This window comes from Shewanella sp. S1-58-MNA-CIBAN-0166, assembly GCF_040310085.1.
Taxonomy (GTDB): domain Bacteria; phylum Pseudomonadota; class Gammaproteobacteria; order Enterobacterales; family Shewanellaceae; genus Shewanella.
On the sequence record NZ_JBEOPN010000002.1, the window covers coordinates 56,283 to 284,464 of the forward strand.

Consider the following 228,182-nt stretch of genomic DNA (forward strand, 5'->3'; position numbering starts at 1 on the left):
AGAGATGAGAAAAATTCAACTGGATACAGAGCTTAAGCAAGTTTTCTCAAGCATAAGTAAGTGCGCACAGGATGTAATGAACGAAATGTCTCAATCAGCTCAAAATATAGATGTACAAGAACTGAATGACTATTTGACAGTAATGCGTCGTAAAGTTGGCAAACAACTTAAAATCCTTCAAAAAAAGTATGGCTGCTCTATTACGGGGCAAATAACCACAATCGTGTAGTTTTTGTATAACAAAGCATTTAAGAGTGATTCCCAACGCTTCGCATTTTCAGTTCAAGGTTGGGTTTCGTAGATATGTGGGGTCAGTGTAAACTTTAATTGATAACCATTATTTACTAATCCCACTACCCATTTTTAGACCTTTTGAACGAAACATGGCCACCCACGATTATTTTACATTTGACGTTGACACTTTTAACGCGCAATTTACGTTTTTATTTGAGTGTAAGAGTCATTAAATTGCCTTATTTCAAATGCATAGAAAATGTAGGATGATATTAATCAATAGCTTAATAAGTCGGTTTTATCGGGCTTACGCTTCAGTAAGATGTTAGCTTTTCAGGAGAGTTCAGAGTGAGTTTAGATATAATGGATTTAGTAGTGGCCTTAAGTGTAGTCGCTACTGCTATGGCTGGCTTAATCTCAGGTTATAGCTCTTCCTATAAAATTGTGGAAAATAAACCTGATAATGTAAGGTATCTTGAGAACAGGATAAATGAATTAAAAAGATATTTGAAGGAGCAACAAAATATAGCTAAGAGGAATCAAATTTCAGGTAACCTTTTGACTATTGGGCAATATATTGTAGGTGGGTTACTAGCTACTTCGTTTATACAAGAACAGATGTCAAGTGTTATGGTGGGTATTTTAGGGTTAATTGTATTATTTTCATCTACCGTACACCAAAAGTTTAGGCCAGACTTAAAAGCCGCAGCAGCTCAAAGTAGGGCTACGAAACTAAAACAATTACTAAGGCGTGCTCAAGATTTATCGAATGATATAAGCTTAGTGTATAAAGGGAAAATAGACTCACAATTAAAAAGTGAAAGTACTTTAGCTGCGTCTATAGGTATGCAAATGGATCAAATTGAAAATGAAGAAATTCAAAGCGCATTAACTACAGATGCCATTCAGTATAAGCAAGATGCAGAGAAAGAGCCTTAACAATACACATTACTCGCACCCGTTGGTCGCAGGGGCGCCAACCCGTTGTGAGGTTCTTCGCCCGTGTGCTTTGCGTTAATCTCAAATCACGGTAGTTCGCATAATATGATTCAGTGCATTACAGCTTATTGCACCTATTCATATTTGCAGCAACTCACTTAACCGATAACTTTTAAATCAAACCTAGAAGTTATCGGTTTTACATATCACACAAATTCAATTCGACCAACGCCATATGTGGCGTAAAACACGCCATATATGGCGTATTTTTACCCCTGAAAACCGCTACAGTTTATATAAGCTTGATACCACTGCGTAACTGGCTTTGCTTCCTCTCTAGTTCCTTTTTGCTCCTCTTTGCATACTCTCGTTAGATCATCGCCGTTGGGCTCCTGCATTGGAGCCCTTTTTTTTGCTCATATTTACCAGGTGCAGCATGAATATTAAAACAAGGCTTTTGGCGCTGGGGTTATCTGGCGTTTTGCTTACTGGCGGCGTGTTAGTTGCCACGGGTGAAGGTGAAGTGTTACGCACTTATGTTGACCCTGCCGGTATTGAAACAGCCTGCTTTGGCCAAACAGGCCATAACATAAAGCTTGGCATGGTGTTTACTCACCAGCAGTGCTTAGACATGCTGGCTAGCAGCCTTAAAAGCTTTGACCGTGAATTGGTTAAACTCACCCCGCCATTAAGCGAGGGTGAACACATTGCTTACTTAAGTTTTATTTACAACATTGGTGCCGAGGCTTTTGGGGCTTCTACGCTGCGTAAAAAGTTGTGGGCAGGTGACCGGGTTGGCGCATGTAACGAGTTGCCAAGGTGGGTTTACGCCAAAGGCAAAAAGTTACCAGGCTTAGTTAAACGCCGCTCAAATGAGCGGCGTTATTGTTTGAGGGACTTGTAATGTTTAATGATTTTAAAACCACAGTGCTGTTATGTGCAGTGCTGATTATGGCGACGGTGATTACCGTTGGGGCGTTAAGCATTACCTCACTTAAAGCTAAAAACGGCACATTAAGCGATGACTTGCTGCAATCGCAAGTTAGCGTGGATGCGTTACTGAGCAGCAACGCTAACAAAGATGAACGGATTAACACGCTTGAACGTGATTATCGCATTATCACCGAGCTAAACACCTCGCACCGCAAGCAAGTAGACGATCTCCAATCGACGTTAGATCACAAACTAGAACGTGCTAATCAGCTAAGGACATCAAACCATGAGCCAACTAAAACATGGGCTAATACTGATTTGCCTAGTGATGCTGTGCAGCTGCTCAAGCAAACCGATTGTCAAAGTGGTGACACAGACCAACACGGTTTATGTGTTACCGCCCCCTGATTGGCTTGAGCTTTGTGATAACCCACGTTTTATCGGGTTCTCAAATCTGGATTTACTGAATCATTCCCTTACTCAAACCAATGCGCTAGCAAGTTGTAATGTAAACATGCTGCGCCTACAACAATGGCGGCAACAATATGAGCATAACGACTGACCTAAGTGCAAAACTCACATCGTTATTGTCTTACATTGCCTCGTTTTTTACCGCTGCTGGCAGTTATGTGAACGATATGGATATTGGTGTTGTAGTCGGCGTGTTGTGTGCTGTGTTTACCGCGTTTATTAACTGGTTTTATAAAGACCGCCAGCGCCAGCGTGCGACATTAAAAAGTGAGCGTGAAGCCAGAATACAAGCGCTGCAAGAGCAGGTGTTGCTTAAACAATTGCAGCATATTGAACAAGAGCGATGTAGCCATGTGTTAGACGATATTCACAAGGACTAGCTAATGGCACGTATTCAAACACCCGACGCCGAGCCAGTGCTACTGAACAAAACCGACCTGTGCAAAAGTTTGGGTATTAGTACCCAAGCGTTCGATAAGTGGGATGTGCCGATACACAGCAAAAAAGGCCGTGAGTGCTTGTACACCATGAGCGACGTGGTGGGTAACCGAGTGGCTAATGAGCGTAAGAAACATGTAAGCAATCCAGCGCCCGAAGATAACGACAAGCCCAATATCGAGTTTGAGCGTTGGCGCTTAATCAAAGCGCAAGCCTACGGCCAAGAGCTTAAAAACGAAAAAGACGGCAAAGAAGTGGTCGAGGTGACGTTTTGCTCGTTTGTGCTTAGCCGAATAGCCGCGCAAATATCGCCGGTGCTGGACCAAATACACATTCGTGTAAAACGTAAATTCCCCGACATGCCAGAACGCACCATAGATGCTATTCGCGCTGAAGTGATTAAAAGCCAAAACACCGCCGCTGAACTGGCCAACGGCATTGAGGATTTATTAGATGAATATATCAGAAGCACAGATTAAAAATTTGAAAGCTGCTGTCGCTGCTGGCCTTAAATCGTTTTATCGTCCACCTATGTTGACCTGTAGTGAATACGCCGACACCCATTTTTATATGTCGTCGGAGTCGTCTTACACCGAAGGTAAATGGGAAAGCTTACCGTTTCAAATCGGCATATTGAATGCCATGGGTAACGACCAAATCACCACGCTGAACATTATGAAGTCAGCGCGTGTGGGTTACACCAAAATGCTGATGGCCAATGCGGGTTACAAGATAGAACACAAAAAACGTAACGTGTTGATATACCAGCCGCGTGACGGAGCCGCCAAAACGTTTATGAAAAAACACGTTGAAACCGCCATACGTGATATGCCGATTTGGAAAGCCCTAGCGCCATGGATTGGCCGTAAACATAAAGACAGTACCTTAGAAGATAAAATTTTTACCAACGGTAAAACCTTAATGGTGCGTGGTGGTACTGCCGCGGCTAACTACCGTGAAATATCAACTGATGATGTTATTTATGATGAGTTAGCCGGTTTTGATGAGTCAATCGAACACGAAGGTAATGCCACATCGTTAGGTGACACCCGTGTTGAACTGTCGTTGTTTCCTAAATCGATACGGGGTTCAACGCCTAAAGTATTGGGTACCTGCCAAATTGAAAAGGCCTGTAGCGAAAGCCAGTACCAATTTAGATTCAACTTGCCTTGCCCACATTGCGATGAGCTGCAGCATTTAAAGTGGGGCGGTAAAACTGAACCCTTTGGTATTAAGTGGCAAGGTAGCGACCCAAAAACCGCTTATTACGTTTGCGAGCACTGCGGTTGCTGCATTGAAAACAATCAACTGCACGACATGGAAGAACACCCAAGTGCTTTATGGATATGCGACAAAACGGGCGTTTACACCTCAGACTTTATTTCGTTTTTCGACAAAGACGGCGACGACTTTTTAACGCCCGAAAATATCTCGATTTACATTTGGTCGGCTTATAACACACTTAACAGTTGGGCCAAGTTAGTTACCGAGTTTTATAAAGCTAAAGGCGACAAAGAAAAGTTACAAACTTTTGTTAACACCAAGTTGGGCCAGCCATGGGACAACGACAACGGCGAACGCATTGAGTGGGAAGACTTAGGCCGCAGGCGTGAAATGTACCCCAACGGTAAAATGCCCGATTGGGTTGTGTATGTTACGGCGGGTGTCGATACCCAAGACGACCGCTACGAAGGCCGTGTTTGGGGATGGGGCGCAGGTAAAGAGTGCGCCTTAATCGATAGGTTTATTTTGTATGGTGACCCAGCCTGCCAAGTGTTACTGGATAAAGTCGCGCTGCGCTTAAACCAAAGTTACCCGCGTAACGATGGCATTGTGTTGAGCATTGGCACAACGTGTTGGGATTCGGGCGGCCATTACTCCGATACCGTTTACTCAATGAGTAAAAGGCTGGGTTTGTTCCGCGTGGTACCCATTAAAGGCGCCAATATGTACGGCAAGCCGATTGCCAATTTCCCGCGTAAGCGAAGTAACAAAGGTGTGTATTTAACCGAGGTGGGCACCGACAACGCCAAAGAGTTGATCATGGCCATGATGCGCACTCAACCCAGTGTTGATACACGTACACCTGGTGCAATCCATTTACCACTTAACGACAGCATTTGTGATGACACCGAACTGCAACAGTTAACGTCTGAACGAAAATTGCCGACACGCCGCGACGGTCGCATTGTTTACCGCTGGGAAGCTGGCGGCAGACGTAACGAAGCGCTGGACTGCTTTGTGTATGCCTTGGCTGCGCTGTATATCGCCATTGATCGCTTTGGCATTAATCTCGACTCGCTCAGTAAAGTGATAACAACCGACACTCAAAACGAAGCATCAACCGATGAATCCCCCAAACCTAAAAAACCGAAAAAGAGCCAAGCCAATAACTGGCTAAATGGTGGTTCGGTTAAATCAGGAGGCTGGCTGTAATGTCAAAGCAAGAAGCGGCAGACATGGTCGCGCTGTATATCGAAGCCGAAAAAGATGTACTGGCGGGTAAGTCAGTCAGCATCAACGGCAAAATGATGAGTACAGAAGACCTGGAACAAATACGTAAAGGCCGCATGGAATGGCAGCGCACCTTAAGCATGTACACCCGCCCACGGGGTACCACACTGGCCCGATTTAACTAGGAATCAATATGAGCATTATTAACGATGCACTTTCGTATTTATCCCCTGGCTGGGCGCTAAAACGACAGGCAGCCGCAATGAGTTATCGCAACCTTAAAGGTTACGAAGCTGCTAGCCCAAGCCGAACCCACAAAGCCAATAAAGAGGGACGCGGTGCGAACCAGGCGGTATTTGCTGCAGGTAAAAGCTTGCGGGAACAGGCGCGATGGTTAGACGAAAACCACGATCTCAGTATTGGCATTTTAGACCGAATGGAAGAACGGGTTATTGGTGCCCAAGGAATTGTGGTTGAGCCACAGCCCCGTAGTATTAGTGGTGAAATACTGGATGATTTGGCCAATGATATTCAACGCCGTTTTGCTGCATGGTCATTAAAGCCTGATGTAACAGGGCGCTACACACGGCCAGAGCTTGAACGCTTAGTGTTACGTACCGCATTGCGCGATGGTGAAGTATTCGGCCATCAAGTGCGTGGCAAGGTGGCTAAGTTTGGTCACCCCAACCCGCAAGGCACGCAATACAGTATTGAGGCGTTAGAGCCTGATTACATTCCGTTTGAACTTAACGATGTATCAACCCGCGTTCGCCAAGGGTTAGAGGTTAATGGTTGGGGGCAGGTGGTTAATTACCATGTGTTGTTTGATCACCCGTCTGACCAAATTGGCTTTCGCTACAAAACTAAAATGGTACCTGCAAGTAACATGTTGCACCTTGGCATGTTTAAGCGCCTGCACCAGCTGCGCGGTATCAGTATTTTTCACGGCATTTTAACCCGCCTTGGCGACATTAAAGACTATGAAGAGTCTGAACGGGTAGCCGCTCGTATTGCTGCAGCCTTAGCGTTTTACATCAAACGCGGTGACGCCAGTATGTTTGGCCTAGATGGTGATGCTAAGGCTGACCGTGAAATTAACATTGCACCAGGCATGACCTTTGATGATCTCGCTGTTGGTGAAGACGTCGGCATGATTGAGTCAAATCGCCCTAACGTGCATTTAGTCGATTTTCGTAATGGTCAGTTAAAAGCCTGTGCCGCGGGTACCCGTGGCAGTTACTCAAGCATTGCCCGTGATTACCAAGGCAGCTACTCAAGCCAACGCCAAGAGCTGGTTGAGCAAGATGAGTCGAACCGCATTATGCAGCAATGGTTTTGTGCCGGTTGGGCGCGGCCTGCGTTTCGTAACTGGTTGGAAATGGAGTTAATGAACAAGCAAGACCCTATAACCCTGCCGCCAGACCTAGACACCCGCACCTTGTTTGATGCTGTGTATTACGGACCCACCATGCCATGGATTGACCCCCGCAAAGAATCCCAAGGTTGGGAAATGATGATAGCCGGTAATGCCGCAACCGAGGCTGACTGGGCGCGAGCCCGTGGCCGTAACCCAAGCGAAGTTAAACGCCAGCGTCAACGTGAGGTGAAGTTTAACCGCGAAAACGACATGGTCACGGGTAACGACCCAGAGCCACAAAACGGAGAAACCCCAAGTGAAAAAGACAAAACTAAGTCTAGCCGTGGCCGCCATGATGCTAATGCCAAGCGCATCAGCGAGCTTGACCGAGAGTAAAGAAAAACGCGGTATCTACAGCATGAAAGGTGCTGCCAATGGTGTGGTCGAATTGATTTTATATGGCGATGTTGGCTGGGATTTTACCGCCAAACAAATCGCCACTGACCTACGTGCAATGGGCAAAGTGTCGCAGATTAACGCTTACATTCAATCGGGTGGCGGCGATGTGATGGATGGCATGGCCATTTATAACATTCTCGCTCGCTGGCCTTGCCAAAAGTCGATTTGTATTGAGTCAGTAGCAGCTTCTATGGCCAGTGTTATTTGCATGGCATTCGACACCGTGATTATGCCGTCCAATGCCTTTTTGATGATCCATAGCAATTGGGGCGGTGCAGTTGGTACCGCTGATGATTTACGTGAATATGCTGACTTGCTCGATAAGTGGCGCTCAAGTATGGGTAAGGCTTATCAAGACAAAGCCAGTGGCAAGTTAAGTGATGAGCAGCTCGCCCAATTTTTCAAAGAAGATACTTGGTTGTCGGCACAAGAAGCGGTTGATCTTGGGCTAGCAGATGAAGTGATAGAACCGATGCAAATGGCTGCATCAATTAATTTTAAACGACTGAAGGACTTTAATAATATGCCTAAAGCATTACAAACCCTGCTAGCACAACAGGGCAATATCGGTGCTACCAACACGCCTGCGCCAGCAGCCACTAACACCCCAGCCGCATCGGTACCAGCACCAGCTGCACCGTCGCAAGCTGATATTCAAGCGGCTGCTATTACATTTAATGCAGAACGTATTACCGGCATTAATGCCGCGTTCGCCACGTTCCCGCAATTAGCTGAGCTTAAAAACAGCTGTATTGCCGATGCCAACATTAATGCCGAAAAGTCGAAAGACCTTATCTTGGCTAAGCTTGGTGAAGGTATCACGCCGTGCGCCGTGCAGCCTAAAAGTGTCATTATTCATGCCAGCAACGGTAACATTGTTGGTGACTCAATTCGTGCGCAATTAATGGCTCGGGCTGGACATGAAGCTGCACAAAAAGACAATGGCTATGGTAGCTATAACTTACGTGAACTTGCTCGTGCATCGTTAGCCGATCGCGGTATTGGTTGTGCCGGTATGAACGTGATGCAAATGGTGGGGTTAGCGTTTACTCATACCTCATCTGATTTCGGTAACATCATGTTAGATGTGGCCAATAAGTCAGTATTAAAAGGTTGGGCTGAAGCGGCTGAAACCTTTGAACGTATCGCTAAAAAAGGTCAGTTAAGTGACTTTAAAGTCGCGCACCGTGTTGGCATGGGTGAGTTTAAAAGCTTACCAGAAGTGAAGGACGGAGCAGAGTACAAGTACATCACTGTTGGCGACCATGCTGAAAAAATTGCCCTAGCAACCTACGGCGGTATTTTCACGTTAACACGCCAAACGGTTATCAACGATGACATGGACATGTTAATGGGCGTACCGATGAAAATGGGTAAAGCGGCCAAGCGCACTATTGGTGATTTGTTTTGGGCTGTGTTAACCAAAAACGCCAAAATGAACGACGGTAAAGACTTGTTCCATGCCGATCACGGTAACTTAGCATCGGGTGCGCCAAGCGTTGAAGCATTCAGTATTGCTGCTGAGTTAATGGAATCGCAAATGATTGGCGAATCACCATTAAATATCATGCCAGCATTTGCATTGGTACCACCTAACCTTAAGCGTGCAGTGCTGCAAATAATTCAGTCAACGTCGGTTAAAGGCACTGATGCAAACTCAGGTATTGCTAACCCAATCCGCGACTTTGTTGAAGTGTTGTCAGAGCCTCGCTTAAAAGCGAAAAGCGATAAAGAGTGGTACTTATCAGCCGCTCAAGGTGAAGACACGATTGAAGTGGCTTATCTTGATGGTATCGACACGCCATACATTGAGCAGCAACAAGGTTTCACTGTTGATGGTGTAGCAACCAAAGTGCGTATTGATGCTGGTGTATCACCACTTGATCACCGTGGATTGGTTAAATCAACGGGTGTGTAACTCGCATGCATTTCGAAACAAAAGCGGCCGCTAACTCGATTGAGGAAGCGGCCTTTTTAATGGCAAATTTTTAACGTAATTGGGAAAAAACCTTATGAAAAATTGTGTAGCAGATGGCACTACCATCGACTTTATCGCCACGGCAGCAGTTGCCAGTGGTGACCCAGTATTAGTAGGTAAAGTGGTTGCCGTATCGCTTGGCAATGTTGCTATTGGTGACGCGGGCGTCGGTGCAACTGAAGGCGTATATGAATTGCCAAAAGTGACCGCTGATGACATTACCCAAGGTGGGCAGGTGTATATCAAGGCTGATGGCATGATCACTAGTGTTGCATCAGGCAATACCTTAGCAGGGAAAGCTTGGGCCGATGCGTCTAACCCAAGCGATACAGTATGGGTAAAAGTTAATGCCTAGCTTGGCATCGGTATTTGCTGACCGAGTAAATGCCAAAATAGCACGGGTGTTTCAGCGCTTGGCTGACCCGTGCGAGTTTGCCCCAATGGATGGGGCAACACCTTATAACCGTTTGGTTTCGTTAGATGATAACGGCAGTGAAATTGCCGCATCGTCTAATGAGTATGTGCCCGAGTTAATCATGCGTGCTGAGTTTTTACTCACCGAGGGTGATGTTAATTCCGGTGATGTATTCACCATTAGCGGTACTGAGTGCCGGTTAACGCAACGGGTTAGCACCGACTCGGTATGTGTGACTTATATTTATATTCAACTTTAAGGCGACATCATGGCGTTAACAATGACAGGTTTTGACGCAGTAAATCGCGAGCTTAAACGCATGCGTGATGCGCAGTCGCCAGCCATTGAAAAGGCCATAGACGATGCAGCCAAGTTTGGTAACCAGCTAGCGGTAGATGAAATATTCACAAAGTACGGCTTTAAGTCGAGGTCGTATGTGGATCAGCATTTCAGTGTCAGCATTAACCCCAAAACCCTTAGATCTTACATTAGCGCAAGGATGCGCCCCAGCACCTTAACCCGTTTTGCCAGCCCACGTTATAAAGTGGGTAAGCGGGCGGCAAGGGTCGCCGGTGGCTTTAGCATAAACGTTATTCGCAATAAGCCTGTGTGGTTTAGTGGTGCGTTTACTGTCATTGGCCGCAACGGTAATCAACTTATGTTTAGTCGCAAAAAGGGTGATAACTCTTGGCGTGAACTTAACGGACAAAAAGCGTTATACGGCCCTTCAGTGGCAGGCAGCTTTGGCTTTATGCGTGATGATTTAGAACCACCCATTATTGCCCATCTGCGTAAAAAATATGGCCAATACGCTAAGTAGTCTTTTACCAAGCATCGAGGTACCCATGATCCAAACTATTTTAGACCGACTCAAATTGGTTGACGGTGCAACTGTGCGCGAAGGGTTTTACACCCAAGGGCTGGCAAAAGAACAACAGTTTATCTTTTTGCAGCCTTATACCGATTTGTTTGGTGCTAAAAATGGGCTAGATAAATACCGTGATGAAATTGCCTTACAAGTGGTAGCCGGTATCAATTTAAGCAAATCAACTGAACCCACCGCCGAGCTAATCAACTTAGTTCGAGACATTCGCACTGCCTTTTTTAAAGACGAGCGTAACACTGAAAAACCCTCGTGGTTGCCTAGTGCTATCAGCTTTAAAGAAGCTGAACCCTGTAAATACATTATGCCCGAAGCCCATGAAAAACATGGTCTGGCGGTCATTACCTTAACCCTTGTTCATTTAGTTACATTTGGAGATAAATTATGAGCGAAATCGTAACCGAAAGTTACATCGGCTCAGGCATTGTGTATGTCAATGGCCGCGATGTTGGTAACGCCAGTGGCGTAAAAATCGACATCGAGCAAGAAACCAAAGAGCAGCCTAACTATCGTGGCGGTGGCGGTAATGCCGCTGAAATCACTAAAGTGAAATCGGTAAAGCTATCGATGACATTAAACGATTTTAGTAACGCCAACTTAGCATTGGGCTTGCGCGGTAAAGTTGAAGTATTAACCGCCGGTGCTGTCACCGACGAAGTGATTATTGCCATATTAGATGGTTTAGCCGACACCGCTAAAATGATTGATACCACTATCCCGCCAGTTGTCACTAATGCGGCAGGTTCAACTACTTACGACGTTGATGTTGATTATGTTGTTAGTGCCGGTGGTATTCGTGCATTAAGCACCGGTGCTATTACTGCAGCAGAATCGTTAAAAGTCAGTTACACCAGTAAAGCCGGTAATGCGTTGCAAGCACTGGTTGAGTCAGGCGCTGAGGTCAAAGTGATTGTTGATGGCGTCAACGATGCCACGGGGAAACCTTACACGCTTAAGTTCTACCGCTGGAAGCCTAGCCCAACATCAGGTCTAGATTTAATCGGTGACGACTTTGGTTCGTTTGACATTGAAGGTGGCGTACTTGCCGACAGCAGTATTGTCGCTACTGGTAAGTCTAAATTCTTTGTACGTAGCGCTGCGTAAGCGTCTTTCCAGATAATAAGCACCAGGTCCAACCAAACAACCCACAACAGCAATGTTGTGGGTTTTTTATTTTGTTTTTTAACGCTAATTTGGTGATGTATGAGTTTTAAAGACCAAGTCATTAACCTGATCATTCAGGGCAAAGATTTATTTTCCAGTGAAGCTAAAAAGTCTGAAAAAGCGGTTGCTGAATTAGCATCACAAAGCGAAATCCTTAATGCCCGTTTAAAAGAGTTAGAAGATTTACAAGCGGCCGCCAATTCAATTGATGGTTTAACTGCATCAATCAGTAAAGGCGAACGTGCCTATAAAGATAACTCGGTTGCTCTCGACAAACTGGTCACCGAACAAAAGGCAGCCGTTAAAGAGTTAAAGCAACTTGAAGCCGCGCAAAAAGCGGCAGAAGGTTCAACCAATCAACTTGAGCAAGAATACAATCAAGCTCAAGCAGCATTAGTTAAATATGAAACCGAGCTACAACAAGCCCGAGTTGAAGTTGCAAAGCTCAGTACCGAGCAACAACAAGGTGCCACGGCCAGTAAAGAGCAAGCGACCGCATTAACCAAAGCCAGTACCGATTTACAAAAATTAACCAATGAACAAACCAGCGCTAAAAATGCGGCCACCGAACTTGCCACAGCATTAGACAACCAGCGCCGAGATCTACTTGAGGCTAGCACCGCCACCGAAGCAGCTAGTCGAAATAAAGCTGATTACACATTAAAGGTTAAAACTGCTCGCACCGAGGTAAACCAGCTAGCGAGCAGCATTAACAAAAACAAAACTGAATTAGACAAAAATACCGCCAGTTTAAAAACTGCTGGCGTCAGCATGGACAACCTTGCAGATGCCACCAAGGACTTAAAGCAGCAACAAGCCGCTGCCGAAACCGCATTAGGCGGCGTAAACACCAAGCTTGAACGCCATAATAAGTTATTGGTTGAGTCTAAAAAAGACGCCGGTGATTTTGGTGGCAGCATTAAAAGTGCAACTGTCTCATTGGTTGCCATGGCCGGCGCCTACATTGGTGTCGATAAGTTATGGGAAAGCCTTAAGTCGATACTGACTGCAGGTGATGATGCTGCATCATTTAGCGCCCAAATGACCGCTATGATGGGCAGTATTGCCAGTGGTGAACAAGCCACCCAATGGATTAAAGACTTTGCCAATAATACAGGTACCCGTTTAGATACTGCCAAAAAATCCTTTGCATCGTTAAAGACATTTGGCATTGATCCAATGAATGGATCATTGCAGTCGATGGTTGATTACAATGCACGCTTAGGTGGCAGCCAAGAAAAATTAGAAGGTATTATTTTAGCGGTTGGCCAAGCATGGGCTAAGCAGAAACTGCAAGGTGAGGAAATATTACAGCTGGTTGAGCGCGGCGTGCCCGTGTGGGACTTGCTTGAAAAAGTCACCGGTAAAAATGTGACGCAGTTGCAAAAAATGAGCGCGGCAGGCGAGTTGGGCCGCGACGTCATGAAGCAACTGTTTGACGAAATGGGCAAGCAAGCCAATGGGCAAGCATCAAAAAGCCTCGAGCGCTTAAGTGGTCAAGTAAACTTAATGTCCAACAAGTGGACAGAGTTTAAAACCATTATTGCTGATTCTGGTGCGTACCAGGTAGCGGTTGATTTTATCCAATCGTTAAATGATAAGTTTGATGAACTGAATAAAAACGGCCAAATCAAACAGGCCGCGCAAGACATTAGCGACTTTTTTACCACCATGATCCGCGATGGTGGCGCCAGCATTACCGCCACACTTGAGAACATCGCCGCATTTGCTCGGGCATTAAATGTGATTAGCGGATCGTTACGCTTAGTGTGGAACGGTATTACGGCTGGGCTATCTGCTATTGCGCTTGTCGCTACCGCATCATTTGCCAAAATTATTGATGCTTATGCTTATATGATTGAGGCGCTTGGTGGTGATGAACTTGGCGCTTCTATCCGTCAAGTGTCGGAGGCTGTAAAAGCTATTTCTAATGGCTACAAGCAACAAATTGAGCAAGACAGCAAAGACATTAATGCTGCTTGGAAACAGATAACGGGGGAGGTTGAGAGTGCGGCAAACAGTGCCTATAAAGCAGCCGGTGATGCAGCAACTAAAAGCGCCAAGGTGCAGACTGATGCTGCTAATAAAGTGGCTGATGCTCAAGATAAGCTAGCCGAGTCAACTGACGATCAAACTAAAGCCATTGATGCTTATGAAGCAGCAATGAAAAAAGCAAATGTAACTACATTAAAGTCTTTACAGGATATAGCTGCTAAGGCAAAAACAGCTTACGACCAAGTTAATGAAGCTGTTAAAAATGGTGTTGGCTCCACTTATGACGCAGAACAAGCATTTTTAAAATACGCTGAAGCATCGATTAAAGCCGCTGCTGCTGGTGATACTCAGGTCGATGCGAGCATTCGCCAACAAGCCGCTAACCTTGGGCTAGCTGATAATATTGATGGGTTAGTTGCTCAATATCAAAAGCTAAAGCAAGCGCAAACGTCGATTGGTGAAAGTGGCCAGCAAGCTGAACAACAGGTAGAAAGCTCAAGTACTAACATTGGTATTAGTATTCAAAATACCGTGGGTGTAATTGTTAAAAGCGCTCAAGATGCGGGGTCTACATTATCCAGCATCGCCGAGTTCTTCACCTCATATTTACGTGGCATAACAGCTGAAGTCGCTGAACTCAGCACGGGTGCTGTGGCTTACTTTAAGTCGATACTGTATGGCCAAACGCTATTAACTGACTCAAGTAGTGAGCTAGAGAAAACCATTCAGGTTTATAAAAATCTAAGTGGTGAGATTGGTGATCTGCTTGATGTGCAAGCCAAGTCAATCGATTTTACTGGCATTAGTAATTTCGCTCGTAAAGCTGAGATAGCAGGCAAGCAAGCCCAAGCAGCATATTACAGTCAGCGTATTGAGCTGCTTAAAATGGTCGATGCCCTCAATGCTGCCGAAAGTGGCAACATTGGCTTAGTCGATAGCGCCGAACGTGCGGCTAACTCAATGAACTTGATGAACGATCAAGACTTGGGTGTGCTTAAGTCAGCTATTGATTCGGCAAAATCAAGCATGGACTCGTTGCGTGATAGTGCTCAATCAACCCTCGATACGTTGCAAGACGAACTAGACGGCTACCTTGGCCGCCAGGATGAAATTGAAAAGCGCCGTTATCAGCAAGAACTAGCCGATATTAAAACCCAGTTAGCTCAGGCTGAATCAACGGGTGACAAGACATTAATCACCCAACTGAAAGAAGCCGAAAAAACGCTAAACAAGGTTTACGCTTATCGCACCGCCGAAATAAAAGCCCAGCAAGACGCCAGCGAAAAGCAAGCCATTAGCGACGCTGCTACCACCAAACAGCAATCTACCGCCAGTGCTGTGCAAACCAATGTGACTACCCAAACCCAGCCAACCACTACAACAGCCGCCGCGAATAGTAGCGACACCGTAGTGCTGCAGCTGCAAGTGGGTAACCGCACGTTTGATGCACAAACCAAGCGCAGTATTGTGAATGAACTTGTGGCCGAGATTAAGCGTTTGCAGTCGGTGGGTGGTTAGCCGCTCGTTTGCAGTAACCCAAAATAAAGAGGCGCTATGTTTAACACCACTATCGACACCATTGTGTTGACCGAACCATTGCACTGGCTAAACCGCAATAACACCCAACGGGTTGCCGCCAATATGAAGCGGGCACTTAACGGTGCCCCGCATATTCAGCAAACCATTATCCCTGCAGGTATTGCGTTAGAGCTTGGCAGTAAAAACGGTTGGATGCCCCGCAGTGAGTTCGAACAACTGCAAGCCCACGCGGCCACCACATTAACCGAGTTTACGATTAACCACGACGGCAGTGACATTAACGTGATGTGGGATAGCACTCAAAACAGCGTGATCACTGGTGACGATGTTGACGACCAGTTGGGTGGGTATCCGTTGCTGACCAACGTGGTATTACGATTTTTAACGCTGTAACTCTTTCTCGCTTATTGATAAACACAGGTGGCCCATGAGCATTACCCGTAATGATTTAAAGATATTTAAACCCGAACAGTTGGGTACCAGCGACGATGCTGGCGGCCAACGAACTCGTAATGCGGTTCAGTCTGGTAAGTTAAATGAATTGTTTACTGCGATTTCTGACATTGACCACGCGCAATCGTCACTCGACATTGTTAAGTGTTATCCCGCATTAGACACCATAGACACTGGCACCTTACTCGATGCGCATGTGTTTATTAGCCAGCCACCGAGTGATCCGCTCGTGTCGATGTTGCTAGTTGAAGCCGATGCATTAGACGATGAAGACCGTATGGTCGAAATGAAAGAGATTTTAGAATCGTCGGTTACCGCTGGGTCATTAATCCGTTCGGGCGCCCCAGGCTTCTTACCCAATCAAAACAGTTTTAGCCGCGAGTATTTACAGTCTACGTATATGTTTGACGGCAAAGAGTATCGCAAAACCACCAGTTTGCGGGTTGGCCAAGTGATTGCCATTACCGTTGAGTATGCAGGTATTGAAGATGCCGACTGGCCGCGTAAAACCCATTACGCCATGGTGACCGATACTAATGCACCAGGTAACAGTGAAGGCAATATTGTATTTGATCCACCCATCGATTTTGCTACCCCTGACTATAACGTCACCGTGAACGCCACAAGTAATTGCACCAAGCTGCGACTCACCAACGAAGCCAGCCCGTTAACGTTTCATGGTGTGAGTAAGTTAACTGCTGCCAGTAGCAACAAGAGTCTAGCCGTGCAAGCAGTACAGCAAAACCTATTGCCAGTGGTATTAAGCGAACAAGTTAAAACAGGCCAAGCCATTAGCGACGGTGACATAGTCCGTAAAACGGTATCGCAAAATGCGACAACTGCACAAAGCTATCAGTTTGCCTTGGTTGATGTATTACAGGGCGCCAATATCGCCGTTGATTACACCCCAATCACCAGTTACACATCGGGCGGCATTCAATACGGCAGTGACGACGCCATTGTGGTGGTCAGCAGTGACACGGTGAGTGTGACGTTATCGCGTAAACCTGACCTCAATACCCCAGTGTCGTTGCAGTACATCTCGGGTGTGTCGTATCAAAACTATGACAATACTGATGCATTCCCTGCAGATCGCGAATTAGTGCCCAACACGTTAACGGGTAAAGTGACTCGCCAAAGTACGCCATATCAATTTACCGAGCGTGATGGCGCGTTATACATCACCGTTTACTCTGGGTTTGGAGTGACTATTCAAGAAGAAATACGTGCAGCCATTGTAGACTATCAAACAGGCATCATCACACTTGAGAATGGTATCTCTAATCTTGTGTATGTTGGCTTAGTCATTGCTCCAGAATCAGCTAATGTGGCGACGTTTGTACTCAATGCCAGTGATGCATTGTTAGATACCTTTTATGTGCAGGTGTTTACCGTGGGTGATGTGTTAATCAGCGCCAGCTGTGACAGTAACGGCACGGTAACGGGTACAGGCATTAGCGGCAGTATTGTGAATAACCTGGTGCAGTTGTCGTTTACTCAAGACGTTAAGTTAAGCACCTTGCGGTATGACATTACCGAGCAGGTACGCAACTTACCGCCTGCTGATATTTATGGCCTAAACCCGCTGCGGATCCCCAATGCGGGTATTGTCGATATTTATCGCGCTTGGGGCACCATTGCCGTGTCGCATACTGACTACCAAAACATCGTTAGCCCAAGTAATGGCACGGTTATTACGATTCGCACTGGCAGTAACTTTATTGATATTAGCGACGCAACAGGTGCCAGTTTGTGGACCGCAACCAGTGATCACTTTAGCGTTGATAGCGCAGCCGGCACCGTTACCTTAAACAGTGACTTTAGCGGCTTTACTGCACCGTTTATCTTAAGTGACACCATTAGCGAGTTAGCATTAGTGACTGCAGTGAACACCAACACAGTCACGATTTCGGCTGCGTTGTCGCGTGAGTACCCCATTGGTTCAAGTGTGGCCAGTGTGCAAATACTCGGTGACTTACAAGCGCGAGTGGGCAAAGTGCGCGACATGACCAGCTGGGCTAACAACTGGGACTTAGACGGTGCCGCTGCACAAGGTACTTTGAATACGGTTGATTACCCGATTGAAGTGACCAACGCTGCAGCAGTGAATGAAGATTGGGTGTTGGTGTTTACCTCGACGACAGCGTTCCGTTGTGTCGGTAAACGTATTGGCCAAATTGCCACGGGCGACACGGTAAACGACTTTGCCCCGATTAACTCGCTAACCAATCAACCTTACTTTGTGATTCGCTCGGGCGCGTTCGGTGCCGGTTGGAATCCTGGTGAAGCCATTCGCTTTGCCACTGTTGCCAGCGCTAAACCCGTTATGCCAATTCGCACCGTGCAAGCGGGCCACAGCCAAATCAACACCGACCGCGCCGTATTGGCGTTTCGCGGTAACGAAGCTTAATTACTTTTAATTAAAACTATTTTCGAATGAGTGCCGGCAACAATGTCGGTACCGCTTTCGCGTGAGGAAAAATCATGGGATTACCAGTAACAGTTTATCGAAGCACAGATGTTGGGGCGCCACAGCTTGATGGAACAGTTGGCGCGTGGTTGAATGTTATTCAAAAATGTTTGGTTGATGGTTATGGTACTAAAACTGCACTTGGTTGGAGTCGTGCTTTTTATGATGTAACAACAGGTCGTGTTATTTATCGTAACAATACATCAGATGGTGGTTCCGGTGGAGTGGTTAGTTTTAGTGCTGAATTAGATAATGTTACATCAACATCTAAATCATTAGTTATCCAGTGTGCTAAAGATGCTGGCGGTATAGATTCACTATCTTTTTCATTGCCATCACTGTATCGACTTTGTAACACATCAGGTTTGGCATGGGAGTTGATTGGAACCTCTAGGGGGTTTTATATAATACAACATAATACATCTAACTCTAATCTGAATACTTCTTTCGTAACCAGTCAATGGACGATATTTATAGGTGATATCATCAGTTATTTTAATAATGATGATGGCATCTTCACTATGGTAAGTGGGTCTGCTATAAATTCTAACACTACTAGTACAGAACACACATACTCAATAGGTGGCACTTTCTCAACTAATGCTACTTTGTATAATGTAGATGGAACATCATCAAAATTATTGTATTCAATTCCAGCATGGACATGGATGTATACAGGTTATATCTCTTCGACTAATACTTTTGACCCAGTTGGTCTAAATGCTACGGTTGTACTTACCCCAGCATTACTAACATTGAGCATTAATACTAAAGATGTTAATGGCATTAACAGTTATGAAAGTCAGGTATCACCTAGTATTAGAGGTGTTGTTTCAGGTTTATATAGTTCACCAATGGGTTGTTATGACAATGATACATCATACCCAAGGGAAGTTAGTTTTGATGGTTCTCTATATTCAAGAGTGCGAGGCGATGCCGCCGCTAATCTTTGGATAAACATTGAGAGTTGGAATTATGCCTAATATAGAATTTGTCTCTGGTAAGCCACAATATGACTTTCAAGGTTGCGTTACTGTTGACTGTGATGTACTAGCTGAGAGATGTGTTGTATTTAACCATAAAACAATGACTCCTATTAGATCTAAAGCAATAAATGGTACTGTTATTAGATTTAGGTTGCCTCTTAAATACACTACTAGGTTTGATTTATGCGTCATTATAGTTGATGCAAATACTGAGTATAATGCTGCTATTTTAGATGGTGTTCAGGCTGAAATAATTGACGCGAATTTAGTGAAAATATGATTCAATTACGCTTTAGCCAACCTTGGCCAAACGCCAGTTCGCCAATTACCATTCGGTTTGAAGGCGATGTGGTACCAGAACCGCCAATCCGTGCACCGTCTTTGGGTATTCATTTGGGCGTGACATGGCAACCGCCATTATTCGCTGCTAATGATTTACAGTTAGCCAACACCAGTGAACGCCTAGGCAATCAAGTTCAGTTACATGTGTTATCAAATCCCGCAACAGAAAGCTATGTAACATCTAAGTGGCAAAACAAACCACTCACTCAGCTGCAAACAGCAATACATTATGCTGGAAAGGTGTTAACTGGGTTAACTATAAACTGGCAATGGTTTGTTGCGCCTAGTGTTGAACAATACAACACACTGGTGTGGTTGGTACCTAATCAACACTGCATGGTTATGTCTGTCGATTGGCAAGTTGCACCAAGGCTTAATACGTTGCATGCAAACATCAATTGGTGTGATGGTGCAGCATTAGTTAACGATATCACCACGGCTTACCGCTATGGCAATATCAGACTAATACAACCAAGCGTTGCTTGGGGGCCACATACTGCCAGTTGGATTTGTTCAACTCGTTATCGACCACCTAAAGGTAAAGTGACGATTCGATTTAGCGAACCTTGGGCCAATTCAACCAACCCATTGCAGCTGCGTTTTACCGCTTCAGCAAACTATTGCTACTTTGACGACGGTGGCGGCTTAGTTGACGCTAACCCGAGTTTACCCAGCCTTGATTTTGAAACCCCCATCGAACCCCAACTGCGCAGGTATTATTTAATGCAGCCAACCATTACGTGTGTGCGTGTGTCTGACAACGTACCGATTGTGATCAGTAATATTAGTATCAGCCGCAGTCGTGGTCAGTGGGCCAGTTCGGTGAGTATCGATTTTTCAAGTCGCATCGATGCCAGCCGTGCTGAAAACCAACTGCTTAAAGTCGGCATTAACGGCTATGAGTTCTTTACCTTGGTTGAACAAACCAGTGTAAGCAAAGTGTTTGGCAATGAAACGTATCGCGGAACGGGCCGTAGCCGCAGCGCCGAACTTGCTACGCCATACGTATTGCCGATCAGTTATACCAACGCAACATCACGCAGCTTTGCTGGTTTGCTTAATGACATGCTTCAATTCACTGGTTGGACAATTGCCCTTAATGGCATCGTTGATTTTAACGTACCTGCAGGTGCGTTCAGTGTTGGCAGTAAGTCACCCATCGATGCAGTGCAAGAAGCCGTTGCCCAATTGGGCTGCATGTTGTTATCTAACGACGAAACTAAAGCATTAACCGTGGTCCCTCGTTGGCCAACAGTGCCGTGGTTAATGGATGGTGTAACACCAGACTTAACTGTGCACGATGCGGTGATCACCAGTTACAGTGAATCAAAAGAAATCGGTACCGAGTGCAATGTGGTTTGGCTTCGGGGTGAGCAGCAGGGCATTAGCGCAAAAGTAAAACGTGCTGGCACTGCAGGCAATATCGCCGCCGATGACATCAGCGCTCAACTGATTGTTGATAACCAAGCCGCCAGAACAGCCGGCACCAACGCACTGGCCGACACGGGCAACAAGCTTAATATCAATATGAGTTTACCCATCATGGCTGACTTACCACCTGCAACACCTGGTATGTTGATTGGTATTCGCGAAGGTGTCGATGTGTTCAAAGGTACCTGCGATTCGGTGACGATCAGTGCATCGGTTAGCGACACTGGCGACATCGATGTAGAGCAAACCATCACCGTCGTTCGCCACGTTGCATAAACGGTTGCATCTAAATCAGCATAAGGAATCGTAATGTTAAAGCAGTTACAACAAAGCTTAAGCGCCCGGCGTACCATCATGACGATTAACGCGGTCAACACAGACGGCACCGTCACCGCCAGCACTGCCAGCAACCACACTCAACGGGTAATAGGTTCTGGCAATGTTGGCGATCACATCTACGTTCAAGACGGCAGGGTGCTAGGGACTGCACCCGATTTGGCGTTTTTTGAGATAGAGGTTTAGGGGTAATTATTTTTATTGTAGTTATTTGCTATGTAACTCGTACTAGCTGACTGTTACCCATTTCAAACGGAGTTCTTCCACAACACATTTTGCCTTGATGATATAGGTATTGTCCTAAATTGATTGTCTTGCAACATAACCCCGCACTCAGGATAAACACATACCTGTAATATCAATTTACCATCTATGGATTTAGTCAAAAAATGCTATTCAAATTGATGTGTGTACACCTCTGCGTACAGAATATGGATTAGCTTTATATTTAAGCTTTTTAAATTAATGGCTTAGGTTGTTTAGTCATATAATCGTGCCAGAATAAGGTGGGTTGAATTGCGTTAGCCATAGTAAGTATAAGATCCTTTTCGCGATTAAAACCATGTTAACATTTATCAGCATAAAAAAATGATAATGAGGTAACCTTCAATATGATTTTTCTAATATAACCTTGTTTACTGGTGACTAATGTGGATTTGCTGGTTACAATTTAGTGAAGTAGTAAAGGAATATTGTATGCATCATCATGTATTTACTCAACCATGCGTCAGTGAAATAACTCAACCGACTGCGTTGACACTTCGTTTACCGGATAGTGTGAGTGATTTATTAGTACTTTCAACGATGAGTAATCCTTTAGTTGAGTTTGTGGTTAGCCAAGTTGAGCATAAACAAACGACACTCATTTTACGTATTCAACCTTTTTTGACTTTTGCTTTTGAACATACACAAACAATGATTGAAACGCCTACTCAGCCAAGGCTCGTAGGGCAGGGGATTAAGTTATATCCTTCAATGGGGGTAGCTCCACGTGTGTGTATTGAACAACTCAGAAATGGGGTGGCGATTAATATTCACGCTGATGAAGATGTGCACTTTAGTGTAGCGGGTGAAGCTCGTTTTGAACTAGTGACGTTAGAGAATGACTTACGGATTTTGAGTGAACCTCAAGCTCTCGTTATGGCTAAAGCGATATTAGGACGTAAGTTTGATTATGATGAGCCTTCTACCATGCTTGCGGTTCATATAAGTGAATTAGAGCAAGTTCGACGAGAATTACGTGATTACCTCCGAGGCGAGTCGGGCAAAATCCACCCAGGCGTCTCAACTGAGCTACTAAAACTCGATCATTTATTGCAAAATAAGCATCAATGGTTGTTACGGACCTATCATCAGTCATTAGAGCGTTCCAACTTCGGCCGCTCGTCTAATGAACAATTTTATAATAATGAACAATTACAGCGTAAATTGGATTGTTTTGAACTTTTAGCCCCTAAAGACGTGTCGGAAATGGTCAATAAGCTGTGTGATGACGATCTTTAACTTTTCAGTAACTCTAGAGCCCACCCATGTCTTATATTTGCCCTATTTGTAGCGCGCCATTAGTACAACAACAACATTCTTGGCAATGTGAACTGCGCCATCAATTTGATTGTGCTAAAGAAGGTTACGTTAATTTATTGCCTGTACAAAAAAAGAAAACAAAAGATCCTGGTGATAACAAAGAAATGATGATTGCCAGACGAGAGTTTCTTAATCAAGGCTTTTATCAACAGTTAAGCGACAAAGTAAATCAGTTAGCGCTAGAGTTTGCTGGAGATGCCACTAAGGTGCTCGATATAGGGTGTGGCGAAGGGTATTACAGTCATCGGTTATTTGAAACGTTGCAGTCTGTGGTTAAACCCCATTGTGAGTTTTATGGTTTAGATATCTCTAAGTCTGCAATTCGTTATGCTGCCAAACGCTATAGTGGATTACATTTTTGTGTGGCAAGTGCATTTGAAATGCCTTTTGCTGATGACAGTTTTGATTTAGCGATACGTATTTATGCGCCGTCTAAAGTTGAAGAGTTACAGCGGGTGATAAAACCGACCGGAATACTCATTACCGTTTCTCCTGGGCCGATGCATCACTATGCGTTAAAAAAGAAAATTTATAGTGAACCCAAACAACATCCACAAGAACCTATGGTGTTAGATGGCTTTACTTACTTAGCACACCAAGCGTTAGCTTATTCATTAACATTAACTCGTGCGGAAGACATTGATCACTTTCTTAACATGACTCCTTACGCATGGAAGTTGAGTGATTCACAGAAGTCTCAGATAATAGAGCAAGGGCTCGAGTGTGAGATAGATTTTAAAATCGAAATTCATCAACGAGAACAATAAACAATCAGATAATTGATATAAATAACTATTTGATGCTCAAAGATAAACCTTTTTGAAATGAGACTAATTAAATACCATTGTTTGGTTGATGTTTGTTGACTTATCCTGAAAATGGTTTATAGTTTACTCAGCTTGAAGGTTGGGCTTATATTTATCAATACGAACAGTTTCGTCCTGTAAACATAAGTAATACCGGCATTTTCCAGCTTTACTGCCGTTAAGGCTTTAACTATTTTTTTTTACAGGATTTATATTATGTCTCAAGTTACTGGTGTTGTTAAGTGGTTTAACTCTGATAAAGGTTTCGGATTTATTGAGCAAGAGTCTGGTCCAGACGTATTCGTTCATTTCCGTGCTATCAACTCAGACGGTTTCAAAACTCTTGACGAAGGTCAGAAAGTTTCTTTCACTGTGACTCAAGGTCAGAAAGGTCCTCAAGCTGAGAACGTTTCAATCGTTTAGTATTTAGCTTCGGCTAAGTGTTAAAAGATTTAAAACTGTAGCAATTTATTGCTGCAGTTTTTTTTGTTTTTTTATTGTGTATTGTCATCATGCTAATCGTCTAATCGTCTAATCGTCTAATCGTCTAATCGTCTAATCGTCTAATCGTCTAATCGTCTAATCGTCTAATCATATGTTGTATATCATTAATCTATTTATCTCTCATATTATTAATACACATAGAGATATTGTTATGCGCATAAAATCATTATCAGTTCAAAATGACTCCAGAAACTCATTCAAAGATAATAAAAACCGTTCTTCTGTCGACGCTATACAGTCGACCCGCGTATCCCTATATGCTGTACCGTCACTTAAGATTTAGCTTTTCTAAAGAATAAGGTGGCTCACTCATAAACGGTCATCACATAAAGCCAACTTAATAAGATGACTAGAATTGAGGTTTATTAGTTCGTCTTTGTTATGTAAATACATTAACAGCCAAAAGTGGTGAGTATTATAAGCACAATAACAGCAATGGCTTGTTTGCCATTTAGTGGCAATACAGAACAGACTCAGAACTAATACACAACGAATTCATCGTTATAAACGCTCATTCAGCCGTTGCTTATTCAATATCTGGATTGTATTAGTCGTAACGGCAGGTTATTAGCGCATTAAAACACACGTCAGCAATGGGCGTGTTTAAGTCTAAGCTTATAAAATCATTATTATTATGAATTTTGCCTATTTATGTTGTCTATTTTAGAATCTTTTAACAGATTTTAGCGTTGAGCTCACTAACTGAAGGACGCTGAGTTAATTGCATTGAGGTTGCTGGGAAGGCTTCTTTACTTAAGGGTCTAGTCATTTAGACTGATTTCTTAGCATTTAGTCGTTATTTTGAATGTAGAGTATTTGCTGTTTTAGAGTCGCTGTAGAGGAGGGATGAGCGATTGAAGACACTTTAACATACCTCATTTGATGTGGTTTTTTAAGCAATTAAATTTTCATTATATCGACCTGATACGTAAACAATATATTAAAAAATGCCATGGTTTATTAATATGGTGAGTTATCACTAATTAATAAACGATGGCATTAGAGACTGATGCTTATGACGTTTGTTGTTAAGCCTTTTTACGCAAACCGATTTTAGTCAGCATTAAAGGTTCATTTAACCATTAGCGGTGAGTTAAGAAAACAAGGTTTCTTCTAAGGTTCGGCCTTTAAGTAATGCTTTATATTGCCACTGGTGAGCAGTAAACAGCTCAAACAACTGCATTTCAATGGCAAAGCCGGATTGCTTTTGGTACTCGATAACATATTGCTCATCACCGATACGCCTTACTTCAATGATATCGTTAAGGCCTAATAACTGCTGATGGAGGCTGTCCATGTCACATTGCTTCATTGTCAGCGTGATAAAGTCTGTCGCTTGGCTGGCTTTAATTGATACCGATTGCTGCAATTTGCCATGTTCGAGATAGACAACTTGGTCGCATAACTTTTCAAGTTCATCAAGGTTATGTGAGCTGATCACAAAAGTCGTATGGTCGGATAAATCTTTCACAATTTGACGAATTTTTTTCGCATTGGCAGGATCAAGTCCCGCTGTCGGTTCGTCGAGTAACACAATCTTAGGAGAACCCATGAGGGCTTGGGCAATAGAGACTCGTTTACTCATACCATGACTTAAACTTTTAGGTTTCGCCTCTGCTGAGTCACTTAAGTCGACAAGGGCGAGGACTCTTAATGCTTCTTTTTTTGCTGCCGCTGCTGTCATGCCTTGTAATTGGGCAAAAAACTGGAGTTGCGACACAATACTAAAATTAGGATCCAATGCTGCATCTTGTGGCAATGCCGACAATAGTCCTTGTAACGCTTTGCTACCGGGTTTATGGCCTAAAATGCTAATACTGCCATTGGTGGGTTGAATAAAACCGCAGAGTAAACTAAATAGCGTTGTTTTACCGGCACCATTTGGACCCACTAATGCAATGGGAGCGCCTTGTGTAAGCGTTAACGATACAGTGTCGAGCGCAAGTTTATTACCGTATTGTTTAGAAAGGTTGTCACATTGAATGATACTCATAGCGCACTCCTACTCATTAAGACTTTACCAGCAAATAAAATAACCGCAGTTTGCAGTAAAGGAATGGGAGCGTATACGAATGAACCTAATCCTTGAGTATTGATCAAATTACCTATTTGCGAACCAGGCAGTATCCAGTTTAACCAGCTTAATTGTGGGAAATTCATATTAATTAATGCAATAAATATTGATACTACAGCCCACAAGATAACCGCAAATATACTGGCTTGTCTTGCTGAGTTTGCATGTAATGACAGCACCGCCATAGCAGCAGTGTAGGGTAATAATACGATCACTAGATTAACCATTACGATTAAGCTAGTTGTTATTGATGGCAATAACAAAGATATATCACGTGATAATGCTAATGCGATGGTTGCCAATAACGTTAAGATGATCAACATCAATTGGATAAACATTTGCCCTAAGAAACGACCAAAAAACAAACTGGAACGACTGACTCTTAAGGTTAGAAATCGCAAACTACCACGTTGTTTATCTGAACTAAATTGGTCTGCGGCAATAAAAATACTGAACATGGGGAAAAGGTACAGTGCAGCTAACCAAAACACAGCAAACTCTTCGACGGGCCATTCAAACAGATGGCGTAAACTCCCTGGCCCAAAGAGGGCTTCAGTAAAGTCTTTGAAGTTAGGCTGCATAATAAATTCAGATGCACTCTTGATAGGGTACAGCAATAAAATTGCCCAAATTAGCATAAAGGCGATTAATGAAATCATACCGCTTTTGTTAGTAAAACGTTTGGCTAACTCATATTTGGCTAATAACCAAATATGAGTTAACGTCGATGGAGAGGCGGTACGGTCCATATACTTTTCCTTGCTTAACCTGTTTTGGAAAGCGTTAATTAGTTTAAAAGCGACTCTAATTGGGCTAGCTTTTGTTCTAGCAACTCAACTCTTTGTTCTAGTTCTACAATCCGAGAATCTTGCTGTACAGTTTGTTGAGTGTGAGTCGACACGACAATGGCATCACTGCTGTTCACATCATAATCATCAACGTTGCCACTAAAGCACTCAAGGAAGCGACAATCACGTTTATTCGCTTCTCGAGCAAGTTGAACTACTAAAGGCTTTTCACGTTGGCTTAATGCCAGTAATGCAGTTTCAACCTGTGAGACATCAGTGAATTCGTGGAGTCGATTGGTACGAGTTTTGAGTTCGCCTGGTGTTTGCGGTCCCCGCAATAACAACACGCAAATTATAGCGACTTCCGCACTGCTTAACTGCAATTCACTGAATTCAGTATTACAAAAGCGATGCTTATATTTTACGACTCGACTACCGAAACCAGATTGCTCGCTGAGTAAGCGTTTTTTGGTAAGATCGTCTAATACTGTTTTTACTTGAGATTCGCTCAGTGACAGCACAGGTTCGCGGCTGCTTTTTTGATTACATGCCAAGGCGAGTGAATTTAATGACAGAGGATATTGATCTGGAGTCGTGAGTTCTTTTTCGAGTAAACATCCGATAACTCTAGCTTCTAGTGAGGTTAATTCCATACACAGTATCCTTTTAATAAAAAGCATGATTCTATTACTTTTATAACAGAGGCATGCTTTTTCTCAAAGGATTGGACTAGTTTACCGAGGCTAATCGATTATTGTTCACACAGTTAGGCGAATACCTTCACTTTCGATTGTGATTTCACCTGCTTTAAATAAACCACCAATTGATTTCTTAAAGGCTTTTTTACTCATGCCGAGTTTGTCATAAATGACATCAGCATCAGTTTTGTCATGTAGTGGTAAAAAACCATTAGCGCTACGCAATTTATTAATGATCAAACGGGCATTTTTATCTAGCTCGTCTTTATCACCTTTTTGCAGTACAAGATCAATTTTGCCATCACTGCGAATCGTTTTGATATAACCAGTCACTTTTTGACCAAATCGCAATTTTTGGAAAATTTCATTAGTGTAAATTACGCCCCAATGCAGGTTGTTAATAATGGCTTTGTAACCTAGCTCTGTAGTGCCACCAATGATTAAATTAACCTGTTCACCTTCGGTATAATGCGCTTCTGTTTTATCGACAAACTTATCCAGTTTTGACGATGCCATAATACGTTCGTCGGCATGGTTAGCATGGACATAAACTAAATATGAGTGGCCTTCTTCTGCCGGTTTATGTTGCTCGCCAAAAGGGAGTAGTAAATCTTTGTCTAAGCCCCAATCTAAAAATGCGCCGAATGGGCCCGTGGCGATTACTTTTAAATAAGCATATTCACCCACTTGAGCTAACGACTTTTGGGTAGTAGCAATCACAATGTCTTCAGAGTCTAGGTAAAGAAACACATCTACCATATCACCGACATTACAACCGGTAGGGACAAATTTATTAGGAAGCAAGACTTGTCCAAGCTCTTGAGCATTTAGATAAACCCCAAAATTAACTTGTTTAACAACTTCTAATGAATAACGTTTACCGATTTGTATCATGAATGACTCTACTTTAATTTAAAATGAAAAAGATGATCTTAAGAAAAACACGTAATTATACACGTAAATTAAGCTCACGTTGTGCCAATTAAGCGCTATCGAAAATCATTTAGGCTTATCGCCTTGTTTGTTGAGGTTTATGACAACAATTGTAGATGATTTTTTATAGTAATTAATCGGTAATTAACTTGCATTACACCGCATAGCAGGTTTTAATTGCGCCGTTTTTATAAAGGCTAAAAATGTGGTTGGTTAGCAATTAAAAAGTGAACTAACTGCAGGCGTAATCAGTAAAATACTTGTTACAGCAGCGAACTGATGTTCAGCAGCCAAAATTTGCATGCTTTGTGGATTTCTGCGTAAGATGTCCTATATAAGCAGATGCGAAACATGATAACAATGACGATATGATCTCGAGCCAATTTATAGGGCCTTCATTTTGTCTGTCACAGGTTTTACAGCCATAATCATAGTGCTGAATAAACCATTTTATTTCTTGGATAGCATTGTTGTGTTATCTGGATTTTTAACAAGCAGAAGCCACTTTTGGTCAACTGCTAACTTTGATACAAATACGGAAAATAATTATGTCTGATTGGTCTATCGAAGATGCTCGCTCGGGTTATAACGTGACTCACTGGAGCCAAGGTTTTTATGGTATTCGTGAAGATGGCGAAGTGACAGTGTCACCTAACCCACAAAATCCTGATCATAAAGTCGGCTTAAATGAACTAGCCAAAAGTATGGTCGAAGCAGGCGTCTCGTTACCGGTATTAGTCCGTTTCCCGCAAATCTTACACCATAGAGTGGAAAGTTTATGCGAAGCATTTAACGATGCAATTAAGAAGTACGATTATCAAAATGATTACTTGTTAGTTTACCCAATTAAAGTAAACCAACAGAAAACGGTAGTTGAAGAAATTTTAGCTAGCCAAAAATCTAAAGAAGTCCCTCAGTTAGGACTTGAAGCAGGTAGTAAGCCAGAGTTAATGGCTGTACTTGCGATGGCACAAAAAGCCAGTTCAGTCATTGTATGTAATGGTTACAAAGATAAAGAATACATTCGTTTAGCACTTATCGGCGAAAAGCTTGGCCATAAGGTGTATATCGTTCTGGAAAAAATGTCAGAACTTAAAATGGTATTAATTGAAGCTGAAAAGCTTGGTATTACACCTCGTTTAGGTTTACGTGTGCGTTTGGCTTTCCAGGGCAAAGGCAAATGGCAAGCCAGCGGTGGTGAAAAGTCCAAATTTGGTTTGTCTGCAGCACAAGTGTTGAAAGTTATAGCTGAATTGAAAAGTGCTAATATGCTTGATTCTCTGCAGCTATTACACTTCCATTTAGGTTCGCAAATTGCCAATATTCGCGACATTCGCCAAGGCGTAAGTGAAGCAGGCCGTTTTTACTGTGAATTGCGCCAACTTGGTGCCAGCATTGATTGTTTCGATGTGGGCGGCGGGTTAGCGGTTGACTACGATGGTACTCGTAGCCAGAGCAATAACTCAATGAACTATGGTTTAAATGAGTATGCTAACAATATCGTCAACGTATTAACTGATTTATGTAATGAGTACGAGCAACCAATGCCGCGTATTATTTCTGAATCTGGTCGCCATTTAACGGCGCATCATGCGGTGTTAATTACTGATGTTATTGGTACTGAAGCGTATCAACCAGAAAATATTCAGGAACCAAGTGAAGAGGCGCCGCAATTGCTCCACAATATGTGGCAATCTTGGTTAGAAATCAGCGGTCGATATGATCAACGTGCAATTATTGAAATTTACCATGATAGTCAAAGTGATATTTCTGAAGCACACTCATTGTTTGCTGTGGGTCAATTAAGTTTGGCTGACCGAGCTTGGGCAGAACAAGCTAATTTACGTGTTTGCCATGAAGTGAAGGGACTATTAAGCAACAATAACCGCTATCACCGTCCAGTGATTGACGAATTAAATGAAAAGTTAGCTGATAAGTTTTTCGTTAACTTCTCTTTATTCCAGTCATTACCTGATGCATGGGGTATTGATCAAGTGTTCCCAGTGTTGCCGTTATCGGGTTTAGATAAAGCACCTGAGCGCCGTGCGGTTATGTTAGATATTACCTGTGACTCAGACGGTATTGTTGACCAATACGTAGACGGTCAGGGAATTGAAACCACATTGCCCGTCCCAGCATGGAGCGCCGACAGCCCATATTTGATTGGTTTCTTTATGGTGGGTGCATACCAAGAAATTTTGGGTGATATGCATAACTTGTTTGGTGATACTAACTCTGCTGTTGTACGCATTGATGAGCGTGGATTAAGCCAGATTGAATCTGTTTTAGAAGGCGATACGGTAGCTGACGTTTTACGTTATGTAAACTTAGATGCGGTTGACTTTATGCGCACTTATGAAGAGCTTGTAAATCAGCATATTGTTGAAGAAGAGCGTGCCAGTATTCTAGAAGAGTTACAGTTAGGGCTTAAGGGTTACACTTACTTAGAAGATTTTTAATCTTATCGACTAAGTGATGTTAGCTTATTATTAAAAAGCCTAGCGATCTCAGGTCGCTAGGCTTTTAAGTTGCTAACATATTTGTAATTATTCAGGCAGTTTTATTTAAGCCTATTTTATCGTTGGGAAATGCTCATTTAAACCGCTAAACTACGCTTTTTTCGCTTTTTACTGCGCATATATGGCTTAACCATGAGACATTACATTTTTATACAAACGTCTCTAATTAGAATAAGTGCTGAGTAGTTACACATGTTTTTTGAAGGTTCAGAGAAAAAGTTAGAGATTATTGTTAATGAATCAGCGCCTAAATTACGATCCTTAGATCGAACATTTTGGCTGGGGCTCGTTGCTGCCTCAAATGCAGACATTTTATCTTCCATAAGTAATGAATATTGCGATGCTTATTTGCTGAGTGAATCGAGTTTATTTGTTTGGGATGATCGTATCGTTATGCTCACTTGCGGGGCTAGCACGTTGGTAGAATCTGCATGCTACTGCATTGAACATTTAAGTGAACAGGCGATTGCGTACATTTGTTATCAACGCAAAAATGAATATTATGCCCATTTACAAGCAACTTCCTTTACCGATGATGTGTTTAGATTAAGACAGTTTATTGCTGGACAGGCCTATCGAATGGGTCATTTAGATAGCCATCATCATTATATATTTTCGACCGACAAAGACTATCAAGCTAGCCAGCTCGATACCACCAATGAGCTGCTGATGTACCATATTTCTGGTGCAGTAGCTGATTATTTACGTGGTGAGCAGCAATCAACTATTCAAATTAGTCAGATGCTGCAACTGGAACAATTATTTAATGGTTTTAATATTGATCAGTATTTATTCAGTCCGTTAGGTTATTCAATAAACGGTATTCGCGGTGCTGAATATTTTACAATACACATTACACCTCAAGAAAATAGCTCTTATGTGAGTGTTGAAACTAACATTGATCTTAGCTCAACGCAGGTTGATGTTTTTGCTGAACTGGTAAGATTATTGCAGCCTAGTAGCTGTGACATTATTGGCTTTAATAGTCATATTGCCAATAAACCCTTTTTAAATTATTTGTGTTTAAGCCATTGCGCGATGCCAATCGAGCAAGGTTTCACTATACACTTTAACCACTATCAGCAAGATTGCTCAGAACTGCTGAGCCCTACACTATTATAATTATCAACAGTTGCCATCTTTTGGTCGTTTATAACTACTTTCGTAGAAAAATTTGATTATTCGTATTATTCAAACCCATGTGGCTATTTACGCCAACCGCTTGATTTCAAACCAGCAGAGTCTTACGCAGACGTTGTTATTGGTTTACCTTTTGATGCCCATACAGATACCGCCAAGGCCGTAAGTACGGTACGACCACGGGACAATGTTTTACGATGCACTGCGTGAGGGGTTTATTGATGTTGAGCATTCAATGCAAATTGCTATTCGTACTGAATAGCACAAAAAAGGTCATGGCTTTGAGATGATTGATGCCGCTATCGCCAATAATTTAACCGCTCAACAAATGGTTGAACAGTTAATTATGCGTGTTGGCGATATGCCGTTATACGTCGCATTCGACATTCGACATTCGACATTCGACATTGACTGTTTATGTTTAGACCCAGCTTTTGCAACCGCTACGCCCGTTTGTGGTAAGTTCACTAGCGAGATCATTCGTGGCTTGCGTGGTTTAAATATTGTCGGCATGGATGTTGTAGAACTAGCACTCTTTTATGATTATACAGATGTTACCCCGCTAGCTGCAGCAACACTGGGCCTTGAAATGCTACAGGTGTGGGCTTAAGGTAAAGGCTTAATTAAAAAGTAATTTCAACTTTGTAATTAAACACATTAGCCAACGAGTTGACGTTGGCTTTTTTGTGTCTGCTCAGCGTAGAATAGGTCCAGCAAGGTTTAATGAGGAACCAATATGAGTGATTTAAGTGATATTCGCCGTGAATATACCCAAGGCGGATTAAGACGAGCGAATTTGCCTGTTAACCCAATGGATCTATTCGAACAATGGATGCAACAGGCAAAAGATGCCCAACTTACTGACCCAACGGCCATGTGTGTCGCGACGGTAGACGAAGATGGCCAGCCATTTCAACGTATTGTGTTATTAAAAAAGTTTGATGATAACGGTTTTGTGTTTTTTACTAATTTAGAAAGCCGCAAAGCAAAACAAATTGCGATTAACAGTAAAGTCAGTTTACTGTTTCCTTGGCATCCACTTGAACGTCAAGTGGCTGTATTAGGGCAAGCGGAGCCATTATCTATGTTGGACGTGGCGAAATATTTTATGTCTAGACCAAAAGACAGCCAAATTGCTGCCTGGGTATCTAAACAATCAAGCAAGATTAGTGCACGACAGGCGTTAGAAGGTAAATTTGCTGAAATGAAAGCTAAATTTGCCCAAGGTGAGGTTCCACTACCTAAGTTTTGGGGTGGATATTTGGTGCGACCAGCTAGCATTGAGTTTTGGCAGGGTGGTGAACATCGGTTACACGACCGATTTATTTACACTAAAACCGATGCGGATTGGAATATTGATCGGTTGGCACCTTAATGAGTGTTAATGAAGTGGAGCATTTTGCGGTGATAACCAATAAAATCTGGGTTGATGCTGATGCTTGCCCCAACCCAGTTAAAGAAATGTTATTTAGGGCATCTGAGCGTAAATCGGTTCGATTAGTGTTAGTGGCCAATCAAATGATTAAAGTGCCTATTTCGCCCTTAGTTAGCATGATACGGGTGAGTTCGGGTTTTGATGAAGCAGATAACTACATTGTGGAACAAGTCGTCAAAGGGGACTTAGTCGTCACTGCTGATATTCCTCTGGCATCTGATGCGGTTGATAAAGGCGCACTAGTATTAAACCCTCGTGGTACGGTGTATACAGCTGAAAATATTAAACAGATTCTGACGATGCGCGATTTTATGGAAGAAATGCGCAGCAGTGGCATCCATACTGGTGGTCCGAACAGTTTTTCGCAAACGGATAAACATGCTTTTGCACAAGCGTTAGACAAATGGCTGGCTAGATTGATCCCCAGCAAGATATAACCAAAGATTACTCTATACTTATTTATTGTTAATCTTACTTTCTATACAAAGGACTTTACGATGAAAAAATGGTTACCATTATTAGCCGCGAGCTTGCTGAGTACATCAGTGATGGCAGGCGATTGGCAAGTCAATCAAGATCATTCTCGGGTGAGCTTCATTTCGATTAAGAAAGCCGATGTTGCTGAAGTGCATCATTTTAAACAAGTTGCAGGTTCATTAACGGATGCTGGTGCATTTTCTTTATCGATTGATTTAACCAGTGTTGATACCGGAATAGAAATTCGTGATCAACGAATGCAAGCAGTGTTATTTGAAGTGGCACAGTTTCCTAAGTTAACCTTGGATGCAGTGGTTAACCCTAAATTGCTAGCCGGATTAAAAGTCGGTGACACGCTAACGACGCAAGTTGAAGCAACCATTAAGCTACATGGTCAGAAACAACAGAAGAGCTTTGATGTGTTAGTCGCTAAATTGTCGGATAAGAAAATGGTGATTTCAAGCTTAGCGCCAGTGATTGTTCAAGCAAGTGAATTTGGTTTAGTGTCCGGTGTCGAAAAACTTAAAGAAATGGCGGGATTGCCGAGTATCAGCTTAGCGGTGCCAGTGTCATTTGTGCTAACCTTAGCGCAATAGTTATATGTGGTTATTAATGGTTTTCAATCATCAGGTTGAGAGCCATTTCCTGTTAAGTCGTTTTTAAGAAAGGTGGTATGAAATGGTTACTGACAAAGACGGATACATGCATTTAATTCAGTATTTAACTGAACATTTAGGGCTATTTGAGTCGTCTGAGAGTAATGCCGCTGCAACGGAAACTGTCATGGAATTGTTTGAAGAGCAGTTATCTGCTCAGATCATTATGGTATGTGGGCAAAACCCGCAATTATCATTTGCACAACGTAATATGGTAATTCGCGAAATTGACGCAATTGTATATGACTTAGAAGAGATTTTAGCCTCTGTAGCCAATCAACAAGCCACCCCCGAACAAAGCATTTTTATTACTGAGTTTTCAGGACTGATTAAAAATTTATTCGATCAAGAAGTTGATCATTTATTGCAATAAACGTACATAAAACTGGCCGCTACTAAAGCGATTTGTGGATTTTTTGGGATTGATCATGTTTAAAAGAATTGTGATTTCGACTCTGCTGTGTTTGCTTTCTATATCTGTTTTTGCGAGTGATAAAACCGTTTTAAGTCAAGTTGAAACCATGACCGTCGCTAAGTCAGGACTACAATATAATGCTCGCATTGATACAGGTGCCGTGAACACTTCACTGCACGCTGTCAATTTAGAAATCCTTGGCGGTGCATCCAAAAAAATGAAAAGCAATGTTGGTAAAATTGTTGAATTCACTACTGAAAATGAACGTGGTGAGAAAAAACGCATTCAAGCCGAAATTGTCAGTACTTCAAGGGTGAAAAACTCTCAAGGTATTGAAACTCGTTACATGGTGAAGCTTGATATAGGTTTTCCTGATCAATTGCATAATATTCATGTTAACTTACGCGATCGTAGCCACATGAATTACAAATTACTTATTGGGCGTAACTTTTTAAAACATAACTACATTGTGGATGTTTCTGACAAAAAGACCATTGGTCCTTTAGCAGAGCTGAGCATTAAGCAAACTGGCTTAATGTACAATACGCGTATCGATACCGGCGCCGTTGAAAACTCATTACATGCAGTTAATATTCGAGTCGAGAATGAAGACAAAGTGAACATTGAAAATAACATCGGTAAGATGATTACGTTCACCACAGCGAATGAAAAAGGCGAAAAAGCTGATGTTCGCACCAAAATTCGGGGCACATCGTTAATTCGTAATGCACAAGGTACAGAAAGGCGTTACATGGTGAGGTTAAGTGTTGGTGAGCCTCGTCATGAATTTATAGTCGATGTGAATCTTAAAGACCGTACCAAAATGGGTTATAAATTATTAATTGGCCGAAATTGGTTACAAGGTCACTATATGGTTGATGTGTCTAAAAAGCATTAATTGCTTATTATTGGTCAATAACATCAGTCAATAACATCAGTCAATAACATCGGTCAATAACATCGGTCAATAACGCTGGTCAATAACATCGGTCAATAACGCTGGTCAATAACATCGTTCAATAACATCAGCTAACAATACCGCTCAATATGAGCGGTATTTTTTTGGCTGTTTTTACGCCTAGGTAACCAAAAAAGATCGTAGAAAGAGGTGTGTGAATAAGCGGTAGTTAGGCGCGGTTGTTGACTGAAATTGCTTTTGTATTCACTGCAACATCTTTGCAACCTTATTGTCATCCGTAATCGTTATAGTAAGCGCTGATTGAGCTATGTAGCCTCAACGCGGGATCATAAATGCTTATCAAACATGCGCTTATTTCGCTATCGCTGTTGTATCAACTTACAACTCGCACACTATTGATTCGTCAATACGGTTTGTTAGCAAAACAATGGCAAGCTTGATATTGATGATTTGAACATAAACGGATCTTTATCTGTTTATTACAACGGTTATTCCGAGCTGAGGTTATACCAAGCAATAAAATATCAATTGAATAATTAAATTAACTCATTGGATTTATGGATAATGAATAGGGGTTCACTATGTTAGTTCAAAAGTCGTTGCTCGCGATATCGATATCATCTTTAATGGTATTCAATGTTGCTGCTCAAGATGTGCTTATTTCAGAGTACATAGAAGGCAGCAGTAATAACAAAGCTATAGAATTGTACAATCCAAGTTCGACAGCGATAGATTTGAGTGATTATGTGTTGTCATTTTATTTTAATGGCAATACCGCAGCGGCAACCAATATTACATTGGATGGTAATATTGCAGCCAACTCAACGTTTGTTATTGCCGATAATGATGCATCAGCAGAAATCCTTGCGCTTGCCCAACAGATTAGTACTGCGAGCTTTTTTAATGGTGATGATGCCATTGTACTCAGTCACAATAGTGTAGTTATCGACTCCCTAGGACAAGTGGGTACAGACCCCGGTTCACAATGGGGAACAGGTGATTTATCGACCCAAAACAATACTCTTCGTCGTGACGCCACTCAATTAATTGCCGATACCATCATTGACGACGAAGTCACATTTACTGGCTGGCAAGGTTTTGCTCAAGATGACATCAGCGATTTAGGTGTTTTCGCGGGTAATGATTCAGGTCCAACAGATCCGGTAGACCCAGTAGATCCAACTGAGCCAATAGAATTTGTCTGTTCACAAAGCGCAGTCGCAATCCATGACATTCAAGGGATGGATGACACAAGCCCTCTAGTGGGTTCAGACGTGGTGGTTGAAGCGATTGTGACGAGTAATCAACAAGCTGGGCTAAAGGGTATATTTATCCAAATGGCCGACAGCGAAGTCGATGCTGACATTAACACCTCAGAAGGTATTTTTGTTTACAGCGGTAATCAATCACTTGACGTGAATGCCGGTGATAGAATTCGTTTACAAGCTTCTGTTGCCGAATATCAAGGCACAACTCAGTTGTCTAATGTGACTCAATTTGCATTATGTGGTACTAACCTACCATTGCCTGTGGTTGCTACTGTCACATTGCCGTTAGCCGACAATCAACAACTTGAGCGTGTTGAAGGCATGCGAGTAATATTCGATCAATCTCTGGTGGTCAATGAAGTGTATAACTTAGGCCGTTATGGTGAAGTATCATTAGGCAGTAGTCGCCATTTTATCGGTACTCAAGTTGCTTTACCTGGTGCAGCAGCGCTGGCAGTGACTGAAGCGAATGCCAGAGATAGTATCTTGTTGGATGATGGCTTAACCAGCCAAAATCCTGAACAGATACCTTATCCAGCTCCTGGGTTATCAGCCTCAAATACCTTACGGGTAGGCGATTCTGTTACCGGGCTCGAGGGTATTATGCATTATGGCTTTAGCCAATATCGTGTGATGCCAACTCAAGTGGTCAATGTAGTGCAAAGTAACCCGCGACAATCTACTCCAGAGTTAGCGCTTGGCGCAGATCTTCGTGTCGCCAGTTTCAATGTGCTTAATTATTTCAACGGTGATGGCAACGGCAATGGATTTCCGACTGATCGCGGCGCCGACACATTATCTGAATTTGAGCGTCAACGCGTGAAAATTATCAGTGCAATGCATGCCATTAACGCTGATGTATTTGGTTTAATGGAAATTGAAAATGACGGCTATGGTAGTGATTCAGCCATTAACGACTTAGTCAGCGGATTAAACCAAGCTATGGGAGCGGAGGTATACGCTTATGTTGTGCCTTCAGTGGCACAAATAGGTACCGATGCGATTGCTGTGGGAATGATCTACCGTGCTGATAAAATCACTCCAACAGGTGATGCTCAAATATTATCTTCAGCTAATTCGCCTGTTGATGGAAATGGCGCGGCATTGTTTGATGACGGTAAAAACCGTCCGATGTTAACGCAATCATTTATGCTCAATGGCCGTGAGGACAGCATTGTTGTCGCCGTAAACCATTTAAAATCAAAAGGAAGTAGTTGCGACAGTAACAATGATCCTGATTTATTGGATGGCCAAGGTAACTGTAATTTAACCCGTACCCGGGCAACAGATGCTATTGGGCAATGGTTAATGGAGCAGTATCCAGAGCAAAAAATCTTGGTAATAGGTGATTTAAATGCTTATGCCAAAGAAAATCCACTCACTCAACTTGCCAGCCATGGCTATAGCGAATTAAATGAGCATCTTGGCAGTGTTAATTCATACTCCTATGTGTTCTCGGGTGAGTCAGGCCAATTAGACCATGCATTAGCAAACCAAGCGTTATTGGATAATGTATTAGCCATAACGGAATGGCACATCAATGCTGATGAGCCAAGGATCCTTGATTATAACCAAGAGTTCAAATCTGCTGCTCAGATACAAGATTTGTATCAAGCTGATGGCTTCCGCTCTTCAGACCATGATCCTGTGATTGTTTCAATGCAATTTGAGGTGAAAAATGAGCTCCCAATCGCCAGTTTTGATCATCAAATCAATGGTAGCCAACTACAGGTTCAGTCTACCTCTGTTGATAATGATGGTGATATTACGTCATTAGAATGGGATTTTGGTGATGGTACTATCGTTAATGGTACTGTTGCTAATGGAGAAACGGCTTCACATCAATATCTGCAATCAGGTAATTATCAAGTTCAGCTTACTGTTACTGACAATAAAGGTGAGGTTGTGACAACCGTGAAAACCATAAATGTGCTTGTTGAACCGGCTAATATTGCGCCAACTGCACAAATACACTTGGTTAACTTATGGTTTATGAAATTATTTATTTCAACGAGCTATGACCAAGACGGTTTTATTAAACGTCAAAACTGGCTATTTAATAATGGTCGTAAAGTACATGGGCCAATCGCGTTTAGTTTCAGTCGTCGCGATAAAGCTGTGTCACTGACGGTAGTCGATAATGACGATGAAAAAGACACTGTAACACTCAATTTTAGATAGGGAAATATTTTCGATATGTGAATAAATATTCACGAAAAATAATAAAGAAGGCGCAACATGCGCCTTTTTTATTGTGTTTTCTCCGCGTAAACCGACCTTTATGATGACTGTTCAACGGCACTAAATTGTTGCATGCAAGCTCAATAGACATTCATCTATTCTCACCATCAGCAGACCGACGATTTTGCTTAGCAAGACTGTTAGCTTATTACTTGTCGTCACCGATACACACTAAGAGGGGTAATTGTAGTTAAATACAACTATTTGCCATTAAATATACCAATAATGACTAGTAAATTTAGACTCGCTAACGTAAAATTTCACTCTTTTATTTTAACCCCAGTTTTGATGGTTTATTTGTCATAATAAGCGTCAAACTACCGCGTCGTCACTCACTACCGAGTTATCACTTTTGTGTACTCGCATAGCCGACAAGACGCCCAATCGCATTTAAATGCAAAAATGCAGTGGATGATAACATGCAGCAGTTAACCGAGATCGTAGAACAAGCCTTAGAAGTCATTGATAAGGCCAGTGATCTAAAGACATTGGATGATATCCGTGTCGATTACCTTGGTAAAAAAGGTAAAATCACTGACATGATGAAAATGATGGGATCATTAAGTGCAGAAGAAAAACCTGCCTTTGGTGCCGCAGTCAATCAAGCTAAACAAGCCGTTCAACAGCAGTTGACTGAGCGTATTGACGGATTAAAAGCATCTGAGTTAGAAGCCAAATTAATTGCTGAAAATATTGATGTGACTTTACCCGGTCGTACCTTAGATATCGGTGGTTTACATCCGGTTACGCGTACTATCGAACGTATTGAAACCTTCTTTGGTGAGTTAGGCTTTGTTGTTAAGCAAGGTCCTGAAATCGAAGATGATTTCCATAATTTCGATGCGTTAAACATTTCTGAGCATCATCCTGCTCGTGCTGATCATGACACTTTTTACTTTAATCCTAAAGTGATGTTACGCACCCAAACATCGGGCGTACAAATTCGCACGATGGAACATGAAAAGCCGCCACTTCGGATCATTTCTCCAGGCCGTGTTTATCGTAATGATTACGACCAAACTCACACGCCAATGTTCCACCAAGTTGAAGGGTTAATGGTTGCTGAAAACGTTAACTTTGCCGAGCTTAAGGGCATTTTGCATGATTTTTTACGTAACTTCTTTGAAGAAGACTTAGAAGTACGTTTCCGCCCATCTTACTTTCCATTTACAGAACCTTCAGCCGAAGTAGACGTGATGGGAAAAAACGGTAAGTGGTTAGAAGTATTAGGCTGTGGCATGGTACATCCAAATGTATTGCGCAGTGTGGGTATTGACCCTGAAAAATACTCTGGTTTTGCTTTTGGTATGGGTGTTGAGCGTTTAACCATGTTGCGCTACGGCGTAAATGATTTACGTGCCTTCTTCGAAAACGATTTACGTTTTCTTAAGCAATTCAAATAACGGAGCAAAAATTAGATGAAATTCAGTGAATCTTGGCTTCGTGAGTGGGTTAACCCATCAGTAAGTCGTGACGCATTATCACACCAAATCACCATGGCCGGTCTTGAAGTTGACGGTATTGATGCCGTAGCTGCCGATTTTAGCGGTGTTATTATTGGCGAAGTGGTTGAATGTGGCCAACACCCAGATGCAGACAAATTACGCGTCACCAAAATCAATGTTGGCGGCGATGAGCTTATTGACATTGTTTGTGGAGCACCAAACTGCCGTTTAGGCTTAAAAGTGGCTGTAGCGATGGTTGGCGCTGTGTTACCTGGCGATTTTAAAATTAAAAAAGCCAAGTTACGTGGTCAACCGTCAATGGGCATGTTGTGCTCGTATGGCGAGTTAGGTATGGACATCGAAAGTGATGGCATTATCGAATTACCACAAGATGCGCCTTTAGGCGTCAATGTGCGTGAATACTTGCAATTAGATGACGCCATTATTGATGTTGATTTAACGGCTAACCGCGCTGATTGTTTAGGCATGGCAGGGCTTGCACGCGAAGTGGGTGTATTAAATCGCCAAGCAGTGACAGAGCCTTCCTGGGAAGCGGTAACGGCCACTATCGACGCGCCGTTTAGCATTAATGTTGTTGCACCAGATTTGTGCCCACGTTACTTAGGCCGTGTGGTTAAAAACATCAATGTTAAGGCTGCTACGCCATTATGGATGCAAGAAAAATTGCGTCGTAGTGGTATTCGCTCAATTGATCCCATCGTTGATATCACCAACTATGTGTTGATCGAATTTGGTCAGCCAATGCATGCGTTTGATTTAAATGCCTTAAACGGCGGTATTACCGTGCGTTTAGCTGATGGTGTTGAAAAGCTAACCTTACTGGATAGCAACGAAATTACCGTTCCAAGCGATACCTTAGTGATTGCAGACGATAAACAAGCGGTTGCGCTTGCGGGTGTGTTTGGCGGCGAAAGTACCGGTGTGAATGAAAACACCCAAGACATTCTTTTAGAGTGCGCTTTCTTTGCACCATTAGCCATCATGGGTAAATCTCGTCGCTTAGGCTTACACACAGACGCGTCACACCGTTTTGAACGTGGTGTAGACCCTGAGTTGCAACATAAGGTTATGGACCGCGCTACACGCCTTGTATTAGATATTTGTGGTGGTGAAGCCGGGCAGGTGATTGAAGCCGTGTCTGCTGAGCATTTGCCCGCAGCCGCTAATATCACTTTGCGTCGTAGCAAGTTAGATAAAAGCTTAGGTCACTTTATTCCAGATTCTGACGTGGTTGAAATTCTAGAACGTTTAGGTTTTAGCGTGCAGACCAGCGGTGATGTATGGCATGTGACAACGGCTACCTATCGCTTTGATATGGAGATTGAAGAAGATTTAATCGAAGAAGTCGCCCGCATTTACGGCTACAACAACATTCCTAATATCGCCCCTCAAGCGGCGTTAAGCATGCCAGATCACAAAGAAGCGGATATTTCGTTAAAACGTGTGCGCAGTATATTTGTGGCTCGTGGTTTCCAAGAAGCGGTGACCTACAGCTTTGTCGACCCTAAGATGCAGAACATTGTTCATCCTGGCGAAGAAGCCATGGTATTGCCTAACCCGATTTCTGTCGAAATGTCAGCAATGCGCTTATCAATGTTTACTGGATTATTGACCGCAGTAGGCTATAACCAGAGCCGTCAGCAAAATAGAGTACGTTTATTTGAGACCGGTTTACGCTTTGTTCCTGATGCACAAGCAGATTCTGGAGTTCGTCAACAAGCTATGCTGGGCGCGGTTATTTCCGGTGTTCAAAACGAAGAACATTGGTCAATGGAATCGAAAACTGTCGACTTCTTTGATTTAAAAGGTGATTTAGAAGCAATAATCGGCTTGACAGTTGCCTCTACAGAATTTAGCTTTAGAGGGGCAACACATCCTGCGCTGCATCCAGGTCAATGTGCTGAAATATTACGAAATAATCGAGTCATTGGTTACATCGGTGCTATCCATCCTAGTTTGGAAAAGCCGTTTGGACTCAATGGAAAAACAATTGTTTTTGAGTTAGAACTGGATGCATTATTGCACGCCCGTTTGCCGCTAGCCCAAGCTGTATCTAAGTTTCCTGCCAATCGTCGCGACATCGCGGTAGTAGTAGATGAAACAGTTTCTGCAACTGATGTTATGAATTTGATAAGAAAAGTTGGCGAAAATCAGTTGGTTGGCTTAAACTTGTTCGATGTATACCAAGGTAAAGGTGTTGAGCCAGGCAAAAAGAGCCTAGCCATCGCACTTACGTTACAAGACACTACTCGTACACTTGAAGATAAAGATATTACTGAGACTATGGAATCAGTGGTATCGGCTCTAAAGACCGAGTTCAACGCATCGTTGAGGGATTAAAGTATGGCACTTACCAAAGCCGAAATGGCAGAACATCTTTTTGAAACATTGGGCATTAACAAACGTGTGGCTAAAGAGATGGTTGAGTCTTTTTTTGAAGAAATTCGTGAAGCACTCGAAAGTGGTGAGCAGGTCAAGTTATCTGGCTTTGGCAACTTTGACCTTAGGGACAAGAATCAAAGACCGGGAAGGAACCCGAAAACTGGTGAAGATATTCCGATTTCTGCACGCCGTGTTGTTACCTTCCGTCCTGGACAGAAGTTAAAATCACGTGTCGAAGCGGCAAACTCGGGTAAAAAATAGTTCACTAGTTAATACGCCAATCCGAACGGATCTGTATTACGAAGAGCCACTCTTAATTGAGTGGCTCTTTTGTTTTTGAATTTGGTGAATGTAACCCACCGTTTGCTGCATCAGCTTGATATTGGCATGGTAACCAGTGTATTCGATACATCTTGCCCAGGCTGTTCTAAAGTAGGTGTGAGTAAGCTGTGCAACAAAGACGTTTGCTATTGTCTGGTATAATTTCTGTTTCACACTCATTAATCACTAGTATAATGCCTTCGTTATAATATGATTTTTTACCGTGGGTCACGGTCAGTTTATTTGGAGTTTCTTTTGGCACGACAAGCAAAATATTTTGATACTCGCTTTAATAAATCACTATTGCATCCTCGTTACTGGGGAACATGGCTAGCTATCGCTGTGTTGTTTCTATTTGGCGTACTTCCCGCAAGCGTAAGAGATCCCATTGCGAGACTATTGGCTCGAGTCGTGATGAAAGTGGCCAAAAAACCATTGCGAATAGCAAAGGTGAACATTACCCATTGTTTTCCAGAAAAATCAGCTGAACAAGTCGATGAATTAATCAAAAAAAATGTTGAGACATTTGTCATTACTTTATTATCGCAAGCAGAGCTGCTTATTCGTTCTACCGCGCACCTTAAACGACGTATTCAACTTAACGGTTTTGAGCATGTTAAAGCAGCTCGCGATGCTAAGCAGCCGATTATTTTCATCATGCCGCATGTATGGCCGATGGAGTACGCAGGTCTTCGTATTAACATGGAAATACCTTTAGTGACTATGGCTAAGGCTCATCGCAATGGGTTATTTAATTGGTTTAGTAACCGGATGCGCAGCAGTCAAAATGGTCGCGTGTATATGCGTGAAGCAGGCATCAGAGCATTGTTAGCAGAGTTAAAAAATGATAACAGTTTTTTCTATTTACCAGATGAAGACTTAGGCCCTGAACAAAGTGTGTTTGCACCTTTTATGGGTACTGTTAAAGCGACGTTACCCGTGGTAGGGCGCTTAGCTCAAGCCGGCAATGCACAAGTTATGCCTGTTAAAATAGGATACGATCAACAAGCTAAACAATTTATTATGACAGTGATGCCAGCGGTGAATCCTGATGAAATGATTGGCAAAGAAAACGAAGCTATCGCATTAAACAAAGTGGTTGAACAAGTCATTAATGCTTATCCAGAGCAATATATGTGGTTTTTGAAATTACTTAAAACTCGTCCTCCGGGCGAGCAAGAATTTTACTAAAATATAACGACTACTATGATATGAACACAATAATAATAAGAGGTTTATATGGATTTTAATGAGTTATTAGCGGCTTTATCGTTTGTGGTATTCACTTATGATAATCATCACATCACCTTATTGCAGCTGTTGCAAGTGCCTCTCTACATATTTTTAGCGTGGTTTATTATCACTCGTGTTGGGCGATTGATTGTTAAAGCACTAAAACGTCGTAAAGTGGGCGCAGATGCAATTCACCTGTTCACTCGCATGTATTTTATTATCAGTATTGCGGTGCTGGTGTTTACCAGTATGGAAATTTTAAATATTCCATTAACGGCATTTGCGTTTGTGTCTGGTGCGATAGCCATTGGGGTCGGTTTTGGTGCACAAAACATTATCAATAACTTTATCAGTGGTTGGATTTTAATGTGGGAACGGCCAATCCGTATCGGTGACTTTTTAGAAGTCGGTGAAGCCCGTGGAGTAGTGGAGTGTATTAATACTCGCTCAACCTTGATACGCCGAAATGACGGGGTGCACATGCTAGTGCCTAACAGTCAGTTACTGGAAAATACCGTAACTAATTGGACCTTGATCGATAAAAATGCACGTACATTTGTTCGTGTTGGTGTCGCTTACGGTTCGGATGTGATTAAAGTGCGTGAGCTGATTTATCAAGTTATTGCTGAACGGGATGATATTCTGCCGCAACCTAAACCTTCTGTCTTATTTGAGGACTTTGGCGACAACGCATTGATTTTCGACTTAATATTCTGGGTTAGTGCAGTGTCAGAAACGGATATCCGCCGCCGTCGTAGCGAAATTCGCTTTAGAATGTATGAACTATTTAACGAGAATAATGTGGTGATAGCATACCCACAACGTGATTTGCATGTTAATGGTAATTTGACGATAACTCAAAGTCATAAAATGTAAATAAAACCATTTTTATATCAATGTATATCAACAAAAAAGACGCCGTAGCGTCTTTTTCTATTTAATGCAGAAGAACTCGAAAACTACTTGGCTTTATTGTGGCGATCTAATAAGTTTTTATTAATATCAGCCATCGATAAGCCTTGGTCTTCAAGTAACACGATTAAGTGATACATCAAATCAGAGGCTTCATTCACAAGCTCCTCTTTATCATGAGTCGCAGCAGCAAGCGCAGTTTCTAAACCTTCCTCACCGACTTTTTGGGCGATACGCTTAGTACCACGTTCAAATAGCGAGGCAGTATAGCTTGACTCAGCACTTTGGCCTTTACGTGAAATAATCAACTTGGTTAGATTATCGATAAAAGGATGCGCGTTACCATCTTTCCAGCAGCTTTCTGTCCCAGTGTGACAAGTTGGGCCGTTAGGAATAACTTGAACTAGAAAACTGTCGTTGTCGCAATCTTTGTCGATAGCAATGAGATCAAGCGTGTTGCCTGAGGTTTCGCCTTTGGTCCATAAACGTTGTTTAGAACGACTAAAAAAAGTGACTTGTTTGGTGGCTAAGGTTTTCTCTAATGCAGCTTGGTCCATGTAACCTAGCATGAGGACTTTGCCCGTTAGGTGGTGCTGTACAACCGCTGGGATCAAGCCTTGTTGCTTGTCCCAATCTACGCCTGTGCTATCAAATTTGATGTCTGTCATCTGTAATCTCTTTTTGGGTAAGGCTATTTTCTAGTTTCGTAAAAGTCTAAGCCTATAAACGAATCGCGATGTTATTGGCGTGCAAGTATTGTTTTAACTCACCAATATCAATGATGCCTTTATGAAACACGCTTGCTGCTAATGCGGCATCAACCTTGGCAAGTTCAAACACTTCTTTAAAGTGCTCCATGGTGCCCGCACCGCCAGAAGCAATTAACGGTACATCGCAAATGGCGCGTACAATGCTGAGTTGTTTGATGTCATAACCACCGCGCACGCCGTCTTGGTTCATGACGTTCAATACAATCTCGCCACAACCGCGTTTTTGCACTTCTTCAACCCAATCCTGAGTATACCATTGAGTGTCTTTGGTGGCGGCTTCATCCCCGGTAAACTGTTTTACTTTGTAACTATCGCTGACAGCATCATAAAATGAGTCAATACCGATAACGATACACTGGCGGCCAAACTCATCTTGTAGGCGTGATATTAAACTCGGGTCGCTTAATGCAGGCGAGTTAATCGATATTTTATCAGCACCAAAGGCAAGTTTTTCGCGTGCTTGCTCGATGGTTTTAATGCCCCCGGCGACACAAAACGGAATATCAATTTGTTCAGCTACGCGGCTAACCCAAGATTTATCGATAACGCGGTCGTGCGCGCTGGCGGTAATGTCATAAAACACTAACTCATCAGCGCCTTCTTCTGCATAACGGGCGGCGAGGGGAACGATGTCTCCAACAATCTCGTGATTGCGAAACTGCACCCCTTTAACCACTTTACCTTCGCGTACATCAAGACACGGAACTATGCGTTTGGCCAGCATTGTATTGCCTCCTTCACGGTAAATTGGTTAATCAGTAAAGCTTTACCGATAATAATGCCCGATGCTTTGCTGTCGCGTACAGCGGCAACATTGTCAAGTGTTGCAATGCCACCAGAGGCTTGCCAAAGGATATGGGGATACGTTGCGGCAAGTTCTGTGTAGAGCTCGGTATTGGCGCCTGTTAAGGTGCCATCACGGCTGATATCAGTCACTAAAGCATGCTTAAGACCGACGGTTTCAAATTCAGCCACTAACGACTCTAATGACTTACCGCCACCCGATTGCCAGCCCGATACGGCGACAATTTTGTCGCCGTTATCGTTAATATTGACATCAAGAGCCAAACAAATGGCATCGCTGCCGTATTTTACAAACCAACTTTTGACCAGTTCAGGCTCTTTGACTGCAAGAGAGCCTATCACCACACGTTTAACCCCAATGGCTAATAATTCCGCGACTTGCTCTTCGCTGCGAATACCGCCGCCGACTTGAATATCAACATCAAGTCCCGCAGCAAGTTCAGCAATTAATTGAGTTTGGCGTTTATTCGGATCTTTAGCACCCGTTAAGTCAACGATATGCAGCAATTTTGCCCCTTGGGCTTGATAAGACTGCAATTGTACCAGTGGACTTAAGTCAAAGGTGGTCTGTTTGTCATAGTCACCTTGGTACAAGCGCACCACTTGGCCGTCAATTAAATCAATGGCAGGAATAATCACTGTGGTGTCCCCATGTTTAAGAAGTTCTGTAAAATTTGTGCGCCTACTTTGGCACTTTTTTCTGGGTGGAATTGCACCCCAAAAAAGTTACCTTTACCAATGGCGGCACTGAATGACTCGCCATAAGTGCTGCTGGCTAGGGTGTACTCACTGATTGGTGCACGGTAACTGTGAACAAAATACACGTAGCTGCCATTTTCAATGCCAACAAATAATGGGTGATCGCTCACCTCTATTTGATTCCAGCCCATGTGTGGCAGCGGTAAGCCTTTACTGTCTAGGTCGCCAATGTCTGTCGGCACTAATCCTAGACAGGTGATATTTTGCTCGCTGCGGCCGCCATGTTCATTAGACAATGATGCCAGCATTTGCATGCCTAAACACACGCCCATAACAGGTTGCGTTAAGCTTTTAATTAGCTCGATAAGGTTCTTTTGTTTTAGGGCATCCATGGCCGCACCAGCGGTGCCAACACCCGGTAGTACCACTCTTGCGGCGCTGCGGATGACATCAAAGTCAGCACTGACTAAGACATTGGCATTCAGGCGCTCAAAAGCAAACCGTACAGAGCTTAAATTGGCACAGCCGGTATCAATAATCACGGTAAGATCATTGCTAGCGTTTGAAGTATTCGATACTTGTGTCACATGAACTCCTTACAGCACACCTTTGCTTGATGGCAGTATGTCACCTTCGACTTTCACCGCTTGGCGAAGCGTACGGCCTAACACTTTAAACAGAGCTTCTACTTTGTGGTGATCGTTATCGCCTTTCGATCCAATGTGTAAAGTGCAACGTAGGCCATCAGCGAATGAGCGAAAGAAGTGGGGCACCATTTCGATAGCCATTTCACCGACCATTTCGCGATCAAAGTCAGCATTGAATTTTATGAATGGACGACCAGAAATGTCCATTAAACATTCGCCACTGGCTTCATCCATAGGTAAGCTAAAACCAAAACGAGCGATACCGCGCTTGTCGCCTAAGGCCTGGCGAATGGCATCGCCAATAGCGAGGGCCGTGTCTTCTACGCTGTGGTGGTCGTCAATTTCTAGGTCGCCGTCAACATGCACGTCCATTTTAAAATTACCGTGGGTTTGAATTTGATCCAGCATATGGTCAAAAAAGCCAATCCCGGTTTCAATCTTACCTTTGCTTTGGTTGTCTAAGTCGATGGTGACTTTGATGTCGGTTTCTTTGGTGGTACGCACTACCGTTGCCACGCGACCTTTACTTAATAAAGCGCTGGTTATAGCGTCCCAGTCGAGTGTTTGACGATTATATTTAAAGCTTTTAATGCCCATGGCATTAGCGAGCTCAACGTCAGTTTCACGATCGCCAATTACCGCGGATTCAGTAAAATCTACTTTACCCTGGGTTAAGTAGTCTTTTACTAAGCCAAGTTTAGGCTTACGACAGCTACAGTTTTCATCATTAAAGTGTGGACAGATAACCACATCGTCAAAAACGACACCTTGGCTTGAAAAAATTTGCATCATCATGTCGTGCGGGGCATCAAAGTCTGCTTTTGGAAACGAAGGTGTGCCCAAACCGTCTTGATTGCTGACCATGACTAAACGGAAACCGGCTTTCTGCAATTTAAGTAACGCTGGGATTACTTGTGGTTCAAACACTAATTTAGCCAAACTATCGAGTTGTTTATCGATGGCTGGCTCTTCAACTAATGTACCGTCGCGGTCGATAAAAAGGATTTTCTGTTTCATGCTAACTACCTTAATGGTGATATCTAATTCTTATTTATGATGTATAGGGTATTGACCGATATGCAACGTGCACTAACGCATTAACGCACTAACGCACTAACGCACTAACCAAATAACTGAACAATCACATCGGTTTGTTTGGCTGATGTAAAGCTAAAACGAATCGCATCAGCAAGGCGTGGGTCTTTGTATGCTCGAGCAACCACGCCGGAATCGCTTAATCGTTTAGCGGCTGCTTGTACATCGTCAAATTGGGCTAAAACATAGTTACCGTTGGCAGGTAACACCTTAGCGCCATAGGTTGTTAATGCAACGCTTAAGCGTTTGCCTTGTTCAATTAAACTGGCGACTTGAGTTCGCATAGTGTCAATACCAGCTGGACTTAACGCTTTTACCGCAAGGTCTGACACCGGTAATGGCACCGGGTAAGGGGCGATGACTCGCATGACTAAGTCAATAATGTCATCACTGGCGAGCATAAAGCCACAACGTGCACCTGCTAAAGCAAATGCTTTTGATAATGTGCGCAACACCACAAGGTTAGGGTAGGTGCCAAGTAAATCTGCCACGCTGTAGTCTGGGCAAAACTCAATGTAGGCTTCGTCTACCACCACAATAGCTTTAGGTGCTGCGTTAATAGCTTGTTCAATTTTGTCTTTTGCAATCACGGTGCCGGTTGGGTTATTTGGGTTACAAATAAATACAATTTTGGCATTGCCGATTTGTGTTGGCCACGCATCCGGTAACTGATATTCATCGGTTAAACTTAACGCTGTGACAGCTACATTAAAGGTTGCAGCACTAATTGAATACATTCCATAAGTTGGACCAAAACAAGCAATACTGTCGACAGCAGGGATACAAAATGTACGAATAAGTAATTCGATCGCTTCGTCGGCACCGCGACTGGCAATAATATTACTTGCCTTAACGCCTGAGTAACGGCTGTAAGCATTGATGAGTTCAGCAGGTTGGCATTCTGGGTAACGATTCACTTTATCAAGCGGGCTATTATTGAATGGCGATTCATTGGCGTTAATCCAAATATCACCGCGACCACCAATTCGTCTGGCACTCTGGTACGGGGTCAATGTCAATAATTCGGGTCTGGCCAACGTTTTTGGATCAAAAGGCGCAGCTAAGGTTTGGCTCATGGCGGTGTTCTCTACTTTCTACTCTAATAGGGTGCTAACTAGCGCTTAGCGATAGTGCTGACAATATGAATGACTCACTACTCAAAACTGGCTAAACGAATGGCGATAGCATTTTTATGTGCATCTAATAATTCATTTTCTGCCAACACCATCACAGTGTTACCTAAAGTTTTAAGCCCTTGTTGGCTGAGCTCTTGCACTGTAAAACGTCGACTAAAATCGGCTAATGACAAACTTGAAACTGAACGGCTATAACCATAAGTCGGTAAAACATGGTTAGTACCACTAGCATAATCGCCCACAGACTCTGGGGTATAAGCGCCTAAAAAGACGGAGCCGGCACCGCGAACTTGTCTAAGCACGTCACGTGGGGCAGTAGTTTGAATAATTAAATGTTCTGGGCCATACAAATTAGACACTTTTGCAGCTTGCACCATATCGCTAACAATAATACTGCGGCTGCATTCTAGCGCTTGTGCGGCGATGTCTTTACGGCTCAACTGTGCTAATTGTTCAGTTAACGCTTGGTTGACTTGCTCTGCCAGTGTTAATGAGTCAGTCACTAACATTACTTGCGAGTCAACACCATGTTCTGCTTGGGATAATAAATCGGCCGCAACAAAACCAGGATTTGCATCTTTGTCGGCAATCACTAACACTTCAGACGGACCTGCAGGCATGTCTATTGACACACTAATACGGCTGTCCTGTGACACTAATCGTTTTGCTTCAGTCACATAACGATTACCCGGACCAAATATTTTATCTACGTTCGGCACCGACTCTGTCCCAAATGCTAATGCCGCAATGGCTTGGGCACCACCCACCTGGAAAATATCAGTAATACCACAGACATTGGCGGCATAAATAATCGCATCATTAATCGGTGGTGGACTGACTAACACACGCTTTTCGCAACCGGCAATTCTTGCTGGTAACGCCAACATCATTACTGTGGATATTAATGGAGCCGTACCACCGGGAATATATAAGCCGACTCGCTCGATGGGTTCACTGCGCAATTCACAACGAATTCCCGCTTGAGTTTCTATATCAACACCCTGAAACACCTGCGCCTTGTGAAAGGTTTCAATGTTGTTCACCGCTTGCGCAACAGCTTGTTTGACGTCGTCACCTACACGTGCACATGCTGCCGCAATGGCGTCAGTTGATAATGCGAGCTCAGTCAGTTCAACACCGTCAAATTGCTTGTTATAAGCCAGTAATGCGCTATCACCTTGAGCGTTGACTTGCTCAATAATGTCACGAACACGTTGCTCTACACTTGCATCACCAATTAATGGCGAACGCGCTAACGTTTGTCGTTGTTGTTCAGTAGATAAAGAAGCCCAATCGAGAATTTGCATTTGTGTTACCCCATCATTTTTTCAATAGGCATGACCAGAATTGAGCTTGCACCTAGTGCGGTTAATTCTTCCATAGTGTCCCAGAATAAATCCTCTGTGCTTACTACGTGAATAGCCACACGATTAGTGTCGTCATTAAGTGGTAATACGGTTGGGTTTTCAGCGCCTGGGAGTAGGGCAACGATTTGATCTAACGTTTCAATTGGAGCGTGCAATAAGATGTACTTACTTTCACGGGCACGGATAACGCCATTAATACGCGATAAGATTTTGTTGATTAGAGCTTGTTTTTCAGTAGATTGAGTTTTGTTTGATTGAATAATGCAAGCCATTGAGCGGTAAATGACTTCGGTTTCATACAAGCCGTTCGCTTCAAGGGTTGCACCGGTCGATACTAAATCACAAATGCCATCTGACAATCCTGCCCGTGGCGCGACTTCAACGGAACCTTTAAGCATACAGTCGCTGTAGTTAATGCCTTTTTCTAGCATAAAACGGCGCAGTAAGTTCGGGTAAGATGTCGCGATGCGCAGACCTTCTAGTGAGTTGGCATCTTTATATTCAAACTCATTAGGTACCGCAAGTGATAAACGACATGAACCAAAATCTAATTCACGTAATTTAGTGCATTCAGCCGGTTTACTTGCTAGTTGGCGCTCTATTTGTTCTTCTTCTAGAACGTTTTCACCGATAATACCTAGGTCGACAACTCCATCCATTACTAGGCCTGGAATATCATCATCACGAACGCGTAATAAGTCTATTGGCATGTTGTCTGCGTGTGCAATCAAGCGTTGCTCATTAACGTTAAATTTAACGCCACAGCTTTTCAGCAATTGTTGAGATTCTTTAGATAAACGGCCTGATTTCTGGATGGCTATACGTAAACGCTTTGACTCACTCATGTGATAATTCCTTATGTATTAAATATAAAATGTGTAAATTTAACTGCTTAAATAAAAATAAAAATTTAGAAAACAAAAAACCCCTGAAATTCCTTCCAGGGGTTTATGTGAATAATTGTTCACCACCAGAAGGATATCGTCCTTCGGCAGTTAGCATCCGAAGGCTACCGCATATGGTGATGATGGTGGATTGTAGTCACTTGGATGTTCATTTCAGTACTCTTTATTTGATATTAGTAAATCAGTTCAAATGAGGATTATGCACTCATCTGATGTCGTGTATATCGACTTGCAGTTAACTTAACCGCATTTATGCTTGTTTGCAAGAGCGGATAAAGCATTAATGTTATTTAATTACCATATTTTTTGCATAAGATATGCTTTCTTGTCTGTTTGTGATCATTAGAGCCGATTAAGAAAGCGTTAACAACACAACTGCTTAATATTTTAGCTATCAATGCCCTTGGGGATTAACCTCTACTTGTTGTTTGTCGATAAATGACTTTGAGAACTCAATAAATACAAAGGGTAGACCGTTAGCGTAATGACGTCTCCCATTTGGCACTCTACATCACTTAGGTTAATGATACCGTTTAATGGCTTGATTCTTATGCAACAAGAGTCGTGTGCTAGTCGATTATTCAAGGGATAAACGATGTTTTAGTGTGATGAAACTTGTTCCTTTAGTCTTTATGAATCGCAATGTTTAAATCATATCGTTATAAGCCATTGAGTTTATTGGACGCTACTTATAAGCTGGCGTGTATTACGCTTTATTAATTTAGCTAACTTCTCGAGGTACGCACAGTATGAAGACCATTGATGTAGTGGCGCTTAGAGATGTTATGGACTTAATGCTCGATGCAGTATGTGTGGTTGATAAAGCAGGAAATTTTGTGTTTGTTAGTGCTGCATTTGAAGATATTTTTGGATACTCTCCTGACGAAGTGATAGGCAAACCTATGCTTGACCATGTTTATCCTGAAGACGGTATAAAGACACTTAAAGTCGTTGAATCATTGCTGAGTGGCAAAAAACTACCTCGTTTTGAAAACCGTTGGGTTCGTAAAGATGGCAAAATAATTGATATTCTTTGGTCGGCACGATGGTCTGAAGATCACCAGTTTAGAATTGCAGTTGCTCACGATATTACTGAACGAAAATTAATGGAGCAGCAACTTCACTACATTGCAGGACATGATCCATTAACAGAATTACCTAATAGAGCATTGTTGTTTGGGCGTTTACAAACATCGCTTGGACTGGCGCGTCGCGAAGGCTCTCATCTTTCTTTGTTATTTATCGACATTGATGGGTTTAAACATGTTAATGACAGCTATGGGCATCTTGTTGGTGACAAGCTACTTAAGAATATCGCTCAGCGTTTACGTGATTGCGTTCGTAAATCAGATACGGTTGGACGTTTTGGTGGCGATGAATTTGTCGTTGTACTAAACGGTATTGATTCAGTTGATAGTGTGCTGTTTATTGCTGAGAATATTCGAGTTGAACTGGAGAAAACTTATCAATTTGATAGCCTTAATTTGCAACTGTCACCGAGTATTGGTGTCGCTCGTTATCCCGATAATGGTGCTGATGAGCAGCAATTAATTCAATATGCAGATCAAGCTATGTATAGAGCAAAAAATGCTGGAGGGAACCGGATCGATACTGGTGTAGACCATCTTAAGTAGGGTTACGGTTTAGGGCCTGTTGATCTTTCAAGGCTGTTTTTGCAAAGATAAACAGGTCCTCGTCATTAGCTCAAACTTTAACAAGAGTTATGTAACGAAATAGCCGTTCATCATTAATGGTCACCAGAACTATGGTTAACGATATGTCTGCGCATAAAAACATAATGTACTCGATAGCTTTTAATATGATGATGTATTCATCTAGTTGTACAGATTAGGAAGAACATTTTAGTATGCGAAAAACCGATAAAAAAATCGATAATAAATTAAGAGAGGGGTTAACCGTCGTATGCGAACATGCACTGGATAGCTATCCTGGTTTTGCATGGATTACGCACGTCGTTGATTACACGACATTCCCCAAGAGCTTACGAATTATTTGTATATTTGATACTGAAACACAACTAACGCAATTTAATCAAAGTGGTCATAAAGCGCTACTGTTAACGCTAATTCAACGCACCCTTGCTCAATACCAGATTGATCTCAAAGATATTAATCAACATGTTAGCTTTGATACTGAAACTGCTTGTGATCAGCAACATCATGGTAATTGGGCGTTGCGATTACATAATGCCAGTAGTATCGATAAAAACGGGCTATCTAAGCTGCACTAACGTTGTATTGGGATTTTGTTTAAGCTCTTGATATTTAATGTTAATTTTTTAACCGTTAACTCATTAGATTAAAGTTCTGTTGGTGATTATAAAAATGCAGTACATGGGCAAGCTCGTAATCTGCTTTGTTTAATTCACCATAAGCAAAATGTGGTGCCAAATCAGTTTGATATTGTTGAAAATCTTTTAAAGATTGTATTAGCCTAGCGAGTGCTTGATTAACATCAACACTGCGGTCTAACTCTGGCGCAGCAGGGATTGGTTCGGCTAAGTTATGAGACATTGCACCTTTAGTGACAAATGCGGTGAATGCCAGGGCTCCGACAGTTTGTTTAAAGAGTGCTGATTTATGCTCTGGAAACCCGCTCATTGAAAATTCAACACTTTGCGCGCAATGTGTAAACACTTCAGCACTGTTCCACTTGCCAGTGCTTAAACCTGCAAGTTGTTCGGTTGATAACATCGTTAACTTATTCAACTTGGCTAATAGTGCAGCAATGTTCAGTTGTGTTGGATCATTGCCTTGGCTTAACCATAATGCACTGGCACCAGTTAATCCTACCGCAGCGCCTAACATTCCCACTTTTAAAAACTGTCTGCGTTGCATTATGTGGCCTTTTTGGTAGGCATTAACTTACTATTTAATGTCATCATCATCATCATCAACTTAACGACTGTGTGGATTGCTTATTTCTATAACAAGATGTTAATTGCCGTGTCAATCAATAGAACAAGCTCGTTAGCCAAATAATCAAATGGCTACTCAAGGGTAAATAATATTCGATGATGTCAGCTGCAATTGTATTTGACTGCTTATTTCGGCTTTTTGACTGGCTGTTAAGAGGGTTGAGTTATCAATTGCTGTCATCGCTGCTCGTTTGTCAAACCCACTCCAGACATTGACGGTACTGGCAATAGATTCTAATCGAGTCGTGGTATCATTAATGCGTTCGGCTACATTAAACGCTTGTTGTGGATCTGTTTGGCTCAACTGGGCTGATCGTTGACGAAAAGCAATATCTTTGTTGTCATCGGACAGCGAGTTTATTACCTGCAAAAAATCGACTTCCGAATTTTCTGCGAGGGCGTAGCTAGCGTTAATGATAATATCCCGCTGAACATTCGCTTCATAATTATCTATTCGCGCTAGCATCATATTGGGTTCCACACTGGCTATTTCAGCTAAGGCACTGTTGAAATAATCTTGATTTAAATCGTAAGCTTGTTTTTGATTGTTTAAAAATACTAAAGCAGCCTCAGGATCTGTTTCTGCCATTTTTCGAGAGACAATATATATCCCGCTGGCACGTTGCTCTACGGCAATAGTATCTAACCAATCGACAGCATCTTGAGTATTCTTTTCAACCAACTGATATACCATCGATGTAATAAGATAATTAGTCGATTCATTTAATGGCAGTGATGAAATGAGATTGGCGGCTTCGTTAGGTGACTGTTCAATGTAATAATACATGGTATTTAAGTACATTTTTAACGTTGATTGAGTTTCTGTTTGCAATTTTAACCATTCAAATGCGGCTATTGCATCGGTGTTGGCCCATGAGTCGACAATCGACATTATGATCGACGACTTCATTGGTTCTACTGCTAATAACTCTACATCGCTTAATGCTTGTTGTGGATTTACAGACGCTAAACCACGTAAATAACCGTCGAGTAATGATTCATATTGTTCAGTCGACTTTTGCTGTTCTAGCCATGAAATGACATTTGAAAATTGCATTTTCCCCGCTATTTCTAAAATTAATCCATATAAGTCTTCATGTTGCGTTTCTTCGGCAACGAGTAATGCTTCTAGAGGGTCTTGTTCGGCCAGTTGCATGATGCGAAAAATCGACATGTAAGGCGTTTCATCATTGCCTAACGATGCCTTAAATGCTTCTCGGTCGTGAGTGTTCTGGGTTACATCATTTACCGAAGTAAGATTAGCTTGACCTGCAGAGACAAATTTTGAAGTGTTGCCTTGTGGTGTTTTGGACAATAAATCGGCATGTTCGGTAGTGTCTGGGGTGTCACTAGGCCATATCAGCGGATAACTGATAAACCCGATACACCAACTTATAACCACTACAATTAACCATTTCATTATTGCTTTTCCTTAAGCTTATTGACTGTGTTCAAAGATCTCTAGGGCTACGTTATTATGATGCCGTTAACATTGCAACGAATTATTCAGTAATAGATTTAATAAAAACGAGTTTAACTGACTAATTTTTATATTAATTTATCATCGACATTTAAATTTTGAGTTTGAATAAGTCATCATAGGTAAAACTGACAAAAACGAGACATTCCACTTAGAAAAAAATTAACCCGATATTATTTCGGATAATCTATGTTTATTTTTATCATCAACAAAATCGAGACCTGGATCTTATATTGCGACTAAAAATAAGGCTATCTTTACAGTAGTGTTTTTATAGAGCAATAACTTATGTTTCAGATTTTTTCTGATTTTGCATCTTGGCTTATATACAGTTTATTGGGGTTGTCGCCAGAGACCAAACTCGGAGATGCGCTGCATTTTTTTGTTGAAGACGTCACTAAAATTTTTGCTTTACTGCTGGTGATGATTTATTTCATTGCCCTCATCCGGGCTTCGTTAAATGTTGAGCGTGTCAGAGATTATTTAGCAGGTAAACACCGAGGATTAGGTTATTTAATGGGATCAGGTTTTGGTGTCATAACGCCATTCTGTTCTTGTTCGAGCATTCCTGTTTTTTTAGGTTTTACCTCTGCCGGGATCCCATTAGGGATCACCATGAGCTTTTTGATTACCTCGCCTTTAATCAACGAAGTCGCAATATTACTGCTTATGAGCTTATTGGGGCTCAAATTTACCTTATTGTATATTGCCGTTGGAATGAGTGTGGGAATGTTAGGCGGCCTGTTTCTTGACAGTATTAAGGCTGAACGTTGGCTACAGTCGTTTGCGGCCGAAGCCTTAAAACGTGGTCAGCAGAAGGGGGTTGGCAATATTGCTGATGATAGTGGCAAAGTGCAAACTATGTCATTGCCACAAAGGCATCAATTTGCCAAAACTGAGATGCTAGATATATTCGGCCGAGTGTGGAAATGGGTCATCATTGGGGTGGGTTTGGGCGCGGCGCTGCATGGCTTTGTACCAGACGGTTGGATTGAAGCGCATTTGGGCGACGGACAATGGTGGTCTGTTCCTGCTGCGGTGTTGCTCGGCATTCCACTTTATTCCAATGCGACAGGTGTTATTCCGATTATGGAAAGCCTTATTATCAATGGTTTACCAATAGGTACCACATTAGCATTTTGTATGAGCACTGTAGCGGCCAGTTTTCCTGAATTTATTTTGTTAAAGCAAGTCATGCAATGGCGTTTACTGGCAATATTATTTAGCCTTCTATTAGTTTCATTCACTTTAGTGGGGTGGATATTTAATGCATTTGCTCCGTTGCTATCATCTACGAATTAGTCACAAGGAACAATAAATGAAAATCATTAAAGTATTAGGTTCAGGTTGTAAAAAGTGTCTTGAAACTGCTGAGCTTGCCCAAGCTGTTGCCGACGAAAAAGGTGTTGCTATAAAAATAGAAAAAGTAACCGATATGACGCAAATTATGGCTTATGACGTAATGAGTACGCCAGCGGTAGTGGTTGATGAAAAAGTGGTCCATAAAGGCAGTAAACCCACCAAAGAACAGATGGCAATGTGGATATAGAAGATATGTTTTACGGATGATTTTGTGATGCCTGATATATTGTCATTTGACTTATTTGGTCAAAATCGGCCGAAAAAGTCACGAGCATAAGTGTTAAACGCAAGGTTACCAATGAAAAAGTGGTATTTGAATTCACCCCTGAACACCACATTCAAAACCTGTTCTCTGAATTACTAAAAAATAAACGTTTGATTATATTTTATACGAGTCAAGAAATGCTGAGTCACGCTGGTGGCCAGCATTTTTTGTTTCTGGTCTAAATTTAGTCAAATCATCGATATTGTTTATACAACTGCCTTTACAACTTTTGGTGATAAACAGTTGGAACATGATGCCGTTATAAGCATAATAGCCCAAATCACACTACATCAGCATTAGCGCGATAATTTGAGGATGCTTTGAGCTCTACACTTACCCAATCTGTAATCCATGAATTTAGCGATCGCGGTGCGTTAGCCAAACATGTGCATCATTACCACCATCGACAAAGTCAGACAGATATGGCCGTTGCGGTCAGTGACGCTATTGCTAAAAAGCATAATCTGATTTTAGAAGCGGGTACTGGTGTGGGTAAAACCTATGCGTATTTAATTCCGGCCTTACTCAGCGGCAAGCAAGTGGTTGTGAGTACCGGCAGTAAAAATCTGCAAGAGCAGCTATTCCTCAAAGATCTCCCCGCATTACTTGCCATGTTAGATGTACATGTACCGATTGCGTTATTAAAAGGGCGTAACAATTATTTATGTCAGTTACGTCTTGAAAAGCAGATGCAAAATGCCAGTCAATTTAGCGAATATTATATTGATGATTTACTCAAGATTAACCAATGGGCACATTTAAGCAAAGATGGCGATATCGGCAATTTAACCTCGGTGGCAGAGCATTCAGAGGTTATTCCTAGCATTGTGAGCACCAAAGAAACCTGTACGGGTAAAAAATGCGATCATTATGATGTGTGTTTTACCCGTAAAGCACGTATTAGGGCCATGGAGGCAAAAGTGGTGGTGGTTAATCACCATTTATTTTTTGCCGACCGCTTACTCAAAGACACCGGGTTTGCCGAGTTATTGCCAGATCCTGATGTGGTTATTTTTGATGAAGCCCATTTGGTGCCAGATATTTGCATTAACTACTTTGGCAGCCATATCTCCAGTCGCGAAATTGATCAGTTGCTTAATGGCATCATTAAAATACACAAACAACTCATTCGCGACAGTATTCAAATAGAGCAACTGTCGCAACGTGGGCTGTTGGCTTTGAGTGACTGGCACAACGCTATGTACGACAACCAAGTAACTGATTGGCGTAAAGTACTCGCCAATAAACACTTAGCGACAGTATCGTGGGCACTACAACAGGCACTTACCGACCTTACCAATGTAATGCGTCATCATCTTGGGCGTGAAGACCAACTCGACTTAGCGTTTGAACAATTGCATGAGCTTGCTGAAAAGCTACAAGACTATTTTGAATGCAAAGACATGCAAGCGGCTTATAATGTCGAGTTAGGTCCGCGCTTTATCCTGTTAAGACTGAGTCCTATCAATGTGGCAAAACAATGCCAGCAGCTGTTTGATGCCAAAACTCGCTGGATTTTCACCTCGGCTACCTTACAAGTAAACCGAAGTTTGGGCCATTTTGCGACTGAGCTTGGCTTGTCATCAGCGCAACAAATCATTTTAGACAGTCCATTTGATTACCCTAATCAAGCGGTATTTTGTGTACCGCGCCATTTAGGTAAAGTAGGGCAGTCGCAACATACGGTAAAACAATTAGTCGATGTGTGTATTCAAGCTATCAACGCGGCTCAAGGCCGTACGTTCATATTGTTTACTAGCCATCAAATGCTCGAACAAGTTGCATCCGCTTTACAAGGTAAAGTCGCTTATCCTTTACTGGTACAAGGCCAAGCCAGTAAACAAAGTTTGTTAAATAAATTTAGGCAGTTAGGTAATGCAGTATTACTCGGTACCAGCAGTTTTTGGGAAGGCGTCGATGTTCGCGGTAAGTTACTCAGCTGCGTGATTATCGATAAGTTGCCGTTTGTATCGCCAGATGATGCTTTATACAAAGCCCGTTCAGCCAATGCCGAACGTCAAGGGCTTGACCCCTTTAACCATATTTCTCTGCCACAAGCGGTCATAAGTTTAAAGCAAGGCGTCGGGCGGCTAATCCGTGATGAGAAAGACCGTGGTGTGCTTATTTTGTGCGATAACCGCATCGTTAACCGCGCTTATGGCCAGGCGTTTATTAATTCTTTGCCACCCATGCAACGCACACGTGACTTAGACCGTGCATTACAATTTTTAAAACAAATCCCTTAAGCTTTTTAAAACCGTACGCATCAGTTATCATATTGAGTCTATTTGATGTTTTTTTACTGGGTAACCCATCATAATGCCAAAGCCGTTAACCATCCTCGCTCTTGATACTTGCACTGAAACTTGCTCCGCTGCGTTAACCATTAATGGTGAGGTGTTTGCACTTATTGCTGATGCACCACGTGAGCATAGTCAACGATTATTACCTATGGTCGATGAAGTGCTAGCCCAAGCCCAAGTGACACTGGCCGATGTGGACATGATTGCCTATGGCCGCGGTCCTGGCAGTTTTACCGGTATCCGCATTTGTACCAGCATGACCCAAGGATTAGCCTTGGGACTCGACTTGCCGGTTATTGGCATTTCGACCTTAGCCGCTATGGCCCAATTAGCCATAACAGAGCAAGGTGCTACGCAAGTATTGTGCTGTATTGACGCCCGTATGAAGGAAGTCTATTGGGGCCAATACATTGCCAAAGACGGCATTGCTACCTTAGTAGGTCAAGAACACGTTAGCGCGCCAGAAGCGATTGAGTTAACCCTCGATACACAACAAAACATTAGTGTTTGTGGCACAGGCTTTGAAGCCTATCCACAATTATTAACGATAGCGCCACACATGACACCATGCACTCAAGCGACTTATCCAGATGCGAAAGCCATGTTAATTCTTGCACAACAAGGTTTTCAACAAGGTTTGCATACTACTGTTGATGAACTTTCGCCGGTGTACCTTCGTGATACTGTTACGTGGAAAAAACTTCCGGGCCGAGAATAGCCATTCACGACAATTTGACATAAAGTATAAGATTCAAATATAGGTAAACGGTGTCGTTAATGACGATAAATTCAGCATTATCAATGGCAAATAATCAATCAGGCCCAATTAGCCTGAGCCAAGCTGTTGCCGGTAATCGGCCGATCATAGCGGCCCACGAACCTATTATTGTTAATCCTGCTACTGTAGAAACTGAGGTTCAAGGGATTGAAGCTCGCAACATGGCCATTGTTGATGATTCAACTTTATCGGCCAAACAGCAAGCGCGTGTTGAATACGACCGTGAGACTTACAGTCAGCGTGGCGCTATAGCTCAGTATTTATCGACACAGCATTCTGCTAAAAGAGACGAAATTCAACAAATGGTTGGTATTGATTTATATGCCTAATGTGCCGTTGTCTGCAATACCCAGTCGTAGCCGTTTTGTGATTGAATTACTGTTGGCTTTTTTACTGACGCGATTCCCTTATATCTCTATACCTTTTAAATGGTTTGAAAGTTATTTTCACGAATTATCTCATGGCATCGCGACATTATTGACCGGTGGCTCGGTCAGTCATATTCAGCTATTTCCAAACGGCGCTGGCTTTTGTTTTAGCCAAGGCGGCAGCAGTATATTAATCGCTTATGCGGGCTATTTTGGCGCCGCACTCTGGGGTTATTCGATATTTCTGATGGCAACGCAAAAACAGACTATTAGATTTACCCTGACTTTACTCGCGTTTACCGTGGCAGCATCGTTACTTTTTTGGGCTCGCGATGTGTTAACCATTGTTATACTCAGCGTATTGATAATACTTTTTTTGTTACCACTTAAATTAAAAAACAGTAGTCTGTTAAACACCTTACTGCGTATATTAGGGTTAATGATTATTTTAAATGCCATGGCAAGTCCGATGGTATTATTGGGGTTAAGCGGTCAAGGCGATGCGGTTATGTTAGCTAAAATGACTTGGCTACCTGCATGGTTATGGGTAATAACATGGCTCGCCTTTAGCGGGTTTATGTTGTTGCTCTGTTGGCGTAAAGTTGATCGAAAAAAGGGAGTGTCAAAATGAAACGTAACATGATGTTAGGAGCCTTAATTGGCTTATCAAGTTTAGGTATGTCGACCGCAATATACGCAGCCGATAGTATGCCCGATAAAAAAGTGACGGCACCGCAGGTTAGTTCTGCCCTTGCTAAAGCAGTGGCCAGCGAGTTTCGTACTGCAGATAATAAACTACGTGACCAATATCGTCATCCTGCTGAAACATTAGCGTTTTTTGATATTAAGCCTGAACAAACTGTGATTGAACTATGGCCAGGTGGTGGTTGGTATGCTGAAATTTTAGCGCCATACCTAGCTGAAAAAGGCCAATATGTAGCTGCTAATTTTGAAACTAATCCTGCAACAGACACGAATCAAAGTGCTTATTACAAATCAGCGGGTTTGAAGTTTGAAAAATGGGTTAGCGATAACAAAGCCAGCGTAGGCAATGTACAGTTTGTAACGCTTGATCCACCGGCTAAGTTTTCATTGGGTAAAGATAATTCTGCAGACCACGTATTAACATTCCGTAACTTGCACAATTGGGCAATGAAAGGAGAGTTGGAAGGTGTGTTTAAAGCCGCTCATGACGTGTTAAAAGTTGGAGGCTCATTAGGCATTGTTGAACATCGTGCCAATATCGGTATGGCTGCAGAAAGTGGCTATATGGATCAAAATCAAATGGTTGAGTTGGCCAATAAATACGGTTTTGAATTAACCGGCAGCTCTGAAGTGAATGCCAATCCTAAAGACACTAAAGATTATCAAAAAGGTGTGTGGACATTACCACCGCGTTTAGCTATGGGTGATCAAGATAAACAGAAGTATCTTGATATTGGTGAAAGTGATCGTATGACAATCAAATTTACCAAAATAGCCGCTAAATAATTTTTGCAAAGTGAGCCAACAATGTTGAACATTGATGTAGAAGAAATTCAATTGCCGTTGGCTCATATTACTCTTGCAGCTAAACGTTATGGTCAAGCCGACAAGCCAGTGATTTTGGCTTTGCATGGTTGGCTTGATAATGTCGACAGTTTTATCCCCTTAGCGCAGGCCTTTGCCCAGCAAGGGTTATTCGATAAATTTCAACTGATGTGCATCGATTGGCCAGGGCATGGATTATCAGATCATCGCCCAGGGCGTTATCCGTTGCATTGGGTTGATTATATTTACGATCTGCAAGCCGTGATCCATACCCTGTCACAAGAAACGGGTCCCATTATCTTATTGGGCCATTCGCTCGGCGGCATTGTGGCGTCAGCTTACAATGCATGTCTTGCTGTCAACATCCATAAACTCATATTAATAGAAGCCCTAGCACCGTTATCTGAATCTGCCACACAGGCTAAAGATCGCTTACGAAAAGGCTTACAGCAACAACAACGCTTTAATCGTCAACTCGCCAGAGTCACTCCAACGTATTCTTCAATGGATACTGCGATTCAGGCTCGCCATCAACTCACTGGATTAGCATTACCATGGTGCGAAATGATCACCAAACGTAATATGGCTACCACTGATGGCCATTATTCTTGGCGTAGTGATCCTCGGTTAAAATTAGATTCACTTAACCGTTTTACCTTTGAACAGGTTGACGCTTTGATGACAATAAGTGACACGCCTTCGTTACTCATTGTTGGCCATGATGGCTATAAACAATTAACAGTATCAACAGAGCAAGCCAATAAATGGTTTTCCAATATTGATATCGTTCATTTAGCCGGAGACCATCATCTTCACATGGGGAATGCTGACCTGGTTGCTAAATCGATTGGAGCATTTATTCTAAATAGCCGCTAGCCATAGGTGAAAACGCTGTTATTTTTAGTTTATTTATGTGATTATGATCGAAAATTAAAACACTTGTATGATTTAGTTCATGACAAGCAACATAATAAAGCCTGCGAAAACAATATTAATGATACGCAGACAATAAAATATTTTACCACTGACGGGGAATGCACGTCTTAGCACAGTGGGCATTATTAGGAGACACCTGTGGACCAGCCTTGGATTAATAATTTACCTGAACATGTTCCGGCCGAAATCGACCCATCTCAATTCAGTTCTTTAGTACACATGTTCGAAGATGCAGTAGCAAAATATGCTGACCAACCTGCATTTATTAACATGGGTGCGACGATGACGTACCGTAAACTCGAAGAGCGAAGTCGAGCATTTGCTGCATATTTACAAAACGAACTGCACTTAAATAAAGGCGACCGTGTTGCCATTATGATGCCCAATTTGCTGCAATATCCTATTGCTCTGTTTGGTATTTTACGTGCGGGTATGGTGGTGGTTAATGTTAACCCACTGTATACGCCACGGGAATTAAAACATCAATTAGTCGATTCGGGTGCAAGAGCCATCATTGTGGTGTCTAACTTTGCTAACACTCTAGAAGAAATTGTTGATCAAACACCAATAGAGTCGGTCATTATCACTAACCTTGGTGATCAGCTCAGCGCACCCAAACGCACCTTAGTGAATTTTGTTGTTAAATACATTAAAAGATTAGTACCAAAATATCATTTACCGCATGCATTATCATTTCGCGATGCGCTCTCTAAAGGCCGACGCCTGCAGTACATTAAAGCCGATATTAGCGGCGAGGATTTGGCCTTTTTACAGTATACCGGTGGAACTACAGGGGTATCTAAAGGTGCCATGTTAAGCCATAAAAACGTAGTAAGTAACGTTTTACAAGCTAGTGGCGCTTATTCTCCAACGCTTGATGATGGTGCTGAGTTTGTGGTGACAGCATTGCCTCTTTACCATATTTTCGCACTGACAGTTAACTGTTTATTGTTTTTACACAAAGGCAGTAAAAATCTTCTGATCACTAACCCTCGAGATATCCCAGCATTTGTGGGTGAACTTAGAAAGTACCCGTTTACGGTATTAACGGGTGTTAATACCTTATTCAATGCTTTGGTTAATAATGAAGAATTTACTCAACTTGATTTTTCTGGTTTAAAATTGTCTATTGGCGGCGGGATGGCGGTGCAGCGCGCCGTTGCTGATAAATGGCAAAACCTTACTAAGACACGCTTACTCGAAGGCTATGGTTTAACTGAAGCCTCACCATTGGTCACATGCTGCCCCTATAATCTCAGTGGGTACAATGGCTCTATTGGTTTTCCTGCGCCTTCAACCTTCATTCAGATACGTGATGATGATGGTAAGGTATTAGCCCAGGGTGAAACCGGTGAGTTGTATGCTCAAGGCCCGCAAGTGATGCAAGGCTATTGGCAGCGTCCGGAAGAAACGGCCAGTGTGATTGATAAAAACGGTTGGTTAGCCACTGGTGATATTGGTTATATGGATGAAAAAGGTTTCTTTTTCATTGTCGATCGTAAAAAAGACATGATTTTAGTGTCAGGTTTTAACGTATTTCCGAATGAAGTGGAAGAGGTTGTTGCCCTACACCCTAAAGTTATCGAAGTCGCTGCTGTTGGCGTTCCCAATGATGCCAGTGGCGAGTTAGTGAAGATTTTTGTGGTAGCAAAAGACAAATCATTAACCGAAGAAGAACTGATTAAGCACTGCCGTCATCATTTAACGGGATATAAAGTTCCTAAGCTGGTAGAATTTAGAGACGAATTACCGAAAACCAATGTGGGTAAAATTTTACGCCGACAACTTCGAGATGAAGTTAACAAAGCGTAAAATCAAAGCCGGCAACTAAGCCGGCTTTTTTATGTTTGGTTGTTATCAGCTTATCGTATTGCTCACACCTTTTTTTAGCGGAGCCTATTTTGTTAACGTTTGAATATATCAGTGATGATGCCAGCCTGTTGTCATTAGTTGAACAATACCAACAAAGCACCTTGCTGGTGCTAGATACTGAGTTTGTCCGCACTCGAACCTATTATGCTAAATTAGGCCTTATTCAAGCCTATGATGGCAAAACTTTAGCCTTAATTGATCCGGTTGCGATTACCGATTTAAGCCCATTTTGGCAGTTATTAACTGACCAAAATATTGTCAAATTAGTGCATTCATGCAGTGAAGATCTCGAGGTGTTTGCTCATTATGGTGAATGCCAACCAAGCCCCTTATTTGATAGCCAAATAGCGGCAAGCTTTGCTGGTTTAGGCCACGGATTAGGTTATGCCAAGCTCGTTGACGCATGCTTGCAAGTCGAAATAGATAAAGGTGAGTCACGTACGGATTGGATGAATCGTCCACTGTCTGATGCGCAGTTACAGTACGCGGCTAATGATGTGTTTTATTTGTATCAATTATACCCTCAGCTGCAACAGAAGCTTGCTGCGGACAATCGTCTTGAATGGTTGTTTGAAGAAGGTCAGCGTATGACTGAAGGGCGCATGTCATTGCCAGAAGGCGACAGCGTTTACCTTAAAGTCAAAAATGCATTTCAATTATCGAGTCAGCAGCTAGCCTATTTAAAAGTATTGGCGAAATGGCGTCTAGCCAAAGCGGTAAGCCGCAATCTAGCGCTGGGTTTTGTGGTAAAAGACCATGCATTAATTGCATTAGCCAAAAAACAACCGACCACACTGGCGGAATTGAATAGTTTAAATGACTTAACAGATCAAGAGAAACGTATTCACGGCAAAGATTTATTAACAGTTATGGCGACGGCAGATTTAATTAATCTACCTGAAGAAGTTGATGTTGTTGCGCTTAAGTCAGGTTATAAATCAGCTTTTAAAGAAGTTAAAACAGTCTTAACTGAATTATGTGAGCGTGAAAATGTCGCATTAGAATTTGTTGGTTCTAAGCGCCATATTCATGAATTTCTATTATGGTTGTATCACAACAAACAAACACCAACACCGATACTCTTGGTCGGTTGGCGTGGGCAGTTGGTAGGTGATTTACTAGAGCCAGTGCGCTTTAGTTAATACAGCTTTAGTTGATACCGCTTTAGTTAATACAATTTATCAACATACCGAAAAAAAGGATACTCGCATAATGCCAGTATCCTTTTTTGTGTTAAGCAGAGTAGGGTGACCTTGGCTGATTACTTTGAATCAGGTAAGGTAACGTTTAACTCTAACACCGATAAATTGTCATCGTTTTGGTCAAGTTGCACAGAGACTTGGTCGTCTGATATTTGCACATACTTACGGATCACTTCGATGATTTCTTGTTTCATCTTTGGGAAATAATCAGGTGCACCACGTTCACCACGTTGATGAGCCACAATAATTTGTAATCGTTCTTTTGCCAATGATGCGGTATTGGGCTTTTTACTGCTTCTAAAATAATCAAGTATCGACATAGTTAGCTCCCAAATATCCTTTTAAGGAATCCCTTTTTTTCTTCTGTAATAAATCGAACAGGTACATCATCACCTAATAAGCGTGCAACCGTATCGCCATAAGCTAAACCTGCATCACTTTCTTGATCAATAATGACCGGTACACCAGAGTTTGACGCCTTCAGTACCGATTGAGACTCAGGGATCACACCGAGTAATTCAATGGCTAATATTTCCTTCACATCCTCAACACTGAGCATTTCACCCGTTTTGACCCGCGCAGGAGAGTAACGAGTTAACAATAAATATTCTTTTATGGGCTCTAAAGACAATTCCGCACGACGTGAACGGCTCTGCAGCATGCCTAATATACGATCTGAGTCACGTACAGAACTCACTTCAGGGTTAGTGGTAACAATCGCGATGTCGGCAAAGTAAAGCGCCATCATGGCACCTTGTTCAATACCCGCTGGTGAATCACAAACAATATAATCGAAATCTTTGGCTAAATTCTCAAGTACCCGGCCAACGCCTTCTTTAGTGAGCGCATCTTTATCGCGTGTTTGAGACGCGGGTAAGATAAACAGTTTGTCGCAGCGTTTATCTTTAATTAACGCTTGGTTCAAATTAGCTTCACCATTAATGACGTTAACAAAATCATATACGACTCTGCGTTCACAACCCATAATCAAATCAAGATTACGTAACCCAATATCAAAATCGATAACGACAGTTTTCTTTCCTTTTAAGGCCAATCCGGTGGCAATTGCTGCACTGGATGTTGTTTTACCCACACCGCCTTTACCTGATGTGACAACAATAATTTGCGCCATTTATATTTATATCCTTGTATTTGCCGATTATTGGGGCAATGATTCAACAGTAAGAGATGCGCCTTCAAGGCGAACACAGCCTCTTTGACTTAGATCGTATTGTTGCAAATGTTCTGTCAACCAATACTGTCCAGCAATCGATACTAATTCTGCTTCTAACGAGTTAGCGATAATCACACTTTGATTATCTCCCGCAGCACCCGCCATGGCTTTCCCACGAAGAGCACCATATATATGGATGCTACCATCAGCAATGACTTCAGCGCCATTACCAACCGCACCAAAAATGATTAAATCAGCATTTTGTGCGTATATTTGTTGTCCAGAACGCACATTTTGTTTAACAATTTTAGTTGCTCGTACAGGCAACTCAGCTTTGCGGGCTTGTTTACCCGATTTAACCACTGCAATTGCCATGCTTTTTGCTTGTTCAATTTGTTCTGGGCTGGCATCGGTAATGCCTACAATAATAAGATTTCGGTCAATTAATAATTGTTTTAGTGCATTAAAATCAATGTGAGTATGCTGAATGGCTGATAAATTTAATACCAAGGGGGCGCCCAAAAAAAACTGGGGAGCTTGAGCCAATTTGTTGTCTAATTCAGCCGCAATGATATCGAGATCGTTATGATTGATATGCAGTACTGATAAGGTAAAAGACGTGGCCTTTAATTCGAGATTTTGTTTAGCCATCCCGGCGTGATTCTCCAATACTTCAGCGATAAACTGATTTACAATTATTTTCTTGTGCCACCATGTTATAGTGTGCTTAGTTGACTATCAAGTTTGAACCTTTGGAAATTTACACTAAAATGATATGTGCAGTATATAAAAGCGGTCGAAGAGCAGATACTTACCTTTTTGTCAAAAAACGTGATGTATTTGATGACGTTCCTGAACCGTTAATGGAAATGTTTGGTTCAAAGACATTAGTGATGATTGTACCTTTATCTAAACGAGATCATTTAGGTATCGCTGATATTGATAAAGTTAAGTCAGCATTAGTAGAAAAAGGCTATTACTTGCAAATACCACCACCGCAAATTAATTTACTCGAACAACATAAACAAGAATTAGCTTTTAAGAAATAAGCTCATTCTTAAAGGAGTAATCAAGACGAATATGATTCAAAAAATCATTTTATGTGCATTTTGTTACTTCATTTGTTCTAATATTGCCATGGCAGAAGACCGCCGTGGCGAATTTTCCGACTATTTGTTGGAACTACAACAAAGGGCAATAGCCACTGGCGTTAATCAACTGACAGCAGAACGCTATATTGCTAATATTAAAATCTTCAAAAAAGCCAGCCTCAATACCCATTCAGATGAATCACAAACATTAGAACACTTTATTCCCCAAGCTGTACCTGAAATTACCGTGAGTACAGCCAGAGCAATGTTTCAGCAACATGAATCACAAATAGAAAATATTAGCCGAACTTATCAAGTTCAGTCCCGATTCCTGATGGCATTATGGGGGATGAACTCTCGTTTTGGAGAGCGAACAGGACGTTTTTCTGGGTTATCTGTTTTAGCCTCACTGGCTTATAAAGGCGATAAAGAAGCTTTTTACATTAATGAATTTATTGCAGCGCTCAAGCTAATCGAACAAAAAAATATTACCGAAGATTTATTGCAGAGTTCTTCATCAGGGGCGATGGGACAGATGCAAATGATGCCTAGCCAGATACTCCAATACGGTATAGATGCCGATAAAGATGGCATCATTGATGTTTGGAGCAGTATGGATGATGCCTTTGCATCTACGGCTAATATGCTACATCAACAAGATTGGCAATATGATTCTACGTGGGGAAGACAGGTAAAAACGACAATGATGTTAGATCCAAACTTACTTGGTTTACAATCACATCACACATTTCCAGATTGGCAAGCCTATGGTGTCAGGCGTTTTGATGGTGCAGATTTACCCCAACGTAATGACATGGAAGTATCATTAATTGCGCCGGATGGACCCAAAGGCCGCTTTTATTTAACTTATAATAATTTTCGATTATTACATCAATTTAATAATTCTTTGTACGATACGCTGGCAATAACCTACCTTTCTGAGAAAATTAAACAGTAAATTGTACCGTTTTAGGTGTAAAATGCGTGAAAATTTAGATAATAAGCCACTTTAGACATAAAATGATGACTCAGTTTTGGATAACCACACCTTTAGAAAACATGACCCCCGAACAATGGGAGTCTCTTTGTGACGGCTGCGGTAAGTGCTGTCTAAATAAAATCATCGATGATGAAACGGATGAACTTTATTATACCAATGCCGCCTGCCATCTATTGGACAACGATACTTGTGGTTGCCGTAGATATCCTGATCGTTTTACTTATGTGCCTGAATGTACTGCCATTACGCCTGAGAATATTGCTGAGCTGACTTGGTTACCCGATAGCTGTGCTTACCGACGTTTGCATGTTGGTAAAGGCTTACCTAGCTGGCATCCGTTATTGACTGGAAATAAACAGGCTATGCATGCAGCGGGTATTTCGGTACAAGGTAAAACCGTAAACGAAATGAAAGTGAAGTATTTGGAAGACTGTATTGTACTGTGGCCGATGCTAGACGTTGAATAATCAATTCTTTAAATATAAAAAAGACCTCAATGAGGTCTTTTTTATATTTGATTTCGAACTTTTTGCTGATTTATTTTGCAGATTTAAGTGCAGGTAACAACATCAACAACCAAATAACACCATAAACAGCAAAACCAAGCATCATCCATTGTGCCATGCTGACAGACAGCCACGACCATGGTGAGTCACTACACATGCCTGTTGGCGAGAATACTGAAGGTAACCAGGTGTCTAATGGCATAAAACTGGGGAATTCGGGGTAAAAAGAACAAGTCGCAAACGGTGAAGGATTAACTTGCATCTGGTTTAGATCATAAGCTAATTTGAAGCCCCAAACCGCCGATACAGACCATCCAGCCATACCCACTAATCGTAACAACCACACTTTAGGTTGTAGTATCCCTATCAGCGCTGCCAGAATAATACCGAGTACAGCAACCCGAATATAAATGCACATGACACACGGCGCTAGATCCATTCCATATTGAAAGAAAAGGGCTGCCAATTCCAATCCAATGGCGGACAATAATAATAAACCCCAAGACAAACGGTTATGGCAAAACTGCTGTAGTTGCGACAATTTCAGTTCCTAATAAATGTGTTAACAGATAAAAAAACACCCTCAAATGAGGGTGTTTACACAAACAATAGAGACTTTAAGATAATTTATCTACTAAGTCCAATAAGCTGATTTAATTAATGCCCCATTGCCGCGCCACTGATGTCTTTGGCTGAGTGGTGGATAATTAATTGAGTTTCATAAAGTAAATCAGTCATGTCGACTAAGAAACCTGACTCAATGGCCATCACGCCCACAATTGATAATACAATCGTATAAGGCAACGCCATCCATACCATACGGCCGTACGATAAACGAATAAGCGGTGCTATGGCCGAGGTTAACAAGAACAAGAACGCTGCTTGTCCATTCGGCGTAGCCACAGAAGGTAGGTTAGTACCGGTATTAATTGCCACAGCAAGTAAGTCAAATTGATCTCGAGTGATTTGGCCACTCATCAATGCTGCTTTCACTTCATTAATGTAAACAGTTCCCACAAACACGTTATCACTGACCATAGATAACAAGCCGTTAGCGATGTAAAAAATCACTAACTGCATATTGCCTTCATAACCTAATGCCCATTGGATCACTGGAGCAAACAGTTCCTGGTCAATAATCACACCAACGATGGCAAAAAATACCGCCAATAGCGCAGTGAAAGGTAAAGCTTCTTCAAATGCTTTACCCAAAGAATGTTCGTCGGTTATACCATTAAACGCAGTGGCTAAGATGATGACTGATAAACCAATGAGGCCAACAGAAGCTAGGTGAAGTGCTAAACCAGCAATTAACCAAATACCAATAAGGGCTTGGATAACCAATTTCATTTTATCTTGATTGGTTCTGTGCGAGTCTTCATGAGTGGCGTAATCAGTTAAAATCTTATGTACTGCATCAGGTAATTGTGCACCATAACCAAAGACTTTGAATTTTTCGACAAGAAAACAAGTGAATATACCTGCAACCAATACTGGCATTGTCACTGGCGACATCCGTAAGAAAAACTCACCAAACTGCCAATGGGCTTGGGCCGCAATGATTAAGTTTTGTGGTTCGCCAACCATGGTGCAAACACCACCAAGAGCGGTACCAATGCCTGAATGCATTAATAAATTACGTAAGAATGCTCGGAACGATTCTAATTCTTCATTGTTTAACTGTTCAGTTGTTTCAGATGTATGGTCGTGACCATCATTAAAACTCTTTCCTGAAGCCACTTTGTGGTAGATAGAGTAAAAACCAACGGCAACAGCAATAATAACCGCGATGACCGTTAACGCATCTAAGAACGCAGATAAAAATGCCGACGCAGTACAAAACATCAATGAAACGATGATTTTTGAACGTACTTTGGTAATCATCTTGGTAAATACAAACAGTAACAACTGCTTCATAAAGTAAATACCAGCGACCATGAAGACTAAAAGTAACAATACTTCTAAGTTTGCTTCAATTTCATGTAGAACTTGCGAGGGAGATGTCATGCCAATAAATACGGCTTGAATTGCGAGCAAACCGCCGGGCTGAAGTGGATAACATTTAAGTGCCATTGCTAGAGTGAAAATAAATTCAACGACTAGCACCCATCCAGCGATAAATGGACTGACATAAAAAAACAGCAGGGGATTTATTACTAAAAATGCCAAAATTGCGTATTTGTACCATTTAGGTGAATTGCCTAAAAAGTTTACAAATAGCGCCTGACTTTTGGTTACAGGCATATCAGCCTCTCCGATATTGTTATTGTGGCAGTATTGTTACCATTTTTTGATAGCTTACAATACATCATTATTTTCAAATAGATTTGGGAGAATAGAGGCAACTCAGATTAGAAAACTTGATAAGCATCAATTTTTCGTTAATTGAGTTTAAAATTCAATTCGATTGAACTGAGTATTTTGGCCAATTACTCTCTGTTGAATAAAGATATCTTGTTATAGCAAACAATGTGTTAGCAAAATAGTTTACTCACTAACTACGTATGGCTCTTATTTTCATCGCTAGTGTAGCTTAAAAAAAATCGAATTGTAACGCTGTTATTGTCGTTAGAATTAACACGTAGCGTTAACAAACTAGCTACATCATTATATACTAAACTTAAAGAGTTCTATCAGATAAATTGATGATATGTCGATGATTATAGTGGTTTAATGTGATGAATATTCAATTATTGTTTTTTGCTCAGTTTAGTTGTTTGAAAATCAATCGTAATGAGCGTAGTGATTAAACAATGGTTTTTATTTTCTACCGCTCTGGTATGATCAGTCACAATAGTTTCGCCATTGTTTAGCAATAGGATATGAAGGCTGATGATCATCAATGCCAAAGGGCCAGCGAGTTTTGCCGAGAAATATATTGTTCGTTCCATTTGGGAAAACAAATTTCCACCGGGATCAATTTTACCTGCTGAACGTGAGCTCTCTGAACTTATCGGTGTTACTCGAACAACGTTAAGAGAAGTATTACAACGTCTTGCTCGAGATGGTTGGTTGAAAATTCAACATGGTAAACCTACCCAGGTGAATAATTTTTGGGAAACGTCTGGGTTAAATATTTTAGAAACCATTGCTGATTTAAATCCGGATGGTTTTCCGCTACTTGTCGACCAATTAATGGCTGCTCGTGGTAACGTAAGCAACATTTACTTTCGGGCCTCCATTCGCCACAATCCTGAAAAAGTAGTTGATGTATTAGCGGGTATTCATAGCTTAGAAAATGATGCAGAAGCGTATGCTACATTTGATTATCAATTGCATCATACATTAGCTTTTGCATCAGGTAATCCATTGTATGTATTGATTTTAAATGGTTTCAAAGGTCTTTATAATCGTGTTGGTCGATATTATTTTTCGAGCCAAGAAGCTCGTGAATTAACCATGCGTTTTTATGTCAAACTTGAAAAGTTAGCTAAAGATAAAAATTACTCTGACGTACCAGCATTAATGCGTATCAATGGTATCGAAAGTGGCAAAATGTGGCAAAAATTACGTGATGATTTACCTGCTGAAATGGGTCATGATAAATCCTAGTGAATTAGTGAATTAGTGAATTAGTGAATTAGTGAGTAAAACCTCTCATTTACACTTAAAAAAGAGCCAATCAAATCGATTGGCTCTTTTTTATAGCATAAATCATCTCGTTCAAACCACAGACTGTAAACTAGATAGACTTTATGCTGCCGTTTCTGGACACATTGATAAGGTACTAACAATGCCTAAGTCATCAAGTTGCTCCAAGGTGACATTAAATCCCCATAATCGATGTAAATGCTTTAATACCTCTTGATGGTTGTCTGCCAGCGGGATGCCGTCAAATGGTATGTAGCGTAAGATAATTGACCTGTCACCGTTCACTTGCACTTGTTGTACTTGTATATTGGGCTCAATATTCGACAGATTATATTGTTGTGATAGGGTGTTGCGAATATCTTGGTAACCTTGATCATCATGAATGGCCGATATTGATAGTTGACTGCGTTTTTCATTATCTAAAATACCAAATAGCTTAAAGTCACGAATCACTTTAGGTGATAGATATTGGCTAATAAAACTCTCATCTTTAAAGTGTTTCATGGCAAAGTGAACCGTTGTCAGCCAATCGCTGCCTGCAATGTCTGGAAACCATTTTCGATCTTCTTCAGTGGGGGTTTCGCAGATGCGTCTGATATCGATAAACATTGCAAAACCTAAAGCATAGGGGTTTATGCCACTATAATGTGGACTATTATAGGCAGGTTGAGCGACCACTGCGGTGTGATTTTGCAAGAATTCCAACATGAAACGGTCGGTAACTTTATCGGTATCATATAAGCGATTAAGTATGGTGTAATGCCAAAAAGTTGCCCAGCCTTCGTTCATCACTTGGGTTTGCTTTTGTGGGTAAAAATATTGCGCCATCTTACGTACTATGCGCACCAATTCACGTTGCCAAGGTGCTAATAATGGTGCGTTTTTTTCAATAAAATATAAAATGTTTTCTTGAGGTTCACTGGGGAAAATAGCCGTCGTTTCAGGGGTGTCTGTTTGTGGCGATGTAGGCAGCGTTCGCCATAAGTCATTCACTTGGCTTTGCAGATAATCTTCACGCTCTTGTTGTCTTGCTTGTTCTTCTTTAAGTGATACTTCAGCTGGACGTTTGTAGCGGTCTACACCGTAATTCATTAATGCATGGCAAGAGTCTAAGGTCAGTTCAACTTGCTCTACACCATAACGTAATTCACATTCACGAATATAATTCTTAGCAAAAACTAAATAATCAATAATCGAACTCGCATCGGTCCAGGTGTTAAATAAATAGTTATTTTTAAAAAAACTATTGTGGCCATAACAGGCGTGAGCCATAACCAATGCTTGCATCGTGATGGTATTTTCTTCCATTAAATAGGCGATGCAGGGGTCGGAATTTATCACAATTTCATAAGCTAACCCCATTTGGCCGCGCTTGTAGCCTTGTTCTGTTTGGATAAACCGTTTACCAAATGACCAATGAGTGTAACCAATCGGCATTCCTATCCCTGCATAAGCATCCATCATTTGTTCCGCGGTAATAATTTCAATTTGATTCGGATAAGTATCAAGTTTAAAGAAAGCCGCGGCCTGTTCAATTTCATATTGATATTGTTGCAGTAAATCAAATGTCCACTCGGGACCATCATCTAACGGGTTACGTTTATGTTGAACCATGATAGCCTCCTATATAGCTTGTTTTTTAAAGAGTTCACGGAAAACGGGATAGATATCTTCAACTTGGTGAATATGCTGTACCGCAATATTGTCAAACTGCTGTTGTAACTGTTCATATTGATGCCACAGGGTTTGATGAGCCCGATGACTGATTTCGATGTAACTGAAATAGCGTACTTTGGGCAGAATATGTTTTGCTAATATCTCATGGCAAGTGGGGGAGTCGTCGGACCAATTATCGCCATCAGAAGCTTGAGCTGCATAGATATTCCATTCATTTTCAGGGTAACGAGCTTGTTGTATTTCATGCATCAGTTTTAATGCGCTTGATACTATGGTTCCGCCGGTTTCTTGTGAGTAAAAAAATTCGTGTTCATCGACTTCTTTTGCCTGTGTATGGTGGCGAATATATACCACCTCGAGGTTCTGATAACTGCGGGTCAGAAATAGATACAATAGAATATAAAAACGTTTAGCCATATCTTTGGTAGCTTGATCCATCGAACCTGACACATCCATTAAACAAAACATCACCGCTTGACTAGAAGGGACTTCGCGTTTCGCATAGTTGTTATAGCGTAAATCAAAGGTATCGATAAATGGTACTTTAGCGATTTGCTGCTTGAGCACTGTTATTTGCTCTTTGATGGCTATAATCCGCTCGGCTTGAGCGCCAGGAGTATCTTCTAATACCGCAAGTTCGGCTTCCAATGCCTGTAGTGCTTTCTTTTTCCCGCCGCTCATGGCGATGCGTCTAGCGAGTGATGAACGCAGTGATCTGACAATATTGATATTGGCGGGTACGCCATCATTGGTGAAGCCTGCGCGATAGGTTTGATATTCAACCAATTTATTAAGGCGATTATTCTGTAAGTTTGGCAGTTCGAGATCTTCAAACAACAATGCTAAATATTCATCTTTTGAAATAGTAAATACAAAATCGTCGTCACCTTCGCCACTATTTGAGGCATCGCCTTGACCTGCACCGCCTTGTCCACCTTTAGGCCGTTGAATTTGGTCGCCACGATTAAATTGATCATTGCCAGGATGAACTCTGTCCCTTATTCCACCTTGTCCTTGCCTAAAAACGGGCTCACTGAGATCCCGCTTGGGAATACTAATCTGTTCACCTTTATCAATATCCGTAACACTTCGGCGTGTTACCGCATCACCGACAGCTTTTTTGATTTGTTTTTTATAGCGTTCAATAAAACGCTGCCGATTAACAGTGCTTTTTCCTTTTGCGTTGAGTCGTCTATCAATAAAATTTGCCATACGTCGCTCCCAAGTCTGATTTTTGGTAGCGCCCTAGTCAGCGGCGCTACCAATTATTGGGTGTCTACGATGATTTACGCACTCGTAAATACCATTCTGACAATAGTCTGACTTGTTTTTTGGTGTAACCTTTTTCCATCATGCGATTAACAAAATCATCATGCTTACGCTGATCGTCATTCGATGTTTTGCCGTTAAACGAAATAACGGGCAGCAAATCTTCAGTGTTGGAAAACATTTTTTTCTCAATCACGATGCGTAATTTCTCATAGCTAGTCCACAGAGGATTATTGCCTTCATTATTGGCTCGAGCACGTAAGACGAAGTTAACAATTTCATTGCGGAAATCTTTTGGATTACTGATCCCCGCTGGTTTTTCAATTTTCTCCAATTCAGCATTTAAGGCACCACGATCAAAAAGTTGTCCTGTTTCTGGGTCACGATATTCTTGATCTTGGATCCAAAAATCAGCATAGGTAACATAACGATCGAAAATATTTTGTCCGTATTCAGAATACGACTCAAGGTAAGCGGTTTGGATCTCTTTACCGATAAACTCAACATACTTAGGGATTAAATAACCTTTAAGAAACTCTAAATATTTCTCACTTATATCGTTAGGAAATTGTTCTTGTTCAATTTGCTTTTCCAGTACATAAAATAAGTGGACTGGGTTTGCGGCGATTTCTGCACTGTCAAAATTGAATACTCGTGACAAAATCTTAAATGCAAATCGGGTCGATAGCCCTTGCATGCCTTCATCTACGCCAGCATAGTCACGATATTCTTGGTAGGATTTCGCTTTGGGATCGGTGTCTTTTAAGCTTTCACCGTTATAGACGCGCATTTTAGAATAAATAGACGAGTTTTCGGGCACTTTTAAACGCGATAACACGCTAAATTGTGCCAGGGTTTCTAAGGTCCCAGGAGCACAAGATGCAGTGGATAATTCAGAATTAGCCAATAATTTTTGATAAATTTCCATTTCTTCAGATACCCGCAAACAATAGGGCACTTTGACAATATAGACGCGATCTAAAAACGCTTCGTTATTTTTATTATTCCTAAACGCGGACCATTCTGACTCATTAGAATGGGCCAAAATAATACCGTTATACGGCAAGGCCGATAAGCCTTCAGTACCGTTGTAATTGCCTTCCTGAGTCGCAGTCAATAATGGATGAAGTACCTTAATGGGGGCTTTAAACATTTCAACAAACTCCATCAACCCTTGGTTTGCACGACATAACGCACCTGAGTAAGCATAAGCGTCGGCATCATCTTGTGAAAAATGTTCTAACTGACGAATATCAACTTTACCCACCAAAGCAGAAATATCTTGGTTATTTTCATCTCCGGGTTCTGTTTTAGCAATACCGATTTGATCGAGCACCGATGGATACACTTTTACGACTCTAAATTTTGAGATATCACCACCATATTGGTGTAAACGTTTTACTGTCCATGGTGACATAATCGTTTTGATATAACGACTTGGTATGTTGTATTCGTTTTTGAGTAGTTCACTGTCTTCTTCAGGATCAAACAGACAAAATGGGTGGTCGTTGACAGGACTACGAACGCCATCGGCAGTTAATATGTAAATCGGCACTTGTTGCATTAATGCTTTGAGTTTTTCGGCCAGCGATGATTTACCGCCACCGACAGGGCCTAAGAGATATAATATTTGCTTTGACTCTTCTAAGCCTTGAGCAGAATGTTTCAAGTAGGCCACGATTTGTTCAATCGCATCTTCCATGCCATAGAAATCTTTAAATGCGGGATACTGTGCAATAACACGATTAGAAAAAATTCGACTTAAAATTGGATTTTTTGCTGTGTCAATAATCTGCGGTTCACCAATGGCCATGAGTAACCGTTCGGCAGCAGACACATAGGCACTTCTGTCTTGTTTACAGATATCGAGAAATTGCTCTAAGGTATATTCTTCGTCACGTTTTTTTTCATAGCGTTGTTGATAGTGCTCAAAAATGCCCATAGTAACCCCCTCAAAACGTACAGTTGTATGACGTGAAAAGCCTGAGTGATGAATGCGATGGTCAAGAATGTAATGTTAAATCTGTTAGCGCAATATTAGGCTTTACGACTAAAGTGTAGGACAGGGTAAATAACTTGGCGAAGTTTTAATGAAAAATAAATCAAATAAAAACAATAACAAACAGTAGCATTTGCAATAGTTGCAAACATAGTCTGATGATAGGCAGCGTACTTTAGGCGGATAAAATGACAAAAAAAGGAGCCATAAGGCTCCTTTAGTTTTTGCAGTTAATCGAAATTAAGCAGCAAAATTCTTATTAACAAATTCCCAGTTAACAAGCTGCCAGAAGTGAGCTAAATATTCTGGACGTGCGTTACGGTAATCAACGTAGTAAGCATGTTCCCATACATCTACAGTTAATAGAATCGTAACAGACTCATCTGTTAACGGTGTAGCAGCATTGCTAGTGTTAACAATCGCTAATGAACCATCAGCTTTTTTCACTAACCATGTCCAAGCGCTACCAAAGTTATTTACTGCAGAATCAGTAAATTTAGCTTTGAATTCTTCAAAAGAACCAAAAGAAGCATTGATAGCAGCAGCGATATCGCCAGTTGCTTCGCCGCCAGCATTAGGTGCTAAGCAGTTCCAGTAAAAAGTGTGGTTCCAAACTTGAGCCGCGTTGTTGAACATACCGCCAGTTGAAGTTTTAACAACTTCTTCTAGTGTTTTGCCCGCAAACTCAGTTCCTTCAACTAAACCGTTTAGTTTAACCACATATGTGTTGTGATGCTTACCATAATGGAACTCAATGGTTTCTTGAGAAATGTGTGGTTCAAGTGCGTTCTTTGCATAAGGTAATGCTGGTAATTCGAAGGCCATTAGTATCTCTCCATGGATTCAGGTTATCGTTTTGTTTACCCATCAGGTAACATTGCTCTATTGCTATTGTACTGATTATTTTTGTGATGTGAATCATTGTTTAGGGAATTATGTGGATTGCAGTAATCGATTTTATGGATTTTAGATAAACCCTACAAACTGTGGCATTTTGTTCTTAGTCTAGGTGTCGTACAATAGACATTATGTATTCAGTCGTCGTACTTAGGAAATCAAATGGAAACTGTAGAAAAGATTAAACAGCAAATTACCGAAAACCCAATTATTGTGTACATGAAAGGTTCACCTAAATTACCAAGCTGTGGATTTTCATCTCAAGTTGCTCAAGTGATGATCAACTGTGGTGAACAATTTGCGTTCGTAGATATTTTACAGCATCCAGATATTCGTGCTGAATTACCAAAATTTGCTAACTGGCCAACATTCCCACAATTATGGGTAGAAGGCGAGTTAATTGGTGGCTGTGACATTATCACTGAAATGTTCCAAAAAGGTGAACTTCAACCAATTATTAAAGCAACTGCTGATAAATTCCGTACAGAAGACGCAGCAGAGTAATTGCAGATGATTGAGTGTTTACGCACTCAAAAAAAGCCCCAAAGCGAAAGGCTGTTGGGGCTTTTTATTATTTTTTAAAACTTGTACTTACAAAGCAGTGCTTCTGCATGCGGTTACAGAAAGTTACTTTTCAACCTGTGGCTTTTTCACGGCAGGTAAAATCAAGTTCATCAAAATAGCAACAATACCGCACAAACTTATCCCCGTTAAGCTAAACGAGCCAATACCAAACGCCATTCCGCCAATACCAAACACCAACGTTACCCCGACAATACTCAGATTACGAGGTTCAGATAAATCGACTTGATGACGAATTAAGGTATTTAATCCAACTGCTGCAATCGAGCCAAATAATAAGCACATAATACCGCCCATTACCGGTACTGGTATGGTTTGCATCATGGCACCCAATTTACCGACAAAAGCTAGGGTTATCGCAGTGATGGCTGTCCAGGTCATGATCCGTGGATCAAAACTTTTGGTCAGTGTAACCGCACCGGTTACTTCACTGTAAGTGGTATTAGGCGGACCGCCCAATGCCGACGCTGCTATCGTAGCAATACCATCGCCAGTAAGGGTACGATGTAAACCAGGCTTTTTAAAATAGTCTTTACCCGTCACGTTAGAAATGGCTAAAATATCGCCGATATGTTCAACCGCTGGTGCAATGGCAACTGGGATCATAAATAGAATCGCATGCCAGTTAAATTCTGGGGCGACAAAGTTTGGCATAGCTAACCAAGCCGCTTGAGTAACTGGGGTGAAATCGACAACACCAAAGGCTAAGCTCACACCATAGCCAACCAATATACCCGCCAGAATAGGCATTAGTCGGACCAATCCTTTAGCAAAAATCGCTACGATTATGGTGGTCATTAATGCCGAAAGTGAAATCGTTAGCGCGACATTTTGCTCTACGATGATCAAGCTTCCATCACCACTTTTACCTAATGCCATATTGACGGCTACAGGCGCTAAGCCTAAGCCAATGATCATAATGACTGGGCCGACAACAACCGGAGGTAATAAAGTATGTATAAATCCAGTGCCACGAAGTTTTACTGTTAATCCAAGTAGCATATACACCACGCCAGCAGCCATTAAACCGCCCATGGTGGCAGGAATACCCCATGTTTGTACGCCATATAAAATGGGCGCAATAAAGGCAAAGGAAGAAGCGAGGAATACAGGTACTTGACGTTTAGTGACTAATTGAAACAGTAGGGTACCGAAACCGGCTGTAAATAATGCGACACTGGTGTCTAAACCCGTTAATAACGGCATTAGCACGAGTGCCCCAAAAGCGACAAATAGCATTTGTGCGCCTTGAAGCGGAATTAACACGCGTTTCATATTGTTCTCCATCATTATTTAGAAAGTTAGCGTGTGATTAAACGGCGCGAATTGTCACATAAAAGCGATAATATGCATAACAACTTTGAGGACGCTGTAGCGATTATTGTTATTTGATATGGCTACAATACTGGGTCAATTTGGCGGCAGTAAAAAAGAGTTTTCGTTATCCATTACTCGATAGAATTTTATTATGATATAATTTGTTCACTTATATTTGCTGCGTTTATGTTATCAGATGCTGAAAAAACTAATTAATCTCATTACGTTACCACTAATTGCGTTAACCTCGATTACGCTTGTGCATGCTGCTGAAGTGAGCAAGCTTGATGAAGCCGATATTACGGTAGCTTCACGCGCAAACGATGTGAAAAATAACGCCCTTAAAGAGGCATTAGCTGCCGTTTTCTTAAAAAACTCTGGTCTGCCGAGTGTAGTATTAAACCCATTGGTAAAAGACCAAATTAATAACCCAGAAGTCATTTTGACTCAATACGGTTATTATGAGAAAAATGGTGAACTCATGCTCAAAGCCAGCTTTGACCATCAACGGGTTATTTCAACGTTACGTCAAGCCGGTTTACCTGTTTGGGGCAGTCAACGACCATTAACCTTGTTATGGATGTCGGTTGATGAAAATAATGAACCGTCTATTTTAGCTGATGCTTCTTCAGCCGATATTCGATCAGAGTTGGCTCAAGAGTCTAATAATAAAGGCATTCCGTTATTGCTGCCTATTATGGATTTGGATGATGTGATGCAAGTGAGTATCACTGATGTACGTGGAATGTTTACTGATGTGTTAGCTAATGCATCTACCCGTTATCAAGCTGATTACTTCGCTATTGCCAATTTGGATACTCAAAGCAGTAACGTTCATTTCACCATCAAATTATTTGATAAAAATAGAACTAATGGTGTACTACAGCCGTTAATTTCACAACAGGGTGAAGCGACGGATTATCAACAAGCCACGAAGCGAATGATGAACATTCTGGCCGATTATTATATTAGCCAGTTTGCCATAGCCTCGACAGGCAGTGATGTAGCTACCCAAGTCAGCTTTACTGGGTTAAACAACATGACTCAAGTGGTAAATATTGAAACCTATCTTCGTCAGCTTAGTGCGGTGAAATCCCTGAAACTTAGTCAGTTTAAGGGTGAAGCAGCCACTTATACGATAGAATTGTTTAGCAGTGTAGATGATTTGCAACGATTGCTTAATATTGATAGTCGGTTATCAAAATTAGATACCGTTGGCAGTGTGGAGTCATTTTATGAGTCTAAGGCCGACAATTCTACGCCTAAATTACTTTATCAATGGTTGGGCCAATAAGTATTATCAAAAGGTGCGCTGTACACTTTAATTGTACAGCGTGAAATGCTATACCGAGGTGATCTTTATGTGCAGGATTCTTGCTGATACTCGCATAATTGACGGATTTAGGTATAATAACGTTAGTTAGTTTATGATTTTGAGACCTATCTGAGTGACACAAAACTCACCAAGACAATTATCTTTACCCGTTTATCTACCTGACGATGAAACCTTTCAGAGTTATTATCCTGCTTCGGGTAATGATGAGTTGATCCAGAAACTTCAAGCTAGCGCTGAAGGCAATCTAGCGTCTTCTTTGTATGTATATGGCCCAGAAAAATCAGGCCGCACGCATTTAATGCATGCAGCTTGTGCCCTTGCCAATGACCTAGAACGCCGCACTCTCTATATCCCATTAGGCATTCATGCCAGTATTTCACCGGCATTATTTGAGGGCCTAGAATCTCTGGAATTGATTTGTATTGATGATATAGAAGCCATAGCGGGTCATCCTGTATGGGAAGAAGCTATTTTTCATCTATATAATCGTATAGCTGAGCAACAAGATTGCCGTTTAATAGTTAGCGGAAAGGCATCACCTTCTGAAACGGGGTTTTTATTGCCAGATTTGGTTTCTCGTATGCAATGGGGATTAATCTATCAATTACAACCAATGGCAGACGATGAAAAGCTCGTGGCCTTGCAGCGCCGAGCGGCAATGCGTGGTTTGCAGTTGTCTGATGAAGTAGGGCGCTTTTTACTGACGCGAATGGCGCGTGATTTACGCACCTTGTTTGATGTACTCGATAAACTCGATAAAGCTTCTATGGTACATCAGCGTAAACTGACTATTCCGTTTATAAAAGAGATGTTGAGACTTTAATACCTTAGGTTTTAATTCTTTAGGCAAAAATTATCGTCATCAGTCTACGCAATTACACAATAAAAAACGCCAAATGAATTCATTTGGCGTTTTTTATTGTGTGAGTCAATGGTTTATTGCTTCACGTGATCACTGCCACTAAATTGCAATGGTCTAGTCTCAGCAGTGTTTTTTTCAGTTTGTGATGAGATTTTCTGTGGTGATTTTGATGGATCAGTTGTTAGCACCAAGTTTTGTGCCCAGGTTTGGCCTTTAACTAACGCTACTGGTGCAGGTAAACCGTCCATCACTTGGCTAACATCAACTTCAGGCAGTATTTGGCTCAAGACGTAGCTAGCGCGATCGTATAACTCAGGTTGACCGACTCGGCCGCGTTGGCCCCATTCAACCACAATCGTCGAGCTCGTCTCAATTTCTGGTTTGTCAGTAATGGCGATATCACGCAAAATACCATATCGATGGCTCATCATCACTTCTTCAAACAACATGGCAACATCTTCTCGTGTTGATGAATAAGCATAATCATCGTTGGCGAGGTCACTTGAGAAAAATAGCGCTACATCACTTGGAGTATAGGCTTTTTGGGTGTTATTTGCATTTTCACCAGAGTATTGAACGCTAGCAAGAGCGTACATTTCAGTACTGGTTAATGGATAGCGGATGTTAAGTTGGTCTGATGTCATCTCTTTACCATCAAAACGACGATTAAATTCGTCTTTTAAAGTAGGGCCTTGAATATTGGCATGCATGTTTTGTGGATAAAAATCATTTGCATGAGCCAGTTCATGATACAAGAGCCTGGCTAGGTTAGAAGACATATTCTCCATGGTACGGTTAGTACGGTTGCCTATTTCTATATATTGACCAGCATAATCGTTGTTTTTGACATAACGATATGGCGAGAGGTAATTTAGATCTTCACCAAAGTTGCTGCGATAATCAGGGGTTTCATTAATCGTATCTCGCTGAGCAGAAGTCTGCCATAGAAATTCAGGGTCTAGATATACTGCACCTAGGTAGCCAGAATAATAGGCTGGTCTGATATCGTAACTGATGACGACAGCCGTCACTGATTGCAACAATTCTACAAAGTCATTATGTGTTTGTGCGCGTAAATAGGCTTCAAAGTTTGCCCCCATCCAGTCGTGCGACACAAGTACTCTGTCCATAATAGTATCAATCGGATCTGGCTTAGTATCTTGGCTAATAAAGGGCAGCTCGTTAAGAATATTACATTGATTGACTAGTTGGTTCGAGTAAACACAATAGGCCAGATTATTAGCATATGGTGAGTTAGGCTTGTAAGGGTGCATTCGTGCAATGGGGTAGCTGAAGTAGGCGTCTGATGGGGCGTTTTTTTCTTTGGTTACGAGTAAATTGACGTCATCACTAATGGTTTGGCCATCAAATGTGGCAGTGGCTTTAAGACTGAATAATTGATCGGTATCGACGTTTGGCGCAACAAAAAGTGGCCTATTTATGTCACTCAAATCCACGTTGGTAAAGGCTTTATTATTAGTACTCGGATACATGCACCAACTAATATTTTCAGGTACTTGGCCGTTTATATTCTGTATACGTAAACTCGCATCAGTTCTATTCACCATTTGATGATCGCTATTAATGCGTAAAATATTGTCATTAGAATCGGCAGTAATTGATATCGTTTCTTCAATGTTGATATTACCGCCAGAGACAGTCACCTTAAAAGCGTAATCTTGGTTACTTGTGGGTGTGAATGCTAACACTTGGCTATTAACTGCAGCTAGTTCAAGACTGGGTCCTGATATCTGCTGCCACAAAAATGATTTGCCAATAGTGTCTTGTTCATTAAGGTTGGCAATAATGCTGCCAGGCTTGTCTTTGGCATAATGCTGTTCAAGGGTAAAAGTCAATTGAGAGTTTGTGTCGGTAATTGAATAAGTTAAACTTTCACTGCAGATTTCGAAAGTGGATGAGGTAGGCACACCTTGATCGTTATTGTCTGAATCTCCTCCGCAGGCGCTAACTAATATGGCACTGGCTAAAAGGCTATAGATCCCTAAATTTTGCGATAACTTCATTAAGCGATTCCATGTCTATTTTATTATTATTTAACAATACATTTTTATAACATCTTGTTTGCAAAATAATGTAGCACGCTGTTTTGTATAAATGCAACTAACAAAAAAGCGCCCGAAGGCGCTTAGTGAGGCAACAAAAATGAAGTTTGTTTATTGTTGTTCAGACTTTTTCTTCAACCCTAATCCCAGTTCTCGGCCGCGTTTACGAGCATAGAATGGAAAACTCACCAACAAGACACAAATCAATACCGATTCAATCAGTGCAAATACCAGCGCATCAGTGGTGACATAAGCAAGGGTTAAGCCATGTAATAAGTATACACACAGAATAAAACTGGCCCATGCATATGTATATGGGTTACCGGTTAAGATGCCTTTAAGCGGAAACAGTAAAGGTACAATCCATATTAAGCTGAATCCTAGCGAGTAGGTGCCTTTCATGCCTTGTTGAATAAACCAGCCGCTGAGCAGCAGGAGTAATGCAAGGTAACCAATTCTACTTAGTTGAAACAAGGTTTGTGAAGTCATTATTTTACTCGTTAAAGAATAGACAAAACATTTTCTGGTGGACGACCAATGGCTGCTTTGTTGTTGGCTAGCACGATAGGACGTTCAATTAATTTAGGTGTTGCTACCATTGCAGCGATGAGCTGATCTTCCGATAACGATGTGTCAGCCAAATTTTGAGCTTTATATTCGTCTTCTTTAGTGCGCATAAGCTGGCGAGCTGTTAAACCAAGTTGTTGCAAAATAGTCTGAATTTCAGCGGCTGTAGGTGGCGTCTTTAAGTATTCAACGACAGTGACATCTACTGCATTAGCTTGCAACAATGCGAGCGTCTCACGGCTTTTTGAACAGCGAGGGTTATGGTATATCGTTGTTTTGGTGGTTGTCATTGTCATAGTCCGTCATTAAAAAATGGCAAACAATAAGTAGATTTATTGTTTGCCATTATTCTATCAAAGAATAGCTTGTAAGGTTAGATTATCGCGGCTATTTTAATTCTTCCATTGCCCTATCTGCTTGTCTGAATTGTCTTATTCTTGCTTCAATTCGTGCCATTTGTAGGTTTTGGCCATCAGAATAGCGATATGCATAATTGAGTTGGTCAATTGCACCTTTGTAGTTAGCCGATAAGGCCATGAGTTCAGCATTGCTATAATACTCAAGTGCTTTATTGTCTAGCTTACGATATGCATCAGCCATAATTTGATACGGCAGCATATTTTGCTTATCGAAAAATATCAGTTCTTCTAACAGCGGGATAGCTTTTTTAGGCTGATCTGCCTGAACATAAATATTGGCTAAGTTAGCGTTGACCACTTGTGAGGTCGGTTTTAATTTCCGTTGAGCTTCTAATAATGCTATTGCACCTGCAAAATCTTTTTTCTGATCTAATAAATCTGTTTTGGTGTCGATGTAGAACAGATTATTGTCATCTTGTTTTAGTAAATCATCAATGATCACTTCAGCTTGTGCAAATTTTTCTAAACGGAAAAGCGCTAAAGCTTTGCCATAGAGCGCGGCCTGTTTAAACGAATACTCGTTCTTTTTGAGTTGTTGATCAAACAAAGATAACGCGGCATCATCACTAAAACTTGAAAAGCGTACTTGGATACGCGCTTTAGCTAGCTGAAAGTTAAGGCTGTTAGGGACATTACTTTTAGGGTACTGAGCCGCGCGGTTACGTGCCTCGGTAATACGTGATTCTGGCAATGGATGCGTCAACAACATTTGCGGCGGTGTTGTGGTAAAACGATAACGAATTGCCAGTTGACCAAAAAATGTAGCGGCAGCATTAGGATCAAATCCGGCATCGACAAGAATTTGCATTCCAATACGATCAGCTTCTTTTTCATGTAAGCGGGTATAGTTAATTTTAGATTGTGTTGCTAAGGCCTGAGTGGTTGCTAAGGCTGCCATACCGGCTTGTGGTGCAGCAATCGTTAATAAAATAGCCCCTAACATTCCCACAATTGTGGCAGTTGAGCTTTTTTGTTGTGCCTCAAGAGATCGTGCTAAATGGCGTTGAGTGACGTGGGTAATTTCGTGGGCTAATACCGATGCAAGTTCACTTTCGTTGTCGGCATTTAAAAATAACCCCGTATGTACGCCAACATGACCACCAAAAAACGCAAACGCGTTGATTTCATCATTGCGGAGTAAAAAGAAATAAAATGGTGTCTTTACCCCCGTGGCATTAGCAACCAGCTTGTTACCCAGTTCAGATAAATATTGGGTTAACACTGGATCACTGAGTACCGGTGCCGATGAACGAATAACGCGCATATAAGCGTCTCCGTAGACAGTTTCTTTTTCTAAACTAAAAGTATTGACCGCTGCGGTACCTAGATCTGGAAGATCATTATTGGCAAAACTGTGGCCAATACTGGCAGCAAAAAGCACACTAATAGCGCTAGCAGCCAGTGATTTTGAAAAGGTCGATAATGATAATTTACTCAAGCGGAACCTTTAATGATGATTGAATCGAAAATTTAAGCTTAACCAGCAAGTTTGCTTAAGTTACATTGCTTGTGGTTTATTGTACAAGCTAGGATAATAGCCCTAGATTGTTTAAAGCAAGTTGATAATGATTTTAATTGATTTAACACCCTATGTTTGTCCTTATCCTTTAGTAAAAGTGAAACTTTTACTAAAACAGATGGATGTGGATGAAAAATTACATGTACTCTTATCTGACCCTGGTTCACGCCGAGATGTTCCCTTGTTGATAAAAAAAATGGGTTTTGGTATTGAAATCATTGCTGATCAACCGCATTGTTTGTCATTTATCATCACCAAAACAAATTGATATTGTTTATATAAAAGGTTTTTCAATGCTGGAAATTTTAACTGATTGGTACAAAACCCGTTTTAGTGATCCACAAGCCATAACGTTAATGTTTATTATTATTGGGATTGGTCTTGCATTGTACTTCGGTTCTGGATTGCTTGCGCCTTTGCTGGTTGCTTTGGTGTTAGCGTTTTTACTGGAGTGGCCGGTAGCACAAATGTCGCGACTGGGTATAAGCCGAACCGCTGCGGCAACAATCGTGTTGGTGGTATTTTTAGGGGTGATGATTATTTTGATGTTTGGTTTGGTGCCCAGTATTTGGCGTCAAGGGGTGTCATTGGTTACTGATTTACCCTCAATGATTGATAAGGGCATGCTAATTGTGCGCGAGTTTAGCGCTGATTACCCGCAGTTTGTGAGTGCATCACAACTTGATTCGATGATGGAAGAAATTAATAAGATGCTTGATACACAGCACCTTATTGATTTAGGGAAACAAATTTTAGGTTATTCTGCGTCATTATTAGTATTAATGGTGTACGCCATTTTAGTGCCATTGTTGGTATTTTTCTTTTTAAAAGACAAAGACTTTTTATTAAACGGCAGCAAACGATTTTTCCCGTCTAACCGTGGTCTAGCGAGAAAAGTTTGGTTTGAAATGGACCAACAAATCTTTAATTATATTCGTGGTAAAGTGATTGAAATTGTTATTGTTGGCGTAGCCAGTTATATCTTTTTTGCTATCATGGGGCTGCGTTACTCAGCACTACTAGGTGTATTGACAGGCTTGTCGGTATTGATCCCATATGTTGGCGCTACTTTGGTTACATTGCCGATTGCATTAGTCGCATTTTTTCAATGGGGTTTTAGTGCTGAGTTTGGTTACTTAATGTTAGGTTATGGGATTATTCAGGCGCTAGATGGCAATGTATTGGTACCGCTATTGTTTTCTGATGCGGTTGATCTACACCCGGTTGTGATTATTGCCGCCGTGTTAGTCTTTGGGGGCTTATGGGGCGTTTGGGGAGTCTTTTTTGCCATACCACTAGCATCGCTAGTAAAAGCAGTCATTAATGCTTGGCCTAATAACCAAGAGCAACAACGAGTCACACTTGACAGTGAGTAACACTTGCCTGTGGTATTAAAACATCAGTATAGCAACAGAGCCGTTGGATACATTAAGCTAACCCCATTATGAGGTTAGCTTTTTTATTATTAGCTTAAGTTGCGCCATATAGAGGTTATGACTAATGGAAATACAGATATAAAATAACTGCTAGGCAAATAACAACGATTAAGAACGAGAAGATAGGCCAACATGGGCGTTTTGCTATTTGCAACCCACTAAATTATAGATAGGCTCATTTTATAGATAGGTACATTGAGCATTATAACGTTTTGTCTTTGCTGTCTTTGCTGCCGTTGTCTTTCTCGTCTGAAGGTTCTTCAGTCAGTTTTTGTTCAGATTCTGGTGAACTGGTTTCTTTTTCAGGATTTTGCTCTCGGTCTTTATGTTCACCAAATTGAGGCATTTTAAATTTGGCAGAATATTTCAACACCGCAATGTTACTTGCAATAACGCCGATGACTAAAATGATAATTAGCCAAACTTCATAACCTTCTAGACTCATTGGAAACTCCTTTTAACCTGCAATTTTATAGCTGATGTTGTTAAGACAACACCAGCTATAAGCATATATGTTTGGTTAGTCGACGGCTAAACGTAGTTCACATTTGCGAATATCTTCAGGGGTATCGACTTCTGGAGAGTCAAATGCGCTGATAGCAATTTTAATTTTGTGGCCGTATTCGAGTGCGCGTAGCTGTTCTAATTTTTCGAGATCTTCAAGTCTACCTAAAGGTAACTTAGCAAAGGCATTCACAAAACGCTTAGTGTAGCCATAAACACCTAAATGCTTGTAAACCGGATAGTCATTGGTATCGCGACCAAAGGGGATACGAGAGCGAGAGAAATACAATGCATTATGGTCATTATCAAATACCATTTTAACGTGCATAGGGTCGTCTAATTCTCTTTTATCGACGATTTCAAATCCTAATGTCGCCATTTCGAATTCACCAGGGTGACGTTCAAATAGACTTATGATTTGTTCGATTGAGATAGGATCAATCAGCGGTTGATCGCCTTGTAAATTAATCACTAAATCGTCATCGTTAAGACCAAGCAATGCAATGGCATCATTAATACGGTCGGTACCAGAGGCGGCATCAGGGCTGGTCATTACGACTTTACCACCAAAGGATTCAACGGCATCTTTAATGCGGTCGTCATCTGTAGCAACATAGATGCTATCGAGGCCTTTTGCTAATGATGCACGTTCATAAACGTGTTGGATCATGGGTTTACCATTAATCGGGGCTAGCGGCTTGCCCGGGAAACGGCTTGAACCATAACGTGCCGGGATTAATAGAGTAACTTTCATTAATATGACCTACTTGTGGTTGTGACAATAATATAGACAATAAATAAAAGGGCTCATAAGAGCCCTTTATGACTTAATCTGTCGTTTATTATATACGACGGAATAACTTAGTCAGCATTTCATCGGTAACTTTCTCTTCCCAGCCTTTACCGTACACGTTGTCCCAAAGTGGACCCATGCTCTTAGTCACGGCAACCATCTTAGCGATAGTTTCATCTGGCAAATCTTTACAGATGTTTTTAGGCAGAGTGATGTTATGAATTTTCATCATTTTACGGAATTCAGTCACACCTTCTGGATAGAATTCTTCCAGCACGTCAAAGGCTAAACAGTTACCAATACCGTGGTGATAACCCAGTACATAACCTAAACCGTAAGATACCGCATGACATGCACCGACTTGGCTATAAGCAATGCTCATACCGCCCATGTATGACGCCATCATTAACTTGTCGTCTTTTTCTGCGTGGTCGTCTAAGAACACTTGACGACATAAATCCATTGATTTTTCGGCAAATGCTTTAGCAAACTCGTTGAGGTATGTGCCTTGTAATGATTCTACACAATGGATAAAACAATCCATACCAGTATAGAACCACTGATCAGTCGGAACCCCTGCAATTAATTCAGAGTCCATGATGATTTGATCAAACACGGTGTAATCCGAGTTTAAACCTAGCTTACGAACGGGTCCGCACAATACTGCAGTACGTGATGCTTCAGCACCCGTGCCAGACACTGTTGGAATACCTATATGATGTATTGCAGGATTTTTAATTAAATCCCAACCTTGGTATTCAGAAGAACTACCAGGGTTAGTGAGCATTAGTGATACGGCTTTGGCTAAGTCCATCGTTGAACCGCCGCCTAAACCGACTACGCTCACTGGTAACTTAGTGTTAAATGCGTTAACTTGCGCCGTTAACGCATCAACTTGTTCAGTTGTTGGCTCATCATCTACGTTTACGTAAATCAGTAGGTCGTGCGCTTGAGTTGGCACGCGGTCAGCTAGCGGTTTACCTTGATGTACATCATCGACAAGGAAAACGACAAAATCGTTAGCATCTTGGCGTTCTTGACCTAGTACAACATCAAGTTGCACAAATGAACCACGGCCAAAGATCATTTTTGGTACACATTTAAAATTTTTAAAACTCATTACAACAGTCTCCATTGAGATAAGTACTGTAAAAAGTGCTCTGAGCCATCACTGACCGAGAGGCATCAATGCTAGGCAAAAGCGCGTTTGATATTTTCAATACGTTCAGCTATTTGCTCATCAGTCCAAGACAACTTGATCAACATCGAAATCGTTCGGCTCATGATAGCGTCAGATTTAGGTGTCAGCACTTTAGTGTAGTCAGGGCGATCAGCGATTAGCATAATAGGTAATGCGGCAGGTGCTTTAAGTTCTTGGATGTGTTTCCAATTTTTAAGGTAATGCCAGTTGTTAACATACCAGTAAAAACAACCATCAACTTTGTTGACAGCCAGCTTTTTATTAATTTCTTGAGTGCGTTCTTCTGTTGGCATCATAAATGTTAAGAAGCCTGCAGAATCGCCGTCTGGATCTGGAATTTCACGGAAGGTGATTTCAGCAATAGATGCCATAGCATCTTTAATGGTTTTCTTATTTTTACGCTGAATAGCAATGATTTTATCAAGCTTACGTAATTGTGCTAAACCCATTGCTGCATTCATTTCTGAAATTCGGAAATTCAAACCCATAATTGGGTGTGATTCTGCACCACGATCATTACCAACATGGTCATGACCGTGATCTGAAAACATGTGTGAGTGGTTATAAATTTCGCTATTGTTAGTGACAATCGCGCCGCCTTCACCACAGGTGATGGTTTTAACTGAGTCAAATGAATAACAACCTACATCACCGATGGTGCCCAATGCTTGGCCTTTATAACTGCCACCGATGGCTTGACATGCATCTTCTAAAATCACCAAGTTATGCTTTTTACACACCGCTTTGATTTCGTCCATCTTCGCCATAGAACCACACATATGAACAAGGTTAATAGCCTTGGTACGTGGTGTGATGACAGCTTCAATACCTTCTGGAGATAAACATAATGTTTCGTCAATTTCAGCAAAAATAGGGACAGCACCGGCCATAAACACGGCTTCAACAGAGGCTACGAAGGTAAATGGAGGCACAATAACTTCATCGCCAGCACCAATGCCCGCTGCTGCCATTGCAGTTTGTAATGCAGCAGTACCGCTTGATACTAAATGAGCGTGTTTCACGTTCATTTTTTCGCAAAGTAGTTGCTCCATGTCGCGGGTTTTCCAGCGATCATTACGCATATGGTCGAAGTTATAACGGAAGGTAAAACCGTTCTCCATTACGTCAGTAACTTCCTGCTTTTCTTCAGGACCAAATAATTCAAAACCAGGCATGGAAATCATCTCCTAAAAATTCTGCGCATAGTAGCGCTAAATAAACTGGATGATTATAACGTTCTTCAGTGGTGGTTCGCGACTTTTATTGCATATTTTTAATAACAATAAACAAAGGCCTGCTAAATAACAGGCCTATTAAAAGTGTAAATGGAGATAGAAGGCAAGGTTAAGCTAAATTGCGCCCATGAAGACGGTCGATTGTCACGTCTAAATCTGTGAGTAATCCGTTATTAATTCCGTAAATCCAACCATGTATTGCAACATCTTGGCCACGATCCCATGCTTCTTGAACTATGTTGGTCGACACAACATTTGACACTTGTTCCATCACATTAAGCTCACACAGGCGATCAAAACGCCCTTGTTCACTCATCGATTCAAGAGCATCCTCGTGAATACGATAAATGTCACGTAAATGTCCGAGCCAATTGTCAATCAGGCCCAGTCGCTCTTTATTCATTGCCGCACGAACACCACCACAGCCATAATGCCCAACGACCATGATGTGCTTTACTTTTAGTACATCGACAGCATATTGCAGCACTGATAAACAATTTAAATCTGTGTGAATGACCATATTAGCGATGTTACGGTGAACAAACACTTCACCGGGTAATAAGTCGATAATCTGATTAGAAGGCACTCGGCTATCTGAGCAACCAATCCATAAGTATTCTGGGTTTTGTTGTTTTGCCAGTTGCGCAAAAAAGGTAGGATCTTCTTTATTGATCCGTTCAGCCCAACGGCGATTATTATCAAATAATGGTTTAAGAAGTTTCATGAGCGCTCGAATTAGGTCGTTTTTTACCGGTAAGGTATTACAGGTAATATGTCATTTTGTAATGAGTATATCAGCAATGCCGACGGATCTGGTCTATCCATTGAGGTGATTAATTAAAATTAACTTTACTCAAAAAATCAACAAGATGCTGATTAAAAATGGCTGGTTTTTCGATGTTAGCTAAGTGACCAGCTTGTTCAATGTGCAATAATTGACTGCCATCAATACAGTCATGCATTAAATAACTTTCCAGTGCGGTACGCAAATAACCACTTAATCCTACGGCCACCAAAGTCGGTAATGTTAATAACTCAACCGATTCGAGTGTGTCACGTTTGAATATGGCCATATTGGCAAATTTAAGTAACGCAGTAAGTTGGGCGCCAGAGTAAGACGTTAATTCAGCGCTAAATTGTGCAACAATATTAGCTAGATTGGGGTCTTGGTTGACCAATTGCTCAATCTCTTTACTAAAATATAATGTGCTAATGGTTTGTGCAAGGTCTGCTGATATAGCTTGGTCGTTGGCAACTTGAGCCATTAACCCTTGGTATTTAACGCAATTAACTTGCGGTTCAAATCCCACAAAACTGTTTAACATCACCAAGCCATTAATGCGAGCCGGTGCATGTAATATAAGCTCTGCCGCAATTGCACCGCCACTACCATGACCTACGATGGCGGCAGAGTTGATTTCAAGCTTATCCATTAACGTTAATACGTTTTGGGCCACATCTTGTAAATTTTCAACAGATTCTGGGATAGTGGTTGTTTGACCATGGCCCCAAAAGTCGATGGCAATACATCGATACTGTGATGACAGTTGGTCAATTTGCGATCGCCACATAGTGCTATTGGTGAGTAAGCCATGACAAAAAAGAACAACAGGTCCATGTCCTTCATCTAAGTAATACAGTGGTTGATTATCAATTTCTATGTGATGCAGTAAAGTGGACATAACAAACTCATTCAAAGAGGAAATGCGCGCAAACATTAAGCCGGAGAGGGCGCAACAAAGAAAACATAATGATTAACTAACTCTGTTAGCCGTTCAATTAAGGGTGATTTTAACGATATTTCTGCCGCAGACAACACTTTTGCAAATTCATCTGCGCTAAATTGCTCCAACAACTCATTAGCGACAGGAAAATAGCTCATGTGCCATGGCTCAGGACTAACGCCACTTAAATCAGGTTGATAGGGGAAATAAAATCCAAACTCAGCAGCATGCGAGATAAGCCATTGATGTAGAGGAGCACAAGGGCCATCGGCGGTATATTCTGAAGTGATTAACTGCAGTGCTTGTTTGCTAATGTTATTCGCATCATATATATCGAAATCGGTACCCCAATGATGCCGAGATGCGCCAGGGAGTGCAGACCATATCAAAATGGTATCAATCAGCTGTTGGGGCGTGAGTGACGTAAACTCAACTGGATTTGAGTCTTGGTCGAGTAATGGTCGCTGATCTGTGGCTTTGGCGTTCCAAATACTCAATTGACGATCAAATGGTCTATATGCAGAACATATTTGTACATTAAACCCCGCAGCAGATGCCGCGTTCTGCAACTGCTGAAATGCAGTTGCAGTGCGTTGTTCAAGCAAAAACTGTCCTACTGAAACTAAATGACGATCGTCTAAACCGTATAGTTTAGCTTGCTCGTTAGGGATATCAATCGAACAAAGCAGTGAGCTTATTTGCACAATAGCTTTTCCAAAATGCGTTCATAGCAATTAGCTAATATTTCTAAGTCGGCCACGTTGACACATTCATTCACTTTATGAATTGTCGCGTTGACTGGGCCTAACTCCAACACTTGTGCGCCAGTTGGTGCGATAAAGCGACCATCTGAGGTACCACCTGAAGTTTGTGGGTCGGTTTCATAACCTGTAACTTCGCGAATCGCTTCCCGTGTGGCATCAAGCAGTGGACCGTCACCCGTTAAGAACGGTAAACCATTAAATATCCAGTTGATATCATAATCTAAGCCATGAGCATCAAGAATACTTACCACCCGTTGGATCAATTCTTCTGCGGTCACTTCGGTTGAGTAACGGAAATTAAACATCACGGTTAATTCACCGGGGATAACATTCGATGCCCCTGTACCGCCATTTATATTAGCAATTTGGAAACTGGTCGGTGGGAAAAACTCATTACCGTTATCCCAATGCATTTGTGCGAGTTCAGTTAGTGCTGGAACCGCGTTATGAATAGGGTTGTCGGCTAAATGTGGATAGGCAACATGGCCTTGAATTCCGTTAACGGTTAAGTTGCCCGTTAAGCTGCCTCGACGACCATTTTTGACGACATCACCCAATTTATGCGTTGATGAAGGTTCGCCAACTAGCGCCCATGTCATTTTTTCATTACGAGCTTCGAGCGTATCAATAACCCGAGTGGTACCGTTAATAAAAGGACCTTCTTCGTCACTGGTAATTAAATAAGCAATAGAGCCGTTGTGGTCTGGATGCTTAGCAACAAAACGTTCAGTCGCGATAATCATCGCGGCTAACGATCCTTTCATGTCTGCTGCACCGCGACCATGTAAATAGTTATCAATGATGGTCGGTTCAAACGGAGGAGTATGCCAACGGTTAAGATCACCAGTAGGCACCACATCGGTATGACCTGCAAAGCAGAAAACCGGATCACTGTTCCCTCTTCTTGCCCACATATTGGTGGTGTCTTCAAAAACCATTGGTTCAATGTTAAAACCAATGGCGGCAAGGCGATTGGCCATTAAGGTTTGGCAACCTTCATCCAATGGTGTTACCGATGGACGTGAAATCAGATCTTTTGCTAATTCAACTACATCATTATTCATCATGCGAACCACGCTTGGTATTGAGCTAGGTTAAAACCAACCAGTAATTTATCGTTATTGACGAGAACAGGGCGCTTAATTAATGTTGGATGTTGCACCATTAAGGCAATGGCTTTGTCTTGAGTGATATCCGTTTTATCTGCATCAGATAAACCACGAAAACTGGTGCTACGTTTGTTAAACAAGGTTTCCCAACCTACAACATCAGCCCACTGCGTAACCATGGCTTCATTTAGGCCATCTTCACGGAAGTCGTGAAACGTGTAATCAATTTTTTCGGCTTCAAGCCATTTGCGTGCTTTACGAACGGTATCGCAATTTTTTATGCCGTATAAAGTCAAAAGAATACTCCATTAATGTCGGTAGGGTTGTCATGTAGAGGCTTGGCTCTATAGATAAGCCTGAAAAAGTGCCTTATGTAACACTGATATCATTGAATGCATTTAACAACATTGTGGCATTGTGAAGCGGCTTGGACAAGCCGAAGACGGTGTTTTGAAAAGATTTCATAATATGCAACCTACGCTCACTTAAGCTGAAGGTTGCATATTATCGTGGCGTAATAGTTTACGACACGATTGAGTAGAGGTATTAAATAAATCGAACCAATTTGATGTTACATTTGCACCGTAAAAATAATATCTTTACCCGCAATAACGCTGCCTTGGGCCTTATCTAATTGTTTAACGTCTTCCATATTGGCCAGCACTACCGGAGTGAGCAAACTATCAACTTTTCCGCGTAAGTAAGCTAAATCGAAAGACAAAATCGGTTCACCGGCTTTAACTTGCTGACCTTCCTCGGCTAAACGCTTAAAACCATTGCCTCTAAGTTCAACGGTACCAACCCCAAAATGCACAAACAGCTCAAGCCCTTGTGGAGACTCAATACTAAATGCGTGGTTGGTTTCAAAAATTTTACCTATAGTGCCATCAATCGGGGCAACAATAAATTCGCCTTTAGGGTCGATAGCAATCCCATCACCAACAATTTTTTCAGCAAATACCACGTCGGGTACTTTTTCAATTGCAACAATATCACCCGATACAGGTGCATAAATGGCAATACCACCCGTTAATGGTGGTTGGCCGGAAATAAGTCGTCTAATGCGGCTTAAAAATCCCATAAGAACAAGCCCCTTTTATTAATATTTTTATGCGCTTAATTGTAAACGGCTCTGTCAACTTTACCAACTTTATTCGTGTGATTAATCGCAATCATGTGCAAAAGCGTTAATGGCTTTACGAATTTCAGTAATTCGAGTTAACAAAGCAATGTGTTGTGCATGGCGGACAAATTTTGTGTAATTACCTTTAATCAATGCCACTTTTACGTCTAATAAATTAGCCGGGTTGATACTCAACTCATCAAGCCCAAGTCCGACTAACAAAGGTAAGACGTATGGATCGCTGCCAAGTTCACCACATAAAGAGACTTTAACGTTTGCCTGTTTACAGTGGTTTATGGTGATGGAAATTAATTGGATAACAGCAGGTGATAAAGGTGGATATTGTTTGGCTAAATGCGGATTAGTTCTATCGGCCGCTAAAGTATATTGAGTTAAATCATTGGTGCCGATACTGACAAAATCGAGCAGTGGCAGCATGCTGGGTAGGTTCAGTACCGCTGCTGGGGTTTCAACCACAATGCCGTAACTCAGGGTACCAAAACCTTTTTCTTGTTCAATTAATTCTGCTTTGGCACGTTCAATTAATAAAAATGCGGCGTCAAGTTCTTCAACCTGGCTTACCATCGGAAACATTAATCGAACCTGGCCATGATTCGCCGCCCGAAGTATCGCTTTTACTTGGGTGATAAAGGTCTCTGGGTGCGCCAAACTATAGCGAATACCACGAATGCCAAGAGCTGGATTATCTTCGTTGCTTTGCGGCAAACAAGGGATCTCTTTATCTGCGCCGATATCAAATGTTCGAATGGTCAGTACGTCACCTTGTAAGCTATGAAGGGCGTCACAATAGAGTTTATATTGTTGCTGCTCATTAGGTAGCGCTTTGGCATTCATCAATAAAAATTCAGTACGAAACAAGCCAATGCCTTGTGCTCCGACTTCGGCTGTATGAGATATTTCACTCAGATTACCCACATTGGCCAGCAAAGTGACCAGATGACCATCATTGGTTTGACTGGGCTTATCTTTATAAATCATTAACGCTTGGCGACGCAGTAACTCTTGTTGTTGTTTTTGCTTTAATTGGTCGAAAAGTTCAGGTGATGGGGCGATATGTAACTCACCAGACATACCATCTAAAATAAGCTGCGAGCCATCTGTAATAGGGTCTTCAGATTGTGAAAACTGATAATTGAGTAATGCAGGAATTCCTGCTGCCCGAGCCAAAATGGCAGTATGGCTTGTTAGGCCTCCTGATTCGAGAATAAGTCCAGTAATGTGGGTTAATGGCAATATGGCAAATTCAGCAGGGGTTAAGTCATCTGCGAGTAAAATAGTGTCTTCAGTGAGTGTTGATAAATCCCATTGCAAATGGCCATGCAAAGCACTGGTGAGGCGTTTAGCCAAACAAATTATATCACCGCTACGATTGGCCAAATAAGGGTCGTCTAATGACAACATTTCTGCAGCATGTTGATTAAAAATACGATCAACTGCGACAGCTGCGCAGACTCTAAATTGCTCAATATGTTGATGTAGTTGCTGCTGCAGCTCCTCATCTTCAAGCAACATAATATCGCTATCAATCAGTTGGAAATTATCACAATCTGGGCACAGGTGATGTTGGCAGTGTTGTAAATGTGCAATCAAGTGATGAATTGCCTGGGTTAACTGTTGCTGTTGCTGGTCAATTTGTTCAATAGAAAGCAGTTTAAAATCGAGTGGTGGCAGTTGGGTGGTAATAGTCAATGCTTTACCAAAAGCGATACCTGCAGATACAACGATTCCATTGATTGACATAACGTTGTCCTATTAACTAAGCGTAATCAGCATTGAGGCTATTTTGTCAACGGCTGCTTGGCCGTGTTCACCTGACGCTAACACCGTCACAGACATGCCTTGGTAAAGGCCTAATGTTTGCAACTTAAATAAACTTTTCGCACTGGCTTGTTTTCCATTACATTCGACCATAATGTCGCAATCAAACTCTTTTGCCTCTTTTACCAGTAATGCCGCTGGACGGGTGTGAATACCGTGAGGAGCAACAATGGTGACCGTTTTATGATACATAAACAACATACTCTGTAATGAATGACAACTAAATACTCATCGGATTAAGTATCAATATTTCAATAAGCTAGTCGAAAGTACTCACTAGCCATTTGGTTGAAAAATGCTTGTAGAACCCAAGTTTTTAATCTGATGGAGACAATATACCCTAAAGTCAGAAGGGCTAAAAGTGATGTTCGACTCGAAATGATCGGCGATGTAATCATCAGGGATATAAGCCAATAATGGCAGTGCTAAGAATGAGAGGGTTTAGCAGGTAAAAAACTAAGGCTTTTGGGGCTGACATTTGCAATGCTCCGCCTGACAAGCCTTAGTTAATAAATCGTTTTATTAATTATATTTTAAATTGCCCTAGTGTTTTGCTCATATCAACACTAATGGCTTGCAACGATTGCGCTGCCTGGCTGTGGGTTTCGTTAGCGGTTAACGACTGTTCGGTGAGTTCAGAAATGGTATTGACGTTGACATTGATGTCTTCGGTAACCAATGCTTGTTCTTCAGTGGCACTAGCAAGTTGTGCTGTCATGCCACTAATATTATCGATGAGTGCTAGAATTTCGATAATTGCATCGCTTGACTGAACGGCTTTTGACTGTAACTGAGCAGACTCCCGTTGGGTATGAGTAATGCTGTCGATAACCGATTGAATACCCGTTTGGATCTGACTAATAATTTTATTGATTTCATTAGTCGATGACTGAGTTCTATTCGCGAGTGCTCGTACTTCATCTGCCACTACAGCAAAGCCTCGACCATGTTCACCGGCTCGTGCTGCTTCAATGGCGGCATTGAGCGCAAGCAGGTTAGTTTGATCTGCAATACTGCCAATAACATCAAGAATACTGCCAATCTCAGCGGATGAATGACTCAGTGTTAGTGACACTGTTTCAGCTTGATGTAATTCATGGACTAAACTTTGTGTTTGTTCAACGGTTTGTTGCATCAATTTTTGATTCTGTTCCGCTTGATGTTTTACATTAGCGGCACCGTCAGCTGCATCTTGTGTATTTCGTGCCATTTCTTGGCTAGTCGATAACATCTGGTTGATAGCCGCGGCGACACTTTGGGTTTCACTATGCACTTGATTCGCGCTTTGATTAGATGACTTTACGGTGTCTAATAAATGTATGGCTTCATCATTTAAGGTATGCCCGAGCGGTTGCAAATTAGCCACCATATTGGCAATTTTAATCACAAATTGATTGAATGCATCAGCCAATTTAGCCACTTCGTCGTTACCTTCAGTCGACAAACGCTGGGTCAAGTCACCTTCACCTTTGGCTATCTGTTCCATCGCATCGATAGTGACGTTAAGAGGTTGGGTAATGGAATGATTCAACAATAAAAAGAATGCAAAAATAGGCACTGAAATAATCATCATGATAATAAAATAATCAATAATGATACCCGTCATGCTTTCATTAACATCGTTGACGTTAGCTTGAGTGATTAAGGTCCAATCAAGGGCTGAATAATACTGCGCTGCGACTAATACTGTTTGAGGCTGATTTTGTTGGTCGACAATAGCAAGTTCATTTTGTGCGATGTTGTTTTTTTTGGCGTTAGCGATCAATTGTTGATATGAATTAGAACCGTTGAATGTTGCTAAATTGGCAAGTGGTTTACCGATAGAGTTTTGATTAAGCGGATTAACAATAATGCGGTCTTGGTTATCAACAATGATAAAAGCTTGATGATCATTAACCTCAATTTGACTGGCAAATTGGCTTAATATTTCAACCGTAGCGTCCGGCTTAGCCAATTTAAACGCATCAAGAGTGCTACTTAATTGGCTGACTTGTCCACTTATCTGCTTATATTTTTCCTCAATTAAATGATTATATTGTTCTTTAATTGAAAAAGAACCGAAAACCACAGTGCCTACAGCAGCTAAAGCTAACATAATGAATAAGCGCTTTAAAATGGTTAAGCGTCTTAATAATCCAATCATCATCAGTCCTAATTCAAACAATCCATACAAAGTTGTGCGATTATAATGAAAATATGAAAAAACATAAGCTTGAAAGATTGTTTTTGTGAGCAAACAGCTGATTTTTACATTTGTTAATTGAATGTGTTTATTTGTAAAAAATTATTGATTATCAAATGATTAGTGTACCATTAAGTTTGATTGGTTAATTAACATGCTAATCGATTGTTTTAATTTTGATTTTTTTTTGATTTACCCGCAAGATTAGCTTAATTAATGGATAAGGTACCTACGTTATGAATTCATCTTCTACAGTCAAAAATGACGACATTTTACTTAAACTTTGTCATTCTGTTTCTCATGTTCTGTCTAGCACTAGTGCGAGCCATATTAGTCATGCTGGGATGGTTCAAAGTATTTCTCGTACCCGTTTAAAGCCTGATTTGGCGTGTTTTTCCATTTTCGACGGCGGCTTTTCAGGTCTAGTTGTTATCAATTTTTCAGCTGCCGCGGCTATTGAAATTTATCGCCGCTATATGATCAACATGGGCATGCCTGAAACAGAACTCGCGTTTTCACATACTTCTGATGATGTCAGTAATGTTATGGGCGAATTAATGAACCAAATTTTGGGTGATTTTATTGGTAAAATATCGAAAGAATTGCAAACATCAATTAGCCAAAGCCAACCTAAAATGTTGGTTATTAATAAAGAGTTAACTATTTCTATCGATACAAACCTCGATAATGCAGTTGCCAGACGAGTGTCATTTAAGACTGAAAATAATCATATTTTTTATCTTGAATTCGCCATGGATAAAACCGAGTTTATTCGCTCAGCAGACTTTGAAATGGACGAAGAGTTTGATTTGGACTCGTTAATTGAAACTCATGGTAAAACAGCGCAAGTCAGCACTGTAAAATCAAAAGATGTATTAAATGATCCCAATATTAAAGGCATTGTTGTCGATGACGCAGATGACTTGCTTAGTGAACTTGGATTATAAGTAATGTAGATTGAGAGAAATAACCAAATAAGCAATTCATCTTGGTTGTTTCTCTCGATTTAGGCCATCTTGGTTGTTAATTTCTTTATTGAAGTTCTTTAAAGACATTCAACTTATAGCGTTAGAATCTTATCACCAAAAAAATTTATTGTTTATTATTTAAGAAGTGACGGTAGACCTTTTCATCTAGGCCAATTGTTGGACACGTTAACCCTTTATCTCTTACAGTTGAAACAGTCATCTTGCCATCAGTGATAAACACTGCTTGTGATTGTAATGAGCATTTATCAATCGCTTTCACTTGCCATCTTTTGAGTTCATCTAAAGCTGCAGGCGCACCAGCAACAATATAAACTTTCACATTATTGTATTGATAAAAATAACGCCCATCGTCATTAACCTTTACGAGAGAACATGGTGTTTTTAGTTGTAATGCAATACGTTGAGTATCTTTATCGAAAACGCATTGCCCTGAATCATCGTTCAAACTGACATGAGCGTTAGCACATGACATTAACAATAATGATCCGAGTAAACCAAATGGTCGAATCATGCTGACATTTCCCAGAACCATATTTGCTCTCCTAAATTAAGCCAATCAGGATCTCCAGCCTTTAAATATTCACCATCCCATAAATCAATATGATCAGTATTTCCCAAACCATTCATTATAAAAACAATGCCTTTTTTATCTTTTAAAACAGATAGAGCATCGTTTTTAAGGACTTGTTTGTTACCAAAAAATCTACAGTTTGCAGAGTCAATCCAATTTGCAAGTTCTTGTGCAGCAAGGATATGCCTTGGTGTATGTTTTAAACTAGGATAACAGCGACGTTGAGGATACATTTTATCAAAAGATGAAATGTCGATTACAGACACCACTAATGACACACCCATACGGATAGCACATTGATTAGCGAATAATGTTTTGTCGCAAGGGTTGCTGGGATAAGGATGGTTAACCCATAATTTATTAAATTGAATAAGACTGTTACTCAGTCTTATTAAATGAATAATTAACAATACCACCTTCTTAAGGTTAAAAAAATTACCCATAGTAATTACTGATAACATAACTTAACATGTGATTATAGGTGCTTAAAAGCAATGAAAATGATGAAGTTAACTACCCCCATTTACGTATTCAGCTAGCCTAAGTAGGCTCATTACTATGAAATGATAGAGGTATGAATAAATATTTTAAGCGAATAAACTACAATATTTATAAATTTCATAATAGTAGAGGCTAACTATTTTTTTAAATCATTATTAAAGGTATATGCAGGTACTTTCAGTTTCAAACCTTCACCCATTAACTAAAGGCGATGCAGAGAAATGACATCTAAAGCGACTTCTATTGATATAGCTTACCGTGCAGGCGTGTCGCAATCGACTGTGTCTCGCGCGTTAAGAAACAGTCCGTTGGTAAATTTAGAAACGCGGCAGCGTATTCAAGCCATTGCAAAAGAACTCAATTATAAAGTCGATAAAAATGCCAGTAACTTACGCATGCAAAATAGCCATACGTTAGCATTGCTAATTTGTGAAGATCCTACTAACGATGAGTCGATGATCAACCCATTTTTTCTCTCTATGCTGGGTTCGATTACTCGAGCAACCGCCCGTCAAGGTTATGATTTATTGGTGTCATTTCAGCAGCTTTCAACGGATTGGCATGCAGATTATGAAGACAGCAATAAAGCCGATGGTATTATTTTATTAGGTTATGGCGATTATATGGATTATGCCCATAAACTTGATAAGCTTATCGAAAAAAATACTCACTTTGTTATCTGGGGAGCTGAGCATAACAATAAAGCGGTGTTGTCTATTGGTTGCGATAATCATCAAGGTGGTTTTGTGGCCACGGAGCATTTGCTCGGGTTAGGGCATAAACACATTGCGTTTTTAGGTGACTCGTCAAGTCGCAGCCCTGAATTTCGCGACAGGTATTTAGGTCATGTTGATGCTTTAAAATCTACCGGTATCGAAGCCGACAAACAGTTACAGCATGACGCTATTAATACCGAAGCCTCTGGCTATAATGCCGCCAACGTATTATTAGATAGCGGCGTGACATTTGATGCTATTTTTACTGCGAGTGATCTTATTGCGATAGGGGCGATTCGTGCATTGAAAAAGCGCGGTGTTGTAGTGCCAGATCAAGTTGCTGTAGTGGGATACGATGATATTCCAGTGGCCAGTTTTGCCAATCCGGCGTTAACAACCATAAAGCAAGATACTCAGTTCGCAGGTGAAATACTTGTCGAAAGTGTGTTGAAGTTAATCCGTGGTCAAGAAGTTAGCCAGCGATTAATCAAGACCCATTTAGTGGTGCGTAGTTCATGTGGTGCAAATGTTGAAGATAATTAGATAATTAGATAATTAGATAATTATCTAATTGATATTAAGTGCATTGAATACTTTATGTAGTGCTATTTTTGTTTATTTACAGAAGCTTGGCAAACTAATGCTCTGAGTTAAGAACACTTATTTTACAGTAACAACTTACGTGCTCATATCATTAAATCGCTTTCAAATATGTGTGTAATTCCTGCTATTCAATTGTTTTTTAAAGGATAAGTTTTTTATGGCCGGTGCCAGTTTATTAACCCTATTAGATGATATTGCGACTATTCTGGATGATGTGGCGGCAATGAGTAAAGTGGCTGCACGCAAAACTGCGGGCGTTCTGGGTGATGATTTAGCCTTAAATGCACAACAAGTGTCGGGTGTTGCTTCTGATCGTGAACTGCCTGTGGTATTTGCGGTGGCGATGGGATCATTTAAAAATAAAGTGATTTTAGTGCCGATGGCCATGCTGATCAGCGCATTTATTCCATGGGCTATAACGCCTTTATTAATGTTTGGTGGTTTGTTTTTATGTTATGAGGGCTTTGAAAAAGTCTATCATTCACTAACACATAAGCGTGCTCCTGTGATTGATGACGATGCGGTAGTCGCCAAAGCAAAAGCGGATATCGAAGATTTAGCCGCATTCGAAAAAGAAAAAATAAAAGGGGCTATTCGTACCGATTTTGTCTTATCGGCTGAGATCATCGCTATTAGTTTAGGTGTGGCTGCACACATGGATCTAATGGGGCAATTTTTAACCTTATGTGTGATTGCCATTGTGATTACGGTAGGGGTATACGGTTTAGTAGCAGGGATTGTTAAAATCGATGATCTTGGTTTGTTTCTGGCTCAGCGTAAGCCAAGTGGAATAGGGCATAAATTGGGTTTAGGATTAGTATCTGCTGCCCCTTACTTAATGAAGGTCCTGACATTTGTCGGCACTATTGCCATGTTTATGGTCGGTGGCGGTATTTTAACTCACGGAATTCATGTGGTGTCTGAATGGATTGTGCATGCAGAAACGCTGGTAAGCCAAGTGAGTGTTGTTGGTGACGTTTTAGGGCTATTAACCCCAAGCGTGTTGAATGCACTATTTGGTGTTGTTGCTGGTGGTTTGGCGGTATTATTGATGAATGGTGTGACCAAGTTACTGCCTGCAAAAGATTAGTTATTGCCTGCAAAAAACTAGTTAATGCCAGCAAAAAGTTAGTTAATCCAAGTATTTGTTGTGGTAAGCAATGATGGGTAAAAACATACGAAAAAAGCATAGTTCATGACTATGCTTTTTTCGTGGTATTGACGATAACGACGATGTTAATCAGTCTCTTAGGACTAAACCGTTAAATTATCGGGACTGTCTGGATTTGGTACTGTTTTTGGATTTGGCCCATATTCGTTGTCATCTTTACTGTTAAAGCACATCACAACCAATAAAATTAATATGCCAAGCAATGGAATAAATATCAATAATAACCACCAACCAGAATGGTCTGTGTCGTGTAAACGACGGACACTCACTGCGATACTTGGGATCATGATGGCGAGTGAATAAATTGAGCTTAATACCCCTGCACCGTAGACGTCGCTGTAAAAACCGACACCCATGTCTAATAGCGTCAGTACGATACTGATCACCGCACTGATTAATCCAAACATCCAGTATTCTTTACGACGTGCACGGCCGCTAAAATCAAAATACTGCTTCAATACTTTTACATACCAATCCATTTGTTGTTCCTTAACGTTAACTTTTATTAATCCGGTTTATTTGTAACAAGATAGTGTTGAATTAACAAGGTTTATTCAACATACACACAAAAAATAAAGCCGTTGTGAGTCACAACGGCTTATTGAACAAGCTAATACAGTGCTATCAATACACTGTGATTAATACAGTGCTATTTAGCGAGTGTTTGTTGTACAACAGGGTAAAAGTCCCATACTTTTTCATCGGTCATCGAACGCACCAATTTAACGTATTCAGCATGGGTCCACGCTAGCGGTGTTGCTGAGTTGGTACCTTGGCCCATTTTGTAATTATAACGAGTCGCGTTGCCTACGCCGTCCCAAGCTTGCTCTGGCAACATTAACCCTTGGTTAGCAAAGGTTTCCATGCCTTGAACATAGGTATTGATTAATACTTTCTTCGTGTCAGGGGTTAAGGTGTCATTCGCTTTTGCTAAGGCTAATTCGTAATGACCGCGTTCACCGGTAAAGAAAGGCCATACTCGACCTCGTTGATTTTCGGTGTCGCCTTTTTCAGCGTAGCTAAGACCTGTGACAGTGTCTTCACCATATCCATCGTTACCATAGCGGCGGTATCCTGGTACTTTACTGCCATCTTTGGCGGTAAATAGGTATTTAACTCGTAAGTTATCTTCAAGACCTTGGTTGTCTATTAGCATGACGCTGTTTTTAATAACAGGGTCTTGGGCGTTAACCACACCATAACGGACTAATTCTAAAAAACCACCATCGAGGATCATGCGCTGATCTAAACCAGGTTTACCATTGTTATCGATGAGCTTATCGGTGTTATTAGGGTTACCATTTGGGCTAATGCGCACATAATAAGGTGCAACTTTACCTTTGGCATCTGTTTCACCTAATAAGCCAGTGGTGGTGACCATCGTTGTTTCGAGCTGACGTTGTAGCTTACGTGCTAAATCGGCATATTCAGGTGCTTGTTCATCTTTCGCTAGCGCTCCAATATCACTGGCAGCCACTAAACCCGCAATAACGGCTGCGGTTGTGGATGGAGAAAATCCTGCTTGCTCTTCCCAGCGTTCTTGTTGGGTACTAGGAGGGGTAATTTCAGTGTCATTCCAATCCAGTTTTACTTTGCCGCCTTTAACTAAAAAGTCAGCGGCTGGTTTAAGCATGTCGTTATACCATTGGATTATTTCTGCATCGCTAAGCACACCTGCTTGCCACAGTTTCCAGCCGAGCATGATTGGCATAGCGGTTTGATCTAACTGCACGCCAACCCATTCAATTTCACCATCGACATGGGTTTTCTGTAAAAACCATCCAGGAGTACCTGCAAAACCAGGTGTTTGTTGTTGAACTTGAACCTGCTTTAAATATTCAAAAGCCACTTTTGGTGTTTGAATATCGCCCATGGCTAAAAATGCCATTGCACATTGGTAAAAATCACGTGGCCATACGGCTTTATAGCCTGTGCTACCGACTTTAGCTGAAACGGTGTCGCCCCAAGGATTTGAAAGTGATGCGATTAATGCACCAGCATGGGTTTTATCTTCTTGAGCTTTTAACACTAAGGCGCTGGCATAGAGTAATTTACCGTTATCTGTAGTGTTGGTACTCATGTCACTTAATGGCTTAAGCGAGGCTAAGTAATCTTTCCAGCCAAGATGTTTATCGTCGCCTAAATACGCTTGTTTAACGGCGTCATAACCCGCATCTAATGTCGCTTGAGTGGTGGCTAAGCTGCTTGCTTTGTCTTTACCAAAACCAATAACCAAATTAAAGCTTAGGCTGTCATTAGCATTGGTAAGGGTGGGGTATTGTGCGGTTAGGGCGACGTTGCCGCCTTGATTGGTGTCGCTAGTGGTTTGGTAATGAGAGTCAAGTTTACCGTTATCTTGTAAATCGACAATACCATCTGATGTGCCGACAAACCCAGCGCTTGCAGCGACAAAATCAACATCTGTTTTAACGGTCATTACCGTTGAATTAGTGTCGCTGGTGTAAGCCACTAGCGATTGGCCTTCAACACTAGCAATGTCATTTGAACCACTGTTATCAATGTGCGGATTGACATAAAGGTGTGGCGTAATGCCAGCCTCAAAAGCAGTAAAGGTGACTTTCATCATCAAGCTATTTCTATCGGGATCGGTAAAAATATGTTTTTCTATTTGGTATTTACCTTCAACATCTTTATTAATGACTTTATAAGCCAGCGATAATGGTCGTCCCATATCATCGGTATCTAAATACTCAATAGTGCTGATAGTGTGGTCTTTTTCAGTATCGACAAAGCCATTGCCAGAGATAATAAATTGCAGTTCTTTAAGCTGGGCATTGTGAATAAGGCCAAACATGGTTTCGGTTAATACGCCTTGAGCTATCGAAAACCACACTTTACTGACAGGGTTTGCAGCTGTGTCTTGATAATGGCCGTTAACATAGGGCTCATAAGATGTGCCTATACCAGTTTTTCCTGAGAAAGCCCAAGTAGGTTCTATGCCCGGCGTACCGGGTGCGACGTTAATAACCTGAGCTTGTGTGTTTACTTGAGTATCAGCTGGTGAGCATGCACTTAAGGCTAGTGCCATCAGACTAGTTGTGACAGCTTTCGCTATGATGCTGTGATGCGTGAGTAAATGTGGTTTTAACATGGAATTCCCCAAAATAATGATCTTAATTTAGGGCCTGTTGATCTTTCAAGGTTGTTTTTGCAGCAAATTGTTGGTCATTTGTACAAGGCAGAGACTTTGTGGTGTAGTTATTCTACATAAAAAGTCGATAACGCAGTAAAAATGACCAACAAACGCTGCCCGAAAGGTTCGGCTAAAAACGTTTTACTCTTTGTTGAGTTACTCTTCGTTAAGTAAAAGTAGCTTAGATTGCTAGGCAGCAATCCGCTCGCCTCGATTAAAACGTTTTTATCTCGAACAAAATTTAACCTGCAAAGATCAACAGACCCTAGTTACCAGTGACAAAGACTGGTAATTCTTATTGTGTTTGCTTGTCTTGATCGACAAATAACACCGCAATGCCCGACAACATCATAAATATCCCGCCTAGTACTAACGCGTAAATAGGTTGTCCATCAAAAAATACCTTAAGCAATAAGCCAAGAATACTGGCCGCTAACAGCTGTGGGATCACAATGAAGAAGTTAAAAATCCCCATGTAAACGCCCATTTTTTTCGGGGGTAACACACCTGATAACATGGCGTAAGGTACCGATAGAATGGATGCCCAAGCAAAACCAACGCCAATCATCGGTATCCACAACAGGTTAGGGTTTTCAATAAACATAAAGCTGATGAGACCCGCACCGCCAATAAACATGTTGATGGTATGGGTGAGCTTAATGCCGACGGCTTTGGCTAGAAACGGAATAATAATCGCAGCAATTGCAGCAAAGCCGTTATATGACGCGAATAAGATACCGACCCAATCTGCACCATCATTATAGGCTTGTGATACCACATCAGTGGTGCCGTAATGGTACGAAGTAACGGCCGCTGTGGTGTAAATCCACATTGCAAATAGCGCAAACCAAGCAAAAAACTGTACCAGTGCTAGCTGACGCATGGCTTTAGGCATATGAAACAAATCATCGACAACATTAAACGTCATGCCTAAGCCGTCGCGTGTTGCTGACGATTCAGCGTTATTGTTTGACAGTTTGGCTAACTTACGCGAGCAGTAAAGTTGCAGTGGTCCGAAGGTAAAAATACCCAAACTTAAAATATAAAGTTGCTTATCTAGGTCTAGGCTTACAATTGCGAGAGTGAAAATGGCGCCAATCGCCATCCATATAATGGCACCATGTTGATATTGTTTGACTGTACGCGTATTGGCGTTAGTGTCTTGTGCATCAGTAGTGTCTTGTTGATGAAATTCAGCCAATTGCTTTGGAGAGTATTCTTTGGTTGAAATAATAGTCCAACCCACGGCCAACATTAGTACCGCGCCACCAAAGTAAAATGCATAGCGTACAGAGTCGGCAATTTCGCCCGCTGGGGCGGTATTTTCCACATCAAATACATTGGTTAAAATATATGGCAAGGCAGATGCCACCACCGCACCAATACCAATGAAAAAGCTCTGCATTGCATAGCCTTGGGTCCGTTGGTTTTTGGGTAGATTATCGCCGACAAAAGCACGAAACGGTTCCATGGCGATATTGATTGAGGCATCCATAATCCACAACATACCCGCCGCAATCCATAACGTAGGTGAGTGCGGCATGATAAATAGCGACAAGGTGGTTAGTATGGCGCCAATTAAAAAATAGGGGCGACGACGGCCTAATCCATTCCAAGTGTTATCACTTAAATAACCAATAATAGGTTGTACGATGAGACCCGTGAGCGGTGCGGCAATCCATAAAATGGGAATATCATCAATGGATGCTCCTAGAGTTTGAAAGATACGGCTGACATTGGCGTTTTGCAGTGCGAAACCAAATTGGATCCCCAAAAATCCAAAACACATATTGAAGATTTGCCAAAAATTAAGCTGCGGTTGTTGGGTGACGTTTTTATAATTATTGTCAGACATGTGACATCCTTTTTGGTAAGTCGTTGTGCTTACTTCTTTTAATTTTATTGCTTATGGCGAATTCGTTGGTAACCATTACGTTGGCTACGTTACATATTAATAGTTAAAAAAATGGCGAATACGCATCTCCCTAAGACGGGTATTCGCCAAAACCTACGCTTTATCCATTAGCGACTTTCGTCAAATAATCAGTGGATAAAGTTAATCAAGGTACTCTAAAGCTGATGGTCTCCATGGCCGAAGACACACCAGAAACGACCTAAACAATTCCATCCTGCAATTAGAAACGAAATAGCATGTTTTATAGTATCCTCGAGCTTGTTCTTGGTACAACTGACTACATACGTATTCATGCTTTGTGAGCAACCTAATGCGAACACTTATGTAACATTCTAGCGTTACAAAGCTTTAAAACGAATCGCGGTACCCCCACTGGCTGCGAGGTTAAGTGTCAGCGCGTCTTTTGCAGTAACGATTTTGGTTTCAATCACGTAATCATAAGGGTTTGTTAGCCAATCCGCTTTATCACCGTCACGATAAATTTGGGCTTGGTAGCGTTTCCCCTGCGTGAGGAAGTCTAATTTTAACGTCAATTTTCGTGAATCTTCATCTGTTAATGCGCCTAGGTACCAGTCTTCAGCACCGCGCTGTTTTCTTGCAAAGGCAACATAGTCGCCAACTTCACCTGCAAGGGCGATACTGTCGCTCCAATCTGTTGGTACATCTTCAATAAACTGGAAGGCATCGAGACGTTGCACATAGTTACGCGGTAAGTCTGCAGCCATTTGAATAGGGCTGTACAACACGACATACAAGGCTAATTGCTTTGTGAGTGTGGTTTTTACGCGGTTAACCGCATCTAGACCTTCAGGCGCTAAATTAAAGATCCCAGGGGTGAAGTCCATCGGCCCAGCCAGCATACGGGTATAAGGTAGAATTGCTGTATGTTCTGGAGTATTAGGTGGGCTTCCCCATGCATTAAACTCTTGGCCTCGAGCGCCTTCGCGTGCTATCCAATTTGGGTAAGTACGACGTAAACCGGTATCTTTAATCGGCTCGTGAGTATTAATGCTAATACCACGTTTTGCGGCTTCGGTAACGCTATGTAGATATTCGTTAACCATAAATTGGCCGTCGTGCCATTCATGGCGCACTATACCATTTTCATCAACGCGCTTAATGTCACCACCGTCTGCTACGTAACCGGTTTTAACTTGAGTCACGCCATGTTTTTGATATAAATCATAAGCATCACTCATTTGATTTCGGTAATTAGTGACTGAACCAGAGGTTTCATGATGGCCAATTAAACGGACATTTTTATTGTGACCGTATTGTGTAATCTCATCGATATTAAAATCAGGGTAAGCCTTCGTAAAGCTGAATACATCGCCGTTATCGAACCAACTACCATCCCAGCCTTCATTCCAACCTTCTACCAATACCCCATCAAACCCATATTGGGCGGCAAAGTCCATATAACGCTTAGTTTCGCTGGTGGTCGCACCATGCTTAGGGCCGCTTCCCCAGGTGTTTTCATTGAGGTGCATTCCCCACCAAATGCCGACGTATTTACCCGGTTGCACCCAAGACACATCACCTAGTTTATTGGGTTCATTAAGATTAAGGATAAGATCTGAGTTAAGTAAACCTGGGGCATCTTTAGCAATTTGAATCGTACGCCAAGGTGTTGAAAAGCCAGGTTGAGTCTTCACTCGAATACCATCTGACCAGGGGGTTAAATCAGCACGTAAAATACCGTCACGCCCTTGATTAAGCACCATTGCGGCATAATCGGTGAGGGCGGCTTCATGGATGCTTAAATGCACGCCATCAGCCGTTCTAAAAGTCATAGGTGTGTGGGCTCTGTCGATTTTATCAAGTGAGGTTGTACGGTATAAATATTCGTAGCGGTTCCAGCCGCGCCCGGGGATCCACCATGCGGTTGTGTGTTGTGGATCTGGGATGGCAAATTCAGTCAATTCATCGGTAATATCGAGTTTTGGTGTGTTAGCCAACCCGGTTTGTTTTGGCACTAGGTAACGAAAGCCAATACCGTCATTAAATGCTTTAAATTCGATATCGAAGTCAATTTTGCCGTTACTCAGAGTGGCGACCACGCGGTTGTAATGATCGCGGATATTTTCACGTTCACCCCAAGGTTGCTGCCATGTTTGGTCTACGCTGCTGTTAGTCACCTGTTTAATGTTAAAATCAGTACCTAATTCACCTACCTGTTGAAATACCAACCCTAATTTACTTGGGTTAATAACAATATTGTCATTAAATTTTACTTGGTATTCAGGACGGCCATTATCATCGGTCAAGCTGATGTTGATGTGCTTGTCAGGCGAGGCGACATTAATGGTTTTAGCTTGAGCGATACTGGGAATGGTGGCTAGCGCGACAGCACAAGCTACTGCGATAACATTAAGTGCAAAGTGTGACTGTGTGGATAGCAGATTTGCACCGTTAAATAAAACGCGCGCCATAGTATGTCCTTGTTGATTATTATTTTATCTTTAGAACAAGTAATATATGACGCTTTTCGTTTATACAGCAAAGATTTGCATACGTATTCAGTGTGCCAAGCAAGTGCTTGAAGTGAAATTACGCAACAATTTTATTACCCCACGAACAATGATTGGCTCAGGGTTGATTACTTGACTCAGACATTGTTCACCAACACTTTATCCTTTACGCAATCGTATTAATTTACAATCTCATGTCCAATTCATTGTGTATTAACACCACGCATTGTGATGCAAACAACATTTTGGGCCCCAAGTTTATGTGCTGGGTACCCAGGCGTTTAAGACTGTTAAAGCTCTTTTTAGGCATAGGAATATGATCGGTCAGTAAAAAACACGGGTTAGCAGCAAACTCGATATCACGTACTGGGGTGCCTTTTTTCTCTAACATATACAGCTGATAATCTTCCGCTAACTCTTGCACCAGTTTTTCAAAACTCACAGTGCGCACTGTGATACCTGCTTCAACTTCACGTAACTGTTCTTTCGCCATGCCTTTAGATGTCGTTAAAGCTTTAGCAATTTTATGGGTTAAGTTTTGCTCATGGAAGCCGCCAATATGACCTAACTCACTTGAACGGAAACAGATGGTGCGAGAAAAATCGAGGGTGCTTTCTAACACTAAATACACCACTACATCGTCGCGATGTGATTGGGCGACAAAAATGGTATTCATCAAAGTGTGAGCTAAAATTTCAGTGTGGGCCGATTGACCAATACCTGCCAAAAATTGTTGGCTATCAACGGGAGCTGCTCTGGCTCGAACTACAAAAGCGCGCATGGGGAAATCCTATTAGAGGTAAATTAAACATGAAGCGGATAACGTAGTCGAATAATCAATCAGTTAAAGCCTAATATAATGTCTATTATCACAGTTTAAAGGCCCGCTGTAACGCTATTAATGACTGAAAAAATGAGTAGCGCAGATTCAAGTTATTTATTAGTTACGGCTATGTAGTTAATTGAATAATTGATAAAAAAGGGATTAAATTTGTGGCTTAATCCCTCTGGAGTATTTACTTGGTCTGGCTATCGTAATACTTACTACTAATCATGCCTTTAACAATTGATTCAATTTGTTTGATCGGAACCACCGATTGTATTCCTTGTGATGATTGCGGCGTCACTGATTGCGGTTCATCTATCCATTCATTAATTGAGGTGAACAATAATTGACCATCAGCACCTTTTTCAATTTTGGCTACATACCACCACTCTGTAATACCAACTGTTGGTGGGCTAAATATGCGTTGTTCATTATTAAATATAAATTCAACACGTGTTGTAGCCGGGTCAATGTCAGGTGAGCCAGAGAAATTTTTCACGTAGTAATCGTATCTACCTTCGACAGGAAACTGAGGAATTGAAATCACTTCAGGCCCATAACTTGTTACATCATCAACATCTAAATAGATGATGGTTTCATTAAGGGTGACTTCTGAATTGGCATAATACACATGGCTTTCATTACCTTCAGTATCAGTAATATAGAGATGTGAGTCTAAATCTCTTGGTGCTTCACCCCAGTTCAAGGTTATTTTAGTTAACGCTTCAGATAGCACTAAACACTCTGCTAAGGTGATGTCCTGTTCAAACGTGTTAATAATAGATGTTCGGCTTTGAAATCCGATAGTGGCGCCAAGTAAAACGGTAGAATGACGCTTAACTGGGATGCTAAATGTGCCATCATCGATAGAGAATGTGAGTGAGCGCCCCAAGTAATCACGTCCGTCTGAAATAACGCGAGCACCATTTAACAAATTACCATCTTCATCTTCCACACAACCATTTACCATAATGGTGTCGTAAATCATATCAGCATTCCAAGTAGTGAAATGACTAACATTACCTTGATAAAATGATTCACCGTTGACTGAAACTAATTGCGCTTCACCTTCTTCGATCCATAAACCTGACGTGGTGTCGAAATAATAAAGCGGTATCGTTGAGGGGGGAGTAGTACCTGCTACAGGTATATGAATTTGCGCGACTTTGTTTGGAGCGAGTTGTAGCTTGTTACCTGCACTATCAACAAAACTAACTGTAATAGCACCAAATGATTCTATTGGCACAATTTCGTTGGCACCGTTTGTTGTGAGCATATCACCTGGCATCATTTCAATATCAATAGCCGGGTTAATGACGGTTAGTTCAGCTACAACGGCAGAAGATACAAGGTTACCATTTAAATCAACAAGGCTGTTTTCAGGTAAAGTAACAAGCACATTACCATCAACAGCTAGCTCAGATACTTGAGTCGCATCAAAACTAATTGATGCATGAACAGGTTGTAATAGTAAATTGTGTTCTTGGGTTAGTTCATTTCTTGAAATACTCAATGCAGCTTCAGAATAATCTGTCGCATCAGCCACAAGAGTCAATCTGTCACTCAATTGAGTATCTTGGATTTTTGCTGAAAATAAGCCTTCAGCATCAGCCGTTACTGTATTAACAACTAGGTTACCATTAGATAAATTCACGACACTTTCTGGAATGACTTCACCATTAAAATAGTTAATCGTGGTACCAGAAATAGTATAGAAAAACTTTTCATTTAAATTGAAACTAACTTGAATTGGCGCAACGCCATCTTCACCACCGTCAGTAACTTGTACAGAAATATCGGTTGATGTTGTTTCATTTACGGAAGATGTATAAGTTATTAAGCCAGAAGGACTAATCAATAAACCATTTGGTCCGGTAATTAGTTCAAAGTTAATGTCATTTTCAGTGTCAGAATCGTCTACATCAGAAACGACTAATTGGTAGGTAAATGTCGAGCCTGAATCTACACTTTGCGCCACGATAGAAGACACAACCGGGGCATCGTTTACAGGCGTTACAGAGACTTCAAAGTTCTGTACAGCAGGTTGCGCTTCGTCTTCTCCACCATCACTCACAGTAACCGTGATTGTCCCAGACGTTAATACACCTTCAAGTGGTGTCCATGAAATCAGACCTGTATTGTTAATGGCCATACCATCTGGCGCATTGGTTAAATTGAATGTTAAATTCGTACCATCATTGGCATCGTCTTGATCGGTAACGGTTAGCTGATACAGGTATTCACTATCTTCAATTGCAGTGACAACAGCGCTAGAAGATATTAACGGTGCGATGTTTTTAATCACCTCATTTTCATCATCGGAAGATGAACCACATCCGGTTAATACAAAAGAAAGTGCAGTTGCAACAACAGAAAGTCGCCACTTGTTTGTTAATTCCATTTACCTACTCCATGAATTAATAATTGTTAACTAGTCATTAAAATATTAAACATAAGGTGTTGATCTTTAGTTGCATATTTCGTTGCGATAATGACGATTAAACAATGATTTATCAATAATCATAAGTGATGTGCATTGGCGATTAGCGCACACTTTTGTATAGGTTAAATGTTAATAGCAAGCCAAATATGGCTATATAATTCTGTTAGCAGCATCAATTTTAATACAGGCAACAAGAAAGATATTTTTCAAATCTTGTGTGTGAGATCGGTATTTATAATTAAAAAATACGTTATAAAGTACAAATAAATTACATCTTTAATTGGAGATACTATGTCTGGATCTGTTCACGGCCATCAAGTTATGCAAATGATGCTAACCCACGGCTCAGCGTTAACAAAACAAGAGCTTAAAATGATGATGCAAACTACATTTGGTGCAGATAGTCGTTATCATACTTGCTCTGCAACAGAGATGGACGCTGAGATGCTGATTGAGTTTTTAGAGGGCAAAGGTAAGTTTATTCCCAGTGACGGCGGTATTACCACTGCAGCAGATAAAATTTGTAATCACTAAATTAATCAAGATGACAATATGTGGCTTAGCACTAGTGGGTTCTAGATAAGCCTAATGTAAATATAATTTACCATACACTCTTCAATTTCACTCACTAACTCTTCAGTGTTGATTTCTGGCTCGGATAAATCCATTTTACCAATTAAGCACACAATCCCCTTTGAACCTTTGAATTTCAATATGTGATCAACATCAAACTTTAACAATAGGAAGGCTCGTATTGTGTAGATAAAGGTAAAGGTGTGGTTATACATATAAATATAGATTTTCTAATTACGCAATCTAATCACGCAATCTAATATCACACAAATAATCGCTGTTAAATAGCACACTTACGCAGATACTCAGGATTGGCTGAAGCCCATCCTGCTGATTTAAACACTCATGCCATTGGCAGTATCTAAGACTAAGGCCAACTCATGAACACATTCTTTTCGTCCTCAAAGTTGAATATTGCCACAAGCAGCCTTGACTGGGTTATGGGCCAAACCATAAGACATTCATTAAATCTGCAAGATGCTGTAGCACTTGATGAATTACAACAGCTGATTGTGCCAGACAAGCCGATTGAAACGCTTTATATCCACATTCCTTTTTGTCATACCTTGTGCCGTTATTGCTCGTTTCATAAAATTAAATTTAATGAACCAGTAGCCCGAGAATACTTTAAGGCGCTGAGACAAGAAATCCGCCAAGTGCTTGCCAAAGGATTTCGTTTTAATCGGGTGTATATCGGCGGTGGCACCACAACTATTTTAGAAGATGAGCTGATCAAAACAATAGAGTTGATTAAGTCATTAACATCAGTACGTGAAGTCACTTGTGAAAGCGATCCTATTTACTTTAAAAATGGTCAGCCGCATTTGCTTAACGGTTTGGTCGACCGAATGTCGATTGGAATACAAAGCTTTGACGATAAGATTTTAAAAGCGGTTGGTCGTTTTGAAAAATTTGGCAGCGGTTTACAACAAGCTGAGTATGTTAGCCGCGCTATCGAGATTATCCCTACGGTTAATCTCGATATGATGTATGGCTTTACCATGCAAACACCGCAGACGGTGGCAAACGACTTGGCTCAAACCATTCGTTTACGTCCAGATCAAATTACCACTTATCCGTTAACCATTGGCATTGGTAAAAATCGCAAAAAAGCCGGTTGCCTTGCTGGCGAGCCTGAAGCGTTATGGCCACAGTTTTTAGCGGTAAAACAAGCGTTAGCTGAACACTATATTATGGAGTTTCCGTGGACCTTTAGCCGTAACTTTGGTCAGCCAGTTGAACATAAATATGTATTAGATGGTGAAGACTGCTTCGGTGTCGGTTCAGGCGCATTTGGTCGCTTTGGGGAGCAATTTAGAATTTCCAGTTTTAATATCCCAGATTACATTAACCGTATCAAAGCAGGACATAGCGGCACTTGTTATACCAAACCATTAAAAACCAAGGCACTGTCACAGCATTATTTAATGATGATGATGGGCTGCGGCTTACTGGATAATCGACAATGTAAAGCCTATACCGGCAAGTCTTTGTGGCACGCATTCCCGTTAGAAATGAGTTTTTTAATTTCAGCTGGAGCACTGAATAAGCAGGGTGATAATTATATCACTACGGTTGAGGGTCAGTTTATAGCGCTAAAAATGTTTTCAGGCTTTTTGTCTGGAATGGATTTTTTACGCGAACAGGCCTGTGGATTGCCCTTAAGCGTAATTGAAACGATGCCGAATATTTAGTTTGTGCGTTATCGATAAACGTTTAAAAAAGCCACAGGCAAGCATATCTGTGGCTTTTTAATGAGATACTTTTTTACATAAACTAAACAATTATAAGTATCAGTTTATGCCTTATTGGCGACGTTAAGAATAACAGACTGCAAAGGGGCTAATTCAATATCAACACTGGCGCTGCCATCTTTGTGTAAAATGAGTTGTTGATTCTGTGGGGTACTTTTCAGCAAATCTGTCAGCTTTTTATTACTGCTAATTTGCCACGTTTGTATCAGTGTGTTTGGCAACTGAAGGGTAAATTGTTTGCTGTGGCTTTGACTGAAATTACTGACAATGATCAATTGCTGTACTTCGTTAAAACGGCTAAAAGCAAATACGCTGTCGTCATAGCCTTTAAGCTTATTTTGGCGTTGTAGGCTATCGAGTTCCCTGTACTCACCGCTTAGCGCAGTAGCAGTGTGGCTTAAGTTTAATAACGTTTGATAATAAGCGCGTAATGTCTTTTCATCGCTTGTGGACTGTCCGCCATCAAACTTGCCGTTGTTCATCCAGCGTTGATGAGCCGGTACGCCCACATAATCAAAAATACTGGTGCGAGTCGGTTGGCCAAAACCTGCATTTTCAGCGCCTTGTTCGCCAACATCCTGGCCAAAATACAGCAAGGTGGGTGAGCGACTTAAGGTTGTAGAGATCACCATGGCAGGTAGGGCATTAAATGGATTGCCAGCAAACTCGTTGGTGTTGATGCGTTGTTCGTCGTGGTTTTCTAAAAAGTGCAGCATGTGCTGATCGATGTCACTGACTTTGGCTTGAACTGTCGCAATGGCTGCAGTGCTAGCTTTACCTTGAATAATGGCTTTTAAGGTGTCATATAAATCGACTTTGTCGTACAAGTAATCCATTTTACCTAAATGAATATAATCGCGGTATAAATCGGGGTTATACACCTCAGCCAGAATAAACGCATTTGGGTTGGTGTGCTTGATGTGGCTATTGAGGTAGCTCCAAAACTCTACTGGTACCATTTCAGCCATGTCGTAGCGAAAACCATCTACGCCTTTGGCTAGCCAATATTGCGCAATGTGCTCAAATTTACGCCATGAATCGGGAATGTTATCGGCCGCTTGTGTTTGCCAAAAGGCTAAATGCTCGGCGGTGCTTTTGTTTTCATATTCTTTTGGCAGAGCAGGGAAGTCATGGCTACCATCGGGTTTGACTCCATAATTTATTTTAACGGTTTCGTACCAATCGTTGGCATCGGGCTTGGCTAAACGTGAACCGTTGCCGGTCCATTTAGCCGGTGACTCGGCAAACTTTCCGTCTATGAGGGGATGTGTTTCGCCGCCTAATGGCAAATAACCATCCGATGCTTGTGGGACTTGAAAGTCTTCACCGACTACATAATAGAAATTGTTGTGTCTACTATAGGTGTTAGTTTTATCGTCGTTAGCACCAAAGTCTGGCTCGCCTTTTGGCGCTGAAATAGAATGATAATTGCGCGCGACATGGTTAGGCACTATGTCGATAATCACTTGCATACCATTGGCATGGGTGCGGTCGATTAATGCTTCGAATTCTGCCAAGCGATTAGCCGGATTATCCGCTAAATCTGGATTAACGTTGTAATAATCTTTTACCGCATAAGGTGAACCCGCACGGCCTTTGACGACATCAGGATCATCATTACCAATGCCATAATATGTATAGTCATTGACTAATGCATGATGCGGTACGCCGGTATACCAAACGTGTGTGGTGCCTAAGGATTTAATGTCTTGCAAAGCTACATTGGTAAAATCGCTAAATTTACCTACGCCATTTTCGGCAATGGTACCCCATGCATTATTGGTGGTATTGGTGTTGCCATACAGGCGAGTGAATACTTGATATACCACAGGTTTGCCTGTTGCAGTAGTTTGACTGGTTTGAGTAACTGATACCATATCGTTATCGATTTTTACCGCAGTATCAGTTTGTTCAACGCTATTGGGTTGGCAAGCGCTTAATCCTAACCCCAGTATACAGGCTAGTACCAATGCCTTTGGGGTCGGTGAAGGTAGGCGAAGTTGGCTTACTAACGGTTTAGTGATGGGGCGCATGAGTCTCTCTTTTATTGTTTTTATGAGAGTGATTCTATTGAAGAACATAGAACCACTCCTTAATGTCAAATAACTGAACGTATCTGTATCTAAACTTTAGAGCGTAAATTCCAACGTCTAAATATTCGACTCTAAATATTCGACTCTACATATTCGAGTATACATATCTGTGATAAAAATCAATGGCTCAGTTTAAGAATCGTGACACCTTTATTGGCCAAGGTAAGCGGCTTAGATAATGAGTACGTTTGTTTGTTGATAATATCAACGCCAGTAGTGTTGTCATTAATCGCAGGTTTGAAACGTTGTAAATCAAGTTCAATAGGCTGGCTGTTTTTATTGTAAATGATCAGTAAGGTTTCATCGCCCTGATGACGGCTTTGGACATAAACACCGTCTTTGGGCACAAAGTGCTGCAACTTACCTTGTTGAATCGCTAATGAGTTTTTACGGTAATTTAATAATGTACGTACGAAGTTAAGTGCTTCGGTTTGTTGTGCATTCAACCCTTTACCTGTAAATACATTGACACTGTCTTGTGGCCAGCCACCAGGAAAATCTGCGCGCACAGCGCCGTCGTTACGGTCTTCTGTAGGACTTTGCATGACTATTTCTGAGCCGTAAAATATTTGTGGAATACGGTTGCTGGTCAGTACATAAGCCATGGCCATTTTGTACAGTGCAATGTCGTTTTTCATTAAACTGTAAATACGGTTAGTGTCGTGATTACCTTCAAATAACACTAACTGGCTTGGATTGGCATACACCACATCGTTAGCCAACATTTGGTAAAGATCGATAAATCCAGCGCCCCAATCTTCCTCTTTGGTTAAGCTTGCTATAAGAGTGTCGTACAAGGGGAAATCCATCATGCTGGGTGCAAAAGATTGATAACCATCTACATTTACCTTACCAGCTTGCCAGTAGCTTACCGTCACTGGGTTACTACTCCATTCTTCGCCAACAATATTAAAATGCGGGTATTCATCCATAATGGCCTTTGACCATGCTGTTAGAAAATCTTTGTCAGCATAAGAGTAGGTGTCTTCGCGAATACCGCTCAGCCCCGCGTATTCAACCCACCAAATACTATTTTGAATTAAGTATGTTGCCATGTGCGGATCGCGTTGATTGAGATCTGGCATAGTGACGTCAAACCATCCATCACTAAAATCGACCGTGTCTGCATTCACAGAGTAAGGATCTTGTACGGTAGTGCGTCTATGGCTTGAATAGCTAACATTTGTAGGGTCTTTCACCCAACGGGATTGACCATTAATCCAAGTGTTACTCGGCATACTGCTCATCCATTTATGACCCGAGCCCATGTGATTAACAACCACATCTTGGATGATGCCAATGTCAAATGATTGCGCTTCTTCTACCAAGGCTTGGTATTCTTGATTGCTACCAAAACGAGGGTCTATTTTATAAAAATCTGTGGTGGAATAACCGTGGTAAGAATATTTTTGTTGGTTATTTTCAAGCAATGGATTAATCCACAATTGAGTGACACCTAAATCATGCAAGTAGGGCAGTGCTTTGCGGATCCCCATAATATCACCACCATGGCGGCCGCCATCAAAGCTTCTATCGGCTTTTTCAAGCATGTCTGGGTGGTTATCATTGTCGGGATTACCGTTAACAAAACGATCTGGAGTGATTAAGTAAATCACATCTTTATTACTAAAGCCTTGGCGATCGCGTGAACCTTTTTGACGGGTTTGCAGCTCATAATCAAATTGCTCAACTAATTGGTCGTCTTTATATACCCCCAAAGTCAGTTGTTGTGGTTTAGCTTGGCTTAAGTCCAAATTAACAAATAAATGGTCGTTACTGTCGGTTTTATCAACGCTGCTGAGTGTGACACCTTCAGCCTTGATTAATTTCACTTGGGTGTCGCGAATGTTATCGCCAGCAATCAATAGTTGTAACGTAGGTTGTTGCATACCCGCCCACCATGACATGGGCTCGACGTTAAGTGCGGCATTCACCGACATGGCGCTGACACTGAGCGCACAGCCTAATACTAAACGTGATGCGAGCTTGCTGATGCGATGTTGGCCTAGGGGCGTTGGGTGTGAGTAATGTGATGACATGATTACTAGTCCTGTTTTATGTAATTTATTTTTATTCTGTTAACGCATTATTACTTTTTATCAAATACTTAAATTTTTTCGATATAGGTTTCATGGGTCGGCATTTGCTTCACCGTGCTGGCAATGACCTTACGGATATTGGTTAAATAGTCGGTTAAATCGACTTGGCTGACCGCTTGGGTCAGTGGATGATAATCTGCAGGAATAATGCCTTGCCCTAACATGACCTGGATCCAGGCCGCTTCGGTAAAGAGTTCATCTTGATGCCGAAAAACCGTTGCCGTGGTGCTAAATAAATCTATTTTACGTTGTAAGCTTGCGGGAATATCCATGTCGCGACATTGCTGCCATAAACCGTGTTCACCGTCGGCAGATTGTTTAGCATTAAGATGATAGTGCAAAATAATAAAGTCGCGGATTTGCTCAAACTCGGTTTGTGATTGGCGATTAAACTCATCAATGTGCTGTGCTTGAATGCCGTTTCGGGGAAATAATTTGGTTAAACGAATTATCGCCGATTGGACTAAATGTAAGCTGGTGGACTCTAACGGTTCTAAAAATCCGCTCGATAACCCAATAGCAACACAGTTTTTATGCCATTGCTTGATGCGCCTGCCTGTGGTGAAGGTGATTTTACGTGGCTCGGCTAGCGGTTTTCCGTCTAGGTTGGCTAATAAATGCTGCTTAGCTTGCTCGTCGCTCATATGTTTACTGCTATACACAATGCCATTGCCAGTGCGATGTTGCAGTGGAATACGCCACTGCCAACCAGCATCATGGGCGGTTGCTTTAGTGTAAGGCGTGACAGGAGAGGTGCTTTCAGATGGCACGGCATATGCGCTGTCACAGGGGAGCCAATGCTGCCAGTTTTCGTATTCTACCCCTAATGCTTTTTCAATTAATAAAGCAGAAAAACCGGAACAATCAATAAATAAGTCACCATTAATACAGCGACCATTTTGTAAGGTGACACTGTCTATCGAGCCATCATTGGTGAGTTGAGTGCTGGTTATAGTGCCTTCTATTCGAGTGACGCCACGTTGTATGCTGTATTGGCGTAGTAAGTTGGCGTATAAGCTGGCATCAAAATGATAGGCATGGGTGATACCACTCATCTGCGCTTGAGCAATACTTTGAATAGGTTGGAATTTATTATGTTTAGCGGCCTGATAATTAAGCGAGTATTGCCAAAAGTCATTAGCGTTAAATGAATTTTGATTTTGTTGGCTACAATTAGCTTGAGCGCTGAGCCAATAATGATGAAACGAGGTAAAGCCTAAGTCACGACCAATGTTACCAAAAGCGTGCATATAAGCATCGCCTTGTTGGTGCCAGTTTTCAAACTCGATGCCTAATTTAAAGGTGGCTTGAGTTGCTTTAATAAAGTCTTTCTCGCTAATGCCCAATACGCTGTTAAATATCTGCAGGGGCGGAATGGTGGCTTCACCCACACCTATAGTGCCGATGGTATCAGACTCAATAAGGGTGATGTTAAGTTGTGTTTTAAACAACTTGGCTAACATCGCTGCGGTCATCCAGCCCGACGTTCCGCCGCCTACAATGACAATGTTTTTTATTATTGTTTGAACCATTGTTATCGCCTTTTTAACTATTTTTGATTTATTTTTATTGAATCCGATAAAATAAAAAAGCCCCTGTAATAGGTTACAGAGGCTTTTTTGTCGGTTTAGTACATTCTATAAGCCCATTAGAACTTGTAGTTTGCGCCTAACATAAAGTTACGACCGTAGTTTTGATAATCACGCACGTGACGTGCATCTTCACCTGTGTACGATGTAAATGGCTCGTTGGTTAAGTTGTTTACTTGGAACTGAACCGATAAGCCGTAAAGAGCATCGATACCGCTTTCGGTAAAGTCATAACCAATTTGCGCATCAACAACGGTTTCAGCTTTTACGTTTACGTTTACACGAGTCAAGCTGATTGCGGTGACTTCACCTAAGAAGTCACTACGGTAACGTGAGCTAATACGTGCTTCGAAGCCAGCATTTTCATAGTAAACCGTGGCATTGAAGGTTTTTTCTGAAAGGCCAGGTAACGTGGTTGGATCGCTATCTGGTGTTTCTTTCACTTCACTGTCGTTGTACGAACCACTCAAGATAGTACCAAAACCTTCTAGTTGGTCTGCAAAAAGGCCAAAGTCGAGAGACAAAGACGCTTCTATACCTTGTACATAACCACCTTCACCATTTTGTGGTTGTGAGGCTAAACCAATTGGATTGCCTTCACGATTTGGGAACAACTCTCCAAAGTTAAAAGGAGCTTGTTGGTCATATACATAGTTTTCTAAGTCTTTATAGAACACAGCTAATGAGAAATAACCTTGGTCGCTAAAGTAGTTTTCGTAGCTAATGTCGTACTGACGCGCTAACCATGGGCGTAGTTCTGGATTACCTGCACCACCGGACCAGTTTACGCCGTCAGTTGGGTTTTCGTTGTAGCTAAAGTTTACGTTAGCATTCATTTTGTCCATGCGTGCGCGGGTTAACGTACGTGCAGCGGCAAAACGCAGCATTTGACCATCGGCAACTTCAAAGCCTAAGTTCATGCTTGGTAACCATTCAAGGTAGGTATCGCCCGCTGTGCGTGCTGTCAATACAACTGCATCATCTTCAACTGTCGCGACAGTGCCATTTGAGCTTTGATCAGTATGAACGGCCTGTATGCCAATGTTACCGGTTAATGGGAATCCAAAAAGCTCAGACTCTAAGTTGGTTTTAACATAAAAAGTTGAGACTTCTTCTGAAACGTCCCAAGAGTTAGTCGCACGGGATAAATCGACATCTGCTACGTCTGTTTCGGTATAGCCGCCCGCATTGTAAAAGGCTAACGAATCATAACTGAGCACATCACCCATGCCGAAAAAGTCGAGTGAGGTTGGCGATAATAAATATTGCTCTGGTACAGACTCTAGGTAGTTATCTGTGCCGTCATAGCCCGCTAACGTTAGGTAATAACCTTTATCAAGCTTGCTTTTATCACGATTAGTGCGGTTAACACCAAACTCAACGCTGCGCACAGCACCGTCATCAAACACATATTCTGCGCTTAAACGGAATGAGTTTAACTCATCTTCTATTTCAGGCTTGTTAATAAAACCGTCTTGAGTATTGGCACCAAGTGGGCTACCCCAACCCAGTGGGTCACCTAATTTGATGACATTAGGGTCTGCATAGTTAAGGTCATGAGTAAAGTTGTAACCACCATTACCGTTGTAAGCAAAGCCTAAGTCATCAACTGCACCAACACCGGTGCCACGGCCTGTACCAGTATAACTTTCCATACCAATGTCGGTACGATCCACTTTTGATAAAGCAATATCGGCTTCAACGCGCCAGTTATCATTAATGGTGAACTTGTTATTCCAGCCAATTGAAAGTGATTCAGCATCACGTTTGTTGACATCATTACGGATAACGACTTCGGCACCATTAATGGTTCCTTGTGTCACTAAACCATCTTCGGTAGTTGTCGCAGTCACTCCACCGTTAGTACCCCAAGCTGCAGGGATTTCAATACCGCGTAAACGCTGGTCATCAGTGAACTTTGTATAGTAAATGTCAACAACTGAAGTGAATTTTTCATTAGGTGCGTATTCAAATACAGCTAATACACCATCACGTTCTAATTCACTTGAACGCACAAATGGTTTTGCGCCACCTAAAACACTGTCACCGGCATCATTTTCTGGGTAACCCCATGCCTGCCAGCGTTCTTCTTGGTTGGGTGACATCATGCGGGCATAACCTAACGCAATACCGATAGTGTCGTCTGCAAACTGGTCGATGTATGAAATGCTGCCACGATAACCGGTGTCACTTGAACCACTGTTAAGTGATCCTAAATCATTCATTTCGCCACGAAGCGACATCGCAATAGTTTGCTCACCATGGGTTAATGGGCTGATAGTTTGCATATCTACCGTGCCGCCAATGGCCTGCGCCATGACAGACGCATCAGGTGTTTTGTACACCACAACACGATTTAATAATTCAGAAGGATATTGGTCAAACTCAACACCACGGTTATCGTTAACCGAGGCTTGTTCGCGACCGTTTAATGTCGCGGTAGTAAAATCTGGGCCTAAACCACGGATAGAGATAACGTTTGCACGTCCATCTAAACGCTGTGCTGATACACCGGGTAAGCGTGCGAGTGATTCTGCAATACTGACATCAGGCAATTTACCAATGTCTTCGGCAGAAATGGCTTCAACAATGGATGATGAAGACATTTTTAGTGATTGTGATTCTTGTAAGCTGCGACGAATACCAGTGACTTGAATCACTTCAATATTTTCTTCGGCAGTGTCAGTAGTATTAACGTCATCAGCAGCGTAAGCACTCATGCTTGCACCTGCAGCAACTAACGCTAGCGTAAGTAGGCTCGGTTTAAATAGCAACATTCATCTTTCCCCTTTAGTGGATACTTAACAACTTGAAGTCCAGGTCGAGTGTTAGTGTCCTTTTGAATTTTGGTTACAGTCTTTATTGTGTTTTTCCCTCAGCATGCTTAATTAACTTTTATAAGTGACTGCATAAGTGCTGAAGTTATGACCAAATTGTTGCGCAACAGTGACGATACTACTCCCAGTACAGTTTTGCCGACAATATTATGCATACGTATTCAACGTTATTAGTGGCGAATTAGCGGCTCGATTTTACAATTACGAAACAACTTAAGGATACTATTTATACAAGTTAACCTATTGTATTCATAGTTTTTTTATTGTTTCCAGTAAGTGCGTTAGGTCAATTAATTCTTTGCATACGTATGCAGGTGTATTGAACCTGATTTCCTTATTCACGTATCCTCGGGGTAATGAAAAACAACAGCGAGCTGTTACCCAGCCGCAACATCAAGGTAACTCACAGGTAATTTTGGGGTTAGCTTAATTCTAAGGGGAAGCAATGGATCAGGTAACCTGGTGGCGCGGTGGAGTGGTATATCAAATCTATCCACGCAGTTTAATGGATTCTAATGGTGACGGTGTTGGCGACTTACAGGGCATCATTGCTAAACTTGATTATATTGCCAGTTTAAACGTTGATGCTATTTGGATTTCGCCTTTTTTCAAATCACCGATGAAAGACTTTGGTTACGACATTAGTGATTATCTTGAAATAGACCCACTGTTTGGCACCATGGCCGACTTTGATCAACTTATTGAGAAAGCCCATCAATTAAATATAAAAGTGGTGATTGACCAAGTACTCAGTCACACCTCAGATCAGCATGATTGGTTCGAGCAAAGTCGTCAAAGCCGTGATAACGATAAAGCAGACTGGTACGTGTGGGCCGATCCTAAAGATGATGGCAGTGCGCCAAACAATTGGCTCGCTATTTTTGGCGGTTGTGCATGGGAATGGGAACCACGCCGTCAGCAATACTATTTGCATAATTTTCTTAAAAGTCAGCCAGATTTGAATTTCCATTGTCCGCAGGTTCGTCAAGCTGTGCTGGATAATGTTGAATTTTGGCTTAAAAAAGGCGTTGATGGTTTCCGTCTCGATGCGATTACATTCTGTTATCACGATGAACAATTACGCGATAACCCCGCTAAACCAAAAGATAAGCGTCAAGGCCGTGGCTTCAGTGAAGATAACCCGTATGCTTACCAATACCATTACTACAATAATACTCGTCCACAAACCGTTGGCTTTATTGAAGAGTTACGCGCATTAATTAATCGTTACCCTGGCGCGGTTACCTTAGGTGAAGTGTCATCTGAAGATTCACTTGCCACGATGGCAGAATACACTCAAGGCGATGACCGTTTACACATGGCCTACAGTTTTGAGTTGTTAACCGATGATTTTAGCGCGGCTTATATTCGCCAAACTGTTGAAGAACTGGAAGCCAGTATTGGTGATGGTTGGCCATGTTGGGCTATCGGCAATCATGATGTGAAGCGGGTTGCATCACGTTGGGGTAAAGATAGTGTTAACCAAACGATGGTGAAAATGCTCAATGCGATGTTGTTTTCATTACGCGGCAGTGTGTGTAGTTATCAGGGTGAAGAATTAGGCTTAACGGAAGCACCGATTGAGTTTAATCAATTACAAGACCCCTTCGGCATAGCATTTTGGCCGATGTTTAAAGGCCGTGACGGATGTCGCACGCCAATGCCTTGGGTAAAAGAAGCACCTAATGCAGGTTTTAGTGAGGCAACACCTTGGCTACCAATAGATCCGTTACACAATAATAGTGCTGTAGATGTACAAGAAGCCGATCAAGATTCAATACTGAACAGTTATCGTCATTTTTTACAGTGGCGTAAACAGCAACATATCCTGATTGAAGGTGATATTCAGTTTATTGATAGCCATCCTGATGTATTAGCGTTTATCCGCAGTCAAGATCAACAACGGATGCTAGTTCTGTTTAACTTGTCAGCAATGCAACAAACCTTTGACCTAAAAGCGTTACGTTTATCTTCGACCTTAGATGGACATGGCTTACTCAGTGGCATGCAAGATAAACAGCATCCTGCGACTATCGTATTACCAAGTTATGCCAGTTTTTATGGCTTGCTTGCTAAGTAGAGTGACTAAGCTGAAATACGACAGTATTTCAGCTTTTTTGATCTATTAGTTTTCAGTAGAGAGACAATATAAAAATTAATGTATCAAACTTCAAATGCTATACGGCCGCCATTATAAATTTATAAAACAGCGACATAATAATTAACAACAAGAGACCACACTATGGCTTCATCAATGCAAAGTACTCAACAAACAACAGTGACCGGAGGCAGCGGTAGTTATCGCTTTGCACTTGTGTCATTAACTTCACTGTTTTTCATGTGGGGATTTATTACCTGTTTAAATGATATTCTCATTCCACATTTAAAAGCGGTGTTCTCGCTTAATTACACCGAAGCGATGTTGATCCAATTTTGTTTCTTTGGAGCCTACTTTTTAGTCTCATTACCAGCAGGTAAGTTAGTCAAAAAATTAGGTTATCAAAAAGGTATCGTGACTGGGCTTGTTATTGCTTGTATCGGGTGTTTGTTATTTTACCCTGCTGCAGCGTTTGCAACGTATGGATTATTCCTTGGTGCACTGTTTGTATTGGCGTCTGGGATCACCATTTTACAAGTGGCGGCAAACCCTTATGTCAATGCGTTAGGCAGCGTTGAAACCGCATCAAGTCGTTTAAACCTAACTCAAGCATTTAATGCATTAGGCACGACGGTTGCTCCTTTTTTTGGTGCTGTATTGATATTATCTGTTGCATCTGGCGCGGTAGAAGGCTTAAGCCAAGCGCAATCAGAAGCAGAAGTGGTTAAACTTCCATACCTTATTTTGGCTGCGATGTTAGGCTTACTCGCGTTAATTTTTTCTAAACTCAATTTACCTACCATTGCTGAACACAGCGATGATTCAGCGACTGGCGTGATAACGCATAATGGCAAAACAAGTGCCTTACAAAGCATCCATTTGGTGTTAGGTGCTGTAGGTATTTTTGTCTATGTTGGTGCTGAAGTGTCTATTGGTAGTTTTTTAGTTAACTTTTTAGGCGAAGAGCAAGTTGCCGGTTTACAAGAAGCAGAAGCCGCTAAATATATCACCTACTATTGGGGCGGGGCGATGATAGGCCGTTTTGTCGGTTCGGTTATTATGCAAAAAATTCCAGCAGGTACTTTGTTAGCCTTTAATGCCTTTGTTGCCGCTGCACTGGTGTTAGTGGCAATGAACAGTACTGGCGCAGTGGCCATGTGGTCTATCTTGGCAGTTGGATTGTTTAATTCGATTATGTTCCCAACTATTTTTAGCTTAGCACTCCGAGATTTAGGCCCACACACCTCACAAGGCAGTGGCATATTATGTTTAGCCATTGTTGGCGGCGCAATTGTACCGTTATTACAGGGTGTGATGGCCGATAGTATGGGCTTACAAGTGGCGTTTATTTTACCTGTGGTGTGTTATGCGTTTATTTTATTCTATGGCGCTAAAGGCTCAAAAATGTAATCTGGTTTTGATTACAGATACATTACACTAAATCAACAGCGGCTTTCGGGCCGCTTTTTAATGCATTGCATTAGTGAACATAACATCACACAGTAGTGAAAGGGGGAAGGGTTAGCTTCAATGTATTAAGGTCGGGTGATGTTAAAAAAGGTCATTCACAGAAAATCTATAAACATAGAATGATTGACTCTTTTATGCTGCCAAAGTGAGGAGTAAAGGCTGATATGGCCTTGCTATCAACAGCGTTAATCCCTATGATCAGCACGTTTTTAAATTGATCGTTATATTAGATAGAGAGCCCCCATGTTGACTTATCCGTTGTCAGGCAGTTCATCAGAGTTAGTCTTAAATGTGCTAACCATGGTGTTAACCCGAGGAAAACCATTAGATAGAGCTTATTCAGAGCATTTTTCTGGTTTAACGCTTAACCCATCAGAGCAAGCGCGGATCACGCAAGTCACCGGCGATATTTTACGTCGTTTAAACTTATATTGTTTTCTGGTTGATATTAAACCAGAAGAATTTGATCGTTTAGGGTCAAAATTACTTAACGGTTGGCATGTATTTCATGGCTTAGATTTACCTAAAATGCAGTATTCATTGCAACTAGAGCAAGCAGCATTTGAGGCGAATCTAGAACAAGCCAAAACTGATCCTGTATTATGGGATGGTTGTCCTGAGTGGTTAAATGAGCTTGGTCAGGCACAATTGGGTGATAAGTGGCCTGCTGAACGTGCGGCACTGGCTGAACAACCAAAACGCTATTTACGCGTTAATGAACTGAAATGTAATCGCGACGCCCTTATTGAAAGACTTAAAAAAGAAGGCGTAACGGCAATAGAAGTAAGCGATGTAGCTTCTGCTATTGAGGTCACATCAGACTCAGCATTATTTCGTACCGATGCATTTAAAGACGGTTGGTTTGAACAGCAAGACGCGGGTTCACAGTTAGTTGCCAATGCTGTGGATGCAAAACCAGGTATGCGTGTTGTTGATGCTTGTGCTGGCGCAGGCGGTAAAACCTTGCACATCGCGGCACAAATGCAAGGTAAGGGCCGTTTGCTCGCGATGGATGTTGAACAATGGAAACTGGATAATCTTAAAACTCGCGCTAAACGTGCAGGTGCTCATAATGTTGAAACACGGATTATTGCCAGTTCGAAAACCATTAAGCGTTTAAAATTAACCGCTGACCGTGTGCTATTAGATGTCCCTTGTTCTGGACTTGGTGTGCTAAAACGCAATCCAGATTCAAAATGGCGTGATACTCCAGAGCGTTTGCCTGTGTTGGTTGAATTGCAGAAACATATTTTGCAAAGCTACAGCCGTATGGTTAAAGTCGGCGGAATATTAATCTATGCGACTTGTTCAATCATGCCAGAAGAAAATCGCGATCAAATTGATGCATTTCTTGCAGACAATCCACAGTTTACGCTTATTGAAGATGAAAACATCTTAGTTTCAGAACGCGGCTTCGATGGTTTCTATCTTGCAAAGATGGAACGCATTAGTGAATAATTATTCAAATAAGACCCATTTTTATATTCATTAAATTGATGGTGAGTAACATAAAAACAGTGCATTTATTTGCACTGTTTTTATTTATGGATAAATTTTGCTCGTTAAACTGAGTGTTTTGAATTAATTTACGTTAAGACATTGATTAAGTTCTCACAAATGCATAATCTTATTCATATTAGAAATATCTATTTTTAAGCATTCGCCGTAATAATGGAGCGTTATGGATATAGGACCGCATATCAATAAATTCATAGAAGATACAGACCAACATGATTTTCGTGAATCGAGTATCGAGCGATACAGTACAATACTCGATATGGTATTGCAGGGCCTACCATTAGGCGAAATGCTTCATGCCTTAGTATTATTGATAGAAGCACAAAAAATTGGTACTCGTGCATCAGTGCTTTTATTGAGTGATGACGGTAAACGGTTATTCTCGGGTGCGGCTCCTAATCTTCCTGAAGAATATAACAATGCGATTAACGGCATTGAGATTGGCGTTGATGTGGGCTCTTGTGGCGCCGCCGCATATACTTGTGAAAGAGTCATTGTTGAAGACATTGAACATCATCCTAATTGGAAAGACTTTAAAGCATTACCTTTAAAAGCCGGACTAAAATCGTGTTGGTCTGAACCGATAAAAGACAGTAATCAAAAAGTACTGGGCACTTTTGCCATGTACTATGACACGATTAAATCGCCGTCCAAGCAAGATTTGCACCTAATACAAGAAGCGGCACGTTTGGCCAGTTTAGCCATTGAACGAAGCCGCGGAATGCATATTCAACGGTTAAGTAGCAAGATTTTTAACAGCTTGCCTATTGCGTTAGTTATCACCAGTGAAGATAACTCGGTGTTATCAGCCAATCCAATTTTTAAATCCTTAACGTCTACCTATTACGCCAATCTTAAATTATTTGATGTTCATCGTTTTTTGAGTCACTCCCAACAAGATGTAGTAGCAGATTTATTTGAGCATTTAAAGCGCGGACACCCTTGGCAAGGGGAATTAAAAGGTCTTAAAACCGACAATGATATTATTGATATCTCGCTTAATGTGACCGTTATTCGGGATAGTTTTACGCAACAGAATTGTTTTGCATGGTTAATTACCGATATTTCCGCCCGTAAAAACGCTGAAAAAATGATTAACTTTCAATCCAACTACGATCAACTTACCGGATTGTCGAACCGTAAATACTTGTTTGAAAGTCTACAAGCTATGATCGATTCAGAAGACAGCGTAAACGGTTGCAAGCAAGACTTTAGCTTGATGCTGATGGACATCGACCATTTTAAACAAATTAACGATACCCTCGGACATGATAACGGTGATCTTGTATTGAAATTTGTCGCACAGCGCTTACTGAGTGCCATTCCTGATAATGTCCTTATTGCGCGTATTGCGGCCGATGAATTTGCATTAGTTTTACCGGGTAAAATGTGTACCGAGTCATTAATTAGTCTTTTTGATGATCTAACGGATGAGTTGAAAAAGCTTTTTATTGTTGGCGGTCAAGATGTCATGTTATCCATGAGTACTGGCCTTGCTCGTTATCCACACGATGCTGATAATGTGGAACAAATATTAAATTGCGCCACGCAAGCTATGTACAACGCAAAATCTCGAGGTCGTAATTGTCTGCAGTTTTTTAATCAGCAGATCCAAAAAGATGCAGAAAGACATGCTGAATTGTACTTACACCTTAAATCAGCATTGAGCCAAAATGAATTTGAATTGTACTACCAACCCATTGTGAATCCGTGTAGTGGCCAAATCATTAAAGCTGAAGTGTTGTTGCGCTGGATACATAACGGTCAATTTATTTCGCCAGATGAGTTTATTCCTATTGCAGAAGAATCAGGTTTAATTGTTCAAATCGGAGAGTGGGTGAGAACAGAAGCTCTAACCAGTATTTTAGCATTGCAAAAAATTGGTCATGCCATTCCTTTTTCAATTAATGTGTCGACAATTGAATTTTGGACAACTGAGTTGCAAGAACGTTTTTTAACGTACTTTGATAATATTTCACAGACGTTAGGTGGTAGTGAGATCCCGTATCAATTGATCACTTTAGAAATCACCGAATCACTAATGATGAAACAACAATCATCGATTAGCCAATTATTAACAGAACTTCGGCACCGTGGTATGCAAATTTCAGTGGATGATTTTGGTACCGGTTATTCATCGTTATCTTATTTGGCTAACTTCCCTGTGGACCAAGTTAAAATTGATAAATCCTTTATCCAGAAAATTTCATTGGGTGCGCGACATGAAGCGTTGATTGAAGCTATTGTCAGTATGAGCCGAGCATTAGATCTGTCAATTGTCGCTGAAGGTGTTGAAACTGAAGTTGAATTAGATTTTATCAAAAAACAGAATATTGAAGCGGTGCAAGGATATTATTTTTATAAACCTATGCCAAAAGCTGACTTCTTTGCATTATTGGCGAAACAATCTCGTATCTTTTGATATCAGTGTTTAATATTCGCGCTTAATAAACATAAAAAATGCCGCATTTATTAATGCGGCATTTTTATTGAATAAAGTTAATTCAATGACTTACTTATTTAAGCAAGCATGCTTTTTGGTTCAGTGAACTCAAGGTTCAACGCTTCTGCCACTTCTTTACAGACTACTTTACCGTGCATTACGTTTAAGCCATTTAATAAATGTTTGTCATTTAATAATGCTTGTTTGTAACCTTGGTTAGCTAACTTGATAATGTAAGGTAGTGTTGCATTGTTTAATGCAAATGTAGAAGTACGCGCTACTGCACCTGGCATGTTAGCCACACAGTAATGTACTACGTCATCAACAATGTAAGTTGGGTCTTGGTGAGTGGTAGCGTGCGATGTTTCAACACAACCACCTTGGTCAATTGCAACGTCAACAATTGCACTGCCTGGTTTCATGCGCTTAACCATGTCACGAGTGATTAATTTTGGCGCTGCAGCACCTGGAACTAATACACCGCCAATTACAAGGTCAGCTTCTAATACGTGACGCTCAATAGCATCAGCTGTTGAGTAAATGGCTTTAACCGCTGAACCAAACTGAACGTTTAGGCGACGTAATGCATCGATGCTGCGATCTAAAACAACAACATCAGCACCCATACCAACAGCCATTTGCGCTGCGTTTGTACCAACCATACCGCCACCAATGATGACCACTTTAGCTGGCTCAACACCTGGAACACCACCAAGCAACATACCACGGCCGCCTAATGATTTTTCAAGTGCGCGAGCTCCTGCTTGGATTGACATGCGGCCAGCCACTTCTGACATTGGTGCAAGTAATGGTAATCCGCCGCGGTCATCTGTTACGGTTTCGTAAGCAATACAAACAGCGCCACTGGTGATTAATTCTTCAGTTTGCGGCAAATCTGGTGCAAGGTGCAAATAAGTGAATAAAATCTGGTCGTGACGTAACATTGCACGTTCAACTGCTTGTGGCTCTTTAACTTTTACAATCATGTCTGATTTAGCAAACACTTCAGCTGCTGTAGCTAAAATCGAGGCGCCCGCATCCATATAGTCTTGATCGGTAAAACCAATACCCACACCCGCATCTGATTGAACATAAACAACGTGACCTTTTATGGTTAATTCACGTACGCTTGAAGGAACCATGCCTACACGGTATTCGTGGTTTTTGATTTCTGTTGGAACACCAATAATCATTATTTGAGCCTCGATTGACATAAAAAACCCCACTTCAAGTGGGTATAGTTGTTATTAATTGTGACCTGAACGTGCTTATTTCAGGTGACTCTAGTATAGTGCTGCTTTAGCAGATTATGTTGCTGAATTTCGATAATTAATAGGCAGAAGTGTTGTTTTAAGGACAAAACAAGGTTGAATATATGGCAAATAGTAAAAGCTTTTCAGTGAAAGATTTAGACCGCATTGATCGTAATATCTTAAATGAACTTCAACAGGATGGTCGCATATCAAATGTTGAACTATCTAAACGAGTCGGCTTAAGTCCTACACCGTGTTTAGAAAGAGTAAAAAGGCTTGAGAAACAAGGTTTTATTAGCGGTTATACTGCGTTGGTTAATCCACATTTTCTCGGTGCTTCTTTATTAGTCTTTGTTGAGATCACTCTAAATCGTGACACTCCAGACATTTTTGACCGCTTTAACCGTGCTGTACAATTGCTTGATGACATCCAAGAATGCCATTTGGTCTCTGGTGATTTTGACTACTTATTAAAGACTAGGGTGTCAGATATGTCTGCATATCGGCGATTACTAGGTGAAACCTTACTGAAACTGCCATCCATTTCAGACACTCGTACTTATGTAGTGATGGAGGAGGTTAAACAAACCAATAAGGTTGCGTTATACAACCTAGGGTAATCTCACTAACTTAATCGCCTATCCCGTTTTTAGAGCCGGAATGATGAATTATAGATGACTGTTGTTGCCTATGTTCATCTTTTTCGCTAACTAAACATTTTTTGTATATAAAATCATCATCTTGACTACCATCATCAATGCTTTTATGTTTCTTGATTAATTCGACATAACAATCGATTGAGCTTGATTAATTCAAGGTGCATAATCACTGCAAATACAGTGATATTCTGTTATCTTAACCCTTATTTTTCACTTTTTTATGGATGCTTTCGTTTGACTCAGGAAAATAGTCTTAAAACACTCAGTGGCCTACAAAGGCTACTTGAAGGTGGTCTTATATTATGTTGCATGGTTGCAACCTATATTCTATTGGCATTATCCAGTTTCAATCCAAGTGACCCTGGCTGGAGTCAGTCGCATTTCCAAGGTGAGATACACAACTGGACTGGTGCTGTAGGTGCTTGGACAGCAGATGTGTTGTTTTATTTCTTCGGGTTCATCGCTTTTTTAATTCCCATGATTATAGCCACAACCGGTTGGTTTATTTTTAATCGCGCGCATCGAGTGTTCGAAATAGATTATTTTTCTGTTGGCCTAAGAATCATTGGTTTTATTCTGATGTTGCTGGCGTTAGCTGCGCTGGTCAGTATGAATGCCGAGAATATGTTTGTGTTTTCAGCCGGTGGTGTTGCAGGTGACGTTATTGGTCAAGCCATGTTGCCGTATTTTAATAAGCTCGGCACCACATTACTATTAATGTGTTTTATTGGTGCAGGCTTCACCTTAGCGACAGGCGTGAGTTGGTTAACCATTATTGAGTTAACGGGTTTAGGTTCTATCTGGTTAGCTAAGAAAATATGGACATTGCCACGATTATTTAAACGTGAACGTGAGACCGAAGATACCAAAGGTTTTATGTCATTAGTGGATAAGTTTACCCAACGCCGTAATGAAATTGATCTACAAAATGAACCCTCACTGGATAAGCCAAGCAAATCGGCAGTCAAAGTGCCAATTCATATTAAGCCAGCAATAGAGACGCCACCAATTGTTGAGAAAAAACGCAGTTTCTTTAGCCGCAAGGCTAAACCTGCTGAAGATATTAACGTATCAGACAATGATGACGATGAATTTGATATAGATGATCGCCAAGAACCGTCGATGCAACTCGATAATGACGACACATCTTTTGCACCTTGGGTCGCGACTAAAGATGATGTCGATTTTGATATTGATGACGACAATGATGATGGCGTTAATGATAGCCCTGCAATTAATAATCTAGATATCGCAGATGAACCTTTTGAGGAAGCATTTAATAAGCCTCATTCAACAGGGGCATTAGTCGCTCAGCAAAAGCCGAAAAAAGATGTCCGAATTGTGGATGGCGTTGTGGTAATTGATGGCCAAACCCCTCAACAAGCGCGTCAAAAAATGGATCCGCTACCGAGCATTACCTTACTTGATGTTCCAGATCGTAAGAAAAACCCCATCAGTGAAGCTGAATTACAGCAAGTTGCTCGATTGGTTGAAACAAAACTGGCCGACTTTAACATTATCGCCAATGTAGTAGGGGTGTATCCTGGACCTGTGATTACTCGTTTTGAACTTGAATTAGCTCCAGGGGTTAAAGCGTCTAAAATCACCAATTTATCGAAAGATTTAGCCCGTTCATTATTATCTGAAAACGTGCGTGTAGTTGAAGTTATTCCAGGTAAAGCTTATGTAGGCTTAGAATTGCCGAACAAGTTCCGTGAAACCGTGTTTATGCGCGATGTACTCGATTCTGCCGCGTTTAAAGACAGCAAATCGACATTGTCTATGGTGTTAGGACAAGACATTGCCGGTGAGCCTGTGGTCGTTGATTTAGGCAAAATGCCGCATTTATTAGTTGCTGGTACAACGGGTTCTGGTAAATCGGTCGGTGTGAATGCGATGATCACCAGTTTGTTGTATAAATCGGGCCCAGATGATGTCCGCTTTATTATGATTGACCCTAAGATGCTCGAATTGTCGGTGTATGAAGGTATTCCACATTTATTGTGTGAAGTGGTTACCGACATGAAAGAAGCAGCCAATGCACTGCGATGGTGTGTAGGTGAAATGGAACGCCGATATAAATTAATGTCGGCATTAGGTGTGCGTAACCTTAAAGGCTACAACTTTAAAATTAAAGAAGCAGCCGCCAAAGGGGAGTACATTCCCGATCCATTATGGAAGTCTTCTGAAAGCATGCTAGACGATGCGCCACCATTAGAAAAACTGCCTTCTATTGTGGTGGTCGTCGATGAATTTGCTGACATGATCATGATTGTTGGTAAGAAAGTAGAAGAACTCATTGCCCGTATCGCGCAAAAAGCGCGTGCGGCAGGTATTCACTTAATATTAGCGACACAGCGTCCATCGGTTGATGTGATCACTGGCTTGATTAAAGCTAACATTCCAACCCGTATTGCGTTCCAAGTGTCGTCACGAATTGACTCTCGTACCATTCTTGATCAACAGGGCGCAGAAACCCTATTAGGCATGGGTGATATGCTGTATTTACCTCCAGGAACCGGTTTGCCAAATCGTGTTCATGGGGCGTTTATTGATGATCATGAAGTGCATAAAGTCGTAGCCGATTGGTGTGCTCGTGGTAAGCCACAATATATTGAAGAAATTCTTAATGGTGCTACAGATGGTGAACAAGTACTGTTACCCGGTGAAACCTCCGATAGCGAAGAAGAGTTGGATGCGTTATATGATGACGCGGTAGCATTTGTTACCGAAACTCGCCGCGGCTCCATATCTAGCGTACAACGTAAATTTAAAATTGGTTACAATCGCGCCGCCCGCATTATTGAAATGATGGAAAGCCAAGGTATTGTGACAGCCCAAGGCCACAATGGTAATCGTGAAGTGTTGGCTCCGCCACCACCGAGGAATTAATGATGAATAAACGTATTACAGTGTTAAGCCTATTATTAGCCACAAGTTTAAGCAGCGTTGCCGCAATGGCCGATGACGCAACCGAATTACGCGCTAAGCTATCTAATATAGACAGCTTGCATGCGACATTTACCCAACAAGTGACTGACATTAACAGTAAGCCTATTCAAACCGGCAGCGGGGTGTTTGCACTTGCGTATCCGAATCAATTTTACTGGCATTTAACTCAGCCAGACGAATCATTAATTGTGGCTGATGGCGCTAATTTGTGGATTTATAATCCTTTTGCGGAAGAAGTGACTGTGATGGATGTTGCTCAAGCCGTTGATGCATCACCTATGGCCTTGTTAGTGCATCGAGACGAAGCGACATGGGCTAAGTATTCTGTCTCTAAGCGTGCCGTAAGCGGAAAATCAAGCTGTTTTGATATTCAACCTAAAAAACTTAACAGCAATGTCGTTGCCGTGAGTGTGTGTTTTGACGCGAGCCAGTTAGTTAAATTTAACTTGACTGACGAGCAAGGCAACCTCAGTCAATTTGCGTTAACTCAGCAACGTAAAGTAAAAGATAATGAGACAAACATATTTAAGTTTGCCGTACCTGATAACGTTGATATTGACGATCAACGTTTAAAGCAAACAAACTAGGTTGTTTGATGGCTAATTTAGGTTTTGATTTTGCACCAGATTTTCGCCCCTTGGCCGCTCGCATGCGCCCAAGGGACATTAGTGAATACATAGGTCAGGCACACTTATTAGGTGAAGGTAAACCTCTGCGTAAAGCGCTAGAGGCTAATCGAGCACACTCGATGTTACTTTGGGGCCCGCCTGGTACGGGGAAAACCACCTTAGCTGAGTTAATTGCCCATTATGCCAATGCCCATGTTGAACGTATTTCTGCGGTAACGTCAGGCGTAAAAGACATTCGCGCCGCAATAGAACAAGCTAAAGCCATTGCCCAAAGTCGTGGTCAACGAACCTTATTATTTGTCGACGAAGTTCATCGGTTTAATAAAAGTCAGCAAGATGCATTTTTACCTTTTATTGAAGACGGTACGGTTATTTTCATTGGTGCCACCACCGAAAATCCCTCATTTGAAATCAATAACGCTTTATTGTCGCGTGCGCGAGTTTACCTTATAAATCGACTAAGCTCTGACGAAATAAGCTTAATTGTCACTCAAGCATTAGCTGATGTTGAACGTGGTTTGGGCAAACGCCAATTAACATTACCTGCAGATGTAGCCAAGCAATTGGCCGACATTAGTGATGGTGACGCACGTAAAGCGCTTAATTTGCTTGAGTTAATGAGCGATTTAGTGGCTGATGCTGGCGCGTTTACCACCGAGATGCTGACGCAAGTTGCCGGACACCAAGCTGCGGGTTACGATAAAAATGGCGATCAATTTTACGATTTAATTTCTGCTGTACATAAGTCTGTGCGGGGCTCTGCGCCGGATGCCGCTTTGTATTGGTATTGCCGTATTTTAGAAGGTGGCGGTGATGCTTTGTATGTTGCTCGCCGCTTATTAGCGATTGCCTCAGAAGACATTGGTAATGCCGACCCAGTAGCCATGACCGTTGCACTTAATGCGTGGGATTGTTATCACCGCATTGGCCCTGCAGAAGGTGAACGAGCGATAGCGCAAGCAGTATTATATTTAGCCAGTGCTCCTAAAAGTAATGCTGTTTATAGTGCATTTGGTGCTGCTCGCGAGTTAGCCAAACAAACCGGACACGAACCTGTGCCCAACCATTTACGTAATGCGCCAACCAAACTGATGAAAGACATCGGCTTTGGTAAGGAGTATCGTTATGCACATAATGAACCTGGTGCTTATGCTGCTGGCGAAAATTACTTTCCAGAATCACTGCAACACAGTCAATTTTATCAACCCACTAACAGAGGTTTTGAAAAGCGCATTCAAGATAAATTGGCCCAATTAAACCAACTTGATCAACAAAGCGAGGACAAACGCTATGACTAATGTGTTCTTGGTGGCATTAGGTGGGTCGATTGGTGCAGTTTTACGCTATCTTCTGTCAATTTTTATGATCCAGGTATTTGGAAGCAGTTTTCCTTTTGGTACACTGTTAGTCAATCTATTGGGATCGTTTTTAATGGGCGTCGTTTATGCGCTAGGGCAATTGAGTCATATTAGCCCTGAAATTAAAGCGCTTATTGGCATTGGTCTATTAGGTGCATTAACGACGTTTTCGACTTTTTCGAATGAAACCTTACTGCTATTGCAAGAAGGCTTATGGCAGAAAGCTATTTTAAATGTGTTGTTGAATGTCACCTTATGCCTCTTTATGGTGTATTTAGGTCAACAGCTTATATTTTCACGTGTTTAACTAAAAAGAACTCACAACATGCTAGATCCAAAATTTTTGCGTAATGAACTGGAAATCACTGCCGAGCGTTTAGCCACTCGTGGCTTTATTCTTGATGTCGATAATTTGACCAAACTTGAAGAAAAGCGTAAATCGCTACAAGTTGCTACAGAAGACTTGCAAGCATCGCGTAACGCGATCTCTAAGTCGATTGGTCAAGCTAAAGCGCGCGGTGAAGATACCAGTTCCATTATGGCGCAAGTGGGTGATTTAGGTGCACAGCTAGATGCAAAGAAAGCTGAGCTTGCTGAGTTGTTGCAACAAATCAATAGCATCGCCATGAGCATGCCAAATTTGCCAGACGAATCGGCTCCGGTAGGCGCTGATGAAAACGACAATGTTGAAGTGCGTCGTTGGGGCACCCCAAAGGTATTCGACTTTGAAGTGAAAGATCACTTAGATTTAGGCGAAGCACTAGGCGGTTTAGACTTTAAAAGCGCGGTTAAAATTACCGGTTCACGTTTTATTATCATGCGTGGTCAAATTGCCCGTTTAAATCGTGCCTTAGGCCAGTTTATGTTAGACCTACACACCACTGAACACGGCTATACAGAAACATACGTCCCGTTATTGGTTAACGAAGACAGCTTATTAGGCACAGGCCAATTACCTAAGTTTGGTGAAGATTTATTCCACACTAAACCGGCCACCGAAGAAGGCCAAGGTTTATCACTTATTCCAACTGCAGAAGTGCCATTAACTAACTATGTGCGCGATATGATCGTGGACGAAAGTGAACTGCCAATGAAAATGACGGCGTTAACGTCATGTTTCCGCAGTGAAGCGGGCTCTTATGGTCGTGATACTCGTGGTTTGATCCGTCAGCATCAATTTGACAAAGTTGAGTTAGTGCAAATTGCTCACCCAGATAATTCAATGCAAGCACTAGAAGAAATTACTGCCAATGCTGAAAAAGTATTACAGTTATTAAACTTACCGTACCGCACTATGGCGTTATGTACTGGTGATATGGGCTTTGGATCAAGTAAAACTTTTGATATCGAAGTGTGGTTACCAGCGCAAAATACTTACCGAGAAATTTCATCTTGTTCAAACATGAAAGATTTCCAAGCGCGAAGAATGCAAGCTAGATACCGTAGCAAAGTCGATAACAAACCTGCTTTATTGCACACCTTAAATGGTTCAGGTTTAGCGGTTGGCCGAACGTTAGTAGCAGTACTTGAGAACTATCAAAATCAAGATGGCACCATTACAGTACCTGAAGTATTACGTCCATACATGGGCGGTTTAAGTGTGATTGGTTAATGTTAAGCGCTATTTATAGTTAGCTAATTATAGTTAGCTAATATGATTGGCCAATTGATATAGTCCTAGCCGCAGTCCATTTTAGTGTGGCTAGGGTGTTAATTGTCAGTCTTGTACAGGATAGAGCTTTAGACCTTCGTCGTTCTAAAAGACCTGTATGTTGTGCGCGTTGAGTAACCTCGTAATCCGTAAATCGTGTTAACGGTGTTACCGTATCGCAACACATATTTTATTTTTACGTTGCATTGGAAATTGTGTCACTCAGTTTGAGTTGGTCACATATTTATAAGGGTTGGTACAACCAGCAATGGGTTCAAGTCGGCGTGATAATCGTAGGCTTATCTACTTATCAGTTATCTCCTTTTTTATGTTGTTGGTAATTGTTCAACTAGCTCAAGCAGCATTTATAGTGATAGAAAATATATTTCCAAAATAACCTCAGTTAAGGTTAGCCATTTAAAAAGCCCGCTTAAGTTATCTTGAGCGGGCTTTTTTGTCAGCATTAATCAGCTATAAACATTTTGCTGGTTTGGGTAAGCCTGCAATTTTTGTTGCTTGTTTTGCTGGGCCAATAGGAAACAAGGTATATAAATATTTAGAATTACCTTTATCCGCACCTAAACGTTGGCCTATCGCTTTGACCAACACACGAATAGCTGGGCTGGTTTTGTACTCTAGATAAAAATCACGCACAAAACGGATAACTTCCCAGTGTTGCTCAGTTAACTCAATGTTCTCTGTAGCGGCAATCGCAATTGCCATAGGCTCTTGCCAGTCATTAACATTTTTTAAATAGCCTTGATGATCGGTTTCAATTTGTTGGCCATTAAATTCAAAAAAGTTTACCAAGTTATCACCTTATCGTGTAACAAAGATTGTTCAACAAATTGTGAATAATCAATAATATCAAAAGAGCCCGCAGCTTTATTGGCTAACATAATCATCAAGCGATCCGATAAGCCCCTGGCGACAACATCATCTTGTAGCACAAACAGAGCAATGTTTGCTAAACGCTGTTGCCACTGGGTTTGTAATAAACAATTCACTGCATCGCTAGACAATAAAATACTGTCTGTAGGGTGAATATAGCGTAAGCATGTACTTAAGGCGTCGTCAGTCATTACTGATGTTTGGATATGATGTAATATCAAAATACTAACACCTCATCAGCAGCTTGCAGGGTTTGACTAATCACCTCTGGAGTCGCCACCGTCGCGGCAATACTAAGGTCATTAGGCTGTAATCCTAATGTGAGCATTGATTCTGCACAAACCAATACGGTATTAATATCGTAAAGAGAAAGTGCTTTAAATGCGGACACATAATCTTTAGATCCTGCTTGCTCAGGTGTTTGGCCTGCCAGCAAATGTAATACCGCTTCATTGGTAAATATAATACTCACTTGTTGTTCAAAGCTGGCACTGAGCATGGCAAAATCTAGCCCTTCACGTGTACTTGTGGTACCCAATGGTGCATGCCTAAACATAATTGCCAGTGATTTCATTATCTATTCCACTCATACGTTAAAAGCTAATCAACCTGTCAGCTTGTTCAATACCGACCACTAATTCACCTAAACCGCCCATGGTAAATGCGTCACTGCTATTCCATTGTGGTTTGCCGTTTTCGGTTGCATCTTGTGGAGATAACACACCACGACGCAGCGCTGCAGACACACAATTGGTTAGCGGTATTGAATGTTGTGATGACAATGATTGCCAATTGGAATGCATATCAATTTCGTCAGATGCAGGACAGGTGAGGGCATTACTGTTGGTTACGCCATCTTGATAGAAAAAGACGTTGATAATTTGATGGCCATTAGCTAATGCGCTTTGGCAAAATGATAACGCACGAAAACTGGCTGTAGAGCCATAAACGCTGCCGTTTACTTGAATGATGAATTTGCTCATTATAAAAAAAATGACCCTAATGTAGGGTCATTTTAACGTAATTTGCTGATGAACTCTATCGCCGATTAGTCGTCGCTGCCAATACCCATTAAATGTAGTAGGCTGATGAACAAGTTCAAAAAATCTAAGTACAATGAAATAGTCGCACGAACGTAGTTTGTTTCGCCGCCATTCACGATACGACTAGTGTCATATAGAATGAAACCTGTCATTAGCAACGCAATACCTGCATTCATTGCCATAAATAATATTGAGCTACCGACGAATATATTAATGACCATCGCACCAATCATCACTAATAAACCCGCAAATAAGAAGCCGCGCATAAATGAGAAGTCTTTCTTAGTGGTTAACGCATACGCTGAAAGCGACACGAAAATGATAGAGGTTAACCCTAAGGCCTGCATAATTAAGCCAGGGCCATTTGCCATACCAGCATAATGGTTAAGAATGTAACCGAGCGACGCGCCTTGCATACCGGTAAAGGCAAACACCCAAAATATAGCGGCAGCACTGTCTGCTTTTTTAAGGGTCACAAATAATAACACTAAGCTACCAAGCGATAAGCCTATTGACATCATTGGACCAATGTTGATTGCCATGGCTAAACCTGCAGTAACAGCAGAGAATGCCAATGTCATTGCAAGCAGCATATAAGTGTTTTTTAGCATTTTGTTGACATCAGTAGTCGATAGACTAGGTGATATAACTGATTGTTGATTCATTATCGTCTCCAGGTGTTAACTCAATGATTTGCTCAACGAGAAAAATATCTTTCACAAAAATATATTTCACTCTGAAGCTAAATCCTTTTGTATAGCGTAAGCAATGTACATTAAACAAAAATTAATTCATAACAAACATCATCTTAATAGTCGCTAATTTAACATAAACGTTTGTATAAGTAATGTTATTAACAAAAACTTATTTTGCAAAAGTGGTTTAACTAAGCCACTCTTTTTTTAATTTTTCGGTATCGCCGAGATGATCTAATACCCACTGCATAGCAGGCGTCATATTGGCATTATTCCAAGCTAAACAGCAGGCTGTGTCTTGCTTTGGGGTGGCAAGTTGTTTTTCTATTAGCGCGCCGGCTTTAATAAAAATATCGGCCAAATGATATGGCATGTAACCCACGCCTAAGCCTTCTCTAAAACAATTTATTGCTCTGATCCAATCAGGTACCACAATTCTGCGCTGGTTATTTAACAACCAATTTGGCCTATGGGCAATATTATGAGCCGTGTCTTGCAGGCAAATTGACGGATATTGTAATAATTCATCATCGGTTAACGCATGCTCTGCTTTGGCTAACGGGTGATTTTTACCGACTAAAAAAGACCACTGAATCATTCCCATATCGCGCGACTTGAAAGTACCACCAACAGGAATACTTGAGGTTGCTCCTATGGCGATATCGCTTTTACCCGTCGACAATGCTTCCCACACACCATTGTAAACTTCTAAGCGAATAATCAATTCAATGTCGGTAAAATGGCGATAAAAATCAGCAATCAAGCCACTGATTTTGTCTGCGCGAACCATATTGTCAATCGCAATAGATAAAGAAGGGCGCCAGCCATTAGCCACTTTCTGGGTATCACGTTTAATGTTGTTCAATTTAGTCATTATCTCGCGCGACTGCGCCACAAAATGCTCACCCGCGGGCGTCAAACTGACACTGCGATGGTGACGCTCAAACAATATTACCCCTAAGTCATCTTCAATCTGTTTAATGGCGTAACTCACTGCAGACGGTACTTTATTCAATTTATTGGCTGCGGCGGTAAAACTGCCCACACGGGCAACAATATCTATCATCTCGAATGCTTGTTCTGAAAGCATCTCGCTATCCTTGGCATTGGCAAAATTACTTGCAGTAAAGGTAAACATTAAGCCTAATCAAATCAAGCAAAGTCGCCGCTATCAGCTGTTTAATCACATTTTAAATGACAAAAATGGTCAGCTTAAGTTGATAAGCACAATTCAACTGCCGTTAAGCTCGTTTAAGAACACTTCAAGCCACATATTGTGTTCATCCTCAGTATAGAGGCTTAGCTGTTAGCGAATAATCCATATCGATACACCAATTACAGTTAACTTGAGTGTTTAATCACCACTTAACAAATTATTTGCAATTTACCCTTTACACAAAACAGTCATTGTCATATTATTCGCCCGCTCGGAGGGATGGCAGAGTGGTCGAATGCACCGGTCTTGAAAACCGGCAACGGTTTATCCCGTTCTAGGGTTCAAATCCCTATCCCTCCGCCACATTAAAATAAAAAGGCCCGCTATTTATAGCGGGCCTTTTTATTTGGCGAAAGATAGGACTTTGAACCCACGGGTTCCTCTTTATTACAAGCAAGCTATCCCTCCACAAGATTCAAGACTTAAGTCTTCGAAATTAAAACATGGTCATCCACTTCAACTGATTCGAGAAGATAAGCGTGGAGCCATTAGCTCAAGCAACCATGAGATACTTAATAGGCTAAACATCCCCGCAGAGAATTGGCTTAAAATCACCACAGAGTTTGGTGCATTATTTAAAGGCGCTGTCGGAGCATTACCCGCATTAACTGAATATTGTGAACATTTAGACCGAAAACGACGACAAGGCGCTGCAAATTTTCAGCGCTGGCTGTGCGCTTAAGTCATCATCCCCACTTAAATTACAATTCACCTGACACTTGATAACTATCAAATTTTTCTGCTGTGCCGAATTTCTTTGATGACCATAAATCACTTATTTAACAATGATATTTTAGTTATATCGATTGAAATTGATGAGTTGAGTACATCGAGCGTAACCCTCGCCAAAGCCATGAAAACGAGTTATGTTACTTGTTCAAATAATGGGTGGCTTCGTTTTTCTTTTTCGATTTCGAAAAAATCGAAGGTGGTATGTACAGAAGTGTAACTGATGAAATCGCTGCAAAATTTTGTCTTGAGGTTGTTTCTAAGGAAGTTGCTGGCTTCGACGAGGTATTTCAGGACTTTAAAAGAGGCAATGAAGTTGTCGGCCTAGAGTGGGATAATTGGTCAGGTTACACTGTTGTAGCAAAAGGAATATCAGCAGAGCCATTGGTTCGTGAAATAGCGGGTTACATCAGTGCCACATTCAACTCATAACAAGGCGTGCAATGATCGCCCTTCGGGCTGGACAGCTTTAAGCGTGGCTTCGCCACAAAGCTGCCCATTCACTAGGCGTTATACGCGGGAGGATGCATAGCATGAGTTTTGGAAAAATACTTTTTGCGACATTGCTATTCGCTATTTTAGGCGGTTGCGACACGATATATGGTATTACTCGTTACTCATCCATTGGCTCTGTGCAACTTCCCATTTAGTGTATGGTAAAAGCGACAAAATCAGTTCAAGGAGTCTCTGATGTCGAGTACCGCTCAGAGGAGGGTGGCCGGGAATTAACTTTGAGTGGGATACAGCAACCAGAAGTGATTAGCGGGATTCTATATACCTATGATGGTTTAAATGGAAATTTCTATTTCCGAACTAACCATAAGGGTATTGTTGAATTTAATCATACCTACTTTGGTATTAATCGTCGTCCTCCTCAATCTGATATCGACAAAATCAGGCCGGTGATGCTGAAAATTGAAGACTCAATTACTCAACATTGCAAAATAGATATATCTACAAAAACAGTAGAAAAATGCATGGGAATTACATGTGGCGGCGTATAACAAGCGCAAGCAATCGGACTTGGTCAAGGTGGCCTCTATGAGATTTGTACTGTTAATTTCATTACTTTTCCCTTTTGTCGTAGGGGCAACTGATGTCATGCCTAATGAAGGAAATCTAGTTTATACCCCTAAACTCAATGAAGTTCTCGAATTGAAGATTTGGGCTAAAAATACTTCTAATGTCAGTGGCTTTGCCACTATAGAGTTTACCGTGGTGAAATCAGGCAAAGTGGAAGATGTTAACGTTATTGATGCTTACCCGGTAAGCTTAGGTTACGACTCAGTAGAGGCTATTAAGTTATGGCTATTTACTCCCGCGACAGTTAATGGAGAAGTGGTTAAAGTTACCAATAAGGCAACTTTTCATTTTCAGCAGAAATGACGTATAATAAACCAATTATTCCGACCTCAACTCGCTGCGCTCGTTTCGTCGGCATATTGGGGCGTTAGCTGTTTCGGATACGTATGAGTATTAACATTCAAACTTCGCCATTAATTGCTAAATTAGAGAGATACTTATCTGGTGAATTATCTCATGATGAAATATCAGAATATTCTTGGGCATTAGCGGATAAAGCACCTGATTCAATTCCAGAGGAAGACAAAGAGTATTGGTCTTGTGTTTTTTCAATTATACATCTTGCAGACGAGTCTCACTTCAAAGATGGATGTACTCAAAAAGAGTTAGGTGTACTATTGGAAAAGTTAAAAATAAACCAACACCTGCGATAAAACAGCTAACAAGAGACTATGGATTTCTTGACAAAAGATTATATAAATATTTAAATGTCATATATCGACTACGAATGTTCACTATCTGAGATGTGATTTTTCGATTAGTGATTGATTATAATGAATTTTAATTTTATTTTGTGTCTGATTGCTTGGGTTCAAATCCCTATCCCTCCGCCACATTAAATACAAAAAAAGCCGTTGATTATCAACGGCTTTTTTTGTTTCTGGCGTTTGAGGGGCTCTCCATAAGGATTGACTCAGACAATGTATCTTTATCGAGCACCCAACAATGTATACTTCACGCGTATCTGCTTAGCCAAATATTTACGCGACAAGGGCTTCCCTTTTGACGTAAAAGTCTCCTTACTGACTCGTGACAGAGCAGAAGCGGTCATCCGTAACATTGATGTTGCCGGAGCACTCAAAAAAATCATCAAGTCTATTGACCATCAAACGCGCATTAATGACTTTATTCGCTACGTCGATGACAAAACATGGCCACCCCGATGACAAAACATGGCCACCCAACCCAACTAACTAAACATCATAACTAAACATGGCCACCCAACACAACTGGTTAAATAGCAAGCACTCAACTAGGCTTAGTTACCTTTAACTCAGACAGGTAATCTAAGATGGCCAGACCAAGACAGACAATCGTTAGCCTGGAAGATACACCTTACTATCACTGCTGTTCTCGTGTGGTACGTAAGGCTTTTCTGTGTGGAATTGATCACTCAACAGGAGAGAACTTTGAGCATCGGCGTGAGTGGGTCGATTCACGCATTCTAGAGTTAGCGACCATCTTTGCTATTGATATCTGTGCTTATGCCGTGATGAGTAATCACTTACATGTGGTTATAAAAGTCGATGCTGACAAAGCAAAAAAGTGGTCAGATAAAGAAGTGCTAATTCAATGGCACAAGGGCTTTAAAGGTACGTTACTCACGCACAAATACCTAAAAGAGGAAGACCTTAACCAGTTTGAACTGCAAACCGTCAATCAATGCATTACCGAATACCGTAAACGCTTAATTGATATCAGTTGGTTTATGCGCTCACTCAGTGAGCCCATCGCCAGAATGGCCAACAAAGAAGATAAATGCACAGGGCGATTTTGGGAGGGTAGATTCAAATCACAGGCATTGCTTGATGAAGCTGCAGTATTAGCCTGTATGGCCTATGTCGATTTAAACCCTATCCGCGCTAAAATGGCAGCAACCCCCGAAACCTCAGATTACACCAGTATTCAGCGCCGTATCAATTCAGCAATGAAAGGAGAACAACCAGCAGAGCTATTACCGTTTGTGGGAAATGAAAGGCTCAATATGCCTAACGGGCTCATGTTCAGTGTAAAAGACTACATTGTATTGGTTGAAGATACCGGTCGGATAATTCGAGAAGATAAGCGTGGTGCCATTAGCTCAAGCAGCCAGGACATACTGAATAGACTCAACATCCCCGCAGATAATTGGCTTAAAATCACCACTGAATTTGGTGCATTATTTAAAGGCGCTGTCGGAGCATTACCCGCATTAACCGAATATTGTGAGCATTTAGAGCGAAAACGACGACAAGGCGCTGCAAATTGTCAGCGCTGGCTGTGCGCTTAAGCATTAATTCTTGAAAAACCACCATCTTCCTTATACTTGATTGATATCAAGATTTTCTGCTGTGCTGAATTTCTTAGATGACCATAAATCACTCATTTAACGATAATATTTTAGCCATATCGATAAAAATTGATGAGTTGATCACATCGATCGTAACCCTCGCCAAAGCCATGAAAACGAGTTATGTTATTTGTTCAAGAAATGGGTGGCTTCGTTTTTCATTCTGCGAATAAAGGAGATATGACTGGTGCGCTTTCGCTAACACCCATTGGGCAAACTGTTGATGGAATTAAGTCTGGGATAGATGCATTAGAAGCAGGTTATGAGGAATATCAAAAAACAGGTGATCTAACAAGCGCAGCTGTTGTAGCAGGAAAAGTTGGAATTGAAGCCTATATTGAGCGTAAGATTAAGATAGGTAAAGTAAAGAGTACTGGTGTTGAAGACATTGCTGGGCCACCTTTAATTAAAACTCGTACAGTAACACATGGACCACATTCTGGTGAGCAAGCTGTAAATATTCGGAATGCTGACGGTTCAGGAATCGACATTGCGAAACACAGAGTAAAAGAATATAGATCAGAGCCGAGAAGTAGATCAGGTAGAGCTGCTGTTAAATTTGATAATGATATAGCGATTGACCGTAAACGTGAAAAGCGAGCCGCAACGCAAGAAGATTTGAAAATACTTGAACAATATAAGGGTTAGTATGAATGCCACAATACTTATGCATCAATTTAAATGTTTTATAGAAGCTTCTTGGCCTTCAGTCAGATCTATATTATCGAACAATAGGGAGTTTAAAGAGCAGGTTATTGATAATTGGCTACAAGCTAATTGGGAGCAACTTGTAGAGCAAAATTTATTTCCTTGCTCTGTTGGTTATTTACTGGAGTATGGTAATGGCTCTGATTATGATTGTGAAAGTAATCGAGTCTCTTTCCCCGAGAAGGAGGCGACTCATACTATTGTTTGTAAAGCTAAAAAAAACGAAAGTTTAGTAGATAAATTTACTGAGAAAAAAATTATTAATAACCATGTAATATTTCGTTGTTTTGTTTCATGGGATGGTAATCAATATTCTAATGAGCCACCTTTAAATTATGTACTAGCTGAAATTAATGATGATTATTGTTTACTCGAAAATAAGCATATCTTGTTTGAAATTGTTGCGTTTTAGAATAAAGTGAAGCATTGCTTTATATGGACGCTCCCGGTGAGTCAAGATAATACTCTGCTCACCGAAGGCTTTTTGGCCTTAGTTTTCTGTACTACATTCTCACTCTTATCGTTGCTTTTGATGCGACTTATTTACTGCTAGAAGCGGCTGTACTGCCCTGATGTTTATAAAGAGGCGGGCTTTACAGCCAAGCTGTGCCCCAAATGAAATTAGTTCATAATTATTGACTTTTTTTAACTTCAGGAATAAAGTCAATCTTAGTTAGCAATTGCAGAATTTGAAGATATAAAAATCTGCAACCAAATGAATTTAAACGACTATTTTAACTATTTAATTCGAGAGTCTGGGTTCAAATCCCTATCCCTCCGCCACATTCAATAAAAAGGCCCGCTATTTATAGCGGGCCTTTTTATTTGGCGAAAGATAGGACTTTGAACCAACGGGTTTCTCTTTATTACAAGCAAGCTATCCCTCCGCAAGATTCAACAAAGTCTTCGAAATTAAAACATGGTCATCCACTTCAACTGATTCGAGAAGATAAGTGTGGATCCATTAGTTCAAGCAGCCTGGACATAATGAATAGACTAAATATCCCCGCAGAGAATTGGCTTAAAATCACCACAGAATTTGGTGCATTATTTAAAGGCGCTGTCGGAGCATTACCCGCATTAACCGAATATTGTGAGCATTTAGAGCGAAAACGACGACAAGGCGCTGCAAATTGTCAGCGCTGGCTGTGCGCTTAAGCATTAATTCTTGAAAAACCACCATCTTCCTTATACTTGATTGATATCAAGATTTTCTGCTGTGCTGAATTTCTTAGATGACCATAAATCACTCATTTAACGATAATATTTTAGCCATATCGATTAAAATTGATTAGTTGAGTACATCGAGCAGAGCTATCGCCAAAGAAATGAAAACGAGCTATGTTACTTGTTCAAATAATGGGTGGCTTGGTTTTACTGATGAGTGGCTCGGTTTTACTACAGGTGGCTTGGTTTTACTGATGGGTGGCTCGGTTTTACTACAATTCACCTTACACTTGACTACTATCAATTTTTTCTGCTGTGCCGAATTCTGTGAATGACAGGTAAACTAGTTATTTAACGCTAATGTTTTAGCTATATTGATAGAAATTGATGAATTGAGTACATCGAGAAGATCTATCGCTAAAGCAATGAAATCGAGTTATGTTACTAATTCAAATGATGGGTGGCTTTATTTAGCAACAAAGCGAAAGCATAAGCCATCCATATTGGCTTTCAATGACTTGGCGATGAGTATCCGCAGCTATGAGCTTAGTATCAATTGTTCGTAGTGGCAGATGTGTCGTACACGATGAGTGCGAAAAAAGAATGAACATATACAATTGTCTTAAACGTTGCCAAAGCAGATATTTAATCGTAAATTCGCTGCAGCACGCAGCACGCAGCACGCAGCAAATAAGCTACAGGGGGAGCGCAATGGTGGATGTTTCGCTTTCTGATCGTGTGAGATTAATGAGAAAACAAAACATCTACAGTTTTTATAAACTCATTTGTGAATTATTTTTGACAAAGGATTGTCTATGACTAGATTTTTCATAGTTATAATTGTTTATTTTTTTTGTGACACAGTTGGTGCTGAACAACTTCCAATCTATAAAGAAGACCAAATTATTTATTATAATTATCATATTGATAATGAAGGTTTCAATACGGTTAGGAAGCTTTACACACCAGAGGTTAGCAAATTAATTTTTAATAGTCCCGGTGGCGAGTCCGGCATTGCTATGAAATTCGCTAAGTGGATTATCAACCATGATTTAGACATCGAAGTTGATAGATACTGTTTATCTTCATGTGCCAACTATATTTTCCCCGCTGGCAAGATTAAGTATCTTAATAAAAAATCAGTGGTTGGGTGGCATGGTGGGGCTTTTCAGTTCAAAAAAACACCTATAGATGCGAGAAATATTAGAACAGTATTATCATTTTCTAAAAATTGTGATTTCAGCAGATTACCTAAAGATGAATTGCTGATTTTTGAATCGATAATTAAATCTGAATGTGCCTTTTATAAATCTCTGAACATTAACCCTCTAATTACTATGTATGGTCAAATCAAAGAGGATTGATTTTATACAGATAATGTCGATTTTTGGAGCTATAGCCTAGATGCTATGTCTTTTTTAGGGATAAATGGAATAGTTGTAAAAGGTGGGGACTGGAAGCCTGTTAGAATGATCCAACAAAAAAGTATTAAATATTTTGAATTAAATGAAGTTAAAGAAGGCATAGAGCAAGCTCGGCATAATCGTTTGTTATCTGACCTTATTAATTGATAGGAATTAAATATATAAACGATGTTAAAAAATTTGATAATTCATAAAAAATAATTTATTGAAAATCTATTCTATAAATATTTAAATCCAAGACTAATAGTTTTAAGATTGCTATATCTTTGCCATATTGAATAAATAGATAGGACTTTAAACCCACTAATTCTTGTTTGTTATAAACATGGTCATCCATCTATGTTGTTATCTTGAAAATGGCTGGCATAGTCAATTATTTCTAGATTTAGTAATTAGAGTTGATGCTGATAACCCGAAATACTGGCGGATAACCATGGCGCCATTTATTTTTAATAGATTGAATATTACTGCTTAAAAATCATAATAGAGCTTGGCGCCTTATTCAAAGAAGAAGTAGGGGGCTTTGCCCATATTAAAAGACATTACCAGTATTTAGACCGAAAACGACGACAAGGCGCTGTAAAATTGCCAGCGCGGGTTGTGTGCGTAAACAATCACTTCTGAATCCCACAAACTATTTTCTACTTGATTGATATCAAGCTTTTCTGTTGCCTTGGTTTTAACTAATGAGTCATTTTGTGGCTATTGAGTAAACATTTTTCAAATCACTCGGTTGAATCTGTACGTTAAGAAAATCATAGCAAGTGTTGGCAACTCAAAAACGAAAGGCGTTATGTGTTACCTTAAAAATGGGTGGCATATTTTAATTGGAATATTTTGATGGAGATAGTGATCTTAAGCTCTTGGTTAAGAACATACCATGAACTCTGTTCATCCTGACTGAGTAAACTAGGCCATTTATGGCTTGATTATTGTTATTATTGTGCCATGAAATAAATGGCAACATAGGCTGAGAATTGCGCATTAATGCCAGTAGAAGCCATCATATTCTGCACGTCCCATCATATCCTGCACATCTAGACAAGAATTAACCTAAGGGGTCTTTTAGCATGAATAAAGCAAAGAATAGTGGCAGCCTTGATTTGCCAGTTGACACTTTCAGTAGTCACACCCCAACACCAACATCAGTTTCGCACTCCATACCAGCGGGGTTTGTGCGCGTGCGCGGCGCCCGAGAAAATAACCTGCAGAACGTTGACGTGGATCTACCCCGGGACTCGATAGTTGCTTTCACAGGGGTGTCCGGCTCTGGCAAATCCTCGCTCGCTTTTGGCACCATTTTCGCTGAGGCCCAGCGACGTTTCTTCGAATCCGTCGCGCCGTACGCCCGGCGTCTGATCCAGCAAGGCCATACGCCTCAGGTGGACGAAATTACTGGATTGCCGCCAGCCGTCGCACTCCAGCAGCGCCGAGGTACACCCAACTCACGCTCAAGTGTAGGCACCGTCACCACTCTCTCGAATTCTCTGCGGATGCTTTATTCCCGTACAGGTATTTACCCTGATGGGGCTTTGCGCCTCGAGTCGGACTCCTTTTCACCCAACACCGCCATGGGCGCTTGCCCTAAATGCCAGGGACTCGGAACCGCGCACACAGTCACCGAGGCATCGCTGGTGCTCGACCCTTCACTGAGCATTCGCGAAGGCGCCGTCACGGCTTGGCCTGGGGCGTGGCAGGGTAAGAACTTGCGCGACATCCTCACTGCGCTCGGCCATGATGTGGACATACCTTGGGAACAGCTGTCCCGCGCCGATCGCGATTGGATCTTGTTCACCGAGGAACAACCCGTGGTCGACATCATGCCGGAGCGAGAACGGCCCCGGCCTTACAAGGGGAAGTTCTGGAGCGCGCAGAGTTATGTGATGCACACGCTCGCCGATTCAAAAAGCGCTTCGGTGCGTAACCGTGTACTGAAATATGTTGAATCTGGACCATGCTTAATATGCGCGGGCAGCGGACTGCGCAGCGAAGCACTCGCCGTTACCTTTAACGGCCGCACCATAGCCGAGCTCAACAGCTTGTCGCTCACCAAGCTCCGCCACGTGCTTGACCGTCCGGCGGCCGCCAATACCCCGGGTGCGACTATCACCAAGGATCTCACTCGCCGCCTCGACGTGCTGCTCGATCTCGGCCTCGGATACCTAAGTCTAGGCCGCGCAACACCCACGCTCTCTCCTGGTGAAATGCAGCGGCTGCGCATAGCCACCCAGCTGCGCTCTGGGCTTTTTGGCGTAATCTACGTACTCGACGAGCCTTCCGCTGGTCTGCACCCGGCCGATGCCGAGCCGCTCCTAGCCGTACTCGACGAGCTCAAATCTAGTGGTAACTCCGTTTTTATCGTGGAACACAATATGGACGTGGTACGCCGCGCCGACTGGGTCATCGACGTCGGCCCGCATGCGGGAGAGCAGGGCGGAGTGGTCCTCTACAGTGGCCCTACGGCTGGACTCAAAGATGTACCTGCCTCGATCACGCGAAAATTTCTCTTTGCAAGCGAGCGTCCAGTTGCGGCTGCACGCGAGCTGCGACAACCGCTCGGTTGGCTTGGCCTGACGGGTATCACCCGCCATAACCTACGCGGACTCGACGCTGAGTTTCCGCTCGGCATACTGACCGCGGTCACGGGTGTATCGGGCTCAGGCAAGTCCACTCTAGTGAGCCAGGTGCTTGCCGAGACTGTTGGCCTGCACCTTCATCCTGATCTGGATCCCAGTGACGGGAACGCATCCACAGCCTCGGTGGCCGGGGATAAGGATGAACAACCCGAGCCTAAACCCGTCGACATCACCACGGTTGAAGCGATAAACGGCGCGGATCTGATCGATCGACTGGTGCGCGTTGACCAGAAACCAATCGGTCGCACACCGCGGTCCAACCTCGCCACCTATACAGGCCTGTTCGATGCCGTGCGCACCACATTCGCCGCGACCCCCGAGGCTCGGAGCCGAAAGTTCGGCGCTAGCCGGTTCTCGTTCAACGTGCCGGGTGGCCGCTGCGAGACCTGCCTTGGCGAGGGATTTGTGGCGGTCGGTCTGCTTTTTTTACCTGGCAGTTACTCGCCCTGTCCCGACTGCGGTGGCACGCGGTACAACCCTGAGACCCTCGAGGTGACATACTGTAACAAGAATATAGCCGAGGTGCTTGGGCTTACAGTGGATGCGGCAATGGTGTTTCTCGCCGATGTACCCTCGGCATTGCGCAGCCTTAAAACCCTTAGTGAGGTGGGGCTCGGCTACCTACGACTCGGCCAACCCGCCACCGAGCTTTCCGGAGGAGAGGCGCAACGCATCAAGCTCGCGACCGAGCTGCAGCGGGCACGCCGCGGCCATACGTTGTACATTCTCGACGAGCCCACAACAGGGCTGCATCCTGCCGACGTGCTATTGCTGCTCGCCCAGCTCAACCGGCTTGTCGATGCCGGCAATACCGTGATCGTGGTCGAACACGACATGGACGTGGTTGCCGCCGCCGACTGGGTTATTGATATCGGCCCTGAAGGCGGTGACAAGGGAGGCGCTATAGTGGTCGCTGGCACGCCCCATGCTGTGGCCGCCCACCCGGAGAGCCGAACGGCGCCTTACTTGGCCCAGTGCATCTCTACCACCTGAGCGACTGCCTGTCGTGGCAAACTAGGGGTCGCGCAATAATAAAGCTGACAGCTTTCTGAAATAGGCATGAATTTTGACCAGTGTACTCTTGAAAAAAGACTCTTAGCTGATTTGGGGCCAGCCTAATAGTTCCCGTATCATCAAACATGTCAATAAACGTTTTTGAAGCTTTTTTTTGCCGGCCCCAGGCGATCCGTACATAAAAATAGACACCGACTGTAGATCCGCAGGAAACGTGTTTAAATTGGTCTGTTCACGTGCTATCTGTTTGCGATTTGCTTTCGCATAGATGATGCCTTGGTTTCAATTTCAGTTTTTCTCTGTCATAGGTCGTGATAGGTTTACCAAATTAAAACAACAAGATACTAACAATTGCAAGGTGAGTGTAAATTTACCATAGCTTGTATGTATCTACATGAACGGTTGGGTGTAATAACATCACGATAACATGGCACAACCTATTAATTATGATTACGGCAGCCTATATCGCGATGAAAACACCAATAAAACGGCGTTTTACCGTTAGGGAAATCGTTAATTTATTAAGCCATTGAATGGCTTTTTTATGCTCTCCGCCCGTTAACTTCGTTGCTCATCGCACTCATCGAGGGCATTACTCACTTTGTTTGCTGTTTACCACCTCATTGGTTTTACGCCGGTTAAAACTTCGAGTATTGATGCCTGTAAGGACAAACATAGTCGTATTTGTTTGGTTGAACTTGCTAACAAGTTTATCGACAGTCGCGACAAAAACACTTCCTTTTCAGCACTATGTCTACATGCCTGTGTACATACAATGGCGTAGAAATGCCTGTAAATAAGTGTATGTACGCAGTCGCACAGACAGTCAGATTGGCTGATGACATGATTTGAAGTTCTGATGTTATCGTACCGTGCGATTAAAGATCCTCAGATGAAGGAGTGACATGCCAAATGGATAAAACCTTAATCATAGATTATTACACTGACATTCTTTGTGTCTGGGCTTGGATTGCTCAGAAACGTGTTGATGAACTTAATAAAAAATTGGGACACAAAATCGAACTTAAATGTTACTACGTTGACGTTTTTGGTGATGTACCGACAAAAATAAACACTCAATGGCAATCAAAAGGCGGGTTTATTGGCTTTGCTGAGCACATACAACAGTCAGCATCTGCCTTTGAATATGCTTATATAAACCCAAAAGTATGGACGCAAGTTAGACCCACCACTTCAGCCAATGCGCATTTGATGCTTAAAGCGGTAGAGATTACTTATGATAAAAAGACAAGTATCGATATGGCGCTAACATTTCGAACCGCATTTTTTGTTGATGGCTTGGATATAGGCAACCTTGAAGTCCTCTGTGATTTAGTTAACGCCAATGGACTAGACCTAAACACCATCAATACCAGCATTGGTGATGGCTCTGCTATGGCGTCTTTAATGGGTGATTATCAAAAATCAAAGAGCCAAGGCATTAACGGTAGTCCTTCATATGTCCTTGATGGTGGGCGTCAAACATTGTATGGCAACATAGGTTTCGGCGTAATTCTTGCTAATATTGAAGAGCTTTTGAAGCATCCAACAGATGAGGCAAGTTGGTGCTGAAACGGAAGTGTACAGAGGTGAAGTTGAGAAGCATGTCTTCGATTGGAACATGAGGTTCTGCAACGCCCCAGCGTTATTCTACGTAATCAGATTAGCGGCTTCGAGCCGTCACATCTGTTGGATATCGCACAGACGAATACCTATGGTCAAGTCCAGACTGACATACATTGAAAGTATAAGTCGTCTCAGTTTACCCAATCCTTAGCGCCGAAACTGACCAGATTACATCTGTTTGTGACAACCGGCTTATGGTAATCAGATAAGCTATAAATGCTTTAATAACAAGGGAATAATTACCATTACTGTCAAAAAGTGAAACCCTTCTTGAGAAATTTGATATTTAGGAGACAGACCATGATTGAAAAAATAGCAACTATCCAGTGGCAAGGTCAAGGTAAGAAAGGCCAAGGTAAAATAAGTACCGAGACCGGTGCACTGAAGCAATATCCTTACGGCTTCGGTAGTCGCTTCGAGGATGACCGAAGTGGCACTAACCCTGAAGAGATACTAGCCGCAGCCCATGCCGCGTGTTTTACGATGGCGTTTTCATTCGCCTGTGATAAGGCAGGGTTTGCCACCGCCAATATCGACACTAAGGCCAGCGTTCGTCTCGCTAAACAAGGCGAAGGTTTTGTTATAGACCGCATCGCGTTGACGATGAGCGCAGAGGTTGCAGGCATCGACGAGGCGAAATTTCAGGAGATTGCGGCTGCGGCAAAGTGTGACTGCCCGGTATCGAAGGCTCTTGCCGGTGTTGAGGATATTACCCTGCAAGCGACACTGAAGTAGGTCATCTCCTGAGACATGCTGTCAGCCCGCGCCATGCAACTACACAGCAGCAACTACACGGCAGCAACGCCAAAGTCAGACCGAACGCTAAAACGAAGGTTTAATAACTGTATTCATATCCTCTTCCAGCATTTTTCTAACCGTCGGCAAGATTGCCGACGGTTCTTCTACGGTGAATAACGTTCGGTCTGGTGTCCGTGCGTTAACACATTCATCAATAGTCCTGATTTGGCAACTAACTCGGATACATAGACACAGAGCGGTTCGTCAATCGCATGAAAATGACACCAACGTTTGATAGCGTACAGACAGCGTTGCCGCTTTTACCTTTTAATAGTTCTGTATCGCTCTCATGTTGGTACATTTAACATTCGAAGGAGACGGTGTTTATTTTACGCACCGTTAACCATATAGAGGACTATGTCATCAGTGCTACAGATGGCAACATTGGTCATATCAAAGACGTTTATTTCGATGATGAAACTTGGTGTGTTCGCTTTCTCGTTGTTGAAACAGGCACTTTAGGATAGCAGGATAAAAAGTTGCTTATATAAAAGACAAATCACGGAGGGCGTATGCATGACCATGAAGATAAAAAGTCACATTATCAAAAAGATAGTCTGACATTAGTTGGTGCGGTTGCGCTTGGCACCGGCGTTATGATTGGTGCTGGCATATTTGCTTTGACAGGGCAGATGGCCCAGATGACCGGAAGTCTTTTCCCGCTGGCTTTTCTTTCGGCTGCGGTGGTTGTGTTATTCAGCGCATACTCTTACGTAAAATTGTCCAATGCTTATCCTTCCGCCGGTGGGATTGCCATGTACCTAAAAAAAGCCTATGGCAGCACGGTGACAACCGCCTTTCATTCCCTGTTGATGTATTTTTCTATGGTGATTGCCCAGAGTTTTCTGGCGCGTACCTTTGGGACTTATACATTACAGCTGTTTGGTATCGATGATAGCAGCGTGTTAGTGCCAACACTGGGTGCTGGATTATTGCTGGTGGCGTTTCTGATCAATTTATCCGCCAACAAGATGATCGAAGGTGTCGCGTCGGTGCTCGGCTTTATTAAGATTGGCGGTATCGTTTTGTTCGGTATCGTTGGCGTAATGGTAGCTGGCACGGTTGAAGTCGATTTCTCAACAGTCAGTCCAGACGCCTCAACTTCTGGTGCAACAATAGCTGGTTTTATTGGTGCAACCGCGCTGGGTATTTTGGCCTTTAAGGGCTTTACCACCATTACCAATAGTGGTTCAGAGCTTACTGACCCTCACAGAAATGTGGGCCGAGCTATCATGATCTCCATCGGTCTTTGTGTGGTAATTTATACGCTCGTCGGTTTTGGCGTCGCAAGTAACTTATCACTAGCGCAAATCATCGAAACAAGAAATTACTCGTTGGCTGCAGCCGCAAAGCCTGCACTGGGCGAATACGCGGTCTGGTTTACGGTTGTTTTGGCCATGATAGCAACAGCAGGCGGTGTTATTGCCAGTATATTTGCGGTTTCGCGGATGTTGGCAATGCTGACTGCTATGAAACTCGTTCCCCACAGCCATTTTGGCATGCCCGGTAGCATCCAAAAGCACACCCTGGTTTATACCGTCATTTTAGGTTTGCTGTTGACCATATTTTTTGACCTGACGCGGATTGCGGCCATGGGTATCATCTTTTATTTGATTATGGACATGGCGATCCACTGGGGTGTTTTACGTCACCTGCGAGACGAAGTCGGTGCTAAACGCGCATTCCCTATGGTCGCGATTATCCTTGACTTGATCGTTCTAGCCGGTTTTGTCTGGATCAAGATAAACAGCGATCCATTGGTGTTAGGTGTCGCTGGTGTTGTCATGTTGGTTATTCTGCTTGTTGAGATCCTATTTTTACGACATAACCCTATCGAGCCAAAAAACCACAACCACGGATGAAAATAACCCAATACTACCTTCTAGTGCTAACTGCCCGAGACAGCCTGAATGCAGCTGTGTAGGGGCTCACTCCCTAGGACGAACTTTAATCATGGAGATAAATAATGAAATCTGTCGTTATATTTGGGGCTGGCATTGCCGGATTAAGCGCCGCACATGAGCTGGCCGAACTGGGGTATCTTGTTTCAGTTTATGAAACGGCTGATGAGCCGGGAGGATTCTTCAGAAGTTCACGCCTTAGTCACGACAATATACCGACCGAGTATTCTTGGCATGGCATGGGACCTTGGTACCATAATGTTTTTGATTTGATGAAAAAAATTCCATTCAACGAAGAGGGCAGCGTTTATGATTTGGCCCTGTCTCGGCCCATTGATTTTGGCATATTCCCTGATGCTGGTCAGGCGCAATTTTACGATGAGGGATTTAAAAGTATTAACAAGATGTTTGGCATGAGCAATTGGGAGTTTACCAGAGCGTGCTATTTAATGTTAAAGACTTGGACCTCAAATCATCGAAGCCATGTGGTATATGCCAAGGTGAATGCGGCTCAAGCTTGGAAACCTATGCTTAGCGTGCAAAGTTATAACGCGTGGCGTTCTTGTTTCGGTCCTTGGATTGGCTCTGATTGGTCCAACGTGTCACTGCACACCGCAGGGGATTTTTTTAGAAAGCAATTTACGACAAAGCCCGCGCACCAGCATAAATCTGATCAAGATGGACCCGCATGGCAGCAAGGTGCCGGAGACGGTTGGCTACTCCTAAAAGGGCCCAGTAGTGAATACTTGTTCAATCCTTGGGTTAAACACCTTGCACACAAGGGCGTGAAATTCTATTGGCAGAAACCGCTCACCAAATTAGTGTTCGACGGCAGCAAAATAGTCTCCGCTTTTGTCGGTGATGAGGAGATCAAAGGCGATATTTATGTTGTGGCCATCAATCCTTACTTGATGGTTGATATTTTAAGTAAAACTCCCGCGCTTGAGCGCCAAGAAGAATTAAAATTGTTTACACCGCTTGTTCAAGACGGCCCACACACTCAAGTCTCTTTTCGGTTAGCATTTTCAGACGAAATCAAACTTCCTCGAAAGCGGACTGCAGCGGTGATCAGTGATTCAGAATTTAATTTGACCGTGTTCGCCGAAGAACAAGTTTGGGACAAGGATGTGGATTTGGGGCAAAACATCAAATCTCTTTGGACTGGCACGTCTTGTATTGGCGGCTTCCCTGGGAGGATATTCCATAAGCCCGTCAATCTCTGCACCAAAGAAGAATTTATCGAAGAAGTGAAGGCTCAAATCTTGAGTTGCGGTGCACTAAATCAATTGATTAAACAAGCGAATGACGGCAAAGAGTTGAAAGATTTTACAATTGAAAAAGTTGAAGTGTGGCATGAATGGCACTTTTCCCGTGATGGAATAACGCCGCTACAGCCAAAGTGGGTAAACACCACCAACACTCAAGCATTTATGCCATCTCAAAAAACACCAGTGTTTAATCTATTCTTGGCCGGAGCCCACACTAAGACTCAGGCTCAAGTCTGGAGTATTGAAGGTGCTGTTGAAAGTGGCAGAAGAGCGGCCAAAGCGATAGATAAACGAGTTAACGTATTGGATCAATATCGACCCAGATGGATTAAATTGTTATCGAAAATCGATGACATCTTGTATCTAATTAAAGCACCGCAGCTTCTAGATTCTGTGGTTTTATGTGTCGTTCTATTGCTTATTTTGTGGTTTTTGATCTGATCATATCTTGATTGATCTTAGCGCTATCCAGAAGGGATGAGCGACATTAAAAGTGCCATAACATCAATATCGGCCCTAATAGGTCTCACAACGACAAAGGAGTTTAACCATGAACAAGAAAGAAGCTTACCAAAAAAAACTACAGGCACAATTAGACCAGTGGAGCGCAGAGATCGATAAGCTCAAGGCCAAAGCTGATCACGCGGAGGCCGATGCACAAATTGAGTACTACAAACAAATCGAGGAACTGCGAACGATGCAAAAATCGGCCAACAGCAAACTTACCGAACTTAAGGAATCGAGTGACGGTGCATGGGAGGAGCTCAAGGCAGGTATGGATGGTGCGTGGAACTCGCTTGGCAATTCGCTGAAGTCGGCTACCTCCAGATTCAAATAAACAGCATGGTCATTGCGCCAAATAGGCGAACTATAAATTAGCACAGGAGTGCAACATGGACATTATTAGTTTACTCATATTTTTGGGAATAGGCGCTTTGGCAGGGTGGCTTGCAGGCAACATAATAAAGGGCGGAGGATTTGGTGTCATAGGCAATATTATTGTAGGAGTTGTTGGTGCTGTAGTAGGTGGTTTTATATTTAGCTTACTCGGCATATCAACAGGCGGTTTATTAGGCTCTATCATTATGGCTACTATAGGCGCTGTTATTTTGTTATTCATAATTAGTTTGGTTAAGAAGAAAGCCTAGTTCCTTAAGCACGACGATACATGTTGAAAATTCAAATTAGGAGTGGCCACATGATTAAGTTAAGACAGTTTTGGGGGAATCTGCAATCGAGCTTTTGGTTCATGCCTTCACTGATGGTCGCTGTCAGTATGACCTTAGCGGTTGTGTTGATCGAAGTAGAGTCTGCCGGTTTAAACCAATAGCTAATTCAGTGGCCACGACTGTTTGGGGTCGGTGCAGAAGGCGCTCGCCAGATGTTGTCCACCTTGGCTGGTTCGATGATGACTGTAATGGGGATCACCTTCTCCATGACACTGCTGGCCCTAGTGCTTGCGTCGGGCCAGTACACCTCTCGCATTTTGAGGAACTTCATGCGTAACAGTGTCACGCAAGCAACACTGGGGGTTTTTGCGAGCATTTTCGCTTATTGTCTTATAGTCTTACGCACCATTCGTGGCAGTGGTGGTGGTGATGAATTTGTGCCCAGTCTTGCGGTGTTTTTTGCCTTTGTGATGTCGCTTGGTGGTGTGGGGGTCCTTATCTATTTTATTCATCATATTGCCTTGTCTATCCAGGCATCAAGCATCATTGCTTCGGTCGCTCAGGAAACCAATGCTGCCATAGATAAGTTGCTGCCGATAAAACCGGATGAGGAACTTGATGAAGATGAAATGCGACACCCGATACTAAAGTCTCTGGATGAGCGGGTCTGGTATCCCGTGCCGGCAGCTCGCAGTGGTTACGTTTTAGGCGTGAACAACAATACATTAATTTGCTTGGCGAGTGACAACAGAACCATAGTGCGTATGGAGCAAGGCATCGGCTCGTTCATTGTCCAAGATACGGCTCTGGTGTCGCTAGCTCTTACTTACCCGCCAGAGCAGAAACTCATTGATGCTTTGAATACAGCTTACAGTATTGGTAGCCATCGCACAGTGGATCAGGATCCTACTTTCGGTATTCGACAGATTGTGGATATGGCCATAAAAGCGCTGTCCCCCGGGGTTAACGACACTTCAACGGCAGTGATGTGCGTGGATTATCTCACCTCGATTATGGCTCGATTGGCCAGTCGACAATTTCCGCCATTGTACCATTATGAGGGAGACACTCTGCGAATGGTGGCGATGGTTCCGAGCTTTGATAGTCTATTGGCCGATGCTTTCGACCAGATTCGAAGTAGCGCTGAAAAGAATCTTGCGATACTGGTACGCATGCTCGGTGCCTTCGAGACCATCGGAAGTTTAACGATCTGTCCGAGCCGCTTGAGAGCACTTGACCAACAGTTGCAGTTGATTGCAGAGTTGACCGCTCGCTGCTTTGAATCCAGTTATGATCGCGCGCGGCTCGAAATGCGACTGTCCAAGGTGCGTGAATCGTTGGACGGTCAGTTTGCATTGAGCGCATTAGTTGGGAAAGATTAGTTTTATGTAAATTAGACGGATACTAGGGGCTGTTGATCTTTCAAGGTTGGTTTTGCAGCGAATTGTTGCTCATTTGTACAAGGCAGAGACTTTTTATTCTACATAAAAAGTCGATAACGCAGTAAAAATGAGCAACAAACGCTGCCCGAAGGGTTCGGCTAAAAACGTTTTACTCTTTGTTGAGAAAATCTTCATTAAGCGAGTAGTGCTTAGATTGCTAGGCAGCAATCCACTCGCCTCGATTAAAACGCTCTTATCTCGAACAAAATTTAACCAGCAAAGATCAACAGACCCTAGCATACAAGATTCATTTTTTTGTTGACCAATTCGCTAGCTTTTCTTGGGTATACATCCAACGCACTCTATTTACAATCTCATCGTTCACTATAACTCATATAATTTTGCTATCAGCAATCGCAAAACATTCTTTCAAAACTCGATAACGATACATAGAAGCCCGACCAATATGATATTGGCAAAGCGATATTACAGTGATAATGGACGGCGACGGAGGCGGTTAGTCACTAGTCAGGCTCTGCAAGGCATTGGTGATTTCACTCATCCGCGCCGCCGTGACTTTACCATGAACCTGCGATATCAGATTACCGTTCTTATCCAAAACAACAATGACCGCCTCTTCGCTATCGGAGGGCACACCCAACGCGCTTTCCATGATCTGTGAGTTGAGAATCCAGGTTTGATCGTGATAGCGCTGCGGCACTTGTTCTTTGGCTCGGCCAATGACATCTTCTTCCGACATAAAGAAGGGTAAATTGACAGCCAGTACGTCGCGAACCCGATATTTACTATGATCTATCTCTGAGCGCAATGTGTTAACCCACTCCCGAGTGGATATTGCGGCATTGCGAGATGGCGTAAGTATGAGCAGTGTCGGTTGACCTATCAGTTTGTTACTGTCAACTTTTTCGCCGCTAAGCGCCGTTGCTGTAAATGACGGCCATGGTCCATCGCCTGCAGTAGCAGTAGCAGACGGCCCACATAGGGTTAGTATCGCAAGTAGGGTCAGTTCAGTAACGCGTCGGGATGTTGAGCCCCAAAGTGTTGTCGGTATCATTGGTCTGGTTAGCATAGTATTCCTCCGCTCAGTAGTAGGGGTGCGAACAAGCAGGCCAAGCCAGATCCAAATACAGAAGTCGCAGCATTCAGTGAAACTCCTTCATAAATCATCTTGGCTCTCATGTCTGACGAGTAAGCATCACACATACAATATGCGATTGACGACATTTCATCTGTTCGCTAGCGAACTTTCTGCCAGCCAATGACCCTATTAGCTCTGCAGGCGTCATTTGTGGGTATGTGTTCTAACGAACAGACCAGCTAAAAGCCAGCGCGCAAGCTGTAGTTCTCAGGACTTGCCGCAATGATCTTTTCCTCGGGTTCGGCAGGATTCATCCTCATCATACATAACAGGATATCTAGCTTATGCTTTTCGAAACATTTTCTAACCGCTCGCTGCAGCTATCCAATCGCATGGTAATGGCGCCGTTAACACGCAGTCGGGCTACGCCTGAGCACACGCCTAACGCGCTGATGGCAACGTACTACGGCCAACGTGCGACGGCTGGACTGATTATTACCGAGGGCACTTCGCCCAGCCCGAACGGACTGGGCTACCCACGCATCCCCGGTCTTTTCGATAGCACGCAGATGAATGCATGGAAGGCAAGCACATCAGCGGTACACGCCAAAGGCGGTAAAATCTTCTTACAGTTGATGCACTGCGGTCGAGTCGCGCATGTCGACAACTTGCCAACAGGTGCCGAAATACTCGGGCCAGATGCCGCGGCATGTCCCGGCGAGATGTATACCGACACCCTAGGGATGCAGCCCCACAGTACGCCCCGCAAAATGACCGAGGCCGACATCGCTCATGTGATAAATGAGTATGTGACGTCAGCGAAGCTCGCGCTGGAGGCAGGTTTCGACGGTGTCGAAATACACGGCGCCAACGGCTACTTAATCGAACAGTTTTTGAATCCGCTGATCAACCTGCGCACTGACGGTTACGGCGGCAGCATTGAAGGCCGCAACCGACTCGCGCTGGAGATTGTGCGTGCGACAGTGGCAGCCATCGGCAACGATCGGGTTGGTATCCGGCTCTCTCCTTACGGTGTGTTCAATGGCACCGGCGCATTCCCCGACATAGAAACGCAGTACCTGGCATTGACTAAGGCACTTTCCTCACAGGGGCTTCTCTACATCCACTTGGTTGATCATTCATCCATGGGGGCACCAACGGTACCCGCCGACTTTAAGCTTAAGCTGCGCGCTGGTTTCGATGGTCTGTTCATTCTGTCTGGAGGGTTTGATCATCAAAGCGCTGAACAGGCGTTACGCGATAAACATGGCGACCTGGTAGCCTTTGGCCGTCCGTTTTTGGCTAACCCTGATCTCGTCGCTCGGATGCGCCAAGATGCAACGCTCAACACGCCAGACGAAGCGACTTTTTATGTACCTGGCGCCAAGGGTTATACCGACTATCCAACTCTCGCGACTTCTCCAGAGCGTTAACGCCAAAAGTTATCGCCGAGGTAGCACAATTCAGTAGAAGCTTGCGGCGTCCATAAGACCAAATTGAAACAGGATTTCACTATGACTTACAAAAGCATTAATCCCAATAACGGAACAATATTGAAGACCTTTGATGAAATCAGTGATGCACAGCTTGAGATCAAGCTTGCCACTGCGCATGCCTGTTACCAGACATGGAAAAACACCAGCTATAAGCAACGCGCCGCTATTATGGCCAAGGCTGCAGAACTTCTGCATGCGCATACTGATGACTATGCCAAGCTGGCAACACTGGAGATGGGCAAGCGAATTGATGAAGCCCGTGGCGAAGTCAATTTCAGTGGTAAAATCCTCAGCTATTATGCAGACCACGCAGAAGCGTTTTTAGCTCCAGAGCAACTTGACCCGGAACATGGCGAAGCCCATATGGAAAGCAGCCCGATAGGCGTGATTTTCTGCGTCGAGCCGTGGAACTTTCCCTTTTATCAACTTGCTCGTGTCGCAGGCCCGCAACTGATGGCGGGCAATGTTTTGGTGGTGAAACATGCCAGCAATGTACCCCAATGTGCTATTGCCTTTGAGCAGTTGTTGATTGATGCGGGCGCACCTGAGGGGTTGTACACAAATCTGCTGGTTTCGCACCAACAGTCTAACCAGATTATCGACGACCCGCGCGTCAAGGGCGTGGCACTGACAGGTGGTTTTGCCGCTGGCAGAAGCGTTGCCGCCCGAGCAGGGCAAAACCTCAAACCCTCGTCGATGGAGCTCGGTGGCAGTGATGCCTTTATCGTGCTTGATGACGCTGATCTCGACAACACTATTCCCTGGGCTGTTTGGGGCCGTATGTACAACCAGGGACAAACCTGCTGTGCTGCTAAACGCTTTATTGTGCTCGATTCGATTGCTGACAAATTCATCGAAAAGTTTCAAACCGCGCTTGAACTTCAGCAACCTGGCGATCCGATGGACGAAACAACGACCAAGGGACCGATGTCGCAAGAAGCCGCTCTGGTTAATATTTTGAAGCAGGTCGATGATGCTGTAGCCCATGGTGCTAAGGTGTTAATGGGCGGCAAGCGTATCGACTGCCCGGGCTCTTTCATGCAGACCACGATACTGACCAACATTGCGCCAGGCAACCCTGCTTATCGCACTGAGTTCTTCGGCCCAGTTGCGTTGATTTTTCGGGTCAAGGACGAAGCCGCGGCCATAGCGCTTGCCAACGATTCTGACTTCGGACTTGGTGGATCTGTGTTTACCGAAGATGCCGCTCGTGGCAAACGCGTCGCCAGTCAGATTGATACCGGTATGATGTTCATCAACAATATTGATTGGACCGATGCCGCGCTTCCGTTCGGCGGCGTTAAAGATTCCGGTTATGGCCGCGAACTCGGCGAAATGGGCATTCAGCAGTTCGTTAATAAGAAGCTGGTTCGCACCATTTCGATGGCAGCACCGGTGTAACGGTTGCACAGCTAGGGGCTAGCAAACTGAAAATATTAATATTTCACAAGCAATACCCTATATGGCAACGGCATAAGATGGCGAACGAGCTTAGTTATCTAAGATAGCGGCATAGTTATCGAGAGTTTAACTAAATCGATGGGTTAGGTGGCTATGGTTTGACAATGCTGTGGTTTAACAATGCTATGGTTTGACAATGCTATGGTTTGACAATGCTATGGTTTAACAATGCTATGGTTTAACAATGCTATGGTTTAACAATGCTATGGTTTAACAATGCTATGGTTTAACAATGCTATAGTTTCACAGCGCTGAGTTTGAATGAAATTAATTCATAGCACTTTAAGCGTCTAGCTGTGAAGCCGATTAATCTTGCTTGGGAGGATATAGAAAGGGCATGACGTTATTGTTTTTAATGTTTGGGATGATTTGTTATAAACGACAAGATGGCCAAATATACCATGTCAAGCCACCAATGAGGGGTAGCTTGGCATAGATGATTTAGTTAATAGATGATTTAGTTAATAGATAATTTAGTTAATAGATGATTAGTTAATAGGTTTCTAGTCTATCGGTTTCTGTTTTTACCACGGCATAACATTCGCAGCACAGCGTTTCGAGTTTTTGTCTGTTGGTCACGGTAATTTGACCGCGCTTATAGTTGATTACCCCAAGTTTTTGCAGTTTACCGGCGGCTTCAGTTACGCCTTCTCGTCTGACTCCTAACATGTTGGCGATCAACTCTTGGGTCATTGTGAGATTGTTGCTAGCCAGTCTATCAAGTGATAGCAGCAGCCAACGACAAAGTTGCTGGTCGATAGAATGGTGCCTGTTACATATTGCCGTCTGCGCCATTTGTGCCATCAGTGCTTGAGTATAACGTAACAACAGTTCGCGAAGGTTTTGATTGTCGTTAAATTCATCGAACAATATCGATGCGGACAATTTATAGGCTCGGCCTGCGCTTTGAACTATGGCGCGATTTATGGTGCTTTCTCCCCCCATAAACACGGCAATGCCCACTAAACCTTCATTGCCGACAACAGATATTTCTGCCGATGCGCCATCTTCGAGAACATTCAGTAAAGAGACAATACTATCAATGGGAAAATAGACATTTTCAAGGTTTTGACCAGCTTCATAAATAACTTTACCTAAGGGCAGTTTTATTATCTTTAACTGTGGAAATAAGCGCTGTTTTGTCGCTTCAGGTAATGCTTTAAGTAATGCGTTCTCATTTGGGTCAATCATTGATAACCTTTCAATATATTAAAGTGAGACATTCACTACTTGCTATGATCTTTCTTATGATATTGATTTTATTCAATATTACATAATACTTAAGTAATCTTGTTATCAATATAACAGAGTTTGTTGAATCGAGAGGGTTAAAATGCCTTGTTTAGCGTGATTTGCGATCACAGCAGGCGAGTGGAACCATTATTTTTCGTTCAAAAGGCATTGCATGTTGAGTTGTATTTATGAGTTGTGTTTATACTCATCGACAGGATGTTTAGTTGGGGGGGAGATAGTAAAAAAGACCTTTGCAAAGCTGGTTTCGCTCATAGGAAAGAGACTAAACAACGGCCTACAGCGATTACGTTTAGGCCGCAAGTCAGCTGCTAAGGCTGCTGTTTTGTGAAGATGGATGGCATAAAAGGGCTGAGCAGCAAAGTGATTGCAAAAGCCATTTTTCTAGTGGCTATACATTCGGCTTTTGCCGCCGGAGTTAGTTAAGTTTATGTGCTTTAAGCTTATGTGCAGTCTGATGCAAAATGCATTTAACATCTGATTTTTCGTCGACCTAAACTCACATGTTGAAGTGCTTTGACTGATATTTACAATTTAATCATTTTGAATATCATCAAGCGCCTGACGAACTTCATCCAAAATTAATCTGTTTGCCACTTTTTCATCGATATCGGGTACATCCCATCCAAAAATAGCGCGATATTTCTCAATCAAATTGTTGACGTCTTCGATGATATCGCTGCGATGGGCCGCTAACTCTAATTTTTCTATGTCAGTCATGCTCGTTCACCTTAAAAGTTTATAGATAACTCCAGATTAAACTATTATTCATGCTCCATCGGTGCGACACCGAACAGATTGAATAGAAAATTTGGTGCAAGCTGATAGACATCCACTCTATTAGGAAAGCAATGATTTATTGTTTGCCATCTTTAATCTGGAGCAAATACATCATGTTACATACATTGAATGATTTACAAAATTTATCTATTCACGCCTCTGATGGCGATATTGGATTAACCAAAGATTTTTATTTTGATGACAAGCATTGGGTGATTAGATATTTGGTAGTCGAAACGGGTTCTTGGTTATCAAGCAAAAAAATATTGCTTTCACCCATATCAATCAAAGAATTTAATCAGGAACAAAAGACGCTTGCTGTCACAATCTCAAGAGAGCAGGTAAAAAACAGCCCTGACATCGATAGCGAGAAACCAGTCTCTAGGCAGCATGAGGTCGATCATATGGAATATTATGGTTACTCACAATACTGGGGTAACACTGGTATTTGGGGAAGTGAGCCCAGTCCAAACATGATGGCAACTGGTTATTATAGTGTCGCGCCAAAGCCAGATAACTTAGATAACCCAGAGATGTCCGCAGATGTTGAGGCAGCACTATCACGGGATAATGATCATCATCTACGCAGCAGTCATGCCGTGGCGGGTTATCACCTTGATGCCATAGACGGTGAATTGGGTCATTTGCAAGGTATGTTAATAGATATCGACACTTGGGCTATTCGTTATTTGATTATTAACACCAGTAATTGGTGGTTGGGTCATCTGGTTTTGATTGCGCCCAAATCGATTAAAGAGGTGAGTTGGCCTACCTCTAAAATTTATGTTGATATGACGCAGCAGCAAGTGAAAGATGCTCCCACGTACGATCCATCAGTGCCTTTCGATCTTGAACATGAGCAAAATCTGCATACTCATTATGGCCATAATGATAGATAACATTATTACCTCTCTATGAGGTGTTTGGTTGTCGTGTTTAGGTTGTTTGTTTAAAAAGTGTTCTTGGAGTAAGTTATCTATTTCAATATGAAAATATAGTCAATATCAGTTAGTCATTGCAGTTTTTTCTTCTTGAAATTGCTGCAATTAATTGAAACTAGGAGACTAATTTAATATTTAATACGATGACTTTGAACCCAAGGGGTACCCTTTATAAAAACAATCTATCTGTTTTCAACATTTAACGATAAAGCTTTATCAGACATGATGAAGCTTTTTTGTGTTGATGAAAGACTCCCATCAGATTCATTAGACCATTACACAAGAACCTCGCGGGCCTGAGACACACAGACCTTTAAATACTCTTCAAAGGTGTCGACTAAATTAAGCGTTCCGATGAAGCTTAAATGGTGGCTGGATTTACTTTAATGAATGAAAGATAAACATTCATGCAGGCGCTTTGGATTAGGTTGTTGCTTAAAATTGGCTGGCAATTTTGTTTTGATACAGTCAAGAGCTTGCTAATATCATGTGCACTCTATACTCGACATCTTGTTTCATACTTTCTGATTCGAATCCCGCGCGGGCACGAAATACATAGCCCTGTCGAATATCAAACATAAGCTTTGCACGTGCTAATGATGGAAAATTGGCAGGTAAAACACCTCTTGCTTTTTCTAGCTCAAAGCGTCGCGATAATCGCGCATCGGTATCTAATACTGCTCTTTGTAATAGTTCTTGTGCTCCCTCGACCTCGCCAGCACTTGTAGCAACGCTGGAACTGAGAAAGCAGCCTTTTGCGCCGCTACCATTTGCAGTACTGTAATCAATCACTGCAATCATGAACGAGCGGACAGCTTGGTTAATATCGGGTTCTGTTTCAAAGGCTACTAATGGTGCGCATGCATCAATTGTGGCGTAGCAGTTTATAGCTTCTAAATAGAGTTTACGTTTGTCACCAAAAACCGAGTAAAGGCTAGGGCTGTTAATACCCATTGCTTGGGTTAAATCTTTAATGGAGGCGGCATCATATCCTTGTTTCCAGAAAACATGCATGGCGGACAAAAGTGCTTCGCTACGATCAAAAGCGCGTGGCCTACCAGCCTTATTTTGAATCATATCGGATACCTCAACGCTGTGGATTTAATGATTTATTTTAGTATCAAATGATACATAATTCAATTAATTAAAACCCATTAACCTCGGTAAGGTAATGATTATGCTCTAGGAAGTTGTCTATATTGGCAATATAATTTTGTAACGATCACTATGAAATATTGACACCGTGGCATTATTTTGTTTTTATAATATTCACTACAAAACATTGGAATAAACATGAACTCATCTAAATTAGTAGCAGGACAAACCTTTCCAGACATCACTCTAGCGCTGCTTGGTGGTGGTGAAATTAATCTTACGGCTGTTCCGGCAGAGGGTTGCGATTGGCGTATGGTGGTTGTTTATCGCGGTAAGCACTGTCCCATTTGTACTCAATATCTATCGACGTTGAACGAGCTGTTACCTGAATTCAAGAAGTTAGGTGTTGATGTTGTAGCTGTATCCGCCGACCCCATAGAAAAAGCGATGGCTCAAATGGAGCTGGTTAAGCCTTTATTTGATGTGGCGTACGGCTTAAGTATTGAACAAATGCAAAAAATCGGGGTGTATATTTCAAATCCTCGCTCGCCGGAAGAAACTGACCGACCTTTTGCCGAACCCGGATTGTTTATTATTAATGATAAAAAACAGGCACAAATTATTGATATATCGAATGTTCCTTTCTCTCGCCCAGAGCTGAAGTCAATGATTATGGGTTTAGGTTTTATCCGTAATCCACAAAACAATTACCCAATAAGAGGAACCTACAAATAAAAAATCATGGCCCTCTACATAAAGAAGTACGACAAGTAATTGTGTAGTGACATGGTATTTTAGCCACCTAAATAGAGGTAATATTATTGCCTCGTACATGACTTTAGATGAGCAAATGAAATCAAATACCAGAAGCACACCATAATACCGTTGCTGTAGCGGTATATTATGGCGTGCTATCTTTTGGCAAGTGGATACTGCGGTGAAAGCAGGCCGTTGTGGTTTTATTTTCATAACGTTCATTCATCAATGGCGGTATCGTTATGTGTTACAACGCTTATAAATCGATTTCGACGATGCTTATTTCATTTAAATTGCTGTGTGATGATTGTTTTTTAGGAACCGCACAACAAAGCAATACCTCACCTTCGGTTGGAGTGACCACTGGCTTAGTTCGATAAGTGATTGATCCTTTTAGCAGTCTTACTGCGCACGTGCCGCAAGTTCCGTTACGGCAACTGAAGTTAGGCGTGAGCCCATGGTTTTCTGCTGTTTCTAAAAGTGTCGCATCATTTGCGTTCCATCTTTGTTCAAAACCAGACTTAACAAATTTGATGACGGCTTCATTGGCTTCGTTTTCTGCTGCAAGTGACTTTTTTGCTTCAAGTAACATTTTTTCTTCAAGTAACATTGATTCATTATCGATTTGGCGAATAAGTGCCGCAGGCCCAAACGCTTCGGCAAAAATACGTGCATCACGTACTCCTAAACTGCGTATTTCATCATAGAGTGCTTGCATAAACGCAGGTGGACCACATAAGTAAAAATCATAATCGTCTAGTGCTAATATTTGCCGAAGTGTATCGGCGGTAATGTGGTCGATTGCATTAAAATCAAAGCCTATTTTTTCCTGCTCATTAGGCTGAGTGATAATTGAATAGTATCGAATTTTACCATTAGATTTTATTTCAGCATCACGGAAGTTTTGTGTAAAAGCGCGTTGTTGGGTCGTTTTGGCGGCGTGTAATATGGTCAATGGTCTTAAATGACGGGTACGCTCAGCTTCATTTAGGATATGCGAGGTCATCGAAATCATCGGCGTAATCCCTACGCCTGCGCCGATTAATACGGCCGGGCGCTTTTCTGCTGCATCAATATAAAAATTACCCGAAGGAGCTTTAGCTTCAATAACATCGCCGACGCGCACATTATCGTGTAAGCATTGCGAAATAGTGCCATTAGCTTCTCGTTTAACTGAAATGCGGTAATACATGTCGTCTGGTGTTGATGATACGGTATAAGTTCTTATCACGGCTGTGTTTGCATTGGGTGGGGTAAGGCGCACCGTTAAAAACTGCCCCGCTTTTGAAGACACTAACGGGGTGTTGTCTTTTGGTTCTAAATAAAATGAACGAATAACACTACTCTCATTTTCAATACGTTTGACTGTATAAGATAACCACGATTCTCTTGTGGCTTCAGCTGCCAGTGAAGCATGTGCTTGTTCCCAATCACCAGCCATTAAAGTATTTGGTGAATACGCAGTAAACGATGCGCGAAAGGGTAGTGCATTCCTTAATGTCACTCCGTGGCTGAGAGTGAAACGCCATGCTCGTTCAGCACCTTTAAAAGCGCTGACTTCTGGAGTGTCTTCCCATAATAATTCGACAGTGCCGGTTAACATAAATAAGTCACCAGTCGAAAAGTCGATAAATACCAAGCCTGCTTTAGGGTTAACCAAAAAGTTACCGAGAGTGTTAAAAAAATTGTTGCCTGAATAATCAGGAATAGTCAGTGTATTGCCGTCTACTTTTACAAAACCAGGCCGTCCTCCACGGTGTGAAATGTCGACACCTTCATGTTCTGGGTGTTCTTTAGCTGGCACATAACTGGACACAAAAAAGGTATCAGTATCACGGATTATCTTACTAACATCATGACTCAATACCGTAAATTCTTCTATGTTAGAGGCCGGATTAGTGACGTGAGATTGTTTATTAAATTGAATACTGCGGCTTTGTATATATTGCGGACAATTGCCAAAAGATTGATCGACAGATATTGAAAAATGAGTAGGACTGATTTTATGAACCCGGCCATTTACACGATTACGACGACGAGAGTGCATTTCAATACCAAGTAACCCTAAAGGACTACCATCATTTCTTAGTTGTGGCGCGATAGGGTCTCCAGCTATTGCCGATGCGTTAATCGTTAATGTTGTTGAGTCTGGTGATGTTATAAATCCTGGATATCCCGAAAGTATCGATGCCCAAGGCCAACCTTGTTGGTCAACACTGCCAGCAACAATAAAGGGCAGTTGTTGATAAAACTCACGATGTTGTTCTGGAATGTATGGACGTATTGCGCGTTGTCCAAAACTCTCCATCACAGCGCGTTTACCAACACGATCCTGAATGTTCTGTTCACCAGGATGAAATGGCGATAAAGCTGATTTTTGATGGGTCTTATCGCGAGTTTGGTTTTGCATAATAGGCATCTCTTAGCGGGATTTCGGTGGCACTGGATATTAAATAAATCAACATGCCCTACGACTGGCTCACAAATTCATCGGTACCAAAAATCCGCAGTGGATGTGCGAGCTGCCAAGAGCTAGTCGTCTTATGCTACTAATCCAGCTTTGGTTGCTGGCATAGCAACAAATCCTCTCAACCCTTCAATGTTTGTTAACCAGCGACGTACATTTGGGTAAGGTGCTAATGACACATCGCCTTCAGGTGCATGAGCAACGTAACTGTATATAGCAAAGTCAGCTAAGCTGATTTTATTTGCGACCAAATAATCTTGGTCGATAAGTTGTGCTTCTAATTTTGTTAACGCTTTTTCTGCTGTGGCTTTAGCAAACACCGGATCTGATGGTGAATTGAAAACATTAATTAACCTCGCTGCGCCTACGCCATAAGAGATTTCGCCCGCTGACATCGCAAGAAAACGATGCATTTCTGCTTCATGTTGCAGATCTTGAGGGATAAACGAAGGCGCATATTTACGCGCCAGATAAATGAGGATTGAAATTGAGTCGTGAACAACTGCATCACCGTCTTCAATAACAGGGACCAAACCCAAAGGGTTAAGGGTAAGAAACGGTGCTTGTTTATGCTCCCCAGCAGGAAGATCTACGTGGATAATGTTGTGCGCAATCCCCGCGACACTCGCAAATAGCTGCACGCGATGAGCATGACCTGAAAGTGGGAAACTGTGAATTTTAATGGCATTAGACATGATGTGTTCCTTTAAGGGTTGAATGATTTGTGCGTGAGAAAAGAATAAAGTTCACACGGCATAAATACAATGACCTGTTTTATTGAAACATTATCTCTATTATGGATATAATATTAATGGCTGTTATTAATGGTCATTACTAATGTGAGGATCATCTATGGATACGATTGATAGTATGCGTATTTTTGTTGCTGTAGCGGGGCAAAAATCGTTTACGGCGGGGGCAAAACAGCTAGGTATTAGTACTAATTTGGCCAGCAAGCATGTGCGACAGTTAGAGGCCCGTTTAGGTGCGCAACTTATTCATCGGACAACTAGACGCGTCACTTTGAGTGATACAGGACTCGCGTATTTTGAACGCTGCGTGTTTATAATTGATCAATTTGATGAGTTAGAAGGTTTAGTTCAAGAGCGTCAATCCGAACTTGCGGGGCCTATTCGTATTACTGCGCCAACAGGATTTGGGTCAAGGGAATTGGTAGAAGCGATTCGACCTTTTCAAATTGCACACCCTAAAGTGTCTATCAATCTGCATCTGTCCGATCAGCATGTCGATATACTTGACGAAGGTTTTGATCTCGCCATTCGTTTTGGTCCACTGCAAAATTCTACGCTTATTGCTCGTAAGTTGCTTACTATGCGATTAGTGGTGTTTGCATCACCGGAATATATCAATACACATGGTGAACCATTACATCCTAGCGATTTATCAACACATAATTGTTTATTACAATCATCGTCAGCAGATCCGGAGCATTGGGCCTTTACGGTTGCTGGCACAGAACAAAAATATCGGGTAAATGGGTCTTTTACGGCAAATTCGCCTCGGGCGGTCGCGCATATGGCCGTTGGAGGTTTAGGTATTGGTCGTTGTCCGCTGTACACCGTTGAACCCTTTCTTAAAAGTGGTGAGTTGGTATTGTTGTTTGACGATAAGATGGTTAGCGTATTTAACTTATACGCTGTATATCCTTCTGCACGTCATTTAACAGCTCGGATTAGAAAATTGATAGATCACTTAGTAACGGCGTTAGGATAATTTTATCTAAAATAATATCGTATCAGCTTAGGGCTATTGACCATTAAACCAGCATTGATGATGTTATTCGATATGTCGATGAGGTCATTGATACACTTAGAACTCAGTTTAATTCAACTGAGTATCATAATTGACTCTATTAAAAATATCTACAATCCAATCACTTAACGGCCACTCAACGCAATAGTAAATATTTGAATTGTTGCTAATTTTAAAATACTCCAGTTCGTCTTCTCGACCGCTTCGGACATTTAGTGGATTTAGATTTTTAACATTCACATAAATATAAACATTTAAAAAAGTGAGGTTTCAGGGTTGTGTGATTATTGTCCGTTATTTACGACATCTTTGAGGTGCATCAAGGTTTCATCGACACATTTGACTTAAATTTATTAGGTAAGTGTTATTTTTATTTGCTGTTATGTATCAGATTCTTTCAGCTCTACTTAGCCAAGGTGGGTTAGCAAAAAGGTAAAATAGCATCATTAATAGACCGATAATGTTTGGATTGTCCTAGCAGCCTGACGTTTTATAGGTGAATCAATATGAGTAAAGCTAAAAGTGATACCAATAAACATCGTGACAATCTCGAAGGAGACATTAAAGAGGCGGTTGAGGCAGATAAGGATATTCGGGACACCGTTCGGTGCATTACTCTTAAAGCATTGAGTGAAGGAAAATTAGTCCTCAATGAGCTCTCACAGATTGCACGCTGCGTGATTAAAGGTGCCGGTTTAGGTGCAGTTATTCATAGTCGTGATGGTCAATCCCACCAGCTCACTAAGGCGGTTGCTGGGCTTGAGGATGCCTTATGTTCTGCCGTAGAGGCATCCAAATTAGCCGTTGAAGAAGCCAGTTCTCATGCTAACACCTTTAGTAAACAGGATTTACAGCGCACCCTTAATGACCTTAGTGAGCTTGAAGTTATGTTTTTAGAGACGTTAAAAGACGTAGCCAAAGAGGCTAATGAGGCGGTATCCGTTACTTTAAATGATTTGGCTCGTCATGGTCGAGTAAGCGGCACCGCCGTCGGCCAGAAAGTAACTGAAATTTCAATATTGTTAAACCAACAATTCAGTGAACGGTTAAACGATACAGTGACTGCTGGAGTAGATTCTGCAGCAAAAATAACAAGTAACCTCGCTTATGCGGCAGCAGGTTTTCTTGATGCTTTTGCACAAAAATTGGATGAGAAATCAACATCTAATTCCAACTCAAATAAGAGTCAATAATGGGTGAAGCATGCTTTGGGAAACGTTAGGTACCGCGCGAGATATTGGCCGACTGAATGAGCTTGCTTCGGTTTTAATTCGTTATGGCTTCGGCGATGTGTTGCGCAGGCTTGGCCTTGCTAATGTGTTTAATGTCGCCGGTAAGGCTCTGCATTGGAAGCATGCAGCTGAAATAACCCAGTTAGAATCACCGGTTAGGTTTTGCCATGCACTAGCAGAAATGGGACCAACCTTTATCAAACTAGGACAGATCCTTGCTACACGTTCAGACCTATTTCCACCAGAGTGGACTGCTGAATTTGAAAAATTGCAGAATCATGCGCCGCCGGTATCATTTGAATTAATCTGTAAACAGTTACAGGAAGACTTAGGTTGTAGTCCGCAACAGGCTTTTGCCGAATTTAATCCAACCCCTTTTGCTGCCGCATCGATTGCCCAAGTTCATCGGGCTCGCCTACACGATGGTGCTGAAGTCATTATTAAGGTTCGCAGGCCAGGCATAAGACCTGTTATGGAAGCTGATCTACGTTTACTTGCCCGTATTGCAGAGGTGATGGAGTCAGAGTCACCGACACTACGCCGTTTTAGGCCTCGTGAGGTGGTCCGTCAATTTACCCATTCTCTAAGGCGGGAACTGGATTTATTGGCCGAATGTCGTAATGCTGAAAGGGTGGCAAACAATTTCAAAAGTAACCCTAATATCGTTATTCCAAAAGTGTATTGGTCGTGGTGCAGTGAACGCGTCAATGTTCAACAGTTTATTGATGGTATTTCTGGACGGAATATAGCAGCAGTGGAGGAGGCTGGATTAGATAGGAAGCTGTTAGCTAAGTATGGTGGTCAAGCTGCGTTGAAAATGATTTTAATTGATGGTTTTTATCATGCAGATCCCCATCAAGGTAATATTTTTTATCTGCCTGAAAATCGAATCGCATTTATTGACTTTGGCATGGTGGGACGATTGTCTTTCGAACGCCGCCATCAAGTGGTGCAACTTTTACATAGCATGGTTGAATTGGATGCTTCTCGTGTTGTTGATGTATTACTGACTTGGGCTGGCGATCCTCCGCTCAATAGTGAGAATCTTACTTTTGAAGTAGAAGAATTTGTTGATAAGTATCATGGCGTTTCGTTAAAAAGTTTCCATTTGAGCATGATGTTGACTGAACTGATATCACTGCTTAGAGAATATGGCCTCAGCTTACCTCCTGATATTATTATATTGATCAAAGCATTAATTGCGCTTGAAGGTGTTGCCCTGCAATTAGATCCTGACTTTAATATGGTGTCTGAAGCAAAACCATTATTACACCAGTTAATGTTACAACGATACGCACCAGACGCATTGGCTAAAAGAGGTTGGCAAGCCATTGTCGATACCGGTGAATTGTTAAGTGGATTACCGCAAGACTTACAACAACTTTTACGTTCAGCCCGTAGCGGTAGATTTCAGCTGCATATTGATGTCACAAGACTAAAAGCCTTTGGCAATCAACTTGACCGGGCAGCGAGTCGAGTCGCCATTGGCAATGTGGTAGCGGCTATGATTATTGGATCGTCTATTGTGATGACAGTTGATGGAGGACCAACTTTATTTGGTTTGCCGTTATTTGGCATACTTGGATTTCTGAGTGCTGCCGTCGGTGGGATTTGGTTGTTATTCTCTATTTGGTCAAGCGGGCGCTGGAAGTAGCAAATTATCACTACATCAATAATAAACATGAGGCTGCATAAATTTTATGCAGCTTTGCAGTGCCAAAGCATTAAAAATAGACCTCGATAAGAGTAAATCATATTACCTTTGCTGTTTTGTACGATATGAGTAACTGCTCCATTGATTCAGTGTAAAACATAACCATTTCTTCCAAAAACAAGCTGAATGATCAGACCATTTAGTCTAAAAGGTGACAAGAAGTTGCAAACACTCAACTCTGCCTAACGCCTAACGTGTAAAATCGACGTTTAAAATCTATAAACTACATTTGTACTTAATTGATGTAGTCACTAACGCTTTATCTAATTCAAATGTGAAGAGACTTTTCTTAACTAATCGTTGGTTTTTTTGCGGTAAATCGACATGCTATTTATGTGGTCTATTGATAACAAAAAACGTTTCATTAGTGCTGCTTTAGGTATTAGTACTGACTGTTATGTCAAATTGTTGCATCGGTAAACTTCACTCAAATACTTGAATCGGTCACGCAATGCTTGTTGAAAAACAATCTATGAAAATAATGTGCAATAACAAGATCATGCAATGGCTCGATTACGTCATTGATACGCTTTAAACGCATCGGTTGAGATGACGATTAACGCTTAGACCAAAGTCGATAGCCAACAATGACATAGAGAGTGCTAATCTGAGTAAAAATGGATTGGAGTATTCATGCTAAATAGAATGATTTTGATTAATGGTTTAGTGGTATTTGCCATCACTGTACTGCTGAGTTATTTAACCTTACCTCCTTGGCTGTATGCATTATTGATCGCACTCGCGTCTGTAGCCACGCTACTGCTTACCCACAAAAAACAAATAAGCCCAGAAATCCTTGAGTCATCTCAACACGATGAGCATGTTGCGAGTGGTATCAGCAAAGCCGCCACTCGAATTGCTATTGGTGGGGCTGAAGTGTCATTTTTTATTGAAAAGCTAGCACATGCAATGGGTTTGCAAGTTAAGCATGTTCAAGAAATATCAGAGCGTGCGGGTAATTTAGAGCAAGGTGCTCAACAACTGTTAGGCCAATCAGCCAAAGTACGTTTACTGGTTGAAGAGGCAAATACCCAAGCTTCAAGCTACGCCAAAGAAATAAAACAAGTTGATGAACAACAACGCAGCTTGTCTACTGAAATTGAATCAACTGCAGTGTTATTAATAGAACTTAACAACAAAGCAAACGCTATAAGCAGTATCACCGACACTATTAATAAACTATCTGATCAAACCAATATGTTGGCACTCAATGCTGCAATTGAAGCGGCTAGAGCTGGTGAACAAGGCAGAGGATTTGCCGTGGTTGCCGATGAAGTTCGTAATCTGGCACATAAAACGGCTGAAGCAACGCAAGGTATAGAATCATTGCTGTCAGAAATTGGTGAAAATAGCATTCAATCTGTACAAGCAATGCAACGAGTCAGTGATATGGGGGGAAAACTCTCTCAGCGTATGAATGAGATTTATATTCTTACAAAGGCAAGCCAAGAAAGCATGGCCGATGCAGCAAGCGAAATGCTGCAAATGGATCAAACTGTAGGTTTTACCGTTGATAACACCAATGGCATAGGTGCCAATATTGAAGGAATAGGGGCCTCTATACTCAAAGTTGATACCGATTTAATAGAAGCTTCAGATCGAGTTCTTGAGCTTAGTGGCTTTGCCGAACAGATATTTCGTCATTTACAAAGTTTCGATTTATCGGATAAACACGCAATTATCGCTAATGTCGCACTCAATGCTGCGGCTGATGTCGGAGCTGTTTTTGAAAATGCTCTGTTAAAAGGTTCACTCACACAAGCCCAATTATTTGACTCAAATTACCAGCCAATCCCTAAAACCGACCCTCAAAAATTTACCACTGGTTTTGACCGTTTTACTGACTCCAATTTACCTAGCATTCAAGAGGCCATTTTAAAAAATAATACCGATATTATTTATGCCGGAGCTGTAGATGTAAGAGGGTATTTCCCTACCCACAATATCAAATTTTCTCAGCCTTTAAGCGGAAACCGGGAGCAAGATCTTGCTGGTAATCGCACCAAACGCATTTTTAATGACCCTACAGGAAAGCGATGCGGCAACAATACTGAAAGTTTTTTACTGCAAACATATAAGCGTGATACCGGTGAGGTGATGCATGATCTCTCTGCACCAATTTACGTTAACGGCAAACATTGGGGAGGATTTAGAATTGGTTACAAGGCCGAAGAGTCATAAATAATTAGCTCTATCCGGCTAATTTTTATGATTTTATGAGTATGTTGCCAACGAAACTTAACACAGGGGAATCATGTTTTTCATTCATTGACTAAGTTCCAATATGAACAGCAATCTAAATTCACTTGTTGTGCGTTATTAACAATCAACATTAGCAGCGTAAAAAAATCAAGTAAGCTAAAATTATTACCTTGTAGAAACCGCCCATAAACATACCGTTTATTCATATCGGTAAAAACATTATCTTTAACTTATTAGTCTTTAAAGGCTAATAAGTTAAATATTTAGGTTTTTCTGTTTAAGGCCAAAAACTGCAACAAAAGTGATCGCAAAATTAGCCTGTTAATAGCTGTTATTTATGTTCGTGTTTGGTGAAGCGAAAATACAGAATGTGATATATAAATATATGATTATTTATATGTTTTTTATTTTTAAATTAACCTGATTTTGAAATAAGCCTGAAATCACGAGCCGATTTTGTTAAAATCCTTGCCTGAAGATGCAATCGAGTATCAATTTAATAGGGCAAGGCGGCTCTAATTGAGGTTTTATGAAGATAAATAAGGACAAATACAGTATAGATAACTCCGATTATACTGTCGGGCAAGATAACATTCAAAAATGGGGTTTTGATATACATAACCCTGTATTTGGAACGAGTGCAGGCTTAATCGCTATTTTTTTAATTGCCATTTTAATTATCGACCCGGCAACATCAAAAGAATTTTTAGATGGTATGAAATGGCAGATAATAGGGGCATTTGACGGTCTCTTTATGTGGTCTATGAATCTATTTGTAATCTTCTGTCTGGCATTAATTGTTTCACCTTATGGTAAAATTCGCCTAGGTGGTGACGGCGCAAAAGCCGATCATTCAAGACTGTCCTGGATAGCGATGCTTTTTGCAGCAGGTATGGGTATTGGTTTGATGTTTTGGGGCGTTGCAGAACCGTTAGCGTATTACACCGGCTGGTATGAAACACCACTGAATGTGGTCGCCAATACCCCGGCAGCAGCAGAGCTTGCACTGGGTGCAACTATGTTCCATTGGGGATTACACCCTTGGGCGGTTTATGGCGTAGTCGCCTTATCGTTATCTTTCTTCGCGTACAACAAAGGCTTACCGCTTTCCATACGTTCTGCTTTTTATCCTATATTAGGCGACCGTACCTGGGGTTGGCCCGGACATGTGATTGATGTTTTAGCCGTAATCGCCACATTATTTGGTTTGGCAACATCACTCGGTTTAGGTGCTCAACAAGCTGCGGGTGGTTTCCAGCACGTGTTTGGTATTGAAGGTGACCTATCCTTGCAAATCACTATTATTGTTGTAGTGACCATGCTGGCTATTGTCTCTGTGGTACGCGGGCTTGAAGGTGGTGTTAAAGTAATCAGTAACGTCAATATGTTACTTGCTGTTGTTTTAGTTGTCTTTGTTGCGCTTGTGACCGCTGCTGTTTCTATGGGCACTATTCCGACCACAGTAATGGGTTATGTTAAGAATATCATTCCCTTGAGTAATCCAATTGGTCGTGAAGATGAAGCTTGGATGCACGGCTGGACCGTGTTTTATTGGGCATGGTGGATTTCATGGTCTCCATTTGTGGGTATGTTTATTGCTCGTATTTCTCGTGGCCGTACGGTACGTGAATTTCTTACTGCAGTATTAATTATACCAACATCAGTGACTATCTTATGGATGTCAGTATTTGGTGGTGTCGCTATTGACCAAGTTGTCAATGAGGTCGGCATATTAGGCAGTGAAGGACTAACGGACGTTCCGCTTGCTATGTTCCAGATGTTTGATGCACTGCCATTAGGCAATATTTTATCAATGATAGCTGTGCTACTGGTACTGGTTTTCTTTATTACCTCTTCCGATTCCGGGTCGTTGGTGATAGACAGTATTACTGCCGGTGGTAAAATTGATGCGCCGATCCCACAACGTATTTTTTGGGCTACAATTGAGGGTGCTATCGCAGCGGTATTACTCTGGGTTGGTGGCACTCAGGCGATTGAGGCATTACAAGCAGGTGCCATTTCGACGGCCTTACCCTTTACCATTATTTTATTGGTAATGTGTGTCAGTTTGTTGATGGGTATGCGCACTGAAAAACATAATAAAAACTAGTTTTTATTTGCTACAAAAAAGCCGATGATTGATTCATCGGCTTTTTTTTAAGCATAATTTTTGATCAATCAAAGCACATTACAACCATAATTTGTCAATCGCAGTGTCTGGACTAAAATGATATTTAATTTGAGCCTGCAGTAACTCTGCGGTGGCAATTGCATCGGTTAACGCATCATGGGGTGCATAAGCAGGTAAGTGATAACGTTCACGGCTATTGGCAAGCCGAATTGATTCTGTGCGCTTTCTTTTAAATAAATTAAGCAACCCTTGTGACTTCGCCCGTTGCACATTAGCCTCAATCTGCATGGTATCGATAACCGGAAACACAATACCTTCATTAATCAACATGCGTAAAGTGTGGTCAAGAAAATCACGCTCAATATGCCGATAATGCACCACCACAACTTTTCCAGCCAATTCATTTAAAAGCTGCTCCAAAATCAACAACAAATCTGGTGCACCTTGTAAATCTGAGTGGGTAATACCGTGAATAATAATTGAGTTTTCTTGTAATTTATCGATAGGGTTGAGATACCATTTTTTTGCTTTACTACAAAAAATTCGCTGTAAATTAAATGGTACTAGCCCAATACTAATGATGCTGTTTTGCTGTGAATCTAAACCGGTAGTTTCAAAATCCAATGCGACAAACTCAATATCACTTAATGGTGTTTCATTATGATAAGTACCTGCATGATAAAAATCATGCAGGCGTTTATCTTTACTGTTATTGGCTTTTAATTCTAGAAAGGCTTGCCAGTTTAAAATCTCCTGGTCGCTGAAATTAGTCATGAGTTAACCTTTAAAGTTTGTTAGAACTGTAGCGATATTTTAAAAAGTTTTGCGCATTGCTTAACACTAAAAAAGCATCTTTAAGGTTGCGTCTTTCAAAATCAGACATACTTTCGGGTTCAATATTATTATCAGGCTCAATCCCAGACTCTATGTCTGTTGACTGATGACGCAAACGAACCAAAGAAATAAGCTCCATGGCATGTTGTAAATCTTCGCCCTTGGATGTGGGCAGAATACCCGAATCGATAATGTCTTCTAAACGTTCAAATGAGTTTTGTGATTGTGAGCCGATGGCAAGGGCATGCACTCGGATCAAATCGGCCAATGGCGCAGTACCACGACGTTTTAAATTGATAGAGTTATTATGACGCCCATCTTTTTCCATCACAAAATCTTTAAAGAATCCCAGAGGTGGTTTTCGGTTGAGGGCATTGTGTGCTAAACAGGCTAAAAAGCGGTTGTTTTTCTTGGCTTTACTTAAGATAAAGGCATTGAGTTGTTCGGCCCATTTTATGCGACCATAAACCCCCGTAAGATCAAAGAAAATAGAGCAGTTTAATAAGGCTTGAGGGTTGGGGTTTTCTATCCAGTCACCGAAACATTCTTCCCATTGTTCGCGTGTTTTACGGTATTCAGGGTTACTTGCCATAATATCACCGGTGCAGTAACTGTACCCGCAGGCAGCTAAACCATCACAAACAAAATCTGCTAATTTTTCAAAATATGCTCCATGCAACGCAACGTTATAGCTATTATCCAGGATAATAGCATTATCCTGATCGGTCACCATTAGCTGTTCATCTCGAGCCATCGAACCCAGAGCTAAGAAGCAATATGGAACAGGTGGCGGGCCGAACTTTTCTTCTGCAAGTTCTAATAAACGCTGTTTAAAGTTACGACCGATTTCAGACATTGCCCGTCCGACCATGTGTGAATTAGCGTCTTCGTTAACCATGCGTACAAAACAGTTTTTTAACTCCGCAGAAAGCAGCACTAAATCTTCGCTACTTTTTTGCTGGAAGATACTGCTTACAAATAACAAACTATTTTGCGATTCGTAGCGAATGATATCCGCAACTTCAATCAGACCAATCGGTTTCTTATTTTTTAGAATGGGCAGATGATCAATATTGTTGCGCAGCATAAGCAACATCGCTTCAAAAATATACGCGTTGTGATCCAGCGAAATTAAATCGGTCGACATGACTTGTGAAATAGGATTATCAACACTTACCCCGGCTGCAATGACCTTAGCGCAGAGATCATGTTCGGTAATAATACCAACGAAACTGCTATCTTGTTGATCATCTATATCTGGGTCATTAATTAATACCGCAGATATATTCTCTTCGGCCATGATTTTGGCCACAGCTTGTATGCTGCTATTACAGGACAGAACCACAGGCTCTCTGGTGACTAAGGTTTTTACTTTGGAAGTGGTCAGTGCATTAGCATCATCGGTTTTTCCTTTTACCGCTTGTTTTAAACGGGTGGAATCCTCAGCTTCAACAAAATCAGCAAAATCATCATAATTCTCGCACAAATCATTGAATACCGACTCAGGAATACAGTATACCAGCGTATCTTTTACCGCTTTGGCTGGGAAGCGCACTTTATTATTGGTTAACAAGCCCATTTGTCCAAATAACTGACCCTGGTCTAAACGATTATAAAGTTCACCTTTACGGCGATATAACTCTACGACTCCGCTGCGGATCATATATAGCTCTTTAACGTTGTCATTAAAGTTAACAATCATGCTATCTGTGCGGTAATAAGAAATCTCAACACTTTTAGCAACGTCAATTAACACTTGTTCTGGAAGCTGATCAAATGGGGCGTACTGAGCAATAAAGCTCTGGATTTCGAGTACTTCGGCTGTCATGAATAGACCTGCTAGTTGGTGATGACTGGAGAATTGTTAATATCTATTTAGCTATCATACGAGTGAAAATTGCTATTGTGTTCGAATATATAGCGGTTGCTGAGGCCATTAGTTACCTTTACGTGTTAACCAGTAATGATGGTGGCCTAGCCAAGACGAACGATAATCTACTTATGTTATTAGCCATAGTAGCACTGCTGTTCTGATATTGTACCCAAAGCATTTCTGTGTGGTTAGATATTGAGTTAATTTGGTGAAACAAGTGACATTGTTGAATATTGTCATCAATGATGATATTTACTGTTCGATTTCAATAAGGCAATTTTATAAATTCCAGCCTAAGTGGTTAATCTATCCGCACTTATTAGTGCGTAATTAACACCATAGAAGTTAAAAATAAAAATTTTCTCTGAGGATAAAGGCTGTTCATGAAGCAGTGTCTCTTGTTATGTGAACATCGATATAATGTTGGAGAACGTAATGCAACTCGATAGCAAGCGCAGCACTCGAGGTGCCAGTTAATTTAAGTGCAAGATTAAGCAAGACTAAGCAGCACAATCTAAGTCAATTTATTGATATTTATCAACATATATAGCCCGAGATGATGGGCGTGTTATCCATTTTCGCTGAAGATTTTACAGATCAAATTTATGCAGATTACACCATGCTTTCATGCCGTTGTGTAAGGTGTCATCGTGTTCAAAAATGGATGATAGTACTGCTATGGTGTCATTGAGTTAGCTTTATATTGTTAACTAAGCTTGGCACTTTTGTGAATGAAGTTAAGGCATAGTGTTTAGGATATAAATCAATTTCATAGGGTTATGCTGATGTAGTGTTATTTAAGCGGATGATGTTTTATTAATCATGCAATGCGCATTAACTAAACTCGCTATACTGTAATAGAGTTGATCAAGATCAAGCGTGTTGTTCGTCTGTGGGCCTAAACTCATTAGTGTAGATGGGTTAAAAGCTGTTTATTGATCCGTTGCAAACTTGCTCTCTGTGAGGGGATAAAATGAATTTTAAAGACTATTACACTGTATTAGGCATAGACCCTAAAGCGAATGATAAAGCGGTAAAGGTCGCTTATAAAAAACTCGCCGTGCAGTATCATCCCGATGTGAGTAAACATCCAGATGCAGAAGAAAAATTCAAAGAAATTGGTGAAGCCTATGAGGTGTTGCATAACACTAAAAAGCGAGCCGAATATGACGAGTTACGTCATCATCATCTTAATAGAACCCAAAATAGCTATGCCAATCAAGGTGGAGCGAATGGCGCCAGTCAAAATTGGGGACAACAGCAAAGCGATCCTCAAACCGATCAAGAATTTTCAGACTTTTTTAGTTCAATTTTTGGTTCAAGCCACGGTGGTTTTGAACAAGGTGGCCAACATAGGCAACGCCAAACCCAGCCCCCAAAAGGCCAAGATATTGAAATTGAGTTTCCGATGTTTCTCGAAGAAACATTGGTCGATACTCTTAAGCCAGTCGAGTTTACCTTACAACAACGAGAACCTAGCGGTCGTATCGTTGAGCAACCTAAATCGTTAAAAGTTAAAATTCCTGCTGGCGTTGTTAATGGCGAACGTATTCGCTTGAAAGGACAGGGCGGTCCGGGACCGACCAAGGCCGACAATGGCGATCTCTATTTACAAATTCGGTTTGTGCCTCATCCCATGTTTGATGTTGATGGCCGAGATTTGAGCATTGTTGTGCCAATAGCACCATGGGAAGCAGTGCTGGGTACCAAGCTTAAACTGCCCACGTTAACCGGTCATATTCAGCTCACTATCCCTGCTAATAGTCAGTCAGGACAGCGATTACGTATAAAAGGAAAAGGCTTACTCAGTAAAAAAGTACATGGGGACTTATTTGCTGTACTCAAAATAGTCGTCCCGACATCACCAGACAAAACAAGCACACAATTGTGGACTGAATTAGCAGAGAAAAATAAATTTGACCCACGTGCCAGTTGGAGTAAATAACGATGCTGCAGATTAATATAAGCGAACAAGATTGTTGGTTGAGTAGTGATGAACTGTGTGAGTGCAGTGATATCAGCTCAGCCTTACTACTTGAACTTGTGGATCACAGTATTGCGATTCCATTGCAGGGCGAGGTGATAGAAACATGGCAATTTAGTGTCGAGAATTTACATCAAGTTAAAAAAGCTACGCGCATTCAACGTGATCTGGCACTCGACTGGGGTGGCATTGGTTTAATTTTACAATTACTCGATGAAAGAGACCGATTAGATCATGAAGTCCATATGCTAAAACAGCAACTAAGTCGGTTTAAAATATAATGGCATATCGCTGACTATTGGATGTTAAGGCTCGTTACACTTCTCATTGGCAGTAGCGATTAAGCGGCAGCCTGATTATATAAGTACCGCGATTTAGGACAGTCATTTAATCAATGCTACCTAACTATCGTTATTTAAGCTGTTTATAAAGGTTTATTAACGTTCTTTGCCGCTAAAAAACCAATACAGCTAAAATACATAAAGCCGAATAATGACTGTTGATTGTGGCCTAATGACATTACTTGTGCTCATTTAAGTACAATGCCTCTGGCCATAAATGGGCTGTAGGCAATGCTTCCTCTACCGATTGTGCCGCATATAGGCATCGTTTAATAAAGGAACACAAATTCAGATAATCAAATCGATGACATCAATATAATAATGGATAATTACAGCGTTTGAAGTTGGTTTTTTGCAATGGTACTAATGAACAAACTCAATGGTAAACAGGCACAGATAGACGAGAAAGATACCAATAATAACGAATCTAAACCAGCGCGTAGCGGTGCTAAAAATATCCAATAGCGACATCGAAGTTACAATTAAAAACGCCGTATTATCTAGTGCTTTCTCACGAATAATTGCCGCTGATACAAACATAAACATCGTCATCGTTAGGATCACCGCAAGTAAGCTAGGCACATGGCGAATATCGCTATTATCAGCATCACCAAATATCATTATTTGCGGTTATAGAATTTTCACTATCATGTTAAATGTGATCCGATCCCGACTCTATAATCATCCTGTTTTTGTAATCATTCTAAATGGCTATAGGCGAAGGTTGTAATTTGCTGTCATCGCTTACAACCCGCGATGACAGGGGTAACACTCATAAATAACACATCAAACAGAGGGCGCGTGATGTGACTTGCTTGGCGAGGAGCATCAACGTAATTAATGTGACAAGAGAAACAGAAAAACTCATGTAATACTTCTTAACAAAAGTATAAGCCAACAATAACGTTAGTGAGTCAAAGTGGTTGTGTCGTCGTAGGATAAATATTCACAATCTAGCCATGAAAAGATAAGTCATCACTGCATAAAACACTTGATTCATGTGAATTAAAAAACAGCAAATTAATTCAGTTTCTGAAGCCTATAAATTTACTAATTAGCCAATTAACGATAAGCCTAAATGATTAACCACATAGTGCTTAGTTAACGAGGATGATGTAGACAACTAAATCAATAAATTACCCATAACAAATATAAGGTTAATCTGGGTTTTATTTTTACAATTAAATTCAATGATTTATGTCTATTTTTGAAAACACTAACATTGACATGATTAGCGTTTAGGGACTACTGTATAAAATATATCGCGAAAGTGTGTGGTAAATATTTAACAGCGCAAAATTTATTCACGTGCTTTTTATGTAGCGTTAGTACAAAAAAGCAGAACGGCGTAAAAGAGCGTCATGGAAAATATTATGGAAAAAATAGTAATAAAAAATCTCTATAAGGTTTTTGGTTCTGAACCTCGCAAGGGGGTAAAATTACTTGAACAAGGGAAAAGTAAAGAAGAAATTTACGAACAGACAGGACTAACTGTTGCAGTTCAAGGTGCAAGCTTTACTGTGAACAAAGGTGAAATTTTTGTCGTGATGGGTCTGTCCGGCTCAGGAAAATCAACTCTAGTAAGAATGCTAAACAGGCTTATTGAACCAACGTCTGGAGAGGTGTTAGTTGATGGTCAAAATATCCTCAAAATGAATAAGGATGAGCTGGTAAAGTTTCGCAGAAGTAAAACCAGTATGGTCTTTCAGTCTTTCGCTCTTATGCCTCACCAAACAGTGTTAGAAAATGCTGCATTTGGACTCGAGCTTGATGGTATGGATAAGAAACAACGTGAAGAGCGAGCTCTAGATGCTTTAAAACAAGTCGGACTCGAAGGCTTGGAGAATGCATATCCCAAAGAGTTAAGTGGTGGTATGCAGCAGCGAGTGGGATTGGCGCGAGGTTTAGCGGTTGATCCTGATATCTTGCTCATGGATGAGGCATTTTCGGCGCTTGATCCTCTTATTAAGACAGAGATGCAAGATGAACTGCTTAAACTGCAAGATCGTCATGAGCGCACCATCATTTTTATCTCCCATGATTTAGACGAAGCACTACGTATTGGTGACCGAATTGCCATTATGCAGGGCGGCCGAGTTATCCAAGTCGGGACGCCAGAAGAGATTTTGCAAAATCCCGCTGACGATTATGTACGCGCTTTTTTCCGCGGTGTTGATCCAACCGGTGTTATCTCCGCAGGGGACATTGCCCGCGATAGCCAGCCAACGGTCGTTTGGCATACTAAAGCAGGTAGCCCACGAGCCACATTAGAAATGTTAAGTATTAAAGATCGCGAATTTGCCTATGTATTAGATTCAGAACACCGGTTTTTAGGTGTTGTCTCTTCAGATTCCCTGCGCGACGCTATTGACCAAGGAAATGGTACCAGCAAACTTGAGCATGCCTTTCTTGCAGAAGCTAAATCTGTTCAGGAAACCGATAGTCTTCAAGACATTTTATCTTTGGTAGCATCTCATTCTTGGCCTATTCCAGTTGTAAACTCAGAAAATAGATATCGCGGAGTTGTTTCTAAAAATCTGTTTCTTCGTACCTTAAACCGTGCAGAGAAGGGGACTTATTTTGAGCAGTCAGCATCTTAGAATACTAGCTTCAGGAGTGTTATATCATGTTCAGTTTTAATGAAAGAGTTATTCCCTTAGATGCATGGATCACAAGCCTTGTTGACTGGTTGGTAGAAGGGTATCGATGGTTTTTCCAGATGATAAAATGGCCCGTAGATTTCATTTTATCGAGTGTATCAGATGGACTTCTGGCAACTTCACCTCTGCTTGTTATTGCACTGTTCGGCGTCATTGCTTGGCGGGTGTCAGGTTTCAAACTTGCTGGTTTTACGCTTGTATCGTTGATTCTCATTGGTCTGCTTGGTTTCTGGTCTGAAACCATGATAACCCTCGCCATGGTATTTTCATCTGTTGTGTTCTGCACCGTTGTTGGCGTGCCATTTGGTATATGGGCTGGACGCAGTGATCGTGTTAATAACATTCTACGACCCATTTTGGATGCGATGCAGACAACGCCAGCCTTTGTCTATTTGGTACCTATAGTGATGCTTTTTTCTATTGGCAACACTGCGGGTGTTCTTGCAACCATCATTTTTGCCCTGCCACCGTTGGTTAGATTAACCAGTCTCGGTATCAGGCAGGTACACCCAGAGTTAGTCGAGGCTGCGCTCGCCTTTGGGGCAACAAGCTCGCAGGTTTTACTTAAAGTTCAGATACCACTTGCTCTTCCGACCATCATGGCTGGTCTTAATCAGACCATCATGATGTCGCTCTCCATGGTGGTTATCGCCGCAATGATTGGCGCAGGAGGCCTTGGGGCACCTGTCGTTCTGGGCTTAAATACACTTGATATTGGTTTGGCCACGGTTGGCGGTCTTGCGATTGTTTTATTAGCAATCATTCTAGATAGAATCACCCAATCAATGGCAACCCCAAAAAATAAGGACGTAAAATGATACTTAAAAAAGTAATACTGGGCGCAGCTTTAGCTGCAATCACAATGACGGGGTCAGTAGCTCTTGCTGATACTCTCAAGCCAGGAGAAGGCATAACCGTTAAACCAGCTCGAGCGACATGGGACACCGGTTTTTTTCAGGAAGCGCTTGTACGACGAGGTCTTGAGACTCTTGGGTATGATGTGGAAAAGCCCAAAACGCTGGTCAATCCAATCTTTTACAAAACGGTCACTCTCGGTGATATTGATTATTGGACCAATGGTTGGTTTCCAATGCATAACGATCAACTACCGAAAAATTTTGATAAAAAAGCTGAAAAGATTGGTTATGTAATGAAAGCCGGTGGACTGGGTGGCTATTTAGTGTCTAAAAAAGAGGCAGATAAATATAATATTACCTCCCTTGAAGATTTTAAACGCCCTGAGGTGAAGAAAGCCTTTGATACCAATGGTGATGGCAAGGCCGATCTGACTGCCTGCCCTCCAGGCTGGGGATGTGAAAAAATAATCACCCATCATATGGACGTGTATGGTCTCAAAGATGCTATCAATCCAGTGAAAGCGGCATATGCAGCAGGAATGGCATCGGCGATGGCGGGTTATAAAAATGGTGGACCAATCTTCTTCTATACTTGGGCACCAAATTGGACCATTTTTAAACTAAAGCCAGGCAAGGACGTTGTGTGGATCAACGTGCCTGAAATCAATCCGACCAAAGCGCAAAGTTCTGCTGTTGAACGAATGACGATAAAGGGACTTGAAGGCGCAGTTTCTGACCCGGTAAAACTTGGTTTTGTTGCTTCTGACATCCAGGTCGTCGCCAACAAAAAATTCACCAAGCAAAATCCAGCAGCTAGGAAATTTTTTGAAGTATTTACCCTGCAGCTTGCCGACGTCAACGAACAGAATACTCGGATGAACGATGGCGAAAAGAGTGAACAGGACATTCAACGCCACGTTGATGCGTGGATTGCCAAAAACCAAGATCAATGGAACGGTTGGCTGACTGAAGCACGTAATGCTGCTAAATAGTCTCAACCTGCAATAGCTTATTGGTAACCCGGAGCACACATACCGTGCTTACGGGTTATTTTTATACACCCCCCCAAGTGTTTAGTAAAACGTATGCCAGCGCTTTCAAAAAAGAGGACTAAGCTGATAGTGATTTAGCCCCTAAAGAGGCAATGATGTTTTTCAAAGGAACAAGCCTAAGTTCTTATCATATTTTTCAAAATACATTTCGAATTCAACATATTATTTAAAATATAATTCATAAAAAAATGAATGTGCTTATTTAAGTCCAAAGGTACAGGTCTATTATTGGTAATTATTTAAAGATAATGACCCCATCCATGGCAACAAAAAATAAGGAACGAAAATGATAATTAAGAAAGTAATAATGGGTGTCGCTTTAGCTGCAATAACCATGACAGGGCCTGCAGCTCTTGCCGATAATCACCAGCCAGGTGAAGGCGTAACCGTTAAACCTGCGCGGGCCACGTGGGACACGGGATTTTTTCAGGAAGCGCTTGTACGACGAGGTCTTGAAACACTGGGGTATGATGTAGAAAAACCTAAAGATCTGTCGAATCCGATCTTTTACAAAACCGTGACTCTCGGTGATGTTGATTATTGGACCAATGGCTGGTTTCCAAATCATGACAGCCAGATGCCGAAAGGATTTTATGACAAAGGTGAGAAAGTTGGTTTTGTGGTTAAGGCCGGGGGTCTGCAGGGCTATTTGGTGTCTAAGAAAGAGGCCGATAAATATAATATTACCTCCCTTGAGGATTTTAAACGCCCTGAAGTGAAAAAAGCCTTTGATACCAATGGCGATGGCAAAGCCGATCTGACCGCTTGCCCTCCAGGTTGGGGATGTGAAAAAGTCATCAGCCACCATATGGATGTATACGATCTGAAAGATGCTATCAATCCGGTGACCGCTTCATATGCAGCAGGAATGGCGTCAGCGATGGCGGGTTATAAAAATGGTGGACCAATATTTTTCTATACCTGGGCACCAAACTGGACCATTTTCAAACTGAAACCAGGCAAGGACGTTGTGTGGATAAACGTTCCTGAAATTAAGCCATCCGAAGCGCAACGTTCTGGTGTTGAACGAATGACGTTGAGTGACATTGAAGGCGCGGTTTCTGACCCAGTAAAACTAGGTTTTGTTGTTTCTGACATCCAAATAGTCGCCAACAAAAAATTCACCAAGCAGAATCCCGCAGCAAGGAAATTTTTTGAGGTATTTACCTTGCCGCTTGGCGATATCAACGAACAAAACACTCGGATGAACGAAGGCGAAAAGAGTGCCAAGGATATTCAAGGCCACGTGGATGAGTGGATTACCAAAAATCAGGATAAATGGAACGGTTGGCTGACTGAAGCACGTAACGCGGCTAAATAGTCTCAACCTGCAGTAACTAATGGTAACCCGGAGCACACATACCATGTTTCCGGGTTTTTTAAAGATAAGACTGGTGTGTATAAAGACAATTTGACATATAACCACTACTTATCAATGAAGAGGTCATTTACTTTTGTGTTTGAAAACAGAGTATGAGTAAACATTTATAGCATGCATTATTACGATCTAGCCTTTGGTAAGCCATCTCGTTATTGGTCACCATCACGCGCTGATTTCGCTTCGGCTAAACGGCTAATACTTTTAAAATAGCGTTAGGAATATAGTTAAGTAGGTCACTGGCTAACATGCCATATTGGCTTAAGTCCTCTGCAGCAATGTCGCCTGCCAAACCGTGTAAATAGACACCCAAACACGCTGCATTTATTGGGCTAACGCCTTGAGCGCAAAACCCTGAAATCATACCTGTTAATACATCGCCGGTTCCGGCTTTGGCTAGCGCGCTGTTACCTGTTGGGTTGATAAATACTCGCTCGCCATCACTAATCACACTGTGTTTGCCTTTAAGTACCACCACTGTGTTTAATTGCTTAGCGGCAATACTGGCATAGTGCACCCGTTTGGCTTGAATTTCGCTGACATCAACATTGAGTAACCTTGATAACTCCTTTGGGTGTGGTGTGATAATGCTGTTTTTGGGCAAGTTAATAGATGTTTTCGATGGGCCGCTAGGATGAAGTAAGTGACTAATAAAGTTAAGTGCGTCTGCGTCAAAGATGACCGGATTAGGATTAGCTTGTATCTCAGTTAATAGGGCGTAAAAAAATCCATTATTGCCATCAGGAACAGATAAACCCTGTGAATGGCTGTTGCTAAGATGTTTGTTACTGAGTGGAGGGTTAGCGAGAGGACTAATGTTAGTGCTAATGTTAGTGCTAATGTTAGGGCTAATAATGAGTTGGTCAGTACTGTGGCCAATACTTAATCCACTGCCCATGGAAATGACACTGGCTTGGTTGAGTTTATCGCGAAGTTGTAACACAGCCCTTTTATCAATGGCCTGTACGTCAATAGCTTGTAGGTCACTCGACTGAGTATTCGATGGCTGCATCTTTGTTGATAATAAGTCTGTTGTTTGCCCTGCATCATCATGCCTTTGTGTTACATGAGTGAGTAGTGGCAAGGTAACAACATTTGGCGTTAATGCACTCACACTGTCACATACCGATGGGCTACTGGCTAAGGTGACGTAACCCGCACCAACTCGTAATGCGGATAAACTCGACAAATAAGCCGCTCCCCGATAATGCAATGAACCAGCAATATTCAATACATGGCCAAAAGTCATTTTATGGCTGTTATCCGGCCTTGGAGGCAATATACTTTTGATATATTCCAGGGTTAACGTATTCATTGGCACTCGCGAATTAATTTTGCATATCGATACAATAAAGTAGCACAAACAGGAAAACCGTAATGGCTACTGCGACAAAAAAATGATGATATTTAGCTCTTACTATTAATTCATTAGTCTTGGAGGTATTGTGAATAGATTAATAGCTTTTGCTTAGACATAATATTAAGGAAAATGAATGACTAGAATAAACTGGGGCATAGTGAGTACTGGCAGAATAGCGGCTTTATTTTGTCAAGATTTAGTCTTTTCGACTAACAGTCATTTATATGCCGTTGCCGCGCGGCAACAAACGGATGCCGATGCTTTTGCGAAGCAATACGGCGCCGAAAAGGCCTATCAAGGCTACCAAGCATTATTTGATGATCCTGACGTTGATATTGTGTATGTCGCCACGCCACATAATTTTCATTTTCAGCAAGCTTATGATGCTTTAATGGCAGGTAAACACGTGTTGTGCGAAAAGCCGATGACAGTGTCGGTTGAAGAATGCAATATTCTGGTTACGTTAGCCAAAGACAAAGGCTTGCTGTTAATGGAAGCATTATGGACTTATTTTTTGCCAGCAATCAAACAAGCAAAAAAATGGTTAGATGAAGGCCGTATTGGTCAGCTTAAACACGTTAAAGTCGATTTTGGCTATCCGATCCTATTTACGCCTGATGGGCGTGAATATAATCCGCAATTAGCGGGTGGATGTTTATTGGATATGGGTATTTACCCATTGGCGATTGCAGATTATTTTATTAAAGCTGACATCGATAATCTGCATGTTCAAGCGCATGTATGTGAAACCGGTGTTGAAGATGATGTGATTATTATTGGTAAAAGTGGTGATATCGCTGTGAGTTTAGCTTCGTCGTTTCAGTGCCGATTAAGTAATAACGCTTATCTTATTGGCGATAAAGGTTACATTGTTATTCCTGATGCATTCAGAGCGTCTGAATGCAGTTTGTATCATCTAGATGAGTTGGTCGATAGCTTTATTGATAGCAGAGCATCATTGGGCTATCACTTTGAGGCGGATGAAGCATGTCGACTCATCGAACAAGGCGATCTTGAAAGTAGGGTAGTAACACATCAACATAGCTTATTGTTTCAGTCGCAACTAGCGAGAATAAAGGCACTGATTTAAGATTGATTCAGCCGCTATGCTGGCAATATAGTCAATATAGCGGCCGCCAATCATTGAGCGGGCTAACTCTTTTTTTCGGTAGCGGGTTTGCTGAAAATTTTATTGTCGCTGAACTGCATGGCGACCAATATTACAGCCATAATACTGGCTAATAGCATGGCGGCAGAAAAGCTCACCGTGGTGCCACCGGGAATAAATTCAACAAACGAAGTGATAAACTGACCGCCAAATACGGCCATCGTAAAATAGGATAAATTTTTGCCTCTAACGTTGGCTGCACTTTTTTCTACCGTCATATGGTTAAGTAACGGAATACTGAAACCAAAACCAATACCCGCAAAGACAGCTCCAATGAGTAATATCGGCATACCGTTTGCGTTTGCAAAACCAACATGCGCGAGGGCATATGCTACAAATGCGACAGCTAACAAATACGTTGCGCTCATGTGTTTGGCAACTTTTGGCATAAAGTACGCAGCAACCACTGCAACCAATGAGATAAACGCTAATAAATTACCCACTTGAGCTTCGTTATAGCCTTGTTGAACCATGCTCTTTGGGAGCACGACAATAGCGGTAAAAAAGATCACCATTGCCATAGTGGCAAAAAGATAAACCTGATGAAGTGATAGCCCTTGTTGAGTCTGGTTGTTATCACATTCAGCCTCAACCGTGAGTGATGGATGTTTACGCGGCACAAATAACAACAGCATCAGTAAAAATAACCAAGCTATTAAGTATAAACTCAGCGGATAAGCCCAATTAATACTGGCTAATGTACCGCCTAAAAACAGAAACAATACCCCACCTAATTCGATAGCCATACCTTGTTTAGCTATCATGCTGAGCCGCTCATTACCGGTGTACCATTGCGAAATAAGTACGGTACTGCTCGCCATAACTACCGCAGTAATACCGCCTAATAAAATACGATTAGACAATACAAACCAAGGGCCATTCAGCCAATACACCGCAAAGCCCAAGGCCCCATAGAGTATTAAACCGACGATGAGCGCCCGATAAGCACCAAACTTATCAATTGATTTACCCGCTATTGGGGCAAATAATACTGCACCTAATGCCGGAAAAGTCACCAGCCATACCGCATATTCATTGATGCCCAATGCATTCGATATACTTAATAATCCCGGAGCAACAAGGGCGCCAACCATAATGGTGAGGCTGGCAATACACAGCAGCGAAAAGCTGCCAAGTTTAGATAAACGAGTCATTGTTTTACCTGTGATTTGCTGAAGAACCATGATTAAGAAAAAGAGGGCGAAAGAGCGATTGTTCAACCACCCAGTCATTGATATCAGCATTGAACATTAAGCCAGCAGCTTTAATGCTTGTATGATGTCTTCTGGCTCTGAACGAGTTCGGTAATCTACGTCGACATAACGCCAGGTGACAACGCCGTCTTGACCGATAATGAATGTCGCGGGGATCGGTAACACACTGCCATTGCCATTATTGATGGCTTCAAGGTCGAGCTTGCGATCAACGCGCATATGTTCAGCGAGAAATTCAGGCACTTGCCATGCAACCCCATATTGTGATGCAACTTTTGCATCTTGATCTGACAATACCAAGAACTCTAGGTCTTGCATTTCATCTTTTGTCAAAGAGCCATCTGGCACTTGCGGACTGATGGCAACCAATTGAGCTCCAAGGGTATGAATATCGGCTAAACGTGCTTGTAAAGCACGCAGCTGTAAGTTGCAGTACGGGCACCAACTGCCACGATAAAATGTCACTACAACAGGGCCTTGGTGCAGTAAATCTACCAGGGATATTAATTTCCCATCCGAATGAGGTAACGAAAAGTTGGGCGCTTTTTGGCCAAGATTAATTGCACTATCACCTTGTTGAAATGCTTTTGCTTGTTCAATAATATCGTCAACGACTTTCATGAAATCAGGGTTCTTTTGTCGTCCCTCATTCATTTTAGCGTCGGTTTGCTGTTGTAAACTGTTCATATATTCCCTCGATAGCAACTAATTTAGCTAGCCTTTGGCAGACGACTCTGTGATTGGGACTTTGTAAATATAACTAGGCTAAAGAGTAAAGTGTTAGCGTCTATAATAAAAATGTTATTATTTTATTGAATCTATAGCAAAAGCGTATTTGAGGTGATTGTGGATATAAAAACATTGAAAAGCTTTATTAGCGTAGCGTCACACCAAAGCTTTTCTGGTGCGGCGCGTGATCTCAATACGGTACAGCCGGCGATTAGCCGTCATATTGCCATGTTGGAAGAAGAGCTAGGAGTTATGCTGTTTATCCGCAATTCGCGCCAGGTAAAAATCACTAACGCGGGAGAGCAATTGCTGCACGATGCGAAACAGATTATTGCATTGGCAGACAACGCTAAAAGTCAGGTAAAACGAGCACAGCAGGGGCAGATAGGCGAGCTTAATATCGCTCATTTAAGTTCAGCATGTTTGACTTTTATGGCAGATTTAGTTCGCAGCTATTCGCAGCAATATCCTGATGTGCATGTCACTTTATTTGAAATGACCGCGACAGAACAAATTGAAGCATTTAAAGATAACCGCATAGATGTTGGGTTTTCGCGGCCATTACCCAGCGGGATTATTGATGAATTTAACAGTAGTGATATTTACATCGACAAGTTGGTGGCCGTTGTGGGACAACACCATCCCCTGGCTGAATATAGCCAAATAGAATTGGGTCAATTACAACAGCAAAAGTTGATCATCTTTAACCGTGACGAAGCAGTAGGTTTGTTTGACGATACTATTATGCTGTGTAAACAAGCAGGATTTTCGGCCAATATTATTAGCCAACCTAAACATATGCAGACCTTGTTAACTGAGGTGGCTGCTGGTCTAGGTGTTGCTATTGCGCCTTATTGTATTCGTAAATTATACAGTCAAGGTTGTCATTTTTTACCTTTCACTGATGCACATAAAGCTATACCCACTCAGCTACATGTAAAGCGTGCTAATGATCGTGCTACTGTAGATGCTTTTGTCGCGTTGGCATTACACAACAAAGCTAAAATTGCCAAAAGTATGGCTTAATTAATAGAGCTTGAATGATAGAGTTTAAGAAGTGCAGCTAAGTGATGAAGTTTAAGTGAGATGGAACATTGCACTTAAGCCAGCTAGATACTCAACATTTTATACTAACAGGCCAGAGGAAGGCATTGACTATGGATGAGGTTTTACCACAAAACAGGCGTTATTCAGAACTTGATTGGTTGCGGGTGGTACTGATTTTTGCAGTTTTTTTACACCATGTATTGATGCCATTTAATGGTGACGACTGGCATGTGATGAATAATGAATCGAGCAAAGTGCTTGACGATATCATGGTGTACTTTGAACAACTCAGACTGCAAACATTGTTTTTTATCGCGGGTGCAGCCAGTTTTTTGTTACTGCAAAAAATGCCCGTGCGCCAATTTCTCTCGAGTAAGTTTCATCGGCTTTTTATCCCTTTGCTGGTGGGAATGATATTGATTGTGCCGCCACAACATTATTATGAAAACATTACTGAATATAGCTCTTTAGCATCGGCGTATGGTGAGTTGATGTTGTCGTTTGATAGTAATCATTTATGGTTTATTGAATTTTTAGTTATCTTTATGCTGCTTGCGGTGCCACTTAGGTATTTGTTAACACGCCAGACCGGTATTAAGTTACAACATTGGCTTGAACGAATAAGCCGTCATCGTTTTGGGTTGCTCAGTTTAGTTTTAGTGTTAATCGTGTTACGTGGTGCGCTTAAATATGTTTTGCCATCAGACAGTCACCATATCGAAAACCTGTCATTGAGTGTGTTTTATTTGTTTTTCTTCTTTGCAGGCATGTGCTTTGTCAAAAGCGAGCTTATTTGGCGCGCGTTAGCTGAACATCGATACACTTATTTAGCCAGTTTGTTCGTGAGTTCAATCCTGTTTTATGGCTACTATTACTCACCTGATTTAAGCCCGTATTTGTCACTTACCACACGATGGCAATTATGGTGGTTAGTTTGTACGCTAGTGTCTTGGTCTGGGTTATTAACCATGGCAGGTTTTGCGATTGCTCATATTAAAAATACGCCAACATGGCTGCATCAAACCAACGAATTGATCTACCCGTTTTATATTTTGCATCAAACTGTGATTGTGATGTTGGCGTTTTATATTGTGCAGTGGCAAGCGTCTATTGCGATTAAATCTGTCAGTGTATTAATGAGTGCTTTTGTGGTTTGTGCCTTGCTATGTTACTACGTGATTAGGCCGTTTAAGCTCACTCGATATTTATTTGGACTTAAAATCATGTCTAAATCCAAATAGCAGGCATTAGTTAAGTTTTTGATATTAAAAAAATTTAACCGTAATAACTCACATTTAATTGAATTGAAACACCTAGGGGTGAAAAGTCCGCCAAAGGTGCAACACGCTTAATATTCGCGTTAGGTTAGTACATAAAACAATCAATTAAAAAGCGGGAGTGGATTAGCCTTCGTGCGCTAAATACTCAATAATTTGTTCCATGTTCAGATTAAAATCATCAGCACGTACACACTTAACAATTAAGTCATCAGTGACAGTCGCTAAATCAATTTTGTTTCCGACTTCAAAGCGGTCTGGTTTTAAATGATAGAAAGGTCTGACTAATGGTCGGATAGGGTCTTTTGGGTTATGACCTTCAACAATAGCGAGTCTATTTGACTCAAGTTGAACCACTGAACCGATAGGGTAAACTCCCATACAACGAATAAACTGGTCGACTAAGTCTTTATCCAATTCATTTTTTTCAGCTAACGCGCGCAAAATACTGAACGATTTCACTTGGGCATAACCCTGCTTGTAACAGCGGTGCGAAGTCAGCGCATCAAAAATATCGCATATGCTGATCATGCGCCCATAAAGGGTAATTTTTTCTGCTGGTACGCCAAATGGATAACCCAATCCATTGAGTTTTTCATGATGTAAGCTTGCCACTTCTAAACTTAGTTGGCTGATGCCTGGGGTATTCTTCATAATTTCAATCGAGTAACTGGCATGAGTTTTCATAATATGAAACTCTTCATCGGTCAGTTTGTCTGGTTTGTTTAAAATCCGATCGGGGATCATGATTTTCCCAACATCATGTAAAAATGCGCCAATAGCCAGTTGATTAACTATGTCTTTGTCGATTTTTTTATAGACGGCAAACATGGTCATCAAAACAGAGACAGACACAGAGTGTTCTAATAAATATTCATCTTTATTACGAATATTTATCACACATGATAGGGCATTGGGATTATTAAAAATTAAATCGGTGGATTCTGAGGTGATCTTTTGTACCGGATCCATGTCTAACGGAAGACCGTGCTGCGCATTATGAAACAGCTTTTTCTGAATGTCTTTTGATTCATTGAACACTTGGCGCGCTCTCACTATTTCTTGATTAAAGAAATTTGCTTTCACATCGGTGCGTACAGGCGTCACTTTTCGGGGCGCTTGAGGCTTAGGCCAACTGATATTTTGCTCAATTGTTGCGACATCAACTTCAGCTTTACTGGTATCAATGAGTAGTTTGGTAACTGATTTACGTTTTAATGCTTCAATAACCTTTTCGCTTTTAAGCACACCAGGTTTAGTGAGCGAAAAAGTATCTTTGGGTTCGGTTATTTCGACTACATACATTCCAACACAAACGTCAGTAATGTCATGTTCAATCAGCATAAATCGGTTCCTTGGGGCTATTTTCAACGTATGAGCGATGCGAGTCAAAGTACAGTTATAGTACTGCTATAGTACGACATTTTTAATAATATAGCGTATATAGTGCTGCAATATAAGCGTGATAACTTAATGAAGATCAATATTTTACCAAAAAAAATACTTGGCGAGTGCTTATAAATGTAACGATAATGAAATATAAACATAAACGCAGTTTATGATGAATTACCAACGACGTCCATTGTGTTTAAATTATCGGCATGTAACTGCGCGTTTTTTATTCAAAATTCATGATTAATTCTACTAATACATGAGCTTAAATATTTTACTCTATCCCTATTACTTAACACATCGTGTTTAATTAAATGAATAAGCATCGAGTGCTAACAATTCATACTCAACGTCTTGATGTATTTTTTTGGCAACACTTGCTTCGCTCGCCCCTAAAACAGCAATAAGTGGTAAAAAATGTTCCTGAGTCGGATGATTAAACTTAGCAAATGGTGCGAGCTGTAAGTAGTTTAATAACGATTGGGTATCATTATTTGCTAGCTTTTCTTCAACCCATTTGGTGAATTGATTCATCATATCAACGCCATTTAGTGTTTTAGGTTGACGAAAAACCTCGCTTAAATTATGGCTTATTCCACCCGAACCTAATATGAGAATATTATCGTGTTTTAATGACGCAAGTAATTGTCCATATTGATAATTTTTTTCAGCGCTAACACGGGTGTTAATGGATATTTGTACGATAGGAATGTTTGCTTGTGGATACATTAATCTCAATGGGATCCATACACCATGATCCCAGCCATGTGTTGGGTCTAAATTCACCTTGATGCCAGCGTTAGTAAACGTGTTGGCAATTTGCTGAGCCAGTACAGGCTCTCCTGGCGCAGGGTAGTGAATTTGATACAGTTCATCAGGAAAACGATAGAAATCATGAACGGTTTCAGGTTGCGCCCCGGCGGTTATCACCACATCGTCAGCGACATCGAGGTGGGCAGAAAACACCACAATAGCTCTAGGTGCAGGCCGCTGCTGGCCTAATTGTTGTAAAAATCGAGATGTTTTGCTGTTTTCAACAGCCATCATAGGAGAGCCGTGTGAAATAAACAGAGGTTTTTGATGCTGTTGCATATTAGGTTTCTCGTTTAATGTCATTAACTATGAGGTTATTGTGGATTCAAATAACAATTTTTAAAAGTGTTTCATCAACATGCTGAATACGACAATAATTGGCGTAATGAATGCCTGAGTTGTTTAAATACCGGTTCGTGACTGTAACGATTGTGCTGTATAACATCAACATTCGCTTGCCAGCCAATCTCTTTAAATTCAGACGGTAACAAAACTAGTTGACCGCTATTAACATAGTTATTGGCAATATGATTGGGCAGTAAACACCAACCATGGCCCTGCAATGCCAGTTCTAGCAAAATATAGTAATTGTCGGCGTACCAAGCATCTGGGCTCATGGCTGACTGAAAGCTACTGGATTTAGTATTTCGCGAACGGATCAACAGTTGGCGGTGCAATTTTAAATTGGCTAAATTATCACACACCTGTTGTGCTAAAGGGTGAGAACTTGCCACATACATATCAAACTTAATTGACCCGATTGATTCGAAATCAATGTGATTCGGAATCGTTAACTCACTGAAAATAATCCCGGTCACAGCCCGATCTGTGTCAATCATATCGATAATATCAATACTTGATGCAGTTAAAAACTCAAGCGTGATAGTTGGAAATTGAGTTTCGAGTTCATTAATAATATTGGACAGTTTTTGCAGCGGGATGCCTTCATCTAAACCAATCGTTAGCTCTGATACTGCTTGTTGGTCTAGGCTTTGGGCACAATCACGCAGGCGTTGATGCTGGCTCAGTAATACTTGAGCATGGGGCAGTAGTTTTTTCCCTGCTGGTGTCAATTGTGGGTAACGTCCGCTTCGATCAAATAGCTCGCTATTGCAGTCTATTTCAAGGTTTATCACATGCTGACTGACAACCGACTGGGCTTTATTAAGGCTTCTAGCCGCCGATGAAAAAGACCCTGTGTTAACTGTCAGCACAAACGCTTCAAGCTGTTCAATACTATACATATCGTTTTTACCGATACTTACTAACTTTAATGTATCTTTATATTGGATGAAAATAGCGAAATCGTCACCATTTAATAGAGATAAACATGCAAAGAAGAGAAAGAGTATTTCACGCCGTGTCTTTTGAGCTCGTTGCCATGGCCATTATTGTTCCTGCAAGTGCATTATTAATTGAAAAAAATCCATTAGATATGTTACTTGTCAGCATAGGGTTGACGCTATTTGCAATGCTTTGGAATTATGTTTACAACCTGCAGTTTGATAAGTTAATCGGCCCAAATAGAGTTGAGCGTAAAATTGGCATTAGAATTGTGCATGCGTTGGGGTTTGAAGGCGGTATGTTATTGGTGACGATTCCGTTAGTGTCATGGTATTTGGCATTAAGTCTGATTGACACCTTAATATTAGAAGCTGGGGTTTTAGGCTTTATTTTAGTGTATACCGCAGTCTTTAATTGGCTTTACGACGTGTATCAACCGTACCAAAAATGGTTTGCTCATTTGGTACATTAATATGGTTTATTAGTGTGGCTTTTCGTCTAGGTTTATTTTTAGTTAACCATTGATGTAACAGAGGATTTAACCACGACGCAACGTTTGTTTTCTATTAGTGTCATGGTTGCTGTGGCATCATGATAGTTGAATAATGATAAGCTGGATGCAAAACGTGAAAAATTACCGCCTAAATTATGCTGCCATCGTTATCGTCAGTGCATTGATGTTAATTAATCCTGTCGCAGCGGACACACTCGCACCGTTTACTAGTGATGGTTGCAGCGCATTTCCAGATGGCACGTTTGAACAAAGCGAATTATGGTTAGCGTGTTGCCAAAAACATGATTATGACTATTGGAAGGGCGGCACATTTGATGAACGCCTCGCATCAGATAAAGCATTACGTGCCTGTGTTACCAATGCGGGCCAACCGCAAATTGCTTTATTAATGTTAGCCGGTGTAAGAGTGGGTGGCTCGCCATATTTACCCACCCAATTTCGCTGGGGTTATGGTTGGTCATACCCAAGAGATTACGGTTCGTTAACTGAAGAAGAGCACAAACAAGTAGAACGACTCTTTGGTCAAGAGCAAAAGTAATCATTAATAATATGACAACAAAATCACCACATCACATCGGCACTCTTTTAGGCGTGTTATATGGCATATCGTTAACAATATTGGCGATATACCAGCGCTAAATGACTTTGGTGGGCTGGTTACCATATCATTTATGTTTGTGGTTCCGTTGGTTATTGGTCTTATTCGCGTTCATTTTTAAGCTCAACAAAGAGTAAAATTTTTTAGCCGAACCCTTCGGACAGCGTTTGTTGGTCATTTCTACTGTGTTATCGGCTTTTAATGCAAATAAGAGCTACAAAGCCTCTGCCTTGTAGCTTTTATTTAAGTCATAACCAACAATTCGCTGCAAAAACAACCTTGAAAGATCATCTGGTCCTGGCGATTAAACCGATGTCACCAGTGTCATTTCGATGCCAAAAACCGTTATGCTTAATTAAAATCTCACGCCGTTAAGCTATCCCGTGAGTGTTTAATCGTTATATTTGCTATTTCGATAACATCTCAATATCCACTATTTATCCTCATAATCTCTATTATTAGAAATGGGTTGTCATTTAAAGCCTCATTCAACCGCCTTTTTAATAATGTGTTAAATAGCGTAAACAGCCACTTGCGCCTCGATGTTATTTCAGCATACAATCGTGCGCTGAAATTGAGCTAACACGTGTACGCTATAAATGAATTTATTGACCCGACTTAACAAAGTCACTGCTAAAACCTTATTTCATACTGAATCATTAGGCAGTTATTTCGAACCGCTTATCCAACGTGTTAAGCCTGCGTGGCGAGCTCACTGGTTTCGTGCCCAGGTTTTGTCGGTTAAACCGCTTCGCGATGATGTATTACAGCTTGAGTTAGCCCCGCAAAAATCTTGGCCGCAAGCCAAAGCTGGCCAACATGTGTTATTAACGGTTGAGCTAAATGGACGGTTAATGACGCGGCCTTTCTCTATTTCGTCGTCGCCCGAACAACATCATGCTCAATACCCCAAAACACGGGTTATTCGCTTAACCATTAAACATAACGCGAATGGCGCTTTTACCTCAGGGTTAAGTTGGCATATCACTGCTGGTTGTTATGTTAACTTAAGCGCGCCGCAAGGTGATTTTGTGCTAGGTGAGAGTGTTGTTGACCTGCCTGAAACCCCATTATGGTTTGTTGCTGCAGGCAGTGGTATTACTCCGTTTATGGCTATGTTGCATCAATTGGCATTGTCTATAGAACGATCAGTATTGCAATCATTAAGCCCTATTCAGCTCATCTATTTTGCTAAAGCCGGCGAGCACTTATATGTTGATGAACTTACTGCTTTAGCGCAACAGATCCCTCAGCTCTCTGTGAAAATGTTGGTGCGTAAAAATGGCGACAGTTTAGCTGCTGCATTACAGGAGTGCCCAGCAGCGAGCCAAGTGTTGATCTGCGGTCCCGGCAAGTTTAAGCAAGATGTTGACTGCCAATTAGATGCCATTAATCACCCGCCACAACACCGTCAAGCCGAGTACTTTCAAGCACCGGTATTGCCCCAAACAGATAACGGCCACCAGCATATTCAGTTAACGCAGCGAGGCAAACAAACCCAACTTATATTAGCAACGAACGATACTTTGCTAAATGGTTTAGAACTACAGGGAATAACTGCCAATTTTGGCTGCCGTATTGGTGTGTGTCACCAATGCCAGTGTGTGAAAAAAACGGGCGTGGTTAGAAATTTACGCACCGGTGAGCTATCGCAACAAGGTGAACAATTGATCCAATTATGCATTTCTCAGGCAGTGACGCCACTTGAGTTGGAATTATAAATCGATGAATAAAAATATTAATTTTGAGTTGTTAGCTAACGAGTTAGATGACTTAAAGCGCCAAACTTTAAGCGAGGTTGGTGCCACTGATGCTGCTTATATTCGTAAAGTGATTGTGTGGCAACGCGCTTTAGAGTGGGGCGGTCGTGTGTTATTGATGCTCGGGTTTATCCATCCACTATGCTGGGTTGTGGGGGTGTTGAGCTTAGCGAGCGCCAAAATTCTCGACAATATGGAAATTGGTCATAATGTGCTGCATGGGCAATATGATTGGATGAACGATCCTCATATTAACTCGCGTCAGTTTGATTGGGACATCGCCTGTGATGGTAAAAGTTGGCAACGGATCCATAATTACGAACACCACACTTACACCAATGTAATAGGTAAGGACCGTGATTTTGGTTATGGTTTGCTGCGTTTGTCGAATGATTTTTCGTGGCGGGTTAAAAACCTATGGCAATTTATTACTTACGTTAATTTAAGTATGCTATTTCAATGGGGTGTGTCTTACCATGAACTCGCTGCAGAACGTGTTTTTATGGGTAAAAAGAAACAAGACCGATCATCAAAAGTTGATGCTAGTGAGCTCAAACGTCGCTTTTTTAGTAAAGGTGGTAAGCAACTAATCAAAGATTACCTGCTATTTCCTCTGCTGGCAGGTCCACTATTTTTGTGGGTGATATGTGGTAACTTAATGGCTAATCTAATTCGCAATCTATGGACGTCTACCATTATCTTTTGTGGCCATTTTACCACCGATGTACATACCTTTAGCCAAGCAGAGTGTGAAAATGAAACTCAAGGTCAATGGTATTATCGTCAGGCGTTAGGGTCGTCAAACATTCTCGGTGGCAAATTGTTTCATATATTTACAGGTCACTTGAGTTTTCAAATAGAACATCATTTGTTCCCAGACTTACCATCGTCACGCTACCAGCAAGTGGCGCCACAAGTGGTGGCAATATTTGCCCGCCATGGGATTGCTTATCATACAGGGCCTTTTTTACGTCAATATAGCCAAGTGGTTAAACGTATTTTACGTTATTCTCTACCATAAACTGGATGACATTCGCTGACTAAGCACTTCAACCGAAGTGCTTTTTTTTATCGATAAAATATTCATAGGCGTGGTTATTAACAGCCGTTAAGATAGGTCAATCTGTTTAAACTGGAAACGCGAGAGATGATACCTTCAGATAAAGGGGTACGAGCTATAGCGATGCTAGAAGCAAGTAAAGGCGTATTGGCTTTATTGGTTGCAATAGGCTTACATGCGTATGCTGGTGCAAATTTGTCGGTGTTGGCAACACAATGGGTGACGCATTTACACCTAAACCCTGCAAGTCATTACCCAAGTATTTTTATTGCAGCGATAGGATCGGTATCGCAATCAAGTCTGACGTTATTAGCATTAGGAGCTGCGGCATATACTTTGGTGCGCTTCATTGAAGCCTATGGTTTATGGCATAACATGCGTTGGACTCAATGGTTTGCACTTTTTAGTGGCGCAATCTATTTACCTTTTGAGCTTTACGAAATGATGAGCCACTTTAGCCTGCTCAGTGTGATTGTGTTGCTAATTAATCTTGTGGTGGTCATATATATGTATTTTGTGTTGTTTCCGCGTAGAGCAGCCATATGAGATCCGCTTCAATGTTTCGTTACGCAGATTAATCTAAAATTATTAACAGAGTTTAATGGCCAGCGGTTGATCCATTAAGTGGTAATGTTAGTATAAATACTCACTAGCATTAACGATGAGTTAGCGAAAACACGATTGATTGACTCGAAATGATTTATTTTACGCGAGTTTATGACGTTAATTTATGTAGACATTCAATTAAGTCATTTGCTTTACTAAATGCACTTTATTTGAATTGAGACCCGTTTTATTAGTGGTGTAATATTTGTTTTAACGGCGAGTGTTTTTATTGGTTTAATAAAACGACGATAAATACTCGCTGAGATACAATGTAAGCAACATGTTAATAGTAGAGGTGTTTATTATTAATCTTGCTGGCTTGTAATCACCATTTATACAAATGCTGTAATGTTATGACTAATTAATTCTACTTTACGAGGAATAAAATGACTGACATCGATATTGGTATAAAAAAAGATGACCGACTAAAAGTTGCCGAAGGCTTAAAAAGTTTATTGGCTGACTCTTACACGCTTTATTTGCAAACCCATAATTTCCATTGGAATGTTACCGGGGTACATTTTCGCGAATTACACTTAATGTTTGAAGAACATTACACTGAACTTGCGACAGCGGTCGATGATATTGCCGAACGTATTCGTACCTTGGATGTGGCCGCACCGGGAACGTATAAAGAGTTTGCGCGCCTGAGTTCTATTAAAGAAGTAGAAGGTGTGCCGAGTTCTACTGATATGGTTGACTTACTTACTCTAGGCCATGAGCAAGTCGTTAAAACATCGCGACAAGTGCTTAAGTTAGCACAAGCTGCTGATGATGAGTCAACGGTAGCCTTGGTGTCTGACCGTATGCGGATACACGAGAAAACGGCGTGGATGTTAAGAGCGACACGTAAGTAATCTGTACGATACTGAACCGTGTTGATACAATTTGCGATGGTTAGTGCTGTTATTATTTGAATTTGAATTTGAGATGCGACGATCTACTCATGAAGTCGATAGTTAGCATGATATTCTGGCATTAACTAAAATGTGAGTTAAAACGTGAATTAAAAAAGCGCCTCAATAAGGCGCTTTTTTGTGTTTAAGCAGTAGCCAGTTGTTTAAAAAACTCTTCTTGCTGTTGTCTCACTGTGTCAACGTCATTGGTTGCTTTTAAATAAGATCGCAAACCAATAATGTTGATTTGAATTTTCTTCGCCGTGAGTTGACTGTCTAAATGGGCAGGTAAGTCGCCTTCAAGTTTGGCTTGGTCAATAATACTGGCAAATCGTTGTTCAAATTTATTGAGCTGCTCACGGGCAACGTTTAATGTATCTAGATGGGATTCATCTAATTCAGATAACGTCCTTACTAACATGCACAATTCACTGGGTGAACCTTCACAGCATGGTTTAATTAGCCCACGTAGATAATGTGTTAATCCAACCCATGCACGATCATGTTGTTCTAACATATTATTCAAATTACGTTCGCCCGTTTGAGCATAACGAATAAGTGTCGCTTGATATAAATCAGCTTTACTACCAAATGCGGCATAAATACTGCCTGGTCGCATGTCCATAGTTGTTTGAATTTCTCGCGTTGATGTGGCCAAAAAACCTTTCTGCCAAAACAGATTTTTTGCTCTTTCAAGTACGTCATCGCGATCAAATTTAGAAATATTAGCCATTACATCCTCTTTGGTTAGTTGGCTATTTTACGTTAACCCTATGAGATAAGGCCAGTATCTTTTGGCAATTTTTTAACCATAATGGCCATTGTTGCTGATTATGCTTAATTATGGATTTGATATGAACGATTCCTAATTGAGCAAATAATGTCGATTAAACAACAAAACTGCATTCACGAGAGGTTATTTGAATTACAAAATTGACGGATAAATGCAGTGGATAAGCATGAGTGGTGTTGTGATATTGGTATTGTGACATTAGCGTTGTACTAGTAATGATGTAATGGTGGCATTTTGATATTAGCGTTGTACTAGTAGTGATGTAATGGTGGCATTTTGATATTGGCGTTATATTAGTACGGCTATAATGAGCCGTTATTAACGATAAAGCGGAATTGAACTAATGTATTCAATTCCGCTTTCAAAACTAAGCACTCAATTTACACTCAAGTTAAATCCATTGTAAAAATGCGCTGATTAAAGGCTAAGACCAAACCCCTTTTTCGGTTTTACCTTGTATTTCTACATCGACCAGTTTGAATTCAGGCTTGTTAGTGGTTTTAAGTTTAACTTGATAATCGCGAGTTAAATTTACGATGGTCGGGGTTAACAGCATTATGGCGCTGATGTTCACTACCGTCATTAAACCTAGTGCCATGTCGGCCATGTTCCACACTTCTTTTAATGAGGCGTTGGCTCCCCAATACACCATGCCTAAATACAATAGTGTATAAATGGTGCGGCCATAGATGTTATCGAGTTTAAACAGATGCAAGTTACTTTCTGCGTAGGCGTAGTTTGCTACTACAGAAGTAAAAGAGAATAGGGTAATAATGATGGCAACAAACATATCGCCGCTTATGCCCATATGGTAGGTCATGGCGTTTTGAGTGATCCGAATACCTTCCATTTCACTGCCAATACTGCCTTTAGCCAATAAAATCACAATGGCGGTACAGCTACACAACACCATAGTGTCAATAAACACCCCAAGCATTTGTACGTAACCTTGCGCAACCGGGTGATTTGGCACCGGAGTGGCGCCCGCTGCCGCATGTGGCACACTGCCTGCGCCAGCTTCGTTAGAATATAACCCGCGTTGAATACCATTTTTAATCGCAGCACCGAACGCACCAGCTGCTGCTTCATTTAAGCCAAAAGCAGAGTTAATAATATCCATCAATACCCCAGGGACTTGTTGGATATTAATAATGGTGACGGTTACCGCTGCCAAAATAAATGCTAAGCCCATAAAAGGCACTACGAACTCGGCAAAACGAGCAATGCTGCGAAGGCCTCCCATAACAATGATGCCAGCAATTAAAGTAATGACCGCTCCAGAATAAACCGGTGAAATTTCGAAGGTGTGGTTGAGTGCGTCGGTGATGGTGTTGGCTTGCATGGCACTGAAACTAATGCCGTAACCCAGGAATAAACATAATGCGAATAGTACCGCTAACCAAGGTTTATTCAGTCCTGCGCGGATATAATAGGCGGGTCCTCCGCGGTATTCTTTATGATCGTCTCGCACTTTATATAGCTGACCTAAAATGCTTTCGGCAAATCCGGTCGCCATACCCAGTAGCGCGATAACCCACATCCAAAATACCGCACCGCTACCACCGAGTGATATTGCCATGGCGACACCGGCTAAATTACCAGTACCAACACGGGCAGAAAGGCCGGTACACAAGGCTTGATACGAGCTAATGCCCGATTTGTCACCTTGAGTACTGCCTTTCATTACTTTAAACATATAACCAAAATGGCGAAGTTGAATAAATCTTAACTTCAATGAAAACCACACACCGGCAAATACCAATATATAAATGAGCACTTGGTATTCGCCCCACAACACATTGTTGGTGAGCGATATAATGTCATTAATCATTTAGCAACTTCCTTTTATTGAGTCTTCTCTTTATTATTAGAGTTTATTGTTAAGAGTCTTTTTAAAGTTTGTTGATGCTGAAGCTTATCTTTTCGATAAATGGATCCCTGCCAACATACAACGAACAGAACCGCCAGCCATCTCTATAGCCGATACATCTAATGGTAGCAGAGTCACGCTTTGAGTTAATAACGCAATTTGCTCATGTGTTAACGCATCAAAAGCACGTTGTGATAATGCTAAAAAACGGCCTTGTTTTGATTGTAACTCAAGTGCATTACCACAAAAATGACGAATTTGATCTTCGGTTAAGTTAATAATCACTCTGCCACTGTCTTCAAATCGTTGAATAATTTGCTGACGACGTTGAGTGTCTTTAATCATATCGAACCCAGCCATGACATAATCACTGCCAATGCACATCAATACATTGGTGTGATAAACCGGTACTCCAGCTTCATCTTGCGCATCAAACACCATTGGCTCGTAATTAAATTGAGTACAAAAACGCTCAAGCACTAATGAATCGGTACGCTTGGATCGAACCGCATAAGCCACTCGTTCAACATGGTCGAGAACCATGGCACCAGTACCTTCTAGATATATGTTGTCGTATTCTAAGCCCGAATAATCAATAACATCCTGTACTCGATATTGCTGTTTGAGCATATCGATGATGTCAGTCCGGCGTTCTTTACGACGATTTTTAGCATACATAGGATAGATAGCAACATGACCACCTAGATGGGTTGAAAACCAATTGTTAGGAAATACCGAGTCTGGTGTTTCTGTGGTGGTATCTTCAAAAACGTGCACCGTGATGCCTGCTGTTTGTAATAGTTGCTGAGCTTGGGTCACTTGATCATAAGCTTGTTGCGATAGCTGCAGAGCATCTTCGGCCAATTCATGGCTTTGATAGCTGTTATCTGGCAACGTTTCAGGGTTAGGACTGAAATGATGTGGACGGATCATCACCACCGCAGATGGCGCTTGAGGGTTAATGGCCATTATGCACCTACAGCCAAGCGACTAGCTTGAGATGCTGGGGTTAATAAACCAAATAAATCCCGTGGATTTTCTTGGTTGGTGAGTAACTCGAGTTGCTGATGACTTTGTTGCTGCATAATTAAATCATGTACATATCGTAATGCAGAAAAATCTTCAATTGCAAAGCCGACACCATCAAAAATAGTCAGTTGTGAATCGTGGGTGCGACCTTGTTGCTCACCGCGAATAACGTGATACATCTCTGTAACGGCAAACGTTTCATCTAGTTGCTGGATATCACCTTCAATACGGGTTTGTGGTTCATATTCCACAAACACATCGGCACGTAATAGTAAGTCTGCTTCAAGTTCTGTTTTACCAGGGCAATCGCCGCCAATGGCATTGATGTGTACTCCATCACGCACCATTTTGCTGGTTAAAATAGTCGCATTACGTTTATCGGCAGTGCAAGTAGTGATCATATCAGCGCCTTCGATAACACTTTCAGCTGAATCACATAACGTAAGTGTGATGCCCTGGTCTGCCAGGTTATGCTGGCATTTAGCCATTGCGCTTGGATCAATATCGTAAATTCTGACATTGGTAATCCCTAACACCACTTTACAGGCCAAAATTTGGAACTCAGATTGAGCTCCACAACCTATCATCGCTAAGGTAGTGGCGCCGCGTGGGGCCAAGTATTTAGCCATCATGGCGGAGGTTGCAGCGGTACGAAGTGCGGTGAGTATGGTCATTTCAGACAACATAACAGGATAACCGCTGGCCACATCAGACAACACACCAAAAGCGGTGACAGTTTGCAAACCGATATGGGTATTTTTAGGGTGGCCATTGACGTATTTAAAGCTAAATTGTTGTTGATCACTGGTTGGCATTAGCTCTATCACGCCGTCAGTTGAGTGGCTGGCAAAACGTGGTGATTTATCAAATAACTCCCAACGACGATAATCTTGTTCAATATAGTCTGTTAACCCTAATAGAAACGCCTCAGTGCCAACGTGTTTGAGTAAGGCTAACATGGCTGTGACACTGACAAAGGCAACATTTGAAGACTTTTTATTGATGGCTATATTCATTATATTAATCACTTTAGTTGACACGTTTGGTCATGTTGACCAAACGCTAAATAAGACTGTGATTAAGCTTATCGAGTGTCTTTGCTAAACAAAATGCTATTATGTTGTAATAATTTAACTATTATTTGTCATAATGCTAGGCTGTATATTACAAAATGACAATTATTCTCCAAATAAGGTCTTAACACCATGCAACCACCACATCAATCTGCCCACCCTTATTTGTATGATACGCTCGACAAACAGCTTATTTCTATCCTGCGTAAAGATGCCAGAGCATCAATTTCTAAGCTGGCGCAAGTATTACAAGTTTCACGCGGGACGGTGCAAAACCGTTTAGACAGATTGGTTAGTAGTGGCGCTATTTTAGGGTTTACCATTCGCGCACACGAACAAATTGAATCTAATGTGGTGCGGGCCATTATGATGATTGAAGTAGTAGGGCGCTCAACAACCCAAGTGATCAATAAACTCCGGGGCATACCGCAACTCGAAAAATTGCATACTACTAACGGCGCTTGGGATTTAGTCGCCGATATTAGGGCCACCAGTTTAGAAGAATTTGATAAAGTGTTGAGGGAAGTTCGCACCATTGAAGGGGTACTCAATAGTGAAACCAGCATTTTATTGAGTACAGTGTAATCATCACCACTGAGCTGACGTCTAATATCTGGCCACGCAGATCGGACAATGCTAAGTGGCCTATGATGCTTTACCGAACGAGGAAACGGTTACATGACGAACGTTAACGTGCCTTTAAGTGCAAGTCAGCAACAATTAGCCTTACTGCGATTAGTCAATTGGGGCCTTAAAATTGGCCTTATTCTGTTTGCCACCGACTTATTTGGCTTAACCACGCCTCCAGTAACCTTGTCTTACGTGCTCATTTTTGAAGCCTGTTATGTTGGCTTTAGCTACCGATTTCATCGACTCAGCATGAACAACAATGGTTTGTTGTTTTTAACCTTATTATTAGACACCTTGTTCTGGGCTACCTGGTTATATTTTACCGGTGGAGCAACCAATGCCTTTGTCTCATTACTGTTATTACCGATTGCGATTTCAGCGATTACCTTACCCAGATGGGCACCGTGGTGCTTAACCATCGTATCGACGATATTTTATACTTTGATGATTGTTGATATCACCGAACAAAATAGCGGCTCGGTAATGGATCATGATATGAGCCAAATGCCAATTAACCACGTTATGCAAGCAAACCAGGCAATGGCTGCAAATCATGTTATGCCTGCAAGCCACAGTATGGACATGGGCTCGCACTATTTAGGCATGTGGTTTAATTTTGTTATTTCGGCATTAGTGTTAACCGTCACGGTGGGCTTTATTGCCAAACGAATAAGACAAAAAAATGCCGAGCTGCGCTATTTACGAGAAGGCCAGTTACGCCAGGAAAAGATATTGGCCTTAGGCACCGCATCAGCGCAAATGGCCCACCAACTGGCAACGCCGTTAGCCACATTGCGTTTACTCACCGATGAGTTAGTCGATACCCATCATGATGCAGAACAACTGGAATTGATCAGCGAAATGCAGCAAGCGCTGAATCGCTGCGAAGTCACCTTAGTTGACTTACGGTTAGCAACAGAATCGATACGGGAGCAAAAACTTGCAGAACAGCGTGTCGACAAATTAGTGGCAACCTTAACCGAACAGATCAGTTTGTTGATGCCAGAAGCGCAACTGAATATATCCATAGCACCACAAGTTGAGTCACGTATAGTCATGACCGACATGAGCTTGTTACCCGCATTAATGGCGTTAATTCAAAATGGCATTCAGGCCAGTGAAGATAATCAACACCAGACCCGCGTAGATATCAATATTGGTTTGTCACAACCCAATCAGCTGAGTATGACTATACGTGATTACGGTGTCGGCATTGCGACTCATTTATTACAAACTTTAGGCAGTAACATGGTAAAAAGTCCCAAAGGGATGGGCATCGCGGTATTATTAAGTCACACCAGCTTCGAGCGTTTAGGCGGTAAATTATACCTTAAACCTCACCCAGAATGCGGCACAGAAGCCATCGTGACACTGCCGTTAAGCGTATAAAAAGCGAGTTGCAGCTATTTTAAACGAATAGAAGCGAATCGAAGTAAACAGACGTTGAAATAAACCGACGTTGAAATAAATACAAGCTGAATTGAGAACATCATGAACAAGCTATTGATTATAGAAGACGATTTAGCCCTAGCGACCATATTAGCTCGCCGCCTTGGCAAACATGGCTTTGAGTGTAAAACCTGCCATCACGCCAGTGACGGTTTATTAATGGCCAGGCAATTTGTGCCAACGCATATCGTGTTAGACATGAAACTGGCTGAACATAATGGTTTGTCGTTAATTAAACCGTTAAGACAATTATTACCCAACGTCCACATGGTATTGCTCACTGGCTTTGCCAGCATCGCCACTGCGGTAGAAGCCATCCGCCTCGGCGCAGACAATTACCTCGCCAAACCCGTCGACACTCAAACCTTATTAAATGCATTATTAGTCACACCAGACACTACAACGACTTACGATGATATTGAAGAACTACCCCTTAACCCCAAACGGGTTGAATGGGAACACATTCAACAAGTCCTCGCCACCAACAATGGTAACGTATCAGAAACTGCCCGCCAACTGGGCATGCACCGCAGAACCTTGCAGCGCAAATTGCTGAAAAAGCCAACGGCAGATAATCGGTAGAATAGGGGAGTTGGGTGTTTGTCCTACTTTGGACAAAGGGTGTTTTTAGATATTGCTTCATGGTCTGCGGCCACTAACGTCGTGGCGCTTCACCCACACCAGACTAACATCGCAAGGTTCCACCCTGCACGGGCCAAAAGGGGATCAACAGCAATCCCCTCTTGGATCACCCCTGCCGTTCCGGCAACATTTTCGCTTTTTAACCAAACAACAGCAGCGAAAAATTGCGACGGAAATTATCGAGCTTCTGACAGCGAATGTAACCATCTTCGGCCCATCTTGTAATAAAGAGTGAAAATGCTAACGCTTCCGATGGTACATCCTGTACCCCGAAAGCTAGCCAGACATCCATGTCTGGTCTCACGTCATTTTCTTCAACGTCCTCAAGTTCAAAGCTGAATTTAGATATTTTAAAGCAGTGACTAGCTCGTTTTTGGACAGAAATTAACTTAAGGGACAAGTTTTGAACTGTTTTTATAAAAGTTTACCCTGACCCCACTAAATTCAAGAATGGTCCCAGCCACACCGCAACATTTTCCAATGAATGAAATGACAATAGATGCGAAAAGGTCGCCATGGTGTCAGATTTAACTTTGACCGGCATTTGTAGATGGCTTCGGCTTTATTCGAAAATGCTAACGCTTCCGATGGGGCGTTCCTTCCCCTCGAAAGCGAGCTGGCCGTCCATGGCCAGCTCACGCTATTTTCTTCAACGGCCTCAAGTTCAGAGTTGAATAAGGCATTTATGAACTAGAACAATAACTGTGGTGTGATATACATTGCTGTTGAGCGTGACACAACATAAATAAATGAGTATAACTATTAGAGGTTTAGTTGTGCTTATCAAACTAATAAAATGGATTTCAGTACTATTAATTTTTAGTAAGGTATTAACGGATTATGAAACGTAGATTTGTTTTTATATTTTTAATGATGATTTGTGCTGTTTCTGGATGCAGCAGTATTCCACTAACAACAATGTATAAAATGATGAGTGTCAATCCGCTAGAACTTGAACCAAGTGAGATAGTTGTCGCGGTTCAAGCCCCTAATGGAATCGTGGTTAGTAATAACGACGTAGTGATTAAGTTTGAATTTACAACGAATGACCCAAACTATAATTTTGAGGACGAGTATTTTGTAAAATTGAATACTCAATACGTATTACCTAATGAGTTAACACAAGAAATAAATCGGGACAGTAAGTTTTATATTTTGCAATTGAATCAAGATGATACGTTAAAAATGCTTCGAGGGCAGGAGCTTGTAAAGAAATACAGAATGAACAATAGCGATGGCGGAGGAAGCTTTAATCTTAGTGTCGAGTCTGTATGTAAAAATAGTCAGTTTTCTGTTAAAAATAATGAATTAAACGTGTTTATAAAACTTAATGAGAATGATGAGTTTTTTACCTTTATGGAAGACGTTAACGTGTTAGAGATCGGTGAAGACAAATCGGGTTATATTAAACCTATTAGGTCTTGCACATAGCTATGACCGTTGTGGCGCTTAGTCCATACCAGACCAAGAAGAAACTGTATTGGCTAACGAAAGTTGGGCACTACTTTAGAAGTTATCTAGCTTATTTTTGGACAGAAACGAGCCAGTGGCGCTGCTAATTTAGTTATTATTGAATTACTTTTTGTATGGCACAACGCCTTAAACAGACAGCCCAACGGGAGGACAAGAAAACCAGACGTTAGAAGCCACTCTTAATTGCATATTCCGCCCACAATGGACCACTGCTTCGCAACTCATGGACCAGTACTCAGAATTGCTTGGACCAGGCTTCCGCTGAGAATGGACCACAAAATACCATCTCGATGAACAAGTCGAACAAGCAGTAGAGAAACAAACCGAGCAGCCAAACTATAACGCGCTGGGGTCTAGGCCCGAAACAATGGGTGTCTCGTTTAAATGTTCAAATAAAAACTCGAACAACAATGAATATCGTAATAAAAAAATATGTTACATAGCTATGCAACCTAATTTTTCTAGGGTCTATACTGGTTTCAAAATCAAGTTCATATATTTTTAACCTTTTACAAAGAAGTGAATAAATGTATAGCCATAAAGCACATATTAAAAATATAAAAAAATACCCGCTCACGCTAACATCTGAAAAAATACTAACATCATTTGCATTTAACACCCCATGCAAGATGAGAAAAACAAAACCTAATGATGAAAGCAATACCATAGACACTGCCCCAGAATGGCCAAAGCTTTTACTTCTATAATATGCATAACCGCCAACAATATAACTACGAAAATTATACATTTTTAATTACCTCTAAGGTTTATATCTGTGTAGTGGCACATCTATTTTGGTCACTGCTTTATAGATTTCGAAGTCGATATTTGGTTTCTATCATTAGATAAATGATGCAAGTCAGAAATCGTGATTAACTCATAACGGGGCAAAAGTGGGTTAGAATCTGTGCATAATTCGAGAGCAGTAACATTAACTGCAGCATCACAAACTTAATCCCGTAGTTGTTTGCTAGGTAAGTTGCACAATAGCTCTTCTAGCTATTCCGTGGCTTATTAGACAACTCGACTTTGGATGGATCTATCAGTCCATAGTTCTTGTTTCTAAGGTGAGGAACAACCTGCATCCAATCAGTGCAAGTGTTGAAGTGTTGTTGTTCATTTCCCCCTTCATCAAACTCCACTATTTCGAACGAATTGGCAGTGGTACTATGCTTTTTTTGCAATTCACTAGTAAGTCTCTCCCAGTAGTTCCATGCTGAGTCAAAGGCTTTCTTTGACAATTCTCGGTTTCGTGTTTGAAATTTTGATATTGAATGAACGAAGCCATCTAGAATCACATTAACATCAAGGACAAAATTGGATTCACTGATAGCACGCTTGTTAGAATTTTTAATCTTCGGGTCATCAAGAATGCTCTGTTTAGATAATGGTAAAGTGAAGCGAGCAACAATTGTCTCGTCAGCTAAACCTCCATCAAAACCTACGGATAGGTTGTCTACTAACGAAGATCTGTGTTGGGCAATGTTTCGCAGCACTGAACCTAAGAAGTAGAGTCCGTTGGCATGATGTTCAGCAACATACTCCTCTACGATTAATTTATGTAATTCAGGCTCACCGGTCACATTTAAAAGAAATGACTTTTGTTGACCTTTATAAATATGCGAATCCATGTAGAATTTACTTTGGTTCAGTACACTGTTAAGGCATCTATTTAGCCTGGCGCGAGACTCATGGTTAAACACGTAATCGAGCTTGCTTCCCATCGTAAGGCGGTTGACGTTCTCTCGGTGAATTGCAACTTTAAAGTCTTTGTACGCCTCAATTAAATTATCAAAAGAAGACTCTAGGTTATAGACACGCATAATAAGATTCCTAGTAGCTAAAATCTCATTGTACATATCATTATTGAGCTCAAAGTATTCAATGGAAGGCGTCATGCCATTAAATTCAGTGGTTTTTAATTTAATCATTACTCTTTCCATAAGTTATCTACTGAAGATAATTGAACTGTTCCAGCTTTTTCAAGGGAAATAAAGTACCGCCCCCTCCTTTTTTAATCAATAGCTTATTACCATTGATGTAGCTGACGCACACATAAACGACAGTTAACCAACACTATTACCATTCCAAGTTTATTGGTTACTCAGAGGATCTAGGACTGGCATAAAGAAAAGTATTAAAATTTGAAGTCCACTTCCGCTACAGCGTCATGACACTGAAATACAATGGGGCAAAGACATGTTTCAAGGTGGCCTAGTGAATGACCGTTAATTGCACAGAATTACTAAATCTCGACTACGTTCTGCCCCTGGTCATGTTAAAATCTCCGCATCAGAATTACCGAGAAATTCAATGTTTATCCATCATGTTAACGGCATCGACTGGCTAGTTATCACAGCTTTTGAAGAACTGAAAACTATGTTTATCGAAGAAGCCGGTACGATACCCTCTTGCTTCTCTACCGCCAG

General features: G+C 41.7%; 202 protein-coding genes, 1 tRNA gene and 3 pseudogenes (1 of these 206 only partly in view). 126 read left to right on the forward strand and 80 right to left on the reverse strand.

Annotated features, from left to right (window positions below; all coding sequences use genetic code 11):
• From AAEY99_RS01800 to AAEY99_RS01905, 22 genes are all read left to right on the forward strand, one after another.
• Nucleotides 1-229: the 3' portion of an HNH endonuclease signature motif containing protein gene (locus AAEY99_RS01800; protein ID WP_351008819.1), read on the forward strand. 506 nt of this gene lie to the left of the window's left edge; only the last 229 of its 735 coding nucleotides appear in the window; its start codon lies beyond the left edge, outside the window; the stop codon is at nucleotides 227-229.
• A 353-nt stretch (nucleotides 230-582) separates the two neighbouring features.
• Nucleotides 583-1,173: a hypothetical protein gene (locus AAEY99_RS01805; protein WP_351008821.1), complete on the forward strand. Its 591-nt coding sequence runs from the start codon at nucleotides 583-585 to the stop codon at nucleotides 1,171-1,173.
• A 436-nt stretch (nucleotides 1,174-1,609) separates the two neighbouring features.
• The gene (locus AAEY99_RS01810; RefSeq protein ID WP_351008824.1) at nucleotides 1,610-2,077 is read left to right on the forward strand and encodes a lysozyme; all 468 of its coding nucleotides are present in this window, start codon (nucleotides 1,610-1,612) and stop codon (nucleotides 2,075-2,077) included.
• Nucleotides 2,077-2,514 (forward strand): hypothetical protein, encoded by a 438-nt coding sequence (locus tag AAEY99_RS01815; protein ID WP_351009019.1) that lies wholly within the window; start codon nucleotides 2,077-2,079, stop codon nucleotides 2,512-2,514. The genes AAEY99_RS01810 and AAEY99_RS01815 overlap by 1 nt, the downstream gene beginning before the upstream one ends.
• Complete coding sequence (gene lysC, locus AAEY99_RS01820) at nucleotides 2,435-2,668, forward strand: Rz1-like lysis system protein LysC (protein ID WP_351009005.1); 234 nt, start codon at nucleotides 2,435-2,437, stop codon at nucleotides 2,666-2,668. Before AAEY99_RS01815 ends, lysC begins: the two co-directional genes overlap by 80 nt.
• Nucleotides 2,652-2,957, forward strand: coding sequence for an HP1 family phage holin (locus tag AAEY99_RS01825; protein WP_167526092.1), 306 nt, complete (start codon nucleotides 2,652-2,654; stop codon nucleotides 2,955-2,957). Before lysC ends, AAEY99_RS01825 begins: the two co-directional genes overlap by 17 nt.
• Nucleotides 2,958-2,960: 3 nt before the next feature.
• Entirely contained in the window at nucleotides 2,961-3,494 is a 534-nt protein-coding gene (locus AAEY99_RS01830; RefSeq protein WP_351008827.1) for a terminase small subunit, read from the forward strand.
• The gene (locus tag AAEY99_RS01835; protein ID WP_351008829.1) at nucleotides 3,469-5,451 is read left to right on the forward strand and encodes a phage terminase large subunit family protein; all 1,983 of its coding nucleotides are present in this window, start codon (nucleotides 3,469-3,471) and stop codon (nucleotides 5,449-5,451) included. Before AAEY99_RS01830 ends, AAEY99_RS01835 begins: the two co-directional genes overlap by 26 nt.
• Nucleotides 5,451-5,654 carry a DUF6148 family protein gene (locus tag AAEY99_RS01840; RefSeq protein WP_011637143.1) on the forward strand — a complete coding sequence of 68 codons (204 nt, stop codon included), beginning with the start codon at nucleotides 5,451-5,453 and terminating at the stop codon, nucleotides 5,652-5,654. Before AAEY99_RS01835 ends, AAEY99_RS01840 begins: the two co-directional genes overlap by 1 nt.
• 8 nt (nucleotides 5,655-5,662) lie before the next feature.
• Nucleotides 5,663-7,222, forward strand: a complete 1,560-nt coding sequence (locus tag AAEY99_RS01845; RefSeq protein WP_351008832.1) for a phage portal protein — start codon at nucleotides 5,663-5,665, stop codon at nucleotides 7,220-7,222.
• Nucleotides 7,143-9,203: a ClpP-like prohead protease/major capsid protein fusion protein gene (locus AAEY99_RS01850; protein WP_351008835.1), complete on the forward strand. Its 2,061-nt coding sequence runs from the start codon at nucleotides 7,143-7,145 to the stop codon at nucleotides 9,201-9,203. The genes AAEY99_RS01845 and AAEY99_RS01850 overlap by 80 nt, the downstream gene beginning before the upstream one ends.
• Before the next feature lie 94 nt (nucleotides 9,204-9,297).
• Complete coding sequence (locus AAEY99_RS01855) at nucleotides 9,298-9,618, forward strand: DUF2190 family protein (protein ID WP_351008838.1); 321 nt, start codon at nucleotides 9,298-9,300, stop codon at nucleotides 9,616-9,618.
• Entirely contained in the window at nucleotides 9,611-9,937 is a 327-nt protein-coding gene (locus tag AAEY99_RS01860) for a hypothetical protein (protein ID WP_351008841.1), read from the forward strand. Before AAEY99_RS01855 ends, AAEY99_RS01860 begins: the two co-directional genes overlap by 8 nt.
• Nucleotides 9,938-9,946: 9 nt before the next feature.
• Entirely contained in the window at nucleotides 9,947-10,498 is a 552-nt protein-coding gene (locus tag AAEY99_RS01865; protein ID WP_351008843.1) for a hypothetical protein, read from the forward strand.
• A 25-nt stretch (nucleotides 10,499-10,523) separates the two neighbouring features.
• Complete coding sequence (locus AAEY99_RS01870; protein WP_351008846.1) at nucleotides 10,524-10,949, forward strand: hypothetical protein; 426 nt, start codon at nucleotides 10,524-10,526, stop codon at nucleotides 10,947-10,949.
• Nucleotides 10,946-11,665, forward strand: coding sequence for a phage tail tube protein (locus AAEY99_RS01875; RefSeq protein ID WP_351008849.1), 720 nt, complete (start codon nucleotides 10,946-10,948; stop codon nucleotides 11,663-11,665). Before AAEY99_RS01870 ends, AAEY99_RS01875 begins: the two co-directional genes overlap by 4 nt.
• Before the next feature lie 99 nt (nucleotides 11,666-11,764).
• Nucleotides 11,765-15,238 (forward strand): tape measure protein, encoded by a 3,474-nt coding sequence (locus tag AAEY99_RS01880; RefSeq protein ID WP_351008851.1) that lies wholly within the window; start codon nucleotides 11,765-11,767, stop codon nucleotides 15,236-15,238.
• Nucleotides 15,239-15,274: 36 nt separating this feature from the next.
• The gene (locus AAEY99_RS01885; protein ID WP_335691047.1) at nucleotides 15,275-15,652 is read left to right on the forward strand and encodes a hypothetical protein; all 378 of its coding nucleotides are present in this window, start codon (nucleotides 15,275-15,277) and stop codon (nucleotides 15,650-15,652) included.
• A 34-nt stretch (nucleotides 15,653-15,686) separates the two neighbouring features.
• Nucleotides 15,687-18,122 (forward strand): hypothetical protein, encoded by a 2,436-nt coding sequence (locus tag AAEY99_RS01890; RefSeq protein WP_351008854.1) that lies wholly within the window; start codon nucleotides 15,687-15,689, stop codon nucleotides 18,120-18,122.
• A 74-nt stretch (nucleotides 18,123-18,196) separates the two neighbouring features.
• Nucleotides 18,197-19,165: a hypothetical protein gene (locus AAEY99_RS01895; protein ID WP_351008857.1), complete on the forward strand. Its 969-nt coding sequence runs from the start codon at nucleotides 18,197-18,199 to the stop codon at nucleotides 19,163-19,165.
• A complete protein-coding gene (locus tag AAEY99_RS01900) occupies nucleotides 19,158-19,448 on the forward strand; it encodes a hypothetical protein (RefSeq protein WP_351008859.1) in 291 nt (96 codons plus the stop codon). Before AAEY99_RS01895 ends, AAEY99_RS01900 begins: the two co-directional genes overlap by 8 nt.
• Entirely contained in the window at nucleotides 19,445-21,217 is a 1,773-nt protein-coding gene (locus AAEY99_RS01905) for a hypothetical protein (protein WP_351008861.1), read from the forward strand. Before AAEY99_RS01900 ends, AAEY99_RS01905 begins: the two co-directional genes overlap by 4 nt.
• 57 nt (nucleotides 21,218-21,274) lie before the next feature.
• Here the strand turns inward: AAEY99_RS01905 and AAEY99_RS01910 are convergent, their stop codons facing one another.
• Nucleotides 21,275-21,406 carry a hypothetical protein gene (locus AAEY99_RS01910; RefSeq protein WP_351008864.1) on the reverse strand — a complete coding sequence of 44 codons (132 nt, stop codon included), beginning with the start codon at nucleotides 21,404-21,406 and terminating at the stop codon, nucleotides 21,275-21,277.
• 567 nt (nucleotides 21,407-21,973) lie between these two features.
• On the opposite strand from AAEY99_RS01910, the gene AAEY99_RS01915 reads away from it, so the two are divergent.
• The 3 genes from AAEY99_RS01915 (at nucleotide 21,974) to AAEY99_RS01925 (ending at nucleotide 24,090) form a co-directional block, all read left to right on the forward strand.
• Nucleotides 21,974-22,780 (forward strand): hypothetical protein, encoded by an 807-nt coding sequence (locus AAEY99_RS01915; protein WP_351008867.1) that lies wholly within the window; start codon nucleotides 21,974-21,976, stop codon nucleotides 22,778-22,780.
• A gap of 26 nt (nucleotides 22,781-22,806) precedes the next feature.
• Nucleotides 22,807-23,628 carry a 23S rRNA (guanine(745)-N(1))-methyltransferase gene (gene rlmA, locus AAEY99_RS01920; RefSeq protein WP_351008869.1) on the forward strand — a complete coding sequence of 274 codons (822 nt, stop codon included), beginning with the start codon at nucleotides 22,807-22,809 and terminating at the stop codon, nucleotides 23,626-23,628.
• Nucleotides 23,629-23,883: 255 nt separating this feature from the next.
• Entirely contained in the window at nucleotides 23,884-24,090 is a 207-nt protein-coding gene (locus AAEY99_RS01925; protein ID WP_011637160.1) for a cold-shock protein, read from the forward strand.
• 1,174 nt (nucleotides 24,091-25,264) lie between these two features.
• On the opposite strand, the gene AAEY99_RS01930 is transcribed toward AAEY99_RS01925, so the two are convergent.
• The 4 genes from AAEY99_RS01930 to AAEY99_RS01945 all read right to left on the reverse strand — a co-directional run bounded on the left by AAEY99_RS01930 (nucleotide 25,265) and on the right by AAEY99_RS01945 (nucleotide 28,625).
• Nucleotides 25,265-26,164 (reverse strand): ABC transporter ATP-binding protein, encoded by a 900-nt coding sequence (locus tag AAEY99_RS01930; RefSeq protein ID WP_335692515.1) that lies wholly within the window; start codon nucleotides 26,162-26,164, stop codon nucleotides 25,265-25,267.
• Nucleotides 26,161-26,994: an ABC transporter permease gene (locus tag AAEY99_RS01935; RefSeq protein WP_335692514.1), complete on the reverse strand. Its 834-nt coding sequence runs from the start codon at nucleotides 26,992-26,994 to the stop codon at nucleotides 26,161-26,163. Before AAEY99_RS01935 ends, AAEY99_RS01930 begins: the two co-directional genes overlap by 4 nt.
• 38 nt (nucleotides 26,995-27,032) lie before the next feature.
• A complete protein-coding gene (locus tag AAEY99_RS01940) occupies nucleotides 27,033-27,686 on the reverse strand; it encodes a YceH family protein (RefSeq protein ID WP_101087544.1) in 654 nt (217 codons plus the stop codon).
• A 105-nt stretch (nucleotides 27,687-27,791) separates the two neighbouring features.
• Nucleotides 27,792-28,625 carry a CvfB family protein gene (locus tag AAEY99_RS01945; protein ID WP_351008874.1) on the reverse strand — a complete coding sequence of 278 codons (834 nt, stop codon included), beginning with the start codon at nucleotides 28,623-28,625 and terminating at the stop codon, nucleotides 27,792-27,794.
• A 587-nt stretch (nucleotides 28,626-29,212) separates the two neighbouring features.
• Here AAEY99_RS01945 and speA point away from each other — a divergent pair.
• The 14 genes from speA to AAEY99_RS02015 all read left to right on the forward strand — a co-directional run bounded on the left by speA (nucleotide 29,213) and on the right by AAEY99_RS02015 (nucleotide 46,012).
• Nucleotides 29,213-31,123: a biosynthetic arginine decarboxylase gene (gene speA, locus AAEY99_RS01950; RefSeq protein ID WP_101087546.1), complete on the forward strand. Its 1,911-nt coding sequence runs from the start codon at nucleotides 29,213-29,215 to the stop codon at nucleotides 31,121-31,123.
• A gap of 252 nt (nucleotides 31,124-31,375) precedes the next feature.
• Nucleotides 31,376-32,305: an adenosylmethionine decarboxylase gene (locus AAEY99_RS01955; protein WP_351008877.1), complete on the forward strand. Its 930-nt coding sequence runs from the start codon at nucleotides 31,376-31,378 to the stop codon at nucleotides 32,303-32,305.
• A 304-nt stretch (nucleotides 32,306-32,609) separates the two neighbouring features.
• Nucleotides 32,610-32,933 (forward strand): arginase family protein, encoded by a 324-nt coding sequence (locus tag AAEY99_RS01960; RefSeq protein WP_351008879.1) that lies wholly within the window; start codon nucleotides 32,610-32,612, stop codon nucleotides 32,931-32,933.
• A 126-nt stretch (nucleotides 32,934-33,059) separates the two neighbouring features.
• Complete coding sequence (gene pdxH / locus AAEY99_RS01965) at nucleotides 33,060-33,698, forward strand: pyridoxamine 5'-phosphate oxidase (RefSeq protein WP_101087548.1); 639 nt, start codon at nucleotides 33,060-33,062, stop codon at nucleotides 33,696-33,698.
• Nucleotides 33,698-34,195: a YaiI/YqxD family protein gene (locus AAEY99_RS01970; protein ID WP_101087549.1), complete on the forward strand. Its 498-nt coding sequence runs from the start codon at nucleotides 33,698-33,700 to the stop codon at nucleotides 34,193-34,195. The genes pdxH and AAEY99_RS01970 overlap by 1 nt, the downstream gene beginning before the upstream one ends.
• Before the next feature lie 60 nt (nucleotides 34,196-34,255).
• Entirely contained in the window at nucleotides 34,256-34,831 is a 576-nt protein-coding gene (locus tag AAEY99_RS01975) for a YceI family protein (RefSeq protein ID WP_101087550.1), read from the forward strand.
• A gap of 82 nt (nucleotides 34,832-34,913) precedes the next feature.
• Entirely contained in the window at nucleotides 34,914-35,264 is a 351-nt protein-coding gene (locus AAEY99_RS01980) for a DUF3802 family protein (protein ID WP_101087551.1), read from the forward strand.
• Between the two features lie 55 nt (nucleotides 35,265-35,319).
• Complete coding sequence (locus AAEY99_RS01985; RefSeq protein ID WP_182743689.1) at nucleotides 35,320-36,204, forward strand: putative ATP-dependent zinc protease; 885 nt, start codon at nucleotides 35,320-35,322, stop codon at nucleotides 36,202-36,204.
• Between the two features lie 602 nt (nucleotides 36,205-36,806).
• Complete coding sequence (locus AAEY99_RS01990; RefSeq protein WP_351008883.1) at nucleotides 36,807-39,674, forward strand: ExeM/NucH family extracellular endonuclease; 2,868 nt, start codon at nucleotides 36,807-36,809, stop codon at nucleotides 39,672-39,674.
• A 479-nt stretch (nucleotides 39,675-40,153) separates the two neighbouring features.
• Nucleotides 40,154-41,137, forward strand: coding sequence for a phenylalanine--tRNA ligase subunit alpha (pheS, locus tag AAEY99_RS01995; protein ID WP_059745381.1), 984 nt, complete (start codon nucleotides 40,154-40,156; stop codon nucleotides 41,135-41,137).
• A gap of 15 nt (nucleotides 41,138-41,152) precedes the next feature.
• Nucleotides 41,153-43,540, forward strand: a complete 2,388-nt coding sequence (gene pheT, locus AAEY99_RS02000; protein ID WP_351008886.1) for a phenylalanine--tRNA ligase subunit beta — start codon at nucleotides 41,153-41,155, stop codon at nucleotides 43,538-43,540.
• A gap of 3 nt (nucleotides 43,541-43,543) precedes the next feature.
• Nucleotides 43,544-43,843, forward strand: a complete 300-nt coding sequence (gene ihfA, locus AAEY99_RS02005; protein ID WP_011637176.1) for an integration host factor subunit alpha — start codon at nucleotides 43,544-43,546, stop codon at nucleotides 43,841-43,843.
• Between the two features lie 315 nt (nucleotides 43,844-44,158).
• Nucleotides 44,159-45,094: a lauroyl-Kdo(2)-lipid IV(A) myristoyltransferase gene (lpxM, locus tag AAEY99_RS02010; protein WP_101087555.1), complete on the forward strand. Its 936-nt coding sequence runs from the start codon at nucleotides 44,159-44,161 to the stop codon at nucleotides 45,092-45,094.
• A gap of 48 nt (nucleotides 45,095-45,142) precedes the next feature.
• Nucleotides 45,143-46,012, forward strand: coding sequence for a mechanosensitive ion channel family protein (locus AAEY99_RS02015; protein ID WP_101087556.1), 870 nt, complete (start codon nucleotides 45,143-45,145; stop codon nucleotides 46,010-46,012).
• A gap of 83 nt (nucleotides 46,013-46,095) precedes the next feature.
• On the opposite strand, the gene hisIE is transcribed toward AAEY99_RS02015, so the two are convergent.
• The 8 genes from hisIE to hisG all read right to left on the reverse strand — a co-directional run bounded on the left by hisIE (nucleotide 46,096) and on the right by hisG (nucleotide 53,411).
• On the reverse strand, nucleotides 46,096-46,716 hold the full coding sequence (gene hisIE / locus AAEY99_RS02020; protein WP_101087557.1) for a bifunctional phosphoribosyl-AMP cyclohydrolase/phosphoribosyl-ATP diphosphatase HisIE: 621 nt from the start codon (nucleotides 46,714-46,716) through the stop codon (nucleotides 46,096-46,098).
• A 52-nt stretch (nucleotides 46,717-46,768) separates the two neighbouring features.
• Nucleotides 46,769-47,542 (reverse strand): imidazole glycerol phosphate synthase subunit HisF, encoded by a 774-nt coding sequence (gene hisF, locus AAEY99_RS02025; protein WP_101087558.1) that lies wholly within the window; start codon nucleotides 47,540-47,542, stop codon nucleotides 46,769-46,771.
• Nucleotides 47,524-48,261, reverse strand: coding sequence for a 1-(5-phosphoribosyl)-5-[(5-phosphoribosylamino)methylideneamino]imidazole-4-carboxamide isomerase (hisA, locus tag AAEY99_RS02030; protein WP_350978799.1), 738 nt, complete (start codon nucleotides 48,259-48,261; stop codon nucleotides 47,524-47,526). The genes hisF and hisA overlap by 19 nt, the downstream gene beginning before the upstream one ends.
• The gene (gene hisH / locus AAEY99_RS02035; protein WP_101087560.1) at nucleotides 48,258-48,908 is read right to left on the reverse strand and encodes an imidazole glycerol phosphate synthase subunit HisH; all 651 of its coding nucleotides are present in this window, start codon (nucleotides 48,906-48,908) and stop codon (nucleotides 48,258-48,260) included. Before hisH ends, hisA begins: the two co-directional genes overlap by 4 nt.
• 9 nt (nucleotides 48,909-48,917) lie before the next feature.
• Nucleotides 48,918-49,985, reverse strand: a complete 1,068-nt coding sequence (gene hisB / locus AAEY99_RS02040; protein WP_101087561.1) for a bifunctional histidinol-phosphatase/imidazoleglycerol-phosphate dehydratase HisB — start codon at nucleotides 49,983-49,985, stop codon at nucleotides 48,918-48,920.
• 104 nt (nucleotides 49,986-50,089) lie between these two features.
• On the reverse strand, nucleotides 50,090-51,139 hold the full coding sequence (gene hisC / locus AAEY99_RS02045; RefSeq protein ID WP_351008889.1) for a histidinol-phosphate transaminase: 1,050 nt from the start codon (nucleotides 51,137-51,139) through the stop codon (nucleotides 50,090-50,092).
• Nucleotides 51,140-51,216: 77 nt separating this feature from the next.
• Nucleotides 51,217-52,506, reverse strand: a complete 1,290-nt coding sequence (gene hisD, locus AAEY99_RS02050) for a histidinol dehydrogenase (protein ID WP_350978801.1) — start codon at nucleotides 52,504-52,506, stop codon at nucleotides 51,217-51,219.
• A 5-nt stretch (nucleotides 52,507-52,511) separates the two neighbouring features.
• Nucleotides 52,512-53,411 carry an ATP phosphoribosyltransferase gene (gene hisG, locus AAEY99_RS02055; RefSeq protein ID WP_351008890.1) on the reverse strand — a complete coding sequence of 300 codons (900 nt, stop codon included), beginning with the start codon at nucleotides 53,409-53,411 and terminating at the stop codon, nucleotides 52,512-52,514.
• A gap of 809 nt (nucleotides 53,412-54,220) precedes the next feature.
• Between hisG and AAEY99_RS02060 the strand changes: the two genes are divergently transcribed.
• Nucleotides 54,221-55,105, forward strand: coding sequence for a diguanylate cyclase domain-containing protein (locus AAEY99_RS02060; RefSeq protein WP_192116093.1), 885 nt, complete (start codon nucleotides 54,221-54,223; stop codon nucleotides 55,103-55,105).
• A gap of 233 nt (nucleotides 55,106-55,338) precedes the next feature.
• A complete protein-coding gene (locus AAEY99_RS02065; protein ID WP_192116092.1) occupies nucleotides 55,339-55,722 on the forward strand; it encodes a Fis family transcriptional regulator in 384 nt (127 codons plus the stop codon).
• A 55-nt stretch (nucleotides 55,723-55,777) separates the two neighbouring features.
• Here the strand turns inward: AAEY99_RS02065 and AAEY99_RS02070 are convergent, their stop codons facing one another.
• Both AAEY99_RS02070 and AAEY99_RS02075 read right to left on the reverse strand, forming a co-directional pair.
• On the reverse strand, nucleotides 55,778-56,329 hold the full coding sequence (locus AAEY99_RS02070) for a DUF1569 domain-containing protein (RefSeq protein ID WP_350978804.1): 552 nt from the start codon (nucleotides 56,327-56,329) through the stop codon (nucleotides 55,778-55,780).
• 156 nt (nucleotides 56,330-56,485) lie between these two features.
• Nucleotides 56,486-57,829, reverse strand: coding sequence for a hypothetical protein (locus AAEY99_RS02075; RefSeq protein WP_335692180.1), 1,344 nt, complete (start codon nucleotides 57,827-57,829; stop codon nucleotides 56,486-56,488).
• Nucleotides 57,830-58,177: 348 nt separating this feature from the next.
• Here AAEY99_RS02075 and AAEY99_RS02080 point away from each other — a divergent pair, with 348 nt between their 5' ends.
• The 10 genes from AAEY99_RS02080 to rnd all read left to right on the forward strand — a co-directional run bounded on the left by AAEY99_RS02080 (nucleotide 58,178) and on the right by rnd (nucleotide 68,445).
• The gene (locus AAEY99_RS02080) at nucleotides 58,178-59,191 is read left to right on the forward strand and encodes a permease (protein WP_351008893.1); all 1,014 of its coding nucleotides are present in this window, start codon (nucleotides 58,178-58,180) and stop codon (nucleotides 59,189-59,191) included.
• Between the two features lie 16 nt (nucleotides 59,192-59,207).
• Complete coding sequence (locus AAEY99_RS02085; RefSeq protein ID WP_182743679.1) at nucleotides 59,208-59,438, forward strand: thioredoxin family protein; 231 nt, start codon at nucleotides 59,208-59,210, stop codon at nucleotides 59,436-59,438.
• 398 nt (nucleotides 59,439-59,836) lie between these two features.
• The gene (gene yoaA, locus AAEY99_RS02090; protein ID WP_350999181.1) at nucleotides 59,837-61,762 is read left to right on the forward strand and encodes a DNA repair helicase YoaA; all 1,926 of its coding nucleotides are present in this window, start codon (nucleotides 59,837-59,839) and stop codon (nucleotides 61,760-61,762) included.
• Between the two features lie 73 nt (nucleotides 61,763-61,835).
• Complete coding sequence (gene tsaB, locus AAEY99_RS02095; RefSeq protein ID WP_350999178.1) at nucleotides 61,836-62,537, forward strand: tRNA (adenosine(37)-N6)-threonylcarbamoyltransferase complex dimerization subunit type 1 TsaB; 702 nt, start codon at nucleotides 61,836-61,838, stop codon at nucleotides 62,535-62,537.
• 59 nt (nucleotides 62,538-62,596) lie between these two features.
• Entirely contained in the window at nucleotides 62,597-62,926 is a 330-nt protein-coding gene (locus AAEY99_RS02100; RefSeq protein ID WP_059745362.1) for a hypothetical protein, read from the forward strand.
• The gene (locus tag AAEY99_RS02105; RefSeq protein WP_350999174.1) at nucleotides 62,919-63,596 is read left to right on the forward strand and encodes a M50 family metallopeptidase; all 678 of its coding nucleotides are present in this window, start codon (nucleotides 62,919-62,921) and stop codon (nucleotides 63,594-63,596) included. The genes AAEY99_RS02100 and AAEY99_RS02105 overlap by 8 nt, the downstream gene beginning before the upstream one ends.
• Before the next feature lie 77 nt (nucleotides 63,597-63,673).
• Nucleotides 63,674-64,456: a class I SAM-dependent methyltransferase gene (locus tag AAEY99_RS02110; RefSeq protein ID WP_243756366.1), complete on the forward strand. Its 783-nt coding sequence runs from the start codon at nucleotides 63,674-63,676 to the stop codon at nucleotides 64,454-64,456.
• Between the two features lie 21 nt (nucleotides 64,457-64,477).
• Nucleotides 64,478-65,371, forward strand: a complete 894-nt coding sequence (locus tag AAEY99_RS02115) for an alpha/beta fold hydrolase (protein WP_351008895.1) — start codon at nucleotides 64,478-64,480, stop codon at nucleotides 65,369-65,371.
• Between the two features lie 198 nt (nucleotides 65,372-65,569).
• A complete protein-coding gene (gene fadD / locus AAEY99_RS02120; protein WP_182743674.1) occupies nucleotides 65,570-67,243 on the forward strand; it encodes a long-chain-fatty-acid--CoA ligase FadD in 1,674 nt (557 codons plus the stop codon).
• A gap of 89 nt (nucleotides 67,244-67,332) precedes the next feature.
• Nucleotides 67,333-68,445: a ribonuclease D gene (rnd, locus tag AAEY99_RS02125; protein ID WP_101087579.1), complete on the forward strand. Its 1,113-nt coding sequence runs from the start codon at nucleotides 67,333-67,335 to the stop codon at nucleotides 68,443-68,445.
• A 119-nt stretch (nucleotides 68,446-68,564) separates the two neighbouring features.
• On the opposite strand, the gene minE is transcribed toward rnd, so the two are convergent.
• From minE to minC, 3 genes are read right to left on the reverse strand one after another with little or no spacing between them, the layout of a single operon-like run.
• A complete protein-coding gene (minE, locus tag AAEY99_RS02130) occupies nucleotides 68,565-68,825 on the reverse strand; it encodes a cell division topological specificity factor MinE (RefSeq protein WP_011637201.1) in 261 nt (86 codons plus the stop codon).
• A 2-nt stretch (nucleotides 68,826-68,827) separates the two neighbouring features.
• Complete coding sequence (gene minD, locus AAEY99_RS02135) at nucleotides 68,828-69,637, reverse strand: septum site-determining protein MinD (RefSeq protein ID WP_011637202.1); 810 nt, start codon at nucleotides 69,635-69,637, stop codon at nucleotides 68,828-68,830.
• Between the two features lie 27 nt (nucleotides 69,638-69,664).
• A complete protein-coding gene (gene minC, locus AAEY99_RS02140; protein ID WP_101087580.1) occupies nucleotides 69,665-70,330 on the reverse strand; it encodes a septum site-determining protein MinC in 666 nt (221 codons plus the stop codon).
• A gap of 119 nt (nucleotides 70,331-70,449) precedes the next feature.
• Here minC and AAEY99_RS02145 point away from each other — a divergent pair, with 119 nt between their 5' ends.
• The 3 genes from AAEY99_RS02145 (at nucleotide 70,450) to AAEY99_RS02155 (ending at nucleotide 72,237) form a co-directional block, all read left to right on the forward strand.
• On the forward strand, nucleotides 70,450-70,728 hold the full coding sequence (locus AAEY99_RS02145; RefSeq protein WP_101087581.1) for a YcgL domain-containing protein: 279 nt from the start codon (nucleotides 70,450-70,452) through the stop codon (nucleotides 70,726-70,728).
• Nucleotides 70,729-70,759: 31 nt separating this feature from the next.
• Nucleotides 70,760-71,728, forward strand: coding sequence for a lytic murein transglycosylase (locus AAEY99_RS02150; protein WP_351008897.1), 969 nt, complete (start codon nucleotides 70,760-70,762; stop codon nucleotides 71,726-71,728).
• Between the two features lie 62 nt (nucleotides 71,729-71,790).
• Entirely contained in the window at nucleotides 71,791-72,237 is a 447-nt protein-coding gene (locus AAEY99_RS02155; RefSeq protein WP_162022933.1) for a YcgN family cysteine cluster protein, read from the forward strand.
• 70 nt (nucleotides 72,238-72,307) lie between these two features.
• Here AAEY99_RS02155 and dsbB read toward each other — a convergent pair whose 3' ends face one another.
• The gene (dsbB, locus tag AAEY99_RS02160) at nucleotides 72,308-72,817 is read right to left on the reverse strand and encodes a disulfide bond formation protein DsbB (RefSeq protein WP_101087584.1); all 510 of its coding nucleotides are present in this window, start codon (nucleotides 72,815-72,817) and stop codon (nucleotides 72,308-72,310) included.
• A gap of 116 nt (nucleotides 72,818-72,933) precedes the next feature.
• The gene (nhaB, locus tag AAEY99_RS02165) at nucleotides 72,934-74,520 is read right to left on the reverse strand and encodes a sodium/proton antiporter NhaB (RefSeq protein WP_101087585.1); all 1,587 of its coding nucleotides are present in this window, start codon (nucleotides 74,518-74,520) and stop codon (nucleotides 72,934-72,936) included.
• A 588-nt stretch (nucleotides 74,521-75,108) separates the two neighbouring features.
• Between nhaB and fadR the strand changes: the two genes are divergently transcribed.
• Nucleotides 75,109-75,828: a fatty acid metabolism transcriptional regulator FadR gene (gene fadR, locus AAEY99_RS02170; protein WP_101087586.1), complete on the forward strand. Its 720-nt coding sequence runs from the start codon at nucleotides 75,109-75,111 to the stop codon at nucleotides 75,826-75,828.
• A gap of 141 nt (nucleotides 75,829-75,969) precedes the next feature.
• On the opposite strand, the gene AAEY99_RS02175 is transcribed toward fadR, so the two are convergent.
• From AAEY99_RS02175 to sodB, 4 genes are all read right to left on the reverse strand, one after another.
• Nucleotides 75,970-77,481 carry a SpoVR family protein gene (locus AAEY99_RS02175; RefSeq protein ID WP_182743671.1) on the reverse strand — a complete coding sequence of 504 codons (1,512 nt, stop codon included), beginning with the start codon at nucleotides 77,479-77,481 and terminating at the stop codon, nucleotides 75,970-75,972.
• 9 nt (nucleotides 77,482-77,490) lie between these two features.
• Complete coding sequence (locus AAEY99_RS02180; protein WP_182743670.1) at nucleotides 77,491-78,756, reverse strand: YeaH/YhbH family protein; 1,266 nt, start codon at nucleotides 78,754-78,756, stop codon at nucleotides 77,491-77,493.
• A 64-nt stretch (nucleotides 78,757-78,820) separates the two neighbouring features.
• Entirely contained in the window at nucleotides 78,821-80,755 is a 1,935-nt protein-coding gene (locus AAEY99_RS02185; protein ID WP_182743669.1) for a PrkA family serine protein kinase, read from the reverse strand.
• Nucleotides 80,756-81,052: 297 nt separating this feature from the next.
• Nucleotides 81,053-81,637: a superoxide dismutase [Fe] gene (gene sodB / locus AAEY99_RS02190; protein WP_011637213.1), complete on the reverse strand. Its 585-nt coding sequence runs from the start codon at nucleotides 81,635-81,637 to the stop codon at nucleotides 81,053-81,055.
• Between the two features lie 234 nt (nucleotides 81,638-81,871).
• Between sodB and grxD the strand changes: the two genes are divergently transcribed.
• A complete protein-coding gene (gene grxD, locus AAEY99_RS02195; RefSeq protein ID WP_101087590.1) occupies nucleotides 81,872-82,213 on the forward strand; it encodes a Grx4 family monothiol glutaredoxin in 342 nt (113 codons plus the stop codon).
• Between the two features lie 123 nt (nucleotides 82,214-82,336).
• Here the strand turns inward: grxD and AAEY99_RS02200 are convergent, their stop codons facing one another.
• On the reverse strand, nucleotides 82,337-83,566 hold the full coding sequence (locus tag AAEY99_RS02200) for a uracil-xanthine permease family protein (protein WP_101087591.1): 1,230 nt from the start codon (nucleotides 83,564-83,566) through the stop codon (nucleotides 82,337-82,339).
• Nucleotides 83,567-83,804: 238 nt separating this feature from the next.
• Between AAEY99_RS02200 and AAEY99_RS02205 the strand changes: the two genes are divergently transcribed.
• Entirely contained in the window at nucleotides 83,805-84,902 is a 1,098-nt protein-coding gene (locus AAEY99_RS02205) for a DUF2066 domain-containing protein (protein ID WP_101087592.1), read from the forward strand.
• Nucleotides 84,903-85,056: 154 nt separating this feature from the next.
• Nucleotides 85,057-85,767: a DnaA inactivator Hda gene (hda, locus tag AAEY99_RS02210; RefSeq protein ID WP_059745344.1), complete on the forward strand. Its 711-nt coding sequence runs from the start codon at nucleotides 85,057-85,059 to the stop codon at nucleotides 85,765-85,767.
• A 113-nt stretch (nucleotides 85,768-85,880) separates the two neighbouring features.
• Here hda and AAEY99_RS02215 read toward each other — a convergent pair whose 3' ends face one another.
• The 4 genes from AAEY99_RS02215 to bepA all read right to left on the reverse strand — a co-directional run bounded on the left by AAEY99_RS02215 (nucleotide 85,881) and on the right by bepA (nucleotide 90,257).
• Nucleotides 85,881-87,830, reverse strand: coding sequence for a hypothetical protein (locus AAEY99_RS02215; RefSeq protein ID WP_351008900.1), 1,950 nt, complete (start codon nucleotides 87,828-87,830; stop codon nucleotides 85,881-85,883).
• Between the two features lie 150 nt (nucleotides 87,831-87,980).
• Complete coding sequence (locus AAEY99_RS02220) at nucleotides 87,981-88,358, reverse strand: DUF2069 domain-containing protein (RefSeq protein ID WP_351008903.1); 378 nt, start codon at nucleotides 88,356-88,358, stop codon at nucleotides 87,981-87,983.
• A gap of 11 nt (nucleotides 88,359-88,369) precedes the next feature.
• A complete protein-coding gene (arsC, locus tag AAEY99_RS02225) occupies nucleotides 88,370-88,726 on the reverse strand; it encodes an arsenate reductase (glutaredoxin) (protein ID WP_101087594.1) in 357 nt (118 codons plus the stop codon).
• Nucleotides 88,727-88,823: 97 nt separating this feature from the next.
• The gene (bepA, locus tag AAEY99_RS02230) at nucleotides 88,824-90,257 is read right to left on the reverse strand and encodes a beta-barrel assembly-enhancing protease (RefSeq protein WP_350999264.1); all 1,434 of its coding nucleotides are present in this window, start codon (nucleotides 90,255-90,257) and stop codon (nucleotides 88,824-88,826) included.
• 163 nt (nucleotides 90,258-90,420) lie between these two features.
• On the opposite strand from bepA, the gene AAEY99_RS02235 reads away from it, so the two are divergent.
• Both AAEY99_RS02235 and AAEY99_RS02240 read left to right on the forward strand, forming a co-directional pair.
• On the forward strand, nucleotides 90,421-90,642 hold the full coding sequence (locus AAEY99_RS02235; RefSeq protein WP_162022940.1) for a sulfurtransferase TusA family protein: 222 nt from the start codon (nucleotides 90,421-90,423) through the stop codon (nucleotides 90,640-90,642).
• A 25-nt stretch (nucleotides 90,643-90,667) separates the two neighbouring features.
• Nucleotides 90,668-91,750 carry an AI-2E family transporter gene (locus tag AAEY99_RS02240; RefSeq protein WP_101087597.1) on the forward strand — a complete coding sequence of 361 codons (1,083 nt, stop codon included), beginning with the start codon at nucleotides 90,668-90,670 and terminating at the stop codon, nucleotides 91,748-91,750.
• A 262-nt stretch (nucleotides 91,751-92,012) separates the two neighbouring features.
• Here AAEY99_RS02240 and AAEY99_RS02245 read toward each other — a convergent pair whose 3' ends face one another.
• The 13 genes from AAEY99_RS02245 to AAEY99_RS02305 form a co-directional block, all read right to left on the reverse strand.
• Nucleotides 92,013-92,255: a DUF2897 family protein gene (locus AAEY99_RS02245; RefSeq protein ID WP_182743665.1), complete on the reverse strand. Its 243-nt coding sequence runs from the start codon at nucleotides 92,253-92,255 to the stop codon at nucleotides 92,013-92,015.
• A gap of 75 nt (nucleotides 92,256-92,330) precedes the next feature.
• Complete coding sequence (kdsB, locus tag AAEY99_RS02250; protein ID WP_101087599.1) at nucleotides 92,331-93,068, reverse strand: 8-amino-3,8-dideoxy-manno-octulosonate cytidylyltransferase KdsB; 738 nt, start codon at nucleotides 93,066-93,068, stop codon at nucleotides 92,331-92,333.
• 88 nt (nucleotides 93,069-93,156) lie between these two features.
• Nucleotides 93,157-94,227: a 3-deoxy-alpha-D-manno-octulosonate 8-oxidase KdnB gene (gene kdnB, locus AAEY99_RS02255; RefSeq protein WP_101087600.1), complete on the reverse strand. Its 1,071-nt coding sequence runs from the start codon at nucleotides 94,225-94,227 to the stop codon at nucleotides 93,157-93,159.
• Nucleotides 94,228-94,298: 71 nt separating this feature from the next.
• Nucleotides 94,299-95,483: an 8-amino-3,8-dideoxy-alpha-D-manno-octulosonate transaminase KdnA gene (gene kdnA / locus AAEY99_RS02260; RefSeq protein ID WP_351008906.1), complete on the reverse strand. Its 1,185-nt coding sequence runs from the start codon at nucleotides 95,481-95,483 to the stop codon at nucleotides 94,299-94,301.
• A 169-nt stretch (nucleotides 95,484-95,652) separates the two neighbouring features.
• Entirely contained in the window at nucleotides 95,653-96,267 is a 615-nt protein-coding gene (can, locus tag AAEY99_RS02265) for a carbonate dehydratase (protein WP_101087601.1), read from the reverse strand.
• A gap of 109 nt (nucleotides 96,268-96,376) precedes the next feature.
• A complete protein-coding gene (locus AAEY99_RS02270; protein ID WP_351008907.1) occupies nucleotides 96,377-97,225 on the reverse strand; it encodes an alpha/beta fold hydrolase in 849 nt (282 codons plus the stop codon).
• Nucleotides 97,226-97,260: 35 nt separating this feature from the next.
• Nucleotides 97,261-97,971: a M15 family metallopeptidase gene (locus tag AAEY99_RS02275; RefSeq protein ID WP_351008909.1), complete on the reverse strand. Its 711-nt coding sequence runs from the start codon at nucleotides 97,969-97,971 to the stop codon at nucleotides 97,261-97,263.
• Complete coding sequence (dapE, locus tag AAEY99_RS02280; RefSeq protein WP_194956173.1) at nucleotides 97,962-99,095, reverse strand: succinyl-diaminopimelate desuccinylase; 1,134 nt, start codon at nucleotides 99,093-99,095, stop codon at nucleotides 97,962-97,964. Before dapE ends, AAEY99_RS02275 begins: the two co-directional genes overlap by 10 nt.
• Nucleotides 99,095-99,436, reverse strand: coding sequence for an ArsC family reductase (locus tag AAEY99_RS02285; protein ID WP_101087605.1), 342 nt, complete (start codon nucleotides 99,434-99,436; stop codon nucleotides 99,095-99,097). The genes dapE and AAEY99_RS02285 overlap by 1 nt, the downstream gene beginning before the upstream one ends.
• A gap of 275 nt (nucleotides 99,437-99,711) precedes the next feature.
• Entirely contained in the window at nucleotides 99,712-100,221 is a 510-nt protein-coding gene (crr, locus tag AAEY99_RS02290; protein ID WP_101087606.1) for a PTS glucose transporter subunit IIA, read from the reverse strand.
• 81 nt (nucleotides 100,222-100,302) lie between these two features.
• Complete coding sequence (ptsP, locus tag AAEY99_RS02295; protein ID WP_101087607.1) at nucleotides 100,303-102,024, reverse strand: phosphoenolpyruvate--protein phosphotransferase; 1,722 nt, start codon at nucleotides 102,022-102,024, stop codon at nucleotides 100,303-100,305.
• Between the two features lie 12 nt (nucleotides 102,025-102,036).
• Nucleotides 102,037-102,294 (reverse strand): HPr family phosphocarrier protein, encoded by a 258-nt coding sequence (locus AAEY99_RS02300; protein ID WP_182743659.1) that lies wholly within the window; start codon nucleotides 102,292-102,294, stop codon nucleotides 102,037-102,039.
• Between the two features lie 334 nt (nucleotides 102,295-102,628).
• Nucleotides 102,629-104,245 (reverse strand): methyl-accepting chemotaxis protein, encoded by a 1,617-nt coding sequence (locus AAEY99_RS02305; RefSeq protein ID WP_162024329.1) that lies wholly within the window; start codon nucleotides 104,243-104,245, stop codon nucleotides 102,629-102,631.
• A gap of 275 nt (nucleotides 104,246-104,520) precedes the next feature.
• Here AAEY99_RS02305 and AAEY99_RS02310 point away from each other — a divergent pair, with 275 nt between their 5' ends.
• Nucleotides 104,521-105,231, forward strand: coding sequence for a DUF3334 family protein (locus AAEY99_RS02310; protein ID WP_101087609.1), 711 nt, complete (start codon nucleotides 104,521-104,523; stop codon nucleotides 105,229-105,231).
• Nucleotides 105,232-105,376: 145 nt separating this feature from the next.
• Here AAEY99_RS02310 and AAEY99_RS02315 read toward each other — a convergent pair whose 3' ends face one another.
• Nucleotides 105,377-105,784, reverse strand: a complete 408-nt coding sequence (locus AAEY99_RS02315) for a hypothetical protein (RefSeq protein WP_350999138.1) — start codon at nucleotides 105,782-105,784, stop codon at nucleotides 105,377-105,379.
• Complete coding sequence (locus AAEY99_RS02320) at nucleotides 105,781-106,305, reverse strand: T6SS effector amidase Tae4 family protein (RefSeq protein ID WP_350999136.1); 525 nt, start codon at nucleotides 106,303-106,305, stop codon at nucleotides 105,781-105,783. Before AAEY99_RS02320 ends, AAEY99_RS02315 begins: the two co-directional genes overlap by 4 nt.
• Nucleotides 106,306-106,566: 261 nt before the next feature.
• Here AAEY99_RS02320 and AAEY99_RS02325 point away from each other — a divergent pair, with 261 nt between their 5' ends.
• Nucleotides 106,567-107,604, forward strand: a complete 1,038-nt coding sequence (locus AAEY99_RS02325) for a LacI family DNA-binding transcriptional regulator (protein WP_351008913.1) — start codon at nucleotides 106,567-106,569, stop codon at nucleotides 107,602-107,604.
• Nucleotides 107,605-107,821: 217 nt separating this feature from the next.
• Nucleotides 107,822-108,754, forward strand: a complete 933-nt coding sequence (locus AAEY99_RS02330; RefSeq protein WP_101087612.1) for a DUF808 domain-containing protein — start codon at nucleotides 107,822-107,824, stop codon at nucleotides 108,752-108,754.
• Between the two features lie 164 nt (nucleotides 108,755-108,918).
• Here AAEY99_RS02330 and AAEY99_RS02335 read toward each other — a convergent pair whose 3' ends face one another.
• The 6 genes from AAEY99_RS02335 to AAEY99_RS02360 all read right to left on the reverse strand — a co-directional run bounded on the left by AAEY99_RS02335 (nucleotide 108,919) and on the right by AAEY99_RS02360 (nucleotide 119,602).
• Nucleotides 108,919-109,314 (reverse strand): DUF805 domain-containing protein, encoded by a 396-nt coding sequence (locus AAEY99_RS02335; protein ID WP_101087613.1) that lies wholly within the window; start codon nucleotides 109,312-109,314, stop codon nucleotides 108,919-108,921.
• A gap of 170 nt (nucleotides 109,315-109,484) precedes the next feature.
• Complete coding sequence (locus AAEY99_RS02340) at nucleotides 109,485-111,947, reverse strand: glucan 1,4-alpha-glucosidase (protein WP_351008915.1); 2,463 nt, start codon at nucleotides 111,945-111,947, stop codon at nucleotides 109,485-109,487.
• Between the two features lie 337 nt (nucleotides 111,948-112,284).
• Complete coding sequence (locus AAEY99_RS02345) at nucleotides 112,285-113,844, reverse strand: MFS transporter (RefSeq protein ID WP_351008918.1); 1,560 nt, start codon at nucleotides 113,842-113,844, stop codon at nucleotides 112,285-112,287.
• A gap of 398 nt (nucleotides 113,845-114,242) precedes the next feature.
• Nucleotides 114,243-116,336 (reverse strand): glycoside hydrolase family 97 protein, encoded by a 2,094-nt coding sequence (locus AAEY99_RS02350; RefSeq protein WP_351008920.1) that lies wholly within the window; start codon nucleotides 116,334-116,336, stop codon nucleotides 114,243-114,245.
• 223 nt (nucleotides 116,337-116,559) lie between these two features.
• Nucleotides 116,560-117,156 carry a tRNA (pseudouridine(54)-N(1))-methyltransferase TrmY gene (gene trmY, locus AAEY99_RS02355; protein ID WP_162022952.1) on the reverse strand — a complete coding sequence of 199 codons (597 nt, stop codon included), beginning with the start codon at nucleotides 117,154-117,156 and terminating at the stop codon, nucleotides 116,560-116,562.
• Nucleotides 117,157-117,391: 235 nt separating this feature from the next.
• Nucleotides 117,392-119,602 (reverse strand): YfaP family protein, encoded by a 2,211-nt coding sequence (locus AAEY99_RS02360; protein ID WP_351008922.1) that lies wholly within the window; start codon nucleotides 119,600-119,602, stop codon nucleotides 117,392-117,394.
• Nucleotides 119,603-119,935: 333 nt separating this feature from the next.
• Here AAEY99_RS02360 and AAEY99_RS02365 point away from each other — a divergent pair, with 333 nt between their 5' ends.
• Both AAEY99_RS02365 and AAEY99_RS02370 read left to right on the forward strand, forming a co-directional pair.
• Nucleotides 119,936-120,178 carry a YecH family metal-binding protein gene (locus AAEY99_RS02365; protein WP_351008925.1) on the forward strand — a complete coding sequence of 81 codons (243 nt, stop codon included), beginning with the start codon at nucleotides 119,936-119,938 and terminating at the stop codon, nucleotides 120,176-120,178.
• Nucleotides 120,179-120,597: 419 nt separating this feature from the next.
• Nucleotides 120,598-121,911, forward strand: a complete 1,314-nt coding sequence (locus tag AAEY99_RS02370; RefSeq protein WP_351008928.1) for a coproporphyrinogen III oxidase family protein — start codon at nucleotides 120,598-120,600, stop codon at nucleotides 121,909-121,911.
• A 104-nt stretch (nucleotides 121,912-122,015) separates the two neighbouring features.
• Here the strand turns inward: AAEY99_RS02370 and AAEY99_RS02375 are convergent, their stop codons facing one another.
• The 4 genes from AAEY99_RS02375 to AAEY99_RS02390 form a co-directional block, all read right to left on the reverse strand.
• Nucleotides 122,016-124,004, reverse strand: coding sequence for an alpha-amylase family protein (locus AAEY99_RS02375; protein WP_502959486.1), 1,989 nt, complete (start codon nucleotides 124,002-124,004; stop codon nucleotides 122,016-122,018).
• 179 nt (nucleotides 124,005-124,183) lie between these two features.
• Entirely contained in the window at nucleotides 124,184-126,103 is a 1,920-nt protein-coding gene (locus AAEY99_RS02380; protein ID WP_351008930.1) for a glycoside hydrolase family 13 protein, read from the reverse strand.
• A gap of 68 nt (nucleotides 126,104-126,171) precedes the next feature.
• Nucleotides 126,172-127,695, reverse strand: coding sequence for a tryptophan halogenase family protein (locus tag AAEY99_RS02385; protein ID WP_351008931.1), 1,524 nt, complete (start codon nucleotides 127,693-127,695; stop codon nucleotides 126,172-126,174).
• Between the two features lie 116 nt (nucleotides 127,696-127,811).
• Nucleotides 127,812-130,529, reverse strand: a complete 2,718-nt coding sequence (locus AAEY99_RS02390) for a TonB-dependent receptor (RefSeq protein ID WP_335692162.1) — start codon at nucleotides 130,527-130,529, stop codon at nucleotides 127,812-127,814.
• Nucleotides 130,530-131,034: 505 nt separating this feature from the next.
• On the opposite strand from AAEY99_RS02390, the gene AAEY99_RS02395 reads away from it, so the two are divergent.
• The 4 genes from AAEY99_RS02395 (at nucleotide 131,035) to AAEY99_RS02410 (ending at nucleotide 138,097) form a co-directional block, all read left to right on the forward strand.
• Nucleotides 131,035-132,669 (forward strand): alpha-glucosidase family protein, encoded by a 1,635-nt coding sequence (locus AAEY99_RS02395; protein WP_101087625.1) that lies wholly within the window; start codon nucleotides 131,035-131,037, stop codon nucleotides 132,667-132,669.
• 162 nt (nucleotides 132,670-132,831) lie between these two features.
• The gene (locus AAEY99_RS02400; protein WP_101087626.1) at nucleotides 132,832-134,097 is read left to right on the forward strand and encodes a sugar MFS transporter; all 1,266 of its coding nucleotides are present in this window, start codon (nucleotides 132,832-132,834) and stop codon (nucleotides 134,095-134,097) included.
• A gap of 303 nt (nucleotides 134,098-134,400) precedes the next feature.
• Nucleotides 134,401-135,615 carry an RsmB/NOP family class I SAM-dependent RNA methyltransferase gene (locus AAEY99_RS02405; protein ID WP_059746707.1) on the forward strand — a complete coding sequence of 405 codons (1,215 nt, stop codon included), beginning with the start codon at nucleotides 134,401-134,403 and terminating at the stop codon, nucleotides 135,613-135,615.
• Nucleotides 135,616-135,838: 223 nt separating this feature from the next.
• Nucleotides 135,839-138,097: a bifunctional diguanylate cyclase/phosphodiesterase gene (locus tag AAEY99_RS02410; protein WP_351008933.1), complete on the forward strand. Its 2,259-nt coding sequence runs from the start codon at nucleotides 135,839-135,841 to the stop codon at nucleotides 138,095-138,097.
• A 98-nt stretch (nucleotides 138,098-138,195) separates the two neighbouring features.
• Here the strand turns inward: AAEY99_RS02410 and ald are convergent, their stop codons facing one another.
• Nucleotides 138,196-139,311, reverse strand: a complete 1,116-nt coding sequence (gene ald / locus AAEY99_RS02415) for an alanine dehydrogenase (RefSeq protein ID WP_101087653.1) — start codon at nucleotides 139,309-139,311, stop codon at nucleotides 138,196-138,198.
• A 182-nt stretch (nucleotides 139,312-139,493) separates the two neighbouring features.
• Here ald and lrp point away from each other — a divergent pair, with 182 nt between their 5' ends.
• From lrp to serS, 6 genes are all read left to right on the forward strand, one after another.
• Entirely contained in the window at nucleotides 139,494-139,991 is a 498-nt protein-coding gene (lrp, locus tag AAEY99_RS02420) for a leucine-responsive transcriptional regulator Lrp (RefSeq protein WP_101087629.1), read from the forward strand.
• 273 nt (nucleotides 139,992-140,264) lie between these two features.
• Entirely contained in the window at nucleotides 140,265-142,922 is a 2,658-nt protein-coding gene (locus tag AAEY99_RS02425) for a DNA translocase FtsK (protein ID WP_162022961.1), read from the forward strand.
• 2 nt (nucleotides 142,923-142,924) lie between these two features.
• Nucleotides 142,925-143,569: an outer membrane lipoprotein periplasmic chaperone LolA gene (gene lolA, locus AAEY99_RS02430; protein ID WP_351009010.1), complete on the forward strand. Its 645-nt coding sequence runs from the start codon at nucleotides 142,925-142,927 to the stop codon at nucleotides 143,567-143,569.
• A gap of 8 nt (nucleotides 143,570-143,577) precedes the next feature.
• The gene (locus tag AAEY99_RS02435) at nucleotides 143,578-144,909 is read left to right on the forward strand and encodes a replication-associated recombination protein A (RefSeq protein ID WP_335692157.1); all 1,332 of its coding nucleotides are present in this window, start codon (nucleotides 143,578-143,580) and stop codon (nucleotides 144,907-144,909) included.
• The gene (gene crcB / locus AAEY99_RS02440) at nucleotides 144,902-145,276 is read left to right on the forward strand and encodes a fluoride efflux transporter CrcB (protein WP_101087633.1); all 375 of its coding nucleotides are present in this window, start codon (nucleotides 144,902-144,904) and stop codon (nucleotides 145,274-145,276) included. Before AAEY99_RS02435 ends, crcB begins: the two co-directional genes overlap by 8 nt.
• Before the next feature lie 18 nt (nucleotides 145,277-145,294).
• The gene (gene serS, locus AAEY99_RS02445; RefSeq protein WP_351008937.1) at nucleotides 145,295-146,581 is read left to right on the forward strand and encodes a serine--tRNA ligase; all 1,287 of its coding nucleotides are present in this window, start codon (nucleotides 145,295-145,297) and stop codon (nucleotides 146,579-146,581) included.
• A 510-nt stretch (nucleotides 146,582-147,091) separates the two neighbouring features.
• On the opposite strand, the gene AAEY99_RS02450 is transcribed toward serS, so the two are convergent.
• The 6 genes from AAEY99_RS02450 to punR form a co-directional block, all read right to left on the reverse strand.
• Entirely contained in the window at nucleotides 147,092-147,430 is a 339-nt protein-coding gene (locus tag AAEY99_RS02450) for a TusE/DsrC/DsvC family sulfur relay protein (protein WP_101087635.1), read from the reverse strand.
• Nucleotides 147,424-147,732, reverse strand: a complete 309-nt coding sequence (gene tusB, locus AAEY99_RS02455; protein ID WP_192116057.1) for a sulfurtransferase complex subunit TusB — start codon at nucleotides 147,730-147,732, stop codon at nucleotides 147,424-147,426. The genes AAEY99_RS02450 and tusB overlap by 7 nt, the downstream gene beginning before the upstream one ends.
• Nucleotides 147,729-148,085, reverse strand: a complete 357-nt coding sequence (tusC, locus tag AAEY99_RS02460) for a sulfurtransferase complex subunit TusC (protein WP_192116056.1) — start codon at nucleotides 148,083-148,085, stop codon at nucleotides 147,729-147,731. The genes tusB and tusC overlap by 4 nt, the downstream gene beginning before the upstream one ends.
• A 19-nt stretch (nucleotides 148,086-148,104) precedes the next feature.
• Nucleotides 148,105-148,494 (reverse strand): sulfurtransferase complex subunit TusD, encoded by a 390-nt coding sequence (gene tusD / locus AAEY99_RS02465; protein WP_162022965.1) that lies wholly within the window; start codon nucleotides 148,492-148,494, stop codon nucleotides 148,105-148,107.
• Between the two features lie 65 nt (nucleotides 148,495-148,559).
• The gene (locus AAEY99_RS02470) at nucleotides 148,560-149,219 is read right to left on the reverse strand and encodes a Bax inhibitor-1/YccA family protein (protein WP_351008941.1); all 660 of its coding nucleotides are present in this window, start codon (nucleotides 149,217-149,219) and stop codon (nucleotides 148,560-148,562) included.
• Between the two features lie 217 nt (nucleotides 149,220-149,436).
• Nucleotides 149,437-150,339, reverse strand: a complete 903-nt coding sequence (gene punR / locus AAEY99_RS02475; RefSeq protein ID WP_059746694.1) for a DNA-binding transcriptional activator PunR — start codon at nucleotides 150,337-150,339, stop codon at nucleotides 149,437-149,439.
• Nucleotides 150,340-150,678: 339 nt separating this feature from the next.
• Here punR and AAEY99_RS02480 point away from each other — a divergent pair.
• The 22 genes and pseudogenes from AAEY99_RS02480 to AAEY99_RS02585 all read left to right on the forward strand — a co-directional run bounded on the left by AAEY99_RS02480 (nucleotide 150,679) and on the right by AAEY99_RS02585 (nucleotide 169,699).
• A tRNA-Ser gene (locus AAEY99_RS02480) sits at nucleotides 150,679-150,768 on the forward strand.
• A gap of 154 nt (nucleotides 150,769-150,922) precedes the next feature.
• Nucleotides 150,923-151,147 (forward strand): annotated as a pseudogene (locus AAEY99_RS02485) (transposase); the annotation flags it as partial.
• Between the two features lie 251 nt (nucleotides 151,148-151,398).
• Nucleotides 151,399-151,626 (forward strand): hypothetical protein, encoded by a 228-nt coding sequence (locus AAEY99_RS02490; RefSeq protein ID WP_157822819.1) that lies wholly within the window; start codon nucleotides 151,399-151,401, stop codon nucleotides 151,624-151,626.
• 221 nt (nucleotides 151,627-151,847) lie between these two features.
• The gene (locus AAEY99_RS02495) at nucleotides 151,848-152,198 is read left to right on the forward strand and encodes a hypothetical protein (protein WP_335692155.1); all 351 of its coding nucleotides are present in this window, start codon (nucleotides 151,848-151,850) and stop codon (nucleotides 152,196-152,198) included.
• 37 nt (nucleotides 152,199-152,235) lie between these two features.
• A complete protein-coding gene (locus AAEY99_RS02500; RefSeq protein ID WP_101087643.1) occupies nucleotides 152,236-152,580 on the forward strand; it encodes an energy transducer TonB family protein in 345 nt (114 codons plus the stop codon).
• 83 nt (nucleotides 152,581-152,663) lie between these two features.
• A complete protein-coding gene (locus AAEY99_RS02505) occupies nucleotides 152,664-152,930 on the forward strand; it encodes a hypothetical protein (protein ID WP_101087644.1) in 267 nt (88 codons plus the stop codon).
• A gap of 267 nt (nucleotides 152,931-153,197) precedes the next feature.
• Nucleotides 153,198-153,443, forward strand: coding sequence for a hypothetical protein (locus AAEY99_RS02510; protein ID WP_101087645.1), 246 nt, complete (start codon nucleotides 153,198-153,200; stop codon nucleotides 153,441-153,443).
• Nucleotides 153,444-153,568: 125 nt separating this feature from the next.
• Entirely contained in the window at nucleotides 153,569-154,546 is a 978-nt protein-coding gene (locus AAEY99_RS02515) for a transposase (RefSeq protein ID WP_335692154.1), read from the forward strand.
• Between the two features lie 183 nt (nucleotides 154,547-154,729).
• Entirely contained in the window at nucleotides 154,730-155,254 is a 525-nt protein-coding gene (locus AAEY99_RS02520) for a hypothetical protein (RefSeq protein WP_335692153.1), read from the forward strand.
• 1 nt (nucleotide 155,255) lies between these two features.
• Nucleotides 155,256-155,726: a hypothetical protein gene (locus tag AAEY99_RS02525; RefSeq protein WP_335692152.1), complete on the forward strand. Its 471-nt coding sequence runs from the start codon at nucleotides 155,256-155,258 to the stop codon at nucleotides 155,724-155,726.
• A 521-nt stretch (nucleotides 155,727-156,247) separates the two neighbouring features.
• Nucleotides 156,248-156,472 (forward strand): annotated as a pseudogene (locus AAEY99_RS02530) (transposase); the annotation flags it as partial.
• 824 nt (nucleotides 156,473-157,296) lie between these two features.
• A complete protein-coding gene (locus AAEY99_RS02535; RefSeq protein ID WP_351008946.1) occupies nucleotides 157,297-157,845 on the forward strand; it encodes a hypothetical protein in 549 nt (182 codons plus the stop codon).
• Between the two features lie 1,130 nt (nucleotides 157,846-158,975).
• Nucleotides 158,976-161,534: an excinuclease ABC subunit UvrA gene (locus AAEY99_RS02540; protein WP_351008948.1), complete on the forward strand. Its 2,559-nt coding sequence runs from the start codon at nucleotides 158,976-158,978 to the stop codon at nucleotides 161,532-161,534.
• A 933-nt stretch (nucleotides 161,535-162,467) separates the two neighbouring features.
• Nucleotides 162,468-163,127, forward strand: coding sequence for a DsbA family oxidoreductase (locus AAEY99_RS02545; protein WP_335692150.1), 660 nt, complete (start codon nucleotides 162,468-162,470; stop codon nucleotides 163,125-163,127).
• A 354-nt stretch (nucleotides 163,128-163,481) separates the two neighbouring features.
• A complete protein-coding gene (locus AAEY99_RS02550; protein WP_123777477.1) occupies nucleotides 163,482-163,916 on the forward strand; it encodes an OsmC family peroxiredoxin in 435 nt (144 codons plus the stop codon).
• Between the two features lie 383 nt (nucleotides 163,917-164,299).
• On the forward strand, nucleotides 164,300-164,446 hold the full coding sequence (locus AAEY99_RS02555) for a PRC-barrel domain-containing protein (protein WP_351008950.1): 147 nt from the start codon (nucleotides 164,300-164,302) through the stop codon (nucleotides 164,444-164,446).
• A gap of 45 nt (nucleotides 164,447-164,491) precedes the next feature.
• A complete protein-coding gene (locus tag AAEY99_RS02560) occupies nucleotides 164,492-165,841 on the forward strand; it encodes an APC family permease (protein WP_351008953.1) in 1,350 nt (449 codons plus the stop codon).
• Between the two features lie 104 nt (nucleotides 165,842-165,945).
• On the forward strand, nucleotides 165,946-167,589 hold the full coding sequence (locus tag AAEY99_RS02565; protein ID WP_351008954.1) for an FAD-dependent oxidoreductase: 1,644 nt from the start codon (nucleotides 165,946-165,948) through the stop codon (nucleotides 167,587-167,589).
• Between the two features lie 109 nt (nucleotides 167,590-167,698).
• Nucleotides 167,699-167,986: a sll1863 family stress response protein gene (locus tag AAEY99_RS02570; protein ID WP_162022971.1), complete on the forward strand. Its 288-nt coding sequence runs from the start codon at nucleotides 167,699-167,701 to the stop codon at nucleotides 167,984-167,986.
• A 55-nt stretch (nucleotides 167,987-168,041) separates the two neighbouring features.
• Nucleotides 168,042-168,296: a GlsB/YeaQ/YmgE family stress response membrane protein gene (locus AAEY99_RS02575; RefSeq protein ID WP_123777473.1), complete on the forward strand. Its 255-nt coding sequence runs from the start codon at nucleotides 168,042-168,044 to the stop codon at nucleotides 168,294-168,296.
• A 50-nt stretch (nucleotides 168,297-168,346) separates the two neighbouring features.
• Nucleotides 168,347-168,478 carry a hypothetical protein gene (locus AAEY99_RS02580; protein WP_351008956.1) on the forward strand — a complete coding sequence of 44 codons (132 nt, stop codon included), beginning with the start codon at nucleotides 168,347-168,349 and terminating at the stop codon, nucleotides 168,476-168,478.
• An 18-nt stretch (nucleotides 168,479-168,496) separates the two neighbouring features.
• Nucleotides 168,497-169,699 (forward strand): DUF2254 domain-containing protein, encoded by a 1,203-nt coding sequence (locus AAEY99_RS02585; RefSeq protein ID WP_351009013.1) that lies wholly within the window; start codon nucleotides 168,497-168,499, stop codon nucleotides 169,697-169,699.
• 517 nt (nucleotides 169,700-170,216) lie between these two features.
• Here the strand turns inward: AAEY99_RS02585 and AAEY99_RS02595 are convergent.
• Complete coding sequence (locus AAEY99_RS02595; RefSeq protein WP_192114792.1) at nucleotides 170,217-170,789, reverse strand: peroxiredoxin family protein; 573 nt, start codon at nucleotides 170,787-170,789, stop codon at nucleotides 170,217-170,219.
• A gap of 353 nt (nucleotides 170,790-171,142) precedes the next feature.
• Here AAEY99_RS02595 and AAEY99_RS02600 point away from each other — a divergent pair, with 353 nt between their 5' ends.
• Together AAEY99_RS02600 and AAEY99_RS02605 are read left to right on the forward strand one after the other, a co-directional pair.
• On the forward strand, nucleotides 171,143-172,231 hold the full coding sequence (locus AAEY99_RS02600) for an alkene reductase (RefSeq protein WP_351008959.1): 1,089 nt from the start codon (nucleotides 171,143-171,145) through the stop codon (nucleotides 172,229-172,231).
• 81 nt (nucleotides 172,232-172,312) lie between these two features.
• The gene (locus tag AAEY99_RS02605) at nucleotides 172,313-173,695 is read left to right on the forward strand and encodes an NAD-dependent succinate-semialdehyde dehydrogenase (protein ID WP_162022974.1); all 1,383 of its coding nucleotides are present in this window, start codon (nucleotides 172,313-172,315) and stop codon (nucleotides 173,693-173,695) included.
• A gap of 552 nt (nucleotides 173,696-174,247) precedes the next feature.
• On the opposite strand, the gene AAEY99_RS02610 is transcribed toward AAEY99_RS02605, so the two are convergent.
• On the reverse strand, nucleotides 174,248-174,946 hold the full coding sequence (locus tag AAEY99_RS02610) for a Crp/Fnr family transcriptional regulator (protein ID WP_101088470.1): 699 nt from the start codon (nucleotides 174,944-174,946) through the stop codon (nucleotides 174,248-174,250).
• Nucleotides 174,947-175,540: 594 nt separating this feature from the next.
• Entirely contained in the window at nucleotides 175,541-175,726 is a 186-nt protein-coding gene (locus tag AAEY99_RS02615; protein WP_162022975.1) for a hypothetical protein, read from the reverse strand.
• 173 nt (nucleotides 175,727-175,899) lie between these two features.
• On the opposite strand from AAEY99_RS02615, the gene AAEY99_RS02620 reads away from it, so the two are divergent.
• Nucleotides 175,900-176,685, forward strand: coding sequence for a PRC-barrel domain-containing protein (locus AAEY99_RS02620; protein ID WP_182744389.1), 786 nt, complete (start codon nucleotides 175,900-175,902; stop codon nucleotides 176,683-176,685).
• A 510-nt stretch (nucleotides 176,686-177,195) separates the two neighbouring features.
• Here AAEY99_RS02620 and AAEY99_RS02625 read toward each other — a convergent pair.
• Nucleotides 177,196-177,804: a TetR/AcrR family transcriptional regulator gene (locus AAEY99_RS02625; protein WP_192114794.1), complete on the reverse strand. Its 609-nt coding sequence runs from the start codon at nucleotides 177,802-177,804 to the stop codon at nucleotides 177,196-177,198.
• A 216-nt stretch (nucleotides 177,805-178,020) separates the two neighbouring features.
• On the opposite strand from AAEY99_RS02625, the gene AAEY99_RS02630 reads away from it, so the two are divergent.
• On the forward strand, nucleotides 178,021-178,557 hold the full coding sequence (locus tag AAEY99_RS02630) for a peroxiredoxin-like family protein (protein ID WP_162022977.1): 537 nt from the start codon (nucleotides 178,021-178,023) through the stop codon (nucleotides 178,555-178,557).
• A 277-nt stretch (nucleotides 178,558-178,834) separates the two neighbouring features.
• Here AAEY99_RS02630 and AAEY99_RS02635 read toward each other — a convergent pair whose 3' ends face one another.
• Nucleotides 178,835-180,988 (reverse strand): pyridoxamine 5'-phosphate oxidase family protein, encoded by a 2,154-nt coding sequence (locus AAEY99_RS02635; RefSeq protein WP_351008961.1) that lies wholly within the window; start codon nucleotides 180,986-180,988, stop codon nucleotides 178,835-178,837.
• A 131-nt stretch (nucleotides 180,989-181,119) separates the two neighbouring features.
• Nucleotides 181,120-181,740, reverse strand: a complete 621-nt coding sequence (locus AAEY99_RS02640; protein WP_182744387.1) for a glutathione S-transferase family protein — start codon at nucleotides 181,738-181,740, stop codon at nucleotides 181,120-181,122.
• Nucleotides 181,741-181,897: 157 nt separating this feature from the next.
• Between AAEY99_RS02640 and AAEY99_RS02645 the strand changes: the two genes are divergently transcribed.
• From AAEY99_RS02645 to AAEY99_RS02665, 5 genes are all read left to right on the forward strand, one after another.
• Nucleotides 181,898-182,779, forward strand: coding sequence for a LysR family transcriptional regulator (locus tag AAEY99_RS02645; protein WP_101088464.1), 882 nt, complete (start codon nucleotides 181,898-181,900; stop codon nucleotides 182,777-182,779).
• A gap of 545 nt (nucleotides 182,780-183,324) precedes the next feature.
• Entirely contained in the window at nucleotides 183,325-184,011 is a 687-nt protein-coding gene (locus AAEY99_RS02650; RefSeq protein WP_351008964.1) for a DUF6781 family protein, read from the forward strand.
• 10 nt (nucleotides 184,012-184,021) lie between these two features.
• Nucleotides 184,022-185,704, forward strand: a complete 1,683-nt coding sequence (locus AAEY99_RS02655) for an ABC1 kinase family protein (RefSeq protein ID WP_351008966.1) — start codon at nucleotides 184,022-184,024, stop codon at nucleotides 185,702-185,704.
• A 693-nt stretch (nucleotides 185,705-186,397) separates the two neighbouring features.
• Complete coding sequence (locus AAEY99_RS02660; RefSeq protein ID WP_101088461.1) at nucleotides 186,398-187,945, forward strand: methyl-accepting chemotaxis protein; 1,548 nt, start codon at nucleotides 186,398-186,400, stop codon at nucleotides 187,943-187,945.
• Nucleotides 187,946-188,495: 550 nt separating this feature from the next.
• Nucleotides 188,496-190,076, forward strand: coding sequence for a BCCT family transporter (locus AAEY99_RS02665; RefSeq protein ID WP_350999478.1), 1,581 nt, complete (start codon nucleotides 188,496-188,498; stop codon nucleotides 190,074-190,076).
• A 78-nt stretch (nucleotides 190,077-190,154) separates the two neighbouring features.
• Here AAEY99_RS02665 and AAEY99_RS02670 read toward each other — a convergent pair whose 3' ends face one another.
• On the reverse strand, nucleotides 190,155-190,871 hold the full coding sequence (locus AAEY99_RS02670; protein ID WP_101088459.1) for a 3'-5' exonuclease: 717 nt from the start codon (nucleotides 190,869-190,871) through the stop codon (nucleotides 190,155-190,157).
• Nucleotides 190,872-190,881: 10 nt separating this feature from the next.
• Nucleotides 190,882-192,759 (reverse strand): DUF294 nucleotidyltransferase-like domain-containing protein, encoded by a 1,878-nt coding sequence (locus AAEY99_RS02675; RefSeq protein WP_101088458.1) that lies wholly within the window; start codon nucleotides 192,757-192,759, stop codon nucleotides 190,882-190,884.
• Between the two features lie 1,018 nt (nucleotides 192,760-193,777).
• On the opposite strand from AAEY99_RS02675, the gene AAEY99_RS02680 reads away from it, so the two are divergent.
• From AAEY99_RS02680 to proX (AAEY99_RS02705), 6 genes are all read left to right on the forward strand, one after another.
• Nucleotides 193,778-194,749, forward strand: a complete 972-nt coding sequence (locus tag AAEY99_RS02680; protein ID WP_162022984.1) for a DnaJ C-terminal domain-containing protein — start codon at nucleotides 193,778-193,780, stop codon at nucleotides 194,747-194,749.
• Nucleotides 194,750-194,751: 2 nt separating this feature from the next.
• On the forward strand, nucleotides 194,752-195,069 hold the full coding sequence (locus tag AAEY99_RS02685; RefSeq protein WP_162022985.1) for a chaperone modulator CbpM: 318 nt from the start codon (nucleotides 194,752-194,754) through the stop codon (nucleotides 195,067-195,069).
• 1,433 nt (nucleotides 195,070-196,502) lie between these two features.
• On the forward strand, nucleotides 196,503-197,729 hold the full coding sequence (gene proV, locus AAEY99_RS02690; protein WP_174839637.1) for a glycine betaine/L-proline ABC transporter ATP-binding protein ProV: 1,227 nt from the start codon (nucleotides 196,503-196,505) through the stop codon (nucleotides 197,727-197,729).
• A gap of 26 nt (nucleotides 197,730-197,755) precedes the next feature.
• The gene (locus tag AAEY99_RS02695; RefSeq protein ID WP_351008970.1) at nucleotides 197,756-198,607 is read left to right on the forward strand and encodes an ABC transporter permease; all 852 of its coding nucleotides are present in this window, start codon (nucleotides 197,756-197,758) and stop codon (nucleotides 198,605-198,607) included.
• Complete coding sequence (proX, locus tag AAEY99_RS02700) at nucleotides 198,604-199,638, forward strand: glycine betaine/L-proline ABC transporter substrate-binding protein ProX (RefSeq protein WP_011637285.1); 1,035 nt, start codon at nucleotides 198,604-198,606, stop codon at nucleotides 199,636-199,638. The genes AAEY99_RS02695 and proX (AAEY99_RS02700) overlap by 4 nt, the downstream gene beginning before the upstream one ends.
• 346 nt (nucleotides 199,639-199,984) lie before the next feature.
• Nucleotides 199,985-201,019: a glycine betaine/L-proline ABC transporter substrate-binding protein ProX gene (gene proX / locus AAEY99_RS02705; protein ID WP_351008973.1), complete on the forward strand. Its 1,035-nt coding sequence runs from the start codon at nucleotides 199,985-199,987 to the stop codon at nucleotides 201,017-201,019.
• A gap of 244 nt (nucleotides 201,020-201,263) precedes the next feature.
• Here the strand turns inward: proX (AAEY99_RS02705) and AAEY99_RS02710 are convergent, their stop codons facing one another.
• The gene (locus AAEY99_RS02710) at nucleotides 201,264-202,391 is read right to left on the reverse strand and encodes an NAD(P)H-hydrate dehydratase (RefSeq protein WP_351008975.1); all 1,128 of its coding nucleotides are present in this window, start codon (nucleotides 202,389-202,391) and stop codon (nucleotides 201,264-201,266) included.
• A gap of 178 nt (nucleotides 202,392-202,569) precedes the next feature.
• Between AAEY99_RS02710 and AAEY99_RS02715 the strand changes: the two genes are divergently transcribed.
• Entirely contained in the window at nucleotides 202,570-203,526 is a 957-nt protein-coding gene (locus AAEY99_RS02715; RefSeq protein WP_351008978.1) for a Gfo/Idh/MocA family protein, read from the forward strand.
• Between the two features lie 62 nt (nucleotides 203,527-203,588).
• Here AAEY99_RS02715 and AAEY99_RS02720 read toward each other — a convergent pair whose 3' ends face one another.
• On the reverse strand, nucleotides 203,589-204,758 hold the full coding sequence (locus AAEY99_RS02720; protein ID WP_351008980.1) for an MFS transporter: 1,170 nt from the start codon (nucleotides 204,756-204,758) through the stop codon (nucleotides 203,589-203,591).
• A 96-nt stretch (nucleotides 204,759-204,854) separates the two neighbouring features.
• Nucleotides 204,855-205,505: a peroxiredoxin-like family protein gene (locus AAEY99_RS02725; protein WP_101088447.1), complete on the reverse strand. Its 651-nt coding sequence runs from the start codon at nucleotides 205,503-205,505 to the stop codon at nucleotides 204,855-204,857.
• Nucleotides 205,506-205,664: 159 nt separating this feature from the next.
• Here AAEY99_RS02725 and AAEY99_RS02730 point away from each other — a divergent pair, with 159 nt between their 5' ends.
• A complete protein-coding gene (locus tag AAEY99_RS02730) occupies nucleotides 205,665-206,573 on the forward strand; it encodes a LysR family transcriptional regulator (RefSeq protein WP_351008982.1) in 909 nt (302 codons plus the stop codon).
• Nucleotides 206,574-206,704: 131 nt separating this feature from the next.
• Entirely contained in the window at nucleotides 206,705-207,835 is a 1,131-nt protein-coding gene (locus AAEY99_RS02735) for an acyltransferase family protein (protein WP_351008984.1), read from the forward strand.
• A 162-nt stretch (nucleotides 207,836-207,997) separates the two neighbouring features.
• On the opposite strand, the gene AAEY99_RS02740 is transcribed toward AAEY99_RS02735, so the two are convergent.
• From AAEY99_RS02740 to AAEY99_RS02750, 3 genes are all read right to left on the reverse strand, one after another.
• On the reverse strand, nucleotides 207,998-209,215 hold the full coding sequence (locus AAEY99_RS02740) for a cyclic di-GMP phosphodiesterase (protein ID WP_101088445.1): 1,218 nt from the start codon (nucleotides 209,213-209,215) through the stop codon (nucleotides 207,998-208,000).
• Between the two features lie 354 nt (nucleotides 209,216-209,569).
• Nucleotides 209,570-210,355 carry a DODA-type extradiol aromatic ring-opening family dioxygenase gene (locus AAEY99_RS02745; RefSeq protein ID WP_351008985.1) on the reverse strand — a complete coding sequence of 262 codons (786 nt, stop codon included), beginning with the start codon at nucleotides 210,353-210,355 and terminating at the stop codon, nucleotides 209,570-209,572.
• 74 nt (nucleotides 210,356-210,429) lie between these two features.
• Nucleotides 210,430-211,320, reverse strand: coding sequence for a LysR family transcriptional regulator (locus AAEY99_RS02750; protein WP_351008988.1), 891 nt, complete (start codon nucleotides 211,318-211,320; stop codon nucleotides 210,430-210,432).
• A gap of 86 nt (nucleotides 211,321-211,406) precedes the next feature.
• Here AAEY99_RS02750 and AAEY99_RS02755 point away from each other — a divergent pair, with 86 nt between their 5' ends.
• From AAEY99_RS02755 to AAEY99_RS02780, 6 genes are all read left to right on the forward strand, one after another.
• Nucleotides 211,407-211,832: a PACE efflux transporter gene (locus AAEY99_RS02755; RefSeq protein ID WP_162022997.1), complete on the forward strand. Its 426-nt coding sequence runs from the start codon at nucleotides 211,407-211,409 to the stop codon at nucleotides 211,830-211,832.
• Between the two features lie 145 nt (nucleotides 211,833-211,977).
• Nucleotides 211,978-212,412, forward strand: a complete 435-nt coding sequence (locus tag AAEY99_RS02760) for a hypothetical protein (protein ID WP_502959487.1) — start codon at nucleotides 211,978-211,980, stop codon at nucleotides 212,410-212,412.
• A 659-nt stretch (nucleotides 212,413-213,071) separates the two neighbouring features.
• Nucleotides 213,072-214,193: a flavin reductase family protein gene (locus AAEY99_RS02765; protein WP_350999505.1), complete on the forward strand. Its 1,122-nt coding sequence runs from the start codon at nucleotides 213,072-213,074 to the stop codon at nucleotides 214,191-214,193.
• Between the two features lie 4 nt (nucleotides 214,194-214,197).
• A complete protein-coding gene (locus AAEY99_RS02770; protein ID WP_101088440.1) occupies nucleotides 214,198-215,253 on the forward strand; it encodes a fatty acid desaturase family protein in 1,056 nt (351 codons plus the stop codon).
• A 126-nt stretch (nucleotides 215,254-215,379) separates the two neighbouring features.
• Nucleotides 215,380-215,838 carry a DUF2127 domain-containing protein gene (locus AAEY99_RS02775; RefSeq protein WP_350979251.1) on the forward strand — a complete coding sequence of 153 codons (459 nt, stop codon included), beginning with the start codon at nucleotides 215,380-215,382 and terminating at the stop codon, nucleotides 215,836-215,838.
• 446 nt (nucleotides 215,839-216,284) lie between these two features.
• A complete protein-coding gene (locus AAEY99_RS02780; protein WP_101088438.1) occupies nucleotides 216,285-216,755 on the forward strand; it encodes a Dps family protein in 471 nt (156 codons plus the stop codon).
• A gap of 184 nt (nucleotides 216,756-216,939) precedes the next feature.
• Here AAEY99_RS02780 and AAEY99_RS02785 read toward each other — a convergent pair whose 3' ends face one another.
• The 4 genes from AAEY99_RS02785 to ocd form a co-directional block, all read right to left on the reverse strand.
• Nucleotides 216,940-217,527, reverse strand: coding sequence for a TetR/AcrR family transcriptional regulator (locus AAEY99_RS02785; protein WP_351008991.1), 588 nt, complete (start codon nucleotides 217,525-217,527; stop codon nucleotides 216,940-216,942).
• A 484-nt stretch (nucleotides 217,528-218,011) separates the two neighbouring features.
• Nucleotides 218,012-219,418, reverse strand: coding sequence for an alanine/glycine:cation symporter family protein (locus AAEY99_RS02790; protein WP_351008993.1), 1,407 nt, complete (start codon nucleotides 219,416-219,418; stop codon nucleotides 218,012-218,014).
• 84 nt (nucleotides 219,419-219,502) lie between these two features.
• Entirely contained in the window at nucleotides 219,503-220,426 is a 924-nt protein-coding gene (gene ctlX, locus AAEY99_RS02795) for a citrulline utilization hydrolase CtlX (protein ID WP_162023002.1), read from the reverse strand.
• A complete protein-coding gene (ocd, locus tag AAEY99_RS02800; protein ID WP_162023003.1) occupies nucleotides 220,426-221,502 on the reverse strand; it encodes an ornithine cyclodeaminase in 1,077 nt (358 codons plus the stop codon). The genes ctlX and ocd overlap by 1 nt, the downstream gene beginning before the upstream one ends.
• A 189-nt stretch (nucleotides 221,503-221,691) precedes the next feature.
• Between ocd and AAEY99_RS02805 the strand changes: the two genes are divergently transcribed.
• The 4 genes from AAEY99_RS02805 (at nucleotide 221,692) to AAEY99_RS02820 (ending at nucleotide 225,711) form a co-directional block, all read left to right on the forward strand.
• Nucleotides 221,692-222,144: an Lrp/AsnC family transcriptional regulator gene (locus tag AAEY99_RS02805; protein ID WP_101088433.1), complete on the forward strand. Its 453-nt coding sequence runs from the start codon at nucleotides 221,692-221,694 to the stop codon at nucleotides 222,142-222,144.
• A gap of 93 nt (nucleotides 222,145-222,237) precedes the next feature.
• Entirely contained in the window at nucleotides 222,238-223,578 is a 1,341-nt protein-coding gene (locus AAEY99_RS02810; protein ID WP_351008995.1) for a sensor histidine kinase, read from the forward strand.
• 102 nt (nucleotides 223,579-223,680) lie between these two features.
• Nucleotides 223,681-224,220: a response regulator transcription factor gene (locus AAEY99_RS02815; RefSeq protein ID WP_123883516.1), complete on the forward strand. Its 540-nt coding sequence runs from the start codon at nucleotides 223,681-223,683 to the stop codon at nucleotides 224,218-224,220.
• Nucleotides 224,221-225,120: 900 nt separating this feature from the next.
• Nucleotides 225,121-225,711, forward strand: coding sequence for a hypothetical protein (locus AAEY99_RS02820; protein ID WP_351008998.1), 591 nt, complete (start codon nucleotides 225,121-225,123; stop codon nucleotides 225,709-225,711).
• A 1,037-nt stretch (nucleotides 225,712-226,748) separates the two neighbouring features.
• Here AAEY99_RS02820 and AAEY99_RS02825 read toward each other — a convergent pair.
• The gene (locus tag AAEY99_RS02825) at nucleotides 226,749-227,684 is read right to left on the reverse strand and encodes a hypothetical protein (protein ID WP_351009000.1); all 936 of its coding nucleotides are present in this window, start codon (nucleotides 227,682-227,684) and stop codon (nucleotides 226,749-226,751) included.
• A 301-nt stretch (nucleotides 227,685-227,985) separates the two neighbouring features.
• Between AAEY99_RS02825 and AAEY99_RS02830 the strand changes: the two are divergent.
• A pseudogene (locus AAEY99_RS02830) lies at nucleotides 227,986-228,182 on the forward strand (hypothetical protein); the annotation flags it as partial.

Coding starts and splice junctions, on each gene's coding strand:
- speA (WP_101087546.1), top strand. CDS start 29,213: ATGTCTGATTGGTCTATCGAAGATGCTCGCTCGGGTTATAACGTGACT.
- AAEY99_RS02605 (WP_162022974.1), top strand. CDS start 172,313: ATGACTTACAAAAGCATTAATCCCAATAACGGAACAATATTGAAGACC.
- AAEY99_RS02100 (WP_059745362.1), top strand. CDS start 62,597: ATGACGATAAATTCAGCATTATCAATGGCAAATAATCAATCAGGCCCA.
- AAEY99_RS02790 (WP_351008993.1), bottom strand. CDS start 219,418: ATGATTAATGACATTATATCGCTCACCAACAATGTGTTGTGGGGCGAA.
- crcB (WP_101087633.1), top strand. CDS start 144,902: ATGACTAATGTGTTCTTGGTGGCATTAGGTGGGTCGATTGGTGCAGTT.
- AAEY99_RS02080 (WP_351008893.1), top strand. CDS start 58,178: ATGTTTCAGATTTTTTCTGATTTTGCATCTTGGCTTATATACAGTTTA.
- AAEY99_RS01830 (WP_351008827.1), top strand. CDS start 2,961: ATGGCACGTATTCAAACACCCGACGCCGAGCCAGTGCTACTGAACAAA.
- AAEY99_RS01825 (WP_167526092.1), top strand. CDS start 2,652: ATGAGCATAACGACTGACCTAAGTGCAAAACTCACATCGTTATTGTCT.
- AAEY99_RS02645 (WP_101088464.1), top strand. CDS start 181,898: ATGGATACGATTGATAGTATGCGTATTTTTGTTGCTGTAGCGGGGCAA.
- hisF (WP_101087558.1), bottom strand. CDS start 47,542: ATGCTGGCCAAACGCATAGTTCCGTGTCTTGATGTACGCGAAGGTAAA.
- AAEY99_RS02015 (WP_101087556.1), top strand. CDS start 45,143: ATGGATTTTAATGAGTTATTAGCGGCTTTATCGTTTGTGGTATTCACT.
- AAEY99_RS02215 (WP_351008900.1), bottom strand. CDS start 87,830: ATGAAGTTATCGCAAAATTTAGGGATCTATAGCCTTTTAGCCAGTGCC.
- AAEY99_RS02770 (WP_101088440.1), top strand. CDS start 214,198: ATGAATAAAAATATTAATTTTGAGTTGTTAGCTAACGAGTTAGATGAC.
- AAEY99_RS02270 (WP_351008907.1), bottom strand. CDS start 97,225: ATGTCCACTTTACTGCATCACATAGAAATTGATAATCAACCACTGTAT.
- AAEY99_RS02335 (WP_101087613.1), bottom strand. CDS start 109,314: ATGGATTGGTATGTAAAAGTATTGAAGCAGTATTTTGATTTTAGCGGC.
- AAEY99_RS02330 (WP_101087612.1), top strand. CDS start 107,822: ATGGCCGGTGCCAGTTTATTAACCCTATTAGATGATATTGCGACTATT.
- AAEY99_RS02710 (WP_351008975.1), bottom strand. CDS start 202,391: ATGAATACGTTAACCCTGGAATATATCAAAAGTATATTGCCTCCAAGG.
- AAEY99_RS02245 (WP_182743665.1), bottom strand. CDS start 92,255: ATGAGTCTAGAAGGTTATGAAGTTTGGCTAATTATCATTTTAGTCATC.
- AAEY99_RS02105 (WP_350999174.1), top strand. CDS start 62,919: ATGCCTAATGTGCCGTTGTCTGCAATACCCAGTCGTAGCCGTTTTGTG.
- AAEY99_RS02725 (WP_101088447.1), bottom strand. CDS start 205,505: ATGAACAGTTTACAACAGCAAACCGACGCTAAAATGAATGAGGGACGA.
- AAEY99_RS02505 (WP_101087644.1), top strand. CDS start 152,664: ATGAGTATTAACATTCAAACTTCGCCATTAATTGCTAAATTAGAGAGA.
- AAEY99_RS02510 (WP_101087645.1), top strand. CDS start 153,198: ATGTATCTTTATCGAGCACCCAACAATGTATACTTCACGCGTATCTGC.
- AAEY99_RS02820 (WP_351008998.1), top strand. CDS start 225,121: ATGAAACGTAGATTTGTTTTTATATTTTTAATGATGATTTGTGCTGTT.
- AAEY99_RS02675 (WP_101088458.1), bottom strand. CDS start 192,759: ATGACAGCCGAAGTACTCGAAATCCAGAGCTTTATTGCTCAGTACGCC.
- AAEY99_RS02320 (WP_350999136.1), bottom strand. CDS start 106,305: ATGTTATCAGTAATTACTATGGGTAATTTTTTTAACCTTAAGAAGGTG.
- AAEY99_RS02580 (WP_351008956.1), top strand. CDS start 168,347: ATGATTAAGTTAAGACAGTTTTGGGGGAATCTGCAATCGAGCTTTTGG.
- AAEY99_RS01855 (WP_351008838.1), top strand. CDS start 9,298: ATGAAAAATTGTGTAGCAGATGGCACTACCATCGACTTTATCGCCACG.
- AAEY99_RS02340 (WP_351008915.1), bottom strand. CDS start 111,947: ATGTTAAAACCACATTTACTCACGCATCACAGCATCATAGCGAAAGCT.
- AAEY99_RS02490 (WP_157822819.1), top strand. CDS start 151,399: ATGTACAGAAGTGTAACTGATGAAATCGCTGCAAAATTTTGTCTTGAG.
- AAEY99_RS01980 (WP_101087551.1), top strand. CDS start 34,914: ATGGTTACTGACAAAGACGGATACATGCATTTAATTCAGTATTTAACT.
- AAEY99_RS01810 (WP_351008824.1), top strand. CDS start 1,610: ATGAATATTAAAACAAGGCTTTTGGCGCTGGGGTTATCTGGCGTTTTG.
- tusD (WP_162022965.1), bottom strand. CDS start 148,494: ATGAGCAAATTCATCATTCAAGTAAACGGCAGCGTTTATGGCTCTACA.
- hisB (WP_101087561.1), bottom strand. CDS start 49,985: ATGAAACAGAAAATCCTTTTTATCGACCGCGACGGTACATTAGTTGAA.
- AAEY99_RS02635 (WP_351008961.1), bottom strand. CDS start 180,988: ATGCAAAACCAAACTCGCGATAAGACCCATCAAAAATCAGCTTTATCG.
- AAEY99_RS02360 (WP_351008922.1), bottom strand. CDS start 119,602: ATGGAATTAACAAACAAGTGGCGACTTTCTGTTGTTGCAACTGCACTT.
- arsC (WP_101087594.1), bottom strand. CDS start 88,726: ATGACAACCACCAAAACAACGATATACCATAACCCTCGCTGTTCAAAA.
- AAEY99_RS01990 (WP_351008883.1), top strand. CDS start 36,807: ATGTTAGTTCAAAAGTCGTTGCTCGCGATATCGATATCATCTTTAATG.
- AAEY99_RS02625 (WP_192114794.1), bottom strand. CDS start 177,804: ATGATTCAAAATAAGGCTGGTAGGCCACGCGCTTTTGATCGTAGCGAA.
- AAEY99_RS02640 (WP_182744387.1), bottom strand. CDS start 181,740: ATGTCTAATGCCATTAAAATTCACAGTTTCCCACTTTCAGGTCATGCT.
- AAEY99_RS02780 (WP_101088438.1), top strand. CDS start 216,285: ATGACTGACATCGATATTGGTATAAAAAAAGATGACCGACTAAAAGTT.
- AAEY99_RS01875 (WP_351008849.1), top strand. CDS start 10,946: ATGAGCGAAATCGTAACCGAAAGTTACATCGGCTCAGGCATTGTGTAT.
- AAEY99_RS02155 (WP_162022933.1), top strand. CDS start 71,791: ATGATGACTCAGTTTTGGATAACCACACCTTTAGAAAACATGACCCCC.
- AAEY99_RS02560 (WP_351008953.1), top strand. CDS start 164,492: ATGCATGACCATGAAGATAAAAAGTCACATTATCAAAAAGATAGTCTG.
- AAEY99_RS02740 (WP_101088445.1), bottom strand. CDS start 209,215: ATGCTGATTGAACATGACATTACTGACGTTTGTGTTGGAATGTATGTA.
- AAEY99_RS02670 (WP_101088459.1), bottom strand. CDS start 190,871: ATGACTAATTTCAGCGACCAGGAGATTTTAAACTGGCAAGCCTTTCTA.
- AAEY99_RS02545 (WP_335692150.1), top strand. CDS start 162,468: ATGGATAAAACCTTAATCATAGATTATTACACTGACATTCTTTGTGTC.
- minD (WP_011637202.1), bottom strand. CDS start 69,637: ATGGCGCAAATTATTGTTGTCACATCAGGTAAAGGCGGTGTGGGTAAA.
- AAEY99_RS02310 (WP_101087609.1), top strand. CDS start 104,521: ATGAATTCATCTTCTACAGTCAAAAATGACGACATTTTACTTAAACTT.
- AAEY99_RS02065 (WP_192116092.1), top strand. CDS start 55,339: ATGCGAAAAACCGATAAAAAAATCGATAATAAATTAAGAGAGGGGTTA.
- AAEY99_RS02345 (WP_351008918.1), bottom strand. CDS start 113,844: ATGTCTGACAATAATTATAAAAACGTCACCCAACAACCGCAGCTTAAT.
- AAEY99_RS02810 (WP_351008995.1), top strand. CDS start 222,238: ATGACGAACGTTAACGTGCCTTTAAGTGCAAGTCAGCAACAATTAGCC.
- AAEY99_RS02085 (WP_182743679.1), top strand. CDS start 59,208: ATGAAAATCATTAAAGTATTAGGTTCAGGTTGTAAAAAGTGTCTTGAA.
- AAEY99_RS02205 (WP_101087592.1), top strand. CDS start 83,805: ATGCTGAAAAAACTAATTAATCTCATTACGTTACCACTAATTGCGTTA.
- AAEY99_RS02175 (WP_182743671.1), bottom strand. CDS start 77,481: ATGGTTCAACATAAACGTAACCCGTTAGATGATGGTCCCGAGTGGACA.
- AAEY99_RS01845 (WP_351008832.1), top strand. CDS start 5,663: ATGAGCATTATTAACGATGCACTTTCGTATTTATCCCCTGGCTGGGCG.
- hisC (WP_351008889.1), bottom strand. CDS start 51,139: ATGAGCCAAACCTTAGCTGCGCCTTTTGATCCAAAAACGTTGGCCAGA.
- fadR (WP_101087586.1), top strand. CDS start 75,109: ATGATCATCAATGCCAAAGGGCCAGCGAGTTTTGCCGAGAAATATATT.
- AAEY99_RS02620 (WP_182744389.1), top strand. CDS start 175,900: ATGTTACATACATTGAATGATTTACAAAATTTATCTATTCACGCCTCT.
- AAEY99_RS01945 (WP_351008874.1), bottom strand. CDS start 28,625: ATGATACAAATCGGTAAACGTTATTCATTAGAAGTTGTTAAACAAGTT.
- kdnB (WP_101087600.1), bottom strand. CDS start 94,227: ATGAGTTTTAAAAATTTTAAATGTGTACCAAAAATGATCTTTGGCCGT.
- lolA (WP_351009010.1), top strand. CDS start 142,925: ATGAATAAACGTATTACAGTGTTAAGCCTATTATTAGCCACAAGTTTA.
- AAEY99_RS02405 (WP_059746707.1), top strand. CDS start 134,401: ATGTTGACTTATCCGTTGTCAGGCAGTTCATCAGAGTTAGTCTTAAAT.
- AAEY99_RS01970 (WP_101087549.1), top strand. CDS start 33,698: ATGAGTGTTAATGAAGTGGAGCATTTTGCGGTGATAACCAATAAAATC.
- AAEY99_RS02520 (WP_335692153.1), top strand. CDS start 154,730: ATGTTATTTGTTCAAGAAATGGGTGGCTTCGTTTTTCATTCTGCGAAT.
- hisIE (WP_101087557.1), bottom strand. CDS start 46,716: ATGACAGACATCAAATTTGATAGCACAGGCGTAGATTGGGACAAGCAA.
- AAEY99_RS02385 (WP_351008931.1), bottom strand. CDS start 127,695: ATGGTTCAAACAATAATAAAAAACATTGTCATTGTAGGCGGCGGAACG.
- dapE (WP_194956173.1), bottom strand. CDS start 99,095: ATGAATAATGATGTAGTTGAATTAGCAAAAGATCTGATTTCACGTCCA.
- pdxH (WP_101087548.1), top strand. CDS start 33,060: ATGAGTGATTTAAGTGATATTCGCCGTGAATATACCCAAGGCGGATTA.
- AAEY99_RS02715 (WP_351008978.1), top strand. CDS start 202,570: ATGACTAGAATAAACTGGGGCATAGTGAGTACTGGCAGAATAGCGGCT.
- AAEY99_RS02825 (WP_351009000.1), bottom strand. CDS start 227,684: ATGATTAAATTAAAAACCACTGAATTTAATGGCATGACGCCTTCCATT.
- AAEY99_RS02410 (WP_351008933.1), top strand. CDS start 135,839: ATGGATATAGGACCGCATATCAATAAATTCATAGAAGATACAGACCAA.
- AAEY99_RS02600 (WP_351008959.1), top strand. CDS start 171,143: ATGCTTTTCGAAACATTTTCTAACCGCTCGCTGCAGCTATCCAATCGC.
- tsaB (WP_350999178.1), top strand. CDS start 61,836: ATGCCAAAGCCGTTAACCATCCTCGCTCTTGATACTTGCACTGAAACT.
- AAEY99_RS01985 (WP_182743689.1), top strand. CDS start 35,320: ATGTTTAAAAGAATTGTGATTTCGACTCTGCTGTGTTTGCTTTCTATA.
- AAEY99_RS02350 (WP_351008920.1), bottom strand. CDS start 116,336: ATGGCGCGCGTTTTATTTAACGGTGCAAATCTGCTATCCACACAGTCA.
- AAEY99_RS01925 (WP_011637160.1), top strand. CDS start 23,884: ATGTCTCAAGTTACTGGTGTTGTTAAGTGGTTTAACTCTGATAAAGGT.
- ocd (WP_162023003.1), bottom strand. CDS start 221,502: ATGAATATAGCCATCAATAAAAAGTCTTCAAATGTTGCCTTTGTCAGT.
- ptsP (WP_101087607.1), bottom strand. CDS start 102,024: ATGTCAATCAATGGAATCGTTGTATCTGCAGGTATCGCTTTTGGTAAA.
- AAEY99_RS02325 (WP_351008913.1), top strand. CDS start 106,567: ATGACATCTAAAGCGACTTCTATTGATATAGCTTACCGTGCAGGCGTG.
- AAEY99_RS02760 (WP_502959487.1), top strand. CDS start 211,978: ATGCAAAACGTGAAAAATTACCGCCTAAATTATGCTGCCATCGTTATC.
- AAEY99_RS02550 (WP_123777477.1), top strand. CDS start 163,482: ATGATTGAAAAAATAGCAACTATCCAGTGGCAAGGTCAAGGTAAGAAA.
- AAEY99_RS02655 (WP_351008966.1), top strand. CDS start 184,022: ATGCTTTGGGAAACGTTAGGTACCGCGCGAGATATTGGCCGACTGAAT.
- kdsB (WP_101087599.1), bottom strand. CDS start 93,068: ATGAAAGTTACTCTATTAATCCCGGCACGTTATGGTTCAAGCCGTTTC.
- proX (WP_351008973.1), top strand. CDS start 199,985: ATGATAATTAAGAAAGTAATAATGGGTGTCGCTTTAGCTGCAATAACC.
- AAEY99_RS02615 (WP_162022975.1), bottom strand. CDS start 175,726: ATGACTGACATAGAAAAATTAGAGTTAGCGGCCCATCGCAGCGATATC.
- AAEY99_RS02305 (WP_162024329.1), bottom strand. CDS start 104,245: ATGATTGGATTATTAAGACGCTTAACCATTTTAAAGCGCTTATTCATT.
- AAEY99_RS01815 (WP_351009019.1), top strand. CDS start 2,077: ATGTTTAATGATTTTAAAACCACAGTGCTGTTATGTGCAGTGCTGATT.
- proX (WP_011637285.1), top strand. CDS start 198,604: ATGATACTTAAAAAAGTAATACTGGGCGCAGCTTTAGCTGCAATCACA.
- AAEY99_RS01955 (WP_351008877.1), top strand. CDS start 31,376: ATGTTTTTTGAAGGTTCAGAGAAAAAGTTAGAGATTATTGTTAATGAA.
- AAEY99_RS01860 (WP_351008841.1), top strand. CDS start 9,611: ATGCCTAGCTTGGCATCGGTATTTGCTGACCGAGTAAATGCCAAAATA.
- AAEY99_RS02610 (WP_101088470.1), bottom strand. CDS start 174,946: ATGATTGACCCAAATGAGAACGCATTACTTAAAGCATTACCTGAAGCG.
- AAEY99_RS02695 (WP_351008970.1), top strand. CDS start 197,756: ATGTTCAGTTTTAATGAAAGAGTTATTCCCTTAGATGCATGGATCACA.
- AAEY99_RS02650 (WP_351008964.1), top strand. CDS start 183,325: ATGAGTAAAGCTAAAAGTGATACCAATAAACATCGTGACAATCTCGAA.
- AAEY99_RS02805 (WP_101088433.1), top strand. CDS start 221,692: ATGCAACCACCACATCAATCTGCCCACCCTTATTTGTATGATACGCTC.
- AAEY99_RS02570 (WP_162022971.1), top strand. CDS start 167,699: ATGAACAAGAAAGAAGCTTACCAAAAAAAACTACAGGCACAATTAGAC.
- minE (WP_011637201.1), bottom strand. CDS start 68,825: ATGTCGATACTTGATTATTTTAGAAGCAGTAAAAAGCCCAATACCGCA.
- AAEY99_RS01890 (WP_351008854.1), top strand. CDS start 15,687: ATGAGCATTACCCGTAATGATTTAAAGATATTTAAACCCGAACAGTTG.
- AAEY99_RS02500 (WP_101087643.1), top strand. CDS start 152,236: ATGAGATTTGTACTGTTAATTTCATTACTTTTCCCTTTTGTCGTAGGG.
- AAEY99_RS02365 (WP_351008925.1), top strand. CDS start 119,936: ATGTCTGGATCTGTTCACGGCCATCAAGTTATGCAAATGATGCTAACC.
- AAEY99_RS02665 (WP_350999478.1), top strand. CDS start 188,496: ATGAAGATAAATAAGGACAAATACAGTATAGATAACTCCGATTATACT.
- tusC (WP_192116056.1), bottom strand. CDS start 148,085: ATGAAATCACTGGCAATTATGTTTAGGCATGCACCATTGGGTACCACA.
- proV (WP_174839637.1), top strand. CDS start 196,503: ATGGAAAAAATAGTAATAAAAAATCTCTATAAGGTTTTTGGTTCTGAA.
- AAEY99_RS01865 (WP_351008843.1), top strand. CDS start 9,947: ATGGCGTTAACAATGACAGGTTTTGACGCAGTAAATCGCGAGCTTAAA.
- AAEY99_RS02115 (WP_351008895.1), top strand. CDS start 64,478: ATGTTGAACATTGATGTAGAAGAAATTCAATTGCCGTTGGCTCATATT.
- AAEY99_RS01940 (WP_101087544.1), bottom strand. CDS start 27,686: ATGGAATTAACCTCACTAGAAGCTAGAGTTATCGGATGTTTACTCGAA.
- AAEY99_RS02370 (WP_351008928.1), top strand. CDS start 120,598: ATGAACACATTCTTTTCGTCCTCAAAGTTGAATATTGCCACAAGCAGC.
- AAEY99_RS02200 (WP_101087591.1), bottom strand. CDS start 83,566: ATGAAACGCGTGTTAATTCCGCTTCAAGGCGCACAAATGCTATTTGTC.
- AAEY99_RS02755 (WP_162022997.1), top strand. CDS start 211,407: ATGCAAAGAAGAGAAAGAGTATTTCACGCCGTGTCTTTTGAGCTCGTT.
- AAEY99_RS02235 (WP_162022940.1), top strand. CDS start 90,421: ATGATTTTAATTGATTTAACACCCTATGTTTGTCCTTATCCTTTAGTA.
- AAEY99_RS01900 (WP_351008859.1), top strand. CDS start 19,158: ATGCCTAATATAGAATTTGTCTCTGGTAAGCCACAATATGACTTTCAA.
- AAEY99_RS01840 (WP_011637143.1), top strand. CDS start 5,451: ATGTCAAAGCAAGAAGCGGCAGACATGGTCGCGCTGTATATCGAAGCC.
- kdnA (WP_351008906.1), bottom strand. CDS start 95,483: ATGCCTGGTTTTGAATTATTTGGTCCTGAAGAAAAGCAGGAAGTTACT.
- AAEY99_RS02150 (WP_351008897.1), top strand. CDS start 70,760: ATGATTCAAAAAATCATTTTATGTGCATTTTGTTACTTCATTTGTTCT.
- AAEY99_RS02220 (WP_351008903.1), bottom strand. CDS start 88,358: ATGACTTCACAAACCTTGTTTCAACTAAGTAGAATTGGTTACCTTGCA.
- AAEY99_RS02565 (WP_351008954.1), top strand. CDS start 165,946: ATGAAATCTGTCGTTATATTTGGGGCTGGCATTGCCGGATTAAGCGCC.
- grxD (WP_101087590.1), top strand. CDS start 81,872: ATGGAAACTGTAGAAAAGATTAAACAGCAAATTACCGAAAACCCAATT.
- AAEY99_RS02075 (WP_335692180.1), bottom strand. CDS start 57,829: ATGAAATGGTTAATTGTAGTGGTTATAAGTTGGTGTATCGGGTTTATC.
- can (WP_101087601.1), bottom strand. CDS start 96,267: ATGAAACTTCTTAAACCATTATTTGATAATAATCGCCGTTGGGCTGAA.
- AAEY99_RS02775 (WP_350979251.1), top strand. CDS start 215,380: ATGATACCTTCAGATAAAGGGGTACGAGCTATAGCGATGCTAGAAGCA.
- ald (WP_101087653.1), bottom strand. CDS start 139,311: ATGATTATTGGTGTTCCAACAGAAATCAAAAACCACGAATACCGTGTA.
- AAEY99_RS02750 (WP_351008988.1), bottom strand. CDS start 211,320: ATGTATAGTATTGAACAGCTTGAAGCGTTTGTGCTGACAGTTAACACA.
- ihfA (WP_011637176.1), top strand. CDS start 43,544: ATGGCACTTACCAAAGCCGAAATGGCAGAACATCTTTTTGAAACATTG.
- AAEY99_RS02745 (WP_351008985.1), bottom strand. CDS start 210,355: ATGCAACAGCATCAAAAACCTCTGTTTATTTCACACGGCTCTCCTATG.
- AAEY99_RS02720 (WP_351008980.1), bottom strand. CDS start 204,758: ATGACTCGTTTATCTAAACTTGGCAGCTTTTCGCTGCTGTGTATTGCC.
- AAEY99_RS02540 (WP_351008948.1), top strand. CDS start 158,976: ATGAATAAAGCAAAGAATAGTGGCAGCCTTGATTTGCCAGTTGACACT.
- AAEY99_RS02535 (WP_351008946.1), top strand. CDS start 157,297: ATGACTAGATTTTTCATAGTTATAATTGTTTATTTTTTTTGTGACACA.
- AAEY99_RS02815 (WP_123883516.1), top strand. CDS start 223,681: ATGAACAAGCTATTGATTATAGAAGACGATTTAGCCCTAGCGACCATA.
- lysC (WP_351009005.1), top strand. CDS start 2,435: ATGCTGTGCAGCTGCTCAAGCAAACCGATTGTCAAAGTGGTGACACAG.
- AAEY99_RS02070 (WP_350978804.1), bottom strand. CDS start 56,329: ATGCAACGCAGACAGTTTTTAAAAGTGGGAATGTTAGGCGCTGCGGTA.
- AAEY99_RS02575 (WP_123777473.1), top strand. CDS start 168,042: ATGGACATTATTAGTTTACTCATATTTTTGGGAATAGGCGCTTTGGCA.
- punR (WP_059746694.1), bottom strand. CDS start 150,339: ATGCTTTCAGAACAAGCATTCGAGATGATAGATATTGTTGCCCGTGTG.
- AAEY99_RS02145 (WP_101087581.1), top strand. CDS start 70,450: ATGATATGTGCAGTATATAAAAGCGGTCGAAGAGCAGATACTTACCTT.
- AAEY99_RS02470 (WP_351008941.1), bottom strand. CDS start 149,219: ATGAATCAACAATCAGTTATATCACCTAGTCTATCGACTACTGATGTC.
- AAEY99_RS02660 (WP_101088461.1), top strand. CDS start 186,398: ATGCTAAATAGAATGATTTTGATTAATGGTTTAGTGGTATTTGCCATC.
- trmY (WP_162022952.1), bottom strand. CDS start 117,156: ATGCGCGCTTTTGTAGTTCGAGCCAGAGCAGCTCCCGTTGATAGCCAA.
- AAEY99_RS02180 (WP_182743670.1), bottom strand. CDS start 78,756: ATGGCAAATTTTATTGATAGACGACTCAACGCAAAAGGAAAAAGCACT.
- AAEY99_RS01835 (WP_351008829.1), top strand. CDS start 3,469: ATGAATATATCAGAAGCACAGATTAAAAATTTGAAAGCTGCTGTCGCT.
- AAEY99_RS02315 (WP_350999138.1), bottom strand. CDS start 105,784: ATGATTCGACCATTTGGTTTACTCGGATCATTATTGTTAATGTCATGT.
- hisD (WP_350978801.1), bottom strand. CDS start 52,506: ATGCAAATTCTCGATTGGGCTTCTTTATCTACTGAACAACAACGACAA.
- AAEY99_RS01905 (WP_351008861.1), top strand. CDS start 19,445: ATGATTCAATTACGCTTTAGCCAACCTTGGCCAAACGCCAGTTCGCCA.
- AAEY99_RS02435 (WP_335692157.1), top strand. CDS start 143,578: ATGGCTAATTTAGGTTTTGATTTTGCACCAGATTTTCGCCCCTTGGCC.
- AAEY99_RS02240 (WP_101087597.1), top strand. CDS start 90,668: ATGCTGGAAATTTTAACTGATTGGTACAAAACCCGTTTTAGTGATCCA.
- lrp (WP_101087629.1), top strand. CDS start 139,494: ATGGCAAATAGTAAAAGCTTTTCAGTGAAAGATTTAGACCGCATTGAT.
- AAEY99_RS02185 (WP_182743669.1), bottom strand. CDS start 80,755: ATGGGCATTTTTGAGCACTATCAACAACGCTATGAAAAAAAACGTGAC.
- AAEY99_RS02390 (WP_335692162.1), bottom strand. CDS start 130,529: ATGTTGCTATTTAAACCGAGCCTACTTACGCTAGCGTTAGTTGCTGCA.
- AAEY99_RS02680 (WP_162022984.1), top strand. CDS start 193,778: ATGAATTTTAAAGACTATTACACTGTATTAGGCATAGACCCTAAAGCG.
- AAEY99_RS02765 (WP_350999505.1), top strand. CDS start 213,072: ATGAATTTATTGACCCGACTTAACAAAGTCACTGCTAAAACCTTATTT.
- AAEY99_RS01915 (WP_351008867.1), top strand. CDS start 21,974: ATGCATCATCATGTATTTACTCAACCATGCGTCAGTGAAATAACTCAA.
- rlmA (WP_351008869.1), top strand. CDS start 22,807: ATGTCTTATATTTGCCCTATTTGTAGCGCGCCATTAGTACAACAACAA.
- AAEY99_RS01880 (WP_351008851.1), top strand. CDS start 11,765: ATGAGTTTTAAAGACCAAGTCATTAACCTGATCATTCAGGGCAAAGAT.
- AAEY99_RS02495 (WP_335692155.1), top strand. CDS start 151,848: ATGGTAAAAGCGACAAAATCAGTTCAAGGAGTCTCTGATGTCGAGTAC.
- nhaB (WP_101087585.1), bottom strand. CDS start 74,520: ATGCCTGTAACCAAAAGTCAGGCGCTATTTGTAAACTTTTTAGGCAAT.
- AAEY99_RS02785 (WP_351008991.1), bottom strand. CDS start 217,527: ATGGCTAATATTTCTAAATTTGATCGCGATGACGTACTTGAAAGAGCA.
- AAEY99_RS02735 (WP_351008984.1), top strand. CDS start 206,705: ATGGATGAGGTTTTACCACAAAACAGGCGTTATTCAGAACTTGATTGG.
- AAEY99_RS02375 (WP_502959486.1), bottom strand. CDS start 124,004: ATGCGCCCCATCACTAAACCGTTAGTAAGCCAACTTCGCCTACCTTCA.
- AAEY99_RS01975 (WP_101087550.1), top strand. CDS start 34,256: ATGAAAAAATGGTTACCATTATTAGCCGCGAGCTTGCTGAGTACATCA.
- AAEY99_RS02400 (WP_101087626.1), top strand. CDS start 132,832: ATGGCTTCATCAATGCAAAGTACTCAACAAACAACAGTGACCGGAGGC.
- hisG (WP_351008890.1), bottom strand. CDS start 53,411: ATGAGTGAGTCAAAGCGTTTACGTATAGCCATCCAGAAATCAGGCCGT.
- AAEY99_RS01960 (WP_351008879.1), top strand. CDS start 32,610: ATGATTGATGCCGCTATCGCCAATAATTTAACCGCTCAACAAATGGTT.
- AAEY99_RS02110 (WP_243756366.1), top strand. CDS start 63,674: ATGCCCGATAAAAAAGTGACGGCACCGCAGGTTAGTTCTGCCCTTGCT.
- AAEY99_RS01870 (WP_351008846.1), top strand. CDS start 10,524: ATGATCCAAACTATTTTAGACCGACTCAAATTGGTTGACGGTGCAACT.
- AAEY99_RS02380 (WP_351008930.1), bottom strand. CDS start 126,103: ATGTCATCACATTACTCACACCCAACGCCCCTAGGCCAACATCGCATC.
- AAEY99_RS02595 (WP_192114792.1), bottom strand. CDS start 170,789: ATGCTAACCAGACCAATGATACCGACAACACTTTGGGGCTCAACATCC.
- AAEY99_RS02515 (WP_335692154.1), top strand. CDS start 153,569: ATGGCCAGACCAAGACAGACAATCGTTAGCCTGGAAGATACACCTTAC.
- ctlX (WP_162023002.1), bottom strand. CDS start 220,426: ATGGCCATTAACCCTCAAGCGCCATCTGCGGTGGTGATGATCCGTCCA.
- AAEY99_RS01885 (WP_335691047.1), top strand. CDS start 15,275: ATGTTTAACACCACTATCGACACCATTGTGTTGACCGAACCATTGCAC.
- serS (WP_351008937.1), top strand. CDS start 145,295: ATGCTAGATCCAAAATTTTTGCGTAATGAACTGGAAATCACTGCCGAG.
- sodB (WP_011637213.1), bottom strand. CDS start 81,637: ATGGCCTTCGAATTACCAGCATTACCTTATGCAAAGAACGCACTTGAA.
- pheS (WP_059745381.1), top strand. CDS start 40,154: ATGCAGCAGTTAACCGAGATCGTAGAACAAGCCTTAGAAGTCATTGAT.
- AAEY99_RS01895 (WP_351008857.1), top strand. CDS start 18,197: ATGGGATTACCAGTAACAGTTTATCGAAGCACAGATGTTGGGGCGCCA.
- AAEY99_RS02300 (WP_182743659.1), bottom strand. CDS start 102,294: ATGTATCATAAAACGGTCACCATTGTTGCTCCTCACGGTATTCACACC.
- crr (WP_101087606.1), bottom strand. CDS start 100,221: ATGGGATTTTTAAGCCGCATTAGACGACTTATTTCCGGCCAACCACCA.
- AAEY99_RS01935 (WP_335692514.1), bottom strand. CDS start 26,994: ATGGACCGTACCGCCTCTCCATCGACGTTAACTCATATTTGGTTATTA.
- AAEY99_RS02060 (WP_192116093.1), top strand. CDS start 54,221: ATGAAGACCATTGATGTAGTGGCGCTTAGAGATGTTATGGACTTAATG.
- minC (WP_101087580.1), bottom strand. CDS start 70,330: ATGGCTAAACAAAATCTCGAATTAAAGGCCACGTCTTTTACCTTATCA.
- AAEY99_RS02685 (WP_162022985.1), top strand. CDS start 194,752: ATGCTGCAGATTAATATAAGCGAACAAGATTGTTGGTTGAGTAGTGAT.
- AAEY99_RS02525 (WP_335692152.1), top strand. CDS start 155,256: ATGAATGCCACAATACTTATGCATCAATTTAAATGTTTTATAGAAGCT.
- AAEY99_RS02630 (WP_162022977.1), top strand. CDS start 178,021: ATGAACTCATCTAAATTAGTAGCAGGACAAACCTTTCCAGACATCACT.
- pheT (WP_351008886.1), top strand. CDS start 41,153: ATGAAATTCAGTGAATCTTGGCTTCGTGAGTGGGTTAACCCATCAGTA.
- AAEY99_RS02395 (WP_101087625.1), top strand. CDS start 131,035: ATGGATCAGGTAACCTGGTGGCGCGGTGGAGTGGTATATCAAATCTAT.
- AAEY99_RS01930 (WP_335692515.1), bottom strand. CDS start 26,164: ATGAGTATCATTCAATGTGACAACCTTTCTAAACAATACGGTAATAAA.